145 protein-coding genes, 1 tRNA gene, 2 pseudogenes and 1 riboswitch (1 of these 149 running past the window's edge) are annotated in these 168871 nt (G+C 71.4%); of the genes and pseudogenes, 78 read left to right on the forward strand and 70 right to left on the reverse strand.

The features are described 5' to 3' along the window. The 3 genes in view from AB0H37_RS16965 to AB0H37_RS16975 are tightly spaced (each overlapping or abutting the next) and all read left to right on the forward strand, a layout consistent with a single transcriptional unit that may run on beyond the window. Nucleotides 1–1922, forward strand: the 3' end of a protein-coding gene (locus AB0H37_RS16965) for an RICIN domain-containing protein (protein WP_360613559.1). 3352 nt of this gene lie to the left of the window's left edge; only the last 1922 of its 5274 coding nucleotides appear in the window; its start codon lies beyond the left edge, outside the window; its stop codon occupies nt 1920–1922. Beyond that, on the forward strand, nt 1919–2572 hold the full coding sequence (locus AB0H37_RS16970) for a hypothetical protein (protein ID WP_360613561.1): 654 nt from the start codon (nt 1919–1921) through the stop codon (nt 2570–2572). The genes AB0H37_RS16965 and AB0H37_RS16970 overlap by 4 nt, the downstream gene beginning before the upstream one ends. Next, on the forward strand, nt 2569–3456 hold the full coding sequence (locus AB0H37_RS16975) for a hypothetical protein (protein WP_360613563.1): 888 nt from the start codon (nt 2569–2571) through the stop codon (nt 3454–3456). The genes AB0H37_RS16970 and AB0H37_RS16975 overlap by 4 nt, the downstream gene beginning before the upstream one ends. Before the next feature lie 242 nt (nt 3457–3698). Here the strand turns inward: AB0H37_RS16975 and AB0H37_RS16980 are convergent, their stop codons facing one another. Both AB0H37_RS16980 and AB0H37_RS16985 read right to left on the reverse strand, forming a co-directional pair. Continuing rightward, the gene (locus AB0H37_RS16980) at nt 3699–4493 is read right to left on the reverse strand and encodes an SDR family oxidoreductase (protein WP_360613565.1); all 795 of its coding nucleotides are present in this window, start codon (nt 4491–4493) and stop codon (nt 3699–3701) included. A 224-nt stretch (nt 4494–4717) separates the two neighbouring features. After that, entirely contained in the window at nt 4718–5476 is a 759-nt protein-coding gene (locus AB0H37_RS16985) for a phytanoyl-CoA dioxygenase family protein (RefSeq protein WP_360613567.1), read from the reverse strand. 185 nt (nt 5477–5661) lie between these two features. Between AB0H37_RS16985 and AB0H37_RS16990 the strand changes: the two genes are divergently transcribed. Together AB0H37_RS16990 and AB0H37_RS16995 are read left to right on the forward strand one after the other, a co-directional pair. After that, the gene (locus AB0H37_RS16990) at nt 5662–6546 is read left to right on the forward strand and encodes an AraC family transcriptional regulator (RefSeq protein ID WP_360613568.1); all 885 of its coding nucleotides are present in this window, start codon (nt 5662–5664) and stop codon (nt 6544–6546) included. A gap of 70 nt (nt 6547–6616) precedes the next feature. Beyond that, nucleotides 6617–6784 (forward strand): annotated as a pseudogene (locus AB0H37_RS16995) (LuxR C-terminal-related transcriptional regulator); the annotation flags it as partial. A gap of 291 nt (nt 6785–7075) precedes the next feature. Here the strand turns inward: AB0H37_RS16995 and AB0H37_RS17000 are convergent. Beyond that, on the reverse strand, nt 7076–7870 hold the full coding sequence (locus AB0H37_RS17000) for an SDR family oxidoreductase (RefSeq protein WP_360613570.1): 795 nt from the start codon (nt 7868–7870) through the stop codon (nt 7076–7078). 84 nt (nt 7871–7954) lie between these two features. On the opposite strand from AB0H37_RS17000, the gene AB0H37_RS17005 reads away from it, so the two are divergent. The 5 genes from AB0H37_RS17005 (at nt 7955) to AB0H37_RS17025 (ending at nt 14519) form a co-directional block, all read left to right on the forward strand. Then, the gene (locus tag AB0H37_RS17005) at nt 7955–8554 is read left to right on the forward strand and encodes a TetR/AcrR family transcriptional regulator (protein ID WP_360613572.1); all 600 of its coding nucleotides are present in this window, start codon (nt 7955–7957) and stop codon (nt 8552–8554) included. Between the two features lie 336 nt (nt 8555–8890). Continuing rightward, nucleotides 8891–9181, forward strand: coding sequence for a hypothetical protein (locus AB0H37_RS17010; protein WP_360613574.1), 291 nt, complete (start codon nt 8891–8893; stop codon nt 9179–9181). Nucleotides 9182–9195: 14 nt separating this feature from the next. Further along, entirely contained in the window at nt 9196–11004 is a 1809-nt protein-coding gene (locus tag AB0H37_RS17015; protein ID WP_360613576.1) for a histidine kinase, read from the forward strand. Between the two features lie 213 nt (nt 11005–11217). Continuing rightward, entirely contained in the window at nt 11218–12018 is an 801-nt protein-coding gene (locus AB0H37_RS17020) for an ABC transporter ATP-binding protein (RefSeq protein ID WP_329089468.1), read from the forward strand. Then, nucleotides 12015–14519, forward strand: coding sequence for an FtsX-like permease family protein (locus AB0H37_RS17025; RefSeq protein WP_360613578.1), 2505 nt, complete (start codon nt 12015–12017; stop codon nt 14517–14519). Before AB0H37_RS17020 ends, AB0H37_RS17025 begins: the two co-directional genes overlap by 4 nt. A gap of 186 nt (nt 14520–14705) precedes the next feature. On the opposite strand, the gene AB0H37_RS17030 is transcribed toward AB0H37_RS17025, so the two are convergent. Further along, on the reverse strand, nt 14706–15548 hold the full coding sequence (locus AB0H37_RS17030; protein ID WP_329089472.1) for an alpha/beta hydrolase: 843 nt from the start codon (nt 15546–15548) through the stop codon (nt 14706–14708). 87 nt (nt 15549–15635) lie between these two features. After that, nucleotides 15636–16457: an alpha/beta hydrolase gene (locus AB0H37_RS17035; RefSeq protein ID WP_329089474.1), complete on the reverse strand. Its 822-nt coding sequence runs from the start codon at nt 16455–16457 to the stop codon at nt 15636–15638. 351 nt (nt 16458–16808) lie between these two features. Between AB0H37_RS17035 and AB0H37_RS17040 the strand changes: the two genes are divergently transcribed. The 6 genes from AB0H37_RS17040 to AB0H37_RS17065 all read left to right on the forward strand — a co-directional run bounded on the left by AB0H37_RS17040 (nt 16809) and on the right by AB0H37_RS17065 (nt 21948). Then, nucleotides 16809–17222, forward strand: a complete 414-nt coding sequence (locus AB0H37_RS17040) for a hypothetical protein (protein WP_329089476.1) — start codon at nt 16809–16811, stop codon at nt 17220–17222. Between the two features lie 51 nt (nt 17223–17273). Then, nucleotides 17274–17573 carry a hypothetical protein gene (locus AB0H37_RS17045; RefSeq protein WP_329089478.1) on the forward strand — a complete coding sequence of 100 codons (300 nt, stop codon included), beginning with the start codon at nt 17274–17276 and terminating at the stop codon, nt 17571–17573. After that, a complete protein-coding gene (locus AB0H37_RS17050) occupies nt 17555–17773 on the forward strand; it encodes a hypothetical protein (RefSeq protein ID WP_329089480.1) in 219 nt (72 codons plus the stop codon). The genes AB0H37_RS17045 and AB0H37_RS17050 overlap by 19 nt, the downstream gene beginning before the upstream one ends. Nucleotides 17774–18382: 609 nt before the next feature. Beyond that, nucleotides 18383–18532: riboswitch (cyclic di-AMP (ydaO/yuaA leader) on the forward strand. Nucleotides 18533–18546: 14 nt separating this feature from the next. Further along, on the forward strand, nt 18547–19236 hold the full coding sequence (locus AB0H37_RS17055; RefSeq protein ID WP_360613582.1) for a CHAP domain-containing protein: 690 nt from the start codon (nt 18547–18549) through the stop codon (nt 19234–19236). A 189-nt stretch (nt 19237–19425) separates the two neighbouring features. Further along, a complete protein-coding gene (locus tag AB0H37_RS17060; protein WP_360613583.1) occupies nt 19426–20169 on the forward strand; it encodes a hypothetical protein in 744 nt (247 codons plus the stop codon). 378 nt (nt 20170–20547) lie between these two features. Beyond that, nucleotides 20548–21948, forward strand: coding sequence for an MFS transporter (locus tag AB0H37_RS17065; RefSeq protein WP_360613585.1), 1401 nt, complete (start codon nt 20548–20550; stop codon nt 21946–21948). Nucleotides 21949–21996: 48 nt separating this feature from the next. Here the strand turns inward: AB0H37_RS17065 and AB0H37_RS17070 are convergent, their stop codons facing one another. Both AB0H37_RS17070 and AB0H37_RS17075 read right to left on the reverse strand, forming a co-directional pair. After that, nucleotides 21997–22800 carry a phosphatidate cytidylyltransferase gene (locus tag AB0H37_RS17070; RefSeq protein WP_360613587.1) on the reverse strand — a complete coding sequence of 268 codons (804 nt, stop codon included), beginning with the start codon at nt 22798–22800 and terminating at the stop codon, nt 21997–21999. Further along, on the reverse strand, nt 22797–24578 hold the full coding sequence (locus AB0H37_RS17075) for an aminotransferase class I/II-fold pyridoxal phosphate-dependent enzyme (RefSeq protein WP_360613589.1): 1782 nt from the start codon (nt 24576–24578) through the stop codon (nt 22797–22799). The genes AB0H37_RS17070 and AB0H37_RS17075 overlap by 4 nt, the downstream gene beginning before the upstream one ends. Before the next feature lie 159 nt (nt 24579–24737). Here AB0H37_RS17075 and AB0H37_RS17080 point away from each other — a divergent pair. Further along, nucleotides 24738–24931: pseudogene (locus AB0H37_RS17080) on the forward strand (IS5/IS1182 family transposase); the annotation flags it as partial. A gap of 82 nt (nt 24932–25013) precedes the next feature. Here the strand turns inward: AB0H37_RS17080 and AB0H37_RS17085 are convergent. Then, on the reverse strand, nt 25014–25571 hold the full coding sequence (locus AB0H37_RS17085) for a GNAT family N-acetyltransferase (protein WP_360613591.1): 558 nt from the start codon (nt 25569–25571) through the stop codon (nt 25014–25016). Nucleotides 25572–25716: 145 nt separating this feature from the next. Between AB0H37_RS17085 and AB0H37_RS17090 the strand changes: the two genes are divergently transcribed. The 5 genes from AB0H37_RS17090 (at nt 25717) to AB0H37_RS17110 (ending at nt 30590) form a co-directional block, all read left to right on the forward strand. Further along, complete coding sequence (locus AB0H37_RS17090; RefSeq protein WP_179835588.1) at nt 25717–26232, forward strand: CGNR zinc finger domain-containing protein; 516 nt, start codon at nt 25717–25719, stop codon at nt 26230–26232. A gap of 81 nt (nt 26233–26313) precedes the next feature. Continuing rightward, a complete protein-coding gene (locus AB0H37_RS17095; protein ID WP_360613593.1) occupies nt 26314–27036 on the forward strand; it encodes a hypothetical protein in 723 nt (240 codons plus the stop codon). Nucleotides 27037–27727: 691 nt separating this feature from the next. Then, the gene (locus AB0H37_RS17100; protein WP_329089498.1) at nt 27728–28285 is read left to right on the forward strand and encodes a hypothetical protein; all 558 of its coding nucleotides are present in this window, start codon (nt 27728–27730) and stop codon (nt 28283–28285) included. A 289-nt stretch (nt 28286–28574) separates the two neighbouring features. After that, nucleotides 28575–29108 carry a RidA family protein gene (locus AB0H37_RS17105; protein WP_360613595.1) on the forward strand — a complete coding sequence of 178 codons (534 nt, stop codon included), beginning with the start codon at nt 28575–28577 and terminating at the stop codon, nt 29106–29108. A 318-nt stretch (nt 29109–29426) separates the two neighbouring features. Next, on the forward strand, nt 29427–30590 hold the full coding sequence (locus AB0H37_RS17110; protein ID WP_360613597.1) for a serine hydrolase domain-containing protein: 1164 nt from the start codon (nt 29427–29429) through the stop codon (nt 30588–30590). Nucleotides 30591–30697: 107 nt separating this feature from the next. Here AB0H37_RS17110 and AB0H37_RS17115 read toward each other — a convergent pair whose 3' ends face one another. Together AB0H37_RS17115 and AB0H37_RS17120 are read right to left on the reverse strand one after the other, a co-directional pair. Continuing rightward, nucleotides 30698–32521 (reverse strand): alkyl sulfatase dimerization domain-containing protein, encoded by a 1824-nt coding sequence (locus tag AB0H37_RS17115; RefSeq protein ID WP_360613599.1) that lies wholly within the window; start codon nt 32519–32521, stop codon nt 30698–30700. Between the two features lie 118 nt (nt 32522–32639). Next, nucleotides 32640–33998: an MFS transporter gene (locus AB0H37_RS17120; protein WP_360613763.1), complete on the reverse strand. Its 1359-nt coding sequence runs from the start codon at nt 33996–33998 to the stop codon at nt 32640–32642. A 67-nt stretch (nt 33999–34065) separates the two neighbouring features. Between AB0H37_RS17120 and AB0H37_RS17125 the strand changes: the two genes are divergently transcribed. The 4 genes from AB0H37_RS17125 to AB0H37_RS17140 all read left to right on the forward strand — a co-directional run bounded on the left by AB0H37_RS17125 (nt 34066) and on the right by AB0H37_RS17140 (nt 37980). Then, nucleotides 34066–34800: a helix-turn-helix transcriptional regulator gene (locus tag AB0H37_RS17125; protein ID WP_329089506.1), complete on the forward strand. Its 735-nt coding sequence runs from the start codon at nt 34066–34068 to the stop codon at nt 34798–34800. Between the two features lie 458 nt (nt 34801–35258). After that, nucleotides 35259–36332 carry a Dyp-type peroxidase gene (locus AB0H37_RS17130; RefSeq protein ID WP_360613601.1) on the forward strand — a complete coding sequence of 358 codons (1074 nt, stop codon included), beginning with the start codon at nt 35259–35261 and terminating at the stop codon, nt 36330–36332. Beyond that, nucleotides 36329–37135, forward strand: coding sequence for a family 1 encapsulin nanocompartment shell protein (locus AB0H37_RS17135; RefSeq protein WP_360613603.1), 807 nt, complete (start codon nt 36329–36331; stop codon nt 37133–37135). Before AB0H37_RS17130 ends, AB0H37_RS17135 begins: the two co-directional genes overlap by 4 nt. A 257-nt stretch (nt 37136–37392) precedes the next feature. Further along, nucleotides 37393–37980 carry a DUF1345 domain-containing protein gene (locus tag AB0H37_RS17140; RefSeq protein ID WP_360613605.1) on the forward strand — a complete coding sequence of 196 codons (588 nt, stop codon included), beginning with the start codon at nt 37393–37395 and terminating at the stop codon, nt 37978–37980. A gap of 46 nt (nt 37981–38026) precedes the next feature. Here AB0H37_RS17140 and AB0H37_RS17145 read toward each other — a convergent pair whose 3' ends face one another. Then, nucleotides 38027–39454, reverse strand: a complete 1428-nt coding sequence (locus AB0H37_RS17145) for a carotenoid oxygenase family protein (RefSeq protein ID WP_360613607.1) — start codon at nt 39452–39454, stop codon at nt 38027–38029. Nucleotides 39455–40031: 577 nt separating this feature from the next. Here AB0H37_RS17145 and AB0H37_RS17150 point away from each other — a divergent pair. Beyond that, the gene (locus AB0H37_RS17150) at nt 40032–41180 is read left to right on the forward strand and encodes an EamA family transporter (RefSeq protein ID WP_360613609.1); all 1149 of its coding nucleotides are present in this window, start codon (nt 40032–40034) and stop codon (nt 41178–41180) included. Between the two features lie 196 nt (nt 41181–41376). Here the strand turns inward: AB0H37_RS17150 and AB0H37_RS17155 are convergent, their stop codons facing one another. Both AB0H37_RS17155 and AB0H37_RS17160 read right to left on the reverse strand, forming a co-directional pair. Further along, on the reverse strand, nt 41377–42774 hold the full coding sequence (locus tag AB0H37_RS17155; protein WP_360613611.1) for an alpha/beta fold hydrolase: 1398 nt from the start codon (nt 42772–42774) through the stop codon (nt 41377–41379). Further along, complete coding sequence (locus AB0H37_RS17160) at nt 42771–43682, reverse strand: zinc-binding dehydrogenase (RefSeq protein ID WP_360613613.1); 912 nt, start codon at nt 43680–43682, stop codon at nt 42771–42773. Before AB0H37_RS17160 ends, AB0H37_RS17155 begins: the two co-directional genes overlap by 4 nt. 89 nt (nt 43683–43771) lie before the next feature. Here AB0H37_RS17160 and AB0H37_RS17165 point away from each other — a divergent pair, with 89 nt between their 5' ends. Continuing rightward, complete coding sequence (locus AB0H37_RS17165) at nt 43772–44701, forward strand: LysR family transcriptional regulator (RefSeq protein ID WP_360613615.1); 930 nt, start codon at nt 43772–43774, stop codon at nt 44699–44701. A 471-nt stretch (nt 44702–45172) separates the two neighbouring features. On the opposite strand, the gene AB0H37_RS17170 is transcribed toward AB0H37_RS17165, so the two are convergent. Then, nucleotides 45173–45478, reverse strand: coding sequence for a hypothetical protein (locus tag AB0H37_RS17170; RefSeq protein WP_360613617.1), 306 nt, complete (start codon nt 45476–45478; stop codon nt 45173–45175). Nucleotides 45479–45538: 60 nt separating this feature from the next. On the opposite strand from AB0H37_RS17170, the gene AB0H37_RS17175 reads away from it, so the two are divergent. The 5 genes from AB0H37_RS17175 (at nt 45539) to AB0H37_RS17195 (ending at nt 52986) form a co-directional block, all read left to right on the forward strand. Continuing rightward, complete coding sequence (locus tag AB0H37_RS17175) at nt 45539–47554, forward strand: ATPase (protein WP_360613619.1); 2016 nt, start codon at nt 45539–45541, stop codon at nt 47552–47554. 44 nt (nt 47555–47598) lie between these two features. Continuing rightward, nucleotides 47599–48957: an FAD-dependent monooxygenase gene (locus AB0H37_RS17180; protein ID WP_360613621.1), complete on the forward strand. Its 1359-nt coding sequence runs from the start codon at nt 47599–47601 to the stop codon at nt 48955–48957. A 96-nt stretch (nt 48958–49053) separates the two neighbouring features. After that, on the forward strand, nt 49054–50634 hold the full coding sequence (locus AB0H37_RS17185; RefSeq protein WP_329089532.1) for a Scr1 family TA system antitoxin-like transcriptional regulator: 1581 nt from the start codon (nt 49054–49056) through the stop codon (nt 50632–50634). A 218-nt stretch (nt 50635–50852) separates the two neighbouring features. Continuing rightward, nucleotides 50853–51677 carry an SAM-dependent methyltransferase gene (locus AB0H37_RS17190; protein ID WP_360613623.1) on the forward strand — a complete coding sequence of 275 codons (825 nt, stop codon included), beginning with the start codon at nt 50853–50855 and terminating at the stop codon, nt 51675–51677. Nucleotides 51678–51840: 163 nt separating this feature from the next. Further along, a complete protein-coding gene (locus tag AB0H37_RS17195; RefSeq protein WP_360613625.1) occupies nt 51841–52986 on the forward strand; it encodes a serine hydrolase domain-containing protein in 1146 nt (381 codons plus the stop codon). 6 nt (nt 52987–52992) lie between these two features. On the opposite strand, the gene AB0H37_RS17200 is transcribed toward AB0H37_RS17195, so the two are convergent. The 12 genes from AB0H37_RS17200 to AB0H37_RS17255 form a co-directional block, all read right to left on the reverse strand. After that, on the reverse strand, nt 52993–54273 hold the full coding sequence (locus tag AB0H37_RS17200) for a hypothetical protein (RefSeq protein WP_360613627.1): 1281 nt from the start codon (nt 54271–54273) through the stop codon (nt 52993–52995). A gap of 274 nt (nt 54274–54547) precedes the next feature. Continuing rightward, nucleotides 54548–55321: an ABC transporter permease gene (locus AB0H37_RS17205; RefSeq protein ID WP_360613629.1), complete on the reverse strand. Its 774-nt coding sequence runs from the start codon at nt 55319–55321 to the stop codon at nt 54548–54550. A gap of 314 nt (nt 55322–55635) precedes the next feature. Further along, complete coding sequence (locus AB0H37_RS17210) at nt 55636–57306, reverse strand: AMP-binding protein (RefSeq protein ID WP_360613631.1); 1671 nt, start codon at nt 57304–57306, stop codon at nt 55636–55638. Beyond that, complete coding sequence (locus AB0H37_RS17215; protein WP_360613633.1) at nt 57303–58040, reverse strand: ABC transporter ATP-binding protein; 738 nt, start codon at nt 58038–58040, stop codon at nt 57303–57305. Before AB0H37_RS17215 ends, AB0H37_RS17210 begins: the two co-directional genes overlap by 4 nt. A gap of 16 nt (nt 58041–58056) precedes the next feature. Continuing rightward, nucleotides 58057–58821, reverse strand: coding sequence for an ABC transporter ATP-binding protein (locus AB0H37_RS17220; RefSeq protein WP_329089545.1), 765 nt, complete (start codon nt 58819–58821; stop codon nt 58057–58059). Next, nucleotides 58818–59714, reverse strand: coding sequence for a branched-chain amino acid ABC transporter permease (locus AB0H37_RS17225; RefSeq protein ID WP_329089547.1), 897 nt, complete (start codon nt 59712–59714; stop codon nt 58818–58820). The genes AB0H37_RS17220 and AB0H37_RS17225 overlap by 4 nt, the downstream gene beginning before the upstream one ends. Before the next feature lie 3 nt (nt 59715–59717). After that, nucleotides 59718–60602, reverse strand: coding sequence for a branched-chain amino acid ABC transporter permease (locus AB0H37_RS17230; RefSeq protein WP_179835563.1), 885 nt, complete (start codon nt 60600–60602; stop codon nt 59718–59720). Nucleotides 60603–60621: 19 nt separating this feature from the next. Then, nucleotides 60622–61797, reverse strand: a complete 1176-nt coding sequence (locus tag AB0H37_RS17235; RefSeq protein WP_360613635.1) for an ABC transporter substrate-binding protein — start codon at nt 61795–61797, stop codon at nt 60622–60624. 85 nt (nt 61798–61882) lie between these two features. Then, nucleotides 61883–63604, reverse strand: coding sequence for an alpha/beta hydrolase (locus tag AB0H37_RS17240; protein ID WP_360613637.1), 1722 nt, complete (start codon nt 63602–63604; stop codon nt 61883–61885). A 1-nt stretch (nt 63605) separates the two neighbouring features. Beyond that, nucleotides 63606–64145 (reverse strand): 3-isopropylmalate dehydratase, encoded by a 540-nt coding sequence (locus tag AB0H37_RS17245; protein ID WP_360613639.1) that lies wholly within the window; start codon nt 64143–64145, stop codon nt 63606–63608. After that, the gene (locus AB0H37_RS17250; RefSeq protein WP_360613641.1) at nt 64145–65461 is read right to left on the reverse strand and encodes an aconitase family protein; all 1317 of its coding nucleotides are present in this window, start codon (nt 65459–65461) and stop codon (nt 64145–64147) included. Before AB0H37_RS17250 ends, AB0H37_RS17245 begins: the two co-directional genes overlap by 1 nt. A 9-nt stretch (nt 65462–65470) precedes the next feature. Further along, the gene (locus AB0H37_RS17255; protein WP_360613643.1) at nt 65471–66337 is read right to left on the reverse strand and encodes an isocitrate lyase/PEP mutase family protein; all 867 of its coding nucleotides are present in this window, start codon (nt 66335–66337) and stop codon (nt 65471–65473) included. Between the two features lie 212 nt (nt 66338–66549). Between AB0H37_RS17255 and AB0H37_RS17260 the strand changes: the two genes are divergently transcribed. From AB0H37_RS17260 to AB0H37_RS17280, 5 genes are all read left to right on the forward strand, one after another. Continuing rightward, nucleotides 66550–67452, forward strand: a complete 903-nt coding sequence (locus tag AB0H37_RS17260) for a cyclase family protein (RefSeq protein WP_360613645.1) — start codon at nt 66550–66552, stop codon at nt 67450–67452. Between the two features lie 178 nt (nt 67453–67630). Next, a complete protein-coding gene (locus tag AB0H37_RS17265; protein WP_360613646.1) occupies nt 67631–69259 on the forward strand; it encodes an FAD-binding protein in 1629 nt (542 codons plus the stop codon). A gap of 43 nt (nt 69260–69302) precedes the next feature. After that, the gene (locus tag AB0H37_RS17270) at nt 69303–70082 is read left to right on the forward strand and encodes an IclR family transcriptional regulator (RefSeq protein WP_329089565.1); all 780 of its coding nucleotides are present in this window, start codon (nt 69303–69305) and stop codon (nt 70080–70082) included. A gap of 67 nt (nt 70083–70149) precedes the next feature. After that, nucleotides 70150–70557, forward strand: a complete 408-nt coding sequence (locus AB0H37_RS17275) for an organic hydroperoxide resistance protein (protein ID WP_179838798.1) — start codon at nt 70150–70152, stop codon at nt 70555–70557. A gap of 201 nt (nt 70558–70758) precedes the next feature. Continuing rightward, complete coding sequence (locus AB0H37_RS17280) at nt 70759–72324, forward strand: protein kinase (RefSeq protein ID WP_360613649.1); 1566 nt, start codon at nt 70759–70761, stop codon at nt 72322–72324. A gap of 29 nt (nt 72325–72353) precedes the next feature. Here the strand turns inward: AB0H37_RS17280 and AB0H37_RS17285 are convergent, their stop codons facing one another. From AB0H37_RS17285 to AB0H37_RS17345, 13 genes are all read right to left on the reverse strand, one after another. Next, nucleotides 72354–73478 (reverse strand): hypothetical protein, encoded by a 1125-nt coding sequence (locus tag AB0H37_RS17285; RefSeq protein ID WP_179835554.1) that lies wholly within the window; start codon nt 73476–73478, stop codon nt 72354–72356. 1 nt (nt 73479) lies between these two features. Further along, complete coding sequence (locus tag AB0H37_RS17290) at nt 73480–74715, reverse strand: hypothetical protein (RefSeq protein ID WP_360613651.1); 1236 nt, start codon at nt 74713–74715, stop codon at nt 73480–73482. Between the two features lie 33 nt (nt 74716–74748). Then, nucleotides 74749–75333, reverse strand: a complete 585-nt coding sequence (locus AB0H37_RS17295) for a hypothetical protein (protein WP_360613653.1) — start codon at nt 75331–75333, stop codon at nt 74749–74751. After that, complete coding sequence (locus tag AB0H37_RS17300; protein ID WP_360613655.1) at nt 75330–76466, reverse strand: hypothetical protein; 1137 nt, start codon at nt 76464–76466, stop codon at nt 75330–75332. The genes AB0H37_RS17295 and AB0H37_RS17300 overlap by 4 nt, the downstream gene beginning before the upstream one ends. Then, a complete protein-coding gene (locus AB0H37_RS17305) occupies nt 76466–79132 on the reverse strand; it encodes a hypothetical protein (protein ID WP_360613657.1) in 2667 nt (888 codons plus the stop codon). Before AB0H37_RS17305 ends, AB0H37_RS17300 begins: the two co-directional genes overlap by 1 nt. Next, the gene (locus AB0H37_RS17310) at nt 79129–80499 is read right to left on the reverse strand and encodes a hypothetical protein (RefSeq protein WP_360613659.1); all 1371 of its coding nucleotides are present in this window, start codon (nt 80497–80499) and stop codon (nt 79129–79131) included. Before AB0H37_RS17310 ends, AB0H37_RS17305 begins: the two co-directional genes overlap by 4 nt. 2 nt (nt 80500–80501) lie before the next feature. Further along, on the reverse strand, nt 80502–81650 hold the full coding sequence (locus AB0H37_RS17315) for a hypothetical protein (protein ID WP_360613661.1): 1149 nt from the start codon (nt 81648–81650) through the stop codon (nt 80502–80504). 487 nt (nt 81651–82137) lie between these two features. Continuing rightward, a complete protein-coding gene (locus tag AB0H37_RS17320; RefSeq protein WP_360613663.1) occupies nt 82138–83343 on the reverse strand; it encodes a VWA-like domain-containing protein in 1206 nt (401 codons plus the stop codon). Between the two features lie 3 nt (nt 83344–83346). Then, the gene (locus AB0H37_RS17325; RefSeq protein ID WP_360613665.1) at nt 83347–84582 is read right to left on the reverse strand and encodes an AAA family ATPase; all 1236 of its coding nucleotides are present in this window, start codon (nt 84580–84582) and stop codon (nt 83347–83349) included. Continuing rightward, nucleotides 84579–86432, reverse strand: a complete 1854-nt coding sequence (locus AB0H37_RS17330; RefSeq protein ID WP_360613667.1) for an ankyrin repeat domain-containing protein — start codon at nt 86430–86432, stop codon at nt 84579–84581. Before AB0H37_RS17330 ends, AB0H37_RS17325 begins: the two co-directional genes overlap by 4 nt. Next, a complete protein-coding gene (locus tag AB0H37_RS17335) occupies nt 86429–87562 on the reverse strand; it encodes a gala protein (RefSeq protein ID WP_360613668.1) in 1134 nt (377 codons plus the stop codon). Before AB0H37_RS17335 ends, AB0H37_RS17330 begins: the two co-directional genes overlap by 4 nt. Then, nucleotides 87562–89082 carry an SDR family NAD(P)-dependent oxidoreductase gene (locus AB0H37_RS17340; protein WP_360613670.1) on the reverse strand — a complete coding sequence of 507 codons (1521 nt, stop codon included), beginning with the start codon at nt 89080–89082 and terminating at the stop codon, nt 87562–87564. The genes AB0H37_RS17335 and AB0H37_RS17340 overlap by 1 nt, the downstream gene beginning before the upstream one ends. 38 nt (nt 89083–89120) lie before the next feature. After that, a tRNA-OTHER gene (locus tag AB0H37_RS17345) sits at nt 89121–89192 on the reverse strand. 237 nt (nt 89193–89429) lie between these two features. Between AB0H37_RS17345 and AB0H37_RS17350 the strand changes: the two genes are divergently transcribed. After that, nucleotides 89430–89798, forward strand: coding sequence for a hypothetical protein (locus tag AB0H37_RS17350; protein WP_329089592.1), 369 nt, complete (start codon nt 89430–89432; stop codon nt 89796–89798). Here the strand turns inward: AB0H37_RS17350 and AB0H37_RS17355 are convergent. Continuing rightward, on the reverse strand, nt 89782–90402 hold the full coding sequence (locus AB0H37_RS17355) for an Lrp/AsnC family transcriptional regulator (RefSeq protein ID WP_329089594.1): 621 nt from the start codon (nt 90400–90402) through the stop codon (nt 89782–89784). The genes AB0H37_RS17350 and AB0H37_RS17355 overlap by 17 nt on opposite strands. A gap of 129 nt (nt 90403–90531) precedes the next feature. Here AB0H37_RS17355 and AB0H37_RS17360 point away from each other — a divergent pair, with 129 nt between their 5' ends. The 6 genes from AB0H37_RS17360 to AB0H37_RS17385 all read left to right on the forward strand — a co-directional run bounded on the left by AB0H37_RS17360 (nt 90532) and on the right by AB0H37_RS17385 (nt 96754). Continuing rightward, nucleotides 90532–92118: an ABC transporter substrate-binding protein gene (locus tag AB0H37_RS17360; protein ID WP_329089596.1), complete on the forward strand. Its 1587-nt coding sequence runs from the start codon at nt 90532–90534 to the stop codon at nt 92116–92118. A gap of 80 nt (nt 92119–92198) precedes the next feature. Next, entirely contained in the window at nt 92199–93209 is a 1011-nt protein-coding gene (locus AB0H37_RS17365; RefSeq protein ID WP_229810367.1) for an ABC transporter permease, read from the forward strand. Next, entirely contained in the window at nt 93206–94051 is an 846-nt protein-coding gene (locus AB0H37_RS17370) for an ABC transporter permease (RefSeq protein WP_179835542.1), read from the forward strand. The genes AB0H37_RS17365 and AB0H37_RS17370 overlap by 4 nt, the downstream gene beginning before the upstream one ends. Further along, entirely contained in the window at nt 94048–94824 is a 777-nt protein-coding gene (locus tag AB0H37_RS17375) for an ABC transporter ATP-binding protein (RefSeq protein WP_179835541.1), read from the forward strand. The genes AB0H37_RS17370 and AB0H37_RS17375 overlap by 4 nt, the downstream gene beginning before the upstream one ends. Further along, nucleotides 94821–95768: an ABC transporter ATP-binding protein gene (locus AB0H37_RS17380; protein WP_360613674.1), complete on the forward strand. Its 948-nt coding sequence runs from the start codon at nt 94821–94823 to the stop codon at nt 95766–95768. Before AB0H37_RS17375 ends, AB0H37_RS17380 begins: the two co-directional genes overlap by 4 nt. Then, nucleotides 95765–96754 (forward strand): M24 family metallopeptidase, encoded by a 990-nt coding sequence (locus AB0H37_RS17385; protein WP_329089604.1) that lies wholly within the window; start codon nt 95765–95767, stop codon nt 96752–96754. Before AB0H37_RS17380 ends, AB0H37_RS17385 begins: the two co-directional genes overlap by 4 nt. Nucleotides 96755–96826: 72 nt before the next feature. Here AB0H37_RS17385 and AB0H37_RS17390 read toward each other — a convergent pair whose 3' ends face one another. The 3 genes from AB0H37_RS17390 to AB0H37_RS17400 form a co-directional block, all read right to left on the reverse strand. Next, nucleotides 96827–97375, reverse strand: coding sequence for a hypothetical protein (locus AB0H37_RS17390; protein WP_360613676.1), 549 nt, complete (start codon nt 97373–97375; stop codon nt 96827–96829). Nucleotides 97376–97709: 334 nt separating this feature from the next. Continuing rightward, nucleotides 97710–98147, reverse strand: coding sequence for a cupin domain-containing protein (locus tag AB0H37_RS17395; RefSeq protein WP_329089608.1), 438 nt, complete (start codon nt 98145–98147; stop codon nt 97710–97712). 70 nt (nt 98148–98217) lie between these two features. Then, nucleotides 98218–99639, reverse strand: a complete 1422-nt coding sequence (locus AB0H37_RS17400; protein ID WP_360613678.1) for a PLP-dependent aminotransferase family protein — start codon at nt 99637–99639, stop codon at nt 98218–98220. 119 nt (nt 99640–99758) lie between these two features. Here AB0H37_RS17400 and AB0H37_RS17405 point away from each other — a divergent pair, with 119 nt between their 5' ends. Then, nucleotides 99759–100643 (forward strand): NAD(P)-dependent oxidoreductase, encoded by an 885-nt coding sequence (locus AB0H37_RS17405; RefSeq protein ID WP_360613680.1) that lies wholly within the window; start codon nt 99759–99761, stop codon nt 100641–100643. Between the two features lie 226 nt (nt 100644–100869). On the opposite strand, the gene AB0H37_RS17410 is transcribed toward AB0H37_RS17405, so the two are convergent. After that, a complete protein-coding gene (locus AB0H37_RS17410) occupies nt 100870–101802 on the reverse strand; it encodes an NmrA/HSCARG family protein (protein WP_360613681.1) in 933 nt (310 codons plus the stop codon). A 115-nt stretch (nt 101803–101917) separates the two neighbouring features. Between AB0H37_RS17410 and AB0H37_RS17415 the strand changes: the two genes are divergently transcribed. The 3 genes from AB0H37_RS17415 to AB0H37_RS17425 all read left to right on the forward strand — a co-directional run bounded on the left by AB0H37_RS17415 (nt 101918) and on the right by AB0H37_RS17425 (nt 105785). Then, nucleotides 101918–102496 (forward strand): helix-turn-helix domain-containing protein, encoded by a 579-nt coding sequence (locus AB0H37_RS17415; protein WP_329089616.1) that lies wholly within the window; start codon nt 101918–101920, stop codon nt 102494–102496. Nucleotides 102497–102710: 214 nt separating this feature from the next. Then, nucleotides 102711–104795, forward strand: coding sequence for an Imm49 family immunity protein (locus tag AB0H37_RS17420; protein ID WP_360613683.1), 2085 nt, complete (start codon nt 102711–102713; stop codon nt 104793–104795). A gap of 141 nt (nt 104796–104936) precedes the next feature. After that, nucleotides 104937–105785, forward strand: coding sequence for a lipase family protein (locus tag AB0H37_RS17425; RefSeq protein WP_360613685.1), 849 nt, complete (start codon nt 104937–104939; stop codon nt 105783–105785). Nucleotides 105786–105867: 82 nt separating this feature from the next. On the opposite strand, the gene AB0H37_RS17430 is transcribed toward AB0H37_RS17425, so the two are convergent. Next, nucleotides 105868–106227 (reverse strand): VOC family protein, encoded by a 360-nt coding sequence (locus AB0H37_RS17430; protein WP_360613687.1) that lies wholly within the window; start codon nt 106225–106227, stop codon nt 105868–105870. A gap of 77 nt (nt 106228–106304) precedes the next feature. Continuing rightward, a complete protein-coding gene (locus AB0H37_RS17435; protein WP_329089624.1) occupies nt 106305–106877 on the reverse strand; it encodes an XRE family transcriptional regulator in 573 nt (190 codons plus the stop codon). Nucleotides 106878–107099: 222 nt separating this feature from the next. Here AB0H37_RS17435 and AB0H37_RS17440 point away from each other — a divergent pair, with 222 nt between their 5' ends. Both AB0H37_RS17440 and AB0H37_RS17445 read left to right on the forward strand, forming a co-directional pair. Continuing rightward, the gene (locus AB0H37_RS17440; protein ID WP_179835533.1) at nt 107100–107897 is read left to right on the forward strand and encodes an aldolase; all 798 of its coding nucleotides are present in this window, start codon (nt 107100–107102) and stop codon (nt 107895–107897) included. After that, nucleotides 107894–108823 carry a dihydrodipicolinate synthase family protein gene (locus AB0H37_RS17445; RefSeq protein ID WP_329089629.1) on the forward strand — a complete coding sequence of 310 codons (930 nt, stop codon included), beginning with the start codon at nt 107894–107896 and terminating at the stop codon, nt 108821–108823. Before AB0H37_RS17440 ends, AB0H37_RS17445 begins: the two co-directional genes overlap by 4 nt. Nucleotides 108824–108895: 72 nt before the next feature. Here the strand turns inward: AB0H37_RS17445 and AB0H37_RS17450 are convergent, their stop codons facing one another. The 5 genes from AB0H37_RS17450 to AB0H37_RS17470 form a co-directional block, all read right to left on the reverse strand. Next, complete coding sequence (locus tag AB0H37_RS17450) at nt 108896–109852, reverse strand: NAD(P)-dependent alcohol dehydrogenase (RefSeq protein WP_360613689.1); 957 nt, start codon at nt 109850–109852, stop codon at nt 108896–108898. 200 nt (nt 109853–110052) lie between these two features. Next, nucleotides 110053–110934 carry a carbohydrate ABC transporter permease gene (locus tag AB0H37_RS17455; protein ID WP_329089634.1) on the reverse strand — a complete coding sequence of 294 codons (882 nt, stop codon included), beginning with the start codon at nt 110932–110934 and terminating at the stop codon, nt 110053–110055. Nucleotides 110935–110936: 2 nt separating this feature from the next. After that, nucleotides 110937–111890, reverse strand: coding sequence for a sugar ABC transporter permease (locus tag AB0H37_RS17460; protein ID WP_360613691.1), 954 nt, complete (start codon nt 111888–111890; stop codon nt 110937–110939). A 23-nt stretch (nt 111891–111913) separates the two neighbouring features. Further along, a complete protein-coding gene (locus tag AB0H37_RS17465; protein WP_360613693.1) occupies nt 111914–113194 on the reverse strand; it encodes an ABC transporter substrate-binding protein in 1281 nt (426 codons plus the stop codon). Nucleotides 113195–113225: 31 nt separating this feature from the next. Continuing rightward, a complete protein-coding gene (locus AB0H37_RS17470) occupies nt 113226–114812 on the reverse strand; it encodes an alpha-amylase family glycosyl hydrolase (protein WP_360613695.1) in 1587 nt (528 codons plus the stop codon). A 187-nt stretch (nt 114813–114999) separates the two neighbouring features. Between AB0H37_RS17470 and AB0H37_RS17475 the strand changes: the two genes are divergently transcribed. Further along, the gene (locus AB0H37_RS17475; protein WP_329089642.1) at nt 115000–115665 is read left to right on the forward strand and encodes a TetR/AcrR family transcriptional regulator C-terminal domain-containing protein; all 666 of its coding nucleotides are present in this window, start codon (nt 115000–115002) and stop codon (nt 115663–115665) included. A 53-nt stretch (nt 115666–115718) separates the two neighbouring features. Here AB0H37_RS17475 and AB0H37_RS17480 read toward each other — a convergent pair whose 3' ends face one another. Further along, nucleotides 115719–116405, reverse strand: a complete 687-nt coding sequence (locus tag AB0H37_RS17480) for an alpha/beta hydrolase (RefSeq protein ID WP_360613697.1) — start codon at nt 116403–116405, stop codon at nt 115719–115721. A gap of 229 nt (nt 116406–116634) precedes the next feature. On the opposite strand from AB0H37_RS17480, the gene AB0H37_RS17485 reads away from it, so the two are divergent. Together AB0H37_RS17485 and AB0H37_RS17490 are read left to right on the forward strand one after the other, a co-directional pair. Beyond that, on the forward strand, nt 116635–117894 hold the full coding sequence (locus AB0H37_RS17485) for a PAS domain-containing sensor histidine kinase (RefSeq protein WP_360613699.1): 1260 nt from the start codon (nt 116635–116637) through the stop codon (nt 117892–117894). 186 nt (nt 117895–118080) lie between these two features. Beyond that, nucleotides 118081–120543, forward strand: a complete 2463-nt coding sequence (locus tag AB0H37_RS17490) for a SpoIIE family protein phosphatase (protein ID WP_360613701.1) — start codon at nt 118081–118083, stop codon at nt 120541–120543. Here AB0H37_RS17490 and AB0H37_RS17495 read toward each other — a convergent pair. Then, entirely contained in the window at nt 120506–121066 is a 561-nt protein-coding gene (locus AB0H37_RS17495) for an Lrp/AsnC family transcriptional regulator (protein WP_360613703.1), read from the reverse strand. The genes AB0H37_RS17490 and AB0H37_RS17495 overlap by 38 nt on opposite strands. 100 nt (nt 121067–121166) lie before the next feature. Between AB0H37_RS17495 and AB0H37_RS17500 the strand changes: the two genes are divergently transcribed. Continuing rightward, nucleotides 121167–122177, forward strand: coding sequence for a pyridoxal-phosphate dependent enzyme (locus AB0H37_RS17500; RefSeq protein WP_360613705.1), 1011 nt, complete (start codon nt 121167–121169; stop codon nt 122175–122177). After that, nucleotides 122174–122962: an NAD(P)-binding domain-containing protein gene (locus AB0H37_RS17505; RefSeq protein ID WP_360613707.1), complete on the forward strand. Its 789-nt coding sequence runs from the start codon at nt 122174–122176 to the stop codon at nt 122960–122962. Before AB0H37_RS17500 ends, AB0H37_RS17505 begins: the two co-directional genes overlap by 4 nt. 123 nt (nt 122963–123085) lie before the next feature. Here AB0H37_RS17505 and AB0H37_RS17510 read toward each other — a convergent pair whose 3' ends face one another. After that, a complete protein-coding gene (locus AB0H37_RS17510; RefSeq protein WP_360613709.1) occupies nt 123086–123505 on the reverse strand; it encodes a hypothetical protein in 420 nt (139 codons plus the stop codon). 309 nt (nt 123506–123814) lie between these two features. Between AB0H37_RS17510 and AB0H37_RS17515 the strand changes: the two genes are divergently transcribed. The 5 genes from AB0H37_RS17515 to AB0H37_RS17535 all read left to right on the forward strand — a co-directional run bounded on the left by AB0H37_RS17515 (nt 123815) and on the right by AB0H37_RS17535 (nt 128556). Next, nucleotides 123815–124657: a hypothetical protein gene (locus tag AB0H37_RS17515; protein ID WP_329089656.1), complete on the forward strand. Its 843-nt coding sequence runs from the start codon at nt 123815–123817 to the stop codon at nt 124655–124657. A 370-nt stretch (nt 124658–125027) separates the two neighbouring features. Further along, complete coding sequence (locus AB0H37_RS17520) at nt 125028–125195, forward strand: hypothetical protein (RefSeq protein WP_179835507.1); 168 nt, start codon at nt 125028–125030, stop codon at nt 125193–125195. Nucleotides 125196–125732: 537 nt separating this feature from the next. Beyond that, the gene (locus AB0H37_RS17525; RefSeq protein ID WP_360613711.1) at nt 125733–126251 is read left to right on the forward strand and encodes a hypothetical protein; all 519 of its coding nucleotides are present in this window, start codon (nt 125733–125735) and stop codon (nt 126249–126251) included. Between the two features lie 2 nt (nt 126252–126253). Further along, nucleotides 126254–128080, forward strand: a complete 1827-nt coding sequence (locus tag AB0H37_RS17530) for an ABC transporter ATP-binding protein (RefSeq protein ID WP_360613713.1) — start codon at nt 126254–126256, stop codon at nt 128078–128080. Continuing rightward, the gene (locus AB0H37_RS17535) at nt 128077–128556 is read left to right on the forward strand and encodes a S26 family signal peptidase (RefSeq protein WP_360613715.1); all 480 of its coding nucleotides are present in this window, start codon (nt 128077–128079) and stop codon (nt 128554–128556) included. The genes AB0H37_RS17530 and AB0H37_RS17535 overlap by 4 nt, the downstream gene beginning before the upstream one ends. Before the next feature lie 115 nt (nt 128557–128671). On the opposite strand, the gene AB0H37_RS17540 is transcribed toward AB0H37_RS17535, so the two are convergent. The 3 genes from AB0H37_RS17540 to AB0H37_RS17550 are packed head-to-tail and all read right to left on the reverse strand — an operon-like array spanning nt 128672 to nt 131210. Then, nucleotides 128672–129319 carry a 3-oxoacid CoA-transferase subunit B gene (locus AB0H37_RS17540; protein WP_179835505.1) on the reverse strand — a complete coding sequence of 216 codons (648 nt, stop codon included), beginning with the start codon at nt 129317–129319 and terminating at the stop codon, nt 128672–128674. Nucleotides 129320–129321: 2 nt separating this feature from the next. Continuing rightward, entirely contained in the window at nt 129322–130017 is a 696-nt protein-coding gene (locus AB0H37_RS17545; protein WP_360613717.1) for a 3-oxoacid CoA-transferase subunit A, read from the reverse strand. After that, nucleotides 130014–131210 (reverse strand): thiolase family protein, encoded by a 1197-nt coding sequence (locus AB0H37_RS17550; protein WP_360613719.1) that lies wholly within the window; start codon nt 131208–131210, stop codon nt 130014–130016. Before AB0H37_RS17550 ends, AB0H37_RS17545 begins: the two co-directional genes overlap by 4 nt. 72 nt (nt 131211–131282) lie before the next feature. Here AB0H37_RS17550 and AB0H37_RS17555 point away from each other — a divergent pair, with 72 nt between their 5' ends. The 5 genes from AB0H37_RS17555 (at nt 131283) to AB0H37_RS17575 (ending at nt 139207) form a co-directional block, all read left to right on the forward strand. Then, entirely contained in the window at nt 131283–132164 is an 882-nt protein-coding gene (locus AB0H37_RS17555; protein ID WP_329089668.1) for a LysR substrate-binding domain-containing protein, read from the forward strand. Nucleotides 132165–132464: 300 nt separating this feature from the next. After that, on the forward strand, nt 132465–133979 hold the full coding sequence (locus AB0H37_RS17560; protein WP_329089670.1) for a DUF3375 domain-containing protein: 1515 nt from the start codon (nt 132465–132467) through the stop codon (nt 133977–133979). After that, complete coding sequence (locus tag AB0H37_RS17565) at nt 133972–134643, forward strand: DUF4194 domain-containing protein (RefSeq protein WP_360613721.1); 672 nt, start codon at nt 133972–133974, stop codon at nt 134641–134643. The genes AB0H37_RS17560 and AB0H37_RS17565 overlap by 8 nt, the downstream gene beginning before the upstream one ends. Beyond that, on the forward strand, nt 134640–137984 hold the full coding sequence (locus AB0H37_RS17570) for an SbcC/MukB-like Walker B domain-containing protein (protein ID WP_360613723.1): 3345 nt from the start codon (nt 134640–134642) through the stop codon (nt 137982–137984). The genes AB0H37_RS17565 and AB0H37_RS17570 overlap by 4 nt, the downstream gene beginning before the upstream one ends. Then, nucleotides 137981–139207 (forward strand): Wadjet anti-phage system protein JetD domain-containing protein, encoded by a 1227-nt coding sequence (locus AB0H37_RS17575; RefSeq protein WP_329089674.1) that lies wholly within the window; start codon nt 137981–137983, stop codon nt 139205–139207. Before AB0H37_RS17570 ends, AB0H37_RS17575 begins: the two co-directional genes overlap by 4 nt. 169 nt (nt 139208–139376) lie before the next feature. Here AB0H37_RS17575 and AB0H37_RS17580 read toward each other — a convergent pair whose 3' ends face one another. Then, a complete protein-coding gene (locus AB0H37_RS17580; RefSeq protein ID WP_360613725.1) occupies nt 139377–142628 on the reverse strand; it encodes a glycoside hydrolase family 97 catalytic domain-containing protein in 3252 nt (1083 codons plus the stop codon). 182 nt (nt 142629–142810) lie between these two features. Between AB0H37_RS17580 and AB0H37_RS17585 the strand changes: the two genes are divergently transcribed. After that, a complete protein-coding gene (locus AB0H37_RS17585; RefSeq protein ID WP_329089678.1) occupies nt 142811–143968 on the forward strand; it encodes an ROK family transcriptional regulator in 1158 nt (385 codons plus the stop codon). 375 nt (nt 143969–144343) lie between these two features. Further along, nucleotides 144344–144796 carry a VOC family protein gene (locus tag AB0H37_RS17590; protein ID WP_329089680.1) on the forward strand — a complete coding sequence of 151 codons (453 nt, stop codon included), beginning with the start codon at nt 144344–144346 and terminating at the stop codon, nt 144794–144796. Between the two features lie 90 nt (nt 144797–144886). Here AB0H37_RS17590 and AB0H37_RS17595 read toward each other — a convergent pair whose 3' ends face one another. Beyond that, the gene (locus AB0H37_RS17595; RefSeq protein ID WP_360613728.1) at nt 144887–145396 is read right to left on the reverse strand and encodes a hypothetical protein; all 510 of its coding nucleotides are present in this window, start codon (nt 145394–145396) and stop codon (nt 144887–144889) included. Nucleotides 145397–145532: 136 nt separating this feature from the next. Between AB0H37_RS17595 and AB0H37_RS17600 the strand changes: the two genes are divergently transcribed. From AB0H37_RS17600 to AB0H37_RS17610, 3 genes are all read left to right on the forward strand, one after another. Next, complete coding sequence (locus AB0H37_RS17600; RefSeq protein WP_360613730.1) at nt 145533–146198, forward strand: isochorismatase family cysteine hydrolase; 666 nt, start codon at nt 145533–145535, stop codon at nt 146196–146198. Between the two features lie 392 nt (nt 146199–146590). Further along, on the forward strand, nt 146591–147583 hold the full coding sequence (locus AB0H37_RS17605) for a hypothetical protein (RefSeq protein WP_329089686.1): 993 nt from the start codon (nt 146591–146593) through the stop codon (nt 147581–147583). Nucleotides 147584–147982: 399 nt separating this feature from the next. Next, nucleotides 147983–149092, forward strand: a complete 1110-nt coding sequence (locus AB0H37_RS17610; RefSeq protein ID WP_360613732.1) for a winged helix DNA-binding domain-containing protein — start codon at nt 147983–147985, stop codon at nt 149090–149092. Between the two features lie 117 nt (nt 149093–149209). Here AB0H37_RS17610 and AB0H37_RS17615 read toward each other — a convergent pair whose 3' ends face one another. The 6 genes from AB0H37_RS17615 to AB0H37_RS17640 form a co-directional block, all read right to left on the reverse strand. Then, nucleotides 149210–149869, reverse strand: a complete 660-nt coding sequence (locus AB0H37_RS17615; RefSeq protein ID WP_329089689.1) for a response regulator transcription factor — start codon at nt 149867–149869, stop codon at nt 149210–149212. Then, the gene (locus AB0H37_RS17620; protein ID WP_360613734.1) at nt 149866–151032 is read right to left on the reverse strand and encodes a histidine kinase; all 1167 of its coding nucleotides are present in this window, start codon (nt 151030–151032) and stop codon (nt 149866–149868) included. Before AB0H37_RS17620 ends, AB0H37_RS17615 begins: the two co-directional genes overlap by 4 nt. Beyond that, complete coding sequence (locus AB0H37_RS17625) at nt 151029–151862, reverse strand: CPBP family intramembrane glutamic endopeptidase (RefSeq protein ID WP_329089693.1); 834 nt, start codon at nt 151860–151862, stop codon at nt 151029–151031. Before AB0H37_RS17625 ends, AB0H37_RS17620 begins: the two co-directional genes overlap by 4 nt. Nucleotides 151863–152108: 246 nt before the next feature. Beyond that, nucleotides 152109–152912, reverse strand: coding sequence for a citryl-CoA lyase (locus AB0H37_RS17630; protein ID WP_329089695.1), 804 nt, complete (start codon nt 152910–152912; stop codon nt 152109–152111). A gap of 26 nt (nt 152913–152938) precedes the next feature. Next, nucleotides 152939–154129 carry a CoA transferase gene (locus tag AB0H37_RS17635; protein ID WP_360613736.1) on the reverse strand — a complete coding sequence of 397 codons (1191 nt, stop codon included), beginning with the start codon at nt 154127–154129 and terminating at the stop codon, nt 152939–152941. Nucleotides 154130–154163: 34 nt separating this feature from the next. Beyond that, nucleotides 154164–154955, reverse strand: coding sequence for an IclR family transcriptional regulator (locus AB0H37_RS17640; protein ID WP_360613738.1), 792 nt, complete (start codon nt 154953–154955; stop codon nt 154164–154166). A 412-nt stretch (nt 154956–155367) separates the two neighbouring features. Between AB0H37_RS17640 and AB0H37_RS17645 the strand changes: the two genes are divergently transcribed. From AB0H37_RS17645 to AB0H37_RS17675, 7 genes are all read left to right on the forward strand, one after another. Beyond that, nucleotides 155368–156846 (forward strand): aldehyde dehydrogenase family protein, encoded by a 1479-nt coding sequence (locus AB0H37_RS17645; protein WP_360613740.1) that lies wholly within the window; start codon nt 155368–155370, stop codon nt 156844–156846. Further along, a complete protein-coding gene (locus AB0H37_RS17650; RefSeq protein ID WP_329089703.1) occupies nt 156843–157844 on the forward strand; it encodes an alcohol dehydrogenase catalytic domain-containing protein in 1002 nt (333 codons plus the stop codon). The genes AB0H37_RS17645 and AB0H37_RS17650 overlap by 4 nt, the downstream gene beginning before the upstream one ends. Beyond that, nucleotides 157841–159667: a thiamine pyrophosphate-binding protein gene (locus AB0H37_RS17655; protein ID WP_360613742.1), complete on the forward strand. Its 1827-nt coding sequence runs from the start codon at nt 157841–157843 to the stop codon at nt 159665–159667. The genes AB0H37_RS17650 and AB0H37_RS17655 overlap by 4 nt, the downstream gene beginning before the upstream one ends. 48 nt (nt 159668–159715) lie before the next feature. Beyond that, nucleotides 159716–160873 carry an ABC transporter substrate-binding protein gene (locus tag AB0H37_RS17660; protein ID WP_360613744.1) on the forward strand — a complete coding sequence of 386 codons (1158 nt, stop codon included), beginning with the start codon at nt 159716–159718 and terminating at the stop codon, nt 160871–160873. Nucleotides 160874–160984: 111 nt separating this feature from the next. Continuing rightward, the gene (locus AB0H37_RS17665; RefSeq protein WP_179835480.1) at nt 160985–161854 is read left to right on the forward strand and encodes a branched-chain amino acid ABC transporter permease; all 870 of its coding nucleotides are present in this window, start codon (nt 160985–160987) and stop codon (nt 161852–161854) included. Further along, the gene (locus tag AB0H37_RS17670) at nt 161851–163704 is read left to right on the forward strand and encodes a branched-chain amino acid ABC transporter ATP-binding protein/permease (RefSeq protein ID WP_360613746.1); all 1854 of its coding nucleotides are present in this window, start codon (nt 161851–161853) and stop codon (nt 163702–163704) included. The genes AB0H37_RS17665 and AB0H37_RS17670 overlap by 4 nt, the downstream gene beginning before the upstream one ends. Further along, nucleotides 163701–164474, forward strand: coding sequence for an ABC transporter ATP-binding protein (locus AB0H37_RS17675; protein WP_360613748.1), 774 nt, complete (start codon nt 163701–163703; stop codon nt 164472–164474). The genes AB0H37_RS17670 and AB0H37_RS17675 overlap by 4 nt, the downstream gene beginning before the upstream one ends. Before the next feature lie 91 nt (nt 164475–164565). Here AB0H37_RS17675 and AB0H37_RS17680 read toward each other — a convergent pair whose 3' ends face one another. The 5 genes from AB0H37_RS17680 to AB0H37_RS17700 all read right to left on the reverse strand — a co-directional run. Continuing rightward, nucleotides 164566–164808, reverse strand: coding sequence for a hypothetical protein (locus AB0H37_RS17680; protein WP_360613750.1), 243 nt, complete (start codon nt 164806–164808; stop codon nt 164566–164568). A 129-nt stretch (nt 164809–164937) separates the two neighbouring features. After that, nucleotides 164938–165621 (reverse strand): TetR/AcrR family transcriptional regulator, encoded by a 684-nt coding sequence (locus tag AB0H37_RS17685; protein ID WP_360613752.1) that lies wholly within the window; start codon nt 165619–165621, stop codon nt 164938–164940. Between the two features lie 35 nt (nt 165622–165656). Further along, a complete protein-coding gene (locus tag AB0H37_RS17690) occupies nt 165657–167495 on the reverse strand; it encodes a TIM barrel protein (protein WP_360613754.1) in 1839 nt (612 codons plus the stop codon). A gap of 72 nt (nt 167496–167567) precedes the next feature. Next, nucleotides 167568–168386, reverse strand: coding sequence for a Cof-type HAD-IIB family hydrolase (locus AB0H37_RS17695; RefSeq protein ID WP_360613756.1), 819 nt, complete (start codon nt 168384–168386; stop codon nt 167568–167570). After that, the coding region (locus AB0H37_RS17700) for an inositol monophosphatase family protein (protein WP_360613758.1) at nt 168383–168871 on the reverse strand (489 nt) is incomplete at its 5' end. The genes AB0H37_RS17700 and AB0H37_RS17695, both read right to left, overlap by 4 nt.

Genomic DNA, 168871 nt, shown 5'->3' on the forward strand with positions numbered 1-168871 from the left:
ACACCATGGAGCTGATCCGCAGCGGCCGGTTCGACTTCTGGATGCAGCCCCGCGTCAACGGCCACCCGGCCGGCATGCCGCAGGGCGACGCCCGCCAGATCCGCGTCGTCACCGACGCCGAGGGCCGCCCCGCCCTGACCACCACCACCGCGGGCGACCTCGCCGACCCGCTGCTGACCCTCCCCGAGACGGGCATCCCGGAGATCAAGATCTTCGACCCGTCCAACCCCGGCACCTACGAGCCCAAGGACGGGTACCGCCGCCACACCTTGTCCGCCCGGCACAACGGCCAGTACCTCGACGTCACCGGTGGCGCCCACGTCGTCGACCCCTACGTCCCGATCATCACCTGGCCGCCGCACGGCGGCACCAACCAGCAGTGGGCGTTCCGGTGGCACGACCACGCCTACTTCACCATCGCCGCCTGGAACAGCGGGCTGCTGCTGACCGCCGGCCCCCTGGAGAAGCCCGACCTGTCCGCGGTGTTCCAGGCTCCGCCGCCGCAGCCCGGCGCGCCCGCCGCCACCCAGCTCTGGCAGCCGGTCTCCACCGGAGACGGCCACGTGGTCATCTACCTCAAGGGCACCACCCGGTGCCTGAGCGTCGACGGCGGGCCCGAATGGATGGAGAACGGCCCGCGGACGGTGGTCACCGAGTACCAGGGGCTGCCCAACCAGCAGTGGAAGATCCGCCCGGTCGACATCGACACCCCGCTCTTCGACGCCACCGCGACGTCGATCAGCGTGCCGCAGACCATGTACACCTCCCAGGTGGAGACCCTGACGGTGCGGGTCCGCAATACCGGCAACAGCGCGTGGCGGCCCGAGGCCGGGCACGCCCTGCTGCCGGTGGGAGGGTTCGTCCAGCTCGTCTACGTCAAGGCGAGCTACAGCACCGAGCGCCTGACGGCGATCCCCGTACCCCTGGTGGTCCAGCCCGGCCAGGAGGTGACGATCACCTTCCCGGCGGCCGGCGGGACCAGCCCCACCACGCTCACCGGCTCGTTCCGGATGGGCAAGGTGACCATGGTCGGCGGCATCCCGGGCGGCGTCACCGAGACCTGGGGCCAGCCGACCCCGGACCGCACGATCACGGTCGCGCAGGTCACCGGGACCCAGCTGTCGGCCACGGTCGCGGCGTCCATGCCGCCCGGCACGATCGTCGCCGGGGACAGCCCGTACGTGTGGTTCACCATCCGGAACACCGGTACCGCCGGCTGGTACCGGGAGATGGGCCACCGGATGATCAACCTGCACGGCGCGTCGGGCGACCCGCTGAGCCCGACCGACATGTCCCTGAGCACCAACCCGGTGCGGCCGGGGGAGACCACCAGCGCCGGGGCGCAGCTCCACCCCGACACCCCGGGCACCTACCAGCTGCGGATGCAGATGGCGCAGACCGCGCCCTTCGGCGCCATGTCGCCGTCCTACTCGGTGGTCGTCGCGGGCATGGTCGACGTGACGCAGGGCAACGGCGCGGCCTTCCCGACCACCTGGGTCCAGGGGTACGCGGCATCCATCCGGGCCGTGCTGAACGCCGCGGCGCCGCGCGCGGTGCCGGTCACCGTCCGGCTGGGCAACAGCACATGGGGCACGACCTCCGTGCCCAAGGGCTCCACCGTCTCGCCGGGCGTCTCGCTGAACCTCCCGGTCGGCCGGCACACGATCACCGTGCTCTGCGCGACCCAGGCGATCACCAAGGAGGTCATCGTGATGGACCCCAAGGAGACCGAGAAGCCCGACATCGAGAAGATCGACCCGGACAAGGTCGCCTTCAAGGAGAAGGACCGCGAGTTCCCGCTGACCGAGGACGCCGGGTCCGGCGCCCCCGCCGACGGGCCCGGCGCCACCCCGTGGATCTCCGCCGACGACCGTCCCGACGTCGGCGGCCACCTCTACGACGACGGGCCCGAGGACGGTTGATCGTCATCGTCTCCGGGAGCGGCCACCGCCCGGCCCGGCCCCTGCTGCGGGGGCTGGGCGGGGCGCGGCTCGTGACCCCCCGCACTATCGCCGGCCCCGGCACCCGCTGCGACCCCGCCGACCTGCCCGCCGCCACCCTCGGCACCCGCTGGGGGACGCTGGCGGCCGGCGACGTCACCGCCGTGCTGGCCTGCCTGCCCGCGGTCACCCCGTGGGACCTGCCGCACATCGCCGGACCCGAACGGAGCTTCGTCGCGGCCGAGCTGACGGCGCTGCTGGCGCTCTGGCTCCAGGCCCCGGCGCTGGTCGTCAACCGGCCGGTGCCCGGTTCGCTGTGCGGCCGCGGCCTGGACCCGGGCGACGTCCGCTGGGCCGCGGTGGAGGCGGGCCTGCCCGTCGCGGCCCGGTCCAGGGCCGAGACCCGCCTCACCCTGGCCGGCGACCGGATCCTGCCCGACGGCGCCGACCCGGCCGCCGCAGAACTGGTTCGCAGCCTCGCCAAGACCCTGGACGCCACGGTCCTGTGCGTGCGCCTGGCCCGTGAACCCGACCGCGGCTGGTGCGTCCACGGCGTGGAGCCCTGGTGGCAGGCCGCGGACGGCGAGGTCACCGCCGCCCTCGGCGCCCTGATCACGGAAGGGGCACGATGATCCTGCTCTGGGGACACCCGGAAGAACGCCCCTTCGCCCGGGTCCTGAGGGCCCTGCACGCACGCGGCGCCGACCCCCTCGTCCTGGATCAGCGCCGCCCGATGACCGTGACGTCCGGCACCGTGCGCACCGCGGGCGCCTCGTGGAACCTCGCCGGCGTGACGGCGGCGTACCTGCGCCCCTACGACGCGGCCCGGCTGCCCGCCGTCACCAGATCCCCGGCGCGTACGGCCCTCACCCGGTACGCCCGCCGCGCCGCATCCGCCCTGTGCGCCTGGGCCGACCACGCGCCCGCCCTGGTGGTCAACCGCCCGTCGGCGTCGGCGACCAACGCCGCCAAGGCATGCCAGGGCCTGCTGGTCGAGGCGGCCGGTTTCGCGGTGCCGGCCAGCCTGGTCACCGACGACGCCCAGGCCCTCGCCGAGTTCGCCGGCGAGCACGGGGCGGTCGTGGTGAAGCCCGGCAGCGGCATCCGCGCCCGCGTCGCGCTCGCCGACGTCCACGACCCCGACAGGATGGCCCGCCTGGCCACCTGCCCCACGTTCTTCCAGCGCCACATCCCGGGCGAGGACGTACGCGTCCACGTCGTCGGCGACCGGACCTTCGCGGTCCGGCTCGCCTCCGACGCCGTCGACTACCGAGTTCGCGACGCGGCCCTGAAGCAGAGCACGGTCGAGTTGCCCGGCGACCTCCCTGAACGCTGCGTGGCCCTGGCCCGAGCCCTGGGGCTGGTCGTCGCAGGCATCGACCTGCGCATGACCCCGGAAGGCGACTGGTTCTGCTTCGAGGCCAATCCGGCCCCCGCCTTCACCTTCTTCGCAGGAGCCGACCAGGTGGCCGAAGCCGTAGCCGACCTACTCCACGCTCACCGCCCGAGTTCGTAGACCCCACGCCGGGGAGTCCACCGGGTTCGGCAGATCCGGTCTACCTGGAGATACAGGTCGGGCGAGCCTGAAGGGCGTCCAGAGCGCGGAGGAGTCTGCCGAGCTCAAGCGGCTCAAGCGGGAGAACGCCGAGTTGCGGTGGGCCTGGATGAGATCCTGAACCTGCCCGGAGCCCGAGGCGGCGACGGCGCGGCTGCTATCGCGGATCCGCCGAGCCGAGGCGGTGGCCAGGCGGTCGGATGCTAGGGCAGGATCGCGTCGACGTAGCCGCCGTCGACGCGGACCGCCCCGCCGGTGGTGGCGGACGCGTGCGGCGAGCTGAGGTAGACGACCATGCTGGCGATCTCTTCTGGCTCGATGAGCCGCTGGAGCAGCGAGTTCGGGCGGTGCTCGGTCATGAAGCGGCGCTGCGCCTCGTCCCAGGGCAGGTCCTCCCCGACCATCTCGGCGACGAAGTCCTCCACGCCCGCGGTGTGGGTCGGTCCGGCCAGGACGGTGTTGACGGTGACGCCCGTGCCCGCGACGGCCTTGGCGTAGCCGCGCGAGACCGCCAGCAGCGCCGTCTTCGACACACCGTAATGCACCATCTCCGCGGGGGTCACGACCGCCGAGTCGCTGGCGATGAACTGCACGCGCCCCCAGCCCCGCTCGGTCATGCCCGGCAGGTAGAGGCGGGCGAGCCGCACTCCCGACAGCACGTTGACCTCGAAGTAGCGCCGCCACTCCTCATCGTCGATCTCCAGGACGGGCCGCGCCGAGAAGATGCCGAGGTTGTTCACCAGGATGTCGACGTCGGGCGCCTCGGCCCGTACCGCCTCAGCGCCCTCGGCGGTGGCGACATCGGCGACCACGCCCCGCAGGTCCGCCTCCGGGAGTCGCGTCCGCAGTGCGTCCAGAGCGCCGGTGACACTGTCCTCGGTCCGCCCGTTGACGATGGTCGCCGCCCCGGCCCGTGCCAGCCCCGCGGCGATGGCGTGGCCGATGCCCTTGGTGGAACCGCTGACGAAGGCGGTCCGCCCCCTGAGATCGATCTCCATGCCGGTGACCTTCCCACGTCGACGCCGGTCAGAGCTCCTGAACCCCGGAGATCTCTGGCAACTCATGTCGCTCTGCGCACCGTGTGGGGGTGCGCGAACTGTGTCCCGGCAGCGGCGGTGACCTCGCGTTCCAACCAGGCCGGGCGGCCCGCGCCCCCGGCTCGACGCCGGGGGTTCTTTCAGACGCGTGACGCCATTCGCCGAATGATGCGGTTTCGTCCTGTTCACGTTGTCGGGGTGGTCCTCGGCTGCGGCTTGTCGGCGGGTTCGGCGAAGCGTGGGAAATGTTCGTCCGGAAGGGGGTCGCCCACGGTCAGGCCGAGCGGGTCGGTGACGGGGTGTGCGGGTCCGGCCGCCAAGGTCAGGTCCGCGTCCGCGTAGATGATGACGTGGGCGATACGGGGGTCGCCGGTGAGGTTGGGTGTGGCGCTGTGGGCGAGGCGGGAGTTGTGGAGCGTGCAGTCGCCCGCGCGAAGGGGGACTGTGATGCGCCGTTCCCACAGCAGTTCGGGCGCCACGGTGAACATGTCGGCATGGTTTGACAGATCCTGTGGGCGCAGGCCGTCCAGGTGCTGGGAGCCGGGGATGAACGTCATGCAGCCGCGGTCGACCGGCACGTCCACCAGCGCCACCCAGGCCGAGAGGGCATGCCGTGAACCGGCGTGCGGCCAGTACGGCTGGTCCTGGTGGAATTCTGTCGAGGCCCCGTTCCGCGGCTCCTTGATCAGCAGCTGGTCGTGCCACAGCCGCAGCGGGATCCCCGCCAGCCGGGTCGCGATGGCCGCCAGGTCGGGGTTCAGGGTGAGCTCGCGCAGGGTCTCATCGTGACGCCACAGCTGGAGCAGTTGCGTGAAGATCGTCCCGTTGTGGTGGTCCCGGACGGTGGAGCGGGCCGCCAGCGCCGCTTCGGCGAACCTGGCCGCGTCGGCCCGGGAGATCACTCCGGGCAGGTGGACGAAACCATCACGGCGATACGCTGACACCGCGTCCTGGGAAAGGTTGTCCGCAGTGGTACGGGGTTCGGGGCCGGCGACAGTCATGGCTATCTTCCTTGCCTTCTAGGGATTGCCGTCTCGACAACTGTCGCCGCGGCCTCCACCGTGCGGCTAGCACGAGAGCCCGACAGGCATAGCACGATCTTGACGAGCGTCCGTCGAGGAGAGGTCCGATGCATCGCGTGCGGCTCGCGGAGGTGTTTCCGCCGGGGCGGCCGCCCATCGCCGCCGAGCGGTTCGAACTGCGGAGCGACACCGCCGCCCACAGCCATGACTTCATTGAGCTCGCCGTCGTCACCGGTGGCACTGCCACGCACGTCTCGGCCGCGGGCGAGCAGCCTCTGGACCGCGGTTCGGTGACGATGCTCCGCCCGGGCGACTGGCACGGCTACCACGGCTGCGACCGCCTGACCGTCTACAACCTGTACGTCAGCCCGGAGGCGTTTCGGCGCGAACTGGCCTGGATGCGCACCGCCCCGCACCTCGGCCCCTCAGTGCGCATCGCCGGCCGATCCGGCCGCCACACCGGCCACCCGCTGCGGCTCGACCCCACCGCGCTGCGAGTGGTCGAAACCGGCCTGGCGGAAACCTCCGGTGAGCCCGGTTCCGATCCGGGCCTTCATCCCGGACCGGCCTACGCCGTGCGGGTCGGGATTCTGCTCTGCCTTCTGGGCGGCGTCGTGGCACATGGCTCCACGGATGCCACCAGCGAACGAACCGATCAGGTCCATCCCGCGGTGTTGGCCGCGGCGCAGTTCTTGGAGAACGACATTCAGCGGGCCTGGAACCTGGACGAACTCGCCTCCACCGTGAACTTGTCGCCCCCCTACCTGACTCGCATGTTCACCGCGCATCTCGGAGTTCCGCCCATGACCTACCTGGGCAGGCTGCGAGCAGAGCGCGCTGCGGCACTCCTCATCGAGACCGACCTGTCCGTGGCAGCGATCGGAAGGCTCGCCGGCTGGCACGATCCCAACTACGCGAGCCGCCGGTTCCGGCACTTCTTCGCTCTCAGCCCGGCCGCATACCGCGCCCGATTCCGCCCCGGCGGGTGTTAGACGGTGTCCTGATCGGTGATCACCGCCGGCCAGCGGCCACAGGGCGAACACCGTCCACGCGGCGGCGGACCTGGTCGGACGTGGCCTGTCCAATGCCGAACTGGCCGCCGAACTCCACATCAGCCCCGGCACTGCCAAAACCCACGTCGCCAACCTGCTCGCCAAACTCCAGGCCCGCGACCGTGTCCAACTGGTCATCCTCGCCTACGAACACCGACTCATCGCACCGTCGCGCTGACCGGCGCCCCGGACTCGGGCCCCGGCCGGCGAGGAGGCTCTGATGCCGTCCGGGGAGTGCGACGAGCGCCGCCCGCGACTTGATCGGCACTGTCCCGCCAGGGACGGCCGCCGCGCACGACGCCATGCCGGCACCCTGGCGGGCCGCATTCGGACCCGAGAACGGGCCGGGGGAGGCGACTGCCGCGGAGCCCTGCCCGGAGGCTGACCACCACGCGTCGCCGTCCGCCGGCCCCTCCACTCCACTCCACGTGAGGAGCGTTCCGAGAACGGGCCCGCGCGGTGTTCGGGTTTACAGGGTGAGACCGCCGTCGATCGTGAGGATCTCGCCCGTCATGTAGGGGTTGGCCATCAGGAACAGCGCGGCGGCCGCGGCCTCCTCGGGCGTCCCCCACCGGCCGAGCGGGTTTCGGGCGCCGGCCTGCGCGACGGCCGCGTCCCCGGCCTCGCCGGGGCCGGCGCCCATCGCCCCGCGCGACAGCGGGGTGTCGAACTGCCCGAAGCGCAGGGCGTTCACACGGAGCCGGCGGGGTGCCAGTTCCACGGCCAAAGCCCGCGCCAGCGTCTCGACGGCGCCGACGGCCGCGAGCGGCGCGGACATCCCGGCCACGGGGCGGGAGACGAAGGCGCCGGAGGAGAACGTGATCGAACCGCCCGCGCCCAGCCGCGGCGCCGCCGCCCGTGCGACGGCCAGTGCCGCCCACAGCCGTCCGTCCATCGCCTGCAAGGCGGTGTCCCTGGTGATGTCGGTGAGCGGGCCGGTGCCGCCGAGGCCCCCGGCGGTCAACAGAACGTGGTCGACGGCGTCGGCGCGTTCGAAGGTCTCGGCCAGCGCCTGCTCGTCTGCGGCGTCCCCGGCGACGACGAGCACCGCGCCGTCGCCGCCAGCGGCGCGGACGTGCTCGGCGGCGGCGTCCAGCCGGGCCTTGTCGCGCCCGGTGAGCACGACCCGCGCGCCCACCGAGGCCAGCAGGGCGCCGGTGGCGAGGCCGATGCCGGAACTGCCGCCGACGATGACGGCGGTCTGCCCGGCGAGGCCCCGCGGCAGCGGGGAACGGACCGGGACGGGCGCCTCGGTGGTGGTCATCACGATGCTCCTAAATAAACCAACTGGTTGGTTTATCCTGCCCGCCGCGGACCACGAAGTCAACCGGATGGTTTAATTCGGTGCATGACCTACGACGCGGAGGCCACCCGGCGTCGGATCTTCGTGGCCGCCACCGCCGAATTCGCCGCGTACGGGCTGGCCGGGGCCCGCATCGACCGCATCGCCCGCGCCGCCCGCGCCAACAAGCAGGGCATCTACTTGTACTTCGGCGACAAGGAGAAGCTGTTCGGGGAGGTCGTGCGCGACAAGGTCGACGAGGTCTGCCACTCCACCGACCTCGGTCCCGGTGACCTGGGTGAATCCGTGGGCCACCTGTTCGACTGGTACCAGGAGCACCCGGAGCTGATCCGGCTCCTGCTCTGGGAGGCGCTGGAGTCGCGCGAGGAGGTGCAGGGCGAGCTCGAACGCCGCGAGATGTACCGCGAGATCGTCCGCGGGGCGCAGGCCGGCGGCATCGCCGGGGGACCGTCCGGGGAGGACGCCAGGCGGCTCGCCCAGGACTGGATGTTCACGATTCTCGGCCTGGTCGCGTGGAACTTCGCCGTCCCGCAGCTGTGCCGCCTCGTCCTGGACGAGGACGACGAGGCGGCGGCGCTCGCGCGGCGCCGCGCGTCCGTCGTGGAGACCGCGCGCGTCCTCGCCGAAGCACGGCGCTTCGCTTGACCGGCGGCGCCGCGCCGCGGACCCGGGTCCCGAAGTTCACGCAGCGCGAAAGCTCTCGATGGCCGACCGCGGAGAACCCAGATCACTCGATCAACGACTCCTGGCGGTCCGCGTCGCAGGTCGCGATGGCCGGAAGCGGTGGGGTGCGGAAGACGTTCGGGTCCCGCGGGCGCAGAAGACCAAGCGATCAAGGTCGATGGAAGTCGATCGAGGAGCCTCTCACCTGTGGAGACGTCCGGGGGAGGCGTTGTAGGTCCCGGAGGAGGCCCCCAGGGCGGCTCCCCGATAGCTGGTTCTGCTGTATGGCCGGATGGCCCGCAGCGAGATCGTCCCTCTGTGACGGATGTATGCGTCGCCAACGACATGGCGGAACCGAGTCTCCTCCCGCCGGGTTCGGGACTGCAGGGTCTGCGCGAGGAGATCATGGTGGGAACCAGGCGTGCTCAGGCCGGGCTGCATCGGCGCGGTCGCATCGGTTCGAGCCTGTTCGCCATCGCCCGCCATCCGGACCGGGCGCGCCAGTGTGACCACCCCGAGGCCAAGGTGCGCGAGGAACTCCTGCCCACCGCCGACACGTCCCGCGGGACCTGCCAGGGTGTCATCGGTCGACCGGAGGTGACTCTCTAGTGCGCAATGTCCGGTTGACCGAGCGACTCGTCCTGCTCAACCTCCTTTCCCTCTCCCTGATCAGCGGCGTCCTGAATCTGATCATCGCCCGGCCGGGGGTCGACAAGTTCGACGGCGCGTACCTGCTCTGGGTGGCGGCAACGGCGGCCGCACCGGCCCTGCAACTGCTGATCTCCCTGCCGCGGTTCGCGGAACTGCAGCGTCGGCGACGCTTCTGGCTGTTCGGTCTCGATCTGCTGCTCTGTTTCGGCCCGGTGCTCTCGCCGCTGCACCTGCAGGCCAACTCCGGATATCCGATCGCCAGCGCGCTGCTGCTGTTCGGCCGCAGAAGCCGGTGGGCGCTGGTGGGGCTGCTGATCGTCGCGACGTCGGCCATCGATCACCATTTCTGGCCGGCGAACTCCCTCGGCAAGGAGCACGGGCAAACCGTTATCTACTGGGCGCTCAACAACATCAGCATCGGCGCCCAGGTCTATGTGGTGTCGAAGGTCGCCTGGGTGGCGCATGAGCTGCACACCAGGCGGGAGGAGGCCGCGGAGGCGGACCTCGCCCTGGAGCGCCTCAGGGTGCGCAGGGACGTGCACGACCTCCTCGGCCACAGCATCACCTTGATCGCCGTCTATCTGGAGGTGGCCTTTCACGCGGTACGGACCGGGCCGGGCGAGGACGAGTTGGCGCGGGTGTCCGAGTTGGTCGAGCAGGGGCTCGGGGAGATCCGCACGATCGGGGACGGCACCCCGGTCGCCTCGCTGGCGCAGGAACTGGAAGCGGCCAGGGAGGTGCTGTGGCGGGCCGGGATTGAGACCGAGATCACGGTCATCGGAAGGCTTGGCCGCGCGGATCCGGCCCTGGCCTATGTCCTCCGCGAGGCCATCACCAACCTCCTGCGACACAGCCGGGCGACCCGCTGCGTGATCACGGCGGGCCCGGCCGGGGTCACGGCCGCCAATGACGGCGCGGTCGGAGCCGGCCGGCCTGCGGGGACGGGCCTGGCCGGACTCGGCGACCGGTTGCGGCCCCTGCGCGGCCAGGTGACCGGGCAGTTGCGGGACGGCTGGTTCACCCTGAAGGCGAGGGTCCCGGTCAGGACGCCTCGTCTGGGTATCGACTGGTCGGCGGCCACGGCCCCCCTTCTGGCGCTGGTCGCCTTCTTCTCGCTGATCACCTACGTCAACCCGGTCACCTGGTCCGCCGGGGAGCAGGTGGAGCTGTGGCTGCTGTGCAGTCTCGTGATCAGCGGGCTGATGATCTATCTGGTGGTGCTGCGTCCGGCGCGGGTGGGTGCCGCCATGGTGGTCATGGGCGGCGTCGGCGTGGGCGCGCTGGGGCTCGACCAGATCGGGTTCGAACACATGTCCATGATCGCCGCCACCGCCCTGTTCGTCCTGCCGCGCGGGGCCGGCCGGCCCCTGTTCGCCCTGTGCGCCGTCGCCGGCACCTGGTCGCAGGCGCGGTACACCCTGCAGTCGGGGATCTGGCCGGGGAGCGGGGCTAACGCCGCCCTCATTCTGGTGCTCCTGGTCAGCCAGATCCGCGCGCAGTTCCTCTACTGGGGTGCGATGCGCCTGGCCGACCTGGTCCGCGAACTCAAAATGGCCAGCGCGGAGCTGACCGAGGCCACGTTGGCGGTCGAGCGGGCCCGCTCCGGACTGCACCTACGTGACCGCATCGGCTCGAGCCTGTTCGCGATCGCCCGCCACCTTGACCGGGCCCGGCAGGGAGACCACCCCGAGGGTGAGGTGAGCGAGGCGCTGCAGCTCGCACGCGACACGTCCGAGGAGATCCGGTCCTTCGCGCGGCAGGGGATCACGATCTCAGGGTGAGAATCACAGGGTGCCAGCCGGGTGGTGTGTTCGCACTGCACGACGCCGGGCAGGGCCGGCAAGCCCACGCTGATCCGGTAGACCGCCGACCAGCTCACCTTGATCTCAGCCTGACCCCCCGGTGTTCCGGGGGGCTTGTCCACCGATCGGTGGACGGCGGGTTCAACCGAACGGGCCTGCCGAGCGCGCTCCCCTTGTCAAGACACTGTTGACATGACGAACACCTTGAATGAAGCGCCCTTGGACGGCGGTGGTGCGGATGCGGCGTTCGGTTCCACCGAGGTCGTGCGACTGGAGTCGGTGCGCAAGGTCTACGGCGGCGGGAGAAACGCGGTGGTCGCGCTCGACGAGGTGAGCGTCGGATTGCGGCAGGGCTCGTTCACCGCGGTGATGGGGCCGTCTGGGTCGGGCAAGAGCACTTTCTTGCAGTGCGCCGCCGGGCTCGACCGTCCGACGTCGGGGTCGGTGGTCCTGGACGGGGTGAAGCTCGCCTCCCTCGGCGAGAACCGGCTGACCAAGCTCCGCCGCGACCGGATCGGTTTCATCTTCCAGTCGTTCAACCTGCTTCCCGCGTTGAGCGTGCGGGACAACGTCGGCCTGCCGCTGCGGCTGGCGGGCCGCCGGCCCGGCCGAGCAGCGGTCCAGGAAGTGCTGGAGCGCGTCGGGCTCGGCGGGCGGCTGCACAGCCGTCCGGGTGAGCTGTCAGGTGGTCAGCAGCAGCGCGTCGCGATCGCGCGGGCGCTCATCACCCGTCCGGCAGTGATCTTCGCGGACGAGCCGACCGGCGCGCTGGACACCACCACCGCCCGCGAGGTGCTCGTCCTGCTGCGGGAGGCCGTCGAGGGGGCGGGACGGACGGTGGTGATGGTCACGCACGACCCGGTCGCCGCCGCGCACGCCGACCGTGTCCTGTTCCTGGCCGACGGCCGCGTCGCCGGCGAGCTCGACCGGCCGAGCGTGGAGCAGGTCGCCGAGCGTATGACGCGCCTGGGCGCCGCCGGAGCGAACCGGTGATCGGGCTCGCGCTGCGCACCCTGCGCTTCCACAAGGGCGGCTTCCTCGCCTCCTTCGCCGCGCTGTTCCTGGGCGCCCTGATCGTGGTGGCCTGCGGCGGGCTGCTGGAGACCGGCATCCGCGCCGACGCCCCGCCGCGGCGGCTGGCCGCGGCGGCGATCGTGGTCACCGGCGACCAGCGCTACCAGGGCACGGTGCAGGAACTGGTGTTCCCCGAGCGCGTCCACCTGGACGCCGCGCTGGCAAACAAGATCGCCACGGTTCCCGGCGTCGCCGCCGCGGTGCCGGACCTCTCGTTCCCCGCCACGCTCCCCTCCGGCGGGCAGGTCACCGGCCACAACTGGTCCTCGGCCCGGCTCACTCCGCTCCGGCTCGCCCAGGGCACCGCGCCCTCTGGCCCCGGACGCATCGTCCTGGGGGAGGACCTGGCCGAACGGGCCGGGCTGCGGACCGGCGGCCACGTCCAGTTGCTGGTGCACGGCGCCGCCGAGCGGTTCGAGATCTCCGGGCTGGCCGCCGGGACCGGCGACGTCTTCGTCGCCGACGCTCAGGCGGGCCGCCTCACCGGCCGACCCGGAACCATCGACTCGGTCGGCGTGTTCCTCGCGCCCGGCGCGAGCACCGCCCAGGTCGTCCGAGCCGTCCGGGCCGCCGCCGGTACCGGGCCCGCGGTGCTGGCCGGGGACGACCGGGGCCGCGCCGAGGACCCCGCGGTCCTCGCCGACACCGGCGACCTGGTCCCGCTCGCCGCCGCGTTCGGCAGCCTCGCCGCGATGGCCATGGTGTTCGTGGTGGCCGGCACCCTCGGTCTGTCGATCCGGCAGCGAGAGCGCCAGAGCGCGCTGCTCCGCGCGGTCGGCGCCACACCCGGCCAGCTCCGCCGCCTGATCCTTGGCGAGACGATGATCCTGACGGTGGCCGCCACCGCCCTGGCCTGCTATCCCGCCCCCCGGCTTGGCCGCCTGCTGCTGCGGGTCTTCGTCCATGCCGGCGTGGTGCCGGACGCGGTCGCGTTTCGCTCCGGACCCGTCCCGCTGATCGCCGGCGCGGGCCTCGCGATCACTGCCGCGCTGGGCGCCGCCCTCATGGCCGCGCACACCGCCGCCCGCACCCGCCCTGCCGAGGCGCTGGCCGAGGCCGCCCTGCAGCGCCGGTGGTTCAGCCGCGTCCGGCTCGTCCTGGGTGTGCTGTGCCTGGGCGGGGGCACCGCGCTGGCGTTCGGGACCGCCCGCTCCGACGCTCCCGACGCGGGCGGGGTCGCCACCCCGGCCGCACTGGTGTGGACGATCGGCTTCGGACTGCTCGGCCCCGTGCTGGCCCGCGCCATCACCACCGGACTCGCCCGCCCCGTCCGGGCGCTCTCCGGGCTCTCCGGCGAACTGGCCACCAGCAACGCCCGCGCCCGGACGGCACGGCTGACCGCCGCGGTCATGCCCGTCATGCTCGCCACCGGGCTGGCCCTCAGCCTGACCTACCTGCAGACCACCCAGTCCGCCGGCGCCCGCCAGGCCTTCGAGGAGGGCCAGCGCGCCGACCTGGTCCTTACCTCCGCCGCCGGCGGCCTGCCCCTCGACGCGGTCGACGCCGTCCAGAAGATCCCCGGTGTCGCCGCCGCGACCGCGCAGATCCCCGGCCGCGGCTTCATCGAACCCGCCGCTCCGCTTGCCCCGTCCGACGGCGAAGAGCCGGCGGGCCCGCAGCCCACCGAACTCGCGCTCCAGGGCATCACCCCGCAGGGAAGCGACCGGACGACGGCCTTCCGCGCTGCCACCGGCACCCTGACGGCACTGCAAGGCGACACCGTCGCGCTGCCCGCCCGCTATGCCACCGGCCACCGGCTCGGCGACACGATCGCGATGCGGCTGGGCGACGGCACCCGGACCCGGTTGAAGCTCGTCGCCACCGTCGGGGCCCGGCGCGGCTACGAGACGGCGCTCGTCCCGGCGGCGCTCCTCGCCGCGCACACCGACGCCGGTCTCGTCCCGCGGATCCTCGTCAGCACCGCCCCCGGCGCGAACCGCCCCGAACTGGCCGCGGCCCTGACCGCCATCGGGCACCCCGGGCTCCATGTCACCGACCGCGACGGCCTCGCCGCCGGTCAGCAGGATCAGGACCGCACCCAGGCGACCATGGCCTGGCTCGTTCTCGCGGTCGTCGTCGGCTACGCGGTGATGTCCTTGGTCAACACCCAGGCCCTGGCCACCGCTGAACGCCGCCGCGAGTTCGGCCTGATGCGCCTGATCGGTGCCACCCGCCGCCAGGTCCTGCGGATGATGGCGGTGGAAGCGGGCCTGGTCATCGCCGTCGGAATCACCCTCGGCTTCCTGGTGGCCGCCCTGACCATCGTCCCGCTGTGCCTGAGCGTGCTGGGCTCCGCGCTGCCGGCCGGCTCCCCCTGGATCCTCGCCGCGGTAGTGGCCGCCGCCGTGGCCCTGACCTCCGCCACGACCCTGACCGCAACGCGAATCGTCCTGCGAACCCGCCCCGGCGCCAGGCCATGATCCGCTCATCCCACGCGCCCGGCCAGGAGACCCCGCCCCTGGCCGGGCGCCGGCGTGGGACGGGTGGCGTCACTCGCGTCCCAGCAGATCGCACTCGGCGATCGCATCAAGAACGGCCTCGCGCCTGATCACCGTGATCGTGGTCAGCGGATGCCACGGGCGACCCCGAGGCGGCAAGGACGGTTGTCAGGCGGATCGCTGGACGAAGTCGAGGGCGGTCTCGGCGACCTCTTGCCAGGCGTGGTCGATGGTGAGGGAGTGGCCCCGGTCCGGCATCTTCACGATCTCCGTGACGGAAGGGTTGCGCTTCTGTCGTTTGTAGGCGGCGTTCGCGATCGCCCAGGGCACCGTGTGGTCCTTTTCGCCGTCGATGATCAGCAGGGGACCGCGGTCGGGGCTCTTCGTGTCCACCTTCGCCTCGGTCCACGGATTGAGATTCGCGTTGCCCATCTGCATGAGAGCGAGCCCAGAGCCGGCGACGTGGAAGTTGTCGTAGAGCTTCCGCGCCTCCTTGTCGTCCAGCGCATTCGCCCATCCATAGGTGAACTGGTCGAACGTGAGAGTGATCGCGCGATCGCGCGTCAGCGGGTTGACCAGGAATGGGCCCGCCGCCTTGAGCACGGAGGCCGGCAGCGGCAGAACGCCCCGGAAGATCCCGGGGTCGATGGCCACCGTGGCCGCCGAGAGGCCCTGGCCCGCCAGCATTTCCGCCAGAAGACCCCCGGTCGAGTGCCCGATCAGCACTGGCCGCCTGTCCAGGGCGTTGACGATCTCGGTGGTGTGGTCGGCGATCTGCTTCAAGGTCTTCTTGGCGAGGACGCCCGGGTTCGCCCGGGCCGCTTCCACCGTTTCAGGATCGTCCGGCCAATCCGGTGTCAGCGGTGCGTAGCCCGCCTGCTTGAAGAACTCCACCCAGTTGGCCCAGCTGCTCGGCAGCAGCCAGAGCCCGTGGATGAGGACGACCGGGGTGTTGTGAGAGGCGTTGGCCGCCTCGATCTCCCGGTACTCCCGCTCAGAGATTGACGGCATGCCAACCCTCCTTCGGTCGGGTGAAAGTCAACTCGTCGCCTCCTCCGCTCGCCGCTCGACGGAAGCGCCCGGAACCGGGTGTGCCGGTCAGCTTCGAAGGAAGGCCAGCAGTTCGGCGTTGAGCTGGTCTTGGTGGGTGGCTGTGATGCCGTGCGGAGCGCCGGGGTAGTAGACGTCCTTGGCGCCCTTGATCAGCCGGGCGGATTTGATCGCCGAGTCCTTGATCGGGACGATCTGGTCGTCCTCGCCGTGCAGCACCAGAGTCGGCACATCGAATTTGGCGAGGTCGTCGTGGAAGTCGGTCTCGGAAAAGGCCTTGATGCTCTCGTAGGCGTTGAGGAGACCTGATTGCATGCTCCACAGCCAGAACTGATCCAGCACTCCCTGGGAAATGCCGGCACCGGGCCGGTTGGCGCCATAGAACTGGATGGCCAGATCCTGGTAGAACTGCGAACGGTCGTTGAAGAGGGCCGCGCGCATGTCGTCGAAGACCTCGATCGGGAGGCCTTCGGGGTTGGCTTCGGTCTTCACCATGATCGGGGGCACCGCCGCGATCAGGACCGCCTTGGCCACCCGGCTCGTGCCGTGCCGGCCGATGTAGCGCGCGACCTCCCCGCCGCCGGTGGAGTGGCCCACCAGCGTGGCATCCCTGAGGTCGAGCACCTCGATCACCGCGGCGAGATCGTCGGCGTAGCCGTCCATGTCATTTCTTGTGGAGGTCTGGCTGGATCGGCCGTGACCGCGCCGATCGTGCGCGACCACCCGATAGCCGTGCTGGACGAGGAACAGCATCTGGCCGTCCCATGCGTCGGAGCTCAACGGCCAGCCGTGCGAGAACGTCACGGCCGGGCCCTCGCCCCAATCCTTGTAATAGATCTCCGTACCGTCATGGGTAGTGATCGTGCTCATGGCACCGGCTCCCTGTGAAAGGCGAGGCCGATACGGAACACCGTCGACCCCACCGGTCTCGTCGAGTCCGTAGAACACTCGGTCCTGATCCATGGCCCGCGACTTGCCACGCTGGGCATGGCTTCCCCCTCCCCTCGAAGGAGGAGCTCTTAACTTCAGAGGGGGGAAAGCCTGGCAGTAAGACGGTGAATTTCGCTTTACGTGCACTCTCTCCATGACCGGCGTGTCCTGCGTCCACCGGATCATCACCGACCTCGGCGTCGACGTGGCCCCGGCCGGCCTCTTCCTCGCCGAGTGCGCCGCCGGCGTGACGCCCGAGCCCGTCCAGGACGCCACCGGCGCGCCTCCGGCATGCGTGACATCCTCGGCGACATCGCCCGCTGGGCCGCGGGCGAGACCTTCGCCCTCGCCGCCGTCGCCGTGGGCCTCACCTGCGGGGGCGTCCTCGATGTCCCCATCGAGCCGGTCGGCCCCTCACGCTTCGCCGAGATCGGCGCCCTCGCCGCGGCGGTCAAGGCGCGCGAACCCGCCGCCGTCGCCACCGTGGTCGCCGGACCGGATGCCATCGGCCGCCACCGCCTCGTCCGTCCCGTCCACTCCTCGGGCTCCCTCGGAACGTCCTCGCAGGGCGCCCCGGTGGACACCGAGGTCGCGCGCGCCATGCTGGCCCAGGAACCTGACCGGCCTGCGCGGCCACGGCTCGCACCCGCTCCGCTCGCGTGCCCAGGGCACGCCTGGTTCAGGTTGGTGGCCGCCGAGACGTGACAGGCCCCACACCCCGGCTCGCTCGATGGAGGCCGCGTGGGGGTGCCGTGGATGGAGCACGACGTCCCGGAACTCCTCGAACCTGAGGTAGAAGACCTCTTCGACCTCGCGCCGGATGTTGTGCACGAGGCGTTCGACCTCTCGGAGCAGGGCTTGCTCGTACGCGAAGGAACGGCCGATCATGCCGTGTTCGTGGTATTCCCGGTATCCGGCAAAGGTGCGCACGCGGTCGATCCTCCGCTCGGCGTCCTCGGCCTGCCGGGCCCGAAACGTGACCTGAGCAGTCTGGAGAACAGATGTCCCACGACGAAGACCCACTCTGCGCCGTCTTCATGCCGGCTCTGGTGGTGATCCTGCATGCGGCTGAGCAGGAGAAGGGCGAGCCGCTGACGGAAGCGGAGGTGCTCGCCATCCGCGACGATGCGGTATGCATGACCGTCCCGCTCAGCGTCGCACACGACCTTGAGCGGTCTCGCGGGTACTCCGACACTCCGCCCGCAGACTGCTGGCATGAGTGGCTCTCCGTTCGGGAGCAGATCGCGGCCGAGTAGGTCGGGAGGAGAACAGGACGGGTCGGCAGGCGGGTGATATCGAGCCTCTGGCGAGTGCGGAGTTTGAAGGGCGGGCGGAACGGAGCGGATTACGGCGGTCCGGTGAGGCTGGTGCCGGTGTGGGCGGCTCGGCTGGCACGTTCGCCGCTCACGGTGGTGGCCTGGCGCGCCCGTGCTCCGTCCAGAACCCCGCGTTGCTCCTCCGACCCTGGCGTTGTTCACCGGCCCGCGTCCGGCATCGCCGTAGGCGGCGGGGGTTCCGCCTGCACGCTCAGGCCCGGTCGGCTCAGTTCCGCACCGATAGCTCAAAGATGACGAGCTGAGCGGTACGCAAATTCCAGGCACCGTTGGGCGGTCCGGTTGAGGGTGTCGCACCGAAAATCTTGGTCCAGCTTGACTGGACCGCAGCCCTTGCGTTGAGGGGGTTTTGTGAAGTCTTTGCAGGTCGACCAGGTCGTTGGGGCGTGCTTGACGAAATATGGGGCGGCTTGAACCTGTTGTGGCTCTGTGACCGACGGGGAAGCCCGTCCGGAGCGCCCGACCAGATCATGAAGGGCGCATCAAGTCCCTGATCATCAGGACGGCCGATCAAGGCACGTCCGCCGCCGAGTCCGCAGAGCGCCGATCACGGCCGAGCGGAGCCGGGGACCCACCGAAACACCGGGGTGAATCCGCACCCCCGCCGTGCGCGGGGTCGCGGTAGGGCCACTTCCATGCCCGAACCCGACAGCTAACCCGGTAGGCGGACTGGAAGAACTCAGGAGAACCTTTTCATGACCGCTCGTACTTTCGACCTGACCAAGCGCATGGGCACCCGCGTGGCCGCCGGAGCCGTCCTCTCCATGGCAGGTGTGTTCGGCTTCGCCTCCCTGGCCCCGTCCGCCCAGGCGGACACCAAGCCCGCGAACACCGCGCACGTTGCCGAGGTGTCCAAGGCCGACGCCAACGGCGCCAAGACCGGCGGCCAGAGCGCCAAGGCCGGCGCCTCCGCGCAGGACGTCATCAAGCTCGCCCGCACGCAGGTCGGCACCCACGAGGACGCCTCGGGCAACAGCAAGTTCAACAACTGGTACATCGGCTCGTCGCTGGGCGAGCTGAACGCCCACCGCATCGGTGCCGAGAGCGCCTCCGTCTACAAGGGCCAGTCCTGGTGCGACATGTTCGTGTCCTGGCTGGGCCAGCACACCGGCACCAAGGGCATGGGCGCCGACGCCTACACCGTCAGCCACGCCCAGTGGTTCAAGAAGACCGGCCGCTTCGGCGAGACCCCGAAGCCCGGCGCCGTGGTCTTCTTCGCCTGGAACGGCGGCGGCATCAAGGGTGTCGAACACGTCGGCATCGTCGTGAAGGACAACCACGACGGCACCATCAACACCATCGAGGGCAACACCGGTGACGCGGTGAAGAAGAAGGTCCGCGACACCTCCACCGTCGCCAGCTACGGCTACCCCGAGTACCGGTGAGCCCGGGCCGCTGAGCGGCCCCTTGCCCGCACCGTCCAGCGGTGCTCCCCCTCTCCACCCGCGCGATCACACCCACGTCGCGAGCACGCCCACGTGCCGTGCGCCGGATCCGTCATGCCCGAACGGCGAGTCCAGTCCCTCACGCCGAAGGCATGGCCCGGCGCCCGGCCCACCGAGCAAAGGATGAACATGCAGCAGCGAACCGCCCTTATCGGTACCGCCCTCGCGGGCATCCTGGTCGCGGGCGTGGCGGTCGAGGCCGCCCATGGGGCCCCGGCGGACAAGCCGATGGCGCACACGGTCACCGGGCAGCAGGTGACCGGGCACAAGGTCACTGGGCAGTTGGTGACCGGGCAGCAGGTGACCGGGCACAAGGTCACCGACCAGCTGGTGGCCGGGCACAAGGTCACCGACCAGGTGGTGGCCGGGCAGGCCGCCGGGCACAAGGTCACCGGGCGCAAGATCACCGGCCAGCAGGTGGCCGGGCAGCACGACGCGAAGGCCGCCCGCCACACCACCGGCAAGGCCGCTTCGAAGAGCCACGCCGTCCTGTCGGGCAGCACCACCGCGTCCTACTTCTGGGACGACGGCTCGGGCGTGAACGGCGACACCGGCGCCCCGGCGGGCGGCAAGCCGATGCAGAAGGGCCTGTTCGCCAGCCCGAGCTGGCCCATGCACACCAAGGTCAAGGTCACCTACAAGGGGCGCAGCGTCACCGGCTTCGTCGGGGACCGCGGGCCGGGCGAGCCGTCGCACCGCGGCGTCATGCTCGACCTCGACACCTACACCTTCCGCCACCTGGTGGACGGCAAGAAGCCGAACAGCAAGTACGACACGGGCACCTCGGCGGGCCACCTGAAGGGCGTCAAGTACGAGGTCCTGTCCTGGGGCCACGGCATCGGCAAGAAGGGCGCCCCGAAGCCCCTCGGCTGACCAAGCCCGTCCAGGTGATCCCCTCCTGGCCGCCCCGAGCCGCATCACAGACCCCGCTCCCGTCCTCGGACGAGAGCGGGGTCCGTCACGTCCGGGGCAGAAATGCAGGGCAGCGACGTCGTTGTCGGCGGACTGTCGCGGTGCCGCCGTCTGTGATCGTCCAGCTCCAGTAGCGACCCCAGAAAGGGACCGGTGATCGATCGGGCCCCCTCATGGACGGTGTCCGCCAGGAGGCTGACCACGCCGAAGACCATGACGAACCCCGTGGCGACAACGCCGCAGCCTGAGCTCCCTTGCCGTCGACCGAGCACGCGTCGATTTCAACGTCAAGGGTGACTTCTCCGGCGGGCTGGTGCTGATTACCGTCTCTGGCGAACGTTGAAGACGGCCCCGCCGAGGCCCACCGAGTCGGGTCGGGGTGCTGGGCGCTCGACTCGACACGGCTCAATGCTGACTGGGCTGGAGGACATGACGGAAGCCTCATCGCGGGCTCGTCGGTTGTTTCTGGGCGGGCAGTCGGTGTCTTTGCTCGGTGACGGCTGCGCGGTGCTCGCTGTGCCGCTGCTGGTCCTGCAGTTGACCCGTGACCCGTTGGCGGCGGGTCTGGCGGCCGCGCCGCGCGGGATCGGCTACCTGCTGGTCGGACTGCCCGCGGGGCCGGTCGTGGACCGGCTGAATCCGTGGAGGGTGCTGGTCGCCATGGATGTGCTCCGCGCCGGGGTTTTCGTGATCCTTCCCGCGTTGGTGTGGCTGGGGGCCGCCCCGCTTGGGGTCGTGCTGGCACTGGCGTTCGTGGGCGGGGCCGCCACGGTGTTCTTCGACGCCGCGTTGACCGTCGCCGTGAAGGACCTGTTCCCGGCCGAGGGGTTGCTGACGGCCAACTCGGTGTTGGAGAGCGCCGGCCGGACGTCGCAGATGGTCGGCCCGGCCATCGTCGCTCTGCTCGCCACCTGGATCGGTGTCGAAACCGCATTACTGATCAACGCGGCGACCTTCGCGGTGTCGCTGGCCACCCTGGTGCCGCTGCTGATCGAGGTGAGGGCGGGGCGGACGCGGGGCGATGACGCCCGGGATGCGCGGTCGGCCGGTCTTCTGGCGCCCGGCAGAGCCGACCGGGCCCGGGTGACACCGAGGTCGGCCCGCCTGATTCTCCGCGGGCTCGGTGAGGATCTGTGGGAGGGCCTGCGGTTCATCGTCGGCTTTCGTCCGCTGCTGGCCCTCACCATCGTTCAGACCCTGGTCAACCTGTGCCTGGCGGTGGACACCCTGATCGTCTATTTCGCCCGCATGCAGTTGGGCCTTCCGACGCCGCTGGTCGCCGCCGTGATCACGGCGGGCGGGTTCGGCGGGATCGCCGGGGCGGTCACCGCTCCGTTCATCGCGGCGCGGCTGGGTGCGCTGCCCTCGATCAGCCTGGGCATCCTGCTGGCGGCCGGCTCGCTGCTGGTCATGGGAGCCAGCACCGGATGGGCGCCCCTGCTGGCCGCCAACGCCGCGCAGGTGTGGGCGGTGTCGATCGCCAGCGTGATCAACCGCAGCACCCGGCAGCGCTGGATTCCCCGCGAGCTCCTCGGGCGGGTCACGACGGCGGCACGGGCGCTGTTCGTCGCCGCGACCCCTGTCGGCGCCACCGCCGCCGGCGCGGTGACCAAGGCGTCCGGCCACGACCCACGCCCGGCCTTCCTGGGTGCCGGCCTGCTGATCGGCGCCATCATCGGCTGCGGCTGGTTCGGCGCGCTCCGGCGATACGACACCCCGGCCGCAGTACCCGACCCCTGAGGCACCGGTCCGCACCGTACGAAGGCCTGCGGGCAGACCTGGCGGCCATCAACCGAGTGCCACGGCGAGCACTAGGACCATGAGGAAGGAATCGAGCCTGTCGAGCAGGCCGCCGGCGCCCGCCAGCCAGGAGGCGGAGTCCTTGGCCTCGACTCCTCTCTTGACCATCGACTCCAGCAGGTCCCCCAGCGGGGCGCCGACCGCCACCGCGACGGCCCAGGCCGGAGTGAAGGCACCGAGCACGGCCAGTGTGCCCAGTCCCGTGACGGTCCCGGTCAGCAGGCCGCTCCAGTGCTTGGACGGCGACAGCCGGGAAAGGGGCGGCCCGCCGAGCGACCGGCCGCCGAACGAGGCGGTGATGTCGGCGATCGACACCGCGGCGAACAACGCCAGGATCTCCGGGCCGAGCAGGACCACGCCGGCCAGCGGCGCGAACCAGATCACTCCGAGCACACCGAAACACAGCCTGGAGAGTCCGCCGGCCGCGTCACCGGCCAGGACCGGTACCAGGGCGACGGCTGCGAGGGTGAGCGCGAGAAGCCGGGGGAGATGGCCGGGCGCCAGCCAGGCCGTCACGGGCGCCACGGGCACGGCGGCGGCGAGCACCACGCGGTCCAGCCGGGGCAGGCCGGTCAAGGCGGCGTACTCGACGGCGCACGCCACCCCCGCCGAAGCGGCGAGGGCGGCCGCACCGCCAGGACCCATTTCCAGGGCGACGACCACGACGGGCACGCCCACCGCCCAGGCGCACCACCGCAGTACGTACTCACGCCGCTTGGACAGCCCGGCCGCGATGCCGCCGACGAACAGCGTGCCGGCAAGGTAGGGGACCAGATCCGCGACCTCGGTCACGCCGTACCGAGCGGGACGCGCAGGGCTTCGGCGACGGCGCCCGCCACGCGGGTGTTGGCCGCGGCGTCGCGCACCGCGATTCGCACCGTCCTGCCCTCGAACGCCGGGGACATCGGCGACAGGTCCCGCAGGAACACGCCCCGCCGCCGGCACCGGTCGACAAGCCGGGACGCGGTGGGCCCGCCCCTGGGCAGCGTGAGCAGGACGAAGTTCGCCACCGACTCGCTGACGCGCAGGTTCTCATCGGCCTCCATGAGCGCGGCGGCCAGTTCGGCGCGCAGCGCCGCCGTCTGGGCCCATCGGGCGGTGTAGTACGCCGGATCGCGCAGCGCGCTCACCGCGGCGATCTGGGCGGGCAGGCTCACCGACCACGGCGGAGTCCAGCGACGCAGATCCGCCACGATCGGTGGAGGCGCCGTGAGATAGGCCGCCCGCAGGCCCGACAGGGCGTAGATCTTCGACAGCGAAGTACAGACGACGGCGTTGCCGGCCTCGGCCGCGTAGGGCTCCAGCGTCTGCCCGGCGCCGACGTAACCGGCGTACGCCTCATCGATCCAGAACCGGGTTCCCCCCGGCGCGGCCTCCAGCACCTCACGCAGTCCGGCCGTGTCGAGATGGACCCCGGTCGGGTTGTTGGGGTTGACGATGACCACCAGGTCGTACTGGTTCCGCAGGGCGCGGGTGAGCCGTTCCTGGTCGATCCGCCAGCCCTCCGCCGGGTACAACGGGAACCGGTCGGCGCGACAGCCGATCACCTGCTCGACGACGTGCGCGTACTCGCCGTAACAGGGGTCGATCAGGAGCACCTTGCTGGAGGCGTCCAGCCATCGGCTGAACGCGCGGAAGATCAGGTCGGAGGAACCCGCGCCGACCGCGACGGCGTTCCCGGGCAGGCCCCGGCGAAGCGCGATCTCCTCGATGAGCCCGTCGGCCCGCGCGGGCGGAGACGTGCGCGCGATCCACTCCTGCCCGCCGGTCAGGGCCGCGACCGCGGCGGGAGCCGGCGGAAACCAGGCGTCGAGCACGTCGGCGGGGACCACGTCGCCGTACGCGTCCAGGGTGTCGAACCCCCGTCCCAGCGCCTCGATGGACGCACCGCCGTGGGCGCAGGACTCGTCCTCGGGCAGGAAGGAGGCCTCCAGCCTCCACCGCACCTTCCGTCCTAGATCGCGCAGCAGCGGTCCGTGCCGTCGCAGGGTCCGGTCGGTGAGCTCGGCGACGTCGCCGGTCAGGAGCTGGAAATCCACGGCCCCCGATCGCACCTCCGTGCCGGTGGACGCGAGCCCCAGCGCCAGGTACATCGGCAGCAGCTCAACCCGTCCCAAGGCCACGATGCTCCGACCTCCGTGCCCCGCCACCCAGCGGAGCGCCGCGTACATCAGCAGCCTGCCGATCATCTTGCCCCGCAGGCTCGGATCGACGGCCAGGATCCGGATCTCGAACAGGCCGTCATCAGACAGCGCCGGATGCTCGTCCCTCCGCAGATGGCGATCGATCGAGAAGCGGCCTGCCCACGGGGGCGTCACACTGACGAACCCGGCCGGTTCGCCATGACGGAGCGCCACGATGTAGACGTTGCTCTCGTCGAGGTCATCGGTGAGAAGGCCGGCGGCGTTGGGGGTGTGCTGTCCGAGTTCCCGCGCGTAGATCTCATGCCGGAGACGGCGGATCCACTCATCGTCCGCCTCGGACGACATACGGAGCTCCAGCCCGTCGACGACCGCCGCGACGGACGAAGAGTCGGCGGCCCGGCCCGGGGATTGCTGATCGATACTCATTGTCATCACCTCGGGTGCCACTCTGCCGAGACCCTCACGGCACCGCCTGAGCACCTGTACTCAGTCGTCCGGGGCCGCGCACTCAACTCCCGCCACCAAACCCCCGGAAACCATCCGCAACCTGCTCGGTGAACCGAACCTAGGCACGCATTCGGCAAGCGGCGCCGCTCTGCCGAGCTGCACGGCGACAAGGGCTACGACTACACCGACCTGCGGTCCTGGCCAAGCGGGCGCGGCATCGCCCGCGCATCGCCCGACGCGGCATCGAGCTCTCCGAACGGCCCGGTCGCTACCGCTGGGTGGTGTCCTGGCTGAGCGAATGCCGCCGACTGCACCGCCGCTACGAACGGCGGATGCCACGGAACAGGACGCTGGAGCCGTTGGCCCTGGTTCCTTCCCGGGACCGCGATTCGAATTGGGTCCGCGCGAATCGCCTCAGATGGCCGGTGACGTCGTGAGGTCGGTGTGTCCCCAGATCATGCAATCGTGCCAGGTGTCGTGGTCGGGGTTGGGCGTGGTCCAGGCACGGCAGTGGTGGGGGAGACGTTGTTCGTACTGGTAGCCGGCGCGGTCGGCCAGACGCAGCGAGGGGGTGTTGGTGGGGTTGATCTCAAGCCAGATCCGGTCCAAGCCCAGTTCGTCGTGCGTCCAGCGGGTCAGCGCGTTGATACCGCGCAGGGCCAGGCCCTGGCGACGGCTTTCCGGCCGCACCCAGTAGGCGAGTTCGGCGCTGCGCGGGCCGTCGACCATCAGCCCCAGAGCGCCGAGCAGGCGGTCGTGCTCGAGCATCCCGTAGGACACCTGGCCTCCTGCGGCCGGATCCCAGGCTTTCAGGCCGGCGCGCGCATCCTGAGGTGTGTAGGGCCCGGCCGGGTGTGGCCCCCAGAGGGCCCGAGCCGTCTCGGTGCCGGTGGCCTCGACCACGAGGGCGACGTCATGTGTGGTCAGGGTCCGCAGCCGCAGGCCCTGGCCCAGGTCGATGTCGGCGATCATTTACCCGCGTCCTTGCCCGGCCAGGTCGGCCCGAGCTCGCGGGCTGTTCCTCAAGGACCGAGCGGCCTCTTCGGCGGACGTCATACTGTAGTTGGTGTCCAAGTCCATGCCGCCTACTATGAGAGCGAAAGGGGTAGGTGGTCAAGTGCGTTACGTCGCCTACATCGGCAATCTGACCCGGCTGGCCGTCGAGCTGGTCAACGGTGACGAGCCCAGTGAGCTGCGGCGAGAGTTCTTTCGCCAGCACCACATAGCCGAACCGGACGCCGGCGAGCTGGAAGGTCTCCTCCAGTCCCTGCGTGAGGCGGTCGCGGCCGTCGCCGACACCGGACCGATCGCCCCGGTCAACCTGCTCCTGGAGCGTTTCCCGCCCGCGATCCATGTCAGTGAGCACGACGGGGAGGGGCAACAGCACCTGCACTTCGCCCGCGACGGAGAGGAGCCCGTTCCTTGGCTCGGCCGCAGCTGCGCCGCAGCCCTCGCGCACGCGATCTGCGGTGACCCGGAGGTGACCGTAGGCCGCTGCCAGGCGGACGGTTGCACCCGCTTCTACGTCGACGACTCCCGCAACCGCAGCCGCCGCTTCTGCTCCAACACCTGCGCCAGCCGGACGACCGTCGCCAACCATCGCGCCCGCCGCAGGGCAGCCACCACCCGTTGATTTCCTGCCGGGGGTCACCTCCCCATGTAGTCGCCGTAGTCCGCTTGACCGCCTACACGAGTGACTTCTAACGTAGGCAGCATGAACGATAATGACACCTACACAACTCTTGACGCGGCCCGCCGCCTCCACGTACTCGGTGACTGGGATCACGCCGCCGCGCTGCTGGCCGAAGAGCACAGCACCGAAGCGCGCGAACTGAGGGCCGAGATCCTTTATGAGCGGTTCTTGTTCCGAGTCGACGGCATCGAGGACGCGGCGGACGCGATAGCGGCCCTCGATCCGGAGTCGCCGCAAGCTCGGCTACTCGCCGCCCGGCTCGCCTACACCCGCCTGATCTTCCAGGTGGACCCGCTGCCGGACGACTACGAGACCGCAGAGGCCGGGTACCGTTCCGCTGCCGCCGACCCGAAGACGCACGGATGGGCCGAGTTCCACTGGGCCGCGCTGCTCGACAACGTCCGCGAAGACGGTGCCGCGGCGAAGGCGCACTACACCAAGGCTCTGCAAGCCGCCCACCAGGAAGGCGACTTGATCCTCGAGTCCATCGTGCTCCGCCACCTGGCCTGGCGTGTGATCGAGGGCGGCAATCGCGACGAGGGGCTGCGCATGCTGCGACGCTCGCTTCATCTGCGCTCTGCGGTCGGCTTGCGTCCGCAGATCGCCGCGGCCCAGCTACTGCTCGCCGCTGAGCTGCCCGAGGATGATCCTGAGCGCGCCACACTCGTCGAGACCGCTCGGCACATAGCCGATGACCTGGGCCTCAGCTGGGTCCAGAGCGGCCTCGAAGAACTGGCCGCCTAAGACGTCATCTCGTGCCCGGGAGGCGCCCGAGGAAAGTGTTGAGGCTTTCTTTAACGGCGCGCGGGCGGCCGGGCGGAGCCCGATCCTTCTGCGCCGCACTCTGAGGACGATGGTTGCGGCGCCTTCTTGGTGGCCTTGCCCGCGGGCCGCTCGGCTGGGCCGGGGTAGGGCTGGAAGGCACCAGCTCATATGGTCGGGTCTGACCTTTCCTGCGCGATCGCCGGCTTCCTCAACACCGGCGCCGTTCGCCCCGCTGCCTCAACCCTGAGCTGATCGCGGGCTCTTCCAGCTTCGGTGCGGCACGGTCGAACGTTCGTGCACTATCCAAGCCTGGCGGCGATCGGGGTGCCGCGCCGACCAGCAAACCGTTTGCGCCCGATGCGGCTCACGGTCTAAGTGTGTGATTGAGAAGGGTCTTGTCAGGCGAGGTGGCGTCGACGAAGACGAATCGGCAGGCGGGTGCGGTCAGGTACGCGCCGAGCAGGGCGGTCTTGGCGCCGTCGCGGTCTTGGACGCCGGTGGCGCACACGGTGACGGTGAGCAGCAGGCCGAGGGCGTGTTTGGCGTGTCTTCCAAGCTGGCCATGCGGGTCCGATTCCCGTCGCCCGCTCCACTGATCAAGGCCGTCTCTTAACGATCTTCGTACGGCGATCGTGCGGCGAGCGGAGGCGGACGCCTAAAGTTCTGTCGCATGACTTCGCCGCCGCGCTCATACGGTTTCACCGGCAGGCGACCGGCCGCGGTCGAGATCGCGTTCTGGATCGCGGTCGTGGTGCCGCCGCTGGCGACCGTGCTCAACGTGGCCGGCTTCGTGGTCGTGAAGCGGGCTGTGGACGACGTGTTCGGCACGACAGGCGGGGACACTCAGGCGTCGATGTACGAACTCCATGACAAGGTGAACGGGCCCCTGCTCGGCTTGTTCATCTTCTTCACGGTCGTCTACCTGCTCCTGAGCGGCCTCTGGATCCTGCTCGGCCTCAAGATGCGCAGCGGCCGACACTGGGCGCGGATCACGCTGACCGTGTTCGCCTCCCTATGGGCCCTGTCCAGCCTCGTCGCGCTGATCCGGGGCGACACCCAGGGCTTCACGACTGCGGACATACCCCCATTCTTCGAGTTCCCGAGCTCGTACCTCGTACTGGACTACGCGCGAAGCGCCCTGGATCTGCTCGCGATGGCCGCATTCATCCCGCTGGTCTTCCTGAGGCGGTCCAACCGGTATTTCACGGCCCGGCGCCCACCTGCCTGAGTGCGTGTTTTGAGAGGTTGATCTTGTTTGGTGAGGGTGGGCGGCCGGAGAGGCATCCGCGGCGGACGGTGGTGGATGCGATCTTGTATGTGGTGCGCCCGACCGGGTGTGCGTGGCGGGCAGCCGACGTCGGGGATCATCGACTCCCAGAGCGCGAAGGGGGCCGACACCGTTGGTCCGACTGGGCCCACGACGTGCTGGCCAACACGCACTAAGGATGGGGCCCGGAAGTGGTGAGCCCCCTCGGCCGGAAACATACGCATCAATTTCCTAGGGTTGGGATCGGTGGATGGAAGACGCACCCCAGCAGGCGAACGGACTGCCGACCGGGCATGATGCCGCTCCCACGCCGGAGCAGGAGTTCTCCCGGCTCGGGCTGGCGGACGTCCGCCCGCCCACGCCCATCGGCAACTTCCGCTACGGGGTCCGCGCGGGAGATCTGTTCTATGTGTCCGGAACCTATGGCACGGTCAAGAATGACAAAGGCGAGGACGTCTTTCCTATCAGTGGCAAGCTCGGGCGGGAGTTGACCGTCGGCGACGGCTACCGTTCCGCGCGGCTGGTCGCGGTGAACCTGCTGGCCATGGCGCGTGCCGAACTCGGATCCCTCGACCACGTCGACCAGGTCGTCCGGCTGGCCGGCTACGTGAACTGCGTCCCGGGATTCGCCGAGGCGCCCGCCGTGGTCAACGGAGCGTCCGACCTGCTCATCGAGGTGTTCGGGCAGGACCGCGGAAGCCACGCGCGGATCTCCTTGTACCAGAACGATTTGCCGCGCGAGGCGCCCGTGGCCTGCGAACTGACTCTGTATCTCCGGGACTGACGCGCCGAGGGCTGGACTCCACCGGGTTCGGAGAAGCCCTATGAAGGCAGTCAGTGTCTTGGTGAATCGCCCCCGGGTTTGCCGGAGACTCTGATGTGCCCCGCCTTGCGGTGATGCGCGTCCTGCCGCCCGCAGTTCCTTAGGCATTCACGGTCCTGGGCCGATGTGCGGGCGTGTGCACGTGTATCGCAGGCGTATCGGAAATCGCATACGCCACTGCAACGATCTTCCGTCTTCAGTGGAGGCATGGACCGCGGCGGTCCGTGCCGAGGGCATGGTGCCGCAGCTTCGGAGAGTGATCGTGAAGAGGAGCGCGTCGTGTCATATAAGAACGTCCGTCCGCCGCTGAGGAGCGCCGGTCTGGCCGCCGGTGTCGCCATGCTGATGATGGCTAATGCCGGGCCCGCCACCGCCGCTCCGGAGCCGGTCGGGAACGTGCAGAAGGCGATGGAGGATCTGGCCACGGCTCCCGGGGTTGTGGGAGCCGTCGGTGGGGCCTACGTCGACGGGAAATCCGTCGGGCTGGGCAGCGGGGGCTCCCGGCTGCTGGGCGGCGGGGGCGGGAGGATACCCGCGAACGCCCGCTTCCGGATCGGGTCACAGACCAAGCAGATGGTGGCCACCGTGGTGCTGCAACTGGTCGAGGAGGGCAGGTTGGGCGTGGATGACAAGCTCGGCGACCTGCTGCCGGTGGTGGTGGAGGAGGACCTGGTGGAACGGGCCCACGAGATCACGGTACGGCAGATGCTCCGGCATACCTCCGGCATTCCCGACTGGTACGCAGGCAAGCCGAACCCGGACGGTAGCGAGGGAGAAGACCCTTCGTTCGACGTGTTCGACTTCACGACCCACTATCGGCCGCTGGATCTGGTGACGTGGAGCCGCGGCCGGCCCCGGACCGGAGAACCGGGCGAGAAATGGTCCTACTCCAACACCAACTACACCCTTCTCGGCGTGATCATCGAGAGCCTGACCGGCCACGACCTGGCCGCGGAGCTGCACGGACGCCTGTTCGGCCCGCTCGGGATGACCAAGACCTACCTTCCCGTCAAGCCGCCGGAGGGCATCAAGGGGCCGCACGGCCACGGCTACTACCCCGACGCCACCGGCAGGCTGCGCGACATGGACCGGTTCAACGCCAGCATCGCCGGGGCGGCCGGCGGAGTGGTCTCCACCGCGCACGACGTCAGCGCCTTCCAACGGGCCTTCGCCCAGGGCGAACTGCTGCCGCCCGAACTCCAGCGGGTCCTGACCGACCGGCTGCCCGGTGGCCCGCAGCCCCTGGGCAAGAGCCGCAGCTCATGCGGCGACGATCTCTACATCATGGGCGGGACCGCCCCCGGCTTCCTCGCCATGACCTTCTACTCAGAAGACGGCCGCCGCCAGCTCTCGATGTCGGCCACCCTGAGCGGCAAGGACAGCGCCGGAGCGGGCCAAGCCATGGGCAAGGCCATGGAGACCATCTTCTGCCCATCCTCGTAGCGGCGGCTTCGGCTCCCGCCAGAGGCTGAAGGTGAGGGCACCCGGTTCTGAGGGATGCCCTCACCGGTCGTCTGGCACAGGAACGCGCGGACGGTGCCACCCCGCTGTCAGGGGGTGACGATGGGGAAGGCGGGGTCCGGGTTGTCCAGGACTCCCATCAGGCGGTCCAGTGCCGACGTGTCGCCCTCCATAGCGGCGTCCTGGGCGTCCTTGCCGGTGAGTACGGCGAGGAGTTGCGGCTGGGTGAGGGTCACGGTCAGGCTCGCGCCGGTGTCGTCACCGGCCCGGTCGCGGAGGGCTTTGCGGTGGGTGAAGGCACCGTGGCTGAGCGTGGTGCGGTAGCGGTCACCGGTGTCGGTGAAGGCCCAGTCGATGGTGAGGTGTTCGTTCCATGCCTTGGGTCCGTTGACGCGGATCGCCAGGGAGTCGAAGAGTTGTTCTGTCGTGAGGCCGGCGGCCATGCCTTCGGAGATGACGAACGGGGTGGCGGTGGCGCCCTGGCGTAGTTCCATCGCGCCGGTGAGGTAGAAGTTGCGCCAGGTGCCGCACTCGGCGCCCTGGCCGAGGCGCTGGTAGACCTCGGCCAGGGACGTCTTGGCGTCGGCGTTGTCGGGGTCGGCGAAGATGACATGGTCGAGCAGTGTGGCGGCGAACCGCAGGTCGTCCTGGGCGACGTAGTCGCGGGCCAGGGCAAGGACCTTGGACGCGCCGCCCATGCAGTCGACGTAGCGGCGGGACTCCTCGACGGGCGGGTGCTGCCACAGGTGGGCGGGGTTGCCGTCGAACCAGCCCATGTACCGCTGGTAGACGGCCTTGACGTTGTGGGAGACCGACCCGTAGTAGCCGCGCGCGTGCCAGGCCCGTTCCAGCGCCGGCGGCAGTTCGATCTGCTCGGCGATCTGGGTGCCGGTCATCCCCTGGTTGAGCATGCGGAGCGTCTGGTCGTGCAGGTAGGCGTACAGGTCGCGCTGCTGGGACAGGAAGGCGACGATGGCTTCGCGTCCCCAGGTCGGCCAGTGGTGGGAGGCGAACGCCACATCCGTGTCGTCGGCGAACAGTGCGATCGCCTCGTCGAGATAGCGGGCCCACACCCGGGCGTCGCGGACCAGGGCGCCGCGCAGGGTGAGCAGGTTGTGCAGGTTGTGGGTGGCGTTCTCGGCCAGGCACAGCGCCCGGTGACCGGGGAAGTGGAAGTTCATCTCCGCCGGTGCCTCGGTGCCGGGGGTGATCTGGAAGACGATCCGCACCCCGTCGATGACCTCCTCCTGCCCGGTGCTCGTGATGTCGCGGGTGGGCGGGATCAGGGAGACGGTTCCGGTCGAGGCGGTCTGGCCGAGTCCGGTGCCGACCATCCCCTGCGGGTTTTTGGGAAGGGTGGCGCCGGTGTGGTAAACCCCGCGCCGTGCCATCGCGGTTCCGGCGTAGACGTTCTCGGCGACGGCGTTCTCGGTGAACCCGGCCGGCGCCAGGATCGGTACGCCCTCGGGGTTGCCGGGCGGCAGAACGCCCCCGGCTCCGCCGAAGTGGTCGACGTGGGAGTGGGTGTAGAGCAGGCCGGTGACGGGACGGTCGCCGCGGTGCTCGCGGTACAGGGCGAGCGCGGCGGCGGCCGTCTCGTTCGATATCAGCGGGTCGATCACGATCACGCCCTTGTCGCCCTCGACCAGGGTCATGTTCGACAGGTCGAGCCCGCGGACCTGGTAGATGCCCTCGGCCACCTCGTACAGGCCCTGCTTGGCGCACAGCTGCGACTGCCGCCACAGCGACGGGTGCACCGACGGAGGGCATTCGCCGTCCAGGAAGGAGAAGACGTCGCCGTCCCAGACGGTCTGCCCCTGGGCGTTCGTGACGATCCCGGGGGTGCGGGAGGCGATGTGGCCGCGGTCGGCGTTGTCGAAGTCGGTCCGGTCACTGAAGGGCAGATCGGTCATGTCCGGGCGATTACCGCATCCAGGGCAGGAGAAAAGCGGACTCTGGTCAAATCCTCGCCCTGGCCCGGCGTTGTCGCCGCCGTGGTCGCAACGTCATCGTTCCAGCCCGCCTCACCACCTACGAACCCACAGGTGTGCTCCGGCCGCCGGCTCCATGTCCGGCGGGCTGCTGGGGGCCGCTGGTACGCGACGGCAGTAGCACGACGATGAGCACGGCTCCGAGCGCCACGCACACCGCGCCCGCCGTGAGGCCGCCCGAGTAGCCCATGACGGCCAGCGCGGCCACCCCGACGGCGCCGCCGATCTGCTGGACGGAGGTGAACAGGGCCGAGCCGAAACCGGCGTCCTCTTCGGTGGTGCCGTCGACCGCGGCTACGGCCATGACGGGCAGGCCCAGCCCGTTGCCCACGCTCAGTATGAGCATGCCGGGCAGGACGTGGGCGGCGTAGGAGTCGCCCGCCGCCACGCCGGACAGCAGCAGCAGGCCGGCGATGTTGACCAGGAACGCCAGCAGGAGCGCCCAGCGCGTCCCGATCCTGAGCGAGATGCGGGAGGACGACCACATGCCCGCCAGGATGCCGCCGCCATAGGGCAGGTAGGCGATGCCGGCCAGGAGCGGGCTGTACCCCAGAGCGCTCTGCACCTGGATCATCAACAGGAAGGACATCGCGTACATCGCCATTGAGAACAGGAGGGTCGCGCCGTTGGCGACCGCCCGCGTCCGCGAGGCCAGGAACGACCTGGGCACCAGCGGTGCCGCCGCCCGCGACTCGGTCACCAGGAACGCCACCGTCAAGGCGGCGGACAGCGCGACGGCGCCGATGGCGATCGGATCGCTCCAGCCGGTCTCCCCGGCCCGCAGCAGCCCGTACACCAGCGACACTGCGGCACCGGTGACCAGGACCGCGCCGGGAACGTCGAGGCTGCGCCGGCCGGGGGCGCGGGACTCGGGGACGAGGCCGGGGAGCAGCGCCAGGGCCACGGCGACGACGGGCAGGTTGATCAGGAAGATCCAGCGCCAGGTCACCAGGTCGGTCAGGGCCCCGGAGATCACCAGGCCCGAGGTTCCGCCCAGGGCCGCGATGCCACCCCAGATGCCCAGTGCTCTGGTCCGCTCCTCCGTCCTCGGATACAGCAACGTGATCATCGACATCGCCGCCGGGCCGGCCATCGCGGAACCCGTGCCCTGCACGAACCGCCCGATCACGAGCTGCCATGGCTCCTGCGCGAGGCCGCAGGCCAGGCTGGCCACCCCGAACAGTGCCACGCCCGTGAGGAAGACGCGGCGGCGGCCCAGCAGATCCGCCATCCGGCCGCACAACAGCAGCAGCCCGCCGAAGGCCAGGAAGTAGGCGTTGACGACCCAGGGCAACCCGGACGCGCTGAAACCCAGGTCATCGCGGATGCTGGGCAGGGCCACGTTCACGACGGTGTCGTCGAGCACGAGCATGAACTGGACGAGGCACAGCACGATCATCGGCACTCGATGACGCTACGATCCGCCGCATTTGGCCACAATCCGCGATGAGGCCAGGCTGTGTCGCATGGAGGACATGGCCGCGATCATCGTCGGCCACTTCCCGCTGGCCTCGGGGGAGTGGATATCCCCGCACAGCCACACCCATCACCAGCTCGCCTGGACCCGGCGGGGCGTCCTGAGCGTCGGCGTGGACGAGGTGTACTGGGTCCTGCCGCCCACCCGGGCACTGTGGCTGCCTGCGGGCGTCACCCACACGACCGGCGCGACCCGCGAAGCGGTGCTGTGCAGCCTGTACCTGGCTCCGGAGCGCTGCCCGGTGAATTGGGTCGAGCCCACGGCGGTCGGCGTCGACGGCCTGCTGGCCGAGCTGATCGGGTACCTGGCCCGTACCGACCTCACCGACGACGCGCGGTCGCGCGCCGAGGCGCTGGTGCCCGACCTGCTGCGCCCGCTGCCCACCCGGCCCATCGACGTGCCGCAACCCACCGACGAGCGCGTCCGGGCGGTGGCGGCCGCCCTGCTGGCGGACCCGGCGGACCCGCGCGGCCTGGAGGCTCACGCCCGCGCGGCGGGCGTGAGCCGGCGGACGTTGACGCGGCTGTTCGTGCACGACACGGGCATGAGCTTCGACCAGTGGCGCACGCAGGTACGGCTGCGCGCCGCCCTGCCGCTGCTGGCCGAGGGGCAACCGGTATCGCGGGTGGCGCACAGCGTGGGGTACGCCACGGCGAGCGCGTTCCTGGCGGCCTTCCGCCGCACGGTCGGCACCACGCCCCGGCGCTACCTGCACAGTCGTTGACTTTGATCTCCTCCACGCTGACTGGTACGCCCCTGACAACGCCTTCACCCAACCGACGCTGAGGTCCGCCGGCTACCGCCAGAACCAGCCGCCGCGCGTGCAGAGCCGGATGCAACATCTACGCGCCAGGCGCAGCCGAGGCTAGGAAGTCATGGGCAGGAAGCGGGGTGGGCGCAGGACGCTGCCAGCGCCATGCACTCGCGACGGCACATCCCGGAGGCCCCGCGTGGGGCGGGTCGCGGGACCTGCTGCCAGCCCGTCCGTCATGGTTTCGCGGTCCTGGCGCGGGGGATGATCGGCGCAGATCAGTGGTGTGCCTGACCCTGGACGACGGCAGCCCTGACCTGAGGCCGATGATGGCGTGCGCGCCGCGACCGGCGATTGCGCAGCCGTCCCTCCCGCGGTCGACCACGCCTGGCCGGCAAGGCCAGGCGTGCGCGTGACGGCGAGGAGGGGTAATGCCGCAGCCAGGGGAACCGCAGGACGTGCTGGCGCCGCCTGCGGTGGCGGCGATCTTCCTGGTGGCGACAGTGCGGCCGGGCGGCGAGGACGCCGTGCGCGGTCTGCTTCCCGACATTGCAGGGCTGACGCGCGCTGTGGGCTTCCGATCGCCCGAAGGCGGCCTGAGTTGCGTGACCGGGATCGGTGCGGAGTTGTGGGACCGGCTGTACGGGCCACCGCGCCCGGCCGGCCTGCATCCGTTCCGGGTACTCGGCGGCGCCGTCCATACGGCGGTGTCCACCCCGGGCGACCTGCTGTTCCACCTGCGGGCGCGCCGTATGGACCTGTGCTTTGAACTGGCGGGCCAGTTGATGAACCGACTCGCCCGGTACGTCGACGTCGCCGACGAGGTGCACGGTTTCCGCTACTTCGACGAACGCGACCTGATGGGGTTCGTCGACGGCACCGAGAGCCCTAAGGGGCGCGACGGGGTGGTGGCCGTGCGCATCGGCGACGAAGATCCCGCGTTCGCCGGCGGCAGCTACGTGGTCGTTCAGAAGTACGTCCACGACCTCCAGGAGTGGGACGCCCTGCCGGTCGAGGCGCAGGAACTGGCGATGGGGCGCACGAAGCTGAACGACATCGAGCTGCCCGACGAGATGAAGCCGTCGAACTCCCACGTGGTCCTGAACACGATCACCGATGCCGACGGGAACCAGCGGCAGATCGTGCGGGACAACATGCCGTTCGGCACGGTCGGCGCCCGAGAGTTCGGGACCTATTTCATCGGCTACACCGCCAGCGTCGAGGTGATCGAGCGGATGCTGGAGAACATGTTCATCGGTGACCCGCCGGGGAACCACGACCGCATTCTGGACTTCTCGACTCCGGTCACCGGTGGCCTGTTCTTCGTGCCCACCGCGGACTTCCTCGACGACCCCTCACCGCAGCTGGCCGCGGCGGCCGCCGCCTCGGCGGACAAAACCGGCCCCGATGCGCAGGCTGCAGAGGAACCAGCAGCGAGGGCGCGGACTTCGCCCGATGACGGCTCACTCGGCATCGGCAGCCTGAGAGGACACGGCACCTCATGAACAACCTGCACCGCGAACTTGCTCCGGTGTCGGACGCCGCCTGGGCCGGCATCGAGGACGAGGTACGCCGCACCTTCACCCGTCACGTCGCCGGACGCCGCGTGGTGGACCTGGTCGGCCCCGCCGGAACCGAGTTGAACGCGGTGGGGACCGGGCACGTCCGCCCCTTCGACGCGGCGACCGAAGGGGTGCTGCTCCACCGGCGCGAGACCCAGCCCATCATCGAGGTGCGTGTCCCCTTCACCGTCACCCGCCAGGCCGTGGACGATGTCGAACGCGGCGCGCTCGACTCGGACTGGGGGCCTGCCAAGGACGCGGCGAAGCGGGCCGCGTTCGCCGAAGACCACGCGGTCTTCCACGGCTCCGACCCGGCCTCGATCATCGGCATCGTCCCCGGCAGCTCCAACGCCGCTCTGCCGCTGCCCCCCGACGTCCGGCAGTACCCTGGCGCCGTCGCCAAGGCGCTGACCGCGCTCCGGCTCGCCGGTGTCAACGGGCCCTACAGCCTGCTACTGTCCGCCGACGCCTACACCGCGGTCACCGAGACCACCGATCACGGCTATCCGATCCACCATCACCTCGCGCGGCTGCTGCGCGACGGTGAGATCATCTGGGCGCCGGCGCTCGACGGGGCCCTGCTGCTGTCCACCCGTGGCGGCGACTACGAACTTCACCTCGGCCAGGACCTGTCGATCGGGTACCTGTCCCACACCGCCGACCGCGTCGATCTCTACCTCCAGGAGTCGCTGACCTTCCTGTCCATCACCGCCGAATCCAGTGTCCCGCTGAGCGCCGGCGGCTAGCGGGGCATGACCGTCTCGCAAGAATCGGATGGGGAGGGACACGCCGTTTTCGGGGGAGCGGTCTATGCGAACCGATGGTGGGTCGCCCGCGCCGACGGCGCACCTGCGACCCGCCATGGCGGGCTGATCCCGGAGTTCCTCAGTGGGGAGGGAACACCGATGAGCGACGCGGCGGTGGCCTTGGCGCGCGTGCGAGAGGCGCAGTGGCGGTGAGGCACGGTATCCCTTCGTCGCCGCGTGCTCGGCGGACGGCGTCGGTGACCGCCGGGATCCTGGTGTGCGTGCTGGTCGGCGTGCTGGCGAGCGTGCCGCTGGGAGTGCTCTCGGGGATCGCCGCCGCGATCGCGGTGTTCGTCACGACAGGTGTGGCGCTGCTGTGGCCGATGACCGCCGAGGACACACGGCGCAACGCGCGACGGGAGGACTTCCAGCCGCTCATGGCCGAGTCGCTCATCGTGACGGTCGCGGTCGGCAGCCTGGCCGGGGTCGCGGTGCTGCTGGCGATCGGGAGTTCCGCCACCCGCAACGGCGCCGCCGCGATCGGCCTGTTCGGCGTCTTCATGAGCTGGGCGATGCTGCACCAGCTGTACGCCATCCGCTACGCGCACCTGTACTACGGCGAGCCGTCCGGCGGGATCGACTTCAACAGCGACGAGCAGCCCGCCTACCGTGATTTCCTTTATTTCAGCTACAACCTCGGAATGACCTACCAGGTGTCGGACACCGACGTAGCGAGCACGGTGATCCGTTCGGTGGTGCTGCGCCACACGCTGCTGTCCTACGTCTTCGGAACGGTGATCCTGGCCGCCACGGTCAACCTGGTCATGGGAATGATCTCGAGTTGAGCCGCCGGGGACGCGGCGGGTCGACGGTCAGCTCACCCCCCGGTTGCTAGTTCTGTGTGGGCAGCCAGGCGCCGTGCAGCCCCAGGGGCACGCGCACGGGGATGCGGACCCGGGCGACTGGCCCGTCGGCCGGGTTCTGGCCGGGCAGGACGAGGAGCCAGCTGGTGAGGTCGGTGCGGTCGGTGGCGAAGGCGAGCCAGTAGCCGTCGCCGGCGTCCGTCGTTCCGGGGACGGGGGCGAAGACGGGCTCGCCGACCGAGAGGGGGCCCGCGTTCCAGGTCTCGGCCACCACGTCGTCGCTGCTCACCTCGTACCAGCGCAGCGCGTCGTACTCGCCGGGCAGCAGGTCCGGCGTCCGCCCGCTTCCGGCCGCGGTGGCGATGCGGTGGTGCGGGCCGGCCAGGACCCGGTCGTCCACCCGGGGGAATTCCACGCGCGCGTCGTCGAGCAGCCGGCGGCGGAGGGAGCCGGCGTCCGGGTCCAGAACGGCGCGGGCGAGCCCGTGCGGGGCTCCGCCGGGAGCGGCCGGGCGCGGACCCAGCCCAGGGCCGGGCCACTGGACGTAGTCCAGGACGACATGTCCGGCGGGGGTGTCGTAGGCGTTGACGGTATGCCAGACCCAGAACGCGGTGTCGCGAGCCCACCGCACGGGCCCGCCGTCGCGCGGGATCAGCGCGATCCGGGTGCCGCGCTCGGGGCGCCAGTCCAGGAAGGAACCACCCTGCAACGCCGCCGCCAGATCCAGGAAGGCGGGCGCGAGGACCAGGACGAGGTAGCGGCCGGTGAGAGCCATGTCGTGGATCATCACCGGCTCCTCCGGACCCTCCACCGCCGTGGGGCCCCGGTCGAGGCTCCCGTCCGCACCGAGCAGTGACCAGGTGAGGAACGGTTCCTCCAGCGCGTAGCAGAAGACCGCCATCTGCCCGGTCCGCGGGTCGACCTTGGGGTGGGCGGTGATCCCGGCGGGCAGGCCGTCGCCGAAGGTCTCCCTGCCGAGGGTCTCCAGCTCCGGGCTCATCCGGTAAGGGCAGCCGGACTCGGCGAGGGCCAGCAGATGGCCGCCGTGCCGAACGACGTTGATGTCCGGCAGCTCCTTGAACGTCTGCGCGAGCGCAGGCCCGACCTCCTCCGCCCCAGGGATGATCATCGACTCGATCCCGCCCCACAACGCACGCCCCGCGGCCTCCTCCGCCCGCAGAGCGGGAGTGCGCACGAAACGGTTGCGGTAGCGGGCCCTCCCTTGGCTCATCCACACGCCGTGCACCATCCCGTCGCCGTCGATGGGAAACAGGTACGAGCCGATCGGCGTGAACCGCGGGTTGGGGCCGTTGCGCAGGTAGACCCCGTCCAGATCGGCGGGCAGTTCGCCTTCGATCTGCAGTTCGGCCTCGTCCACCTCCTCGCTGACGGGCGCGAAGGTCCCGTTCAGGTGTGCGACGCGAGTCGGATCGAATTCGGTGGAGTGCGCGACCATGACCAACCTTCCGTCCCTGGACCCGGTGGACGCGCGCCGTCGACGGGCCGGACGCCCTCACCACGGGCAGATGCGCAGTGCTCCCCGCGCAGATGGCCGCACCAACGCCGCCGCCCGGCGCGGGCCGCTCGCCGGTGCTCTCACCAGCTCGTACCCGCCCGGCACGTCTTCCTCACGTCAAGATCATTCGAACGGTCCGATCCACCGCCGACGTCCAGGGCCTGCCGGGCGGGAGCCGAACAGGCCGAGTGGGACGAGCGGCGCGCCGGCCCACCGGTGCTGGTGGGCCGGGAACACACCGTCAGCAGTACGGCCGCGGCGGCGAGCGAGCCGGCGGCCTGAGACGAGGTCCAACCGTCGTCGGCGCTGTCGAGGGTGCCGTGGACCAAGGCTGTGAGCCCGCACGTGGCCGGTACGGCGGCGCCGACCACGTCGAGCCGCATGCTTTCCCGGAGCCGGATGGGTGTGATGGCGATAACAGTTGTCGTTTTCGCTTGTGGGGACACGGTCTCTCCTGCGGGCAGACGCTGCCTGCCGCCGGCTTGCCGGCGAAGAGACAAACGAGAGGTCATGGGCCATGTCCAATATGAGGGTAGGTGGAGACGGCGCGCTTCGAGGGGTCGCCGTCGGCCTCCTCGGGCTGCTGTTCTGTGTTGCCGGAGACGCCTTCTCCGCGCTGGGTGCCGAAGATCAGTTCCCCTTCGCGCCCGGTGCGCTCGGGGCCGTCTTCGGCGGGCTGTTCCTCGCGGGATACGCCGTCGTCAAGATCGGTCTGTCGGTGCGGTCGCGCGGCGGCAGCGCCGCTGAAGAGATCCAGCGGGTGCGAGCCTCGGCCGGATCGGTTCGGTGGCCGATCGGGTGCCTGGCGGTCTCCGGGGTCTTCTATCTGCCGCTTCTGGTCGGTGCGACACAGCGGATCGGCAGCTTCGCGACAGTGATCGCGATCGCGTTCTGCGGCCCGCTGGGGGTGGCCGTCTGGGGCACGCTCCGCAAGGCCCGCTACGTCGCGGTGCTCTGGCCCGTCCTGGCCGGCGTGGGGCTGTGGGTCATGTCGCTGCAGGAGGAGTCCCGCATCGACTGGCTCGGTTACGCCTTCGCGGCCGTGGCAGCGGTCTGCTTCGCCGTGAACGTCAGTGCGGTGGAGAAGCTGGAGGACCGGGGAGCCGAGACGATCGGGTTGGCCCTGGCCGGCCTGCTCACCATCCCAGGTGCGGCCTGCTGGCTGGTCGTGGGGGGCCTGGACTGGTTCCAGCCCCGGGTCCTCATGCTGGCCATGCTGACCGGTCTGTGCACGGCGTGCGTGGCTCCGGTACTGGAGGCGCGCTCCATCGGCTACCTGGGCAAGGAGAAGTTCGGCGTCCTGTCCAGCGGTGAGCCGATCATGAGCCTGCCGATCGGGCTGCTGCTGCTCGGGGAGACCCCCGGGTGGTTCGTGGCCACCGGCGTGCTGATCATCGTGGTCGCCATCGTGGCCAACACCACCGACCTGGACGTGCCGCTGCTCCGGTGGCTCGGCCGCCGGGACCTCGGCCGGCTGAGGGGGTCGCGTCGAATCGCCAAGGCCGCGGTGCCTGCGGACGGCTCGGTCCATACGGCCGACAGCCAGTCGCTGGAGGTCGTCGCCGCCCTGTGGCCGCTGGCCCAAGGCGGCAACACCAAGGCCGCCGCTCTGCTGACCGGCGTCCTCACGCCGGTCGCGGAACGGGCCGGGCTCACGAAGCGGTGATCCGCCGATAGATGACCGCCGGACTCCCCAGGGGGTTCGGCGGTGCCTGCCGGACGGCGTGTGAACCGCGCCGTCCGGGCCAAGACGCGGGCTCAACCGGCCCGCAACCGCGGTGGGGAGGCACAGCCTCCCCACCGTTCTCGTCTCCCTGTTCGTGATGCTGAACGAAGACCGCCGCCCTCGCGACGTCCGCAGGTCAAGAGCCGAACAGAGTGCGCTCGACATGCTGGGTGTCGGTGTACTCCCGGACGGATGTGATCCGGCCGTCCCGCACCGTGAAAACGCCGAGGCAGGCGTTGTCGTAGGCGCTGCCGTTGCGGGCCGTTCCTCGGGACGTCCATTCGGCCACGACCTGGTCGCCGTCGGCGACCACATTGGTGAGGACGACGCTGGGCTCGCCCCCGGGCCGGAAGAGCCTTCCGGCGCCGCCGAGGAAGTCGCCGATGATCGCGTCCCGGCCCCGCCAGGTGCCGGTCAGCGGCAGGTCACCGGGGTAGGTCCAGGTGGCCTCGTCGGCGAAGCTCGCGCTGATGGTGTCCAGGTCGCCGTTCGCGACCGCCTCGACGTAGCGGGTGACCACCGACGCCGGGTCGTGGCTGAGCCGGGCGGCCAGCCAGTCGAGCGTGTCGGGCAGCCATGCCCAGCGGCAGTTCTCCAGGAGGTGGCCGCCCTCGGGGATCAGCGTGTACTCGCCGTCGGCCGCGCGCGCGGCCAGCTCTTCGCCGTTGGCGACGCCCGGGATGACGTCCAGTCCGCCGTCCAGCACGCGGAGGGGCTGCGGGACCCGGGGTGCGGTGACCCGGCCGGCGAAATCGCGCGCGGCGTCCTCCCCACCCGTGCGCAGGACGAACGACTCCGTCACATACGGCGGAAGCTCGTCCCAGGTGATGGCCGTGGGCCCGCTGACAGTGACGACCGCGCGGATCCGCGGCTCCTTCTCCGCGGCGACGGACGCGAGGAACCCGCCCATGCTGAGCCCGAGCAGGCCGATGCCGGCGGGCAGGCCGTCCACGGCGTCCAGGGCCTGCCGCACCACCCGGTGGTAGTCCGCCTCCCAGGTGCCGCGGACGGCGAGTTCGCCCTGCCCCGGCCCGTCGATGGCGAGGACGGCGAGACCGCGCGAGAGCAGGGCCCCGGCGATCGGCATGAACTCGACCTTGCCGGAGTTCATCCCCGGCACCAGGACGACCAGGGGGGCGTCCGCGGCCGGACGCCGGAGGACGCCGGTGAAGTCCGGCCCGGAAAGGTGCTCGGCGTCCGGGGCGAGGCGGGCGAGCGAGCGGCGCAGGGCATTCGCGGACGCGGCGGCCGCGCGGCCGTGCGCGGCGAGGTCCGGGTTCGGCAGGACGGTCGCGAAGTGGAACCACAGCGCGGCGTCCCGGTACGCCTCGCCCGCCGACCTCGGGAGCCGGGCCTTCCCGGCCCGGGCCAGATGCTCCTCGCCGATCCGCGCGAACGCGTCCGTCCACTCGTGCAGAGCGGTCAGGTCGCTGGTGACCGCGTCGTACTGGTACGGGTCGACACCGGCGGCGATGGCGCGTGACCGGTTGGCGGCGGCGAAGGGGGCGACGGGTTCGTCGAGGAAGGCGGTCATCGGTTCTGCTCCAGGGTGAGGACGGCGTTGCCGCGGACGCGGCGCTCGCGCAGTTCGGTGAGGACGGCGGCGGTCTCGCTCCAGTCGGCGACGCGGCCGAGCTCCGGGTGCAGGCGCCCGGTGGCGGTCAGCCGGACGAGGGTGGCGAGATCCTCGCCGTAGGGGGCCTTCGCGTAGTGGAAATGCCTGATCGTGGCGCCTTCGGGGCCGTCGAAGAAGCCGAAGAAGTCCAGCGTGACCGGCCGGCGGCTCGCCTGTCCGAACCAGATGAGCGTGCCGCCGGGCGCCACGCGTGCCAGCGCGAGCGGAAGGTCGTCCCCGCCCGTCGACTCCAGCACGACGTCGAAGGGGCCGACCGCGTCCCGAACGCCGTGGACGACCGCCGCGCCCAGCTCGGACAGGCGCCGGCCGCGCTCCGGGGCGGACGTGATCGCGGTGACCTCGGCGCCCGCGGCCGCCGCCAGTTCGACGAAGTAGTGGCCGACCCCGCCGGAGGCGCCGGTCAGCAGGACGCGCGTCCCGGCGGTGGTCCCGGACGCGCGCAGCAGCCGCAGCGCGGTGAGCCCGGCCAGCGGCAGTGCGGCGGCCGCCCGCAGGGGCACGGGATCGGGGATCTCGGCGAGCGATGCTGTGGGGACGGCGACGTACTCCGCCCACCCCGCCGACGGCGGATGCCCGACGATCGGGCGGCCGGCGGCGGGTCCCGACCCGTCGGCGGCGGCCTGGACGACGAGTCCCGCGACGTCCTTGCCGGGACGCCAGCCGGGCCGGTCCGATTCCAGCTGGAACGTCTCGCCGCGGTTCACCGAGAACGCGGCGACCTTCACCAGCGCTTCGTCCGGACGGGGGACGGGCTCGTCCACCTCGCCGAACACGACGGATCCCGCCTCGGGGAGAAGTGCTCTCATGCCACGCATGAAACCGGGAGACCGGGGGCCCGTTCCAACAGCCGACGGGCAGGATTGACAACCGTTGGTTGTCGGCGACGATGGGAGGCATGGAGCTCGACCTCGGCCAGGTGCGCGCGTTCGTCGCCGTCGCCGACCACCTGCACTTCGGGCGGGCGGCCGGGGAGCTGGCGATCAGCCAGCAGGCGGTGTCCAAGCGGCTGGCCCGGCTGGAGGCGGCGCTCGGAGCCGCGCTGCTCACACGCGGGAACGTCGAGCTCACGGAGGCGGGACGCCGTTTCCTGGAGCCGGCCCGGGAGGCGCTGCGCACCGCCGAGGCCGCCGTGGCCGCGGTCCACGCCGCCGCCCGCCCGCTGCGGCTCGACGTCTGGGGCCACCTCTACGGACCGGCGAGGACGGTCGGCCCGGTCATCGACGAGCGGCCGGACCTGAAGGTCGAACTCGGTATGAGCCGCGATCTTCCCGCGGCGGTGGCGGCACTGCTGCGCGGCGACGTCGACGCCGCGTTCGGACGCGTGCACCCGCCGCTGCCGGACGGCCTGGCGCACCGCCTCGTCCGGCTCGAACCGGTGGACGTGCTCGTCGGCGCCGGGCATCCGCTCGCTTCGCGGTCCGCCGTCCGACCGTCCGACCTCGCCGGACGCGAGCTGCGGTTCCCCGCGGACGTCGACCGGCTCGACTTCATCAAGCGGTTCTGCGACGAGTTCGGCGTACGCGTCGGCTCCGGCGGCGCGAACCTCGGGGTGGAGCACCTGCTGGCCGACCTGCTGGCCGGGCCGGGACGGATCACGCTGTTCCCGGCCGACGCCCCGCTGCCCGACGACCCGAGGATCCGCGCGATCCCCGTCGTCGGTCCGACGCCGCTTTACGCCTGGTCGCTGGTGTGGCCCCGGCAGTCCCCGCATCCGATGATCCCCGCGCTGCTGCGCGGGTTCGCCGAGCACGGGCGGCGGCACCGCTGGCTGGAGTACGACCCCGCCCGCGACTGGCTGCCCGGCGAGCCGCCCCCGTCAGGCTGACCGCGGGCCCAGCGCTGTCCCGACCCCGGCCTGTGGTGCACGTCCCGGGGACTGGGCGGCTCTGATCGCGCGCGTCGGCCCCGGACGTTCGCGGGCACGCTCCGATTTCTTCGGACCTGCTGGTCCTAGTCGGGAAGCGGCTGAGCCACAGTTCGGCCTGCGCAGGCGAACGCCCACCACCATCGCCGCGCGTCGTCCGACTGGATCGGTGACAAAATGGGCGGGACGGCCCGGCGAGTGGGCGAATCTGGAGCACGGATCTTGCCTTGGTCACGTGGGTTTGGCGGAACGTCTCTTCGGAGCGATGACTGTGCGTATCTCCGTCGTGGTTTTCCGAGGTGTGCCGGACCTTCAGCCCGATTCGCCGGCAGGTGGGTGATGGGAGCATCAAGGCCATCAGGTCATTCAGGCAACAACCGGCGACGCTGACCCCTACCATGGCGGCGGCAGCCGCCCCAGGATTGTTGATCGTCACACATCACCTGGCGGCAGCTCTGCATTATGGACCGCGCCCTTAACGCCGATCACGATCTCGGAGCCGTACCAGCCGCCCTCTACCGCCTGAACTTCACCTTGCCCAGCCTCAAAACAGCTGACCAGTTCTGGTTTTTCCTGATCGGCTGCCGATTTCCGAAAATGCCCTATTGGCGCAGGCCGTTTGGGTAAGGTGGTGCGGCATCGTGACGGCGCGGGGGGAATGGGGCGATCGTGGCTGGGGCTGATGTGCTGCGGAGGGGCAATCTCGTCCCGCAAAGCGCCGCTCTCGTCGGACGGCATGCCGAGCTCACGGAGCTCAGGCGGTTATTCGGCGCCGGACGCATGGTGACGGTGACCGGTGTGGGCGGCGTCGGGAAGACGCGGGTCGCGCTGGAGGCCGCGCGGGACCTGGAGGACGGGTTCCATGACGGCGCGTGGGCGGTGCCCCTGTCGGGTCTGCGGGACGGCTCACTCGTGGGCCATGCGATCGCCCGCGCTCTGCGGGTCGTCGACCAGACCGCGCGTCCGCAGCTCGACGTCCTGGCCGATCACCTGTCCGGGAAACGGCTGCTGCTGGTGTTGGACACGTGCGAGCATCTCAGGGACGCCTGTGCGGGTGTGGCCGAGGTCCTGCTGAGGGCGGCACCCGGATTGCACCTGCTGGCCACGAGCCGCCAGGCCCTCGGCGTCAGCGGTGAGCGGGTGCTGAAACTCGCGCCACTGGAGACGGCGGATCCGGAAGCGGCGCCGGCGGACACGGTGGCACGGCCCCCGGCGGTCACCCTGTTCGAGGAGCGTGCCGCATCGGCCACGGGCGGCTTCGCCGTCGGCGATGACAACTGGCGCACCGTCGCCCGGCTGTGCCGTCGCCTGGAGGGGCTTCCGCTGGCCCTGGAACTCGCCGCCGGCCAGCTGCGGCGGCTCTCCCTGGAGCAGTTGTCGGACCGGCTGGACGACCGGTTCGAGATGCTGGTGGACGGAACCGCGGATATGTCCAAGGACGTGTCGCGGCACGACGCCCTGCGTACGACGGTCGGCTGGAGTCATGAGCTGTGCACGCGCCAGGAGCGGCTGCTGTGGGCCCGGCTGTCGGTCTTCGCCGGGGACTTCGATCAGCGCGCCGTCGAGCACGTGTGCGGCGACGGTGTGCTGCCCGCAGACCGCGTCTCGGTGACGCTGGCGGGTCTGGTCGACAAGTCGATCCTCTCGCGGGTCGGAGACGGCGAGGGCGTCCGGTACCGGCTACTCGACACCTTGCGTGAGTACGGCTCGAAATGGCTCGGTGAGCTGGGCGAGCAGCAGAAGTTCCGCGGGCGGCACCGCGACTGGTACCTGAGTCTGGTCCAGCAGTGCGAGCTGGAGTGGTTCGGCGCCGACCAGAAGGAGATCTTCAAGCGTCTGCTCCGTGAGCACGCGAATGTGAGCGCAGCGCTGGACTACTGCCTCACCACCCCCGGTCAGGCGCAAACCGGCCTGCGGATGGCCGGCGCGCTGTGTTTCTACTGGGTGGGATGCGGCTTCCTCGCCGAAGGCCGGTACTGGCTGGACCGGGCACTCGCCTTCGACACCGACCCGACCCGGGCACGGGCCAAAGCCCTCTGGGTGAACGGCTACATCGCCATCAAGCAGGGCGACACCGACGCCGCGACCGCGCTGCTGGAGGCCGGCCGGGCAGAGGCCCTGCGGACGGGTGACCCGATCGCGTCGGCCAATGCGGTGCATCGCCTGGGCTGCGTCGCGCTGGTGACCGATGACCACGCGACAGCGGCCACTCTGTTCAAGGACGCGCTCGCCGCCTATGACTCCCTCGGGGAGCTGAACACCAGCGTGATCATGGCGCGCGCCGAATACGCCATGACGGTCGCGTTCCAAGGTGACCTCCCCTTCGCCGTCGAGTTGTGCGAAGAGGTTCGCGCGATCTGTGAGGAGCGCGGCGAGCGGTGGGTCAGGGCCTACGCGCTCTACGTTCTGGCCTTCGCGGCCTGGACCGAGGGCCGGGTCCAGGACGCCACCGTCCTCGCCCGGAAATGCGTGGACATCAGCCGCACTTTTCATGATCTGGTGTGCGCGGTGCTGGGCATCGAACTGCTCGCCCTGTTCCACGCGGCGGGCGGCCGTCCCCGGGACGCCGCCGCCCTGCAGGGGGCGGCCGAACGGATCTGGCGGACGGTAGGGCTCCCGCTGTTCGGTTCTGCGTATTTCAACGCCCCGCACTGCGAAGGGGAGGCGCTTGCCCGGCAAGCTCTGGGCGACGAGGCATACCGACAGTTCTTCGTACAGGGGACGGAACTCGATCTTGACCAAGCCGTCGCTTTCGCGATGGGTGAGCGCCCAGGTTTCCTCCCGCTCGCGGAGGCCTCTGATCGCCGTCGCTGAATCCCCCGTACAAGCGCCTGTTCCGCACCCGCGAGGAGAAGATCATGACGCAGCCCCGTGAGCATGCCGTCGTCATCGGCGGCAGCCTGATGGGGCTGCTGTCGGCCAGAATCCTCGCCGACCACTTCTCCCGGGTCACCTTGATCGAGCGTGACCGTTTCGCGGAGGCCCTCGAATCCCGTCCGGGTCTGGGGCAGGCCCGCCATCTGCACGTGCTCTGGAGCCGGGGGCTGGAGATCGCCGAGCAGCTGTTCCCCGGGCTGGAGGACGAGCTGCGCGCCGCGGACGTGCCTGAGGTCCGGGTGCCCGCCGACATGCTGTGGCTGACCTCCGCCGGATGGCGACGCCGGTTCGCATCGACCCGCCTGCTGACGTTCAGCCGGGATCTCCTCGACTGGACCGTGCGCGTGCGGCTGGCCAAGATCCAGAACCTCCGGGTGCTCGCCGGCCATGAGGTGACCGGGCTGCTGGCCGACGCCGGGGCCGTCACCGGAGTCGAGGTGCGGGAGCGCGGGACGACCGGATCGGGCGAGCCCCTCACCGCGGATCTGGTCGTCGACGCCACCGGGCGCTCCTCGAAGACTCCCGCGTGGCTGGAGCGGCTCGGCTACCCGGCCGTCCGGCAGACCCTGATCGACCCACTGCTGGGATATGCCAGCCGCACCTACGCCATTCCCTCTGGTTTCGACCCCGGCTGGAAGGCGCTCTACCTCCAGGCCGACCCCCCGCACGGCACGCGCACCGGCGCGCTCTTCCCCCAGGAGGGCGGCCGGTGGATCGTCAGCCTCTTCGGCGTCGGGGAGGACTATCCGCCCAACGACGGCGACGGCTTTCTGGAGTTCGCCAAGAGTCTGCGCAGCCCGGTGCTCTACGAGGCGATCCGTGACGCCGAGCCGCTCACCTCCATCGTCAGCTACCGGCGCACCGCCAATCTCCGCCGTCACTACGAGCGGATGCCGGCATGGCCGAGGCGATTCCTGGTCGCGGGCGACGCACTGTGCGCCTTCAACCCGCTCTACGGCCAGGGAATGACCGTCGCGGCGAAGTCCGCGCTCACACTGGACGCCTGCCTGCGGGCGGACGGGGACCTCGACAGGCTGGCGCGGCGCTTCCACCGCAAGGTGATCAAGAACGCCACCGGCCCGTGGCTGGTGGCCACGGGGGAGGACCTCCGGTACGACACCACCAGAGGCGCCGCGGCCGGTGTGCGGACCAGGATCCTCAACCGCTACGTGGACCGGGTCCAGTCTCTCGCGAACGTCGACCCGCGAGTATGCGACCGATTCATCGACGTGTTGGCGCTCACCGCCCCACCCCAGTCCCTGTTCCTGCCAGAGGTGCTCTGGCGCGCAGCCACCGCGCGTCCGCGCCCGCCCACCGGACCCGACGACCTCGTCCCTTGAGCGGGATGCGATCCAACGCGCGAGGAGCACGCATGCCGCTGCACATGCCTTCGGAGGTGGGAGGTGACCGTTGAGCGCCCAGGCTCGAGTCCGACGGTGCTTCGCATCATCCTCGGCGCACAGCTGCGCCGCCTGCGGGAGGCGTCCGGGCTGAGCCGCCACGAGGCCGGTGACCGCATCCGCAGCTCGGAGTCGAAGATCAGCCGATTGGAGCTCGGCCGGGTGAGCTTCAAGGAACGGGACGTGGCCGATCTGCTCACCCTTTACGGTGTCGCCGACCAGGTCGAGCGGGACACGATCCTGGAAAAGGCGCGCGAGGCCAACACGCCGGGATGGTGGCACCGGTACCACGACGTCCTGCCCAACTGGTTCCAGACCTACGTGGGGCTCGAAGAATCGACGTCGCTCATCCGGACGTATGAGATTCAATTCGTCCCCGGTCTGCTGCAGACGCCCGACTATGCCCGCGCGGTCATTCGGCTCGGAAATCCGAACGCGTCCCCGACCGAGATCGAGCACCGGGTCGAACTGCGTCTGCGCCGCCAGAAACGACTCTCCGGGCCCGACGCCCCTCGGCTATGGGCCGTCATCGATGAGACGGCGCTGCGTCGGCCGCTCGGAGGTCCCGAGACGATGCGGGGCCAACTCGAGCACCTCATCGCCATGTGCGCCCGACCGAACACCACGATTCAGATCATGCCGTTCCGTTTCGGGGGCCACGTCGCGGAGGGCGGTGCGTTCACCCTCCTGCGCTTCCCCGAGCCCGAGGTGCCGGACGTGGTCTACCTGGAGAACCTCACCGGCGCGCTGTATCTCGACAAGCCCGAGGAGACCGAAAGCTACCTCAGCACGATAGAACGACTGTGCGTGGACAGCGCCACGCCGGAGTTCACCCCCGAGATCCTCTTGGACTTCCTCCGGAAGTACTACCGAACGCCAACGGCGACCATGACCTTTGCGCAGCACGGTGGGACAGTGCGCACACAGAGTTGCCGACTTCCGGCGGCGCCCCGGACCAAGGGCGATTTCCACGCCATCCTCCCCACGCCTTTCGGCACCAGGATCCTGATCGGAAACGTGCTGGGTACAGGCGAGTCGGCCCAGGAGGCGGCGGCCGCCGCGCTCGGCAACTTCCGGCAACTGGCTTCCAACGAGTCGACCCTGCCGGGGCTGGCCGAGCGGATGCACTCGGTCCTCGCACCGATGCTCCAGGACGACGAATTCGTCACCGCCGTGCTGCTCACCCTCCGCGAGGACACCGCCGAAATAGTGTGCTGCGGGAACCCGCGGCCCCTGCTGATAAGGGAGGGCGGAGTACTTTCACTCGAAGCTCTGCCCTGCTATCCGCCGCTGACCCTGCTCGACTTCGGCGACCAGTGGTGCGAGACCACGACCGTGCCGCTCCGTCACAATGACCGGCTGCTGCTGCACACCCACGACCTGATGCCGGCACGCGACGAGCGAGGTCACGCTCCTCCACTTGCGGAAAGGACTGCCGCGCTCTGCGCGGGCGATCCGGCTCTGACACTGGAAAGCATCCAGGCCGACTTGCTCGATCACGTGGTGGGCGGTCTCGGTCTCCCGATGACCCTCCTGCTGACGCACCTCGAACGGCACACTCGGCAACCCGGCACCGACCAGGCTGCGGTGCAGTGGACGATGCAACCGAACGACTGATCGTGCGCCCGCCGCAAAGGTCATTGCAATCACCGGCGGATGGATGCGACAGCCGATAGCCGGGCCTTGCCGGTGATGCTGGGGCGGCCTCACGGCCTGGGACGACCACCTGCTCGTAGCCGCGACCAGCTCCAGGGATCTTGAAAGTTCTCGCAGACGCCCACGACCGATCCCTGATATCAGCCACCTGGACTCCGGGTGAGCGCTACCTTCGGACGGTGTCCTCACCCTGGTCCGACGAACTCGCTGGTTTTCGCCCCGAGATACCCAATGAGGCGCGCATTCTTGATTACCTCACCGGCGGCAAGGACCATTTCGCCGTCGACCGTGAGGCGGCCGAACAGGCGCTGCGGATCGCACCCGATCTCAGAGTCGCCGCCGTGGAGTCGCGTCGGTTCCTGCGCCGCGCGGTGGATGCGCTCGTCACCGAAGGCATGCGGCAGTTCATCGATGTGGGTTGCGGGCTGCCCACACAGGGCAGCGTCCATCAGATCCTCCAGGAGATCGCGCCGGGCTGTCGGCTGATCTGCGTGGACAACGATCCCGTCGTGGCGGCGCACGCCGCATCAGTGTTCGGGATGGGCGGGCCATCCCGGATCCTGCAGGCCGACGCCCGCGACCCCGACGCACTGATGGACGACCCGGTCATCACGTCGACGATCGACCCGGACGAGCCGGTCGGGCTCATCCTGCATTCGGTGCTGGCGGTGATTCCCGAAGACGACATCGCCGACCACATCGTCCAGGGACTTCTGGCGCGGGTCCCGCCGGGCAGTCACCTGCTGCTGACGCACGCCATCAGTGATCCCGCCCCCGAAACGACCGCCCGACTCGCCGCGCTGTTCCAGGGGAACAAGACAGTCCGAGGGGCGACGACGCGCTCGAACCTGCGCACCGCGGCAGAGGTCGAGGAACTGATGCGGGGCTTGGACCTGCTGCCTCCCGGCTTCGTTCCCCTGCACCAGTGGCGGCCCAACACCGCCGAACCGGAAACGGCCCGGCGGTCGATCTGGGCCATCGGCGGGATCGGCCGCAAGCCCTGACGGCGCATCTCCGGCATTGCGCGAGTCACGCTTCGGGCAGTGGGGCGCGGGGAGAAGAAGGACCCTTCGAGACAGACCCGCAGGGCAGCAGTGCGGTTTTCCGCAGGTGGGCTGGGTGGCCGTCCGCATGGGCGTCGAGGGCCCGGCTCCGTAGCGTCCAACCATGATCAAATTTTCGCGGTGGACGGCGTTCGCGGTGTCCGGTGCGGCGGCGGTTTCTGCGGCGGCCACGGTCGTCCTCGCCGCTCTCGACGCGCGTACGGCGCAGCCACAGTCGAACCGAACCCGTTCGTCCCAGGACGGCTTCCAGGAGATGTTGAACGATCTGGTGAGAACCAAGGGGGCCACGGCCGTCCTGCTCCGGGTGCGAACCGCTGGCGGTGGAGAGTGGTCCGGCGCGGCGGGCACGTCCGACGTCCGGACGGGAAGGCCGGCCGATCCGGCCGGGTACTTCCGGATCGGCAGCGTCACCAAGACGTTCGCGGCGACCGTCCTGCTGCAGCTCGTCGACGAGGGGCGGCTGCGGCTCGATGATCCTGTGGCCGAGCACCTGCCCGGCGTCGTCCCGGACGGCGAGCGCATCACGGTGCGGCAGATCCTCCAGCACACCAGCCTGCTTCGCGACTACATGAGCGATCCGGGATGGTCCACCAACCGCTGGCGCGGGGCGCAGCGGTTCCGCAGTTACAAGCCCGACCGGCTCCTCGCTCAGGCGTTCCGCACCCCCGCCCAGAACTCCCCGGACGTCACCTGGAAATACTCCAACACCAACTACGTGGTCGTGGGGAAGTTGATCGAGCGGCTGACCGGGCGGCCTTACGGGGAGGAGATGGGACGGCGTGTGCTGCGTCCGCTCCGGCTGACTCAGACGATCGTTCCCGGCGACCGGCCCGGGCTTCCCCGCCCGCACGCGCACGGCTACGCACTGCTGCCGGACGGGCGGACCGTGGACGCCACGCGCATGAACCCCTCCCTCGACTGGGCGGCGGGCGAGATGATCTCCACCACCCGCGACCTCGGCCGGTTCCTCGACGGGCTGCTCGGCGGGCGGCTGCTGTCGCCCTCGACGCTCGCCGCGATGCGCGCCGTGCGGCCCACCGGCGCCGGGTTCGCCTACGGGCTCGGGCTCCAGGAGTACGCGCTGCCCTGCGGCAAGCGCATGATCGGGCACAGCGGTCAGCTCCTCGGCTACACCACCTACGCGCTCCGCTCCGACGACGGGCGGCAGATGAACCTGTCGGTGAACCTCGGCTCCTCGCCGCCCCCGGCCGACAAGCTCTACGCCTTCGCGGGCAAGGTGTTCTGCTGACGGTGCTCAGGGGAGGCGGTAGCGGGAGACGAAGTCCCAGATCACGGCGTTGGCGTCGATGTCGTAGGTGGTGCCGCCGAGGAACGGGCCGAGGAAGGGCGTCCCGCCGGGCCAGTTATGACCGCCGCCCTTGATCTGGTAGAGCGTGACGGGGCCGTCCGCCGGGCAGTCGGGATGGTCATGGCGGACGACGGTGGTGTTGTCGTCGGGAGCGGTGTCGGGCAGGTTCGTCGGGACGGTCCTGGTGCCGCAGCCGTTGTTGCGCGTCCAGAAGTCGAGCGCGGGCTGGACCGTCGCGTAGGAGACGAGGGGGTCGCCGTCCCCGTGGATCAGGACGATCGGAACATGGCGTCCGGGACGGCAGGCACCGGGGTCGCTGAGCTGGCCGGACACTGGTACGAAAGCGGCGAACCGATCGTTGTCGCAGGCCATCTTGCTGGTGAAGAAGCCGCCGTTGCTCATGCCGGACGCGTACAGGCGCCTGGGGTCGGCGTTGAACCGCTCGACCAGGATGTCCTGCAGCCGCCTGACGAAGCCGGGATCGTCGACGTCCGGGCTCGGCGTCCCGGCCGGGACGCCCTGCCAGCCCACGCCGTAGTGCTCGGGGGTGATCATGATGAAGCCGCGGCTCTGCGCGTAGTCGGCCATGCGGCCGAAGAACTCGGCGGCGCCCGGCGTCTCGAACAGCCCGGGGAAATGGAACAGCACCGGACGCGGAGAACCGTCGTAGTCGTCGGGCAGCCGGAGGATGGCGTTCCTGGCCTGTCCGGCGTGGGTGATGCGAACGGCGTGGTCGCCCGGGTCGGGACGGCGGTCCTCGACCGTGAACGAGACCCGCCGGCCGGACGCCGCGCCGCCGCGCCGGACGGTCCCGCTCCCCTCCCACTTCACCGTGGCCTCACCGGGAACCGCGACCTGGCCGCTGACGTTCGCGGACACCTCCACGCCCGCGCCGGGATCCTTGAGGGTGAACGTCCCCTTCATCCCGAAGCGTTCGCGAACGATGTCGAAGGAAACGTTCGCGGTACCGCCTTCGGCGCCCGGAAGCGTCCCCGCCCCCTGGATCTTGTTGGTCTCGTAGGACGCGACATTGTCCAGGACGGCGATGGCCCCCGAGGACAGCTCACCCGTCAGGGAGTAGGCCGGTGACCCGGCCGCGGTGACGGTCACACGATCTGCGGCGGGTGGGGCGGCGTGAGCCGTTCCTGCGGGGACGGCGCTCAAGGCCGTCCCCGTCAGCAGCATGGCGCCAAGGCCGCGCCGCACCGCGGCGAACTGGGAGTCCACAGCGGGTCCCTCCTGTGAAATACCGACAGGGCCGTGAAGGCGAAGTCGCGCCACAGTAAGCCCCGCCTGCAGCAACGACCACTCACAGATCGAACACATTCGCCCACCTTTTTTGACACCCCCCGACAACGAATCCTCATACGTCCATGTAGGCCCCATCGCGAGCGTGGAGATCAGCCCTCTTGAGATCAGAGAAGGCCCCCAGATTTTTGAGCCTCGCGACCGAGAACATCGGCCTGGTCCGGGGCCCGCTGTGCGCAGGCCGTCACAAGCGTCACGGGTCGTCGACGACGATGCCGCGTGCCACCAGTTCGAGGGTGAGAAAGGCGGCGATCGACTCGATGGCCAGCAGCGCGATCAGGACGAACAGCTGGACCGCCCCTGCGGCGACGGGGGACGCGCCGCCGAGCATCATCCCGACGAACGCTCCGGGCAGGGTGACCAGGCCGACGGTGCGCGTCTGGTCGATCGCGGGCACGAGCGCGGTGGCGGCCTTGTCCCGGGCGATGAGCAGGCGCGCCTCACGGTCGGCCAGGCCGAGTGACAGCGCGGCCTCGACCTCGCCGAAACGCTGGGCCAGCTCGTCCAGGGCGCGGCGGCCGGACAGATAGGTGGCGGTGAGCGCGCCGCCGATGAGGATGCCGGCGATGGGGATCACGCTGATGCCCCTGGGCGGCAGCAGGCCTGTGACCAGCAGAAGGACCAGGACGGGGGCGACGCCCGCGCCGATGGGCAGGGCCGCCCACCACCACGTCGGACCCTTGGTGAGCCGGCGGCCGCTGGTGCGCACCGCGACCGCGTACATCAGCATCACGAACAGGGCGACAAGCGATGTGTACCGGACGACCGCGCCGATGATCAGCGAGACGGCGGCGAGCTGGACGGCTGCGCGCAACCCAGCGGACAGAACAGCGCGGGTATGCCCAAGGCGGCCGAAATGGCAGACCACCACGGCCACCGCCAGCAGGACCACCATGGCCACGCCAAGGATGAGGTTGACGGGAAGCAGGCTCGTCCCAGATGAGACCGCCCGCACATGCTGGGTCATTCGCGCAGCGTACGGCCACTCGGTGCGCAAGACGGCCGCGGTCCGCGTCCGCGCCGCAGGACCACATCGCCGTCATGCACCCGCTGCTGGAGTGCGGCCGCGACGACCTCGTGCGCGCCCTCCTGGACGACCATGCCCGGCTTCCGCGCGGCAGCTTCTTCTGGGAGGCGGAATGGCTGGTGTACCTGCCGCGCACCGGCCGCCTCGACCTGGCCCGCGAGTTCCAGGGCCTGCCCGGATGGGACGTCCCGTACGAAGTGCTGACGGTCCTCCCTCGGCGGCGTTCGGCGCGATCTGGCTCCTCTACACCGGCTTCAGCCGTCCTCCCTTCTGACCGACGTCGGGGGTGTACCGCTCGGAGACCCGGTCTCGTGCGGTCGTTGACGCAGTTCTCGGCGGAGGATCTTGCCGGTGGCGCTCTTCGGAAGATCCTCTTTGATCTGGAAACCGGTCGGCGCCTTGTAGACGGCGAGGCGCTCGCGGCAGAACGCGCGCAGTTCGTCCGCGGTCACGGAGGTCCCGGGGCGAAGGCTGACGAAGGCGTGGACGGTCTCGCCGCGGTAGGAGTCGGGCACGCCGATGACGGCCGCCTCCCGCACGGCGGGGTGCTCGTACAGCACGTCCTCGACCTCGCGCGGCCAGATCTTGTAGCCGGCGGCCACGATCATGTCCTTCTTGCGGTCGACGAGGTAGATCCAGCCGGCCTCGTCCATGAAGCCGACGTCACCGGTGAGCAGGACGCCGTCCGGGAACGATGCCCGGGTCTGTTCGGGGTTGCGCCAGTATCCCGCCGCGACCTGCGGGCCCGTGGTCGCCAACTCGCCGATCTCGCCCGCCGGGAGGGGCCGCCCCTCCTCATCGCGGATCTCGACGTGGACGCCGGGGAGCGGGACGCCGATCGCGAGGGCGCCGGACGCCTTGTCCACCGGGGCCGTCGTGCCGAGCGGGACGGCCACGAGCGCCGAGGTGCTCTCCGTCAGCCCGTAGGCGTTGTGGATGTAGGTGCCGAAGGCTTCGGCGAACGCCTGCACCGTGGGCGCCGGGACGGGGGCGCCGCCGCTGAGGATCTTGGACAGCGAGCCGAGGTCGCGTCGGCGGGCGGTGGGCTCGTTGAGCAGCGCGATGAAAGCGGTGATCGAACCGATGGTGAAGGTGGGCCTGTGACGTTCGACGAGGGCGGTGGTCGTCGCGGCGTCGAACCGGTGGGTCAGGACGAGCGGCAGCCCGGCGCCGAGACCGAGTGCCAGGTGCATCGCGAGCCCGGTGATGTGGAACAGCGGGGCGACGGTGAGGATCGAGTCGCCTTCGCCGAGGCCGATCCAGGCGCTGCAGGCGGCGACCTGGTAGGCGAGGTTGCGATGGGTGTTGATCGCGCCCTTCGCCGGGCCCGTCGTACCGGAGGTGTAACTGAGCAGCGCGGCGTCATCGGGGGCGGGGGCGGCGGTCCGGGGCGCACCGCCCTGGTCGAGGATCGCGAGGATGTCGTCCTCCTCGTCCTGCGGCCAGGAGCCGGGCAGGTCGCCGGCGAACGCGCCTTCGCGGGAGTACAGGACGTGCTCGGGGGCACCGTCCGAGGGCAGGGCCGCGACCGTCGCCCGCGCGGCGGGGTGGACGATCAGGACGCGGGCACCCGAGTCGGCGAGCAGGTGGGCCAGCTCCCGCGCCTTGTACATCGGGTTGACCGGCACGACGATCGCGCCGAGCTTCCACACGGCGAGCACGGCCAGCACGCAGACGGGCGTGTTCTGCAACGCGACGGCGACCCGGTCGCCGCGGCCGACGCCGCGGCGTTCGAGTCCCGCCGCGAGCGCGTCGCTCAGCCGGTCGGTCGCGGCGCGATCGAGGGTGGCGCCGTAGTAGTGGAGTTGCGGCGCATCCGGCCGCTCGGCCGCGTGGCGCCGGAACAGCCGCACCACGGTTTCGGACCCCACGTCGATTCTTCCGGGGACGCCCTCGCCGTACAGGGACTGCCAGGGCGGGCTCACGCGGTCACCCCCTTCGACTCGGGACGCGATTCCTCGTCGATGCCCAGATGCCGTGCGATGGTGTCCGGGGTCCGCTCCAGTTCCTCCGGCGTGCCCTGGGCGACGATCACGCCCCGCTGGATGAGGCAGACGTGGTCGGCCATCGGGAAGGCGAGGGCGGCGTTCTGCTCGACCAGGAGCATGGTCATGCCCGCGGCCCGGATCGCGCTGATCGCCGAGAAGACGGTGTCCACCATGGCGGGGGACAGGCCCATCGACGGCTCGTCCAGCAGCAGGACGGACGGGGCGGTCATCAGGGCGCGGCCGATCGCCAGCATCTGCTGTTCACCGCCGGACATCAGCGCGGCGGTCTGGGAACGGCGTTCGGCCAGGCGCGGGAACAGGTCGTACACCTCGTCGACGAGGGCGGTGCGGTGCCGCCCGCGCGCATAGGCCGACAGGTCCAGGTTCTCCTGGACGCTGAGGCAGCCGACGACCATCCGGCCTTCGGGAACGAGCGCCATCCCCCGTCGGGCGACCCGGTGGGCGGGCATCCCGGTGACGTCCGCGCCGTCGAACAGGACGCGCCCGCCCGACGGCCGGAGCAGCCCGCCGATCGCGCCCATCGTGCTCGACTTCCCGGCGCCGTTCGCGCCGATCAGGGCTGCGACGGCGCCGCGGCCGAGCGTGATGTCGAGACCCGCGACGGCGCGGATGGGACCGTAGGTCACCTCCAGCGACTCGACGGTCAGCATGGTGTGGCCCTTCCTCTCATTTGCCGAAGTACGCCTTGCGGACTTCTGGACGGCGCAGGCACACGGCGGGGTCGTCGCAGGCGATGACCTCGCCTGAGGCCAGGACGGCGACCTGGTCGCAGACGGTCTGGATGAGTCGCATGTTGTGCTCGACGACGATGATCGTGGTGCCGTCGTCGCGCAGCCGCGTGATCAGCTCTCCGATCCCGCCCCAGTCGGCGGCGTTCATACCCGCGGTCGGCTCGTCCAGCAGGAGCAGCCGGGGGCGCGAGACCAGGGCTCGCGCGATCTCCAGGCGTCGCTGGTCGCCGTAGGGGAGGGTCTCGGCGAGCCGGTCGGCCGCGTCACGCAGGCCGACGGAGGCGAGCACGTCGAGTGACCGTTCCCGCAGGTCGCGGAGTTCGGCGCGGGCGCGCGGCGTCCCGGCGAGGCCGCGCACGCTGTCCACGCGCCGGTGCCGGAAGGAGCCCGCCAGGACCTGTTCCACGACGGTGAGGCCGCGCAGCAGCCGGATGTTCTGGAACGTCCGGGCGACGCCCTTCCGGGCGAGCGCGGCCGCCCGGAGATGGTGGCAGGAGTCGCCGAACAGCGTGATGGAGCCGGCGTCGGCGGGCATCAGGCCGCTGACGATGTTCAGCAGCGTCGTCTTCCCGGCGCCGTTCGGCCCGGCTATCCCGAAGACGGTGTCGCGGGGGACGGTGAGGCCGACCGAGGTCAGCACGCTCAGCCCGCCGAACCGTTTGGCCAATCCGTCGACTTCCAGAGCGGCGTTGCCGGTCACGTTCCCACCTCCACCGGGTCGGACGACGCCTCGGACACCGGGGCCGCCGGACGCCGCCGCTCTCGCAGCCTTCGCCAGCGCAGCGGGTCCACCAGCCCGCCCGGCACCCAGATCATGATGATCAGCAGCAGGGCGCCGTTGATGATCGACTGACCCTGGCCGACGAACTGGTTGATGTACACCGGCAGCCCGGTGAAGACGACCGCGCCGATGACCGACCCGAACCAGTGGTAGGCGCCGCCGAGGACGACGCAGGCGATGACGGTGACGGCCAGGTCGATGTAGAAGGTGTCGGGGTCGATGTAGCGCAGCAGTCCTGCCTGGAGGACGCCGGCGACCCCGCCGAGGAAGCCGCTGATGACGAAGGCGGCCACCTGGACCCGGCGCACCCGGACGCCCATGGTGGCCGCGGCCGTCGGGTCCTCCCGGGTCGCCACCGCCGCGGTCCCGAACCGCGACCGGGCGAGGCGGGCCAGGAACAGGCATGCCAGCGCAAGGACGACCACGAGCTGCCACAGGTGGACCTCCACCGGCACCACCTCACCCATGGAGCCGCCTGTCAGGTCGCCCAGGTTCACCACGATCACCCGGGTGACCAGGATCAGCGCGACCGTGGCGAGGGCCAGCCAGTGCTCCGCGAGCCGGATCAGCAGGAGCCCGGCCACCGCGGCCAGCAGGCCGCCGCCGATCCCGCCGACGGCCAGCGCGGGCCACAGCCCGAGTCCGGCGGACGACATCAGGTGCGTGGCGGCGAATGCCCCGACCGCCGCGAAGCTCACGGTGGCGAAGCTGAGCAGCCCGGCCCACAGCGTCACGTACGTGCTGAGCGCCAGCAGCGCGCCGGCGAGCGCGAACTCCGTGGCGCTGGTCAGCAGTGTCAGTTGCGTTCCCATGCGCTAGGCCCTCCCGAGCTCGACGGTCCGGAACAGGCCGCGCGGCCGTGCGACCAGGACGACGAGCAGCAGACCGAACGTGATCGCGTCCTGGAAGGAGTTGGAGATGTACTGGGCCGACAGCACCTGGACGATGCCGATCATGAAGCCGCCGAACGCGGCGCCGCGCACATCGCCCATGCCGCCGAGGACGACCGCCGCGAAGCCCTGCAGGAGCAGCCCGTCGCCCAGCCCGAAGGTGAAGGTCTGGTTGTCGGCGTAGAGCACCCCGGCCAGCCCGGTCGCGGCCCCGGCCAGCGCCGCCGCGGTGAGGATGGCCGCGCGCGGGTTCACGCCGCCGAGCATGGCGGCGCCGCGGTCGTGCCCGACCGCGCGGATGGCCGTGCCCAGCCTGGTGCGCCGGAGCAGGAGATGGATCATCGTGGTCACCGCCACCGCGCAGACGACCGCGATGATCTGCGTGGTCAGCACCCGGACGCCGCCGACGTGCAGCAGGCCGTCCGGGACCGTGCCCGGCGGGAAGCCGAGCGGCGCGGCGCCGGTGGCCAGGCTGGCGACCTCGCGCAGCGCGATCCACAGCGCCACGCTGGTGATGATCGTGCCGAGCAGTTGCTCGCCGCCGCGCGAGCGAAGCGGCTGGAAGGCGACCTGGTCGACCACCACCGCCGTCAGCGCCCCCGTCGCGGTGCCGATCAGGCAGGCCGCGGCGAACGGCAGGCCGGCGTTCGCGACCGCCCAGTAGGCGACGAGCGCGCCCCAGGTGGCGTAGACGCCCTGCGCGAGGTTCAAGATCCGCATCGTTGAGAACACGACCCCGAAACCCACCGCGAACAGCGCGTACACGGCGCCCAGCGCGATTCCGTTGACGAGTTGCTGGAGGAACAGCATGGCTCAGCTCACCGGGCTCTCAGGATGCGGCCGGGCCGGACGGCGCCCATTCGGTCTGGCGGCCGTCCGCGGTCCAGGTGATGTGGACGATGCTGCTGGGCGCGTGAAGCTGGCCCTGCTGGAACTGCACCGTTCCGTAGATAGTGCCGTCGAGCTTCTTGATGTCCGACAGCGCCTTGGCCACGCTTTCTCGCGTGACGTCCTTGCCCGAATCCTTCACGGCCGTGGCCATCATGTACGCGGCCATGTAGCCCTGGGCGGCGTAGTCATCGGGATCCGTCCCGTACTTGGCCCTGTAGGTCTGAGCGAACTTCTGGCCCTGGGCGCTGGCCTTACCGGAGAAGAAGTACACCGGGAAAGGAACGTCCGCCAGCGTCTTGCCCGCGGCCTTGAACGCCCCGGGGCTGCCGATCGTCTCGGCCGACACGATCAGCCCCTTGTAGCCGCGGCTGCGCAGTGCCTTGATCAGGGAGATGGACGACTGCTGCAGCGCGGCGATGACGATGGCCTCGGGGTTCTTGGCCATGAGCTGGCCCGCCGCGCCACTGAAGTCGGTCTGGGCGGCGAGGGTGTTGACCGTCCCGAGGTCCCGGACGGCGGTGCCGGCGAAGCCCTGCTGAAAGCTCTTCAACTGGGAGACCCAGCCGGAGTTGTCCTGGGTGACCGCGTAGGCGACCGACGCGGGCTTGGCCTGCTGGGCCACCTTCTGCGCGAGGCTCTTGTTGGCGTCCTGCGGAAGGGTCGCGGTGCGGACCACGTACGGCGGGTCCTCCAGGCCGAGGTCGGTGGCGCCGTAGATGTCGAGCGGCAGCTTGGCGGCCGTCGTGATGGGCTTCACCGCGCCCGCCACCGGCGACAGGATGCAGCAGATCGCTCCCACGACGCCCTGGTCGCCCGCGAGCTGCTTCGCCTGCTCGACGGCCCGCGCCGGGGGCTCGGCCCCCTCCTTCCTCACCAGCTTGATCTTGCGTCCACCGCCGAGGTAGCCCTCCCGGTTCAGCTGGTCGATCGCGAGCTGGGTGCCGTTGCCGAACGTCTGGCCGGCGAAAGCGACGGGCCCGGTGTTCGCCGTGATGAACCCGATCTTGATCTCGCCGCTCTGCGTTCCGCCGTTGCACGCAGCGGCCGGCAGGGCGGCGGCCGCGGCGACGGCGAACGCGGCCAGCCGCCGTCGGCGGGCAATGGGTCGTGTCATGGGGTCTCCTCAGAAGGGCCGCCGAGAAGGCGGGGCTGGGAAAGAAGCGCTGGTCATGGGATGGATGGAGGCGACGGGGCCGCCGTCAGGGGACGGCCGTGAGGAAGTCCCGGTAGAGCCGGACGGTCTCCGCGACGGCCGCGGGATCCTGGTCGGGGTACCAGCAGGTCGCGGGTGTGGAGGCGAGGGTGACGCCGTCCGGTGCCGCGGAGCGCAGGGCCGGGAGGTTGTCGGCCAGCATGTCGTCGGGGCCGGCGCAGATGAGCGCCGGCACCGTGAGCGCCGGCAGCCGGTCCCGGGTGGGGTAACGGAAGGCCGCCGCGTAGCTGAGGTGGTAGGTCGGGCCGCTCTGGAGCAGGCCCACGGTCCAGTCGTGCAGTTCGCGGGCGCGCGGGACCCGCAGCGGACGGTCGGCGGCGGTGCGGTCCCGGTACCACGGCCAGAACAGGAACATGTCGTGCCGCATGCCCCACGCCCGCACGAGGTGGGAACCGAACCGGTCCGCCCGGAGGGGCGGGAGGTAGTTCTCGAGGATGTCGGAGGTGAACTCCGCCGGCAGCAGGGGCGGTGCCTCAAGGACGGCGCGCCGTACCAGGTCGGGGCGGCGCACGCACAGTTCGAGCGCGATGACCGCGCCGGTGTGGGTGCCCCACAGGTGCACCGGGCCGTCCGCGCGCCGCTCGGCGACCTCCGCCATCGCGTCGGCGAGCCGTCCGATGTCGACCCCGTCGCGCCAGGGCTTGTCCGACTCGCCGTTGCCCGGGTAGTCCGGCGCGATGACGTAAAAGTCCGGCGCGAGCCCGCGCATCAGCGGTTCGAGGAGCCGTGCGGATCCGGGCGCCGAATGGAGCGCGATCAGGGGCGGCGCCTCGGGGTCTCCGGCGACGCGCACATGGACCTGGCCCGCTGACGTGTCCAGGAAGTCGCGGCGGATCGCCGTTCCCCGGACGATGGCCGGACCTGACGGAGCCGTTGCGCACGGGGCCGCCGCGCACGATGATGCCGTCGCGGGCGACGGCTCCTCCGCCAGCGGCAGCGACCGCCGGGCGCGGTCGTGCGCAGGTGCGGAGGGCGGACCGGCCGCCGCCTGGACGGGCGCCGGGTGGCCGTGAGCCCTGGAAAGCCTGCCGGTCCACCGGACGACGGGCGTCGGGCCGGTGTTCTCGGAGTTGACCACGACGGCGGCCGGACGGGTGCCCGCGAACGGGTCCTCACCGGCACGGCACCACGTCTGCCACAGAGCGGTGAAGGCCTCCGGGTGCTCCGCGAACGCGACGACGGTCCGGTCGAGCGCGGCCGCACTGGGCGCTTCGGCCCGGCCCGGCACCGCCCTGCGCGTCGAGAACGGCGGGAACAGGTGGGAGTTCCGCACCATCTGCCACAGCCGCGACAGGTGGGTCCCGTCGGCCCGCGGCGTGAGGTCGGGCGGCGGCATCTCCCGCGCCGCCGCGAGGTAGCCCGGGTCCACCTGGACCAGTTCCCGGCAGTGCGGGACGCGTCCGGCGACGGCCGCGGCCAGGTCGCAGCTCATGTCCAGCCCGACGATGGCGTGCACGCCCAGGGCCCCGGCGACCTGCGCGAGCGCGTCGGCCGCCGGGCCGACGCCGGCCGCGGCTCCCGGAGCGGATCCCGCCACACCCGGCAGGTCGGCCACCGCCACCGGGAGTTCCGGGGCGCCGAGCGCGATCTCCTCCGCCAGGGGCCTGCCCGACCAGCGGATCCCCGGCAGGACCAGGACGCCCGGACGGTCGTCGGTGGTCCAGATCCGGATCTGGCCGTGCCCGGTGTCGACATGGCGTCCCCGCATGTCAGCGCTCCGCCGGGGCCGGCCGGCCGTGTTCGCGCAGCAGCAGGTTGAGGCTGCCGCCGGCCTCCAGGACCTTGACGACGCGGTCGCTCGGCGGGGAGCCGGCCAGTACGGTGCCGTCCGCGAGTCGCACCGTGGCCTTGCGCCAGTCCACCTCGACGGCGTCGAAGCGACGCACCGCCGCGACGATGCCCGGGACGGTCACCAGCGGCATCCCGTTGTAGGTTTCGCCGCGCCAGAACCCGGGGGAGAAGGACTCGGCGACCACAGCGCTGATGCCCGCGTTGCGCAGGGCGACCAGCGGCGGGTAGTGCGGATGCCCGTAGCCGAAGTTGCGTCCGCCCACCACCATGTCGCCGGGCCGGACCCTGTCGACGAACTCCGGGTCGAACGACCGCATGCAGACGGCGCGCAGCTTGTCCGGGTCGTAGTACTTGATGTTCTCCACACCGACGATCAGGTCGACGTCGAAGTCGTCGCCGAACACCCAGGCGACGCGTCCGCGCAGGACGTCGGGCAGGACCGGGGCCTCGGCGGCCATCACGCCATCACCTCCCGCGGGTCGGTGATCCGCCCGGCGACGGCGCTGGCCGCGACGGTGTAGGCCGAACCCATGTAGATGTCGGCGCCGGGACTGCCCATGCGCCCGGAGATGTTCAGCACGCCCGTGGAGATGCAGTTCTCGCCCTCCTGGAGCGGCTTGGCGTAGCCGAAGCAGAAGTCGCAACTGGAGATGGCCACGTCCGCGCCGGCCTCGCGCAGCACGTCCAGCAGCCCCTCCTCCTCGGCCTGCCGGTGGATGACCTCTGACGTCGGCACGACGTTGAGGCGCACGCCGGGCGCGACGCGGCGGCCGCGCAGGATCTGGGCGGCGGCCCTGATGTCCTCGATGCGGCCGCTGGCGCAGGAGCCGATGAACGCCCGCGTGATGGGCGTGCCCGCGGCGTCCTCGACACCGAGCGTGTTGGCGGCCCGCGCCGACCCGGGCAGGACGATCCGGGGCTGGAGCGCGTCGAGGTCGATGTGGTGGGTGGCGGTGTAGGACGCGTCCGGATCGCTGGTCAGCGGCTCGAACTCCTTGCGCGCGACGCTCCGGGCGTACTCCAGCGCCAGGTCGTCGGGGTTGAAGATGGCGGAGACCGCGCCCGTGAACATGGCCATCCCGCACAGGCCCTGGCGGCGGCCGATGCTCATCGCCTCCGCGCCCGGTCCGGTGAACTCCATGACCTGGTGGGCGCAACCGTCCGCGCCCACCCGGGAGATGATCTCGTGGATGAGGTCGCGGTTGTCGACGCCGGGCGCGAAGGCACCGGTGAGGTGGAAGCGCGTCGAGGCGGGCACGTCCAGGAAGATCTGACCGCTGACCCAGGCCTCCAGGAGGTCGCGGCGCACGCCCCAGCCCAGGGCTCCGAACGCGCCGAGGCCGCTGATGTGGCCGTCGAAATGGATGAGGAACGTTCCAGGCAGGGCGTAGCCCATCTCGGCCGCCACCTGGTGACCGATGCCGCGGCCCTCGTGCACGGTGATCCCGTAGAAGTCGCCCCAGCGGCGGGTGACGTCGTGCACCTCCCGTTCCCGCCCGTCGCGGTTGGACAGCATGTGGTCGATGAAGATGAGGTAGCGCTCGGGATCGTCGACCGTGGTGATGCCGAAGTCGTCGTGCATCTGCTTGAACATCAGGTCGGTGTAGCCCGGGAAGTCGTAGGCCACCATGTAGTCCGGCCGGAAGGCGTGGTTCTGCCCGGCGCGGGCGGTGCCGAGCCCGGCCGCGCGGGCGAGGATCTTCTCGGTGATGGTCTGCGCCGTGGCGGTCCGCGCGGTCGCCGCGGTGCCGGTGGCGTCGTCGAATCGCGTCATCGTGCCCCCTCAGGCTCCGGCCACGGGCAGGTACTTCTCCTGCGCCCTCTCGATGTCGGCGAAGCCGATCAGATCGACGAAGTCGTGGTGGGGGAGCGCGTCCGCGCTGACCTCGGCGGGCGGCTCACCGGACTCCAGCCGCCGGAGCGTCTCGCGCATCGCCCCCGTCGCCGACAGCAGGATCTGCGTGGGCAGCAGGGCGAGCCTCACACCGACCTCGCGCAGCACCGCGGGCGTGAAGTCCCGCTCGACCCAGGTGGACGCGGTGAGCGTGGCCATCAGCGGGACGCCGGCGCGCTCGCGGCACCGTGCCCAGTCGTCCACGCCCGCGAAGGTCTTGGTGACCGGCATGATCATCTCGGCCCCGGCGGCGGCGTAGGCCTCCGCTCGGCCGAGTGCCTCCTCGCCCGCGGTGTCCGTCCGGGCGATCACCACCAGCCGGTCGCCGACCGCGTCGCGGACGGCACGGATCTTCCCGGCGGCCTCCTCCAGGGAGATCACCGGAACCGGGTCGCCGACGCAGATCGGGCAGCGCTTCGGTGACTCCTGGTCCTCCATGAAGACCGCGGCCACCCCCGCGGCGGCGAACCGGCGGGCCGTCCGCGCGGCGTTCACGGCGTTGCCGTAGCCGGTGTCGATGTCGGCGATGACCGGCAGGTCGCTGGTCTCGATGATCCGCCGGACCGCGTCGAGGTTCTCCGACATCGTGTACAGCTCCGCGTCGGGCAGGCCGAGCGCGGCGGAGATCGCGAAGCCGGAGGCGCACAGGGCCGGGAAGCCGGCCTGCTCGGCCAGGCGCGCGCTCAGCCCGTCCCACACGCCGGGGGCGAAGACCACGTCGTCGTCCATCAGTTCACGGAGCCGCGTCGCTGTCATGCGCTCACCCTTTCCGGATAGTGAAACGGATTTCGGAGAAGACATTAGGTATGAGCTTCCTGCCTGTCAATGAGTCCTTCCTGCCGGGATCTCGACCTATGAAGGCTGGTCAAGGTGATTCGCCGCCGATGTGTTGACTGCGCCGAACCCTCGTGTGATAGTCCGTAATCCGGAACATCTTCCGAAGAGATTTGCATCGGCTGGAGGATCACATGGACACGTTCTGGCCGGGGGTCGGCGCCAACTGGGGCCGCTGGGGCGAGCGCGACGAGCGCGGAACGCTGAACCTCGTCGGCCCGGAGAAGATCCGTTCGGCCGCGGCGAGTGTGCGGAGCGGTCGCGCGATCTCTCTGGCCAGAACGCTCGACGACCGCCTGCCGGCCTACTATCCCGCAGCCGGGGACAGCGCCTTCGAGCACCGGATGATCACCTGGTGGGGCTCCAATGCGGGCGGCGACGTCCAGGCCGCGAGCGACCGGGTGAGCTCCGAGTGCCACGGCCTGGAGATCACGCACATGGACGCGCTGAGCCATATCGGGCACCGCGGCCGCGGCTACGGAGGACGCGCCTTCGCCTCGATGGCCGGTCCGGACGGCGTGGCGGAGTGCGACATCACGGCCGCCGCCCCCGTGGTGACACGCGCCGTTCTGGCCGACATCCCGCGGCTGCGCGGCGTGGACCACCTCCCGGCCGGCACCGCCGTCGGCCACGACGAACTCGCCGAGGCCGCGCCTGGTCTCGGCCCGGGCGACGCCCTCGTCGTCCGCACCGGCCGTTGGAACGCGCCAAGTCCCGCGCCCGATCCCGGCGACCGGTACGGGCACCTGTCGGGCCTGCATCCCGACGCCCTGCGCTTCGTGGCGGACCGGGACGCCGCCGTGGTCGGAACGGACGGCCCCGGGGACGCCTTCCCCGTCGCGGTCGAGCACTGCCGGCTCCCGGTGCACGTGCTCGCGCTGGTGTACCTGGGCGTCCACCTTGTGCACAGCATGGTGCTCGACGAGCTCGCCGCCGCGCTCGCCGCCGAGGACCGCACCGATTTCATGCTCGTCCTCGGACCGCTGGTGGTCCCCGGCGCGACGGGCTCCCCGATCACCCCCGTGGCCGTCCTCTGACAAGCATCCGATGCGCCCCGCGAGACCCCGCGACAGGCCCCCGGCCCGGCGACGCGTAGTGCGAACCGGGGACCTCGCACCGCAAGGGCCGGTGCATCACGTCCGAACCAGAGCCCGTGGACGCAGCCTGTCAAGGAGGCATGTGTCCGAGGGCGACTACCGCGACCGAGGGATGAACATGGAGCGCACCGTTGACTTCCTGTGCATAGGCGGCGGCCTCGGCGGCCTGGCCGGCGCCGTCCGCGCACACGACCTGGGCGCGGACGTCCTGGTCGTGGAACGATCCGACATGGTGGGCGGCGTGGCCGCCTACAGCGGCGGCTTCGTCTGGGTCGGTGCCAACGACCTCACCGGCTCGGCCGACTCGCTCGCCGCGACCGAGGCGTACCTGGACCACGTGCAGGGGCAGGGCCGTCCGGTCGATCGCCGGGCCCGGCGCGCCTACCTGGAACTGGCCGTCGAGGCGACTGGGTGGTACCGCGAGGCAGGCGTCCCGTTCGAGGTGATCCGGAACTGCCCCGACCTCTACCACCCGGCCCCCGGCTCGACCCCCGAGGGGCGGCTGCTGGAGTGCGTCGTGCCCGGCGCCACGCTCGGCCCCTGGCGCGACAGGCTGCGTCCGAGTCCCTATTACGTGACCGGGATACCCCGGAACGATCTTTACTCCGAGGGGTCGACGGACCCGAGCGAAGTCGACCGCTGGCAACGGCGCGGCGCCGACCGGGACCTGCTGACGCACGGCTCCGGGCTGTCGGCGGCCTTCATCCGCGCGGCGCTCACCGAACGCGGCATCGACTGCCTGCCCCGACACCGGGCGATCCAGCTGCTCATGGACGGCGACGCGGTCAAGGGCGCCGTCCTCGACGGACCCGACGGGCGCGTGACGGTCCGGGCGAGCCGCGGCGTGCTGATCGCCGCAGGCGGGTACGGCCACGCCCCCGACGCCTGGGAACTGGAGGACGTCCCGGCGCTCGTCGAGTCGGCCCCGCCCGTCGTCGACGGTGACAATCTGCTGCTCGCCCAGCGGGCGGGCGCCGCGACCGTCCGCGGTGCCGACCCGTTCTTCAGCGTCGGATTCCACTTTCCCGGCGAGACCCACCCGGGCGGCGACCTGCCCCTCTGCCGGCCCCTGCTGGAGCATCTCGGGCTACCGCACTCGATGATCGTCAACCGGGACGGGCGCCGGTTCGGCGACGAGGCCTACTACGGTGCACTGATCGGGGCCCTGCGGCGCTTCGACGGCCGGAGCAGGCAGTGGTCCAACTACCCCTGCTGGTTCCTGGCCGACGAGGAGTTCCGCCGGCGCTACCGGCTGGGGAGGTACGCCCCCGGCGAGCCCTGGCCGGACGAGATCGTCCGCGCGGACTCGCCGGAGGACCTCGCGCGGGCCACGGGGATTGATCCCGACGGGCTGGCCGCGACGTTCGCGTCCTTCAACAAGGGCGCGGAACGCGGTGAGGACCCGGAGTTCCACCGCGGTTCCCTGCCCTTCGTCCGCCGCGCCTATGGTGACCCCCTGCACGAGCCGAATCCGAACCTCGGACCGCTCGCCACGCCGCCGTTCTACGCTCTTCCCCTCTCGATCGTCGGCTTCGGGATGGGCACGCTCGGACTCTGGATCGACGGCAGCGCGCGCGTACGACGGCGCGACGGCGGGACGGTGCCCGGGCTCTACGCCACCGGCAACGCCGCTGCCACGAAGGAACTCAAGGGGTATGTCACCGGCCTCGCCAACGCGCGCAACTACACCTACGCCTACGCCGCCGCCACCCACGCCCTGGGCTCGTCCGCGGCCCTGGATCGATAGAATCGGAATATGGACCGGATTACGGAACGCGCAGGGAGGTCGGATGACCCCCGATGACCGGGAGGGCGTCGACCCCAAGAACGTCGTGGTGTCGGTGCTCAAGGCCTGCCAGCTCATGGAGTGCTTCACCCGGGAGAAACCGAACCTGACACTCGCCGACCTGACCGTGGCCACCGGCATGAACAAGACCACGGTCCACCGGCTGGCCGCGACGCTGATCCAGGCCGGCTGGCTGACCCGCGGCGAGGGCGCCACCTACCGGCTCACCATGCGCCCCTTCCGGGTCGGCGCCGTCGCGCTCGCCGAACTCAGCCTCCGCAGCGAGGCGGTCCCGTTTCTGCGCGGCCTGGCCGACCGGTTCGGTGACACCGCCTACCTCATGATCCCCGGTCCCGACGGCGCCGTCTGCGTCGACATCTTCCAGGGCAACAACCCGGTCCGGGTCAACACGGTCGGCGTCGGGACGGTGCTGCCGTACCACACCGCGGCGGGCCCGGTGGTGATGCTCGCCTTCTCGGACGAACTGCGGGAACGCTGGCTCGCCCGGACGCTCGACCAGTACACCTCGAACACGCTCGTCGACGCGCCGTCCCTCAAGGACCGGCTCGACAAGATCGTCCGCGACGGCTACGCGATCAGCGAGGAGGACTACCTCTACGGCGTCGGCGCCGTCGCCGCCCCCGTCTTCGACGCGCAGGGCGAACTCGTCGCGACCCTGAGCCTGGGGGGCGTCAACGACGGCTTCCGCGGCAGCCGTCTCCTGGAGATCATCGAGGCCGTCCAGTCCTCCGCCCGCGAACTGTCCAGCCGTCTGGGCCACTGAAGGACACACCGCACTCTCAACCCGTCGCTCACCCCCTGACCCCCGCATGCATGAGGAAAGGAAGACCATGGACGCCCGCTACACCGCCGTCGCCACCGCCAACGGCCGGGACGGCCGAGCCGTGACCTCTGATGGACGCCTGGACGTCTCCCTGGCCCCGCCCCGTGAGCTGGGCGGCAGCGGCGAGGGCACCAATCCCGAGCAACTCTTCGCGGCCGGCTACGCGGCCTGTTTCGCCAGCGCGCTCAGCGCGGTCGCGCGGGCCTCCCGTCACGACGTCCGTGACGTCTCGGTGACCGCCGAGGTCGGCCTCCACGGCGACACCGAGAAGGGCTTCGGCCTCGGTGTGGTCCTCCGCGTAGAACTGCCGGACGACCTCGCCGACGGCGAACAGCTCGTAGAGCGCGCCCACCAGATCTGCCCCTACTCCAACGCGACCCGAGGCAACATCCCGGTCGATTTGGTGATCGAGTAGAGCGACCGCGGATCGGGCGTCGGCCCCCGGCGGCCGGAGTCCCTCAGGACGACCTGGATGCCGCCGTCCGCCTTCCGTCGGTGCGTCGGGCGACCCATTTCGGGGTGGTCCGCCGACATAGGATTGGGGCATTCGGGGCGGACGGGGAAAGGGCGTTCTTTGGGGCTGGGCGGCGGTGCCGGGGAGATCGGTGAGTTTCCGGTGGCATTGCGGGAGAAATTCCGGCCGGTCCGGATCGAGGCGGTCGGCGCCGAGTCGGTCGTCCACCTGGCCGAGCCGCTCGGCGGCGGGTGCGCGGGCGCCGACCTGGTCGTCGTCAAGGTGCACCGGGACTCCCGGCTGGAGACCGACCAGATCGTGGTGCTGGGGCGGCTGGAGGCGACCCGGCACGTCCCCCGGATCCATGATTACGGGAACCTCGCCGTGGACGGCGCCGAGGTCGGCTGGATGGCGCAGGAGTACTGCGCGCACGGTTCGCTGGACGCGCTGATCCGGGACGCCCTCCCGCTCGGCGACGCGGAACTGCGGGCGATCGTCGCCGAACTCGCCGAATGCCTGAACTTCTGGCTGGGCGCCATGGGGTTGACGCACACGGACGTGAAACCGGCCAACATCCTGGTGCGGTCACGGAACCCCTATGAACTGCTGATCGGCGACTTCGGAGGCATAGCCCGCAATGTCCGGGTCCATGGGCGGGATCCGGGCGGGCTGCTGACCACCTGGGCCTACGCCGCGCCCGAGACCGCGCGGGGCCGCCGCGGCGCTCCGGCCGCCTGGTGGGCTCTCGGGATCATCGCCTACCAGCTCCTCCTCGGGCGGACGCCGTACGAGGGGACGCCGTCCGCGCGGGTGCGGGAGCTGCTGCGCGCCGGGCGGCGGCCCGCGCTGGACGCCGTGACCGACCCGGAGTGGCGGCGGCTGATCGACGGGCTGCTCGTCGTCGACCCGGCGCGGCGCTGGACGTACGAGCACGTGGTGGCGTGGGTCGCGGACGAGCACCGGCCGCCGCGGTTCAACGGCCGCACCTACCGGGACGTCCGGGGCCTCGCCGACGACCTGGAGCGGAACTGGCGGGACGGCGCCGCCTGGCTGGCCGGCAACGGCGGGCGGCTGGCCGACTGGCTCGTCCGGCAGGGCGCCGACCCCGCCGAGGTGCGGTACCTGCGCGGGCTGGGCGGCGACGGGGCGCGGCGGGCGCTGATCAGGCTGATCGCGCAGGTCATCCCGGACGTGACGCCGCGCTATGAGGGCCGTCCGATCGACGCACCGGGGTTGCTCGGGCTCGCCCGGGGCGGCCCCGCCGACCGGGAGCTGCTGCGAGAGGTGGTGGACGGCGGAGTGCTGGCCGACGCGGCCCGGCACCGTTGCGCGCATCCCGCCTGCCGGGGGCGCTGCGCCGTCCTGGACCGGGTGCACGCGGACGTCCCGGAGATCGTCGCCCGGGCGGAGGGCAAGCTGAGCTGGCTGCGCGGCCGGGTGCTGCGGAGCCGTCCGGGCCGCCCGCCGGCGGAGCTGCCGTCCGAGCGGGAGTGGCCGATGCTGTGGGCGTGGGCGGCGGAGCTCACGCTGCTCGCCGACGCCGCGGAGCGGGTCCGCGCGCTGGCCGCGGCCGTGCCGCGCGACGTCCCGTGGTGGCCGGACCGGCTCCGGCTCGCGGAGGCGGCCGACCCCGCCACCGTGGAGGGGCGCGCCGACCTCGTGGTGGCACAGCTCCTCGCCCCGCACGCCTGGCGCGTCGTGGGCGGGCACGGCCCGCACCGGCGCTGACCGGCCGCCACGACGGCGACCGGGAGGGTTCACAGGTACTGGCCGGGCTCCTCGGTGTCGATGCGGGGGATCAGCCCGGTGGCGCTGAACAGCGACAGCAGCGGGCGCAGCACCCGGGTCGGACGGAAGTTCCGGTGCGGGAAGACGCCCTCCTCCGGGATCGGCGGCACGCCCGACGCTGACGCGAAGTGGAGGGTGGTGGGCGAGCCGGAGTGGAACGGCGCGAGCCACAGTTCGGCGCCGTGCCGGTCCAGGAACGCGTAGGCGGCCTCGTTCTCGTCCTCGACGGTGCGCAGGTCGCCGAGCACCGTCTCGTCGTCCCGCGCGAGCCAGTGCGCGATGGTGCCGTCGAGCCCGGCCAGCATGTCGGACTTGGCGACGACGATGGCCCCGGGCGGCAGCAGGCCGTCGCGGGTCTGCCGGGTGTGCAGGAGCTGGGTGATCGCGTGCGTGAAGCCGGGGTCGGGCACCCACGGGTTCCAGTCGTCGCCGGTGCGGAGCTGCTGGCCGTCCGCGACGTAGAGGATCGCGTCGGCGAGGCTGAGGAACGGGGTGTCCTCGTACTCGTACCGGTGGTAGTGCTCGCCGGGGACGTCGAAGAACCCGACCGCGTGGGTCCGCCCGGTGTACTCGCTGGACACCCGCAGCGCGTAGACGAACTCGGCCCGCGCGGAGCGGCGGGTGGCGGGCAGGACGCGGCGCTGCTCCAGGAACGGCCGGATCCTCTCCTCGTAGAACCGCTGCCGCAGGTGCCCGTCGAGCGGCTCGATGCGCAGCTCCGGCGCGAGCATGGCCTTGCGCCGTTCGAGCTGCGCGATCATCGCGGTGAGCAGGTGGGTCTTGCCGGCCGCGCTGGCGCCGACCAGCCCGATGATGAGCGGGTCCAGGTCGCCGTAGTCGGCCGGGAGGGAGTGCGGGTCGCCGTCGCCGTGGCACTGCCGCATCGCGCCGAGGGTCCGGTGCCGCCAGCGGACCTCCGGCTCGTCCGGTGCCCGCGTCAGCACCTCCGGACCGTCGGGGGTGTTCTTGACGAGCGGGACCTCGCCGTAGTCGGACCAGTCGAGGTGGTTCAGGCAGTACGGGCAGAGCGTGCGGGCGCTCGGCTCCGGGCCGGGGTACGCCGCGGGGCCGGGCTGCCAGGGCGGGGCGATCATGTCACAACACCACCAGGAGGATGAGGACGACCAGGACGAACACCACGGGCCACACCAGCGCGGGGTGCGGTCTGCGCCTGCCGTCGTCGCCGACGCGGAACGGGAAGTCGCGGGGCAGCGAGGGGACGCCGATCCCCTGCGCGGCTCCCGGCCGTCCGGCTCCCGGCGCCGGTCCTTGTCCCGTACCCGGCCCCGGAGTGAACGGCGGCGCGGACCCTCCGGACGGGTGCGCCCTGTGTCTCCGCTGGCCGAGCCACTGCTTCTCCCTCCGGTAGTTCTCGATGGCGCGCGAGCCGGCGCCCGTCGCCGGGGGCATCGGTGGAGGCGGCGGCTTCGGCGCGGCCCGTTCCGCCGGCCGGGCGGGCCGGGCCGGCCCGGCCTGCGCCGGACGGGTGGCGTGGATCTCCACGGTCCGCGTGTCGTCGTCCTCGGGAACGTCATGCTCGGTGGGGGAGTCCTGCCCGGCGCGCACGTCCCGCTCCGTGGTGTCGCCGGAGCGGGGCCAGCCGTCCATGCGGGCCAGCACCTCCGCGGCCGTGGGGACCTCCTCGTCGAAGACGGGACGGAGCACCATGCCGAGGTCGGGGTGGTGCCGGATCAGCCAGCCCAACTCGTCCCCGTCGACGGGCCCCGCGCCGTCCGGCCCGAACGACGACTCCTCGCCCGACGCGAGCCAGAACAGCAGCCCGGCCGCCGCGCGCACGTCCCGCGCCGCCCGGAGGTCGTCCGGCTGGCCGACCGCGTTGCCGAGGTCGGCGATCTGCAGCCGCCTGCCGTCCCACAGGAGCATCCCGGGGGACAGCTCGCCCAGCGCGTAGGCGTTGTCCGAGAGCACCCGGAGCGCGGTGAACAGGTCGTGGGCCGGCTGCCGCAGCCGCTCGGCGGTGAGCGGGGACGTCTCGGTGAGCGGACGGCCGCGCCGTGTCTGCACCAGCCGGGCCGGGCCGTCGGGAGAGTCGACGTCGAAGCCGAGCAGCGTTCCGAACTGGTCGGCGCGCACGTCCTCCATGCGGAGGCCGCCCCAGACGGCGACCTCGTTGCCCAGCACGCGCTTCCCCATGGCGCCGGTGGCGACCTTGTACACGCACTCGACCTCGGCACCGCCGCCGGCGGGCCGGACCGTGCCGTAGTGGCTCTTGTAGCGGGCGCCGACCCGGCTCCCCTGGTCGAGGGTCAGCGCGAACTCGGCGCGTCCCTCGCCGGACGGCGTTTCGAGCAGTGCGATTTCGGTGGTCACCCCGTCACGTCCCTGTGTCGATCGGCTCTGGGATCAGTCTTGGTAGAAGAAGACGACGAGCTGGACGGAGCCGTCGCCCTCCCCGCCCGTCCACGCGGCCCGGTAGATCGCCTCGCGGAACCGCGGGTTGCCGGACTTGATGGCCTTAGCGGCGTTCTTGCCGAGGGCGACGCCGCTGCCGGTGTCGTTCCGCGCGCCGTAGGCGAGGAAGAAGCCGACCTGGAGCTTCTGTTCGAGCTGCTCGATGCAGGCGCTGCGGGCGTCCTCGCGCCGCATCTCGTCCCCGTACAGCCAGGACGGGTGCTCGCCGCGCAGGGCCTCGTCGACCTTCTTCAGCAGGTCGGCGCGGGCCCTGCCGGAGCCGGAGAGGAGGCCCCCGGCCTGCACCGGGATCAGGAAGTCGCAGAAGTCCTGGCCGAGGACGCGCGGGCCGGACGGCCGCGGCTTCTTCTGCTCCGGCAGGCCGGTGGTGAGCTGCGCGCGGGGCTGCACCGCCATGGCGACGAGGAACAGCACGAGCATCAGGTCGGCGAACAGCCAGCCGGCGAGGTGCGCCGCGGCGAACCGGGAGGTCCGCCGTCCCCGCCGGGACGCGCGCCTCCTCGCGGGCCCGGTCACCGGTGGGCACCGCCGTCGTGCCGCACGTAGGCGACGAACTCGCGGGTGTCGTCGACGAGGTACTCCAGCTGTTCGAGCGCCTTCGACAGCCGGTCGGTGCCGACGGAGAGCCGGGTGACCGCGTCGGCGAGCACCGCGTTGCCGGCGTCCTGGTAGTGCTGCGCGGCTTCGGCGTGGTCGGTGGTGGCGAGCGTCGCCCGCTCCACCTGCGTCACCATGGCGGCCAGTTCGGCGCGCAGCTCGCGCTGCCCGGCCGAGATGTCGTCCTGCAGCTTCCGGAAGCTCTCCAGCGTCTCGGCGGGCGCCTGCATGCTCATGATCGCCCGTTCCAGCGACTCGGCCTTGTCGATCCAGGTCTGGACGGCCTCCTCGATCCGCTTGCCGGTGCTGCCCTCCAGCGCCGCGCGGACGTCCTCGGCGGTGCCCGCGAGGCGGCCGACGAGCCCGCCCACGCTGGTCTCCATCCGCTGCACCAGCGCCTGGAGGTCCCGGTAGGTGACCTTGCCGTCCCGGGAACCGGACAGCAGGTGCGACGCGAGCGCCAGGTCCTGCGCGATCTGCACGCGCTCGGCCTCGTAACGCGGACGGTCGAGAAGGTTCTCGCAGGTGGTCACGACGGCGGTGAACCCGATGACGACCAGGACGGCGAGCACGACCGACCACGCGGTCTCCGACAGCGGCGCGAAGTCCTGGACGCCGCGCCGGATGTGGTCGGGGTCGAACGAGCCGGCCTGCCAGCCGAGCAGGAACGAGCCCTCGCTGTGGGCCCGGCCGTAGGCGTTCAGGGCGTCGTGCAGCTTCCACCAGGTGATGACGATCGGGGCGAAGACGAGCACGTTCTGGAAGAACCTGCCCCAGGACAGCGTGATCTCCAGCCACCGCCGCGGCACCGGGTCGGGCAGCAGCGCGTCCGCCGGGTAGGCGGTGACGAGGTCGACGCCGGCCGGCGGCGGCCCGCCGGCGGGGTCGAGGTCGTCGGCGAGGCGTTTCAGCAGCGCGGGGCCGCTGGCGGCGTCCCCGGGGGAGTCCCGCAGCGCCCGGTCGGCGTACCGGTGGAACCGCGCGCTGATGCCGCTGAGGATGTCGTCGGAGGTGAGGGGCTCGGTCGGGCTGATCGTCGCTCCAGTCGCCATCAGGGGGTCTTTCCTGTCGTCGGTTGCGGGGACCGGTCGCCGCCGGACGGCGTCTCGGCACTGGTCGTCGGGGAGACGGACGGCGTGACGGTGACGGTCACGGTCGTGGGGGCCTGCCGCGGCGGCGGGGCCCCGTCCGAGCCGCCGAACAGCAGGAGGCCGAGCAGGACGACGATCCCGAGGCCGAGCACCGCGATCGCCCACTCCTGGAGGGTGCGGCCGGTGATCCAGACGACGATCGGGTGCCGGCCGTCGTCCGGCTCCTCCTGCTCGGAGCCGGACGGGAAGTGGTCCCGGCCCGCGGGCGGCGGGTTGAACGAGAAGTGCTGCGGCGGGATCGGCGGCTCGGGGAACGCGGTCGCGGTGCGAGCCGGGCCGTCCTCGGCCGGCTGCCCCTGGTGCGCGTGCCGCTGGTGAGGCATGCCGGCGTGCGCCGGTTCGGCGGACGTCCTCCTGGCGGTCCGCGCCTCGGCGGCCCGGTGCGGCCCGCGCAGCGCGGACTCGGCGATCTCGGACGGGAGGCCGAGGTCGGCCGCGTGCCGGTGAGCCGCGTGCAGGAGGGCGGGCACGACCGCGTCCTGCGCCGCGTGGGCGACCACGGCCAGCAGGAACGGGCCCGTGCCGCCGGCCCGCACCAGCTCGTCCACCTCGGCCCGCGTGAGCCCGCCGCCGTCCGCTCGGTCACCGGCCTGGTAGACGGCCTGGAGCAGGAACGAGTACGCCTTGAACCGGATCTCGGGCTCGTCGGGCCACGCCCCCTCCACCAGGCCGGCCAGGAACCGCCCGGCCAGTGCCGCGTCGCAGGTCGCGCGCTGCTCGGCGGGCGTGCGGGGGCGCTTGCCCAGCACATGGCACACGGGTTCGAGGAGGCCCGGCTGGCCGGTCTGCTCGGCCATTCCCTGGATCAGGTCGGTGCTGGACAGGACGCCCAGCATGTCCCTGAGCACCGTCGGCGGGGCCTTCCGGCGGCGCGCCTGCGCGGCGAGCTGGAAGACGTGGGCGCGGTCGCCTCCGAACACGTCGGCGAGCGCCACCCACGGCCGGAACTCCGTCGCCTCCGCGTCGGCGGGCAGCGCGCCGAGCACCGGGGCCAGGTCCGTGACCGGGTCGCCGTACGCCAGATGCAGGACGGTCCGGTACAGGTCGTTCTCGTCCTCCGCGCGCAGGCCGCAGCGCGAGACGATGTCGTGGATCGTCTCGTGGAACATCTCGGTCTCGCGCATGAGCGCGCGGACGCCCTCGTCGCCGCGCCGGTCGCCCCGGCTCCACTGCCGGTGCGCGGCGCGCATGAAGTGCTGGGCGGCCTTCACATGGTCGCTCGGCGCCAGCACCCTGCTCCACTCCAGCAAGCTGGCCGCCTTCATACCGGGCAGGAGCCGGGCGAAGGTCTCGTCGGAGGCGGGGTCGATGCCCGCGCCGAGCGCGAAGTACACGGCGCTGTACTGGTCCGCCGAGGTGACCTTCGGCAGCCCGGAGTACCAGTTCGCGAGGACGCGCCTCGCCTCCGCCGCCGTGAGGTCCATCCGGCGGGCGGCCTGCAGGAGCCGGTCGGCCGTGTCGCGGTCCTCGCCGGCATCGGTCAGGTACCGGTCGGCGGCGACCTGCCGGAGCGTCCGGGCGACCTCGGACAGCCTGGGCGGGTTCGCCTTGGTCCAGCGCAGCAGCCGGTCGGTGAGCTGCGCCATGTCGGCGTTCCGCAGTTCGGCGCGCAGCCGCTCCTGCCCGTCCGGGCCGTTCAGGTAGCGGCGCTCGGGCTCGTCCAGCGTGCCCGCGATCGCCCGGTCGACGAGGTCGAGGACGCCGGTGGCCCGCTGGTGCTCCGCCTCCACCCAGTCCGCGAGCGCCGCGGTGGTCCTCAGCGGCGCGCGCGGCCGGGTCAGCGAGGTCGGCGGGAGGTCGGCGAGAAGCTCGGCCACCCGGGCGACGCCGGGATCGGCGCCGCCCGTGGTCGTCAGTGACGTCCGCCCGTTCCTGGCGTCCGGCAGGCCGACCGCCAGCAGCCGGGGCCGCAGCTCGGGACGGGTGACCTGGGCGCCCAGCAGCATCGTCAGCGGCGCCGCCCCGGCGACCCCGTCCAGCCTGCGTACGAGCCCGGCGACCAGGCCGACGTCGTCCGGGGAGATCTCGGCCAGGTACGGGTCGCACGGCGCGGCGAGCACCCCGGCGAGCAGGCCGACCAGCGCGTCGCGGCGTGCGGACGCCTCGTCCAGCCCGGCCTCCGCGTGCGCCCACAGCGCGGTCGCGTCGAGCGCTTCGAGGTCCGAGGGCGTCGCGTCGAGCCGGTCCGGCGTGCTCCACTCCGGCCAGCGGTGCAGGCCGAGCACCAGCGCCGCGTTCACCACCGACGCCGGGCCGACGAGCGCGTGCACGAGCTGGGAGGGCCGGCCGTTCGGGTCGCGGGCCGGCACCAGCCGCAGCGCGGCGCCGTGCTCGCCCTGCCGGCCGAAGCGCAGCGCGCCGAGCGCCGCGCACTCGGCCGCGCCGGACAGCCACTGCCCGACGGCGACGTCGCCGCCGGCCAGCCGCTCGTTCCAGACGCGCAGCCCGTCGGTGCCGAGGGACGTCGCGACCGGTCCGAGGCCGCGGCCGCCGGCCAGCAGCCGGTCCGACCAGGCGAAGACGATCTGGTCGACGCGGCCGGGCGCGGGAAGGGGACCGGTCCTCATGACGCCACGCCCTCCCGGTCCGCGGGCGCGCCGAGCACCGCGCGCGGCAGCACGCCCTTCATCGCCAGCAGCGACAGCAGCGGCCGCAGCACCCGCTGCCGCCGGAACGACTGCTCGGGGTACTCGCCGCTCTCCATGTCCACGCCGACGCCGGTCGCCGACGCGAAGTGCAGGGTCGCGTCCTCGCACTTCTGGACCGGGACGAGCCACGACCCCGCGCCGCGCGAGCGCAGCAGGGCGTAGGCGTCCTCGGACTCCGCCTCGACCGTGCCGAGTTCGAGGTCGTCCCGGCGGTCGAGCCACCGGTCGACCTCCTTGAACGCGCGCAGCGTGTCCGACTTGGCGATCACCAGCGCGGCGGGCAGCGGCAGGAACTCCTGGCCCTGCCCGCCGCGGACGTGGTCGATGTGGCTGAGCACCGCGGTGAACCCCGGGTCGCCGGTGTGCCGGCCGTGCCGAACGTCCAGTTCCGTGCCGTCCGCCACGAAGATCAGCCCGTCCGCGATGCTCATGAAGGGGGTGTCGTCGCGGGTGTGGCCCTGGCTGAAGATCTCGCCCGGCACATCGAAGATCAGCAGCGCGTACTGCTCGCCGGTGTGCCCGCTGGTGATCCGGTAGGCGCAGGTGAACTCCGGGCTCAGTGCCCGGCGGGTGACCGGCAGCGGCTTGCGGTCGCGCAGCAGGTCGAACCGGTTCCTGGCGAACAGCTCCCGCTGCAGCCGCGGGTCTAGCGGCAGCACGTCCAGCCGGTGCGAGATCTTCAGCGCGGACTGGTCGAGCTCCTCCGTCATCGCCGCGAGCAGGTGCGACTTGCCCGACCCGGACGTGCCGACCATCCCGACGATCAGGACGGTCATGCCGCCGAGCGACGCGGGCACGAAGTGGTCCTTGCCGGTGGCCTCGCAGACCCGCCAGGCGTGCATCGTCCGGGTGCGCCAGCGGACGTCGCTCTCGCCGGGCTCCCGGGTCAGCGCGATCTCCTCGCCGTCCACGGTGCGATCGACGAGCGGGGCGCTGTTCCAGTCGAACTCGCTCAGGCAGTACGGGCACACCATGGTGCGGTCGGGGCCGTCCGGCGGGCCGGGCACGCGGGGGCGGTGCGGGGACGCCGGGCCGGGGTCCTCGCTCATCACCGTCACGGGCGGCGGCTCGTCTGCGGGGCCTGCCGCCGTGTCCTCTGCCGCCGTGTTCTCGGCCGTCGTGGCGCCGGCGAGCGCGTCGCCGGGCGCGGCGCCGCCCGGCCGGGCGTCCAGGGCCGGGGCCGTGACCGCGTCCAGGTCCAGGTCCGGATTCGCGGCGGGTAGTGGGTAGGGCGGCTCGTCGAGCTTCGGCGGAAGCTTGGGCCTGGGGGGTTCGGGGTCGCTCACGGTCACCTCACGAGCAGGACGGCGCTGACGATCAGGGCCACGGCGAGGACCCCGAGGAGGAGGAACAGCAGAGCGCCGCTCGCGGCGCCGGGGGACGTCCCGTCCGTGGCCGGGGACCGGGCCGTCCAGGGCGGCGTGACGGTGCCCGCCTGAGCCTGCACCCGCGGCGGCTCGGCGGCGATCCGGCGGCTCTGGCGAAACTTCCGCTGCCGGCGGCGCAGCTCGCGGAACTCGGCCCGTCCGTCGTCCTCCGCGGCGAGCCGCCGGTCGCGGACGGCCGAACGCGGCCCGGTCTCGGCCCGCATCGCCTGAGGGGGCACCTGGGCCGGGGGCGGCTGCCGGGGCGGGGCCGCCGGATCGTGCCGATCCTCCGGGAAGCGCTCGGGCGGCGGGGGCTTCGGACGGCTCCGCCACAGCCGGTCCTTGATCTCACCGGGGGAGACGTCACGGCCGCCGGTGGCGTGGAGGGCCGGTTCGAGCGCCTGCGCGAGATCGGCGTCGACCTCGGCGAGGATCGCGACGAGGGCCGCGGGCGCGCCGCCGCCGGACGATCCGGTGGCGAGGCGGAGCAGCAGATGGGCGGCGGCCCGGACGTCCGGGACGTCGCTGACCGGCAGTCCCGTCGGGGTGCCGAGGGCGGACCCGGCGAGCGCCTCGGGCGGGCCGAGCGGCTCCACGTGCCCGAAGCCGTGCAGTTCGACGCGCCGGCCGTCCCAGAACACCGTGTCCGCCGAGACGGCCCGGTGCGCGAAGCCGAGGTCGGCGAGGAACGCGAGCGCGCCGAACAGGTCGCGCGCCGCCCGGCCGAGCTGCACGCCGTCGAGCCGCGGCGCCGGTTCGCACCGGGAGACGGGCACGCCGCGACGGGCGACCATCAGGCGTACGGGGCTCTGGGCCGCCTGGAAGCCGATCATCCGCCCGGCGGACGCCTGCCGCCCGCCGATCCGGTCGTAGACCTCGGCCTCGCGGCGCAGCACCTTCGCCCCGGCGGGCGAGAGGGCCGTCTTGAGGAGGACGTCGCGGTCGTCGGCGCGGCCGTAGCGGTGGCTGAGGAGCGCGTCCTCGTGCTGCAGCTCGCCCTGCGCGAAAGTGACCGTGACCCGACCGGATTGCCCGAATGATGACTTTTGCAGGGTGAATGTCTCTTCCACTGGCGCCCCCGCCCGTTCTGTGTAGATAGCGCCCCCTCAGATCATATTTACGGCGTGACGAGTAAGTGGTGTGAGTAAGTGGTGCAAGTGACCCGCTAGGTGTGACGCACGGAGTTGGAGGAAGGTTGCCGCTTTTCGGGGCAAGATCGGCTCAGACCGGAGAAGGGACCGCCCTGCCGCGGCGCGCCACAGGGCCGCCCGGCCGTCGGGCCGCGTGCACGAGGCTCCCCACCTCCTGCCGCCGGCCCTGCCGCCGCGACCGAACATGGACAGAATTCCGGGAGTGTGCAAAACGCAATGGACAACGCCCCGTGAAAATGCCATACACCGGCGACCGGGCGCCTTGCAACGGCCTTTCACTCCGGCGAAGAGACGTCCCCCAGAACGAGGCGGCGACCGCGATCGCCGTGCTTGCGGTGGTGCGGCCGGTGAGCGGGCCCCCACCGGGCGCTCAGGGCCTCCTCACCTGGGCGGTGACCACCAGCGTTCACCGGTTCGGGCGACGCGCCGGACCGGATCCGATCTGGGGGACGTGGACCGTTTCGACCCAGGCCGGCGGGGGCGGCGGGTCGGTGCCGATGAGCGCGGCGATGAGGCGCGATGACGACGGCGCTTCGGGCCACGGGGTGAAGCCGTCGGTCAGCACGATCACGACACCGGGTCGTTCGGGCCGGTCGAGGGCGGCCCGGATGCCGACCCGCATGTCGGTGCCGCCGCCGCCTTCGAGCGCGACCTGCTGCGCGGACGTCACCCGCGTCGCGGCCCGCACATCGGCGTCGCAGGCGAGCACGGTGATCCGGTTTCCGCCGACGCCGACCTCGCGCAGCACGCCGGTCACCTCGGCGAGGGCCGCCGCGAGGTCGTCCTCGCCCATGGACCCGGAGGTGTCGATGACGATCGCGACGACCGGCAGCGGGCGCCGCAGGCTCGGCAGGACGACGCCGCGCAGCGCGGCGGTGCGGCGGGACGGGCGGTGGAAGGTGTAGTCGACCCCTCCGGCCGCCCAGGCGACCGCCTCCCGCACGGCTCCGGCGAGCACGCGGCGCCAGTCGACCACCGGTTCGAGGACCTGCTCCGCCCAGCGTTGCCAGCCTCCCGGAAGGGAGCCGCGGTTGCGCTGGTGGGCGCGCATGGCCTCGGCGATGTGGCGGCGCAGCGCCTCGGCTTCGACCGTGCTGACCTCCCCCGGCCCGCCGGGCCCGACGATCTCCCAGTCGCCGGGTGAGCCATGGGCGCCGGAGCCGCAGTCGGAGCAGGAGGCCGACGGCGGCAGGTGCGGGAGGTACTCCTCGAACAGCCGTCCGGTCTCCAGCCCGAAGTCGCCGGGGACCACCCGGCCCTCGGGAAGTTCCAGCCCGTCGGCGACCAGGTCGTCGTTGATCTCGCAGTCCTGGGCGACGTTCAGGCGCGCCCGGTCGCGGTGGTCGGCGGCCGGCAGCAGGTCCGCGCGGCCGTGATGGTCCCGCAGCAGGTGTGCCACCTCGTGGATCCACACGCCCGCGAGTTCGGGTACGGAGGTCGCCGCGACGAAGGACGGTGACACATAGCACCGCCAGTGCCGATCGACGCCCATCGTCGGCACCCGGTCGGTCGGCACGACCGTCAGCGAGTACAGCGCCGAGGCGAGGTACGGCCGATCGCCGGCCGCACGGTACCGCGCCGCGAGCAGCTTGACCCGGTCGAGGTCGGCCACGGGTCAGGAGCCGGCCGGCAGCGCACCGGACAACTGGAGCAGATCGAGGAACGCGTCGATGCCGGTCGGGACCGGCCAGTCGGTGTCGCGCAGCGCCGCCAGGTCCGCGGCGGCCCGGGCGGCGACGTCGGGGACCCCGGCCTCGACGGCCTTGGCCAGCACCGTCCACCCCGCCTCCCAGCGTCGCCGGGTGAGGTCGCTCTGCACCGCCGAGACGACGGCCGTCAGGAAGGCGAGCTGCCGGTCGCCCCGCGCCGGCAGCGCGAAGGCGTCCGGATCGGCCAGGACGCGGTCCGGATCGGGCAGGTCGAGGTTCTCCAGGTAGTTCAGCAGCTCCAGGCCCGCGCCGTCGCCCACCGCGCCCACGAGGGCGGCCGCGACCGCCTTCTGCCCGGCGCCGGTGGCGTAGCCGACCGCCAGCAGCCGCAGGGCCATCTCCCAGGTACGCGGCGACGGCCAGGCGAGGCCCCGGCTCTCCGCGTCGCCGGGCAGGTGATGGGCCAGGCCGGGCCTGGCGGTGAGGAACCCGGAGATCGTCCCGCGGGCGCGGGCGACCGCGCTGGACACCCGGGCAGGATCGACGACGGGTACGGGCACGGCCGGCCAGGTGCCGGCCATGCCGCGCGCGACCGTCCGCGGGTCGTGCGTCCATCGCAGGTGGACGAACCGGTTCGCCAGCGGCGGGCTGAGGTGCCAGCCGTCCGCGGCGCTGGACGGCGGGTTCGCGGCGGCGACCACGCGGACGGGCTCGGGCAGCGCCAGGCTGCCGACCCGGCGTTCGAGGACGACCCGCAGGAGCGCCGCCTGGACGGCGGGGGGAGCGGAGGACAGCTCGTCGAAGAACACGATGCCGCGCCCGGACGCGGCCAGCCGGACCGCCCAGTCCGGCGGGGCCATCGGCACGCCGGTGGCGGCGGGGTCGTCACCGATGATCGGCAGGCCGGCGAAGTCCGACGGCTCGTGCACGCTGGCGATGACCGTCTCCAGCGGGACGCCGAGCCCGGTCGCCAGCTGCCGCAGGCCGGCCGACTTGCCGATCCCCGGCTCGCCCCACAGCAGCACGGGCAGGTTCGCCGACACCGCGAGCGCCAGCGCCTCCAACTGCGGGTCCGCGGCCGGCTCCGTGCGCGGGGACCCGAGACTGCGGCCCAGCTCGTCGGCGGCGGCCAGCGGGTCCGGGGCGGAACTCTCGTCGGGGGCGTTGACCGGTCCTCGGGACGACGTGCTGATGGTGCTCACTCCTCCTCGGCGATCTCTGGATGCTCGCGCTCGATCCGTTCCACGATGAAGTCCAGAGCGTCGCGGTCTCGGTTCAGCCAGCGGATCAGCCGGAGGAGCGACACGTCCTCACCGTGGATCTCGCCGGTCACGTCGATCCGCGCCCCCGCGGCGATCAGCGCCCGGACGAGTGCCACCGAGCCGTTCCCGCAGATCGCGGCGAAGAGCGGCGTTCGCTGCTCCCGGTCCCGGACGTCGACGTCGAGGCCCGCCCGCAGGAGTCGCGCGAGCAGCCCATCGTCGCCGAGGTGCCGCAGCGTGTGGGCCGATGTGCGGCGCCGGTCGCCGATGACGTGCGGGTCGGCGCCGGGATCGAGCAGGTGCAGCATGTGGAGCAGGGTGCGCCCCTGGCCGTCGCGGACGTGCGGATCCACGCCGGCGTCCAGCAGCCGCAGGACTCCGGGGAGGTCACCGTGCTGGACCCGGGAGAACAGTTCGTCTCGCTGGTGGCGCAGTGCTTTGGGCAACCGTCCCTTTCCGGTCGTCCACGCGTCCTGTGCGGCGAAGCACCCGGCCACGGCGCCGCCGAACGCCCGCATGGCGCTCTCACGCCGCCGTTCCTCGGCGCTGTGCGGGATGTGGAGGACGCCGTCACGGAAGGACGTCTCGTGCCATTCGCCGCGGCAGCGGATCCGGACCGGTGCGGGGAGGTCCCCGGCGGGCGGTCCCGCCGGGTCGCCGGCGGGGGCACGATCCGGGAGCAGGGCATCGCGGACCAGCGGGTGCAGCCGCTCCGGCGGGAAGCCGTCCCGCAGGAGGTCGAGATCGGGCAGGCGGCGCCAGCACGCCTCGGGAAGCACGACGTCGGCGGGCTCGTCACCGGCCTCGAACTCAACGACCCGGGCGCGCAGACCCGCGTCCGCTCCGCCGGTCTCGAAGAGGATCGCCGCGTACTGCCGGTAGGGGAGCCAGAACGAGTCGGTCCCCACCGTGGCCGCCAGGCGGCGGATCTCCGTCTCCAGCCGGGACGGGGCGAGGGGCATCCGCGCGAAGACCTCGAGCGGGTCCACACTGCTCACCTCGTAGTAGGGCTCGATCTCGACCGGCGTGGTGTCCAGATCGATGCCGGCGGCCGCGAACGCCGCCTCCACTTCGCCGCGCTCGTGCAGCAGCGTGACCCACTCGGTGAACGCCGCCGGATCGGCCCGACCGGGATCGGCGGCGGGCAGCTCCGCCGCCGTGCGGGGCGCGCCGTCGCCGTGGAGGAACGGGATCCTGTCCTCGCCCCCGCCACAGCGTTCACGCAGCTCGTCGGAGCGGCGCGCGTCCCACAGGTGACGAGACGTGCTCCAGTCCTGAACGACGTCACGCCAGAACGCGCAGTAGGCCCAGTCGGTCTCCAGGTAGGTGTCCGTGGGCTGGACCGACCCGACGTACAGGCGCAGCCGCTGAGGGCCGTGGGCCATCCAGTGGGGCGTGCCGAGGTGCAGGCAGGGGGCGCCCGGATCCTCGCCCAGCCGCCCGAGGACCATCTGCTGGTCGGGGACGATCGTCGTGCGGCCGCGGTCGAGCCGGGGCAGGTGCCAGCGCAGCAGGTCCGGGGCGAAATGGCACAGGTCGCCCTCGAGTTCGGCCGCGACGGCGGCGCCGTGCTCGCGGACGATGTCGGCCAGGTCGAACGCGACGTCCACGTTCGCGGCGGCGCAGGCGCCGCGCCAGTCACCGGCGAGACGTCGCTCGGTCGCCTGCTCGATCATCCACCCTGGCACGGCGTACCGCCGGATCCGCCGCAACCGCGACGCCTCGTGCGGCGGGAAGGAGCGGGACGGCGTACGGGACGGGAGCCCGGCCGGTGGAGCCGCCGCGCTCACCGGTAGAGGCTCCCGATCGCGTGCAGATCCGGGTGGGTCCGGGCGGTCGGGCGGAGACGCGGCGCCAGCGCCCGCTTCACCCGGCGGGGCACACCTGGACCGAACCCGACATATTCCAGACGGGTGTCCTCGGGCACGGCGGCCAGCACGGCCTTGGCGCCGCGACCGGTGATCCCGGTGCGCCGCAGTTCCAGCCGGCGCAGCGGGCTGCCTGGCAGCGCGGCGGCCAGTATCGCCGCGCCGGCGTCCCCGGTGGCGTTGGCGGGCGCGCCGAGACTCCGCTCGGACGGCGGGCGGCCGAGGTCCAGCGCCTCGATGCCGCCGAGGGCGTCGGCCAGCGCGCGGGCGCCCCCCGGCCCGAGGCCGTTGCCGCCGAGACCCAGCCGCACGGGCCGCGCGGGGTCGGCCGCCGCGGCGAGCGCGGCGGCGCCGGTGTCGCCGAGATGGTTCGCCGGAAGGTACAGCTCACGGACACCGGCGTCCTTGATCAGCGCGGCCAGCAGGTCGGCCGACTCCGGGCCCAGCCCGTTACCGCCCAGGAACAGCCGCTCGACGGGACCGGGCCGCTCGGCCAGCACGTCCAGCAGCGCTCGCAGCCCGTCCCGGGTGAGCCCGGTGTTGACCAGGTCGAGGGTGCGGATCACCGTGTTCCGCCGCAGCATCGCGGCGAGAGCGCGGACCCCGGCGTCGCCGACCGGGTTCCGTTTGAGCCACAGGGCGCGCACGGTCGCGTCCGTGGCCAGGCGACGGGCGAGCATCTCGGCGCCGGACGCGTCGATGCGGTTGCAGCCGAGATACAGGGTCTCCAAGCCGTGGCCGGGGACCAGCGCGTCGGCGACCGCCCGCGCTCCGTCGCCGCCGATGGCGTTGGTACCGAGCAGCACATGGACGGCGAGCGGGGAGGCCGCGGCGGCCGGGAGCAGCCGGGCCGCCCCGGCCGGTCCGAGGCCCTGCTTGCACAGGTCGACCCGGCCGTCGGGGCGCAGGGTGCCGAGGGGAAAGGTCTCGTCGGTCACCACGGGGGCCGACGCGGCCAGCCGTGCGAGCAGCGGATCGAGGTCCGCCGGGTCGGCCGGCGGCACGTCGGGGTGCTCGATCGCCGGGCACCGTACGGGCGTGGGCTCTGTCATCACCAATCCACGGGTCGGTAGTCCTTCAGGAACAGGCCGGACACCCGCTCCCCGCCGACACCGCGCACGATCGGGTCGTAGACCCGGGCGGCGCCGTCGATGACGTCCAGCGGCGGGCGGAACCCCGCCTCCCGCTGCGCGGTCTTGTCCGGATGGGGGCGTTCGTCGGTGACCCAGCCGGTGTCCACGCTGCTCATGTGGATCCCCGAGGCCGCGTAGTCGGCGGCGGCGGTGCGGGTCAGCATGTTCAGGGCGGCCTTGGCCATGTTCGTGTGCGGGTGCCGGACGGTCTTGTGCTCCCGGGAGAAGCTGCCCTCCATCGCCGAGACCTGCACGACGTACCGGTCCGGCCACGGCGAGGCCTCGAGCAGGCCGCGGAGCCGGGACGTCAGCAGGAACGGCGCGAAGGAGTTCACCAGCTGGACCTCCAGCCACTCGGCCGGATCGACCTCGTGCAGGCGCAGACTCCAGCTGTTGCGGTCGCGCAGGTCGAGCGGCTGACCGGTCTCGTCGGTGCGGTCGGCGGGGAACAGCGCCTCAAGGACATCGCGCCCGGTCGGGGCGGCGGCCTCTCCGGCATGCGCGCGCCCCGCGCCTGAGACGGCTTCGAGCGCCGGGGCGGCGAGGGAGGCCGGCGCGGGGACGTCGAACCTGGCCGGCGGCGCGTCCACCACAGTGATCCGGGCCGCCAGGCCCCTCAGCGGCTCGGTCTCCGCCGTCCGGACCCCGCGATGGTAGGCGGCGGGCCGGCGGATCGTCTGGGCGGCGTTGTTGACGAGGATGTCGAGGTGGGTGAAGCGCCGGTGGACGGACTCCAGCAGGCCGGCCACGGCCGCCAGGTCGAGCAGGTCGACACCGTGGACGTGGACCCGGTCCGCCCAGTCCGCGGCGTCGGGGACGGCCGCGAGCCGGCGGGCCGCGTCCCGCGGGAAGCGGGTCGTGACCAGCACCTCCGCGCCGTCGCGCAGCAGCTTCAGCGCCAGCTGGAAACCGATCTTCACCCGGCCGCCGGTCACGATCGCCCGGCGGCCGCGCAGGTCGCATCGGGCGTGCCGGCGAGCGAGGTTCTCCTCGGCGCATTCCGGGCAGAGCAGGTGGTACTCCCGATGCACCTGCCGGTAGGCGGACTTGCAGACGTAGCAGCGCCGCGTCCCCCTGAGCATCCGGCCGGCCTCCCCGGAACCGATCGACGGCTCCGGCTCGGACGCACCGGCCGGGTCCGGGGGGCCCGTCGAGACCGCCGGCCGTACGGGTGCCGGGGAGGGATCCTGCTCCCGGTAGCGCGCCGTCGCCGCCGCGGCCTCGTGGTCGTGACGCCTGCGATCGGCGTGCCGGGCCGCCTTGCGCGCCTTCTTGCCCGCTCGATGCACCTGGGCCGCGGCCTCGTGCACCGCCGCCCACCGGGGGTCGGCCGGATCCGCCTCGCGGGCCTGGGCCATGATCCGCAGGCAGGTCTCGATCTCGGTCCGGTCGGGACCGGACCGCGGCGTCGGCGTCCCGGCCAGGCTGGGGTCGACCACCACCGCTGACCTTCCGCCGACAGTCAATGCCCTGAGGGCAAGGCTGGTCGGATTCGAACCGACGTCCTCCAACCCGCTGTAAGGCGCGACGACCTCTGCGCTACAGCCTTGCCGCCGATGATCTTAGCGAACCACTCGGACGACACGTGACCCAACCGGCGAACAGCGCAGACCCGGCGCCACACCCCTCCCCGACACAGGGCCGGCGCACCCCGGAAGGACGGCCCGAGACGGATTGGCGTGGCGGTCACGTATCGCGGACGGTTCGTCCAGGAGGTGCGCGGTTCTGCGACGATGCGTTCAGGCGCGATTGCGTGCGACGCGGAACCCGGCACGATGATGACACCGTGAACAAAGATGATCTTTTCAATCTGGACGGCCGGCGGTTCGCGATGGTCAGCTCCACCGCGAGCCGCGTGGACCCTGCCGCGCCCACATGCTTCGCCTACACGGAGGCCGACGGCGTGGTGTGGGGCAGTTACGAAGGCGACACCGTGGTCCACGGCCGGTTCGTGGGGGCCCGGCGCGGGGCCGAGGTCCGGCTGAACTACGTGCATCTGACCAGGCAGAGCGCTGATCCGGTCGCCGGGTCCAGCACGAACCGGATCGAGTTCCTGCCGGACGGCCGGATCCGGCTGGTGGAGGAGTTCCAGTTCGACGGGGACGCCACGCCCCAGGTCAGCATCTGCGAGGAGATCGTCAGGGGAGGTCTTTGAGCTTGGCCCGCCCGGCGTCCGCGCGAATGAAGCGCATCCGTCCCAGGGCGACCGGGCCGGGGCCGGGCTCCGCCTCCGGCTTCGCCGGGGTGTAGTCGGACGGCAGCACGAACGGACGGCGGATCACCTCGTCGAGGATGAGCACGGTCTCGCTGGCCTTCACGGCCGGGATGCCGGCCAGGCGTTCGGAGACCAGGCGATGCACGGCGGCGACGTCGGTGGCCCGGATCTGGATCATCGCGTCGTGCTGGCCGGTGGTGATCGCGCAGTACTCGACCTCGGGCATCAGCGACAGCTGGGCTCGGAACTGCGGCCACATCTGCTGCCGGACGGTGACGAAGATCAGCGCGCAGATGCCGAGGCCGGTGCGGACGGGGTCGACCTGCGCGGTGAACCGGCTGATCACGCCGCTGGTGCGCAGCGCCTCGAAGCGCATGTAGGCGTTGGCCCGGGAGATCCCGACCCGCTGGGCGAGGGCCGCGATGGAGATCCGGCCGTCCTGGCGCAGGACCTCCAGCATCTTGAGGTTGATCGAATCCAGCTCGGTGCGGATCTGTCCAGGTTCGGGCCCCCTATGAGGTGGTCTGTGCGACGGTTTGTCCATGGATCCGTTGCCTTCTCTCGCTTTATCTTGACTTTTGCTGGTTGCGTAGACGTTCCGCCGGAAGTCTCGCACCATCGGACTTCGTCGTCCAGAAGCAGAGAACTACCTGACGGAGCCCCGGAGGCCGCGATGCCGATCACGAGTGGAACCACACGGCGGGCGGCGTTGTCCGTCCTCGTGGCCGCAGCACTCAGCCTGACCGCCTGCTCGGGAGGGGACGAGACGTCTTCATCGTCCGGGGGCGGCAAGGCCCTGGTCATCGACACCTCGTTCAACCTCAAGACCGCGGACCCGGGACGGATGTACGAGCAGACCGGCCTGCTCATCGACCGGGCCCTCTACGACACACTGCTCGGCTTCAAGGGCTCCGACGTCAGCAAGCCGGTGCCGGCGCTGGCGGAGTCGTACGAGCTGTCCAAGGACGGCAAGAAGCTCACCCTCACGTTGCGCCAGGACGCGGTCTTCTCCGACGGCAGCCCCGTGACCGCCGACGACGTGGTGTTCTCGCTCGACCGGGTCCGCGATCTCAAGGGCAACCCGTCGTTCCTCCTCGACGGCGTGAAGGTCGAGAAGACCGACGACAAGACCATCACCCTGGTGTCGGCCAAGCCCAACCCGTCGCTGCCGTTCATCCTGCCGAACCCGGCGCTCGGCATCCTCAACTCCAAGGTCGTCAAGGCCAACGGGGGTGCCGCGAGCCCCGCAGACGGGGCGGAGAAGTACCTGAACGGCCAGTCGGCCGGGTCCGGCCCGTACATGCTGGAGTCCTTCAACGCCGCCACACAGGTCGTGCTCAAGGCCAACCCCAAGTACTGGGGCGCCACCAAACCGGTCTACAAGCGGGTCGTGCTGCGCAACGTCCAGTCGCAGACCCAGAAGTTGAACGTGCAGCGCGGGGACAGCCAGATCGCGGTGGACCTGACGGCCGACCAGGCCCAGGGCATCGGCGGCGGCACGCAGGTCGTCAAGGGCGCGTCCGCCAACGTGTTCTTCCTGCTGACCAACCGGAACGCGTCCGTCAGCAAGATCACCTCTAATCCCCGGTTCGCCGAGGCCGTCAGCAAGGGCGTGGACTACCCGGGGCTGCTGGAACTTGCCGGCGAGGGCTCGGTGCAGGCGGCCGGCATCGTGCCGTCCATGATCAACGGCTCGCTGCCCGCGGCGCAGGCGCCCAAGCGCGACGTCGCCGGCGCCAAGGCGGCGCTCGCCGCCGGTGGGATCACCAACCCCAGGGTCAAGCTGGAGTTCCCCAGCGACTTCACGCTCAACGGCCTGTCCTTCCAGCCGCTGGCCGAGCGCATCCAGGCCAATCTGAAGGAGGTCGGCATCACCGTCGACCTCGTCCCCGCGCCGATCGCGACCGCGCTGGAGAGCTACCGCGACGGCAAGGAGGAGATGGGTCTGTGGTGGTGGAGCCCGGACTACCCGGACGCCAGCAACTACCTCGCCTTCCTGCCCGGCGGGCTGATCGGCGAGCGCGCGGGCTGGAAGAAGGGCGCGGACAAGGCACTGGAGGACGCCGGCGCCAAGGCCGCGACCACCATCGGCGATGACCGGTTCGCCCAGTACCACCAGATCCAGACCCAGCTCAACGCGCGCGGCCCGATCGTGCCGCTGATGCAGCCGAGCCAGCGCCTGGTCACCGCCGGATCGCTGACCGGCCTGGCGGTCAACCCGGTGTGGACCTTCGAGATCGCGGCGCTCGGCAGCAAATGAAACCCCATCACCCGTCGGAGGAGCGGACGCCCGACCGCCGCCGGCCACCCGGCGTCCGGTGGTGGTCACGGTATCCGCTGATGCGGTTCCTGGTCCGGCGGCTGGCGGTCTCCGTGCTGCTCGCCGTCGGAGTCACCCTGGTCACCTTCGTCCTGACCAACATGGTGCCCGGTGACCCGGCCACCGCGAACCTCGGCCAGCAGGCGCTCTCCAACCCGGCGATCGTCCAGCAGTTCCGGGAGGAGCACGGCCTCGACAAGCCGTTGCCGGTGCAGTACGCGACCTACATGGGCGGCCTCGTCCGCGGAGACCTCGGCGAGTCGCAGCAGAGCCACCGCCCGGTCGCCGACGACCTGCAGGAGTTCGTCCCCGCGACGTTCGAGCTGGCCGGCACGGCGCTGCTGGTGTCGCTGCTGGTCGGCGTCGCGTTCGGAGTGATCGCGGCGTTGCGCCGGGACCGGCTCGTGGACCAGGTCCTGCGGGTGACCAGCCTGGCCGGCGTCTCGGTCCCGACGTTCTGGCTGGCGCTGCTGGCCTTCTACCTCTTCTTCTACAAGTTCGGCCTGGCGCCGGGCTCCGGCAGGCTCTCCCCGGCCATGGCGCCTCCTCCGCACACCACCGGCCTCTACACGGTGGACGCGGCGCTCGCCGGCCAGTGGGACGTCTTCGCCAGCGCCGTCGGCCACCTCGTTCTGCCCGCGCTGGTGCTCGCCGCTTACACGATCGGCCTGCTCACGAGGTTCACGCGGTCGGCCGTGCTGGAGGTGCTCGGCCAGGACTACGTGCGGGCCGCCAGGGCCAAGGGGCTGCCCGGCCGCACCGTCCTGTTCCGGTACACGCTGCGCGCCGCGCTGGTGCCGGTCATCACGGTGGCGGGGCTGGCCTTCGGCAGCCTGCTGTCCGGCACCGTGCTCGTCGAGGCGATCTACGCCTGGCCCGGCATCGGCGAGTACGCGTACAAGAGCGCGACCACCCTCGACCTGCCCGCGGTGATGGGCGTCGGTCTCGTCGTGGGCGTGATCTACGTGGTCGTCAACCTGGTGGTGGACATGCTGTACGGCGTCATCGACCCGAGAGTGAGGCACACGTGAGCCGCCGGGTACCGGAGGCATGGCGCAAGCCGCTCGCCGTCGTCGGCCTCGTCATCGCGGCGGCATGGCTGGTCGTGGTGCTCGCCGCGCCGCTGCTCGCGCCGCACGACCCGCTGAGCCAGGCATTCCCGCGGCTCCAGGCACCGAGCGGAGCGCACTGGTTCGGCACCGACGAACTCGGCCGCGACGTCCTCAGCCGGGTGCTGTACGGCGCACGCCTGTCCATCCCGCTCACCCTGCTGCTGGTCGTGATGTCCGTCGTCATCGGCGGGCTGCTGGGGGCGTGCGCCGGCTACTTCGGCCGCTGGCTGGACGAGACGATCATGCGGGTGGCGGACCTGGTGTTCGCGTTCCCCACCGTCATCCTCGCGATGGCCGTGGCCGCCTCGCTCGGCGCCAGTCTGCGCAACGCGGTGCTGGCCGTGCTCGTCGTCTCCTGGCCCGCGTACGCCCGGGTCACCCGCGGCCTGGTGCTCGGCGTCCGGTCCCGCGAATTCGTGATCAGCGGGCGGCTGCTCGGGTTCTCGGCGTGGCGCTCGCTGCGCACCGACGTGCTGCCGAACGTGACCGGACCGGTCCTGGTGCTGGCCACCCTCGACATCGGCACCCAGCTCCTGCTGCTGTCGGGACTGTCGTTCCTCGGACTCGGCGCCAAGCCGCCCACCGCCGAATGGGGCTCGATGGTGGCTTCGGCCACGCACGTGTTCGACAAGTGGTGGGTCGGAGTGTTCCCCGGCCTCGCCATCCTGACGGTGGTGCTGGCCTTCAACTTCCTCGGTGACACGATGCGCGACGCGCTCGACCCGCGCACCGCACGGGCGATCAAGGAGCGAGCGCTGTGACCCTGCTGAACATCGAGGGGCTCACCGTCGAGCTGGGGGGACGGCAGATCATCCGCGGGGTCGACCTCGTGCTGGAACCGGGCCGCATCCACGGGCTGGCGGGCGAGAGCGGCTCCGGGAAGACCATGACGGGGCTGGGTGTCATGGGACTGCTTCCGCATGGCGCGCGCACCGGCGGGCGGATCCTGTTCGACGGAACCGACCTGCTGGCCCTCCCGCCCAAGAAGATGAACGCGCTGCGCGGCAGCGAGATCGGCATGGTCTTCCAGGACCAGTCGACGAGCCTGCACCCCATGCTCTCGATCGGCCGCCAGCTCACCGACCACATGCGTCACCATCTGAAGCTGGACAAGGCCGAGGCGCACCGCCGCGCGGTCGAACTGCTGACGAGGGTGCGCATCCCGGACGCCGACGGCGCGCTCAGGCGGTACCCCCACCAGTTCTCCGGCGGCATGCGCCAGCGCATCGCGATCGCGGCCGCGCTGGCCTGCGACCCCAAGGTCCTGATCGCGGACGAGCCGACCACCGCGCTCGACGTGACCGTCCAGGCCGGCGTGCTGCGCCTCCTGCGCGGCCTGTGCGACGAACTCGGACTCGCCGTCCTGCTGGTCACCCACGACCTGGGCGTCATGTCGGCGGTGGCCGACACGATCAGCGTGATGCGGGCGGGCCTGCTGGTCGAGACCGGCGCGCGTGCCCAGGTCATGCGCGAGCCCGCCGACCAGTACACCCGAATGCTGCTGGACGCGCTGCCGGAGCGGAGCACTTCATGAAACTGCTGGACGGCGCCGAACCGGCGCCCGCCACGTCGCTGCTGGCCGTCGAGAACCTGGTGGTCGACCATCGCAGCCCGGACCGGCCCCCGGTGCGGGCGGTGGCGGGTGTCGACCTGTCCGTCGCGCCCGGCGAGGTCGTCGGCCTGGTCGGCGAGTCGGGCTGCGGAAAGTCCACGCTGGCACGCGCCATCTGCGGGATCGTCCGCCCGTCCGGCGGTTCCATCGGGTTCGAGGGCCGCCCGGTGACGCCGCTCGGCCTGCGCCGCCGCGATCCCGCGCTGACCCGGATCCAGATGGTGTTCCAGGACCCGTTCGCGTCGCTGAACCCGCGCCGCCGGGTCGGCGGCCAGATCGCCGACGGCCGGCGCGGCGGCCCGACCCCTGGCGAGTTGCTGGAACGGGTGGGGCTGTCGGCCGACATGGCCGCCCGCTACCCGCACGAGTTCTCCGGCGGGCAGCGGCAGCGCATCGCCATCGCCCGCGCCCTGGCCGCCCGCCCCTCCCTGCTGATCGGCGACGAGCCGATCTCCGCGCTGGACGCCTCCGCCCAGGCGCAGGTCGCGGGGCTGATGCGGTCGCTGACCCTCGAGTCGGGGGCGGGGCTGCTCTTCATCAGCCACGACCTGTCGGTCGTCCGGATGATCGCGGACCGGATCGCGGTCATGTACCTGGGCAAGATCGTCGAGATCGGCCGTACCGCCGAGGTCTGGGCCGACCCGAAACACCCCTACACCCGGGCCCTGCTGGCCGCCATCCCCGCGCCGGACGGCGCGGGCACGCTTCCCGACGAGTTGCCCGGCGACGTGCCGGACCCCGCGTCGCCGCCGTCCGGCTGCCGGTTCCACCCGCGCTGTCCCCACGCCATGGAGATCTGCTCGCAGCGTGAACCGGTGCAGGAGCGCGGGGTGGCCTGCTGGCTCTACGACTCGGCGCCGCAGTGAGCGACGACCGCATGGAGCGGGTGCGGGCCCGCATGATCGAGCACGAGGTGGACGTCCTCGTCCTGCGGCCTTCCTCGAACCTGCGGTACCTGGCCGACTCGGCGCGGCACGGCTTCCTCGTCATCACGCCGGACGGCCCGCCCGCGCATGTTCCCGATGCCTCGTCCCTGATCCCGGTGGGTGCGCGGGTCGCCATAGACCCCCAGATGCCCGCGCACGAACTGCTGTCCATCCAGGAGCGGCTCGGCCCCCAGACTCTGTTCGCCTCGGCCGAACCGCTCCTCGCACCACTGCGGATGCGCAAGTCCGACGCCGAGATCGCGGCCATGGAACGCGCGGCCATCGCCGCCGACCGGGCCGTGGCGATGGCCGCCGAACTGCGCTGGTCCGGCACCACCGAACGAGAGATGGCGCGGCTGCTGCGCCTGCTGCTGCTGGAGACCGGCCACGACGAGGTCACGCTCGTCACCGTCGCGGCGGGGGAGCACTCCGCCGCCCCGTATCACCGGCCCACCGAACGGGTGATCAACCCGGGCGACGCGGTCCTGGTCAACATCGGCGGACGGCACGAGGGCTACTGCTCCGACATCACCCGGATGTTCGTCGTGGCCGAGCCGCCCGAGGACTTCGAGGCCATGTACTCCGTCGTGCTCGCCGTCCACAGCGCCGCCTGCGAGGCGGTGCGCCCCGGTGTCACCGCCGCCGAGATCGACGAGGTTTGCCGCACCGCCATCGCGGCCAGCGGGTACGGGCTGTTCTTCGTCCATCGGACGGGCCACGGGGTCGGCCTCGACCAGTTCGAACCGCCCTACCTGACCTCGGAGGACCAGACCGTCATCGAGCCCGGCATGACCATGTCCGTCCAGCCCGCCATCTACCTTCCGGGACTGTACGGTGCGCGGATCGAGGACGTCGTCGTCTGCACCGACATCGGAGCCCGCCGCCTGAACCAGAGCCCGCGCCTGCTCATCGTCACCGACCGCTGAACGAGCGCCCTCCCCGGGACCGCCTCAGCGCCGAGCCGGTGAGACATGATCTCGCCAGGTCTACGGGCACCCTTACGCGCTGGGCTGGTCGTCCTCGAGGACGCTGCGAATCCGGCTCCATGCGTGTTCGAGGTCGGTGTCGGGTGCGGGTTCGAAGACGAGCACGCCGTCGCCGAGATCGAGCGTGAGGACCAGATCGCCCGCTTCGGTGAGCATCGGCTCGCTCGTCTCCACCCCGTACGGGGCCTCCAGGACGCTCATCTCGGCGTCACCGCGCGGATCGAACATCAGCAGTCCCGGCGCCACCCACAGGGCACCGCGCAGCAGAGCGTTCTCGGGCACGGCGACCCGGTCGTACGGCAGCGGCCCGCACAACCGGCCGATCAGGCAGAGCCGGGGGCGCCGGCCCGCGGTCAACTCGGCCACGATCTCGTCGGTGTCGCCGAGGCCTGGCGGGATGACGTAGAACGCCAGCCCTGGCCGTGGACCGGTCAACTCGCGACGGTACGAACGCAGCGACGGACGGCGCCGGAACATCCGATCGGCCACGGGCCGCAGGAGCAGGCCACCGGCGAACCCCAGCGCGGCGCAGACGAGGGCCGAGACGACGAAAGACAGCACGTCGGCTTAGCCTCGGCCTGTGGTTGCCGCGTGAACGGCACCGGCCCGCCCGATGAGCCACCCCTTGAAGCGCCAACGCGTACACGCATCGGAACGGTGCGGCCGACGGCTCCGGATGCCCGCACCTGCGGTGTCCGTTAGAGGAACAGTCAAAGACACCCCTCCTGCGCGAACGCGAGCAACTGTCGGAAGTCTGAAATCCCGACCATCGGATTGAAAGTCCGGGGCTGTTATACCAGAGCGGTGCTCTGGGGTTCCGCATCGGTTCGGGTGGGCTGATGCCCTTGGCCTTGATCAGCTTCGCCTGTTCCAGTGCGCTGAGATCGTGGATGGCTCAGGTGGTCTCCGAGGGGTGCACGGGGCAGGTCATGCCGGACATTGATCGGAGCGCGCGACGGTGCTGGCGGAGCTTCAACTCCTCCTCGTCCACCAGCGTGAGCATCGGCTGGCCCGGAATGCACATCATCACGACGACGAAGCGGCTCCACTCGCCTGCGAGGTTGTTCGCGGCCTGGTAGTGGATCACGTCACCGCCGGGCTCCCAGAACGCCTCTCCCGCGCGGACGACCCGCTCGGGCTCGCCCTCCAACTCGAAGATCATCTCCCCTTCGAGCATGTAGCCGAAGACGGGACCGGCATGGCGGTGCGGAGGGGTGCCCGGGTCGCCGGGCGGGAGTTCGATGAGGACGGTCGACGCGCACGCCCCCTCGGGAACATGGGGGTGCTGTTCCTGAAGGACGGTCAGGACGGTGTTGGACGGTGAACTCTGCATGCTCGGAGGTTAGGCGCCGAACGGTCCATCCGATTGGGCCGTTCGAGCCGCGGAAGATTGGGCCGATTGGTCAGGAGCGATGAAGGCGCTCAAGGCAGGTGACGAGGGCCTCGATCGCCGCCGCGTATCTGGACGCGGAGGGGGCGCCGTAGCCGACCACCAACGAGGTGCGCGGCCGGACGGGAGCCGAGCGCAGGTACGCGCTCAAAGGGTGGAGCTCGACCGACGCGGCGCGCAGTTCCCGGGTCACGGTCATCTCGTCCGGTGCCCCCGCGGGTAGTTCGAGGATGGCCTGCACGCCCGCCTGGACTCCGAGGAGGTGCGCGCCCGGCAGCCGCGACCGTACGGCCTTTGCCAACAGGTCGCGGCGCCGCCGATACTCGCGGCGGACCGTGCGCAGGTGCCGGTCGTAGTCGCCTGCCTCGATCATCCGGGCGAGCGCGAGCTGTTCGAGCGGGCTGGTTCCGCGCGCCCGGCGCTTGGCCTCGGTGAGCGGATCGAGAAGATGCGGGGGGCAGGCGATCCACCCGAGCCGCACTCCGGGTCCCAGGCTCTTGCTCGTCGATCCCGCGTAGACGACCCTGGTCGGACGGCGGGCCTGGAGCGCGCCGATGGGACGCCGGTCATAGCGGAACTCTCCGTCGTAGTCGTCCTCGACGATCCAGCCGAGTCCCTCGTCCGCCCAGGCGAGCAGTTCGGCGCGGCGCGCGGGCGACATGCTCATGCCCAGCGGAAACTGGTGCGCCGGCGTGCAGACCAGGGCCTGCGCGCCGGAGGCGACCAGGCCGCTGGAGGAGACCCCGTCCGCGTCGATGGGAAGATCCGCGACGTCCAGCCGGGAGGCGACGATCGAAACATGGTCGCCGACGGCCGGGTCCTCCATGCCGACCGTCCTCACCCCGAGCTGGGCGAAGACCTCGGTGAGCAGGCCCACCGCCTGCGTGAACCCGGAACAGACGATCAGGTGGGACGGGTCGACGCGGACGCCGCGCACCCGCCCGAGGTAGGCGGCGAGGGTCCGGCGGAGCTCCATCCGCCCCCGCGGATCGCCTGCTCCGAAGGTGTCGGCGGGTGCCTCGCCCAGCACGTGGCGCATCGCGCGGGACCAGGCGGCACGCGGGAAGGTGTGGGTGTCCGGGCGGCCGGGGCGCAGGTCGTGAGACGTCGGCGACGCCGTGGAGGAGGGCCTCCGGGCGATCGCGGACGTGGAAGCGCCGGCGGCGACGCGGGTGCCCGACCCCGAGCGGGCGGTGAGCCACCCCTCGGCGACGAGCTGCTCGTACGCCGCCGCCACCGTGCCCCGCGCCAGACCGAGGTGGAGGGCGAGGTCCCTGCTGGAGGGCAGGCGCGTCCCGGTGGGGAGCCGCCCGTCCCGGATTGCGCTCCGCAGGGCATCCTCGACGGCCTGGCGGCGCCTGCCGCGAGCGGGCACGTCCAGCAGGAGTTCCAGGCCGGCGGGCCGCTCGAAGCGTGCATCTCCAGCCGGGTCCAAGTGGTCCAATCCTTCGCTCGTCGAATGGCCCATTTTATTGGGGGCGTTCGTTTCTACGGTTGCGGTACCCATGCGGCCGCCATCTCGGCGCTGTTCCGTGTCATTGGAAGGATCTCGCTGTGCATGTCTTTGTCGCCGGTGCCACCGGGGCCGTCGGTGCCCTCCTGGTGCCCCTTCTGATCGATGGCGGGCACCAGGTCACCGGGACGGCCCGCACCGAGGCGGGCCTTGGAAGGCTGCGTGCTCAGGGGGCGGTGCCGGTCCAGGTGGACGTGTTCGACGCCGACGGGCTCCGCGGCGCCCTCGAGTCCGCGTCACCGGACACGGTGATCCACCAGTTGACCGCCCTGGCCGGGGGCTCGCCCGCGGACAACGGCCGTATTCGCCGGGAGGGCACCCGCAATCTGGTCGACTCCGCCAGGAACGCCGGCGTCAAGCGCATCATCGCGCAGTCGGTCGCATGGGCGTACGAGCCCGGCGACGGGCCGGCCGACGAGACCGTCCGCCTCGACAAGGCGGACCCGTCCAGAGCGACCCTGGTGGGCGGGGTCCGCGCGTTGGAGGAGGCGGTCGCGGAGTTGGAGGAGTATGTCGTCCTGCGGTACGGCGTCCTCTACGGGCCGAGGACCTGGTACTCGCCGGGCGGGATGGCCGCCGACAAGCTCGCCGGACGGCTTCCCGCCGACGCTCCGGCCGCCGTGCTGCTCGGGGGCCTTCGAGCCGACGACGCGGTGACCTCCTTCGTGCATGCGGCGGATGCCGCGAGGGCGGCGGTCGACGCTCTGGACTGGCCGAGCGGCGTGGTCAACATCGTCGACGACGAGCCTGCGGCGGGGCGGGACTGGCTGCCGGTCCTGGCCGATGTGCTCGGAGTCCCCGTGCCGCCCGCCGAGACCGGCGGAGCCCGCTGGCAGCGCGGTGCCCGCAACACCCGGGCCCGTTCCCTCGGGTGGCGGCCGCAGTACCCGACCTGGCGTTCGGGTTTTCCCGCGATGCCGTCCTGACGCGGACCGCAGGACGGGCGGACGTCGCCGCCGGCGGCGGCGCTCATGACCGGCGCGACGGTGGCTGCGGCGTCGCCGCTACGGGCCTGCCGAGCGGCCCACCACCACGTGAGGACGGCGAGACCGTGTTCTGCGTGTCGACGAGCGGCGCCACGGCGTACTGCGCCATGTACGGGGGCATGATCTGATCTGCGGCGACGGCCGATCCTCGACTCCGATGACTCGCTCACGCGCCTTGGTCGGCGGTGCGCGCGGAACTCAGGAACGCGGCGATCTGGGTCGTGCCGGTGCGTTCCAGCCAGGTGTCGAAGTCCATCGCGGCGGGGTGGATGCGCCGGGTGGCGGCGATGTCCGTCCGGTAGCCGAGTTCGTTGAGCCATTGGTTGGCGTAGGCGAAGTCCTCGCTGACGTTCCGGATCGTTTCGAGCGGGATCTGGACGTACGGCAGCGGGATGCCGAGCGCCGTTCCGATGGCCTCGGCGACCTGGACCGGGGTGAGCTCCTCGGCGGCCAGGGAGACCGCCCGGCCGATCCACTCGTGCGGCTCGGCGAAGGCCGCCGCGGCGATGGCGCCGACGTCGTCGACGGCGATGAGCTGCTGGACGGTGTCCGGTGCGACTCCGCTGGTCAGGGTTCCGTTCCGCAGCGCATAGCCGCCGGTGAAGTTCTCCATGAAGGACACCGGCCGCAGGATCGTCGCAGGGAGGCCGAACTCGGCGATGCGCTGCTCGATCCGCCACTTGCTGACCAGGTTCACCGGCACCTTCTCGCTGAGATGACGGTCCGCGCCGGCGACCGAGGTGAACACCAGGTGTCCGACGTCGGCGGCCTGCGCGGCTTCGGCGACGTTCACGCCCCAGCGCACCTCGTCCTCGGTGGTGAAGTCCGGTGCGGTGCCCGGTGAGCCGACCGTGGGCTGCACGCTGAACAGCCCCCATGCGCCCTCGGCCGCGGAGACCAGGGAGCCGACGTCCTCCATCCGTGCCCGCACGATCTGCGCACCGGCCCGCACCAGCGCCCGGGCAGGGGCCGCGTCCGGATCGCGAGTGAGCGCCCGCACCCGCCAGCCGTCGCGCAGCAGGTGACGTGTCACGGCCCTTCCCTGCAACCCGGTCGCTCCTACCACCGCGACCGTCTTGTTCGTCGATGCCACTGTCATCTCCTCAGGTGAAGCCGCAGAAGGGCGTCCCGTCCCACAAGTGGGGTGCCACCCCAGTTAGTGGCCGCTACGATATGGGGGGCCACCCCGTTTAGCAAGCAGTCAGGAGCCGCTCATGGCCGACGCCGACACGCCACCCGGGCAGCAGATGCGTGCCGACGCCCGCCGCAACGTCGGCCGGATCGTGGCCGCCGCCGAGGCCCTCATCGCCGAGCGCGGCGCCGAGGCGTCCCTGGAGGAGATCGCCCGCCGGGCCGGAGTCGGCTCTGCCACCCTGCACCGGCACTTCCCCACGCGGTGGGCGCTCCTGGAAGCGGTCTTCAAAGACCGGGTCGCGGCACTCTGCGCCCAGGCCGACGCCCTGGTCACCGCCGCCGATCCGGGAGAAGCGCTGTTCACCTGGCTCCGCGCCGTCGGCGTCCACGCCGCGGCCAACCGCGGACTGAGCACGTCGCTGACGCGCCACGGTGGCGACCCGACACTCGGCGGCACCTGTCACGACATGGTGGTCAACGCGGGCGCGCAACTCCTCACCCGCGCCCAGGCGGCCAACGCCGTGCGCCCTGAGATCACCATCGTCCAGCTGCTGAAACTCGTCGGCGCCATCTCCCTGGCCAGCGAGCACGAAGCCGACGGCCCCTCCGAGGCGGACCACCTGCTGGCGATCGCCATCGACGGAGTCCGGCCGCGCTGAGCAGCCTGCGAACGCGCGTTGTGCGAGGTCGGTCCACCGCGCATCCGATGACCGTTCGACCGAAGTCATCGATCACAGGAACCGTCATGACCCGCAGACGAGAGGGCGAGGGGCCGCATCCGTGTACCAAGTTCCGTGTCACCAGGTCGAAAGGCCGCTCATCGACCAGGCGCTCACCGATATCGAGGGACGGACCTTCACACGTTGGCACAGGATGCACCTGGGGCACGAATACCGCCCCGAAGCGTTCGCGGAGATCTGCGATGAACTCCTGGATCACGTCGCGGCCTGCGCCCGGTTCGACCCGGCGCTGTCGGGGCCTCCGGCGCGCTCCGCCCTGCGGACCGCGGCGGAGTGCGCGGCGGCCGTCCTGGACCGCAGGCTCTGGCCCAACGGCGACTTCGAGGTCGACTTTCCCGTCCTCACAACCCGGTATGGCGCCACAAAGCTCACCAGCCCCGAAACGTCCTACTCCATGGACGAGTCCCGGACGCCGCCGGTCACCGAATGGGCCCGGTCGTTCGCCCTGTGCCTGATCAGCAGCGCCTTCGAGGTGCCGTGGCGTCGGAACATGGTCCTCAGGTTCGACGTCGCGCCCGAGATCCACGTCTCGCCCACCGAACCCGCGGCCGCGCTGGCCGAGATGGACGCGCTGGCCGACTACCTCGTCGACGGCGACGAACCCCCGCTGGTCGCCAAACCCGACCGCCAGGCCCGCGTCCGCGCCGCGCTGCGGCTGGACGCGGCCGGGCCGCTGACCCCCGACCAGCACCTCCTGCGGGTGCTGCTCGACGACGACCAGGCCGCCTTCGAACAGGCCCTGGCCGACCGCCTCGACCGCTACCGCGAGGACATCGGCGACGATCCCGCACCCCGGACACTGCTGCCCCTCACCGCCATCGCGCTGGCGAACCTGGCCGTCCTCGCCCACGGATGGCGCCTCGACGTCCGCTCCGGCTACCTGCCCGAAGGACTGCTCCCCGAGCCCTCCGCCGCCGGGCCGCCTGCACCGGAGCCGGTGGTCGTTCCGACCCGGCACAGTCCGTCCGACGTCGGCGACCGGTTGCACGATCTCTACGAGCACCTCACCGGCGCCCAGCAGCGGGCGCTGCGGATGATGCCTCTCAATCCCGGGCCCCAGATCTCCACACCCGCCCTCTCCGCTCTGCTCGGCCTGCCCGCCGCCGAAGCCCTGGCCACGGCGGAGGCGCTGACCCAGATGTCACTGGTGGAGGTGGGGGAGCCGTACGGGTGGTGGCGTCTGCGCGACTCCGCCCGCACCTTCGTCACCGCCCTCGGCCCCACTGAAGCCGGGGAGCACGACAACGACGCGCTCGCACGGCTGCTCGAGCACTACCGGGCCGCCGCCGTCGACGCCGACCATCAACTCCGTCCCACCACCCGCGATCGCAGGCGGATGTTCACCGGACGAGGCGACGCGCTGGTCTGGCTGGACATCGAGCTGCCCAACCTGATCGCCGCGGCGCGAACCGCCGCCGACGCCGGACGTCCCGGCGTCACCCGTCACATCGCCCTCGCTTTGGGCGAGTACCTGAACCTGCGGAACCGCACCGCCGACACACTCCAGGTGTCCACCCTGGCCTTGCAAGCCGCCCGCCAGACCGGAGACGAGCCCGCCCAGGCCGACGCGCTCAACGGGCTCGGCATCGCGTTCCGCCGCCTCCAGCGTTTCGAGGAGGCCGTCACCGCGCACACCGACGCCGCGGCCCTCTACCGCCAGAACGATGATCGGCCCGGTGAGGCCCGGGCGCTGAACAACCTCGGCAGCGCCCTGCTCGTCCAGCAACGCTACGAAGAGGCCATCACCGCCTACACCGACGCCGCCGCCCTCTACCGAGAGACCGGAGACCGGCGCCGCGAGGGTCTGGCCCTGAACAACCTCGGCAGCGCCTTGCGCGACGTGCGGCGGTTCGAGGAAGCGATCACCATGCTCACCGAGGCCGTCCAGATCTTCCGCCAGGCCGGAGACCGGCGCCGCGAAGGCCTGGCCGTCAACAACCTCGGGAGCGCCCTCAAGGGGACCGGGCGGCTGGACGAAGCGATCACCGCCCACGCCGACGCCGCAGAGATCTTCCGCCGGACCGGCGACCGACACGGCGAAGCCACGGCGTGGCACGGGCTGGGGCTGGCCCGGCATGCGGCGGGCCGGCCGGACGAAGCCGCAGCGGCGATCGAGAAGGCGGCCTGCGCCTACCAGGAGGCCGGTGACCAGCACTGGCACCAGCGAACACTGACTCTTTTGGACCAGATCAGAGCCCATCGGCACGACGGCAGGTAGTACCCGCGCTCGGAGTCGCCGGTCTTTATGGACATGGCATGGAGAAGCTCAAAACCTGGGCTCTCGTGAGTGGCGCTGAACCGGGGTGGTTAGGTTCACGGCGAACGCAGCCGCCCGTCCCGACGTCATGAAGGAGCACCGTTGCCCAACGGGAACGAGATGCCGCTCAAGGTTCCTCCCGGCTATGACCTGGACATCGCCCGAACCTGTTCCTTCGTCGTCAACGTAGCCTGCGAAATGTGTGAACAATGGAAGGCCGAAGGCAAGCCGGGTGCCCCCTCGTTCTCCTGGACGCCCTCGGACAGCTGCCCCATCACCGGTCCCGCCTTCCCGCTCGACCAGTGGACGTTCCGCGGCCCTTTCTGGAGTAGTTTCACCCCGGTGGCCAAGAAGATCTCGGAACCTTTCGCGGTCTTCGCCTACGGGCCTGACAGCAATACCGTGTACCTCGCGTTTCGCGGGTCGCAGACGGACGACGACTTCATCATGGACGCCAAGGCCGATCTGGTGCCCTATGACCCGCCGACGAGTACGCCCATCAGGAACATCCGGGTGGAGAAAGGGTTCAGTGAAGTCTTCAACGGTTTCGACCAGGGCACCTTTATGGGAGAGTTGTCGCAGATAGCCCAGAGCGGCGCAAGGCTCATCGTGACCGGGCACAGCCTCGGCTCGACCCTGGCGACCCTGATCGTGCCGCTGGCCTGCTCAGCGGGAATACCCGTCGCCAAAATCCTTCATGGCAATCAGGCCAGCCCCAAGGTCGGGGAGTCGAATTTCAAGGACTACTACAACGACCTGAGCGTGCAGACGTTCCGGCTGGTGAACTACTACGACGAGGTGCCGAAAGCTGCCGCCGGGACCGTACGAGGCGGTCGGCGTCGAGGCCCTGTTCGGTGCCGACTATGCGAACGAGGGGGAACGTCACAATCCCTGTTGTTCGTACTCCTACGCCCTGTTCAACCCCGACACGCCCTACAACCGGGGCATTGATACGTGCATGTCCCAGTCGAATCCTGACATGCGCATACCCTGAAACGCCTGGCACCGGCGGTGCCGCATCCCCGACAGGAAATCAGATGTCGGCTTCGACGGCGAAGGTGTTGCCGTCCGGGTCCTGGAACCAGGCGATACGCCCGCCACCGGCCCGAGCGGTGATCCCCTTGGCGTCGTGTTCGTACTGCTCGTAGCGGACGAACTCGACGCCGGACGAGGTGAGTTCGTCCACGATCTGGTCGATGTCGTCGACGTACCACGTCGCCAGTGTGGCCGGGGTCTTCCCGGCGGTGACCGACTGGTACACGTTCAGCGCCGGCCCACCGCCAGAACCGTAGACGCGGCTGCCCCCGGTGATGTGAGCGCTGGGGCCCGAACGCAGCACCGGCAGGCCCAGCCTGCCTTCGTAGAACTCGGCCGCCTTCTGTATGTCGGACACGGCGATCGAAGTCCTGAGCTCGTGCGTTCTCAAGGGCATGAGTCACTCTTTCACAGTTCCGGAACTCGGCCGTGGCCCTAGGGGAGGTGCGGATGAGGTATCTGGTCTGCGTCCCGGTCGTCGCAGACCATGAGCAGGAGACTGGCGCGATCCTTGCTCAGGGAGCGGCATTTGTGGGGGGTCGTGGCCTTGAAATAGGCGGCGTCTCCGGCATCGAGTTCGATGGTCTGGGACGGGAGAATGAGTTCGGCGCGTCCCTGGTGGACGAAGAGGAACTCCTCTCCCGGATGGTCCCGGAAGGGAAGCGGACCGGTGTCGTGCGGCGGGTAGAGCATGAACGGCGTCATCCGCTTGGCGCTGGCGTCCAGCGCGATGCCTTCGTAGCGGGAGGCGGTCTCGTCGCCCGAGGTGAGCGGAGGCCGCTCTCCGGCCCGGGTGACGGTGACCTCGGTCAGTTCCGTGGCCTCGGCGAAGAGCGTGTCGAGCGGGACGTCCAGGGCCTTGGCGAGCGAGACGCAGACGGCGATCGACGGGATGCTCCGCCCGCGCTCGACCTTGGAGAGATAGCTCTTCGTGACGCCGGAGCGCTCGGCCAGTACCTCCAGCGTCATCAGCCGCTCCTTGCGCAGCCGGCGCACCCGGTTGATCACTGAGTTCTTCCTTCCCGCGTCCCCCAGCCACGTTGCCAGCCGGAAATCCCAGTATGTCCCTCGGTGGGCCCGGGTGAGCCCTGCGCGTCCCTCCCCGGAGGGAGCGCGCCCGCGTCCGCTCCTTGTCGCATGACACAAGGTGTCCTAAAGTAAACATTGTTTCCCCGGGTGTCGCCCGCGGTCACCGAGACCGGACGGACCGGCCCCCGAGATGGAGGAGGCATGGCGAAGACGCTGCAGGACTCCAAGGACGTGCTCGTCGAGCGCGCCCAGCGGCAGATGGGCGACCACTTCGGCGACTCAGGGCTCACCACGCGGCAGAAGCTGGCCCTGACCTGCCGGATCGCGTTCGACGGCGGGCACGACTCGGGCCTCGCCGGGCAGATCAGTGCCCGCGGGCGGGAGCCGGGCACCTACCTCACCCAGCGGCTGGGGCTCGGCTTCGACGAGATCACCGAGGACAACCTCCTGCTGGTGGACGAGGACCTCCAGGTACTGGAGGGCGAGGGCATGCCCAACCCCGCGAACCGTTTCCACTCCTGGATCTACCGGGTCCGGGAGGACGTCAACTGCATCATCCACACGCACTCGCTGCACACCGCGGCGCTCGCGATGCTGGAAGTCCCCCTCGTGGTCTCCCAGATGGACACCACTCCGCTGTACGACGACTGCGCCTTCCTCAAGGACTGGCCCGGTATCCCCGTCGGCAACGAGGAGGGCGAGATCATCTCCGCCGCCCTGGGGGACAAGCGCGCCATCCTTCTCGCGCATCACGGGCAGCTCGTCACCGGTGGCACGATCGAGGAGGCGTGCACCCTGGCCATGCTCATCGAGCGCGCCGCGAGGCTGCAGCTCCTCGCCATGGCGGCGGGCACCGTCCAGCCCCTGGACCCGGCCCTGGCCCGCGAGGCCCACGACTGGACGTCGACGGACCGGCGCAACAAGGCCAACTTCGCGTACTACGCGCGCAGAGCCCTGCGCGACCACCCCGACTGCGTCACGGGCGAGGTGCGGCTGTGACGGCGAACCCGCCCCTGAGCGGGGTCATCGCCTACCCCGTCACCCCGTTCGACCGCGGCACCGGCGACGTCGACCTGGCCGCGCTGCGGCGGCTCACCGAAGAGCTGGTGGACGCCGGGAGCCACGGCATCGCCCCGCTGGGCAGTACCGGCGAGACCGCCTACCTCCGCGAGAGCGAGTGGGACGCCGTCTGCGAGACCACGCTGCGGACCGTCGCGGGCCGCGTCCCCACGCTGGTCGGCGTCTCGCACTGGAGCACGGACGCGACGGTCCGCCGGGCCCGCGTGGCCGCCCGGCACGGCGCCACAGCGATCATGGTGCTTCCGCTGGTGTACTGGAAGCTGACCGAGGCCGAGCTCATGCGGCACTTCGCCACGGTGGCGGAGGCCACCGACCTGCCGATGATGCTCTACAACAACCCCGGCACGAGCGGCACGGACCTGACCCCGGAGTCGGTGGTCGCCCTCGCCCGGCAGATCCCCAACCTCACCATGGTCAAGGAGAGCTCCGGCGACGCCGCGCGCTTCCGCGCCATTCGCGAGCTCTCGGACGGTGCGCTGTCGGTCTACAACGGGAGCAACCCGCTGGCGCTGGAGGCGTTCCGGTCCGGCGCCGCCGGGTGGTGCACGGCAGCGCCCTGCCTGGTCCCGCGCTGGTGCCTGGAGCTGCACGCCGCGGCGGCGGGCGAGCGGCACGGGCGGGCCGACATGGTCCTGACCGAGCTCCTGCCGTTCCTGAAGTTCATCGTCGCCCACGGCCTTCCCCGGACGATCAAGGCCGGACTGGAGATCCAGTCCCGGGACACCGGCCGGCCCCGGGCACCGCTCCAGCCGCTGCCCGACGAGGAGACCGGCGAGCTGCGAAGCCTGCTGGCGCGGCTCGAATCGCACCCGCTCCTGGACGACCCGGCGACGGCGTCCGCCTAGGAAGGCCCGTGCCGCTCACTCGGCCGACGAGCCGAGCGGCACGGGCCACAACGTGTCTTGGCTATCCCTGCGTCAGGGGATCGTCACGACGGTCTTGCCGCGGGCGTGTCCTTCGCCGACGTGGCGCAGCGCCTCGGGCACGTCGTTGAGCGCGAAGGTGCGGTCGATATGGATGGCCACCTCGCCGGCGACGCAGAGGTCGGTGAGCGGCCCGAACCTCGCGGGGCCCGGACGCACCACGAGAACTCCCATTCTCCGCCCGGCGAGGCGGCCGGCGATCGAGCCGGTCGTCGCCATGCCGAGCAGGACCGGCACGGAGCCGCCCACGCACCAGTACCGGCCGCCGCGAGCCAACGCACGCCCGCAGGCGAGCGGTGAGCGGGAGGCGACGAGATCGAGCACGAGGTCGTACCGCTCGCCGGTCCGGGTGAAGTCCCGCCTCCGGTAGTCGATCACCTCGTCGGCGCCCAGCGACCGCATGAAGTCGAGCTTGCCGGCGTTGTCGACACCGGTCACATGGGCGCCGGCGCGTTTGGCCAACTGGATCGCGAACGATCCCGAGCCGCCGCCGGCCCCATTGATCAGTATCCGGCGCCCCTCGCCGGCGGGGGCCGTCCCCTGCAGCGCGATCGCGCCCGCCTGCGGAATCGTCGACGCCTCGGCGAAGGTCAGATGCTTCGGCTTGTGGGCGAGGGCCGACTCGGGCGCCACCGCGAACTCGGCGAAGCCACCCTTCAGATCGAGGTTGTCGCCGTACACCTCGTCTCCCGCGCGGAAGCGGGACACCTCCGAGCCCACGCCCTCCACCCGCCCGGCGATGTCCGAGCCGAGCGTCCTGCGCGCCGGCCTCCGCAGTCCACCGATGCGCGAGTACAACGGAGCGCCGCGCAAGGTCTCCCAGTCCGACAGATTGATCGACGTCGCCACCACGCGTACGAGGACCTGCTTCGGAGCCGGCGACGGCGTCGGGACGTCCTCCAACCGTAGTGAATCCGTCGAGCCGTACCTGTCGTAGACGACTGCTCGCATGTGGCCTCCCCACTTGGAAGCATCGCCTGAGCGGAGGGTAGCCGCCACCGATCCACAAGAGGAGACCACCTCGGCGTCCTTCGACCTGGTGGTCCACCGCAAAGGCCCGCAGCCGGCGCCCCAGCCGTGATCAGCGCAGTGGCCGCACCAGCCCTGGAAACGCCCGCCTCTGCAGGCCGAACCCGGCCGCCGGGACGCGGTCACTTGAAGGCGCCTGCGGTGAGCCCGGCGACGATGCGCCGCTGGAACACCAGCACGGTGAGCATCAGGGGGACGGTCACGATCGCCCCGGCCGCCATGATCGCTGTGTAGGGGACCTGGTGCGGCTGGGAGCCGGCGAAGTTGGCGATCGCCACGGTGACCGGCGCGACCTCCGGGTTCCCGTTGGAGAGCAGACCGGCCAGCAGGTACTCGTCCCACGCGGACAGGAAGACCATGATCGCGGTGGTGAACAGACCGGGGGCCGCCAGCGGTACCAGGACCAGGCGGAACGCCTGCCCGGGGGACGCGCCGTCCGCCTGCGCCGCCTTCTCCAGGTCCCAGGGCATCGCGGCGAAGAAGCCGGTGAGGATCCAGATCGTCAGCGGCAGGGCGAAGGACAGGTCGGGAAGGATCAGTGCGGGGAAGGTCCCCAGCCAATGGATCTCGGTGAACAGCTGGAACATCGGGGTCACGATCGCGACGCCGGGGAACATCGACGCGCACAGGACGGCCGCCAGCACCTTGGTCTTGCCCCCCATCGGCAGCCGTACCAGCGCGTATGCCGCGGGCCCTCCGATGAGCAGCGCGAGCACGGTGGTGGCGCCGGCGATGATCGCGCTGTTGAGCAGCGCTCGTCCGAAGTGGTCGCCGCCGCTCGTGTCGAACGCCGCGCGGAAGTTGTCCAGCGTCACGTGCGTCGGCCACGGGGTGGGGTCGAAGGTGTGGCCCGCGTCGCGGAACGCGGTGACGATCATCCAGTAGAACGGGCCCAGGCACCACACCACGATGACGGCTGCGCCCGCGTACAGCCACAGGCGTTGCCGCGGCCACCGGTGCGGCGTCCGGCGTGCGGAGCTGTCCTTCGTGTGAGCTGCCGACATGACTACGACACTCCATGCTGTTCGGACTGGACGAGGTTGACCCGGAAGACCCGGACGAGCGCCATGGCGACACCGAAGATGAGCAGGAACGTCAGCGTGGAGATCGCGGAGGCTCCGCCGTAGCCCTGCCGGAGCTGCTGGACGGTCAAGATCGACAGCGTCGTCGTCGCGTGCCCGTCGCCTCCGCCGCCGTGGGTGAGGATGGCCGGGAGGTCGTAGATGCGCAGAACGTCCAGGACGCGGAAGACGACGGCGACGAGCAGCGCCGGCCGGACGAGCGGCAGCGTGATCCGGGAGAAGGCGTGCAGGGCGCTGGCGCCGTCGATGCGGGCCGCCTCGTACAGATCGCCGGGTATGCCGGCCATCCCGGCGAGGATCAGCAGGGCGACGAACGGAGTGGTCTTCCATACGTCGCTGATGATGACGGCGAAGCGCGCGGCCCAGGCGTCGTCGGTCCACAGGACATGGGCGCCGAAGGTGCGGTTGATGACGCCGTCGTAGGAGAACATGAAGAACCAGAGTTTCGCGGTGACGGCCGTCGGGATCGCCCACGGCACCAGCACGACGGCGCGCAGGAACCCGCGGCCGAGGAACGACTGGTTCATGACGACCGCCATCAGGAGGCCGATGACGACCTCCAAGGACACGCTGACCACGGTGAGGAACAGCGTGACGAGCACCGACGTCCAGAACTGCCCGCCGAGCGTGCCGGGCGGGCAGGCGGTGTCCCCGCAGCGCTGGGCCACCCAGTGCAGGTAGTTGGAGAACCCCGCGAACTCGCCGCCCTGGGTGAAGAAGCCGTCCCGGAGGGCGGGGTCGCCGCGGAAGGACGTGACCAGCGCGGCGACGATCGGGTAGCCGATGACGGCGGCGAGGAGGATGAGGGTCGGGGAGACCAGCACGATGCCGAGCCGGCCGCGGCGCGGCCCGGTCGCTCCGGATGCCTGTGAGGTCATGCGTCGTTCCCGTCTGCCGTGCATCACTGCTCGCTCGTCGCGGCGAGGATCGCCGTCTGGATGTCGCTCAGGGCCGTGTCGACCGACTTGTCGCCCTTGATCGCCGCGTAGGCGTTCTCGCTGATGGCCTTGGTGACGGCCGTGTAGAAGGGCGTCACCGGCCGTTCGGTGGCGGTGGCGATGCTCTGGGCGAGCGTGCCGAGGTAGCCGAGTTCCGGGTGGCCGAGCAGCGATTCGTCGCGGTACAGGCTCTCGACCACGGGCGACTGCCCCTGTTCGATCAGCAGCTTCTTCTGCACCGCGGGGCTCTGTAGATAGATCAGGAAGTCCCGCGCCGTCGCCTTGTGCCTGGAGTAGACGTTCACCGCGTTGTCCTGGCCGCCGAGCGCCGTCCGCCCGGGCCCGTCGACCCCGGGAAGCGGGGCGACACCGAACTTGCCCTTCACGACGGAGCCGCCGTCGCTGTCGGCGAGCGGGTACACGTACGACCAGTTGCGGTGGAACAGCAGCTTCCCGTCCTCGAACGCCTGCCGGCCCTCCTCCTCCTGGTAGGTGATCCCTTCTTTCGGGATGTCGCCGTCGCGGTAGGCGTCGACGAGAAGGGACAGCCCCTTCCGCGCGACCGGTGTGACGGCGGAGGGCGTGGTGCCGTCCGGCTCGACGAGTCGCCCACCGGCTGCGGCGACGGCCTCCGTCACGTTGACCGTGAGCCCCTCGTACTTGGCGAACTGGCCCGCGTAGCAGCCGATGTGCCGCTCTCGGGCGATCTTGCAGGCCGCCCGTAGTTCCCGCCAGGTGCGCGGCGGGTTCGGCACCAGATCCTTGCGGTAGTAGAGCAGGCCCGCGTCCGTCATGAACGGCGCCGCGTAGAGCGTGCCGTGATACGTCGCGGTCGCCACGGTCTGCTTCAGCAAGGGGGCCGTGTCGAGCGAGTAGGCGCCCTTGAACGGTTGAAGCCACCGGTGCGCCGCGTACTCGGCGATCGTGACGACGTCCGCGCCGAGCACGTCGTACCCCGGGTCCTGCGCCTTGAAGTGCTGGACCAGGTTGTCGTGCAGGTCGTCGACGTCGCCGAACTGTTTGAGCGTCACGGCCTCGTCCGGATGGAGCCGGTTCCACTCCTCGATGACCTGCTTGTTCGCCGTCCCGGCCTCGTCGGACGCCTGGACGAAGGTGATCGGCCCTCGGTCGGACAGGTGGCGCTCGGCCGCCTGGAGACCGCTGTCCGGCGTCGCGCAGCCCGCGGCCCCCAGCGCCACCGCGGCCGAAGCGGCGCACGCCGCGCGGCGCGCCCTCATGCGCATCGGATCCCCCTCGCCGGGACCATCGGTGTCGTCACGCGGAACACAGAAGCAGCGCTTCCCAGGGGCGCAGCACCGGCGGGGAGCCGGCGGCGGGCAGGTCCTCGCGGACCGTGGCGCTCGACAGCACCGGCTCACCGGCGACGTCCACGCGCTGCGGTTCGGAGGAGAAGCTGGCGACCACCGTGAGCGGCCCGCTGGTGTAGACCCATCGCGACTCGGACACCTCCACCTCGCGGTATTCGGCGACCTCGCCGGCGAACTTCTCGTTGCGGAGGGCTATCAGCGCGCGGACCAGCGCGAGGGTGGACGTGGCGGAGGCCCGCTGGTCGGTCACGTTGACGCTCTCGTCCTCCGGCAGCGGCAACCAGGGCTCCCCGGTGGTGAAGCCCGCCCCGGGCGTGCGGTCCCAGCGCATGGGGGCGCGCGCGTTGTCCCGCGGCCACTGCCCGTTCCTCTCCCCGGCCGTGAGGGGATCGCGATGCAGATGGGCCGGGATGTCGCTGTCCGTCATCCCCAGCTCGTCCCCGTAGTACAGCGCGTAGGTGCCGGGAAGCGTCGCCAGTACGGCGTGGGCCAGCCGGGTCCTGCGGTCGTCGCCCTCCGCCCAGCGCGTCGCCATGCGCGGCAGGTCGTGGTTGGAACCGGCCCAGATCGGGCACGCGCCCTCGGGGAAGGCGGCCAGCGACTCGGCCACCATCCGGGCCAGGGCCGGCGCCTCGAACGGGGCGAAGATGAACGGGAAGTTGAACCCGAGCTGCAACTGGTCGTTGTCGCCGTAGTACGGGGCGAGCTCGTCGACGCGCGCCACCCAGGTCTCCCCGAGGAGCAGCGGTGTCTCCGGCCGCCTTTCCGCACGGCGGCGCCAGTGCCGGTACACCTCGTGCACCTCGGGCCGGTTGAAGTTGTAGAGGTGCTGGAGCCCGTACCGTCCCTGGACCTCGCGGCCGTAGATGTAGGCCTCGTCGTGCTTGGGGTTGTCGCGGAGTTGGGCGTCCTTATAGAGCCCGTTCGCCACGTCGATCCGGAATCCGGCGATTCCGCGGTCGAACCAGAAATCCATGACGGCGTCGAACTCCGCGTGCACGGACGGGTTCCACCAGTTCAGATCCGGCTGTTCCGGAAGGAAGTTATGGAGGTAGTACTCGCCGCTTTTCTCGTCCCAGGTCCACGCCGGTTCGCCGGTGTCGTCGAGCCAATTGTTCGGCGCGGATCCGTCGCTCTTGGGCGGTGCCCAGACGTAGTAGTCGCGGTACGGCGAGTCCGCCCCGGAACGTGCCTCAACGAACCAGGGATGCTCACTGCTGGTGTGGTTCGGAACCAGGTCGAGCATGACGCGGATGCCGCGTTCACGCGCCTGGGAGACAAGGTCGTCCAGGTCGTCCAGGGTGCCGAGGTCCGGGTGGACGCCGCGGTAGTCGGAGACGTCATAGCCCCAGTCGTGATTCGGCGACGGCATCGTGGGGGAGAGCCAGAGGGCGTCGATCCCGAGCCATTGCAGATGGTCGAGCCGACTGATCAGACCCCGAAGATCGCCATGGCCGTCTCCATCGCCGTCCTGGAACGAACGGACATAGACGTGGTAGAGCGTGGCGCCGTGCCACCAAGGGGAATGGCTCACAGGGTCTCCTCTCCGGGCGGGTGTCTGGGCGACCCGCGATGGGCCCGAACGCCCCCGAGCGAGCGTCTCGTATTCGTTTCGCCGGTATCGTGGCCAGTGGGAGCGTAAGGTGTCAACGTGCTAAACGAACGGCGTTCGTTTAGCACGCCTGCAGCCGCTGGAACGACGAATCCGGAAAGGGGCGCGGATGGCCCGCCCACGCAAGCCGCTGCTCTCGCGGGACGGCATCGTCGACGCGGCACTGGAGCTCGCGAGCGAGACCGGCGGGTTCACCGTGCCGGAGCTGGCGAGGCGGCTCGGCGTCCGGCCGTCCTCGCTGTACAACCATGTGAGCGGGCGGGCCGAGATCATCGAGCTGATCCGCCGCCGGCTGCACGAGGAGATGGCGGTCCGGGTGGACGTGTCCGGCGACTGGGCGGACGTCGTCCGGAACATCGCCGCCGCGCAGCGCGAGGTGCTCGCCAGGCATCCGTGGGTCATCATGCTGCTGGCGACGTCCCCCGCGGGCCTGGACTCGGCTATCACCACGGTCGAGAACCTCGCCACCCTCTTGTCCCGCGCCGGATTCGCCGACCGGGACGTCGTGCACGTGATCGCGATGATCGACATCGTGACGATCGGCGCGAGCCTGGACCTCGTCTCGCCCGAGGTGATCTATCCGGCCGAGGTCCTCGCCCAGTCGACGACGCTGGCGCGCGTCATGCGCAGCCGCCTCCCGGGGACGTCCCGCGCCGACGACGCGTTCGACTTCACCATCGAGCTCGTCATCGAGGCGCTGCGCGCCCGGCTACGCCGCACCCGCAGCGCCGCGCCCTCCCCGCGGGAGGATGCGGAGCACGACGCCCGCCCATAGACGCCCTCGTCCAAGTGAGCGACGCCAGCGCATCCCGGCAGCTGGTGCGGCGGTCAGCCGTCGCACAGGAAGGGCAGGACCTCGGCGGCGAACTCGCTGGGGGCGAGGCTGTGGATACGGTGGCCGACCGGGATCTCGGTGACGCCGCAGTCGGGGATGGCTCCTGCCATCAGGTCGATGTGCTCTCGGGTGACATGGCTGGCAGCGCCGCCCCAAAGCAGCAGTGTGGGTGCGTCGATACGCTTCAGCAGGTCCGCGAAGCCGGGCGAGGGTGCGCGGAAGGCGTCCAGGATCGGAGTGATCATCCGCCAGTCGAAGCCGGGGTCGTGTTCGGGCTCGGCCGGGTCCGGTTCGCCGGGTGCCGCCGGCGGCATGCCGCCCAGCGCCGGGGTGTCCTCGATCACCAGCCTGCGGACCGCGGCTGGACGGTGAGCGGCGGTGAGCAGCGCGACCGCTCCGCCCATCGAGTGTCCTACGAGGTCGACCTGCTCCAGGCCCAGTCGGTCCAGAACTCCGAGGACGTCATCGCGCAGGGCCTCCAGCGAGTACACGCCCGGGCGAGAACTCTCTCCGTGACCTCGCTGCTCAACCGCGATCACGCGCATCCCACGAGCCGCGAGTTCGACGGCGAAGCCGTCCCAGGTCGCAGCACCGGAGATGAACCCGTGCAGCAGAACGACCGGATGCCCCTGACCCGTCTCCCGAACGGCCAACTCCACATCCGGCAATGTGATCTTCACCCGCCGAGGATAACCACCTCCTTCACGCCACCGACGTCGTAGAGGGCGCGGGCCTCGGCGAGGACCCGTTCCGCCCGGGCCTTGATCCGTTGTCGCCTGCGGGTGATCTTGTCCTGGGCGGTTCAGGGAGGCCGCGCCGCCGCGCTGTCGCGGGCCCTTGGCGCTGGCTTGGGGGCATTTCGACTCTTTGTTGGGCGTTGGTTGCCCGCAGTGTGGATAAGGAATGAAGGTGGCCGAAGTCGACTTTTCGGCGATCTTTGAGGCGTCGCCAGTGGCGGTCTCGATCCTGTCGTCCGCATGGGTGTACGTCGCGGTGAACTGCGCCTATGAGCGATTGACGGGCTGGTCACGGGAGCAGTTGGTCGGCCGGAACGTGTTCGAGGTCTTTCCGGGCGGGGCGGCGGGGCGCAGCGCCGACCAGCTGCGCGCGTCGCTGGAACGGGTGGTGGAGATGGCCGAGGTCGACACCATGCCGCTGCAGCAGTACGACACCGAGGAGCCGGGACGGCCCGGAGTCTTTCACGAGCGATACTGGACCATCCTCAACGCCCCGGTGCTCGGGCCGGACGGACGGGTGGCGCTGATCATCAACCGGGTGGAGGAGGTGACCGGCTTCATCCGGGAGCTGCGCGAGGCCGACAGCGGCACCGGGCCGCAGCCGCAGGCGCTGGCCGCGCGGACAAGAGCGATCGAGGCCGAGCTGTTCGTGCGGGCCCGTGAACTGCAGGAGGTCAACCAACGGCTGCGGCGCGCCGAAGCACGCGAGCATCGGGCCGCGGTGGCGGCACAGCAGGCGTTGCAGCATCAGCGGCAGGTGGTCGCCGATACCTCCCATGACCTGCGCGGTCCGCTCGCCGGGCTGCGGACCCGGTTGGAGGTCGCCCTCACCGACCCCGACGCCGACTCCCACCAGATCCTGCACTCCGCACTGTACGACGCCGAGCGTCTCGGCGATATCGTCGCCGACCTGCTGGAACTGGCCCGGTTGGAGGCCAATGCCCCCTGGCGGACGCAGGAGGTCGACCTGGCGCACCTGGTCCGGGCCGAGACCGACCGCCGGGCCCAGGGCCCAAGGCCCCCGGACCTCACCGTCGACCTCGCCGTCGGCGTCATCGTGGACGCCTCACCCGTCCGGCTGACCCGCTTGTTGAACAACCTGCTCGACAACGCCGAGCGCCACGCCCGAGCCCGCGTCGACGTCACGGTCGCCCAGCAGCAGGGGAAGGCGGTGCTGGAGGTCACCGACGATGGGGTAGGCATCCCCGTCGACGAACGCGAGAAGGTCTTCGATCGCTTCTACCGGCGTTCCGACGCCCGTCGAGCCGATCCCGAAGGCACCGGCCTGGGCCTGGCCATCGCCCGCCAGATCGCCCAGGGCCACCACGGCGACCTCCACATCGCCGATCATTCACCGGGCACCCGGTTCACGCTGCGGCTCCCCCTTCACGACCCGGGCAGCGCCGGCGGCAACGCCCCCAACGCTGGATGAGCGGGCCGCCGCCGCACGGCGGCCGCATCCGCCGCTCGGCCGATTGTCGGGTTAGTGAGGAAATTGCGACCGAGATACCCCTTTTTTACTGCAACGTCCGTTATGGTTTACTTGCCCCCAGAAATAGTTTGGGGACATTGAGCTGCGGCAGCCTGCGGAAGATTCCCCAAAAATCTGGACGCGATAATGGACGCGCACATCAGCAGCCCTCAGGGCGGAGAAGAGGAATCGGGCCCTGCGGTCGCCACGGCAGTCGTGGACGAGCAAGGGCTGGTGGCGGCCTGGAGCCCCGGTGCCCAGCGGCTGCTGGGGTACACCGCCGAAGAGGTGATGGGACGTCCGGCGTCTCGTCTGCTGGCAGCGGCTTCCCCCTCGCCGGATCTGTGGCGGTCGCCCCGTCCCGCTCCCTGGAGCGGGAAGATTCCGCTCTGGCACAGGGACGGCGGGCGGGTGACGGTGGAACTGCTCGCCTACCCCGGTCACGACAGCCGCGGCAGGGATGAATGGCTTGTCGTGTCCCTCACCACCCCGGAGATCTCCACCGCCGAGTTCGGAAACCAGGATGACGCGCGCCTGCTTGATCTGGCGTTCGCCCAGTCCCGTTTCGCCATGGCGATCCATGACAGGGACCTGCGACTCGTCAGAGTCAATGACGTCATGTGCAGAAGGATCAACCTCACGGAAGCCGAAGTGCGCGGACGCCTTTTGAGAGACGTCCTTCCGGGGCCCCACTGGAGGCTGCTGGAGCAGCACCTGCGCCATGTGCTCGACACGGGGCAGCCCGTGCACAGGGAGACCTACCGGCGAGTCCCCGGCGAGACCCGCGAGCGCAACTGGTCGGTCTTCATGTCACCGCTCAATGACCGGGCAGGACGGACACAAGCCGTCTGGGTGGGCGTCCTTGACAACACGGAGCAGTACCGCGCACGGCAGCGTCTGACCATGCTGAGCGAGGCCAGTACCCGTATCGGCACCACCTTGGACGTCACCGAAACCGCCCAGGAACTGGCCGACATGGTGGTGCCCCATTTCGCCGAACTCGCCATCGTCGACCTGCTCGAAGCGGTGCTCGTCGGCGACGAACCGGACCCAGGGCCGCTGACCGACCAGATCGCGCTGCGGAGCGTGGCACGCCGGTCCGCCTTCGACAACGGGACGGGCGTGGATCAAGGCGGCCTCGGCCTGCGTCCCGAACTGTGGCCGCCGGCCCGCTGCCTGGCCATCGGCCAGGCGATCCTGATGAACGTCGACGACCCCGAAGTCGTTGCGGCGGCCGCTCGCCACCCCGCGTGGGCGGAAGCCATCGACCGGTACCGACTGCGCTCGATCCTCTCGGTGCCGATACGCGCTCGCGGCGTCACCCTCGGCGTCGCCGCCTTCGTCCGGAGCGAGTCCGCAGAGCCCTTCGAGCCGGACGACGTGCTCCTGGCCGAGGAACTCACCGCCCGGGCGGCCGTCTCCATCGACAACGCCCGACGCTACACCCGCGAGCGGACCACCGCCCTGACACTTCAGCGCAGCCTGCTCCCGCACCGCCTCTCCGAGCAGTCGGCCGTGGAGGCCGCCACCTGCTATCTGCCGGCCAGCTCCCATGTCGGTGTGAGCGGAGACTGGTTCGACGTCATCCCGTTGTCCAGCGCACGGGTCGCGCTCGTCGTCGGTGATGTCGTCGGCCACGGCATCCACGCCTCCGCCACCATGGGACGGCTGCGGACCGCCGTGCGCACCCTCGCCGACGTCGACTCCTCTCCCGACGAGCTCCTCACCCGTCTCGACGATCTCGTCAGCCGGTTCTCCGCCGAGGAGGCCACCGGCGCTCACGACGAGGCGGAGAACGAGGTGGGCGCCACCTGCCTGTACGCCGTCTACGACCCCGTCTCCCGCCGATGCACGGCCGCGCGCGCCGGCCACCCTCCACCCGCGCTCATCGCGCCCGACGGCTCGGTCGGCTTCCTCGACCTGCCCGCCGGCCCGCCCCTCGGCGTCGGTGGCCTGCCCTTCGAGAGCACCGAGGTCGAACTGCCGGAGGGCAGCGTCCTGGCCTTCTACACCGACGGCCTCGTCGAGTCGCGCGACCACGACATCGATGTCGGGCTCGAACGCCTGCGTCGGGCCCTGACCCGCCGCTCATCGTCCTTGGCCGAGACCTGCGACAGCGTCTTCAACGCCGCCCTGCCGGACAGCCCCGTGGACGACGCCGCGCTCCTCGTCGCCCGCACCAACGTCCTGAGCGCGGACCGATTCGCCAGCTGGGATCTGCCCGCCGACCCGGCCATCGTCGCCGAGACCCGCAACCTGGTGACCGAACGGCTCACGGAGTGGGGCCTCGACGAGGCCGTCTACGTCACCGAGCTCATCGTCAGCGAGCTCGTGACCAACGCCATCCGCTACGCCAGGGGGCCGATCCAACTGCGCATCATCCGGGACCGGACGCTCATCTGCGAGGTCTCCGACGGCGCCAGCACCGCCCCGCACCTGCGCCGTGCCCGCCTTCTCGACGAAGGAGGGCGCGGCCTCCTTCTCGTCGCGCAGCTCACCCAGCGCTGGGGAACCCGCCACACCCCCCGCGGTAAGACCATCTGGACCGAGCAGCCTCTCACCGGAACCGGCGTCAGTGATCTTCTGGATCACTTCGACGACCTGGAGTGAGCCCGCGGGGGAGCGGGGCATGGCCGCCCGTCCCGTGACCGGGCGCGGGAAGCGGGAGAGCCAGGCCGGTCTTGACGGTGTCGAAGACGACCAGGGTCTCGTAACGCCTGATGTTGTCGTCCGCCTTGAACAGGCGGTCACCGAGCCGGCCGCAGTCGCGCATGCTGCGCGCGGCCAGGACGACCACGTAGTCCCATGGTCCCGCGACCCGGTAGCACTGCTGGACCTGCGGGTTCGAGCGCATCCGGTCGGAGAAGATCCGATGGTGCTCGAACGATTCCTGGGCCAGGGTGACCAGCACCGTGGCGAGGACGGTGGGACCGAAGCGGTGCGGGTCGAGGACGGCGACCTGCCCGGCGATGAGGCCGTCCTTGCGGTAGCGGGCGATCCGCCGCTGGACGGCGCTCGGTGAGAGCCCGACCTGTTCGCCGAGGTCGTGCAAGGTGCGTCCGGCGTCGTGCTGGAGGAGGTCCAGCAGCAGGCCGTCGATCTCGTCCAGACGGGGTGGCGGCGATTCGGGCATGCAAGATTATTGCGTTGCGGCGCGAAAATTCTCAATCGCTTCGATCGGGAGTTCGATTAGCGTCGGCCAGGTCCCTGAGCCCTCCGAGGAAAGGCGGCGTATGGATCTGGAAGTTGCGCGGATCGAGAAGGCCCTAAGGGTGATCGATCCGGTGTTCCTCAACACCCCGCAGTACCTCGACGAGCAGCTGTGCCGGGCGCTGGGCGGCCGCGCCGTGACGGTGAAGCTGGAGACGGCCAACCCGGTGCGCAGCTTCAAGGGCCGGGGCGCCGACCTGATGCTGAGCACACTCGCCCCCGGCACTCCGGTGGTGTGCGCAAGTTCGGGCAACTTCGGGCAGGCCGTCGCCTACGCGGGACGGGCCCGCGGGATGCCGGTCGAGGTGTTCGTGCCCGAGACGGTCAATCCCGCCAAGCGGGAGCGGATGGAGACCTTCGGCGCCCGGGTCATCACGGCGGGGGCCGACGGCTCGTCGGCGCGGAGGGCCGCAGCCGCCCATGCCGAGAGCCATCCTGACCGGATCCACCTGCAGGACGGCCTGCAGGCCGCGATCGCCGAGGGCGCCGGGACGATCGGAGTCGAGCTGACCCGTGGCGCACCGGGCGCTTCGGGCTTCGACGCCGTCGTGCTCCCGGTCGGCGACGGCGCCCTGATCAACGGCGTGGCACGCTGGATGAAGGAACACGCCCCCGCCACCCGGATCGTGGGGGTCAACGCCGAAGGCGCTCCCTCGATGCTGGAGAGCCTGCGCGCCGGCCGCGCGGTCCGCCTCGACCGCGCTCGCACCTTCGCCGACGGGATAGCGGTGTGCGGCCCGCTGGAGGCCTCGGTGCGGCGAGCCCGGGCCCTGGTGGACGAGATCGTCCTGGTGAGCGACGAGGCCATCGCCGCCGCCATGGAGTTGGCGGCGCGCACGCTGGGGATCGTACTGGAACCGGCGGGGGCGGCCGGCCTGGCGGCGATCGCCGAGGGTGCGGTCGCCGGCGACCGATCGGCGACGGTGCTGACCGGCGCCAACCCCCGTCCCGAACAGGCGGGGGAGCTGGCGGCCCGGCTCACCCGCACCGCGCAGGCGTCGAGTCTCGCCGGACGCATGAAGGAGAAGACATGAAGCGCATCGGCATCATCGGGGTGGGAGAGATCGGCCGAGCCATCGTGGACGGCCTGTACCACCGGGGCGACGATGCGCCCGAGGTGTTCCTCTCCCCTCGGGGAGCCCGCACGGCCGCGGAACTGTCCGAGCACTACGAAGGCGTGCGGGTGTGTCCCGACAACCAGGCGGTGGTGGACCGCTCCGAGATCGTGATCATCGCTGTACGCCGCCAGGACCGGCACGAAGCACTCGCCGGCCTGGCGGTGGCCGACGACAAGATCGTGATCAACGTGATGGCCGGCGTCGGCGGCGACGACCTGCGCAGGACACTGGCCACCGACGCCCCGCTCGTAAGGGCCATCCCGCTGCCCGCCATACGCGAACGCCGCTCCGTCACGGTGACGTACCCGTCCCACCCGGTGGCGGACTCCCTTTTCGAGCACCTGGGCGGGGCGCTCCCAGTCGCGGACGAGGCGGCCTTCGACGTCTTCTCCGCACTGACGGGGACGCTGACCACCCACTACTCCTACCTCGCCGCGCTCACCTCCTGGGCCGTCGGCCACGGCATCGCCTCCGACGACGCGGAAAGCTACGTGCGCAGTCTCTTCCAGGGGGTCGGTCGTGCCCTGGACGACGAGACCCGGACCCTGCAGCAACTCGCGGCCAACCATGAGACCCCGAAGGGGAACAACGAGCGCATCCGCACCACCTGGTTCACCCGTGCCAATTCGGAAGCCCTCGCCCAGGCTCTCGATGACCTCCTCGCCGGCCTGAGGGGACAACGGGGCAGCGTTCGGCGATAACCGAAGCTCCGGAAGTCGTCTCGCAAACGAGCGATGGGGAAAGACGCACACCCGACCACGCACGTGTGCTGGGCAGGAAACCGCAGGTCAGGATCTGGACCCCCGTTTCGCGGCCCCACGGGGTCAGGAGGACTCGGGGCTGGGCGTCTCCTCGGTCGGCGCCCCGCTCGGGCCTGAGGGCGTCGGGCCGATCGGCTCGGGATCCTCAGTGGCGGGGCGCAGAGAAAACCTCATGTCGGTGTTCACGCCCAACGCGATCTCGAACTCGCAGACCGTCCTGCCGTCCCGTCCCCCGCACGGGCCTGTCCACACGTTCTGCTGGGTCGACGGATCATAGACGGTGTGGCCGCCGGTAGGCGCCAGGATCACGGGGGTCGCGCCATTCACCAAATAGCGGCAGGAGCCGTAGCAGGTTCCTGAACTGGGAGTATCGGCCGTCGTATTCGTTCCTCCCCTGAGGGAAATTCCACCCGTCCCCGCCACCGCCACGTTGATCCAATATTCACCGATGCCGGGCTGGACGGTGATCGGTCCGGCGATCACTCTGGGCGGTCCCGTTCCAGACGACGGCCGGGGACTCGCGCAGGCCGGCGGCACCACGTCGCCACCCACGTCCGGTCCGCAGGAGGCGGACGGACTCATCGAGGAGGCGCCCCCCGCGCCCGGTCCCCGACTCGGCGGTTCGTCTTTGTCAGAGGAGCCGCAGGAGGCGATCAAAGTGGCGACCAGGACAAAGCCGAACGCACGGAAGCTCTGTAACATGAACGCCCCCATTTTCAACGCCTCGTATGTCTAGAATACCCAGAAGGCTTTGCTTGCACTAGGGGAAAAATCAGCACGCAAGGGGTTTCCATGGCGGGTGAGGCCAGGGCCGGGGCCGAGCGGGTCGTCGGAGTGATCACGGCGAACATCTCCCTGGCCGTGGGGGCGCTGTTCTACATGGGCTGGTGCTACACCAATGCCGTTTACGGATATTTCCGGGTCAATCCGCTCGATTTGGAGATCGGTCCCACCGAGTACGTCCTGCGCAGCGCCGGGACGGTCTTCTCTTCCACGCTGGTGTTCGGAGCCATCGTCTGGCTGATCGTCACCACGCTTCCCCAGTTGCGGCTGACGGAGCTGATACCAGGGCGAGCAGTACCCGGCTTCGTTCGCAGACCGCTGCACCGGGCGGCGGCCCTGGCGGGCGACCCCCTGGCCCGGCAGCGGGCCGGGCTGATGCTGCTGCTCGCGGCGGGCGTGCTGGTGATCCTGTCGGTGACCAGGATCACCGACAACCTCTACCTGACGCTGGCACTGACGGCGGCGGGGGTGCTCCTGCTGACCCAGTCGGCCGGCACAGGGGCGTACGCGGTGGGGCTGATCACGGCGGCCGCGTGCGCACTGTGGGCTACCGGCGTGTACGCGAAGGACGAGGGGACCGCCGAGGCGCATGAGATCACCAGGGACCTTCGCACACGCACCGCGGTGGTCGTCTACACCACAAAGCCCCTCGCCCTGTCCGGACCAGGCGTGACGGCCGAGCGGCTACCGAAGGGGAACATGTACGCGCAGCGCTACCAGGGGCTGCGGCTCCTGATCGGCCGCGCCGGGCGATACTACGTACTGCCGGTCGGGTGGCGTCCCGGGGTGAACGCCACCTATCTGCTCAGGGAGAGCGACAGCATGCGCATCGAGATCCTCCCCGGCTCCTGACGCCCCGGCCAGGGTTCGACCTCCTGTGGGCCGCCTTTGCCCAGATGCAGTCTCCCGGTGCCGTGCTCGACGGAACACCAGCCCGCATAGCGCGCTGGAGGCCGATCGGCCGGCCGTCGCCGTGGAGCAGCAAACACAGGAGTTGTTGATCACTAACACCGTGACGTTCATCAAGATGACACAAAGATCATCATGTCGTTCGCCGGGGGTTGCGGTGTTCGCGGTGCCGGGGGTGATACTTGGGCCAGCCCCCGTGCCGGGGAGTAATCCGGAGAAGAAATGGCGCCGGCCGCGGACTTCAGCGCGCGCACGGCCCGGTGACGATTTCCTTCTCTCCGGAATTCTCTGGCCATGACGAAAAGGAGATGCGATGAGCCGTCTCATCGACCGTGCGCTGGAGCGCATCGTCCCGAAGGCCACCGGATCGGCGTGCAGCGGCACCTACTTCTGCAACGCCGCCGGGCACCCCGGCTACTGGTACCGGTTCTGCTGCCTGGACTCGGGCTGTAGCTGGACCAAGATTCGCAGCAGCTGCTGACCCGATCCGGCGGCGACCACCGGGCGGCGGTGCGGCCGCGCCGCCGCCCGGTGGGCGAGGGGCTCTCCACGGGCCACGTGCGGTGGCCTGCCCCGGCTTGTTCGCCCTGGTCCTCGCGGTCTCCAGCGGGAACACGTGTGCGCGCTCCTCTCGGCCGGCCCGTGCCCTGGCGCGTTCGGTGGCGGCGGGCGTCGTCGGGGCCGAAGCGGCGGTGCCGGTACTGCCGGCCTCGCCCGCCACGGAGGCCGGTCCGGCGCTCGGCCGGTCTGCCGCTGGTCCCGTCCAGCGCCGCCATCGCCCGCGCGCTCGGCAAGGCGACTGCGATCACGCCGCTGTCTCGGCACCGCCGGAACGCCATTCTGCCCCTGCTGTCCTCCGTAATTCGGCGCTTGTGCTCATCGTGATTCGGGTGCATCGGAACCGGCCAGTCGGACGCCGGTCGGCCAGAATGGCGATTCGCGCGACCGCCGGTCCAGTCGCGGTGATTCTGGTCATCTCATTCGACTCCATCGCCGAACTCTTCGCTAGGAATCTCTGATGCCATTTCTTGTGGCGGCCGTCGTGCTGCTCGGTGTCCTGTGCCTGCTGAACCTGCTGCTGACGGTCGGCATCCTGCGCCGGATGCGGGAGGACGCCCTCCGGTCCGCGGGCCACGCCGACGGCCTGTTCGCCTTGGAGCCCGGCGCCCCCGTGGGGGAGTTCGCGGCGGTGACCATCGACGGCGACCCGGTGACGCACCGCGACCTGACCGGCATGGTCGGGTTCTTCTCCGCCGACTGCGAGGCATGCCACGATCTCCTGCCGTCCTTCGCCGGCCGAGCTCGCGACCTGGGCAGGGAGCACGTCCTCGCGGTGGTCGGCGGCGACGCCCCGGGGGTGGTGGCGGCCCTGAGGCCCGTCGCCAGGGTGGTGCTCGCCGATCTCGACGGCGGCCAGATGGCCCGCGCGTTCCAGAACGAGTGGACCCCCGCCCTCTACGTGGTCGGCGAGGACGGGCGGATCGCCGCGACCGGCACTCGGATCGACCGGCTCCCGGTGCCGGCCGGCCGGGGCTGAGCGTGTCCGACGCCCCGGCGCCGGACCGGCGGATCGGGCCGCGCGAGCTGCGCGCCTCGGCCGCCGCGACCATGGCGCTGATCGGACGGGCCGCCCCCCTGCGGGTTCCGCTCTTCCTGGCCGTCACGCTGGCGACGGCCGCGACGCCCGTCGTCACCGCCTGGCTCACCAAACTCGTGATCGACCGGCTGACCGCCTCGCACGGCCCGGTCGCGGGCCTGGCGCTCGGACTGGTCGCCGCGGGGACGGCGGGCGCGTTCCTGCCGCTCGCCGCCCACTATGTGCGGTCCCAGATCGGCCGGGCGGCCGGGGCGGCCGGCACCGACCGGCTGTTCGCCGCCGCCGAACGCCAGGTGGGGCTGCGCGCCTTCGAGGACCCTGCCTTCCAGGACAGGCTGCGGCTCGCCCAGCAGTCCGTCCAGCGCCTCCCCGAGATCGTGGACGGCTTCGGCGGGGCGCTCGGCGGGCTGCTGTCGCTGATCGGCTTCCTGGCCTCCCTCGCGGTCCTCAGCCCGGTGATGACAGGGCTGGTGCTCGCCGCAGCCCTGCCCGCCCTCGTCGCCGAAGTCCTGCTCACCCGTCGGCGCTCGGCCGTGGAGTGGAGCATCGAGCGGTACCACCGCCGCGAGTTCTTCTACGGCCAGCTGCTCACCGGCACGGCCGCCGCCACGGAGGTCCGGCTGTTCGGGATCGGCGCGTTCCTGCGCCTGCGCATGATGCGCGAGCGACGGGACGCCGACAGGGCCACCCGCCGCATGGACCTGCGCGAGCTGCGCACCCAGGGCGGGCTGACCACGGTCAGCGCCGCGGTGACCGGCGCCGGCCTCTGGTGGGCGGTCGGCGCGGCCCGCGACGGCGCGCTCAGCGTCGGGGACGTCACCATGTTCCTGGCCGCGGCCGCGGGCGTGCAGACCGCGCTGGCCGGGCTCACCACGGCGGTGTCCGGTGGCCAGGCCCGGCTGCTGGCGTTCGCCCACTACGTCGCCGTCGTCGGCGCCGGACCCGACCTGCCCCGCGCGGACGGTGCGGACGCGCCGCCGCTGCGCCGCGGGATCGAAGTGCGCGACGTGTGGTTCCGCTACGGCGACGACCACCCCTGGGTGCTGCGCGGGCTGGACCTGACGATCCCGCACGGCGACGCCGTGGCGCTCGTCGGCCTGAACGGCGCCGGCAAGAGCACCCTGGTCAAGCTGCTGTGCCGGATGTACGACCCGACCCGCGGGCAGATCCTCTGGGACGGCGTGGACCTGCGCGACATTCCGCCCGAAGCGCTTCGCGCCCGGATCAGCGCCGTGTTCCAGGACCACATGAACTACGAGATGACCGCCCGCGACAACATCGCCCTCGGCGACCTGGCGTCCCTGGGCGAGCCGGGCCGGGTGGAGGCCGCGGCCGCGCTCGCAGGCGTCCACGACCGGCTGGCCGCCCTGCCCCGCGGCTACGACACCGCGCTCACCCGCATGTTCGCGCTCGGCGAGGCGGACGAGACGACCGGCGTGGTGCTGTCCGGCGGGCAGTGGAAGCGGGTCGCGCTGGCCCGGGCGCTGGTCCGCGAGGGCCGGGACCTGATGATCCTCGACGAGCCCGGCGCGGGCCTGGATCCCGAGGCCGAGCACGAGGTGCACGCGCGGATGCGCGAGCACCGCCGAGACCGCGCCAGCCTGCTCATCTCGCACCGGTTGAGCGCCGTCCGCGATGCCGACCGCATCGTGGTCCTGCGGGAGGGACGCATCGTCGAGCAGGGCACGCACGCGGCGCTGATGGCCGCCGACGGCGGTTACGCCCGCCTCTTCCGGATCCAGGCGTCCGGGTACCAGGAGGTCACGTGATCCGCGCCGCCCTCGCCGCCGGGGCGCTCACCGCGGCCGGGCTGCTGGTGCTCGCGGCACGCCGCGGCCTCCTGCTGACCACCGTGGACGGGACGAGCATGGAACCCGCCCTGTGCTCGGGCGACCGGATTCTGGTGCGCCGTACCCGGCGGGTCCGGCGCGGCCAGGTGACCCTGCTGCGTCCCGACGACCGGCCTCGCACCACGCTGCTGCTCAAGCGGACCGTGGCCGTCCCCGGCGACCATGTGCCCGCCGGCTGGGCCGACCCGGACGTGGCGCGGATCGCCGGCGCGCCGGTGCCGCCGCACACGCTCGTCGTGCTCGGCGACAACCGCCCGGCGAGCTGGGACTCGCGGCACTACGGATACGTCCCGCGTCACCGCGTCCTCGGCGTCATGCTCTGTCGCCTGTCCGGCCACCGTCCATCCGCGGCGAAAGCACGTCCCGACGAGGCAAGCAACAACTCGGACGCTTGACCGAGCGGGCACGCGTCGTGAAGCCGGCCCCCCGGGCACGCACTCGTGCGGGCTTTCGGGGACGGTGACGCGCCGCTGGCATCGGTGATGGCGGACACGCTCGCGGCGACCGGCGTCAGGCGGTCGTGAGGGGGACCGGGAGCCGGTCGCGCAGCTCGCTGACCGTGACACCGAAGGTCTCGCGGACCGCCGCCCCGTCCGGGCCGACGTCGATGACGGCGACGTCGGTGTAGACCCTGCTGACGCAGCCGGTGCCGGTCAGCGGGTAGGTGCAGGCGGGCACCAGCTTGGAGCGGCCCTTCTTGTCGAAGAGCGTCATCATCACGAAGACCTGCTTGGCGCCGATGGCCAGATCCATCGCGCCGCCGACGGCGGGGACGGCGTCGGGGGCACCGGTGTGCCAGTTGGCGAGGTCCCCGGTGGCCGAGACCTGGAAGGCGCCCAGCACGCACACGTCGAGGTGGCCGCCGCGCATCATGGCGAAGGAATCGGCATGGTGGAAGTACGACGCTCCCGGCAGCTCCGTCACCGGGACCTTGCCGGCGTTCGTGAGATCGGGATCGACCTGATCGCCGACCGCGGCGGGGCCCATGTTGAGCATGCCGTTCTCGGTGTGGAGCACGATGCCCGCGCCGTCGGGGAGATGATCGGCGACCTTGGTGGGCCGGCCGATGCCGAGGTTGACGTACGAGCCGGCCGGGATGTCGCGGGCGACGACCTCGGCGAGCTCGTCCGGGGTGAGGGGACCCGTGGTGAGGGGCATGCTCAGCGCGCTCCTTGGACGGTGTAGTGCCGCTGCTCGACCGGCACGACGCGGTCGACGTAGATGGCGGGCGTCACGACCGCCTCCGGGTCGAGGTCGCCGACGGGGACGATGCCGGACACCTGCACGATCGTGGTGGTCGCGGCCGTCGCCATGACGGGGCCGAAGTTCCGTGCGGTCCTGCGGTAGACGAGGTTGCCCATCGTGTCGGCGCGATGGGCGCTGATCAGCGCCACGTCGCCCTTGATCGGGTACTCCAGGACGTGGACGCGCCCGTCGATGGTCCGGGTCTCCTTGCCCTCGGCCAGCGGGGTGCCGACGCCGGTCGGGCAGTAGAAGGCGCCGATGCCCGCGCCGGCCGCGCGCATCCGCTCGGCGAGACTGCCCTGTGGCACGACCTCCAACTCGATCTCTCCCGCCCGGTACAGACCGTCGAACACGTGGGAGTCGCTCTGCCGGGGGAAGGAGCAGACCACCTTGCGCACGCGCCCGGTCTTGAGCAGCGCGGCAAGCCCGACGTCGCCGTTGCCGGCGTTGTTGGACACGATGGTGAGGTCCTTCGCGCCCTGCCGGATCAGCCCGTCGACGAGGTCGAACGGCATTCCCGCGAAGCCGAAGCCGCCGACCAGGACGGTGCTGCCGTCCTCGATCCCGCGGACGGCCTCGTCGACGCTTTCGAGAATCTCCGTCCGGCTCATGCCCCGGCCTCCGTGCCCCGCAGGTCCAGGTTCTCCAGGACGACGGCCAGGCCCTGCCCGACGCCGATGCAGATCGCGGCGACGCCCCAACGCTCGCGGCGCTCGCGGAGCACCTTCGCGAGGGTGCCGAGGACGCGGGCGCCGCTGGCCCCCAGCGGGTGGCCGATCGCTATCGCGCCTCCCCGGGTGTTGACGATCTCCGGATCGATGCCCCAGGCGTCGACGCAGACGAGCGACTGCACGGCGAAGGCCTCGTTGAGCTCGACCGCGCCGACCCGGTCCCAGCCGATCCCGGCCCGCGCCAGGGCGCGCTCGGCCGCCTCGACCGGGGCATAGCCGAAGTCCTGCGGGTCGAGCGCGAACGCGCCACGTCCGGCGATGCGGGCGAGGGGGTCGAGGCCGATCAGGTCGGCGGCGGCGGCCGAGCCGAGCAGCAGGGCGGCGGCGCCGTCGCTCAGCGGCGAGGCGTTGCCGGCGGTGATGGTGCCGTCCGCGCGGAAGCTCGGCCCGAGCCCGGCCAGCTTCTCCATCGAGGTGTCGGCGCGGACGCCCTCGTCGCGTTCCAGTTCCCCGGCGGGCATGACGAGGTCGTCGTAGAAGCCCTCGTCCCAGGCGGCCGCCGCGAGACGGTGGGAGCGCAGGGCGAACGCGTCCTGGCGCTCCCGGCCGACGGCGTGCTTCTCCCCGAGCCGCTCGTTGGCCTCGCCGAGCGAGACGGTCCACTCCTCCGGCATGCGCGGGTTCACCAGCCGCCAGCCGAGTGTGGTCGACACCGCGGCGAGGTCCCCGGGCGGGAAGCCCCTGGCAGGCTTGGGCAACACCCACGGCGCCCGGGTCATCGACTCGACCCCGCCGGCCACCACCACGGCGGCGTCCCCCGACTCGATCGTCCGGGAGCCGCTCATCGCGGCGTCGAGGCTGGACCCGCACAGCCGGTTGACCGTCGTGCCCGGCACGCTGGTCGGCAGTCCGGCGAGCAGCGCGGCCATCCTGCCGACGTTGCGGTTCTCCTCGCCCGCACCGTTCGCATTGCCCCAGACGACCTCGCCGACCGCGGCCGGGTCCAGCCCGGGCGTCCTCTCCAGCAGCGCGGTGAGCACACCCGCCGCGAGGTCGTCCGGCCGAACGGCCGACAGGGCGCCGTTGAACCGCCCGAACGGTGTACGGACGGCGGAGTACAGAAAGGAGCTCATGGCGTCGAGGCTAGGTGGCCTGCCTTGATACAGTGAAGTATCAATATTCGCGCTTATTGAGACGCCACCCATATGGATCTCCGTCACCTGCGGTACTTCGTCGCGGTCGCCGAGGAACTCCACTTCGGACGCGCCGCCGAGCGGCTCAACATGGCCCAGCCGCCGCTGTCGCAGGCGATCCGCCAGCTGGAGGGCGACCTCGGCGTGGAACTGCTCCACCGGACCACGCGCCGGGTCGAGCTCACCGACGCGGGCCGCGGCTACCTGGCCCGGGCCCGGAAGATACTCGGAGAGGTGGCCGAGGCCGCGCACGAGGCCCGCCGGGTCGCGTCCGGCGCGGTGGGCCATCTCGCGATCGGCTGCGTGGGCTCGGCGACCTACAGCCTGCTGCCGGCGATCTCCCGCGGCCTCTCCGTGGAGTTGCCCGGGGTGGATTTCTCCTTCCGCGGCGAGATGCTGGTGCCCGACCAGGCCGCGGCGCTGCGGACCGGCGCGATCGATCTGGCGCTGCTGCGACCGCCGATCGCCGATCTCTCGCTCACGGTCCTGCCGCTGCGCCGGGACCGGCTGGTCGTCGCCGTTCCCGCCGATCACCCCCTGGCCGCGCGGCGGGAGGTCAGGGTCACCGACCTGTCGGACGCCGACCTCATCGTGCACTCCGCGGACCGCCGATCCGTGATGTACGACGTGGTGCTCGGGCTCCTCCGCGACGCCGGTGTCGAGCCCCGGATCCGCCACGAGGTCGGCGAGACCTCCACTCTGATCACTCTCGTCGCGGGCGGGCTCGGTGCGGCCGTCGTCCCGGAGCCGGTGACGGCCCTGGCCCTCGACGGCGTCGCCTTCCGGCCGCTGGCACGGCCCGCGGTGCACGTCGACCTCGCGCTCGCGCACCGGACCGACCGCACGGAGCCGCACCTGGCCCGCGCCGTTTCGGTCATCCGACGCATCGTCTGACCGACCTCGGCATCATCCGGAGCATCGCAGGGCTCCGCCCGGAGGTGGTCCCGCAGCCATCCTCGACCGACCTCGGAGCGGCGGGCTTCCGGCAGAACCGCGATGCCATTGCCGGCTGCGGCCGCGATCGTCCAGGGCTTGGCCACCGCATCCCACTCGACCACGTTGTTCACGCGTCGGTGTGCGTGGAGCCTGCACTGTGGCGAACTGTCGGATCGGGTGCGTGGCAGGTGTGCATGAAAGATGGTGTCGGGTCTTTGATGCGTGGGCGTCGAGCCATAGGTCGTATTCTGGTCGGCGATGGCTACACAAGGGGTGGAGGGCGCATATCAGGGTGCGCTTCGGGCGTTCCAGAACCCGATGCTCGATCTGCTCCACCGGACCTATGCGCCGTTCGTGGTGACCGTGCTGGCGATGATGTTCACACCGGAGCGGTCGACGGTGGCGGTGGCGGACGCCCATGCGGAGATCGCCGGAGCCCTCGACCAGTTGCGGGCCGCGGGCTACGGCTACGAGGGCGACCAGCCCTTGCCCGCGGGGAACGCCCGTGATCTGTGCAGGCAGTGGGTGCACGCGGGCTGGCTGGTGCGGCAGGTCTCCGACGACGTCGAGGTGTACCGGCTGTCCGCGCACGGCGTCGGCGCGCTCGAAGTGGCGGGTCGGGTCGGCGGGGCACGGACCAGGGTGTCGGAGTCCCGGGTCCGGACGCTGCTGGAGGCGGTCGAGCGGCTCGCCCAGGACGCGGACCCGGACGTGATGGCCCGGATGGCGCGCCTCCAGGCGGAGATCGATCAGCGTCGGCGAGAACTCGACCGGCTCGAACGGGGCGGCGACGTCGACACCGTCGACGACGACCAGTTGCTGGAGGCGGCCGAGAACGTGCTGCATCTGGCGCGGGAGTTGCCCGCCGACTTCGCCCGCGTCGCCGAGTCGATCAAAGCCATGCAGCGAGACGTCGTCGCCGACCTGCGGCAGGATGTCCGGCCGACCGGGGAGGTGCTGCGCGAGTACCTGGAGCGCGGTCGGCAGATCATGGACGCGACACCGGAGGGCCGCGCGTTCGCCGGGGCGTTGCGCCTGATCGGCGACCCCGCGCAGATCGACGACCTGTGGAACCTGCTGCGCACCGTGCTGCGGCACGGGTTCACCGAGCTGATGCCGGAACCGCAGCGGCGGGAACTCGCCGAGATCGCACGCCGGATCGAGCAGGGCGTCAAGGAGGTGCTGGCCGCGCAACGGCAGGCGTCGCACGTCATCACCACCCAGGTGCGCAACCATGACCCGATGCGGGACCGCCAGGTGGACGAGTTGCTGCGGGACGTGATGTCCGGACTCCATACCTGGGTGCCCGGATCACGCCGCGGCACGGCCGTCGCCCCGCTGCGCCGCCTTCCGGTGGCCGACGTCGGGCAGTTGCGGCAGACCATGAGCGACCCGCGGCCGCCCCAGCCGCCCACGCCGCTGCGGGAATGGGACGAGGCGGAGGACGTGCCGGCCGCGGACACGCGGGCATGGGGCGGTCCGCAGTACGCCGAACTGCGCGCGCATCTGGCGGCGTTCGCGGGCGACGCGGACGGCGTCGACGTCGCGGCCGCCTTCCGCGCGGCGGCCGAGCGGATACGGCGGCCGGTGGATCTGCTCGGCCTGCTGGAGATCGCGCATGACTTCGGAATGACCGACACGGCCGAGGTCGCGGTGGTCGACGTGGTCCGTCCCGACCGGACCCGGCGACGGCTCGCGTTCGGCGGCGTGCTGGCGGCGAACCCGGCGCCGGCCCGCGCCGCTGACGAGAGGCCGGGAAACGACGATGAGTGAACCGGACGGGGTGGACGACGGCTGGTCGACCGGCGAGGAGGCCGGCTTCATCGAGCCGGTCCCGATGGAGGACGACCCGACCGAACTGTTCGCCGGTGACACGGGCACGCTGGAGGTGGACGTGCGGCGGGTGCTGGTCCGGCTGCTGCAACGCAGGTTCCTGCTGGCCGAGAAGAACCCGGCACAGTGGCGCACGCTGCTGGAGAACCAGCAGATCATCGAGTCGCGGTTGCACGACCTGTTCGTCCGGCTCGTGGTCGACCACGACCGGGGCATCGCCTACAAGCAGCAGGTGCGGTCGGGGGAACTGGACGTCCCGATCCTGCTGAAGGACGACCCCTACAACCGCGCCGAGACCCTGGTGCTGGTCCACCTGCGGACCGTCTTCCAGCGGGAACGCGGCACGGGCGAGACGTCCGCGCGGGTCGACATCGAAGAGCTGGAACAGACCGTGCTGACCTATTTCGATCCAGACGACCACAACCTCGCCCGCGGCCAGCGCGAGATCCGCAACGCGGTGCAGCGGCTGGTCACCGAGGGCCTGCTCGCGGAGGAGTCCGCGGGCCGGTACCGGATCACGCCGCTGGTCGAGGTCGTGCTGAGCACCGAGAAGCTCACCGAGCTGAACCAGTGGCTGCGGGAGCAGAACGAGGTCGCGCCATGAGCATGATCGACACGCTGTTCGGGTTGATCCCGGCGGCGTCGCGGGGGCAGCAGTGGGTGGCGCGGGATCTGCAGCTGGTCAACTGGGGTGGATACGACGGGTACCACCGCGTCCGGTACGCGCCCGGCGCGACCCTGCTCAGCGGCGGTTCCGGGTCGGGCAAGTCGACGCTGATGGACTCCTACATCGCGTTGCTGATGCCGCACACCACGCCGTTCAACGGGGCGTCCAACGGCGGGGTGGTCGGCCGGCCCCGGGGCAAGGACCAGCGCAACATCCTCTCCTACGCGCGCGGGAAGCTCGACGAGTCACGGGCGGGCGGTGAGACGAGGCAGCGGGTGCTGCGCGGGGACGGCCGCGACACCTGGTCGGCGATCGCGATGACCTGGGCCGACCGGAGCGGCGCGGTGTTCACCGCGCTCCGGGCCTGGTACGTGCCGTCGACCGCGCGCACCCTCGACGACGTCGTCGCGGTCCGCGCCACCGTCGACGACGTCTACGACCTGCGCGAGCTGGACGGCCCCGCGGGCAGCAGGCTCGCCCGCGCCGCGGTCACCGCGACAGGCGTGACCTGCTTCGACACCGACCGGGATTTCACGGCCCGGCTGCACACCGCGCTGGGCATCGGCGCCGCCGGGGACGGGCACAAGGCGGTCGGGCTGCTCGGCAGGATCCAGGCCGGCCAGCAGATCACCACCGTCGACGCGCTGTACAAGACGATGGTCCTGGAGGAGCCGCCCACCCTGGCCACGGCGGACGAGGTGGTGCAGCAGTTCGACGAGCTGTCCGGCACGCGGGACCGAATGATCACCGCCCGCCGTCAGGTGCGGGCGCTGACCCCCATCCGCGACCACCGGGAAGCCATCGACAGCGCGGTGACACGGTTGCAGGTGATCGAGGCCGTCGGATCGTTCACCGACCCGGCGTCCCCCGCGGCGCTGTGGCGGCACGAACGCCGGCTCGACCTGCTGCGCGCGGCCGAGTCGGACCTGACCGGACGGCGCCGCCGGGCCGAGGAGGACGTCCGGGAGACGGCCACACTGATCAAGGCGGCGGAGTCCCGGCGGGACGCGGTGCTCGACATCCTGCGCGCTTCCGGCGGCGACCGGCTGGACACCGCGCTCCGGGAGATCCGTGGGGTGGAACAGCGGCTGGCCGATGTCGAACGCGCACGGAAGCGACTGGACCGGGTCCTCGACACCGTCGGCGCCACCGTGGCGACCGGCCGGGACTTCGCCGCTCTGGTCGACACCGCGCACAAGGCGCTGGCCGACACCGACGCCAGGAGGACCGCCCAGAACGAGTTCGCCGCGGCGGCCGCGGAGCGCTCGGCCGCCGAACGCGACCTGGCCGGGTTGCGCGCCGAGCACGACGCGGTCAAGGCCCGCCGCGGCAACATCCCCACCGCCCTGCACGCCGCCCGTGACCTGCTGGCCGACGCCGCCGGGATCACCCCGGACGACCTGCCGTTCGTCGGTGAGCTCATCGAGGTGCGCACGGAGTTCGAACCGTGGCGGGAGGCGTTCAACCTGGCGCTCGGCGGGTTCGCCACCCGGATGCTGATCGACATCGGCCGGCTGGGTGCGTTCCGCGAGGCGATCAACACGGTGCCCGTCGCGCGGCGCATCCAGTTCGAAGGCGTCCGCACCGGCATGCGCGACGAGGTCGGGCTGAACGACAAGACGCTCCCCGGCCGGCTCGACTACCGGCCGTCGCCGTTCACCGCCTGGCTCAAGAGCGAACTCGCCCGCGGGTTCGACTTCGTCTGCGTCGAGACGCCCAAACTGTTGGTGCAGTACTCCAAGGCGCTCACCATCACCGGCCAGACATCGCAGGGCGGCCGGGGCGCGCACGGCGGTCACGGACGGGCCAACCTGCTGGGATTCACCAACACCAGCCTGCTCGCCGACCTCGACACCCGGATCGGCCACGCCCTCGAACGTCATGACGACGCCGCCGCACGGGCGACGAAGGCGGAGCAGGACCTCAACTCGTTCGAGGAGAGACGCACCGCCTACCAGGCCCTGACCGAACTGTCCTGGGACCAGGTGGACGTCGAGTCCGTCACCGCCGAACGGGAGCGCTGGAAGCAGGTCATCACCGAGGTTCGCGCCGGCAATCCGGAGATCGACCGGCTGCAGGGGGAAGCGGAGGAGCTCAGGCGGAAGGTCACCAAGCTGACCGAGCGCATCGGCGGACAGAAGAGCGAGGTGGAGCGTCTCGGCAAGGCCTGGGAATCGACCGTGGAGGAGGTGGACGGCGCCCAGCGGGTGCTCGACACCGCCGCGGCGACCGGTGCCGAGGTGAGCCGGGAACACCGGGAGTACCTGGCGGCGCTGTTCGACGACGCCCCGGACGGCGCCGACCCGGCGAAGGCGCTGGCCGAGTTCGACGCCGCGCACCGCCGCGGCGTCGAACGGATGCACGACGATCGAAAGTCGGCGGAGGAATCGATCAGCCGGTCGCGGAGGGCGCTGCACGAGACGTTCTCGACGTTCGTCGAGCGCTGGCCGAACCCGAACCTCGGCACCGAACCGGACGCCTCCTACCGCGACTTCGACCGCCTGCTCACCGATCTGGAGACCAGCGGCCTGCACGAGCTGGAGACCGAGTGGCGCGACAGCCTCCTCAAACTCTCCGGCAACGACCTGACCAGCCTGGACAGCGAGCTCGCCGCCGCCGTCCGGGAGATCCGCGACCGGATCGACCCGGTCAACCGCATCCTCGCGGAGCTGCCGTTCGCCGACGACGGCCACCGGTTGCGCATCGACCCGCAGGAAAGCCACTCCGCGGTGCGCGCCCGGTTCCGCAAGGAGCTGCGCGACGTGCGCGCCGTCATCGACAAGGCGGCCACGGACGCCGACCGGGAACGCGCCTACCACCGGATGGCCAAGGTGATCGACCGCATCCGCCGCACCGCGCCCGACTTCGCCGACCTGGTCGACGTGCGCAACCACGTCCGGATCAGCGCGGAGAAGTGCGACCTCGCCGGAGAGCACGTCGCGGTCTACGACCACATCGGGGAGAAGTCCGGCGGCGAGTCGCAGGAACTGGTGGCGTTCATCGTCGGCGCCGCGCTGCGCTACCAGCTGGGCGACGCGGGCGCCGAACGTCCCCGCTACGCCCCCGTCTTCCTCGACGAGGCGCTGATCAAGGCGGACGCGCACTTCACCGGCCGAGCCATCGGCGCATGGCGCGGGCTGGGCTTCCAGCTCGTCATCGGCGCCCCCAACGACAAGCACAGCGCGATCGAACCCCATGTGGACGCGGAATACCTGATCCTCAAGAACGCCGAGGGGCGGTCGTGGGCGAAACCCATCGTCGCGGTACCCGAGGCGTGACCTCCCGACTGATCACCCCGGCCGACGCGGTCGAGTCACTCCGTCGCAAGGTCCACCAGAAGTGGGCGGAGGCCGTGTGCGCCGACCTCGGCGCAGGCGACCCGGTCACGTTCTCCGTCCCGCTCCGTCCCGGCGTGTCGACCGGAAGTGCGGTGGCGCGGATCGGGCACGCGGCCTGGCACGAGTGGCACATGCGCTGGCGGCGGTTCGCCGACCGGCACCCGGCGGGCGTCGTGATCGTCCGCAAGCCGGTGTCCGTCCAGGGCGTGACGGACGACTACCCCAGCACGCTGGTCGTGGACCTGCACGCCGCCGTCGCCCTCGTCTCCGGAACCGGACCGCTGGTCGTGGACGTCGCCCGCGCCCGTACGCTCGCGTCGTCGCTGCGGTCCGCGGGCGCGGTCCTCACCCCGGCCACCGTCCGGGCCGCCTGCGCGCTCGGAGCCGACGACGCCGAAGTGCTGCTCAGCGCGGTGACCTGGCTGCGTCGGCACCCGGACGCGGGCGCGTGGACCGCGCGTCAGCTCCCGATCCCCGGCATGCACACCAAGTGGCTCGACACCCATGGTGCGTTGCTGCGCGACGTCGCCGGGCGCGACGTCCGGGCCGAGGTCCGGTCCCGTCCGACCGTGTTGCACCTGACCTACGTCGATCCCGACCACGCCGCGTCGGGCCGCCGCAGGCATGACGCCTGGACCACCGGCGACACGCACGACATCGCCTACCGGCCGCGGATCGTCCTCGTCGTCGAGAACCGCGACTCCCGGCTCTGGTTCCCACCGGTGCGGGACACGATCGTGGTCGAGGGCGGCGGCAAGGCGGCCGCGGCCCTGCTCGCCAACGTGCCCTGGATCCGTGCTGCGGACCACGTCGTCTACTGGGGGGACATCGACGCGGACGGATACGCGATCCTCGACCGGTTCCGCGCCGCGCTGGCCGAGCCGGCACCGGACGAGGCGCCACCGAAACCGGTCACCTCGATCCTGATGGACGCCGCCGACCTGCACCGCTACGCCGAGCATGGGCTGAACCATGACAAGGCGGGCCGCCCCATCAAGCCGTCCTCGGCGATCCTGCCGCACCTCACCGAAGCCGAGACGATCGCGTACGACACCGTCGCGACCGCGGGCCGTACGCCGTTCCGCCGGATCGAGCAGGAAGCCATTCCCCTCGCCCACGCCGCAGCCCGGCTGCCGGACGTCTCCACGAGCTCTCATCTGTGACCGGCCACTCGTCTGAACCTCTTCAGCGACCCGACCGCGGCCGGGGCCAAGGCCGCCAGGCATTTCGGCGCGGCGAGCTGAACGGAGGCACGACCGCGGCCCGGCCAGGATCGCTCGATCCGGGCCGGGCTCGCGGGTGTCCGCGCCCCCGGGGTGGAGAGGACGGCGGTTATCGGTGGACGGCCCCGAGTTCGGGTTCGATGGTGATCGAGTCCAGGTTGACGTTGCCGTTGTCGTTCGGTCCGTAGACGAAGGTCAGCGGCGTGGCCGGGGCGAGACGGACGCCGGCCCGCAGCTCCGCCCACGTGTCCCAGGACGCAAGGTCGGGGAACTGAAGTTGGACGGGCTGCGCCCCGCCGGCCAGCGTCATGGTCCGCGTCGAGCCCATGGCGTTGGCGTAGCGGAGGCTGACCGTGTAGAGGCCCTCGGCGCTGACCGGGGCATCGAACCGCAGGCCGCTGTCCTTGGTCTTCAGGCAGGCCACGAAGCCGGTGCCGGTGTAGCCGGTGTGGTCGGTGCGCCGGCACGCGCCGCTGACGAACTGCGCGGACTCCGCCTCGATCGTGCGTGGTTCGGCGGCGAGCGCCCTGCTCGCGGCCAGCAGGCCTGCCGCGAGGTCCGGGGCGATCGGCGCGCCCTCGACCAGGACGTTGAACTGGTCGAGGGCCTTCCTCATCCCCGTCGCGTCGCGCGCGGCCGCAGCGTGGACCGCGGCCTTGATCTCGGCGGCGAGCCTGCCGGACAGGGCCGGGTCGACGGCGCCTTCGTCGGTCGCCACCCGCACCTTCAGTGCGAGCGAGAGGAGCCCCTCCGGTGCGCCGAGCCGGGCGGTGAGCCGGTCGTCGATCGCGGTGCGGGCCTGCGCGCCCACCTCGTCGAGAGGAAGACCGTAGAGGGCGAGCCGCACGTCCTGCAGGGCCAGGAGACGGCCGGTCACGTCGCCCTGGCGGAGCATGGTCTCGCCCTTGACGATCGCGGGCTGGAGGCCGGCCGCCGCCGACGGCGTCAGCTTGCCGGCCCGCCGCAGGTCCCGGACGAGGTCGAGCAGTGAACGCGTCTGCTCCACCCGGACCGGCTTGCCGGGACCGGCGCCGGACGTGCCCACCGCGACCCGGAAGTCCCCGTCGGGCACCTCGGAGGCGGGCAGCGTCCACTCGACGGTCCTGGTTCCGCCGCCCGCCACGCGGACCCGCCGGGCCTCGCCGGCGGCGCGGCCGTCGAGGAACACCCGGGCCTGGAATTCGGCCACGGTGCTGCCCTCGTTGGTGAGCGGAGCCTTCACGGTGAGCCGCTGGGTGCCCTGGTCCAGCACGGCTTCGGCGGCGCCGTAGTCCGCACGTGGCGCGGCGTACCGGGAGAGGCCCCGGAGGTCTTCGGCGGTCGCGGGCCTGAGTCTGACCGCCTGACCGCCGCCGCCGACGAGTGACATGGACAGCCGGGTGGAGGACCTGACCAGCGTCTTGCGGATCTCGACGGGCAGCGGGTCGCCCTTCCAGGTGGTCTCCTGGGCGTCGGCGTAGGTCTCCGCCACGAACTGGCCGGACGGCAGGAACGACAGCGGCACCTGGAGGGTCCGGTCGTTCTCGTCGGTGATCGCTCCGAGATACCAGGTCCCGCCGCTCCGCCGGGCCGTCGTGGTGTAGTCCCCGATGACGCTGTCCAGCACGCGGGTCTCGTCCCACGTGGCGGGCATGTCCTTGAGGAACGCGAATCCGGGATGGGCGGCGTAGTTCTCGGGGGTGTCCGCGAGCATCTGCATGGGGCTGAAGAACGTCGGATACAGGGCGAGCTGCGCGGCCGAGGTGGTCTGGACGCGGGTCCCGAGGCGGGCCGGGTCCCAGGTGACGTTGAGGACGCCGGGCGTGTAGTCGGCGGGCCCTCCCATGAACCGGGTGAAGGGGAGGATCGTGGCCTGCGCGGGCGGGTTGCCGTTGGCGCCCATGTAGTTGTGCTGCTCCATGCCCGCGACGCCCTCGCCCGTCATCATGTTCGGGTAGGTGCGCGCGAGGCCGGTGGGTTTGATCGCCTCATGGGCGTCGACCGTGATGTGGTGCCGGGCCGCCGCGTCGACCACCCGCTGGTAGTGCCGGACGGCCTCCTGGTCGTAGTGGCTGCGGTTGACCCCGCCGAGCAGGTACTTCGTGGCATAGCCGGTCTTGATCGAGTGGATGCCCAGGGCCTCGTAGCTGGAGAAGATCATCTCCAGGTTCTGGTCGTAGTGGTCGACGTCGCCCCGGGTCTCGTTGTGCGCGATGAACCCGACGCCGTTGGCCTTGGCGTACCGCAGCACCTCGGGGAGGTCGAGGTCGGCCTGCGGGGTCAGGAAGTCCTGGCCCGTCCACGAGCCGCCGGAGTTGGTGTTCCAGCCCTCGGCCAGCACGAACCGGGCGCCCGCCCGCTTGGCCAGGTCGATGTACTGCTTGACCCGCGCGGTGGTCGCGCCGTGGTTCGGCCCGGCGTTCCAGGTGGTGGCCCGCCGTTGCAGTTCCCACCAGACGCCGACGTACGTCGCGGGCTTGATCCAGGACGTGTCGTCGCAGATCGCGCACGGGTCGTTGAGGTTCTCGACCAGATGGGACTCGCCGAGGTCGCCGGGGCGCTCGCCCGTGGTCAGGGTGCGCCAGGGCGTGGAGAACTCGCCGTTCAGCTTGGCCTTCGTGCCGTCGGGGAGGCTGATCAGGTCGCTGGAGAACGCCCCGGGCCGTCCCGGCACCGCCTTCAGCGTCATGCTGGGGTAGTCGGTCAGGTCGGCCTCGTGGACCACCACGTAGGAGTCGGCGGCGGGCGAGGCGGTGATGGGCGTCTGCGCGGTGGGGACGCCGGACAGGGGCAGGTCGCGGTAGTGCTTCTCGTCGGCGGTCCAGTTGGTGCCCGCGGCGATCGACCAGCTCCTCGCGGCGGGCTCGAAGGCGAACTCCGTCTGCTCGGCGGTGACGGTGTAGGCGCCGAGGCCCGGCTGTCCGGGGAAGTGGTAGCGGAACCCGACCCCGTCGTCGAAGACCCGGAACACCAGGTCGAGCTTGAACCCGGTCCCGGCCTGCACCGCGTGGACCGTGAGCTCGTTCGCGTGGTTCCTGACCTTGCTGGACGTCCCCCACACGGGTTTCCACGTCTCGTCGATCGTGCGCCGATCGACGGACTGGATGGACATGTCCCGGGTGAGGCTGGGCCGTCCCGCGAGATCCATGCCCAGTCCGGACGCGCCGACGAGGACCCTGCCGCGCTCCTTCACGCTGTAGGTGAGCCGCCCGTCCTCGGTGGCGATCGCCACCCGCAGCTCGCCGTCCGGGGACCGGACGACCCGAGCGTCCTTTCCGGCGGCCTCGACGAGTCCGCCGGAGGGTGTGGGCGCTTCGGCTCGGGCCGGGGCGATCGCGAACCCTCCCGGGGCCATGAGGGCCGCCGCCATGACGAGCGTCACCGCCCGTCTTCCTCGCCACTTCGTGCCTGCACGGCCCATATGCGCCTCCCTGGGGGTGGTGGAGGTGACGGGAACGCTCCACAAACGGTCCGGTGATCGTAAGTTGGGCGAAACTCTATGGTCAACACTCTTAAAGTCCATTATTTTGTGTATTCACCGCTCTAATTCGGTACCATCGTCCCGTGCCCAACCCACCGAACCCGAGGATCGAACGCAGCAGGCGCGCGATCCTCGACGCGCTGAACCAGTCCTTCCCCGCGACCCGGCAGGAACTGAGCCGCCGGACCGGGCTCGCGCCGAGCACGGTGGCGGGGATCGTCCGGGGGCTGCTGGCCGAAGGCCTGGTGCACGAGCATCCGGCCGCCGAGCGGGCGGGCCGGGGCAGGCCGTCCTCCCCGCTGTCGCCGCACCGCCCCCCGGGGTATCTCGTCGGTATCGACTTCGGGCACACGCACGTCTCCGCGGCCCTCGCCTCGACCTCGCAGCACGTCGTCGCCGAGGACCGGGTGCCCGTCGACGTGGACGGCTCGGCGGGCCACGCGCTCGACCAGGCGGGGGCCCTCGTCGCCGGCCTGCTCGACCGTTCGGGAGTCCGGGCCGGTTCGGTGCTGCGGACGGTGGCGGGGATCCCGGGGCCGATCAACCAGGCGACCGGCCGGATCCAGTCGGCCACGATCCTCGCGGGCTGGGCCGGGGTCCGGCCGCGGGAGGAGCTCACCGCCAGGCTCGGCGGCGAGGTGGTGATCGCGAACGACGCGGAGCTCGCCGCGCTGGCCGAGCACACGCACGGGGCCGCACGGAACGTGTCCGACCTGATCTATGTCAAGGCGTCCCACGGCATCGGGGCCGGGCTGATCCTCGCGGGACGGCGGTACACCGGGGCGTACGGAGCGTCCGGGGAGATCGGGCACACGCTGATCCAGGAGGGCGGGGCGCAGTGCCGGTGCGGCCAGCGCGGCTGCCTGGAGTCGGTGGTGTCGATCGGCGAGGTGTGGCGGCAGCTCATCGCGGCGGGTCTCCCGCTCCCCGAACGACCCGACGACCTGTCACTGGACGCCCTGGTCGACAACCCGGTGGTGGCCCGGATCGTCGCCGATGCGGGACGCGGGCTCGGACGCGTCCTGTCCGACCTGTGCAACGCCCTGGACCCGGCGATGCTCGTCATCGGCGGCGAGCTCGCGACGGGAGGCGTCCCCCTCCTGGAGGGGATCCGCGAGTCGCTGCGCCGCTTCGCCCAACCCGCGATCAGCGACCGGGTCCAGGTCCGGTCCTCATCCCTGGGCGCCCGCGCGGCCCTGGCCGGCGCCCTGACCCTCGCCGCCACGGAGTCCATCCCCTGAGGAATGTCACAGCATGACCGTGACGTCCGTTCTCAGGGAGCGGTGTTCGGCCACGCGGTCCAGGGTGAAGACGGCCGGGTCGGCCGGTGTGTGGTGGACCATGACCTCCCGGCCCTGTCCTGCGCTTAGCCAGAACTTGACGGGTTCGGCGACTACTCGATAGGCCGCGTGCGGCGTACTCCGGCCGCGAGAATGGAAAATTCCTCTTGCCGTACGGCGGTGGCCACAGCGGACGATCCGGACCGCGGGCTGTCGGAGTCCTCCGCAGTGCCTACGAGGTCGCCGCCGCGCGGTGACCACGGCCGGGCCACCCGGAGGAAGAGGCGCACCGCCGGCTCGGGACAGAGGTAGTACCTGCGACACGGAGGAATCTGAATGTCGGACCAAGGCGATCTTCCGGCCCCGAGCCAGGGGCTCGTGCTCACGCACTTCCTGACCGTCCGGGACGTAGCCGTCTCCAGGGAGTTCTACGCGAACGTCCTAGGCGGCACGGTGGTGCTCCAGGAGAACCCCGCCATCGTGCAGGTGGCCAACACCTGGATCATCATGAACCCCGGCGGTGGCCCCACACCGGACAAGCCCGACGTCATCCTCAGGCCGCCCGAGCCCGGCGATCCGGTGTCGACTTTCCTCAACGTCCGGGTGGCCGACATCGAAGCGTTCTACGCCGCGGCCACGGCCCAGGGTGCGCAGTTCCTGACCGAGCCCCTGGACCGCAAGGCGGAGATCCGCTGCTACATGCGCGACCCGGACGGCTACCTCATCGAGGTCGGGCAGGCCACGGGCATGCTGCACGGTGTCTTTGCCGATCGTCCCGCGCCCGGCTAGGAGACGGCGGTTGAGGAATCACACTGCGGAGGCGCTACTGCCTGGCCGGCGGTTTGCGCCCGTTGCCCTCCGCGCACGCGAGCGGCCAGATCATTCCTGGACCACGTGCAGTGGGTTCCGGCGCCCATGCCCTGCGCCAGGGGCCAGAAGCCGGCGGATGCGCTCGTACTCGGCGGCCATCTCCGGTGTGGCGAGGAAGTCGTCCAGATCGGCGGAGACCTCGTGGTCGACATCCTCGATGCTGCGGATGGCGAGTTCGTAGAGCTCGCCGCGCCGGTTCTGCTCCAGGTAGCTCTGCCAGTGCGCCAACGCGCTGATGGCAGTGAGGACTCCGTTGTCCAGATCCTCATCGACCAGGATGCCGTCATGGATCGTCGCGAGTTCGTCCCGCAGTTCGGCGGCGCTGATCGTCAGGACGTTCGCGCAGGCGGTGGTGAGTGCCGCTCGGGCGTCCTCGGTGAGTTCGTCATCGGCCGCACCGCGGAGCAAGTCCGGCCGCACCAGACGAGTGACCGTCTCCTCTCCGAAGACACGAACGTCGTCGTCGGTGGCTTCGATGATCAGTCGGAGAATGTCCGCCTCGAACTCGCTGTAGTTCACGCCCGCAGCCTAGGTGGTCGCACACGATCGGTACCGTGAGCCTGACCGGGCCCGGGGCGGTCCGCCCGGTGGTTCTTCCGGGCCGCGTGCTGGAGATCGAGGAGAAGCCGTGCCGTCAGAGGTCGAGGCGCGGCACGTGTGGCGGATCGAGGCCCGGGAGTACGCCCGCCAGGAACGCCGCCGTGGCCGCCGTTTCGCGTTCACGGAACTCGTTCCGGCCCGTACGGCCCTGGTGGTGATCGACATGGTGCCGTTCTTCGTGTCCGACAACCCCTACTGCCGGGGGATCGTGCCCAACATCCACCGCCTGGCCGAGGCTCTCCGGGCCGCGGACGGTACGGTCGCCTGGGTCCTGCCGGCGGTGGGCGAGCGCACCGCGGTGGCCGACGAGTTCTTCGGACCGGAAGCGGCCGAGATGTACCGGACTTCCGGCGGCACCGGGCCGATGACCGAGCGCCTGTGGCGTGACTTCGTGGTCCATGCCGACGATCTGCTGGTGGAGAAGTCGGCGGCCAGCGCCTTCTTTCCGGGGCGTTGTCCGCTTCCGGATCTGTTGGAGCAGCGCGAGATCGACACCGTCCTGATCACCGGCACCGTCACCAACGTGTGCTGCGAGTCCTCTGCACGCGATGCGAGCACCCTCGGATACCGGGTCATCATGGTCGCCGACGCGAACGCGGCACGCCGCGACCGGGACCACAACGCCACCCTGCACACCGTCTATCGGACCTTCGGCGACGTCCGCCCGACGTCTGATGTCCTCAGCATGATCGAATTGCTGTCACAGCCCGCGCCACACTGATGGCACAGCCCCACAACCGGGCAGTCGCACAATGCCGCCCTGCTCGCTGACCGGGCAGAGAGCAGGCAGCGCTTCAGTCCGGCAGCAGCACCACCTGCGGGAGCGGCGACCGGCGGCACGCTCCGCGCGCTGACCGATGCGACGGCCTCGCAGGTCCCCATTTCTGCGGCACCGCCGTTTCCGGTGGGCATGTTGCCCTGCTGGTTCCATCCCGGACGGTACGTAGTGTCCAGATCAATCTCGATCTCGGACCGTTCGTGACCAGGTCGCGAACGAACGCAAACGGAGGAAAGATGAGTACAGATCAACCTGACCAGGCGTCCCATATAGGTTCGCACATCGACCTGTTAACAGACTTATCGAGGGTCGTTGACGGGGCGGACCCCGGAACGGTGGACGCCATTGTGGTTCCCACGATGACTCCGCTGGCAGTGGGGCCGGCGGTCGACTTGGCAAAAGCACTGGAGTGCACGATCGTCCTATTGTGCAGCCCGTCTGCACAGCTACGGGAGCTCGGCAGAATGGGCCGTGTCCTGCCCTCCAACGCACTTTATCTGGAAGTCTCGCGGGAGTACGGTCACCCGCTGCTCGGTTTCGAGCGGCGGGAGATCGAGAAGCATACGGACATCGCGACGAAGAGGAATATCGGACTGCTGATGGCCCGCATGTGCGGATGGCGGACGGTCTTCTTCCTCGACGACGACATCCGGGGCATGGAGCCATCCCTGATCAGGAGGGCCGCCGCTCTGACCGGGCAGTATCGGGTGGTCGGATTCCAGATTCCCGAATTCCCGGATAATTCGGTCGTGTGTCACGCCAGCCGGGTTTCCGGGGGAGTGCAGTCGACCTTCATCGGGGGTAACGCACTCCTCGTCGACACGCGTCGCGCGGAAGCGTACTTCCCCGCGATCTACAATGAGGACTGGCTGTTCATCTACGATGCGGTCGCCGCTCGCTCGGCGGGCGTCGCGGGCAGGCTGCGTCAGCTGGCGTACGATCCGTTCAGCCGGAGCGCCGTACCGGAGGAGTTCGGCGAACTCATCGCCGAAGGCCTGGTCCGGGCGCTCCATTCCGGATCGGATGTTTCCACGCTCTACTTCTGGATGGACGCGATCAAGAAACGCTCGCGTTTCATCGACGAGGTGGTGGGCCGCCTGCACGGAACTGCGCCCGGAACGGATGAGCCGGTTCCAGATCGCGACCGTATCCTGCGACGCCTCGACGAGGCGAAGAAGCGGCTCCTGGAGATCTCCCCGATGAGCTGCCTGTCCTTCTATCGCACATGGCGCGAGAACGTGGATGTCTGGCAGCGGCAGCTTCTGGGTCTTCCCACCTCGCTCACCCCTCAACAGGCGATTCGCTATCTGCGGCTGCCGAGCGTGTAGGGCTTGCCGGCCAGGGGAGGGCGAGGTCCCACGTGTCCGGCAGGGCCCGGTCGGTTACGACCGGGCCCTACCGGACCCAACTGGTCCCGGGGCCGAGGCCCCGGGACCGCGATTTCATGAAGGACGTCATGCGGCGGCGCGAGGCTCTGCAGACGAACCGGGGAAGCGGTCACGCCCTGGCCGCTATCCCTGCGACGCTGTTCATCGATCAGGGCAGGCCGTCTCCGAGCGACACCGCCCGATCAAGATGGATCGAGAGACGAGGAGCCGGATGTCGGTCAACGCTGTGACCCGCCTGAACTTCCGAGACCCGCAGTGGGCGACCCCGTGCGCAATGCCGACCGGTCTGGGCCGGGCAGGGATCCGGGTCTCGGCCTTCATCGGCCCCCGCGCCGCGGCATGAGCCCGACGACCGTGTTGGGCACCCGGGCCCTCAACCGCGCCACGCTCGCCCGGCAGCTGTTGCTCGAACGCGCCGACCTGCCCGTCCGCGACGCCGTCGCGCACCTGTGCGGCCTTCAGGCGCAGGAACCGCAGGCACCGTTCGTCGGGCTCTGGTCGCGGCTGCGCACGTTCGCCCCGGCGACGCTGGACGAGTTGCTGGTGGGGCGGCGCGTGGTGCGGACCCATCTCATGCGTCGCACCGTCCACCTCGTCACCGCCGACGACGCCCTGGCCTGGCGGGCCCGCCACGACCCCATGCTGCGGCAGCGGGTGCTCGGGGCCTACCGCGGCGAGCTCGCCGGAGTGGACCTCGACGAGCTCGCCGCGGCGGGCCGGGCGGTGCTGGCCGACGGCGAGCCCCGCTCGATGCCCGAGCTCGGCCGGGCGCTCGCCGACCGGTGGCCGGACCCGGGCCCGCGGGCGCTGGGCGAGATGCTGGTTTCCGCCCTCGTCCCGATGGTGCAACTGCCGCCGCGCGGGATGTGGCGCACGAAGGCGGGGGTCCGCAACGTCCCGCTGTCCTCCTGGCTGGGGCGCGAGATCGATCCCCCGGCCCGGGAGGGTGCCGATCCGGTCGGCCAGACACTCGTCCGGCGCTACCTGGCCGCGTATGGACCGGCCGCCACGGCCGACCTGCGCGCCTGGTGCGGCCTCGCCGGCCTGCCCGCCGCGGTCGCCGCGATACGCGAGGAGCTGGTCGCCTTCCGCGACGAGCGAGGCCGGGAACTGCTGGACCTGCCCGACGCACCGCGTCCCGATCCCGACACGCCCGCCCCCGTGCGCTTCCTGCCCGCCTTCGACAACGCGCTCCTCGGCTACCACGACCGCAGCCGAATCGTCGACGACGCCCATCGCGGACTGTCGGTCGCCGGTGCCCGCGTCGTCCTGGTCGACGGCCGGGTGGCCGCGACCTGGGGCATCGAGGACGGCGACCTGATCGTCACCCCGCTGCGCCGCTTCTCCCGGGACGACCGCGCCGGCGTCGACGAACAGGGACGGGCACTGGCGGCGTTCCTCTTCTCCGACGACCGACACCGCGTACAGATCGACGCGTCCCCTCGGTGAGCGGCACACCACGAGCGACCCACCCCGTCGAGCCGTCCCTCGCGGATGGCCGCGGCGCCGCTGTCGCGCCGACGACACCGTGGCGACCAGGCGCCGAGCCGATCCAGCGGCGGAAGGTCAGGTGACCAGGCCGTTGCGGTAGGCGTAGACGACGGCCTGCACGCGGTCGCGCAGATCGAGTTTGGTGAGGATGCGCGACACGTAGGTCTTGACGGTCTCCTGGCTGAGGACCAGAGTCGCGGCGATCTCGCGGTTGGAAAGGCCGTTGGCGATGAGGCGCAACACCTCCAGTTCGCGCGAGGTCAGCGCGATGTCGTCCGCCGTGCCGGGGGCGGGCCGGATCCGCGCCGCGTACCTGCCGACGAGCTGCCGCGTCACCTCGGGCGCCAGCAGAGCGGCCCCGGCCGCGACGGTGCGGATGCCGTGCAGGATCTGCGCCGGTGGGGCGTCCTTGAGCAGGAACCCGCTCGCTCCCGCGCGCAGCGCCTCGTACACGTACTCGTCCAGGTTGAACGTCGTCACCACGAGCACCTTGACGGGGTCCTCGACCCCGGCGCCGGCCAGCAGGCGCGTCGCTCCGATGCCGTCGAGCACCGGCATCCGGACGTCCATCACCACCATGTCCGGGTTCAGGCGGCGGGCGAGGTCGACCCCGGCCCGCCCGTTCCCGCACTCGCCCACCACCTCCAGGTCGGGCTGGGCATCGATGATCGTCGCGAAGCCGGTGCGGATCAGCGCCTGGTCGTCGCAGACCAGCACCCGGACGGGTGCGCTCACGACGGGCTCCCCGTCGGGATGCGCGCCCGCACGACGAAACCGCCGCCGGCCTCCGCGCCCGCGCTGAACTCGCCGCCGAGAGCGCCGACCCGGTCGCGGAGCCCGGCCAGGCCCCGCCCGCTCCCGCCGGGGGTCCCGATCCGCTTTCCGGGACCGTCGGTGCCGACCTGCACGATGATCTCCTTCTCGCCGTAGCGCACCCGGGTGAAAGTGCGGTTGCCGTGGGCGTGCTTGAGGGCGTTGGTCAGGGCCTCCTGCACGACCCGGTACGCCACCAGCTCGGCGCTGCCGGCGGACTCGGCGGGCTCGCCCTCCTCGGTGAACTCCACCGGTTGCCCGGCCTTACGCGTCTGCTCCACGAGGGTGCGGAGGTCGCCGGTGGACTCCGTCCCGGCGTCGTCTCGGGGCGGGGTGCCATGGTCGGGGTTGAGCAGGTCGAGCAGATGCCGCAGGTCGGTGATGGCGCGCCGTCCGGTATCGGAGACGGCGTTCAGGGTCGCGTCGAGCCGATCGGGCGCGCCGGTCAGGTACCGTGCCGCCTCGGCCTGCACGACCATCGCCGTCACATGGTGGGTCACGACGTCGTGGAGCTCGCGGGCGATGCGGGTGCGTTCGGCGGCACGGGTGGCCTCGGCGATGCGGAGGCGGCGCTCGGCCTCGGCGGTGCGGGTGGAACGCAGCCAGGACCCGATGCCCCAGACGACGGCCAGCGCAAGGTAGAAGATCACGTACCCGTCCAGATGCTCGGCCCCGCCGAGCCGGTGGAGCGCGACGGCCAGCGGCACGTACGCGGCGGACAGGACGATCACGGTGATACGCCGGTGGCGTTCCAGGTGGGCGCCGGCGCTCATCAGCGCGATGGGCAACGCGGTACCCGCGACCATGTGGTACCCGCGGAGTTCCGCGACGACGAATCCGAGCGACACCAGGACGAGGCACGCGCCCGGCCACCGCCGGCGCACCGCGAGCGGGAGGCAGTGGAGGGCGAGCGCCGCGATGGCCAGCGCGTCGAAGGGACGGGCCGGAAGTTCGCCGACATGCGTCTCATGGCCGCGGAGCACCGGCAGGAACGACATGACGATGAGCAGGAGCGCGAGCGGGAGATCGCGGACGATCACGTTCCGACTCCGCCACAGGGCCTCGGCCCGCCGCAGATCGATCACTGGGCGAGGGTAGCGGCCGCGGCCCCGCGGGCGCCGGGCCTCCGGGGAACCAGGTTGCCCCGCCTGTGGGCCAGCCACATGAAGGCGATCGTCAGCAGCACGCCGAACACGACCGTGTACGGGCTCGCCTCCGGCCCGAACCGGCCGCCGGTGAGCAGGTCCGGTCCGGACGTCACGCCTCGCAGAAGCCCTTCCGTCCTGCCATTGCCGGACACCTCGGTGCCGAAGACGCCGGCCTCGGCGAAGTTCCAGCCGAAGTGCAGTCCGATCGGCACCCAGAGGTTGCGGGTGGCGGCGTACACGGCGGCGAGCGTTCCGCCGGCCGAGACCGCGATGGCGACCGCGCCCCACACGGTGGCGTCCGGGTTGAGCATGTGCCACAGGCCGAACAGCACGCTGGTCAGCGCCAGCGCCGTCCACGTGCCGGCGCGCTCCTCGACGACCCGGAACAGGACGCCGCGGAACATCAGTTCCTCCGTCACGGCGGCGGCGGCCATGAAGCCGAACAGGCCGACCGGGCCCGTCGCCGTCCCGAAGCCGTCGACCCGGTAGCCGTCGAGGAAGGCGATGTTCCCGATGACGGCCGCGAACCACCCGAACCCGATCAGGGTCCCCAGGACGGTACGGGCGGTGGCGCCTTCGGCGGCGACCTCGTCAGGTGCGCGGCGCTCGGACCACCGCACCATCCGGGCGTACACCAACACGGCGAGCGCGGCCGTCGCGACACCGAGGACCAGGCTCAGAAGTGCGTTGTCCTTGACGGCCATGAGGCCCTGGCCGCCAACGAAAGCGACCGCTGCGACGGGCAGGAGTTGCTTCAACGACCGCATGCCGGCTCCTCTGCAAGACTTCTTCCGCGGGCTTCCTCGGACCGATCAGCTCGGCCAGGACGAACGCTAGGGAGTCGGCGACCCCGCGATCTTCCCCGCACGGAGGACATTCGCCGGTAGCTCGCACGGGGGACAAAGGCGCGACCAGGCCGATGGTTCGGGCGCGGGCGGGGCTCCCGCAAGGAGACGAGATGACTTTCGCCCGGTATGCGGGCCCCGATGGGGAGGCGATGCCTGAAGAGGCTTTCAGGCCGTGTCAGTGCGTCCAGGCTGCGCCGGGAGGATCGTGCGGGGGATGGGGCCCTTGTTGCGCCGGCCGCTCTGGGTCTCCTCCCAGGCGTGGGCGAGGATGCCGATGCTGCGGCTGAGGACGAACAGGCCGCGCGCGAGCGGGGCGGGAAATCCGAGTTCGGCGTAGATGATGGCGGTGGCGCCGTCGATGTTCATCGGGACGGGCCTGTCGCGGCCCTCGGCGAGGAGGGTCTCCACCGACGTTCCGGCGCGGAGGTGGTCGCCGGGGACGACACCGTCGCGGACGGCGTCCTCGACCAGGCCGATCAGCGGGTCGCGGCGGGGGTCGCGGGGATGGAAGCGGTGGCCGAATCCCGGGAGGTGGCGCGGCCAGGCGGCGATGGTCTGCTCGGTCGCCGTGCGGAGGTCGAGGCCGGCGGCCTCGCGCCGCAGGACGTCGTCCAGGAGCCGGACGCACTGTTCGCCCGCGCCGCCGTGGGTGTCGCCGAGGGTGTTGACGGCGCTGGCGACGGCGTTGTTGAGGCCGACGCCGCAGGTGGCGGCCATGCGGGCGATGGCGATCGAGGGGGCTTGGGGGCCGTGGTCGACGGCGGCGACGAGCGCCGCCTCCAGCAGGGCCGCCTGCCGGGGGGCGGGGAGGTCTCCGCGCAGCATCAGCCAGATCATGGACGTGAGGCCGGTGGTGCCGATGAGGTCCTGGACTGGGCGGCCGCGCAGTTCGATGACGCCGGGTTCCATGCGGGTGATGGCGGTCGCCCACCATTCCGCGACGGCGCCCGTCGGGTCGATGTCGTTCACGGGAGCCTCCTGCGCTCGACGGTCGGTCACGGGGTGGCGGCGTTCCGGCCGTTCCAGCGGCCCGCCAGGGCACCGCGCTCGGGGTTCTGCTCGCCGAGCAGGGGCGGGGGGCCGGTGGGGCGCAGCGGTTCGCCGTCGTGCAGGACGCCGCTGCCGACGACCTTGAACACGCGTCCGGAGTCGTCGGGGAACGGGAGTTCGGTGAAGAAGCCCCGGTGGTCGAGCTGGTCCAGGTCGACCGTCTGGGGGACGGTGGTGACGCGGGCGGCGGGGACGCCGGCCGTGCTGAGCATCCCCTCCCATTCGCGGGCGGTGCGGCGGCGCAGGGCGAGGTTGAGCTCGCCGGTCAGTTCGTCGCGGTGCAGTTTGCGCTGCTCCCGGTCGGTGAAGCGCGGGTCGTCGAGGAGGTCGCGCCGGTCGATGAGGGCGCACAGTGTCTCGAACTGCCGCTGGCGGTTGGCGGCGATGTTGAGGGGACCGTCGGAGGTCTCGAAGGTGCCCGAGGGGGCGGCGGTGGCGTTCTGGGTGCCCATGGGCTCGGGCGGGACGCCGCTGACGAGGTAGTTGGAGATCGCCCAGCCCATGGCGGACACCGCCGACTCCAGCATGGAGACGTCGAGGAACGTTCCCTCTCCGGTGCGGTCGCGGCCCGCCAGGGCGGCGCAGATATGCAGGGCCGCGGTGAGCCCGCCCACGGTGTCGCAGACGGGAAAGCCGATCCGGAGCGGGGCGGTGTCGCTGGTCCCGGTGATGCTCATCATCCCGGAGAGGCCCTGGATGATCTGGTCGTAGGCGGGGGCCTGGCTCATCGGGCCGGTCTGCCCGAAGCCGGAGATGGCGCAGTAGACGAGCCGGGGGTTCAGCTCGCGCAGCCGCGGCCAGCCGAAGCCGAGCCTGGCCAGGACGCCGGCGCGGAAGTTCTCCAGGAGCACGTCGGCGCCGCGGACCATGTCCTCGAACTCGGCGCGGCCCGCGGCGTCCTTGAGGTCGGTCTCGACGGACTTCTTGCCCGCGTTCTGCGCCAGGAACGAGGCGCCGATGCCGGTCCGGTTCAGCTCGGCGTCCGGACCGAGGTGCCGGGCGAGGTCGCCCTGCCCCGGCACCTCGATCTTGACGACCTCGGCGCCGAGCAGCATCAGCTGGTAGCTGCAGTACGGTCCGGCCAGGACGTTGGTCAGGTCGAGGACCCGGACGCCGCTGAGCGGTCGCTCTGGCATGCGGTTGCTCCTTTGGAACCGGCCCCGCGCGGGTTCAGCGCGCGGGGCTGAGCGGGTGGTCGAAACCGCGTTCGGACATCTCCTTCGCCACCTGGCGCAGATCCGCGGCGTACTGCTCGACGATCTCCTCGGGGAAGCGGACCGTGGGACCGCTGAGCGACAGGGCGGCGACGACCGTGCCGGACCGTCCGAGGACGGGGACGGCGACGGCGGACAGGCCGTCCTCGCGCTCGCCGTGGCTGTCGGCCCAGCCCCGGTGGGCGGCCTCGTCGATCCACTCCCGCAGCCGCTTGACGTGGCCCTCGCCGTAGGGGGAGGCGACGGCGACGCGGCGCAGGAGGGGCTCGGGGGCGTCGCGCAGCAGGACCTTGGAGGACGCGCCCGCCCAGAGCGGCAGCTCGTCGCCGATGTGCACGACGTGCCGGAGCGGCTGGGGGCTCTCCTGCTGCGCGACGCAGACCCGGTAGATGTCGCGGACCATGTAGAGGTTCACCGTCTCGCGGCGGCGGGCGCCGAGGTCCCGCATGAACTTGCGGGTCTCCGGCGGCAGCTCCCAGCTGCTGCGCGCGAGGTGCGCCCATCGCCACAGGCCGGGCCCGGGAAGGTAGCCGTTGGGGGCGGCCCACAGCAGGCCGTTCTGCTCCAGCGTCTGGACGAGCCGGATGACCGTCGTCTTCGCCAGGCCGGTCGCCTCGACGATCTCGCGGATCGAGATGACGGGGCGCTCCTCGCCGAGCAAGGACATGATCTCGACGGCGCGCTGGACGCTGCGGACGCCCCCGGCGTCGGCCGCCTGGTCGCCGCCGTTCTTCTTCGCTGGGCTCACTGGTTCTCCCCGATTCTGGTCCGGGACGTGGAAGCACGAGTGTCCCGGGTTTTCCGCCGTCGAGGGGACGCGGAACCGGCGAAGACCGCGCCCCTGGGGCGGGGGACGGTTCGTACGTTACACGCGGTCCATGTAGCGGTCTAGTTGGACCATCGGTCGGTCTTTCTGGGTCATCTCGCGATGATTTTCCCGCGCGCCCTTCCCCTTGTGAGCCCGGTCACCTATAACTAACTCACTGGTTCGAACATTACGAGCGGTGGAGGTGGAGCGCCGTGCACGAGTCTCCGTGGCCGAGTCGTGCCGCGCAAGTTCCTCCATCGCGGCCCTTGCCGGCATCCGGCGGTGGCCCCTACGTTAACGCGAAGTCCGCATGATGGCACGAATAGACCGCTTAGCGGATCAGGAGGAACGGATGCTGGAAGCGGTGCTCGCGGCGGCCGCGGAGGGCGGGCCGGTACAGGCGGCGGCCCTCATCGGGGGCCGGTGGAGTACGGACGGTCCGCAGAGCGAGCGCGTCGGACCGTATCTGCGCACGACGGTCAGCCGGGCGCCGGCCGCCGGGCCCGCCGAGGTCGCCGCCGTCCGTGGCCATGCGCGCGCCTACGCCCGGACCGTGGCGCGGCTGGCGCCCGCCTCGCGGGCGGACGTGCTGGAGCGGGCCTCGCGCGCCGCCACCGGCAACCGCGACGACCTGGCCCGGCTTCTCGCCCTCGAGCTGGGCAAACCCGTCAAGGACGGCCGGGGCGAGATCGACCGTGTGGCCGACACGTTCGCCGTCTGCGCGGCCGAGGCGCGGCAGATCGGGGGAGAGACCCTTCCGGTCGCCGGGTGGGCCCGCGGGGTCGCCGACACCGCCTTCACCTACCGGGCCCCGGCGGGCGTGGCGCTCGCCATCACCCCCTTCAACGCGCCGGCGAACCTTCTCGCGCACAAGCTGGGCGCCTCGTTCGCCGCCGGCAACACCACGATCGTCAAGGCGCCGCCGCAGGCCCCCGCCGTCTCCACGGCCGTCGTCGCGTTGCTGGTCGAGGCGGGCATGCCCGTGGAGGCCGTCCAGCTGCTGCACGGGGACGGCGCGGTCGGCGCCGAGCTGTGCGCGGCGGAGGAGGTCGCCGTCATCAGCTTCACCGGCAGCGCCGCCACCGGGGCGGCGGTCGCCAGGGCGGCCGGGGCCAAGCGCCTGGTGCTGGAACTGGGCGGGAACGCCGCCACGATCGTGTGCGAGGACGCCGACATCGCCGGGGCCGCCCGGATCTGCTCCCGCACCGGCTACAGCAACTCCGGCCAGAGCTGCATCTCCGTCCAGCGCGTCTACGTCCACCGCTCGCGCTTCGAGGAGTTCCTGGACGGGTTCACCGCCGAGGTGGAGTCGCTGACCGTGGGCGATCCGCTGGATCCGCGCACCGACGTCGGCTCCATGGTGGACGACGACGCCGCCGAACGGGTGGTGCGCTGGAGTGCGGAGGCCGCCGAGCAGGGGGCGCGCGTGCTCCTCGGCGGCCGGCGGGAGGGGGCCACCGCCCTGCCGACGGTCGTGGCCGATCCGCCGCCCGGCGCCTCGCTCGTGCGCGAGGAGGTCTTCGGCGCGCTGGTCGCGGTCATGCCGTTCGACGACTTCGACGGCGTCGTCGAGCAGTGCAACGAGAGCCGGTACGGCCTCCAGGCGGGCCTGTTCACCCGCGACCTCGACCGGATCGTCACGGCCTGGCGCGAGCTGGAGGTCGGCGGGCTCGTCGTCAACGGCTCGTCCAACTACCGCCTGGACCACGTGCCCTTCGGCGGCGTCAAGGACTCCGGCTTCGGGCGCGAGTCGCCCCGCTGCATGATCGAGGACTACACCGTGGTCAAGACGCTGATGCTTCGCGGCACCTCGCTGTGGGGCGCCGCGTGAAGGCGGTCGCGCTCCTCGCGCCGGAGACGGTGGCGGTCGTGGACGACCGGCCCGAGCCGGCCTGCGGCCCGGACGAGGTCGTCGTCGCGGTCCACGGGGTCGGGCTGTGCGGCTCCGACCTGGCGGTCGTCTCCGGCCACCGCCCGGTGCCCGCCCTGCCGTGGGTGCTCGGGCACGAGGCGTTCGGCGTCGTCGTGGCCGCCGGCGAGCGGGTCGCCGACCGTTTCCCCGGGCAGCGCGTCGTCGTCGAACCCAACTATCCGTGCCTGCGTTGCGCGCCGTGCCGGACCGGTGCCACGGCGGGCTGCGGGAACCGCCGGGCGGCCGGCATCTCCGAGCCGGGTCTGCTGGCCGAGCGCGTCGCCGTCCCGGCCCGCTTCACCTGGCCCGTCCCGGACGGCTGGGACGACACCGACGTCGTCTGCGTGGAGCCGTTCACGGTGGCGCTGAACGCCGTGCGCATGAGCGGCCTCGCTCCGGGGGACCGGTGCCTGGTCGTCGGCGCGGGCTCCCAGGGGCTGCTGGTCTCGGTGGCCGTCACGCATGCCGGGGGAGTCCCTTTCGTCGTCGAGCCCCACCCCGGGCGCCGGGCGCTGGCACGGGAGCTCGGGGCCGAGGACGCCTCCGAACCGCCGTCCGGGACGACCTTCCCGGTGGTGATCGAGACCTCCGGCGCCCCGGAGGCGTTCGAGCGGGCGCTGGAGCGCACGTCCCCGGGCGGCTCCCTCATCGCCGTCGGGCAGGGCGGCCGTCCCGCCCGCCTCTCCACCTTCACCCTCGTGCAGCGCCGCCTGACCCTGCGCGGCTGCCTCATCTACGACCACCCGGCCGACTTCCCCCGCACGATCGCGACGCTCGCCGAGCACGACCTGCACCCCGGCAGGGTGCTGCGCGAGCGCTTCGAGCTCGCCGAGGCGCCCGCGGCGTTCGCGCGGGCGGCCGGCATCGCCGGCAAGACCTGGATCAGCCTGCCCCGAACCGAGGAGAACGCCTCATGACCGTGGACGTCCACCCCCGTGACGACAGCGCCGTGTCGGTGTCCGCGGCGGAGGCGCTCGTCCGGCAGCTCGAAGGCTACGGCGTGGAGTACGTCTTCGGGACCTGCGGCCACACCAACATCGCCCTGCTGGACGCGCTGAGCCGCAGCCCCATCACCTTCGTCATCGCGCGCCACGAGCAGGCCGCGGCGCACGCCGCCGACGGCTACGCCCGCGCCTCCGGCAGGCCGGGCGTCCTGCTCGTCCACGTCGGGCCGGGCATGATGAACGCCGTCACCGGCGTGGCCACCGCCGCGCTGGACTCGGTGCCGCTGGTCGCCATCGCCGGCGACGTCCCGTCCTACTACCACGGCCGGCACCCGCACCAGGAGGTCAACCTCCACGCCGACGCCGACCAGACCGCCGTCTACCGGCCCTTCGTCAAGCGCGCCTGGCACGTCCACCGCGCCGAGGACCTCGCCCGCTTCACTGAGCGGGCGTTCTGGACGGCCTCCTCCGGACGTCCCGGTGCGGTGCTGCTCAACGTGCCGATGGACCTGTTCTCACGGCCCGTCGCCCCGGCCGAGCACCCGCTCCCGGCGCACGAGGGGGCGCCCGCCCTGCCCGCCGACGTCGCCGAGCGGATCGCCGTGCGGCTCGCCGATGCCGAACGGCCGCTGATCTACCTCGGCGGCGGTCTGCGCGGCGAGACCGGCCGCCGCGCCCTGCTCGCCCTCGCCGAACACCTCGACGTCCCCATGGTCCACTCGCTGATGGGCAAGGGCACCGTGCCGGACGACCACCCGCTGCTGCTCGGCATGCCGGGCTTCTGGGGGCTGCGCACCACCAACGACTACGCCCGCACGGCCGACGTCGTGCTCGCCCTCGCCACCCGGTTCGCCGAGACCGACGCCAGCTCGTGGGACCCCCGCCACACCTGGAACCTCGGCGCCGCCGGCCCGGCGGACGGCGCGGCGCCGGGCCGGCTCATCCAGATCGACATCGACCCGGCGGAGATCGGCCGCAACTATCCGGTGGAGATCGGCGCCGTCGCGGACGTGACCCTCGCCGTCCAGGCGGTCGAGGAGGCCGTGCGGGCCGTCCGGCCCGAGCCCGTGGCGCGCCCGGAGCTGCGCGAGCGCATCCGCGCCGCCCGCTCCGATCTGTTCGCGCAGAGCCGCGAGCGCGGCCGCGGCGCCGACTTCCCGCTCCGGCCCGAGCGCATCCTCGCCGACCTGCGGGAGGCGCTCCCGGCCGACGCGGTGCTGGTCACCGACGTCGGCTGGAACAAGAACGGCGTGGCCCAGTGCTACGAGCTGCCCGCCGAGGGGCGTTTCATCACCCCCGGCGGCGCGTCCACCATGGGCTTCGGCCCCGCCGCGGCCGTCGGCGTGCAGATCGGCGCGCCCGGCAGGGTCGTGGTCGCGCTGGTCGGCGACGGCGGCATGAGCGCCCAGCTGCCGGCCGTCCCGATGGCGGTCGAGCAGGGACTGCCGGTCGTGTTCGTGGTGATGAACAACCGCGCCCACGGCACGATCGCCGACCTGCAGGCCGCCAACTTCGGCGCGGGCTACGGCTGCGAGTTCCGCGACCCGGACGGCCGGCCCTACAGCCCCGACTTCGCCGCCTTCGCCGAGGCGTGCGGAGCCGACGGCCACCGGATCGACGCGCCGGAGGCACTGCTGCCGGCGCTGCGCGCGGCCGTCGGCGCGCGCCGCCCGGCGGTCCTGGACGTGCCCATGGTCAACGAGCCCGTGCCCACACCCGGGCACTGGAACATCAACGACATCTACCAGGGTGTCTTCCCGGACGGCAGCGGCCACCCCGCGCTGCCCGCCATCTGAGCCGACCGACCCCCACCCACCCCGACAGCCACCCACCGAGGTGAAGCAATGTTCAACATCCCCAGACTCCGTGTCACCGCCCTGGCCGCCGGAGTCCTCGCCGCGGGCCTGACCGCGGCGTGCGGTGCCCCCGGTGAGTCGAAGGACTCCGGCTCCGGCGGCAGCGGGCCGATCAAGATCGCCGTCGTTGACGCCCAGAGCGGGCAGCTGAGCTCGCTCGGCAAGTGGGAGCACAAGGGCGTCAAGCTCGCCGTCGACGAGTGGAACGCCAAGGGCGGCGTCAACGGCAGGAAGATCCAGCTGGCCGTCTTCGACGACCAGGGCGACCCCACGGTCGGGACGAACCTCGCCCGCAAGATCGACAGCCAGGGGTACATCGCGATGCTCGGCACCGCGGAGAGCGCCGTCACGATCGCCATGGCGCCCTCGCTCAGGCAGGCGGAGATCCCCAACATCGCCTCCGGGCAGTCGCCGGGCATGGTGGCCCTGAAGAGCCCGTTCCTCTTCCTCAACGGACCCACGAGCACGACCTACGACGAGACCCTGGCCAAGTACGTCGTCGATCAGAAGAAGATAAAGAAGATCGCGATGATCAGCAACAACGGGTCCTACGGCAAGGGCGAGCACGACGCCTTCCTCAAGGCGCTCGGGGACCGGGGCCTCAAGCCCGTCGCCGACGAGGTCGTCACCACCGACCAGAAGGACTTCAGCGCACAGCTCACCAAGATCCGGCAGAGGTCGCCGGAGGTGGTCTTCCTCGGCGCCGAGGAGGTGGAGTCCGGGCTGATCGTCAAGCAGGCCCGCGACCTCGGCATCACCGTGCCGTTCGCCGGCGCGGCGCCGCAGGGCACCCCGGTGTACCGCGACACGGCCGGGGTCAAGAACGCCGAGGGGACCATCGTCAGCTCGCCCTACCTCAGCAACGACGTGAGCGAGGCGTCCAAGAGGTTCGCGGCCGCCTACAAGGCCGCCTACGGCGAGGACGCCGAACTGCACGGCGCCAAGGCCTACGACGGAGCGCAGATCCTGCTCACCGCACTGAAGAACAGCGGCGTCGCGACCGGGCGGAAGCTCGCCGACGCGATCCGCGCGGTGCGGTACCAGGGCCTGCTCGGCGACTTCGCCTACGACGAGACGGGGGTCGGCATCAAGGCCACCACGATCGGGATCATGAAGAACGGGACGGTCGTCGAGGCCGGAACCTGATCCGGCGACCGGACGGGCGTCGGCGGCCGGACGCCGGCACCGAGCACGGTGCCCGGCCGCCCGCCCCGTCCCCGGCCGGCCCCTCCGCCGGCCCGCGTCAGAAAGAGAGCCATGCAGGTCTTCCTCCAGACACTCATCGGCGGGCTGAGCCTCGGCGCGATCTACGCCCTCGTCGCCATGGGGTTCTCCCTCGTCTACCGCACCATGGGCCTGGTCAACTTCGCGCACGCCGACGTGCTCATGATCGGCGCCTACACCGCCTCCACCTTCTCCATGTCCAGCAGGCTGCCCTTCGCGCTCGCCATGGCGCTGGCCATCGGGATCACCGCGCTCATCGGCCTGTTCATCGAGCGGGTCCTGCGCCCGCTGGAGAACAGGGACTTCACCCTGATGCTGATCGGCACGATCGGCTTCGGGATGGTCCTGCAGGCCGTCGCGGTGCTCATCTGGGGCGCCACCGGCCGCGCCGTCGCGTCCCCGGTCAAGGCCGCTCCGCTGGAGTTCCTCGGGCTGCGCGTGCGCACCTACGACCTCGTCGTGCTGCTCATCGCGGCGCTCGCGGTGCTGCTGCTCGTCGGCTTCCTCCAGCGGACGAAGATGGGCGCCGCCATGCAGGCGGTCGCCATGGACCACGAGGCGGCCACCGCGGTCGGCATCCACGTCGGCCGCAGCAACGCCATCGCCTTCGCCGTCGGCGCCGGGCTCGCCGCGCTGGCCGGCGGGCTCGTCGGCCCGCTGCTGTACGTGAACCCGACGATGGGCGGGACCATCGGGATCAAGGGCTTCGCCGCCGCCATGCTCGGCGGCTGCGGGAACGTGCCCGGGGCGATCGCCGGCGGCTTCCTCATCGGGATCCTCGACTCGTTCGCCGCGGGGCATTTCCAGGGCTACTCCGAACTGGTGGTGTTCCTGGTGTTCACCGTGGCCATCATGATCCGGCCGACCGGCCTCTTCGGCGAGACGACGGTGAGCCGCGCATGAACGCCCTTCTCCGCCACCGCCGCACCCCGGGGCTCGCGACGCTCGTCGCGCTCGTCCTGGTCGCCTGGCTGCTGCCGTACCAGCTCGGCGGCTACGCCATCCATGTCGTCGACATCGCGCTGGTGTTCGCGCTGCTGGCCATCGGCATGGGCCTCGCCATGGGGATCGCCGGCCAGATCAACCTCGCCCAGGTGGCCTTTTTCGGGGTCAGCGCGTACGCCACCGCGATCCTCACCACCGACAAGGGACTCGGGTTCTGGCCCGCCGCTCTGATCGCGCTCGTGGCCACCGGCCTGATCGGACTGCTGGTCGGCATCCCGGCGCTGCGGATGCAGTCGCACTACCTCGGCATCGTCACCCTCGGCCTCGCGCTGGGGTTCATCAACTGGACGACCAACGCCGAGCTGGCCGGCGGCGCGGAGGGCATCTCCGCCATCCCCGTCCCGCCGATGTTCGGCGTCGACCTGTCCAGCGAGTACCTGTACTACTACCTCGAAGTGGTGGTGTTCGCGGGCGCGCTGGCGTTCGGGCTGTTCGTCGTCCGGACCGGGCTCGGCCGCAGGATGATGGCCATGCGGGACGACCCGCTGGCCGCCGGCGCCGTCGGCGCGGAGATCCCGCTGCTGCGGATGACCGCGTTCATGCTCTCCAGCGTCTTCGGCGGTCTCGCCGGCATCCTCTACGCCGGGCTCATCCGCTACGTCGCGCCCGACACCTTCAACATCGCCAACATGTTCCTGCTGCTCGCCATGGTGGTGATCGGCGGACGGCAGAGCCTCGTCGGCTGCGTCGTAGGCGCGGTCGGGCTGACGCTCGTGCGCGAGCAGCTCGTCGACCACCCGACCTACGCCCAGCTCGGCTTCGGCGCCGTCGTGGTCCTCATGGTGGTGTTCGCGCCGACGGGGCTCGCGGGGGTCCCGGCGCGGGTGAGGACCCTGGTGCACCGCCGCCGGGGCCGGACCGCCGAACGCGCCGTGCTGCGCCCGTTCCGCCCGTACGAGCCGGTGGACGCCGCCGATGCCGCGAGCGGCACCGGGCCGGGCGGTGAACCGCTGCTGGAGATCCGGGAGATCGCCAAGCACTTCCGCGGTCTCAAGGCGCTCAAGGACGTCTCGCTGACGGTGCGGCGCGGGGAGATCCGCGGCATCGTCGGCCCGAACGGCTCGGGGAAGACGACGCTGTTCAACGTCATCAGCGGCTTCTACAGGCCGTCCGGCGGCCGGGTGCTCATGGACGGGCGGGTCGTGTCGGGCTCGCGCCCGTACCGGCTCTCCATGCTGGGCGTGGCCCGCACCTTCCAGAACCTGCGCCTGTTCGGGGAGCTGAGCGTCCGGGACAACCTCCTGGTCGCGCTGGACCGGTCCCGCACCCGGGCGATCTGGCGGTACGCGCTGTGGCCCATCGGGGTCTGGAGGCAGGAGCGCCGGCTGCACCGGCGGGCGGACGAGCTGCTCGACCGCTTCGGGCTGACCGGGTTCGCCGGCGCCGCGCCGGGCTCGCTGCCCTACGGCATCCAGCGGCGCATCGAGATCGCCCGCGCCATGGCGGCCGGGCCGCGCCTGCTGCTGCTCGACGAGCCGGCGGCCGGGCTGAACGGCGAGGAGGTCCGCCAGCTCGCCGAGATCGTCCGGTCGATCCGCGACAGCGGCGTCACCGTCGTGCTCATCGAGCACAACATGGGCCTGGTGATGTCGCTGTGCGAGCGGGTCACCGTGCTCGGCGGCGGCTCGGTGATCGCCGAGGGCACGCCCGCCGAGGTGGTCGCCGACCACGCGGTGATCGAGGCCTACCTCGGCGACTCCGCCATGGCCGGGATGCCCCTTCCGGACACCAGCGAGGTGACCTCATGAACGCCGACACGACCTCCGCCGGAGCCCGGGACGAGAAGACGCCCCCGAGGAGGGAGGGCGCGACCCTGACGGTGGAGGACCTGTCCGTCCACTACGGAGGGGTCTGCGCGGTCAGCTCGATCGGCTTCACCGTCGAGCCCGGCCAGTCGGTGGGCATCATCGGCGCGAACGGCGCGGGCAAGACCTCCACGCTCAAGGCGCTGATGGGGCTGGTGCCGCGCAGCGGCGGCCGCGTCACCTTCGGGGACACCGACCTGGCGAAGGTCAGGGCGCGCGACGTCGTCCGGCACGGCATCGGCTACGTCCCCGAGGGGCGGCACGTCTTCCCCGGCCTCACCGTCGAGAAGAACCTGATGCTCGGCGCCTACGCCCGGTCGTGGCGCGACACCGGGACCAGGGAGGCCCTCGCCGGGGTCTACGAGCTGTTCCCGGTGCTGGCGGAGATGCGGTCCCGGCTCGCCGGCGCCCTGTCCGGCGGGCAGCAGCAGATGCTGGCCGTCGGCAGGGCGCTGATGGCCCGGCCGCGGCTGATCCTCCTGGACGAGCCGTCCATGGGGCTGTCGCCGAAGCTCGTGGAGGACATCCTCGCCGTGCTGCTGCGGCTGCGCGAGGAGGGGCTGAGCCTGCTGCTGGTCGAGCAGAACGCCAAGCTGACCTTCGAGGCCACGAGCGACTGCGTGGTCATGGAGAACGGGGAGGTGGCCATGACCGGCACCTCACGCGAACTGCGCGACGACGTCCGCGTCCGCCGCATCTACCTGGGCCTGTGATGCGGGTGGGCACGGGGGACCGCGCCTCCGGGCGATGAGGCGCGGTCCCCTGTTCCCGCCCGCCGGCCGCAGGGCGCCGGTGCTCCGGGCGTCAGCGGCAGAAGGGCTTCTCGCCCATCGCGGACTCGATCCCGTTGAGCAGCAGGCTCTGGAACTCCTTCGCCCCGGCGAAGGCGCTGCCGTCGTCGGTGAACGCCTCGGCGTCGTGGCCGAGCGTGGTGAGCCAGGCGCGTCCGCCGTCGTAGTACTGGCACCCGGCCACCGGGTGGAACGAGCCGTGCCCCGGGTGGTTCATGTTGCCCGTGGCGCCCTGCTCCAGGGTCCTCTCGTCCACGGTCGCCAGGAACCGGCTACAACGACCCCGTCTTCCCGCAGAGCACCGGGAAGATCGTCGCCCAGTGAGCCCCGCCATGGCCGCCGATGCTTTCCGGACGAGATCGGCTGACCGTCGATCTCGCGACCGCTAGTTCCCGCCCTCCCGGAGTCCTCCGCGTCCGGCTCCGGTCAGATAGGCGACGACCATGTCGCCGATCATCTCGCGGTGACGCGCCCGGTGTTCGGGCGCCGTCATGTCGCGGCCGAACAGGACGCCGAACGTGTGCTGGTTGGCGATCCGGAAGAAACAGAACGAACTGATCATCATGTGCACGTCGACGGCGTCCGCCTCGGCCACGAAGTCGCCGCTCGCGCGGCCGGCGTCGAGGATCTGCGAGATGAGGTCGGCGACCGGCCCGCTGAGATCGGCGAGCATGCGCGACTCGCGCAGGTGCTCGGCCTGGTGAATGTTCTCGATGCTGACGAGCTTGATGAAGTCGGGATGCGCCTCGTGGTGGTCGAAGGTCAGTTCCGCCAGCGTCCGGATCGCCTCCACCGGCGCCAGATGGCGCACGTCGATGGCCGATTCCAGCTTCCTGACCTCGGCGTAGGCCTTCTCCAGCACGGCGAGGTACAGCTTTTCCTTGCCGCCGAAGTAGTAGTAGATCATCCGTTTGGTGGTGCGCATGAGCGCCGCCATGTCGTCCACCCGGGCGCCGGCGTAACCGTGCCGCGCGAATTCCCGCTGAGCGACGTCCAGGATCTCCGCCCGGGTGCGGTCGGCGTCGCGCTGACGCTCTCCCGAGGCGGGTGTGACGGACCGCGTCGACATGTGACTCCGCAAGGTGGTGGCTGACGGACCAGATCCTATTGTGGCGCGCGGCGGGTTCGCCGGGCGTGCTGCGCGGCCAGCCGGACCGGCGCGTTGACCGCGCCGTATCCCCGGTAGCCGCCCAGCCGCTGAACGATCTCGAAGAACACCCGGCCGATCGTCGCCGTGTAGAAATGCAGGAACTCCCCCTGCTCGTCCCGGTCGTAGAGCAGTCCGAGTTCCCGGAGCAGCCGGTGCCGTTCCGCGCCGAGGTCGAACCGGGCTTCGAGATCGTCGTAGTAGTTGTCCGGAATGGCGAGCGTCGCCGCCCCCGCCGCGTGCGCCCGCCGCGCGGTCGCCACGATGTCGGCGCTCGCCAGCGCCACGTGCTGCCACGCCAGGTCGTACCTGCCGTCGTGCGCCCCGACATAGGCGACGTTGAGCGCCACCCGCACTCCGCCGTCCTCGGTGGAGACCGCGCGGCTTCGCATCAGCCCGTAGGGGTCGGGCAGTTCGAGGCTGTCATGCGGCCGGAGCCCGAGGACGCTCCGGTAGAACAGCGACGCCTCGTCGAAGTGGTGCCAGGGCTGGGTCAGCGCCACATGGTCGATATGGGTGATCTCGCCTGCCGCCTCACCGGCGGGACGGCGGTCCCGCGAGAAGTCGTCGGTCCAGCTGGAATGGTCGGGCCGGGCGGTGCGGCAGAAGAACACCTCGGTCCCGTCCGGGGCCGCGACGGCGTCCAGGGGCGCGTCCCGCGGGCCGCGCAGGCGGGGCAGGACGGGCGACAGGAGCGCCTCGGCGCGCTTGACCGACGCCGCCGGGTCGGGCGACTCCAGCCCGACGGCGGCGAGCGCGGGACCTTCCTGGCCCTCCGCGCTCCCGCTGTTCACCAGGATGCGCGCGGCCCCCTGCTCCCACAGTTCCACCGGCTTGCCGGCGTGCCGCCCGCCGCGGACGAACCCCAGCGCGCCCAGCAGCTCGCCGACCGGCCCGGCGGACGGCGCGGCCAGCTCGGCGAACGCGAACCCGGTCGGCGCGAGCGGAGGGGGAAGGGCTCCGCCCAGGCGCGGCGCGTCGCCCGCCCGCTGGACGACCTCCTCCAGGGCGATGAGCGACCGCATGGCGTCCTGCGCGGTGCGCATCGCGGCGGCCTGCCGGAAGATGTCGTTGAAGACCTCCAGCGACAGCGGGCCGTCGTACCCGGTCCGCAGGACGTGGTCGACGAGCCCCGCCACGTCGAGGTCGCCCTGCCCGGGGAAGCAGCGGTAGTGCCGGCTCCAGTAGAGGACGTCCATCGGCAGCGACGGCGCGTCCGCGAGCTGCACGAAGAAGATCTTGTCGCCCGGGATCGTCCGGATCGCGTACGGGTCGACGTCGCGGGCCAGGATGTGGAAGCTGTCCAGGCACAGCCCGAGGTTGGGGTGGTCGGCCGCGCGCACGATCCGCCAGGCGTGGAAGTAGTCGTCGACGTGCCGCCCCCAGGCGAGCGCCTCGTAGGCGACGTCGACGCCGTGCTCCGCGGCGCGCTCCGCGAGCAGCCTCAGCTGCTCGGCGGCGAGGACGTCGTCGTCGATCGCCGTGGGGGAGACGTTCGAGCAGACCAGCAGCCGCGTGGCGCCGAGCCGCTCCATCACGGCGAACTTGTGCTCCGCGCGCCGCAGCCCGGCCGCGAGGACGTCGGGTGGCACCGCCTCGAAGTCGCGGAAGGGCTGATAGAGGTCGATGGTGAGCCCGAGGTCCGCCGCCCTGCGGCGCACGTCCTCGGGGCTCATGTCGCTGCCGAGAAGGTCGTTCTCGAAGATCTCGACCCCGTCGAACCCTGCGGCCCCGATGGCCGTCAGCTTGTCGGCCAGCGACCCGCTGAGCGACACGGTCGCGATCGACCTGCGCATACCGTGCGCCCCTCTCCAATGGACGAACTAGTACGTTAGCCTAGCATCGCCTGGTGGGGACGACGATCAGGATCACGGCAGGACGCGGGCCACGAGGTCGGCCACGGCGCCCTCGGCGCAGGGGCCCACCACCACGTCGGCGGCGGCCCGGACGGTCTCGGCGCCGTCCCCGACGGCGGCGCCGAGACCGGCGGCCTGGATCATGTCCAGGTCGTTCGGGTTGTCGCCGATCGCCGCGACGGCGCTCAGGGCCACGCCCCGGGCCGCGGCCAGCTCGCGCAGCGCCGTGCCCTTGGTCGCGCCCGTGGGCAGCACCTCCAGGTAGGTGCTCTCGGACCTGACGAGGGTGACGCCGGACACGGCGGCCGAGACCGCCTCCTCGGTCGGATCCATCAGCTCGGGGCGGTCGCAGATGAGCATGACCTTGACGATGTCGTCGAACGGCAGGTCGCCCCACGAGCCGATCCGCTGGAGCTCGATCCCGTCGCGGCGGGCGTACCCCCGCAGCGCGGGCGAGGAGCCCGCGGTGTGCGCGCGGCCGTTGGTGAAGGCGACCGGCCAGACCCCGGCGGGCAGCTCGGCGAACTGCAGCGTGAGCTTCGCCCAGGCGGCGACGCCGAGGCAGCGCCGGTGCAGGACGGCGCCGGTGCTGAGGTCGACCACGCGCGCCCCGTTGTACAGGATCGCGGGGGTGGTCAGGCCGAGCGTCCGGTAGTACGGCAGCGCGGCCTCCTCGCCGCGCCCGGTGGCGATGACGACGGTGCCGCCGGAGGCGATGAAGCGGCGCAGCGCGGCCAGGCTCGGCTCGACGATCCGCAGGTCGCGCCCGACGAGGGTCCCGTCCAGGTCGGTGACGATCCAGTCGACGGTCCGCAGCTCGGTGGCGCTCATGCCGGCTCACCGGCGTTCACGAGTCCCGCGACCTCGGCGATGACGGAGCCGTCCAGGTCGAAGCCGCCCACGCAGGCGAGGTAGCCGGGGGCCTTCCAGTCGTCGCCGCCGGGTTCCCCGCCCAGCGGCAGGTAGGTGCCGCCGGCCTGCCTGACCAGCAGCACGGCCGCCGCGACGTCCCACGCGTTGACGGACGTGCCGTACGCCACGTCCGCCCATCCGGCGGCGACGTGCGCGAGGGTGAGGGCGGCGCTGCCCGGACGGCGGACGGTGGCGAACGCGTCCACCAGCGAACCGAAGTCCCGCAGCGACTCCTCTCCGCGGCGATGCATCTCCCGCGCGTTGGGGTAGCCGGTGACGAGCACCGCGGTCTCGTCGCGGGTCGCGCCCCGGCTGCGGATCGGCTCGCCGTTGCAGGTGGCGCCGTCGAGGGACGCGGTGAACATGTCGTCGCGCACCGGGTCGTACACCACGCCCGCCACCAG

It is taken from the genome of Actinomadura sp. NPDC023710 (genome assembly GCF_040639875.1).
Classification (GTDB): domain Bacteria; phylum Actinomycetota; class Actinomycetes; order Streptosporangiales; family Streptosporangiaceae; genus Spirillospora; species Spirillospora citrea.

Excerpts from the sequence above, each read along its gene's own strand:
- AB0H37_RS16975 (WP_360613563.1), top strand. The coding sequence starts at position 2,569 with ATGATCCTGCTCTGGGGACACCCGGAAGAACGCCCCTTCGCCCGGGTC.
- AB0H37_RS16980 (WP_360613565.1), bottom strand. The coding sequence starts at position 4,493 with ATGGAGATCGATCTCAGGGGGCGGACCGCCTTCGTCAGCGGTTCCACC.
- AB0H37_RS16990 (WP_360613568.1), top strand. The coding sequence starts at position 5,662 with ATGCATCGCGTGCGGCTCGCGGAGGTGTTTCCGCCGGGGCGGCCGCCC.
- AB0H37_RS17000 (WP_360613570.1), bottom strand. The coding sequence starts at position 7,870 with ATGACCACCACCGAGGCGCCCGTCCCGGTCCGTTCCCCGCTGCCGCGG.
- AB0H37_RS17005 (WP_360613572.1), top strand. The coding sequence starts at position 7,955 with ATGACCTACGACGCGGAGGCCACCCGGCGTCGGATCTTCGTGGCCGCC.
- AB0H37_RS17020 (WP_329089468.1), top strand. The coding sequence starts at position 11,218 with ATGACGAACACCTTGAATGAAGCGCCCTTGGACGGCGGTGGTGCGGAT.
- AB0H37_RS17030 (WP_329089472.1), bottom strand. The coding sequence starts at position 15,548 with ATGCCGTCAATCTCTGAGCGGGAGTACCGGGAGATCGAGGCGGCCAAC.
- AB0H37_RS17035 (WP_329089474.1), bottom strand. The coding sequence starts at position 16,457 with ATGAGCACGATCACTACCCATGACGGTACGGAGATCTATTACAAGGAT.
- AB0H37_RS17040 (WP_329089476.1), top strand. The coding sequence starts at position 16,809 with ATGCGTGACATCCTCGGCGACATCGCCCGCTGGGCCGCGGGCGAGACC.
- AB0H37_RS17045 (WP_329089478.1), top strand. The coding sequence starts at position 17,274 with ATGGAGCACGACGTCCCGGAACTCCTCGAACCTGAGGTAGAAGACCTC.
- AB0H37_RS17050 (WP_329089480.1), top strand. The coding sequence starts at position 17,555 with ATGCCGGCTCTGGTGGTGATCCTGCATGCGGCTGAGCAGGAGAAGGGC.
- AB0H37_RS17055 (WP_360613582.1), top strand. The coding sequence starts at position 18,547 with ATGACCGCTCGTACTTTCGACCTGACCAAGCGCATGGGCACCCGCGTG.
- AB0H37_RS17060 (WP_360613583.1), top strand. The coding sequence starts at position 19,426 with ATGCAGCAGCGAACCGCCCTTATCGGTACCGCCCTCGCGGGCATCCTG.
- AB0H37_RS17075 (WP_360613589.1), bottom strand. The coding sequence starts at position 24,578 with ATGAGTATCGATCAGCAATCCCCGGGCCGGGCCGCCGACTCTTCGTCC.
- AB0H37_RS17085 (WP_360613591.1), bottom strand. The coding sequence starts at position 25,571 with ATGATCGCCGACATCGACCTGGGCCAGGGCCTGCGGCTGCGGACCCTG.
- AB0H37_RS17095 (WP_360613593.1), top strand. The coding sequence starts at position 26,314 with ATGAACGATAATGACACCTACACAACTCTTGACGCGGCCCGCCGCCTC.
- AB0H37_RS17100 (WP_329089498.1), top strand. The coding sequence starts at position 27,728 with ATGACTTCGCCGCCGCGCTCATACGGTTTCACCGGCAGGCGACCGGCC.
- AB0H37_RS17105 (WP_360613595.1), top strand. The coding sequence starts at position 28,575 with ATGGAAGACGCACCCCAGCAGGCGAACGGACTGCCGACCGGGCATGAT.
- AB0H37_RS17115 (WP_360613599.1), bottom strand. The coding sequence starts at position 32,521 with ATGACCGATCTGCCCTTCAGTGACCGGACCGACTTCGACAACGCCGAC.
- AB0H37_RS17120 (WP_360613763.1), bottom strand. The coding sequence starts at position 33,998 with ATGATCGTGCTGTGCCTCGTCCAGTTCATGCTCGTGCTCGACGACACC.
- AB0H37_RS17125 (WP_329089506.1), top strand. The coding sequence starts at position 34,066 with ATGGAGGACATGGCCGCGATCATCGTCGGCCACTTCCCGCTGGCCTCG.
- AB0H37_RS17130 (WP_360613601.1), top strand. The coding sequence starts at position 35,259 with ATGCCGCAGCCAGGGGAACCGCAGGACGTGCTGGCGCCGCCTGCGGTG.
- AB0H37_RS17135 (WP_360613603.1), top strand. The coding sequence starts at position 36,329 with ATGAACAACCTGCACCGCGAACTTGCTCCGGTGTCGGACGCCGCCTGG.
- AB0H37_RS17145 (WP_360613607.1), bottom strand. The coding sequence starts at position 39,454 with ATGGTCGCGCACTCCACCGAATTCGATCCGACTCGCGTCGCACACCTG.
- AB0H37_RS17150 (WP_360613609.1), top strand. The coding sequence starts at position 40,032 with ATGTCCAATATGAGGGTAGGTGGAGACGGCGCGCTTCGAGGGGTCGCC.
- AB0H37_RS17155 (WP_360613611.1), bottom strand. The coding sequence starts at position 42,774 with ATGACCGCCTTCCTCGACGAACCCGTCGCCCCCTTCGCCGCCGCCAAC.
- AB0H37_RS17160 (WP_360613613.1), bottom strand. The coding sequence starts at position 43,682 with ATGAGAGCACTTCTCCCCGAGGCGGGATCCGTCGTGTTCGGCGAGGTG.
- AB0H37_RS17165 (WP_360613615.1), top strand. The coding sequence starts at position 43,772 with ATGGAGCTCGACCTCGGCCAGGTGCGCGCGTTCGTCGCCGTCGCCGAC.
- AB0H37_RS17170 (WP_360613617.1), bottom strand. The coding sequence starts at position 45,478 with ATGCCGTCCGACGAGAGCGGCGCTTTGCGGGACGAGATTGCCCCTCCG.
- AB0H37_RS17180 (WP_360613621.1), top strand. The coding sequence starts at position 47,599 with ATGACGCAGCCCCGTGAGCATGCCGTCGTCATCGGCGGCAGCCTGATG.
- AB0H37_RS17195 (WP_360613625.1), top strand. The coding sequence starts at position 51,841 with ATGATCAAATTTTCGCGGTGGACGGCGTTCGCGGTGTCCGGTGCGGCG.
- AB0H37_RS17205 (WP_360613629.1), bottom strand. The coding sequence starts at position 55,321 with ATGACCCAGCATGTGCGGGCGGTCTCATCTGGGACGAGCCTGCTTCCC.
- AB0H37_RS17215 (WP_360613633.1), bottom strand. The coding sequence starts at position 58,040 with ATGCTGACCGTCGAGTCGCTGGAGGTGACCTACGGTCCCATCCGCGCC.
- AB0H37_RS17225 (WP_329089547.1), bottom strand. The coding sequence starts at position 59,714 with ATGGGAACGCAACTGACACTGCTGACCAGCGCCACGGAGTTCGCGCTC.
- AB0H37_RS17230 (WP_179835563.1), bottom strand. The coding sequence starts at position 60,602 with ATGCTGTTCCTCCAGCAACTCGTCAACGGAATCGCGCTGGGCGCCGTG.
- AB0H37_RS17235 (WP_360613635.1), bottom strand. The coding sequence starts at position 61,797 with ATGACACGACCCATTGCCCGCCGACGGCGGCTGGCCGCGTTCGCCGTC.
- AB0H37_RS17240 (WP_360613637.1), bottom strand. The coding sequence starts at position 63,604 with ATGCGGGGACGCCATGTCGACACCGGGCACGGCCAGATCCGGATCTGG.
- AB0H37_RS17245 (WP_360613639.1), bottom strand. The coding sequence starts at position 64,145 with ATGGCCGCCGAGGCCCCGGTCCTGCCCGACGTCCTGCGCGGACGCGTC.
- AB0H37_RS17250 (WP_360613641.1), bottom strand. The coding sequence starts at position 65,461 with ATGACGCGATTCGACGACGCCACCGGCACCGCGGCGACCGCGCGGACC.
- AB0H37_RS17255 (WP_360613643.1), bottom strand. The coding sequence starts at position 66,337 with ATGACAGCGACGCGGCTCCGTGAACTGATGGACGACGACGTGGTCTTC.
- AB0H37_RS17260 (WP_360613645.1), top strand. The coding sequence starts at position 66,550 with ATGGACACGTTCTGGCCGGGGGTCGGCGCCAACTGGGGCCGCTGGGGC.
- AB0H37_RS17265 (WP_360613646.1), top strand. The coding sequence starts at position 67,631 with ATGGAGCGCACCGTTGACTTCCTGTGCATAGGCGGCGGCCTCGGCGGC.
- AB0H37_RS17270 (WP_329089565.1), top strand. The coding sequence starts at position 69,303 with ATGACCCCCGATGACCGGGAGGGCGTCGACCCCAAGAACGTCGTGGTG.
- AB0H37_RS17275 (WP_179838798.1), top strand. The coding sequence starts at position 70,150 with ATGGACGCCCGCTACACCGCCGTCGCCACCGCCAACGGCCGGGACGGC.
- AB0H37_RS17285 (WP_179835554.1), bottom strand. The coding sequence starts at position 73,478 with ATGATCGCCCCGCCCTGGCAGCCCGGCCCCGCGGCGTACCCCGGCCCG.
- AB0H37_RS17300 (WP_360613655.1), bottom strand. The coding sequence starts at position 76,466 with ATGGCGACTGGAGCGACGATCAGCCCGACCGAGCCCCTCACCTCCGAC.
- AB0H37_RS17305 (WP_360613657.1), bottom strand. The coding sequence starts at position 79,132 with ATGAGGACCGGTCCCCTTCCCGCGCCCGGCCGCGTCGACCAGATCGTC.
- AB0H37_RS17335 (WP_360613668.1), bottom strand. The coding sequence starts at position 87,562 with ATGACAGAGCCCACGCCCGTACGGTGCCCGGCGATCGAGCACCCCGAC.
- AB0H37_RS17355 (WP_329089594.1), bottom strand. The coding sequence starts at position 90,402 with ATGGACAAACCGTCGCACAGACCACCTCATAGGGGGCCCGAACCTGGA.
- AB0H37_RS17360 (WP_329089596.1), top strand. The coding sequence starts at position 90,532 with ATGCCGATCACGAGTGGAACCACACGGCGGGCGGCGTTGTCCGTCCTC.
- AB0H37_RS17365 (WP_229810367.1), top strand. The coding sequence starts at position 92,199 with ATGCGGTTCCTGGTCCGGCGGCTGGCGGTCTCCGTGCTGCTCGCCGTC.
- AB0H37_RS17380 (WP_360613674.1), top strand. The coding sequence starts at position 94,821 with ATGAAACTGCTGGACGGCGCCGAACCGGCGCCCGCCACGTCGCTGCTG.
- AB0H37_RS17395 (WP_329089608.1), bottom strand. The coding sequence starts at position 98,147 with ATGCAGAGTTCACCGTCCAACACCGTCCTGACCGTCCTTCAGGAACAG.
- AB0H37_RS17410 (WP_360613681.1), bottom strand. The coding sequence starts at position 101,802 with ATGACAGTGGCATCGACGAACAAGACGGTCGCGGTGGTAGGAGCGACC.
- AB0H37_RS17415 (WP_329089616.1), top strand. The coding sequence starts at position 101,918 with ATGGCCGACGCCGACACGCCACCCGGGCAGCAGATGCGTGCCGACGCC.
- AB0H37_RS17420 (WP_360613683.1), top strand. The coding sequence starts at position 102,711 with ATGCACCTGGGGCACGAATACCGCCCCGAAGCGTTCGCGGAGATCTGC.
- AB0H37_RS17440 (WP_179835533.1), top strand. The coding sequence starts at position 107,100 with ATGGCGAAGACGCTGCAGGACTCCAAGGACGTGCTCGTCGAGCGCGCC.
- AB0H37_RS17450 (WP_360613689.1), bottom strand. The coding sequence starts at position 109,852 with ATGCGAGCAGTCGTCTACGACAGGTACGGCTCGACGGATTCACTACGG.
- AB0H37_RS17455 (WP_329089634.1), bottom strand. The coding sequence starts at position 110,934 with ATGTCGGCAGCTCACACGAAGGACAGCTCCGCACGCCGGACGCCGCAC.
- AB0H37_RS17460 (WP_360613691.1), bottom strand. The coding sequence starts at position 111,890 with ATGACCTCACAGGCATCCGGAGCGACCGGGCCGCGCCGCGGCCGGCTC.
- AB0H37_RS17465 (WP_360613693.1), bottom strand. The coding sequence starts at position 113,194 with ATGCGCATGAGGGCGCGCCGCGCGGCGTGCGCCGCTTCGGCCGCGGTG.
- AB0H37_RS17475 (WP_329089642.1), top strand. The coding sequence starts at position 115,000 with ATGGCCCGCCCACGCAAGCCGCTGCTCTCGCGGGACGGCATCGTCGAC.
- AB0H37_RS17490 (WP_360613701.1), top strand. The coding sequence starts at position 118,081 with ATGGACGCGCACATCAGCAGCCCTCAGGGCGGAGAAGAGGAATCGGGC.
- AB0H37_RS17495 (WP_360613703.1), bottom strand. The coding sequence starts at position 121,066 with ATGCCCGAATCGCCGCCACCCCGTCTGGACGAGATCGACGGCCTGCTG.
- AB0H37_RS17500 (WP_360613705.1), top strand. The coding sequence starts at position 121,167 with ATGGATCTGGAAGTTGCGCGGATCGAGAAGGCCCTAAGGGTGATCGAT.
- AB0H37_RS17505 (WP_360613707.1), top strand. The coding sequence starts at position 122,174 with ATGAAGCGCATCGGCATCATCGGGGTGGGAGAGATCGGCCGAGCCATC.
- AB0H37_RS17515 (WP_329089656.1), top strand. The coding sequence starts at position 123,815 with ATGGCGGGTGAGGCCAGGGCCGGGGCCGAGCGGGTCGTCGGAGTGATC.
- AB0H37_RS17520 (WP_179835507.1), top strand. The coding sequence starts at position 125,028 with ATGAGCCGTCTCATCGACCGTGCGCTGGAGCGCATCGTCCCGAAGGCC.
- AB0H37_RS17525 (WP_360613711.1), top strand. The coding sequence starts at position 125,733 with ATGCCATTTCTTGTGGCGGCCGTCGTGCTGCTCGGTGTCCTGTGCCTG.
- AB0H37_RS17540 (WP_179835505.1), bottom strand. The coding sequence starts at position 129,319 with ATGCCCCTCACCACGGGTCCCCTCACCCCGGACGAGCTCGCCGAGGTC.
- AB0H37_RS17545 (WP_360613717.1), bottom strand. The coding sequence starts at position 130,017 with ATGAGCCGGACGGAGATTCTCGAAAGCGTCGACGAGGCCGTCCGCGGG.
- AB0H37_RS17550 (WP_360613719.1), bottom strand. The coding sequence starts at position 131,210 with ATGAGCTCCTTTCTGTACTCCGCCGTCCGTACACCGTTCGGGCGGTTC.
- AB0H37_RS17555 (WP_329089668.1), top strand. The coding sequence starts at position 131,283 with ATGGATCTCCGTCACCTGCGGTACTTCGTCGCGGTCGCCGAGGAACTC.
- AB0H37_RS17560 (WP_329089670.1), top strand. The coding sequence starts at position 132,465 with ATGGCTACACAAGGGGTGGAGGGCGCATATCAGGGTGCGCTTCGGGCG.
- AB0H37_RS17565 (WP_360613721.1), top strand. The coding sequence starts at position 133,972 with ATGAGTGAACCGGACGGGGTGGACGACGGCTGGTCGACCGGCGAGGAG.
- AB0H37_RS17570 (WP_360613723.1), top strand. The coding sequence starts at position 134,640 with ATGAGCATGATCGACACGCTGTTCGGGTTGATCCCGGCGGCGTCGCGG.
- AB0H37_RS17590 (WP_329089680.1), top strand. The coding sequence starts at position 144,344 with ATGTCGGACCAAGGCGATCTTCCGGCCCCGAGCCAGGGGCTCGTGCTC.
- AB0H37_RS17610 (WP_360613732.1), top strand. The coding sequence starts at position 147,983 with ATGAGCCCGACGACCGTGTTGGGCACCCGGGCCCTCAACCGCGCCACG.
- AB0H37_RS17625 (WP_329089693.1), bottom strand. The coding sequence starts at position 151,862 with ATGCGGTCGTTGAAGCAACTCCTGCCCGTCGCAGCGGTCGCTTTCGTT.
- AB0H37_RS17635 (WP_360613736.1), bottom strand. The coding sequence starts at position 154,129 with ATGCCAGAGCGACCGCTCAGCGGCGTCCGGGTCCTCGACCTGACCAAC.
- AB0H37_RS17645 (WP_360613740.1), top strand. The coding sequence starts at position 155,368 with ATGCTGGAAGCGGTGCTCGCGGCGGCCGCGGAGGGCGGGCCGGTACAG.
- AB0H37_RS17655 (WP_360613742.1), top strand. The coding sequence starts at position 157,841 with ATGACCGTGGACGTCCACCCCCGTGACGACAGCGCCGTGTCGGTGTCC.
- AB0H37_RS17660 (WP_360613744.1), top strand. The coding sequence starts at position 159,716 with ATGTTCAACATCCCCAGACTCCGTGTCACCGCCCTGGCCGCCGGAGTC.
- AB0H37_RS17665 (WP_179835480.1), top strand. The coding sequence starts at position 160,985 with ATGCAGGTCTTCCTCCAGACACTCATCGGCGGGCTGAGCCTCGGCGCG.
- AB0H37_RS17670 (WP_360613746.1), top strand. The coding sequence starts at position 161,851 with ATGAACGCCCTTCTCCGCCACCGCCGCACCCCGGGGCTCGCGACGCTC.
- AB0H37_RS17675 (WP_360613748.1), top strand. The coding sequence starts at position 163,701 with ATGAACGCCGACACGACCTCCGCCGGAGCCCGGGACGAGAAGACGCCC.
- AB0H37_RS17685 (WP_360613752.1), bottom strand. The coding sequence starts at position 165,621 with ATGTCGACGCGGTCCGTCACACCCGCCTCGGGAGAGCGTCAGCGCGAC.
- AB0H37_RS17690 (WP_360613754.1), bottom strand. The coding sequence starts at position 167,495 with ATGCGCAGGTCGATCGCGACCGTGTCGCTCAGCGGGTCGCTGGCCGAC.
- AB0H37_RS17695 (WP_360613756.1), bottom strand. The coding sequence starts at position 168,386 with ATGAGCGCCACCGAGCTGCGGACCGTCGACTGGATCGTCACCGACCTG.